Origin of the sequence: Terriglobus aquaticus (genome assembly GCF_025685415.1) — a bacterium.
GTDB lineage: Bacteria > Acidobacteriota > Terriglobia > Terriglobales > Acidobacteriaceae > Terriglobus > Terriglobus aquaticus.
Genome location: NZ_JAGSYB010000001.1, coordinates 1,900,165 through 2,127,792 on the forward strand (window position 1 = coordinate 1,900,165; position 227,628 = coordinate 2,127,792).

205 protein-coding genes and 2 tRNA genes (2 of these 207 cut by a window edge) are annotated in these 227,628 nt (G+C 64.0%); 97 read left to right on the forward strand and 110 right to left on the reverse strand.

Annotation, left to right across the window (positions count from 1 at the left end):
• The 3 genes in view from OHL12_RS07860 to OHL12_RS07870 are tightly spaced (at most 50 nt apart) and all read left to right on the forward strand, a layout consistent with a single transcriptional unit that may run on beyond the window.
• A protein-coding gene (locus OHL12_RS07860; protein WP_263413274.1) for a glycosyltransferase family protein crosses the window boundary here: on the forward strand, positions 1 to 616 show its end. Its footprint begins 1,136 nt before the window's first position; 616 of the gene's 1,752 nt are visible here — the last part of the coding sequence; its start codon lies beyond the left edge, outside the window; its stop codon occupies positions 614 to 616.
• 50 nt (positions 617 to 666) lie between these two features.
• Positions 667 to 1,575 carry a polyprenyl synthetase family protein gene (locus OHL12_RS07865; protein ID WP_263413275.1) on the forward strand — a complete coding sequence of 303 codons (909 nt, stop codon included), beginning with the start codon at positions 667 to 669 and terminating at the stop codon, positions 1,573 to 1,575.
• Positions 1,576 to 1,578: 3 nt separating this feature from the next.
• Positions 1,579 to 1,926 carry a metal-sulfur cluster assembly factor gene (locus OHL12_RS07870; protein WP_263413276.1) on the forward strand — a complete coding sequence of 116 codons (348 nt, stop codon included), beginning with the start codon at positions 1,579 to 1,581 and terminating at the stop codon, positions 1,924 to 1,926.
• Between the two features lie 2 nt (positions 1,927 to 1,928).
• Here OHL12_RS07870 and OHL12_RS07875 read toward each other — a convergent pair whose 3' ends face one another.
• From OHL12_RS07875 to bshC, 3 genes are all read right to left on the reverse strand, one after another.
• Positions 1,929 to 2,396 (reverse strand): hypothetical protein, encoded by a 468-nt coding sequence (locus OHL12_RS07875; RefSeq protein ID WP_263415095.1) that lies wholly within the window; start codon positions 2,394 to 2,396, stop codon positions 1,929 to 1,931.
• A gap of 131 nt (positions 2,397 to 2,527) precedes the next feature.
• The gene (locus OHL12_RS07880) at positions 2,528 to 2,851 is read right to left on the reverse strand and encodes a hypothetical protein (RefSeq protein WP_263413277.1); all 324 of its coding nucleotides are present in this window, start codon (positions 2,849 to 2,851) and stop codon (positions 2,528 to 2,530) included.
• A 36-nt stretch (positions 2,852 to 2,887) separates the two neighbouring features.
• Entirely contained in the window at positions 2,888 to 4,528 is a 1,641-nt protein-coding gene (bshC, locus tag OHL12_RS07885; RefSeq protein ID WP_263413278.1) for a bacillithiol biosynthesis cysteine-adding enzyme BshC, read from the reverse strand.
• 137 nt (positions 4,529 to 4,665) lie between these two features.
• On the opposite strand from bshC, the gene OHL12_RS07890 reads away from it, so the two are divergent.
• The 3 genes from OHL12_RS07890 to polX all read left to right on the forward strand — a co-directional run bounded on the left by OHL12_RS07890 (position 4,666) and on the right by polX (position 7,612).
• Positions 4,666 to 5,328: an NUDIX hydrolase gene (locus OHL12_RS07890; protein ID WP_263413279.1), complete on the forward strand. Its 663-nt coding sequence runs from the start codon at positions 4,666 to 4,668 to the stop codon at positions 5,326 to 5,328.
• A 215-nt stretch (positions 5,329 to 5,543) separates the two neighbouring features.
• Entirely contained in the window at positions 5,544 to 5,756 is a 213-nt protein-coding gene (locus tag OHL12_RS07895) for a cold-shock protein (RefSeq protein ID WP_263413280.1), read from the forward strand.
• 101 nt (positions 5,757 to 5,857) lie between these two features.
• Positions 5,858 to 7,612: a DNA polymerase/3'-5' exonuclease PolX gene (gene polX / locus OHL12_RS07900; protein ID WP_263415096.1), complete on the forward strand. Its 1,755-nt coding sequence runs from the start codon at positions 5,858 to 5,860 to the stop codon at positions 7,610 to 7,612.
• 32 nt (positions 7,613 to 7,644) lie between these two features.
• Here polX and OHL12_RS07905 read toward each other — a convergent pair whose 3' ends face one another.
• A complete protein-coding gene (locus OHL12_RS07905; protein WP_263413281.1) occupies positions 7,645 to 9,177 on the reverse strand; it encodes an amidase in 1,533 nt (510 codons plus the stop codon).
• Between the two features lie 170 nt (positions 9,178 to 9,347).
• Between OHL12_RS07905 and OHL12_RS07910 the strand changes: the two genes are divergently transcribed.
• Positions 9,348 to 9,989, forward strand: coding sequence for a PEP-CTERM sorting domain-containing protein (locus tag OHL12_RS07910; RefSeq protein ID WP_263413282.1), 642 nt, complete (start codon positions 9,348 to 9,350; stop codon positions 9,987 to 9,989).
• Positions 9,990 to 10,093: 104 nt separating this feature from the next.
• The gene (locus OHL12_RS07915; RefSeq protein ID WP_263413283.1) at positions 10,094 to 10,684 is read left to right on the forward strand and encodes a hypothetical protein; all 591 of its coding nucleotides are present in this window, start codon (positions 10,094 to 10,096) and stop codon (positions 10,682 to 10,684) included.
• Positions 10,685 to 10,705: 21 nt separating this feature from the next.
• On the opposite strand, the gene OHL12_RS07920 is transcribed toward OHL12_RS07915, so the two are convergent.
• Positions 10,706 to 11,551, reverse strand: a complete 846-nt coding sequence (locus OHL12_RS07920) for a hypothetical protein (protein ID WP_263413284.1) — start codon at positions 11,549 to 11,551, stop codon at positions 10,706 to 10,708.
• A 95-nt stretch (positions 11,552 to 11,646) separates the two neighbouring features.
• Here OHL12_RS07920 and OHL12_RS07925 point away from each other — a divergent pair, with 95 nt between their 5' ends.
• The gene (locus OHL12_RS07925) at positions 11,647 to 12,633 is read left to right on the forward strand and encodes an FAD-dependent oxidoreductase (RefSeq protein WP_263413285.1); all 987 of its coding nucleotides are present in this window, start codon (positions 11,647 to 11,649) and stop codon (positions 12,631 to 12,633) included.
• A 180-nt stretch (positions 12,634 to 12,813) separates the two neighbouring features.
• The gene (locus OHL12_RS07930; protein ID WP_263413286.1) at positions 12,814 to 13,983 is read left to right on the forward strand and encodes a citrate synthase; all 1,170 of its coding nucleotides are present in this window, start codon (positions 12,814 to 12,816) and stop codon (positions 13,981 to 13,983) included.
• Between the two features lie 45 nt (positions 13,984 to 14,028).
• Here OHL12_RS07930 and OHL12_RS07935 read toward each other — a convergent pair whose 3' ends face one another.
• Positions 14,029 to 14,427, reverse strand: coding sequence for a nuclear transport factor 2 family protein (locus tag OHL12_RS07935; RefSeq protein ID WP_263413287.1), 399 nt, complete (start codon positions 14,425 to 14,427; stop codon positions 14,029 to 14,031).
• A 150-nt stretch (positions 14,428 to 14,577) separates the two neighbouring features.
• Between OHL12_RS07935 and hisD (OHL12_RS07940) the strand changes: the two genes are divergently transcribed.
• The 5 genes from hisD (OHL12_RS07940) to hisD (OHL12_RS07960) are packed head-to-tail and all read left to right on the forward strand — an operon-like array spanning position 14,578 to position 20,002.
• Positions 14,578 to 15,933, forward strand: coding sequence for a histidinol dehydrogenase (gene hisD / locus OHL12_RS07940; protein ID WP_263413288.1), 1,356 nt, complete (start codon positions 14,578 to 14,580; stop codon positions 15,931 to 15,933).
• Positions 15,934 to 15,986: 53 nt separating this feature from the next.
• Positions 15,987 to 16,727: an SDR family NAD(P)-dependent oxidoreductase gene (locus OHL12_RS07945; protein WP_263413289.1), complete on the forward strand. Its 741-nt coding sequence runs from the start codon at positions 15,987 to 15,989 to the stop codon at positions 16,725 to 16,727.
• A 24-nt stretch (positions 16,728 to 16,751) separates the two neighbouring features.
• On the forward strand, positions 16,752 to 17,900 hold the full coding sequence (locus tag OHL12_RS07950) for a cobalamin-independent methionine synthase II family protein (RefSeq protein ID WP_263413290.1): 1,149 nt from the start codon (positions 16,752 to 16,754) through the stop codon (positions 17,898 to 17,900).
• Positions 17,897 to 18,655 (forward strand): HpcH/HpaI aldolase family protein, encoded by a 759-nt coding sequence (locus OHL12_RS07955; protein WP_263413291.1) that lies wholly within the window; start codon positions 17,897 to 17,899, stop codon positions 18,653 to 18,655. The genes OHL12_RS07950 and OHL12_RS07955 overlap by 4 nt, the downstream gene beginning before the upstream one ends.
• A gap of 30 nt (positions 18,656 to 18,685) precedes the next feature.
• Positions 18,686 to 20,002 (forward strand): histidinol dehydrogenase, encoded by a 1,317-nt coding sequence (gene hisD / locus OHL12_RS07960; protein ID WP_263413292.1) that lies wholly within the window; start codon positions 18,686 to 18,688, stop codon positions 20,000 to 20,002.
• Between the two features lie 82 nt (positions 20,003 to 20,084).
• Here hisD (OHL12_RS07960) and OHL12_RS07965 read toward each other — a convergent pair whose 3' ends face one another.
• Positions 20,085 to 21,167: a cupin domain-containing protein gene (locus OHL12_RS07965; protein ID WP_263413293.1), complete on the reverse strand. Its 1,083-nt coding sequence runs from the start codon at positions 21,165 to 21,167 to the stop codon at positions 20,085 to 20,087.
• Between the two features lie 165 nt (positions 21,168 to 21,332).
• On the opposite strand from OHL12_RS07965, the gene OHL12_RS07970 reads away from it, so the two are divergent.
• The 3 genes from OHL12_RS07970 (at position 21,333) to OHL12_RS07980 (ending at position 24,634) form a co-directional block, all read left to right on the forward strand.
• Positions 21,333 to 22,100: an alpha/beta fold hydrolase gene (locus OHL12_RS07970; RefSeq protein ID WP_263413294.1), complete on the forward strand. Its 768-nt coding sequence runs from the start codon at positions 21,333 to 21,335 to the stop codon at positions 22,098 to 22,100.
• Complete coding sequence (locus OHL12_RS07975) at positions 22,097 to 23,236, forward strand: nuclear transport factor 2 family protein (protein WP_263413295.1); 1,140 nt, start codon at positions 22,097 to 22,099, stop codon at positions 23,234 to 23,236. The genes OHL12_RS07970 and OHL12_RS07975 overlap by 4 nt, the downstream gene beginning before the upstream one ends.
• A gap of 81 nt (positions 23,237 to 23,317) precedes the next feature.
• Positions 23,318 to 24,634 carry an MFS transporter gene (locus OHL12_RS07980; protein ID WP_263413296.1) on the forward strand — a complete coding sequence of 439 codons (1,317 nt, stop codon included), beginning with the start codon at positions 23,318 to 23,320 and terminating at the stop codon, positions 24,632 to 24,634.
• A 24-nt stretch (positions 24,635 to 24,658) separates the two neighbouring features.
• Here OHL12_RS07980 and OHL12_RS07985 read toward each other — a convergent pair whose 3' ends face one another.
• Positions 24,659 to 25,366, reverse strand: coding sequence for a hypothetical protein (locus OHL12_RS07985; RefSeq protein WP_263413297.1), 708 nt, complete (start codon positions 25,364 to 25,366; stop codon positions 24,659 to 24,661).
• Between the two features lie 73 nt (positions 25,367 to 25,439).
• On the reverse strand, positions 25,440 to 25,910 hold the full coding sequence (locus tag OHL12_RS07990) for a nuclear transport factor 2 family protein (RefSeq protein WP_317889835.1): 471 nt from the start codon (positions 25,908 to 25,910) through the stop codon (positions 25,440 to 25,442).
• Positions 25,911 to 26,041: 131 nt separating this feature from the next.
• On the opposite strand from OHL12_RS07990, the gene OHL12_RS07995 reads away from it, so the two are divergent.
• Both OHL12_RS07995 and OHL12_RS08000 read left to right on the forward strand, forming a co-directional pair.
• Positions 26,042 to 26,785, forward strand: coding sequence for a 3-keto-disaccharide hydrolase (locus OHL12_RS07995; RefSeq protein ID WP_263413299.1), 744 nt, complete (start codon positions 26,042 to 26,044; stop codon positions 26,783 to 26,785).
• Positions 26,786 to 26,846: 61 nt separating this feature from the next.
• The gene (locus OHL12_RS08000; RefSeq protein ID WP_263413300.1) at positions 26,847 to 27,980 is read left to right on the forward strand and encodes a cysteine desulfurase family protein; all 1,134 of its coding nucleotides are present in this window, start codon (positions 26,847 to 26,849) and stop codon (positions 27,978 to 27,980) included.
• A gap of 3 nt (positions 27,981 to 27,983) precedes the next feature.
• On the opposite strand, the gene mnmA is transcribed toward OHL12_RS08000, so the two are convergent.
• A complete protein-coding gene (gene mnmA, locus OHL12_RS08005) occupies positions 27,984 to 29,114 on the reverse strand; it encodes a tRNA 2-thiouridine(34) synthase MnmA (RefSeq protein WP_263413301.1) in 1,131 nt (376 codons plus the stop codon).
• A 457-nt stretch (positions 29,115 to 29,571) separates the two neighbouring features.
• Positions 29,572 to 30,672, reverse strand: coding sequence for an SDR family NAD(P)-dependent oxidoreductase (locus OHL12_RS08010; protein ID WP_263413302.1), 1,101 nt, complete (start codon positions 30,670 to 30,672; stop codon positions 29,572 to 29,574).
• A 41-nt stretch (positions 30,673 to 30,713) separates the two neighbouring features.
• On the opposite strand from OHL12_RS08010, the gene OHL12_RS08015 reads away from it, so the two are divergent.
• Positions 30,714 to 31,178 carry a MerR family transcriptional regulator gene (locus OHL12_RS08015; protein ID WP_263413303.1) on the forward strand — a complete coding sequence of 155 codons (465 nt, stop codon included), beginning with the start codon at positions 30,714 to 30,716 and terminating at the stop codon, positions 31,176 to 31,178.
• On the forward strand, positions 31,175 to 32,362 hold the full coding sequence (locus tag OHL12_RS08020; protein WP_263413304.1) for a glycosyltransferase: 1,188 nt from the start codon (positions 31,175 to 31,177) through the stop codon (positions 32,360 to 32,362). The genes OHL12_RS08015 and OHL12_RS08020 overlap by 4 nt, the downstream gene beginning before the upstream one ends.
• Before the next feature lie 5 nt (positions 32,363 to 32,367).
• Here the strand turns inward: OHL12_RS08020 and OHL12_RS08025 are convergent, their stop codons facing one another.
• Positions 32,368 to 34,242, reverse strand: a complete 1,875-nt coding sequence (locus tag OHL12_RS08025) for an ArnT family glycosyltransferase (protein WP_263413305.1) — start codon at positions 34,240 to 34,242, stop codon at positions 32,368 to 32,370.
• Positions 34,243 to 34,394: 152 nt separating this feature from the next.
• On the opposite strand from OHL12_RS08025, the gene OHL12_RS08030 reads away from it, so the two are divergent.
• Positions 34,395 to 36,176 (forward strand): ArnT family glycosyltransferase, encoded by a 1,782-nt coding sequence (locus OHL12_RS08030; protein WP_263413306.1) that lies wholly within the window; start codon positions 34,395 to 34,397, stop codon positions 36,174 to 36,176.
• 75 nt (positions 36,177 to 36,251) lie between these two features.
• The gene (locus tag OHL12_RS08035) at positions 36,252 to 37,868 is read left to right on the forward strand and encodes a Ppx/GppA phosphatase family protein (protein WP_263413307.1); all 1,617 of its coding nucleotides are present in this window, start codon (positions 36,252 to 36,254) and stop codon (positions 37,866 to 37,868) included.
• On the opposite strand, the gene OHL12_RS08040 is transcribed toward OHL12_RS08035, so the two are convergent.
• The 6 genes from OHL12_RS08040 to OHL12_RS08065 all read right to left on the reverse strand — a co-directional run bounded on the left by OHL12_RS08040 (position 37,820) and on the right by OHL12_RS08065 (position 43,281).
• Positions 37,820 to 38,374, reverse strand: coding sequence for a SixA phosphatase family protein (locus OHL12_RS08040; protein WP_263413308.1), 555 nt, complete (start codon positions 38,372 to 38,374; stop codon positions 37,820 to 37,822). The two genes, OHL12_RS08035 and OHL12_RS08040, sit on opposite strands and share 49 nt — an antisense overlap.
• Positions 38,371 to 38,574: a hypothetical protein gene (locus OHL12_RS08045; protein ID WP_263413309.1), complete on the reverse strand. Its 204-nt coding sequence runs from the start codon at positions 38,572 to 38,574 to the stop codon at positions 38,371 to 38,373. The genes OHL12_RS08040 and OHL12_RS08045 overlap by 4 nt, the downstream gene beginning before the upstream one ends.
• Complete coding sequence (locus OHL12_RS08050) at positions 38,567 to 39,295, reverse strand: class I SAM-dependent methyltransferase (RefSeq protein WP_263413310.1); 729 nt, start codon at positions 39,293 to 39,295, stop codon at positions 38,567 to 38,569. The genes OHL12_RS08045 and OHL12_RS08050 overlap by 8 nt, the downstream gene beginning before the upstream one ends.
• Positions 39,292 to 40,167 (reverse strand): hypothetical protein, encoded by an 876-nt coding sequence (locus tag OHL12_RS08055; RefSeq protein WP_263413311.1) that lies wholly within the window; start codon positions 40,165 to 40,167, stop codon positions 39,292 to 39,294. Before OHL12_RS08055 ends, OHL12_RS08050 begins: the two co-directional genes overlap by 4 nt.
• A 2-nt stretch (positions 40,168 to 40,169) precedes the next feature.
• Entirely contained in the window at positions 40,170 to 41,963 is a 1,794-nt protein-coding gene (locus OHL12_RS08060; protein WP_263413312.1) for a 1,4-alpha-glucan branching protein domain-containing protein, read from the reverse strand.
• 193 nt (positions 41,964 to 42,156) lie between these two features.
• On the reverse strand, positions 42,157 to 43,281 hold the full coding sequence (locus OHL12_RS08065) for a BON domain-containing protein (RefSeq protein ID WP_263413313.1): 1,125 nt from the start codon (positions 43,279 to 43,281) through the stop codon (positions 42,157 to 42,159).
• A gap of 353 nt (positions 43,282 to 43,634) precedes the next feature.
• On the opposite strand from OHL12_RS08065, the gene OHL12_RS08070 reads away from it, so the two are divergent.
• Positions 43,635 to 44,015, forward strand: a complete 381-nt coding sequence (locus OHL12_RS08070) for a YtxH domain-containing protein (protein WP_263413314.1) — start codon at positions 43,635 to 43,637, stop codon at positions 44,013 to 44,015.
• Between the two features lie 107 nt (positions 44,016 to 44,122).
• Entirely contained in the window at positions 44,123 to 44,818 is a 696-nt protein-coding gene (locus OHL12_RS08075; RefSeq protein ID WP_263413315.1) for a hypothetical protein, read from the forward strand.
• A 72-nt stretch (positions 44,819 to 44,890) separates the two neighbouring features.
• Here OHL12_RS08075 and OHL12_RS08080 read toward each other — a convergent pair whose 3' ends face one another.
• From OHL12_RS08080 to OHL12_RS08090, 3 genes are all read right to left on the reverse strand, one after another.
• The gene (locus OHL12_RS08080) at positions 44,891 to 46,126 is read right to left on the reverse strand and encodes a J domain-containing protein (protein ID WP_263413316.1); all 1,236 of its coding nucleotides are present in this window, start codon (positions 46,124 to 46,126) and stop codon (positions 44,891 to 44,893) included.
• 70 nt (positions 46,127 to 46,196) lie between these two features.
• A complete protein-coding gene (locus OHL12_RS08085) occupies positions 46,197 to 47,213 on the reverse strand; it encodes an Fpg/Nei family DNA glycosylase (protein ID WP_263413317.1) in 1,017 nt (338 codons plus the stop codon).
• A 148-nt stretch (positions 47,214 to 47,361) separates the two neighbouring features.
• Positions 47,362 to 48,447, reverse strand: coding sequence for an acyltransferase family protein (locus tag OHL12_RS08090; protein WP_263413318.1), 1,086 nt, complete (start codon positions 48,445 to 48,447; stop codon positions 47,362 to 47,364).
• Positions 48,448 to 48,604: 157 nt separating this feature from the next.
• On the opposite strand from OHL12_RS08090, the gene OHL12_RS08095 reads away from it, so the two are divergent.
• On the forward strand, positions 48,605 to 49,501 hold the full coding sequence (locus tag OHL12_RS08095) for a DUF1684 domain-containing protein (protein WP_263413319.1): 897 nt from the start codon (positions 48,605 to 48,607) through the stop codon (positions 49,499 to 49,501).
• A 76-nt stretch (positions 49,502 to 49,577) separates the two neighbouring features.
• Here OHL12_RS08095 and OHL12_RS08100 read toward each other — a convergent pair whose 3' ends face one another.
• The 10 genes from OHL12_RS08100 to OHL12_RS08145 form a co-directional block, all read right to left on the reverse strand.
• Positions 49,578 to 49,760, reverse strand: coding sequence for a hypothetical protein (locus OHL12_RS08100; RefSeq protein ID WP_263413320.1), 183 nt, complete (start codon positions 49,758 to 49,760; stop codon positions 49,578 to 49,580).
• A gap of 298 nt (positions 49,761 to 50,058) precedes the next feature.
• On the reverse strand, positions 50,059 to 51,990 hold the full coding sequence (gene dnaK / locus OHL12_RS08105; RefSeq protein ID WP_317889811.1) for a molecular chaperone DnaK: 1,932 nt from the start codon (positions 51,988 to 51,990) through the stop codon (positions 50,059 to 50,061).
• Positions 51,991 to 52,433: 443 nt separating this feature from the next.
• On the reverse strand, positions 52,434 to 53,033 hold the full coding sequence (locus OHL12_RS08110) for a PEP-CTERM sorting domain-containing protein (RefSeq protein ID WP_263413322.1): 600 nt from the start codon (positions 53,031 to 53,033) through the stop codon (positions 52,434 to 52,436).
• Between the two features lie 228 nt (positions 53,034 to 53,261).
• Positions 53,262 to 54,251 (reverse strand): type IV pilin protein, encoded by a 990-nt coding sequence (locus OHL12_RS08115; protein WP_263413323.1) that lies wholly within the window; start codon positions 54,249 to 54,251, stop codon positions 53,262 to 53,264.
• An 8-nt stretch (positions 54,252 to 54,259) separates the two neighbouring features.
• A complete protein-coding gene (locus OHL12_RS08120) occupies positions 54,260 to 54,841 on the reverse strand; it encodes a hypothetical protein (protein WP_263413324.1) in 582 nt (193 codons plus the stop codon).
• On the reverse strand, positions 54,838 to 55,500 hold the full coding sequence (locus OHL12_RS08125) for a GspMb/PilO family protein (RefSeq protein WP_263413325.1): 663 nt from the start codon (positions 55,498 to 55,500) through the stop codon (positions 54,838 to 54,840). The genes OHL12_RS08120 and OHL12_RS08125 overlap by 4 nt, the downstream gene beginning before the upstream one ends.
• Positions 55,497 to 56,300 (reverse strand): PilN domain-containing protein, encoded by an 804-nt coding sequence (locus OHL12_RS08130; protein ID WP_263413326.1) that lies wholly within the window; start codon positions 56,298 to 56,300, stop codon positions 55,497 to 55,499. Before OHL12_RS08130 ends, OHL12_RS08125 begins: the two co-directional genes overlap by 4 nt.
• The gene (pilM, locus tag OHL12_RS08135) at positions 56,301 to 57,473 is read right to left on the reverse strand and encodes a type IV pilus biogenesis protein PilM (protein WP_263413327.1); all 1,173 of its coding nucleotides are present in this window, start codon (positions 57,471 to 57,473) and stop codon (positions 56,301 to 56,303) included. It lies immediately after the preceding gene.
• Positions 57,474 to 57,538: 65 nt separating this feature from the next.
• Complete coding sequence (locus tag OHL12_RS08140) at positions 57,539 to 58,429, reverse strand: alpha/beta fold hydrolase (RefSeq protein ID WP_263413328.1); 891 nt, start codon at positions 58,427 to 58,429, stop codon at positions 57,539 to 57,541.
• Between the two features lie 50 nt (positions 58,430 to 58,479).
• Complete coding sequence (locus OHL12_RS08145) at positions 58,480 to 59,418, reverse strand: AraC family transcriptional regulator (protein WP_263413329.1); 939 nt, start codon at positions 59,416 to 59,418, stop codon at positions 58,480 to 58,482.
• Between the two features lie 237 nt (positions 59,419 to 59,655).
• On the opposite strand from OHL12_RS08145, the gene OHL12_RS08150 reads away from it, so the two are divergent.
• From OHL12_RS08150 to OHL12_RS08165, 4 genes are all read left to right on the forward strand, one after another.
• A complete protein-coding gene (locus tag OHL12_RS08150; protein WP_263413330.1) occupies positions 59,656 to 59,916 on the forward strand; it encodes a hypothetical protein in 261 nt (86 codons plus the stop codon).
• Positions 59,917 to 60,069: 153 nt separating this feature from the next.
• Complete coding sequence (locus tag OHL12_RS08155; RefSeq protein WP_263415159.1) at positions 60,070 to 60,300, forward strand: hypothetical protein; 231 nt, start codon at positions 60,070 to 60,072, stop codon at positions 60,298 to 60,300.
• Positions 60,215 to 61,423, forward strand: coding sequence for a VWA domain-containing protein (locus tag OHL12_RS08160; RefSeq protein ID WP_263413331.1), 1,209 nt, complete (start codon positions 60,215 to 60,217; stop codon positions 61,421 to 61,423). The genes OHL12_RS08155 and OHL12_RS08160 overlap by 86 nt, the downstream gene beginning before the upstream one ends.
• Complete coding sequence (locus tag OHL12_RS08165; protein ID WP_263413332.1) at positions 61,420 to 61,569, forward strand: hypothetical protein; 150 nt, start codon at positions 61,420 to 61,422, stop codon at positions 61,567 to 61,569. Before OHL12_RS08160 ends, OHL12_RS08165 begins: the two co-directional genes overlap by 4 nt.
• Positions 61,570 to 61,637: 68 nt before the next feature.
• On the opposite strand, the gene OHL12_RS08170 is transcribed toward OHL12_RS08165, so the two are convergent.
• The 4 genes from OHL12_RS08170 to OHL12_RS08185 all read right to left on the reverse strand — a co-directional run bounded on the left by OHL12_RS08170 (position 61,638) and on the right by OHL12_RS08185 (position 67,185).
• Positions 61,638 to 63,269 carry a GspE/PulE family protein gene (locus OHL12_RS08170; protein ID WP_263413333.1) on the reverse strand — a complete coding sequence of 544 codons (1,632 nt, stop codon included), beginning with the start codon at positions 63,267 to 63,269 and terminating at the stop codon, positions 61,638 to 61,640.
• A 55-nt stretch (positions 63,270 to 63,324) separates the two neighbouring features.
• Positions 63,325 to 64,599 carry a glycoside hydrolase family 1 protein gene (locus tag OHL12_RS08175; protein WP_263413334.1) on the reverse strand — a complete coding sequence of 425 codons (1,275 nt, stop codon included), beginning with the start codon at positions 64,597 to 64,599 and terminating at the stop codon, positions 63,325 to 63,327.
• A 280-nt stretch (positions 64,600 to 64,879) separates the two neighbouring features.
• Positions 64,880 to 65,935, reverse strand: coding sequence for a 3-dehydro-L-gulonate 2-dehydrogenase (gene yiaK, locus OHL12_RS08180; protein ID WP_263413335.1), 1,056 nt, complete (start codon positions 65,933 to 65,935; stop codon positions 64,880 to 64,882).
• A gap of 50 nt (positions 65,936 to 65,985) precedes the next feature.
• Complete coding sequence (locus OHL12_RS08185) at positions 65,986 to 67,185, reverse strand: type II secretion system F family protein (protein ID WP_263413336.1); 1,200 nt, start codon at positions 67,183 to 67,185, stop codon at positions 65,986 to 65,988.
• 75 nt (positions 67,186 to 67,260) lie between these two features.
• Here OHL12_RS08185 and OHL12_RS08190 point away from each other — a divergent pair, with 75 nt between their 5' ends.
• Positions 67,261 to 67,854 (forward strand): Uma2 family endonuclease, encoded by a 594-nt coding sequence (locus OHL12_RS08190; protein ID WP_263413337.1) that lies wholly within the window; start codon positions 67,261 to 67,263, stop codon positions 67,852 to 67,854.
• A 67-nt stretch (positions 67,855 to 67,921) separates the two neighbouring features.
• On the opposite strand, the gene OHL12_RS08195 is transcribed toward OHL12_RS08190, so the two are convergent.
• From OHL12_RS08195 to OHL12_RS08230, 8 genes are all read right to left on the reverse strand, one after another.
• Complete coding sequence (locus tag OHL12_RS08195) at positions 67,922 to 68,320, reverse strand: HesB/IscA family protein (protein WP_263413338.1); 399 nt, start codon at positions 68,318 to 68,320, stop codon at positions 67,922 to 67,924.
• A 263-nt stretch (positions 68,321 to 68,583) separates the two neighbouring features.
• Positions 68,584 to 72,105, reverse strand: a complete 3,522-nt coding sequence (locus OHL12_RS08200) for a TonB-dependent receptor (RefSeq protein ID WP_263413339.1) — start codon at positions 72,103 to 72,105, stop codon at positions 68,584 to 68,586.
• Positions 72,106 to 72,796: 691 nt separating this feature from the next.
• Positions 72,797 to 73,282, reverse strand: a complete 486-nt coding sequence (locus OHL12_RS08205; RefSeq protein WP_263413340.1) for a Rid family hydrolase — start codon at positions 73,280 to 73,282, stop codon at positions 72,797 to 72,799.
• A gap of 36 nt (positions 73,283 to 73,318) precedes the next feature.
• Positions 73,319 to 74,902 (reverse strand): flavin monoamine oxidase family protein, encoded by a 1,584-nt coding sequence (locus tag OHL12_RS08210; RefSeq protein ID WP_263413341.1) that lies wholly within the window; start codon positions 74,900 to 74,902, stop codon positions 73,319 to 73,321.
• A gap of 234 nt (positions 74,903 to 75,136) precedes the next feature.
• Positions 75,137 to 76,321: an acyltransferase family protein gene (locus OHL12_RS08215; protein ID WP_263415097.1), complete on the reverse strand. Its 1,185-nt coding sequence runs from the start codon at positions 76,319 to 76,321 to the stop codon at positions 75,137 to 75,139.
• The gene (pyrH, locus tag OHL12_RS08220) at positions 76,311 to 77,093 is read right to left on the reverse strand and encodes a UMP kinase (protein WP_263413342.1); all 783 of its coding nucleotides are present in this window, start codon (positions 77,091 to 77,093) and stop codon (positions 76,311 to 76,313) included. Before pyrH ends, OHL12_RS08215 begins: the two co-directional genes overlap by 11 nt.
• Before the next feature lie 38 nt (positions 77,094 to 77,131).
• Positions 77,132 to 78,955: a RecQ family ATP-dependent DNA helicase gene (locus tag OHL12_RS08225; RefSeq protein WP_263413343.1), complete on the reverse strand. Its 1,824-nt coding sequence runs from the start codon at positions 78,953 to 78,955 to the stop codon at positions 77,132 to 77,134.
• 168 nt (positions 78,956 to 79,123) lie between these two features.
• Positions 79,124 to 79,993, reverse strand: coding sequence for an aldo/keto reductase (locus OHL12_RS08230; RefSeq protein ID WP_263413344.1), 870 nt, complete (start codon positions 79,991 to 79,993; stop codon positions 79,124 to 79,126).
• Positions 79,994 to 80,067: 74 nt separating this feature from the next.
• On the opposite strand from OHL12_RS08230, the gene OHL12_RS08235 reads away from it, so the two are divergent.
• Complete coding sequence (locus OHL12_RS08235) at positions 80,068 to 81,135, forward strand: hypothetical protein (RefSeq protein ID WP_263413345.1); 1,068 nt, start codon at positions 80,068 to 80,070, stop codon at positions 81,133 to 81,135.
• A gap of 78 nt (positions 81,136 to 81,213) precedes the next feature.
• Here the strand turns inward: OHL12_RS08235 and OHL12_RS08240 are convergent, their stop codons facing one another.
• The 4 genes from OHL12_RS08240 to OHL12_RS08255 form a co-directional block, all read right to left on the reverse strand.
• Positions 81,214 to 82,419, reverse strand: coding sequence for a GGDEF domain-containing protein (locus tag OHL12_RS08240; RefSeq protein WP_263413346.1), 1,206 nt, complete (start codon positions 82,417 to 82,419; stop codon positions 81,214 to 81,216).
• Between the two features lie 132 nt (positions 82,420 to 82,551).
• Entirely contained in the window at positions 82,552 to 83,619 is a 1,068-nt protein-coding gene (gene moaA, locus OHL12_RS08245) for a GTP 3',8-cyclase MoaA (RefSeq protein ID WP_399261149.1), read from the reverse strand.
• A gap of 122 nt (positions 83,620 to 83,741) precedes the next feature.
• Positions 83,742 to 84,026, reverse strand: a complete 285-nt coding sequence (locus OHL12_RS08250; protein WP_263413347.1) for a hypothetical protein — start codon at positions 84,024 to 84,026, stop codon at positions 83,742 to 83,744.
• Between the two features lie 112 nt (positions 84,027 to 84,138).
• Positions 84,139 to 84,414 carry a hypothetical protein gene (locus OHL12_RS08255; RefSeq protein WP_263413348.1) on the reverse strand — a complete coding sequence of 92 codons (276 nt, stop codon included), beginning with the start codon at positions 84,412 to 84,414 and terminating at the stop codon, positions 84,139 to 84,141.
• Between the two features lie 77 nt (positions 84,415 to 84,491).
• On the opposite strand from OHL12_RS08255, the gene OHL12_RS08260 reads away from it, so the two are divergent.
• Positions 84,492 to 84,674, forward strand: coding sequence for a hypothetical protein (locus tag OHL12_RS08260; RefSeq protein WP_263413349.1), 183 nt, complete (start codon positions 84,492 to 84,494; stop codon positions 84,672 to 84,674).
• 99 nt (positions 84,675 to 84,773) lie between these two features.
• Here OHL12_RS08260 and OHL12_RS08265 read toward each other — a convergent pair whose 3' ends face one another.
• Together OHL12_RS08265 and OHL12_RS08270 are read right to left on the reverse strand one after the other, a co-directional pair.
• Positions 84,774 to 85,160, reverse strand: coding sequence for a type II toxin-antitoxin system VapC family toxin (locus tag OHL12_RS08265; protein ID WP_263413350.1), 387 nt, complete (start codon positions 85,158 to 85,160; stop codon positions 84,774 to 84,776).
• Positions 85,157 to 85,399, reverse strand: a complete 243-nt coding sequence (locus OHL12_RS08270; protein ID WP_263413351.1) for a type II toxin-antitoxin system Phd/YefM family antitoxin — start codon at positions 85,397 to 85,399, stop codon at positions 85,157 to 85,159. The genes OHL12_RS08265 and OHL12_RS08270 overlap by 4 nt, the downstream gene beginning before the upstream one ends.
• A gap of 52 nt (positions 85,400 to 85,451) precedes the next feature.
• Between OHL12_RS08270 and OHL12_RS08275 the strand changes: the two genes are divergently transcribed.
• From OHL12_RS08275 to OHL12_RS08290, 4 genes are all read left to right on the forward strand, one after another.
• Positions 85,452 to 86,144 carry a site-2 protease family protein gene (locus OHL12_RS08275; RefSeq protein ID WP_263413352.1) on the forward strand — a complete coding sequence of 231 codons (693 nt, stop codon included), beginning with the start codon at positions 85,452 to 85,454 and terminating at the stop codon, positions 86,142 to 86,144.
• A gap of 39 nt (positions 86,145 to 86,183) precedes the next feature.
• The gene (gene trpS, locus OHL12_RS08280) at positions 86,184 to 87,260 is read left to right on the forward strand and encodes a tryptophan--tRNA ligase (protein WP_263413353.1); all 1,077 of its coding nucleotides are present in this window, start codon (positions 86,184 to 86,186) and stop codon (positions 87,258 to 87,260) included.
• Between the two features lie 86 nt (positions 87,261 to 87,346).
• Positions 87,347 to 87,553 carry a hypothetical protein gene (locus OHL12_RS08285; RefSeq protein WP_263413354.1) on the forward strand — a complete coding sequence of 69 codons (207 nt, stop codon included), beginning with the start codon at positions 87,347 to 87,349 and terminating at the stop codon, positions 87,551 to 87,553.
• A gap of 116 nt (positions 87,554 to 87,669) precedes the next feature.
• The gene (locus OHL12_RS08290; RefSeq protein WP_263413355.1) at positions 87,670 to 88,605 is read left to right on the forward strand and encodes a segregation and condensation protein A; all 936 of its coding nucleotides are present in this window, start codon (positions 87,670 to 87,672) and stop codon (positions 88,603 to 88,605) included.
• A 6-nt stretch (positions 88,606 to 88,611) separates the two neighbouring features.
• Here OHL12_RS08290 and OHL12_RS08295 read toward each other — a convergent pair whose 3' ends face one another.
• The 6 genes from OHL12_RS08295 to OHL12_RS08315 all read right to left on the reverse strand — a co-directional run bounded on the left by OHL12_RS08295 (position 88,612) and on the right by OHL12_RS08315 (position 91,507).
• Positions 88,612 to 88,965, reverse strand: a complete 354-nt coding sequence (locus tag OHL12_RS08295; protein WP_263413356.1) for a DUF2442 domain-containing protein — start codon at positions 88,963 to 88,965, stop codon at positions 88,612 to 88,614.
• A complete protein-coding gene (locus OHL12_RS17405; RefSeq protein ID WP_399261157.1) occupies positions 88,962 to 89,204 on the reverse strand; it encodes a DUF4160 domain-containing protein in 243 nt (80 codons plus the stop codon). Before OHL12_RS17405 ends, OHL12_RS08295 begins: the two co-directional genes overlap by 4 nt.
• A gap of 2 nt (positions 89,205 to 89,206) precedes the next feature.
• A complete protein-coding gene (gene efp, locus OHL12_RS08300; protein WP_263413357.1) occupies positions 89,207 to 89,782 on the reverse strand; it encodes an elongation factor P in 576 nt (191 codons plus the stop codon).
• Between the two features lie 70 nt (positions 89,783 to 89,852).
• Positions 89,853 to 90,359, reverse strand: coding sequence for an O-acetyl-ADP-ribose deacetylase (locus tag OHL12_RS08305; RefSeq protein WP_263413358.1), 507 nt, complete (start codon positions 90,357 to 90,359; stop codon positions 89,853 to 89,855).
• Positions 90,360 to 90,395: 36 nt separating this feature from the next.
• Positions 90,396 to 91,166 carry an ATP-binding protein gene (locus OHL12_RS08310; protein ID WP_263413359.1) on the reverse strand — a complete coding sequence of 257 codons (771 nt, stop codon included), beginning with the start codon at positions 91,164 to 91,166 and terminating at the stop codon, positions 90,396 to 90,398.
• 188 nt (positions 91,167 to 91,354) lie between these two features.
• On the reverse strand, positions 91,355 to 91,507 hold the full coding sequence (locus OHL12_RS08315) for a hypothetical protein (RefSeq protein WP_263413360.1): 153 nt from the start codon (positions 91,505 to 91,507) through the stop codon (positions 91,355 to 91,357).
• Between the two features lie 295 nt (positions 91,508 to 91,802).
• On the opposite strand from OHL12_RS08315, the gene rpmE reads away from it, so the two are divergent.
• The 3 genes from rpmE (at position 91,803) to mgrA (ending at position 94,522) form a co-directional block, all read left to right on the forward strand.
• On the forward strand, positions 91,803 to 92,030 hold the full coding sequence (rpmE, locus tag OHL12_RS08320) for a 50S ribosomal protein L31 (protein ID WP_263413361.1): 228 nt from the start codon (positions 91,803 to 91,805) through the stop codon (positions 92,028 to 92,030).
• 71 nt (positions 92,031 to 92,101) lie between these two features.
• On the forward strand, positions 92,102 to 93,409 hold the full coding sequence (locus tag OHL12_RS08325) for a tRNA dihydrouridine synthase (RefSeq protein WP_263413362.1): 1,308 nt from the start codon (positions 92,102 to 92,104) through the stop codon (positions 93,407 to 93,409).
• 69 nt (positions 93,410 to 93,478) lie between these two features.
• Positions 93,479 to 94,522 carry an L-glyceraldehyde 3-phosphate reductase gene (mgrA, locus tag OHL12_RS08330; RefSeq protein ID WP_263413363.1) on the forward strand — a complete coding sequence of 348 codons (1,044 nt, stop codon included), beginning with the start codon at positions 93,479 to 93,481 and terminating at the stop codon, positions 94,520 to 94,522.
• A gap of 56 nt (positions 94,523 to 94,578) precedes the next feature.
• On the opposite strand, the gene OHL12_RS08335 is transcribed toward mgrA, so the two are convergent.
• Positions 94,579 to 96,165, reverse strand: coding sequence for a hypothetical protein (locus OHL12_RS08335; protein WP_263413364.1), 1,587 nt, complete (start codon positions 96,163 to 96,165; stop codon positions 94,579 to 94,581).
• Positions 96,166 to 96,184: 19 nt separating this feature from the next.
• Positions 96,185 to 96,748 carry a YfiT family bacillithiol transferase gene (locus OHL12_RS08340; RefSeq protein ID WP_263413365.1) on the reverse strand — a complete coding sequence of 188 codons (564 nt, stop codon included), beginning with the start codon at positions 96,746 to 96,748 and terminating at the stop codon, positions 96,185 to 96,187.
• Positions 96,749 to 96,799: 51 nt separating this feature from the next.
• On the opposite strand from OHL12_RS08340, the gene tldD reads away from it, so the two are divergent.
• The 3 genes from tldD to OHL12_RS08355 are packed head-to-tail and all read left to right on the forward strand — an operon-like array spanning position 96,800 to position 100,030.
• Positions 96,800 to 98,269, forward strand: coding sequence for a metalloprotease TldD (gene tldD, locus OHL12_RS08345; protein ID WP_263413366.1), 1,470 nt, complete (start codon positions 96,800 to 96,802; stop codon positions 98,267 to 98,269).
• Positions 98,270 to 98,274: 5 nt separating this feature from the next.
• Positions 98,275 to 99,654 (forward strand): TldD/PmbA family protein, encoded by a 1,380-nt coding sequence (locus OHL12_RS08350; RefSeq protein ID WP_399261166.1) that lies wholly within the window; start codon positions 98,275 to 98,277, stop codon positions 99,652 to 99,654.
• A complete protein-coding gene (locus OHL12_RS08355; RefSeq protein ID WP_263413368.1) occupies positions 99,641 to 100,030 on the forward strand; it encodes a hypothetical protein in 390 nt (129 codons plus the stop codon). The genes OHL12_RS08350 and OHL12_RS08355 overlap by 14 nt, the downstream gene beginning before the upstream one ends.
• A gap of 9 nt (positions 100,031 to 100,039) precedes the next feature.
• Here OHL12_RS08355 and OHL12_RS08360 read toward each other — a convergent pair whose 3' ends face one another.
• Positions 100,040 to 101,500: an MFS transporter gene (locus OHL12_RS08360; protein WP_263413369.1), complete on the reverse strand. Its 1,461-nt coding sequence runs from the start codon at positions 101,498 to 101,500 to the stop codon at positions 100,040 to 100,042.
• Between the two features lie 80 nt (positions 101,501 to 101,580).
• On the opposite strand from OHL12_RS08360, the gene OHL12_RS08365 reads away from it, so the two are divergent.
• Entirely contained in the window at positions 101,581 to 102,942 is a 1,362-nt protein-coding gene (locus tag OHL12_RS08365; RefSeq protein WP_263413370.1) for an excinuclease ABC subunit C, read from the forward strand.
• 153 nt (positions 102,943 to 103,095) lie between these two features.
• On the opposite strand, the gene OHL12_RS08370 is transcribed toward OHL12_RS08365, so the two are convergent.
• Entirely contained in the window at positions 103,096 to 104,124 is a 1,029-nt protein-coding gene (locus OHL12_RS08370) for a VWA domain-containing protein (RefSeq protein WP_263413371.1), read from the reverse strand.
• A 176-nt stretch (positions 104,125 to 104,300) separates the two neighbouring features.
• Here OHL12_RS08370 and OHL12_RS08375 point away from each other — a divergent pair, with 176 nt between their 5' ends.
• A complete protein-coding gene (locus tag OHL12_RS08375; RefSeq protein WP_263415099.1) occupies positions 104,301 to 105,701 on the forward strand; it encodes a VWA domain-containing protein in 1,401 nt (466 codons plus the stop codon).
• Between the two features lie 67 nt (positions 105,702 to 105,768).
• Complete coding sequence (locus OHL12_RS08380; protein ID WP_263413372.1) at positions 105,769 to 106,695, forward strand: EamA family transporter; 927 nt, start codon at positions 105,769 to 105,771, stop codon at positions 106,693 to 106,695.
• A gap of 8 nt (positions 106,696 to 106,703) precedes the next feature.
• Here OHL12_RS08380 and OHL12_RS08385 read toward each other — a convergent pair whose 3' ends face one another.
• Entirely contained in the window at positions 106,704 to 107,525 is an 822-nt protein-coding gene (locus OHL12_RS08385; RefSeq protein ID WP_263413373.1) for a polyphosphate kinase 2 family protein, read from the reverse strand.
• 144 nt (positions 107,526 to 107,669) lie between these two features.
• Entirely contained in the window at positions 107,670 to 107,873 is a 204-nt protein-coding gene (locus OHL12_RS08390; RefSeq protein WP_263413374.1) for a Sec-independent protein translocase subunit TatA/TatB, read from the reverse strand.
• Positions 107,874 to 108,122: 249 nt separating this feature from the next.
• Between OHL12_RS08390 and OHL12_RS08395 the strand changes: the two genes are divergently transcribed.
• Positions 108,123 to 108,782, forward strand: coding sequence for a hypothetical protein (locus OHL12_RS08395; RefSeq protein ID WP_263413375.1), 660 nt, complete (start codon positions 108,123 to 108,125; stop codon positions 108,780 to 108,782).
• Positions 108,783 to 108,841: 59 nt separating this feature from the next.
• On the opposite strand, the gene glgC is transcribed toward OHL12_RS08395, so the two are convergent.
• The 3 genes from glgC to OHL12_RS08410 form a co-directional block, all read right to left on the reverse strand.
• Positions 108,842 to 110,095, reverse strand: coding sequence for a glucose-1-phosphate adenylyltransferase (gene glgC, locus OHL12_RS08400; protein WP_263413376.1), 1,254 nt, complete (start codon positions 110,093 to 110,095; stop codon positions 108,842 to 108,844).
• A 150-nt stretch (positions 110,096 to 110,245) separates the two neighbouring features.
• Positions 110,246 to 110,545 carry a hypothetical protein gene (locus tag OHL12_RS08405; protein ID WP_263413377.1) on the reverse strand — a complete coding sequence of 100 codons (300 nt, stop codon included), beginning with the start codon at positions 110,543 to 110,545 and terminating at the stop codon, positions 110,246 to 110,248.
• 101 nt (positions 110,546 to 110,646) lie between these two features.
• Positions 110,647 to 110,790 carry a hypothetical protein gene (locus tag OHL12_RS08410; protein ID WP_263413378.1) on the reverse strand — a complete coding sequence of 48 codons (144 nt, stop codon included), beginning with the start codon at positions 110,788 to 110,790 and terminating at the stop codon, positions 110,647 to 110,649.
• 152 nt (positions 110,791 to 110,942) lie between these two features.
• Here OHL12_RS08410 and OHL12_RS08415 point away from each other — a divergent pair, with 152 nt between their 5' ends.
• Positions 110,943 to 111,392 carry a hypothetical protein gene (locus OHL12_RS08415; protein ID WP_263413379.1) on the forward strand — a complete coding sequence of 150 codons (450 nt, stop codon included), beginning with the start codon at positions 110,943 to 110,945 and terminating at the stop codon, positions 111,390 to 111,392.
• Between the two features lie 13 nt (positions 111,393 to 111,405).
• On the opposite strand, the gene OHL12_RS08420 is transcribed toward OHL12_RS08415, so the two are convergent.
• Entirely contained in the window at positions 111,406 to 112,110 is a 705-nt protein-coding gene (locus OHL12_RS08420; RefSeq protein WP_263413380.1) for a hypothetical protein, read from the reverse strand.
• Positions 112,111 to 112,383: 273 nt separating this feature from the next.
• Between OHL12_RS08420 and gcvT the strand changes: the two genes are divergently transcribed.
• Positions 112,384 to 113,541 carry a glycine cleavage system aminomethyltransferase GcvT gene (gcvT, locus tag OHL12_RS08425; RefSeq protein WP_399262188.1) on the forward strand — a complete coding sequence of 386 codons (1,158 nt, stop codon included), beginning with the start codon at positions 112,384 to 112,386 and terminating at the stop codon, positions 113,539 to 113,541.
• Positions 113,542 to 113,703: 162 nt separating this feature from the next.
• Here gcvT and OHL12_RS08430 read toward each other — a convergent pair whose 3' ends face one another.
• The gene (locus OHL12_RS08430; protein ID WP_263413382.1) at positions 113,704 to 114,183 is read right to left on the reverse strand and encodes a MarR family winged helix-turn-helix transcriptional regulator; all 480 of its coding nucleotides are present in this window, start codon (positions 114,181 to 114,183) and stop codon (positions 113,704 to 113,706) included.
• A gap of 153 nt (positions 114,184 to 114,336) precedes the next feature.
• Between OHL12_RS08430 and gcvH the strand changes: the two genes are divergently transcribed.
• The 8 genes from gcvH (at position 114,337) to OHL12_RS08470 (ending at position 119,826) form a co-directional block, all read left to right on the forward strand.
• Entirely contained in the window at positions 114,337 to 114,726 is a 390-nt protein-coding gene (gene gcvH / locus OHL12_RS08435; protein WP_263413383.1) for a glycine cleavage system protein GcvH, read from the forward strand.
• 23 nt (positions 114,727 to 114,749) lie between these two features.
• Positions 114,750 to 116,114, forward strand: a complete 1,365-nt coding sequence (gene gcvPA, locus OHL12_RS08440) for an aminomethyl-transferring glycine dehydrogenase subunit GcvPA (RefSeq protein WP_263413384.1) — start codon at positions 114,750 to 114,752, stop codon at positions 116,112 to 116,114.
• A gap of 58 nt (positions 116,115 to 116,172) precedes the next feature.
• On the forward strand, positions 116,173 to 116,991 hold the full coding sequence (locus OHL12_RS08445) for an SIMPL domain-containing protein (protein WP_263413385.1): 819 nt from the start codon (positions 116,173 to 116,175) through the stop codon (positions 116,989 to 116,991).
• Entirely contained in the window at positions 116,988 to 117,332 is a 345-nt protein-coding gene (locus tag OHL12_RS08450; protein ID WP_263413386.1) for a hypothetical protein, read from the forward strand. The genes OHL12_RS08445 and OHL12_RS08450 overlap by 4 nt, the downstream gene beginning before the upstream one ends.
• A gap of 32 nt (positions 117,333 to 117,364) precedes the next feature.
• The gene (locus OHL12_RS08455) at positions 117,365 to 117,886 is read left to right on the forward strand and encodes an OsmC family protein (RefSeq protein ID WP_263413387.1); all 522 of its coding nucleotides are present in this window, start codon (positions 117,365 to 117,367) and stop codon (positions 117,884 to 117,886) included.
• 15 nt (positions 117,887 to 117,901) lie between these two features.
• On the forward strand, positions 117,902 to 119,446 hold the full coding sequence (gene gcvPB, locus OHL12_RS08460) for an aminomethyl-transferring glycine dehydrogenase subunit GcvPB (RefSeq protein ID WP_263415100.1): 1,545 nt from the start codon (positions 117,902 to 117,904) through the stop codon (positions 119,444 to 119,446).
• A complete protein-coding gene (locus OHL12_RS08465; protein ID WP_263413388.1) occupies positions 119,447 to 119,737 on the forward strand; it encodes a hypothetical protein in 291 nt (96 codons plus the stop codon).
• A gap of 12 nt (positions 119,738 to 119,749) precedes the next feature.
• Positions 119,750 to 119,826, forward strand: a tRNA-Arg gene (locus tag OHL12_RS08470).
• 329 nt (positions 119,827 to 120,155) lie between these two features.
• Here OHL12_RS08470 and OHL12_RS08475 read toward each other — a convergent pair.
• Together OHL12_RS08475 and OHL12_RS08480 are read right to left on the reverse strand one after the other, a co-directional pair.
• Positions 120,156 to 123,560 carry a TonB-dependent receptor gene (locus OHL12_RS08475; RefSeq protein ID WP_263413389.1) on the reverse strand — a complete coding sequence of 1,135 codons (3,405 nt, stop codon included), beginning with the start codon at positions 123,558 to 123,560 and terminating at the stop codon, positions 120,156 to 120,158.
• Between the two features lie 286 nt (positions 123,561 to 123,846).
• Positions 123,847 to 124,248, reverse strand: a complete 402-nt coding sequence (locus OHL12_RS08480; protein ID WP_263413390.1) for a DUF2237 family protein — start codon at positions 124,246 to 124,248, stop codon at positions 123,847 to 123,849.
• A gap of 313 nt (positions 124,249 to 124,561) precedes the next feature.
• Here OHL12_RS08480 and OHL12_RS08485 point away from each other — a divergent pair, with 313 nt between their 5' ends.
• On the forward strand, positions 124,562 to 126,196 hold the full coding sequence (locus tag OHL12_RS08485) for a peroxidase family protein (protein WP_263413391.1): 1,635 nt from the start codon (positions 124,562 to 124,564) through the stop codon (positions 126,194 to 126,196).
• A gap of 75 nt (positions 126,197 to 126,271) precedes the next feature.
• On the opposite strand, the gene OHL12_RS08490 is transcribed toward OHL12_RS08485, so the two are convergent.
• Complete coding sequence (locus OHL12_RS08490) at positions 126,272 to 127,903, reverse strand: ABC-F family ATP-binding cassette domain-containing protein (protein WP_263413392.1); 1,632 nt, start codon at positions 127,901 to 127,903, stop codon at positions 126,272 to 126,274.
• An 80-nt stretch (positions 127,904 to 127,983) separates the two neighbouring features.
• On the opposite strand from OHL12_RS08490, the gene uvsE reads away from it, so the two are divergent.
• A complete protein-coding gene (uvsE, locus tag OHL12_RS08495; RefSeq protein ID WP_263413393.1) occupies positions 127,984 to 129,297 on the forward strand; it encodes a UV DNA damage repair endonuclease UvsE in 1,314 nt (437 codons plus the stop codon).
• Positions 129,298 to 129,456: 159 nt separating this feature from the next.
• Here the strand turns inward: uvsE and OHL12_RS08500 are convergent, their stop codons facing one another.
• The 4 genes from OHL12_RS08500 to trpD all read right to left on the reverse strand — a co-directional run bounded on the left by OHL12_RS08500 (position 129,457) and on the right by trpD (position 134,472).
• Complete coding sequence (locus OHL12_RS08500) at positions 129,457 to 131,670, reverse strand: S53 family peptidase (protein ID WP_263413394.1); 2,214 nt, start codon at positions 131,668 to 131,670, stop codon at positions 129,457 to 129,459.
• Between the two features lie 160 nt (positions 131,671 to 131,830).
• Positions 131,831 to 132,388, reverse strand: a complete 558-nt coding sequence (locus OHL12_RS08505) for a DinB family protein (RefSeq protein ID WP_263413395.1) — start codon at positions 132,386 to 132,388, stop codon at positions 131,831 to 131,833.
• Positions 132,389 to 132,484: 96 nt separating this feature from the next.
• Positions 132,485 to 133,399, reverse strand: a complete 915-nt coding sequence (locus OHL12_RS08510) for a bestrophin family protein (protein WP_263413396.1) — start codon at positions 133,397 to 133,399, stop codon at positions 132,485 to 132,487.
• Positions 133,400 to 133,434: 35 nt separating this feature from the next.
• A complete protein-coding gene (gene trpD / locus OHL12_RS08515; protein ID WP_263413397.1) occupies positions 133,435 to 134,472 on the reverse strand; it encodes an anthranilate phosphoribosyltransferase in 1,038 nt (345 codons plus the stop codon).
• 137 nt (positions 134,473 to 134,609) lie between these two features.
• Between trpD and sucC the strand changes: the two genes are divergently transcribed.
• The 5 genes from sucC to OHL12_RS08540 all read left to right on the forward strand — a co-directional run bounded on the left by sucC (position 134,610) and on the right by OHL12_RS08540 (position 140,469).
• On the forward strand, positions 134,610 to 135,788 hold the full coding sequence (gene sucC, locus OHL12_RS08520; RefSeq protein WP_263413398.1) for an ADP-forming succinate--CoA ligase subunit beta: 1,179 nt from the start codon (positions 134,610 to 134,612) through the stop codon (positions 135,786 to 135,788).
• Complete coding sequence (sucD, locus tag OHL12_RS08525; protein ID WP_263413399.1) at positions 135,788 to 136,663, forward strand: succinate--CoA ligase subunit alpha; 876 nt, start codon at positions 135,788 to 135,790, stop codon at positions 136,661 to 136,663. The genes sucC and sucD overlap by 1 nt, the downstream gene beginning before the upstream one ends.
• Positions 136,664 to 136,830: 167 nt before the next feature.
• The gene (locus OHL12_RS08530) at positions 136,831 to 138,501 is read left to right on the forward strand and encodes a PAS domain-containing sensor histidine kinase (protein WP_263413400.1); all 1,671 of its coding nucleotides are present in this window, start codon (positions 136,831 to 136,833) and stop codon (positions 138,499 to 138,501) included.
• A gap of 30 nt (positions 138,502 to 138,531) precedes the next feature.
• On the forward strand, positions 138,532 to 138,948 hold the full coding sequence (ndk, locus tag OHL12_RS08535) for a nucleoside-diphosphate kinase (RefSeq protein ID WP_263413401.1): 417 nt from the start codon (positions 138,532 to 138,534) through the stop codon (positions 138,946 to 138,948).
• A gap of 171 nt (positions 138,949 to 139,119) precedes the next feature.
• Entirely contained in the window at positions 139,120 to 140,469 is a 1,350-nt protein-coding gene (locus tag OHL12_RS08540) for an acetamidase/formamidase family protein (protein WP_263413402.1), read from the forward strand.
• Between the two features lie 71 nt (positions 140,470 to 140,540).
• Here the strand turns inward: OHL12_RS08540 and OHL12_RS08545 are convergent, their stop codons facing one another.
• From OHL12_RS08545 to OHL12_RS08570, 6 genes are all read right to left on the reverse strand, one after another.
• On the reverse strand, positions 140,541 to 141,974 hold the full coding sequence (locus tag OHL12_RS08545; protein WP_263413403.1) for a glycoside hydrolase family 125 protein: 1,434 nt from the start codon (positions 141,972 to 141,974) through the stop codon (positions 140,541 to 140,543).
• Positions 141,975 to 142,117: 143 nt separating this feature from the next.
• Positions 142,118 to 143,575 carry a M16 family metallopeptidase gene (locus tag OHL12_RS08550; RefSeq protein ID WP_263413404.1) on the reverse strand — a complete coding sequence of 486 codons (1,458 nt, stop codon included), beginning with the start codon at positions 143,573 to 143,575 and terminating at the stop codon, positions 142,118 to 142,120.
• A complete protein-coding gene (locus OHL12_RS08555; protein WP_263413405.1) occupies positions 143,572 to 144,960 on the reverse strand; it encodes a M16 family metallopeptidase in 1,389 nt (462 codons plus the stop codon). Before OHL12_RS08555 ends, OHL12_RS08550 begins: the two co-directional genes overlap by 4 nt.
• A 94-nt stretch (positions 144,961 to 145,054) precedes the next feature.
• Positions 145,055 to 145,732: a hypothetical protein gene (locus OHL12_RS08560; protein ID WP_263413406.1), complete on the reverse strand. Its 678-nt coding sequence runs from the start codon at positions 145,730 to 145,732 to the stop codon at positions 145,055 to 145,057.
• Positions 145,732 to 149,898, reverse strand: coding sequence for an Ig-like domain repeat protein (locus OHL12_RS08565; RefSeq protein WP_263413407.1), 4,167 nt, complete (start codon positions 149,896 to 149,898; stop codon positions 145,732 to 145,734). The genes OHL12_RS08560 and OHL12_RS08565 overlap by 1 nt, the downstream gene beginning before the upstream one ends.
• A gap of 275 nt (positions 149,899 to 150,173) precedes the next feature.
• Positions 150,174 to 152,048 carry a M61 family metallopeptidase gene (locus OHL12_RS08570; RefSeq protein WP_263413408.1) on the reverse strand — a complete coding sequence of 625 codons (1,875 nt, stop codon included), beginning with the start codon at positions 152,046 to 152,048 and terminating at the stop codon, positions 150,174 to 150,176.
• A gap of 161 nt (positions 152,049 to 152,209) precedes the next feature.
• Here OHL12_RS08570 and OHL12_RS08575 point away from each other — a divergent pair.
• A tRNA-Ser gene (locus OHL12_RS08575) sits at positions 152,210 to 152,302 on the forward strand.
• 95 nt (positions 152,303 to 152,397) lie between these two features.
• Here OHL12_RS08575 and OHL12_RS08580 read toward each other — a convergent pair.
• The 3 genes from OHL12_RS08580 to OHL12_RS08590 all read right to left on the reverse strand — a co-directional run bounded on the left by OHL12_RS08580 (position 152,398) and on the right by OHL12_RS08590 (position 156,276).
• Positions 152,398 to 153,897, reverse strand: a complete 1,500-nt coding sequence (locus tag OHL12_RS08580) for a GH1 family beta-glucosidase (protein ID WP_263413409.1) — start codon at positions 153,895 to 153,897, stop codon at positions 152,398 to 152,400.
• Between the two features lie 361 nt (positions 153,898 to 154,258).
• Complete coding sequence (gene lysC, locus OHL12_RS08585; protein ID WP_263413410.1) at positions 154,259 to 155,674, reverse strand: lysine-sensitive aspartokinase 3; 1,416 nt, start codon at positions 155,672 to 155,674, stop codon at positions 154,259 to 154,261.
• A 173-nt stretch (positions 155,675 to 155,847) separates the two neighbouring features.
• Positions 155,848 to 156,276 (reverse strand): PA2169 family four-helix-bundle protein, encoded by a 429-nt coding sequence (locus tag OHL12_RS08590; RefSeq protein ID WP_263413411.1) that lies wholly within the window; start codon positions 156,274 to 156,276, stop codon positions 155,848 to 155,850.
• A gap of 310 nt (positions 156,277 to 156,586) precedes the next feature.
• On the opposite strand from OHL12_RS08590, the gene OHL12_RS08595 reads away from it, so the two are divergent.
• The 5 genes from OHL12_RS08595 to OHL12_RS08615 are packed head-to-tail and all read left to right on the forward strand — an operon-like array spanning position 156,587 to position 160,963.
• Positions 156,587 to 157,615, forward strand: coding sequence for a type III polyketide synthase (locus OHL12_RS08595; protein WP_263413412.1), 1,029 nt, complete (start codon positions 156,587 to 156,589; stop codon positions 157,613 to 157,615).
• Positions 157,612 to 158,313: a methyltransferase domain-containing protein gene (locus tag OHL12_RS08600; protein ID WP_263413413.1), complete on the forward strand. Its 702-nt coding sequence runs from the start codon at positions 157,612 to 157,614 to the stop codon at positions 158,311 to 158,313. Before OHL12_RS08595 ends, OHL12_RS08600 begins: the two co-directional genes overlap by 4 nt.
• Entirely contained in the window at positions 158,310 to 159,452 is a 1,143-nt protein-coding gene (locus OHL12_RS08605) for an NAD(P)/FAD-dependent oxidoreductase (RefSeq protein WP_263413414.1), read from the forward strand. Before OHL12_RS08600 ends, OHL12_RS08605 begins: the two co-directional genes overlap by 4 nt.
• Positions 159,453 to 159,455: 3 nt before the next feature.
• On the forward strand, positions 159,456 to 159,752 hold the full coding sequence (locus tag OHL12_RS08610; protein ID WP_263413415.1) for an acyl carrier protein: 297 nt from the start codon (positions 159,456 to 159,458) through the stop codon (positions 159,750 to 159,752).
• Positions 159,749 to 160,963, forward strand: a complete 1,215-nt coding sequence (locus OHL12_RS08615; protein ID WP_263413416.1) for a beta-ketoacyl-[acyl-carrier-protein] synthase family protein — start codon at positions 159,749 to 159,751, stop codon at positions 160,961 to 160,963. Before OHL12_RS08610 ends, OHL12_RS08615 begins: the two co-directional genes overlap by 4 nt.
• Positions 160,964 to 161,043: 80 nt before the next feature.
• Here OHL12_RS08615 and OHL12_RS08620 read toward each other — a convergent pair whose 3' ends face one another.
• Complete coding sequence (locus OHL12_RS08620; RefSeq protein ID WP_263413417.1) at positions 161,044 to 162,477, reverse strand: aldehyde dehydrogenase family protein; 1,434 nt, start codon at positions 162,475 to 162,477, stop codon at positions 161,044 to 161,046.
• 108 nt (positions 162,478 to 162,585) lie between these two features.
• Positions 162,586 to 165,954 (reverse strand): TonB-dependent receptor, encoded by a 3,369-nt coding sequence (locus OHL12_RS08625; RefSeq protein WP_263413418.1) that lies wholly within the window; start codon positions 165,952 to 165,954, stop codon positions 162,586 to 162,588.
• A 342-nt stretch (positions 165,955 to 166,296) separates the two neighbouring features.
• Between OHL12_RS08625 and OHL12_RS08630 the strand changes: the two genes are divergently transcribed.
• Positions 166,297 to 168,075 carry a glycoside hydrolase family 13 protein gene (locus OHL12_RS08630; RefSeq protein WP_263413419.1) on the forward strand — a complete coding sequence of 593 codons (1,779 nt, stop codon included), beginning with the start codon at positions 166,297 to 166,299 and terminating at the stop codon, positions 168,073 to 168,075.
• A 115-nt stretch (positions 168,076 to 168,190) separates the two neighbouring features.
• Here OHL12_RS08630 and OHL12_RS08635 read toward each other — a convergent pair whose 3' ends face one another.
• Positions 168,191 to 169,078 (reverse strand): glycoside hydrolase family 19 protein, encoded by an 888-nt coding sequence (locus OHL12_RS08635; RefSeq protein WP_263413420.1) that lies wholly within the window; start codon positions 169,076 to 169,078, stop codon positions 168,191 to 168,193.
• Between the two features lie 196 nt (positions 169,079 to 169,274).
• On the opposite strand from OHL12_RS08635, the gene OHL12_RS08640 reads away from it, so the two are divergent.
• The gene (locus OHL12_RS08640; protein ID WP_263413421.1) at positions 169,275 to 170,546 is read left to right on the forward strand and encodes an APC family permease; all 1,272 of its coding nucleotides are present in this window, start codon (positions 169,275 to 169,277) and stop codon (positions 170,544 to 170,546) included.
• A 63-nt stretch (positions 170,547 to 170,609) separates the two neighbouring features.
• On the opposite strand, the gene OHL12_RS08645 is transcribed toward OHL12_RS08640, so the two are convergent.
• Positions 170,610 to 172,244 carry an alpha-L-fucosidase gene (locus OHL12_RS08645; RefSeq protein WP_263413422.1) on the reverse strand — a complete coding sequence of 545 codons (1,635 nt, stop codon included), beginning with the start codon at positions 172,242 to 172,244 and terminating at the stop codon, positions 170,610 to 170,612.
• A gap of 128 nt (positions 172,245 to 172,372) precedes the next feature.
• Positions 172,373 to 172,903 carry an inorganic diphosphatase gene (locus OHL12_RS08650; protein WP_263413423.1) on the reverse strand — a complete coding sequence of 177 codons (531 nt, stop codon included), beginning with the start codon at positions 172,901 to 172,903 and terminating at the stop codon, positions 172,373 to 172,375.
• Positions 172,904 to 173,105: 202 nt separating this feature from the next.
• Here OHL12_RS08650 and purS point away from each other — a divergent pair, with 202 nt between their 5' ends.
• From purS to OHL12_RS08665, 3 genes are all read left to right on the forward strand, one after another.
• Entirely contained in the window at positions 173,106 to 173,348 is a 243-nt protein-coding gene (gene purS, locus OHL12_RS08655) for a phosphoribosylformylglycinamidine synthase subunit PurS (protein WP_263413424.1), read from the forward strand.
• A 13-nt stretch (positions 173,349 to 173,361) separates the two neighbouring features.
• Entirely contained in the window at positions 173,362 to 174,642 is a 1,281-nt protein-coding gene (locus OHL12_RS08660) for an aminotransferase class V-fold PLP-dependent enzyme (RefSeq protein WP_263413425.1), read from the forward strand.
• Between the two features lie 80 nt (positions 174,643 to 174,722).
• Positions 174,723 to 175,859: a GGDEF domain-containing protein gene (locus OHL12_RS08665; protein WP_263413426.1), complete on the forward strand. Its 1,137-nt coding sequence runs from the start codon at positions 174,723 to 174,725 to the stop codon at positions 175,857 to 175,859.
• Positions 175,860 to 175,966: 107 nt separating this feature from the next.
• On the opposite strand, the gene OHL12_RS08670 is transcribed toward OHL12_RS08665, so the two are convergent.
• The gene (locus OHL12_RS08670; RefSeq protein ID WP_263413427.1) at positions 175,967 to 176,404 is read right to left on the reverse strand and encodes a DUF1772 domain-containing protein; all 438 of its coding nucleotides are present in this window, start codon (positions 176,402 to 176,404) and stop codon (positions 175,967 to 175,969) included.
• A 95-nt stretch (positions 176,405 to 176,499) separates the two neighbouring features.
• Between OHL12_RS08670 and OHL12_RS08675 the strand changes: the two genes are divergently transcribed.
• The 5 genes from OHL12_RS08675 to OHL12_RS08695 all read left to right on the forward strand — a co-directional run bounded on the left by OHL12_RS08675 (position 176,500) and on the right by OHL12_RS08695 (position 181,144).
• On the forward strand, positions 176,500 to 176,829 hold the full coding sequence (locus OHL12_RS08675; protein WP_263413428.1) for a winged helix-turn-helix transcriptional regulator: 330 nt from the start codon (positions 176,500 to 176,502) through the stop codon (positions 176,827 to 176,829).
• A 52-nt stretch (positions 176,830 to 176,881) separates the two neighbouring features.
• On the forward strand, positions 176,882 to 177,631 hold the full coding sequence (locus tag OHL12_RS08680; RefSeq protein WP_263413429.1) for a J domain-containing protein: 750 nt from the start codon (positions 176,882 to 176,884) through the stop codon (positions 177,629 to 177,631).
• Positions 177,632 to 177,890: 259 nt separating this feature from the next.
• Complete coding sequence (locus OHL12_RS08685) at positions 177,891 to 179,033, forward strand: sensor histidine kinase (RefSeq protein ID WP_263413430.1); 1,143 nt, start codon at positions 177,891 to 177,893, stop codon at positions 179,031 to 179,033.
• A gap of 173 nt (positions 179,034 to 179,206) precedes the next feature.
• Positions 179,207 to 179,584, forward strand: coding sequence for a hypothetical protein (locus OHL12_RS08690; RefSeq protein ID WP_263413431.1), 378 nt, complete (start codon positions 179,207 to 179,209; stop codon positions 179,582 to 179,584).
• A gap of 27 nt (positions 179,585 to 179,611) precedes the next feature.
• Positions 179,612 to 181,144, forward strand: coding sequence for a hypothetical protein (locus OHL12_RS08695; RefSeq protein WP_263413432.1), 1,533 nt, complete (start codon positions 179,612 to 179,614; stop codon positions 181,142 to 181,144).
• Between the two features lie 82 nt (positions 181,145 to 181,226).
• Here the strand turns inward: OHL12_RS08695 and OHL12_RS08700 are convergent, their stop codons facing one another.
• The gene (locus OHL12_RS08700) at positions 181,227 to 181,532 is read right to left on the reverse strand and encodes a hypothetical protein (protein ID WP_263413433.1); all 306 of its coding nucleotides are present in this window, start codon (positions 181,530 to 181,532) and stop codon (positions 181,227 to 181,229) included.
• 86 nt (positions 181,533 to 181,618) lie between these two features.
• Here OHL12_RS08700 and OHL12_RS08705 point away from each other — a divergent pair, with 86 nt between their 5' ends.
• Entirely contained in the window at positions 181,619 to 181,900 is a 282-nt protein-coding gene (locus OHL12_RS08705) for a hypothetical protein (RefSeq protein WP_263413434.1), read from the forward strand.
• 212 nt (positions 181,901 to 182,112) lie between these two features.
• Positions 182,113 to 182,772 carry a PEP-CTERM sorting domain-containing protein gene (locus OHL12_RS08710; RefSeq protein WP_263413435.1) on the forward strand — a complete coding sequence of 220 codons (660 nt, stop codon included), beginning with the start codon at positions 182,113 to 182,115 and terminating at the stop codon, positions 182,770 to 182,772.
• Positions 182,773 to 182,880: 108 nt separating this feature from the next.
• On the opposite strand, the gene OHL12_RS08715 is transcribed toward OHL12_RS08710, so the two are convergent.
• Positions 182,881 to 183,402: an SgcJ/EcaC family oxidoreductase gene (locus OHL12_RS08715; protein WP_263413436.1), complete on the reverse strand. Its 522-nt coding sequence runs from the start codon at positions 183,400 to 183,402 to the stop codon at positions 182,881 to 182,883.
• A gap of 299 nt (positions 183,403 to 183,701) precedes the next feature.
• Positions 183,702 to 184,307, reverse strand: coding sequence for a DUF4892 domain-containing protein (locus OHL12_RS08720; protein WP_263413437.1), 606 nt, complete (start codon positions 184,305 to 184,307; stop codon positions 183,702 to 183,704).
• A gap of 444 nt (positions 184,308 to 184,751) precedes the next feature.
• On the opposite strand from OHL12_RS08720, the gene OHL12_RS08725 reads away from it, so the two are divergent.
• Positions 184,752 to 186,125: a hypothetical protein gene (locus OHL12_RS08725; protein WP_263413438.1), complete on the forward strand. Its 1,374-nt coding sequence runs from the start codon at positions 184,752 to 184,754 to the stop codon at positions 186,123 to 186,125.
• Here the strand turns inward: OHL12_RS08725 and OHL12_RS08730 are convergent.
• Genes OHL12_RS08730 through OHL12_RS08745 form a run of 4 tightly spaced genes read right to left on the reverse strand, consistent with a single transcriptional unit; the run spans position 186,118 to position 190,537 of the window.
• A complete protein-coding gene (locus OHL12_RS08730) occupies positions 186,118 to 187,005 on the reverse strand; it encodes a hypothetical protein (protein WP_263413439.1) in 888 nt (295 codons plus the stop codon). The genes OHL12_RS08725 and OHL12_RS08730 overlap by 8 nt on opposite strands.
• A gap of 19 nt (positions 187,006 to 187,024) precedes the next feature.
• Complete coding sequence (glmS, locus tag OHL12_RS08735) at positions 187,025 to 188,962, reverse strand: glutamine--fructose-6-phosphate transaminase (isomerizing) (RefSeq protein WP_263413440.1); 1,938 nt, start codon at positions 188,960 to 188,962, stop codon at positions 187,025 to 187,027.
• Between the two features lie 57 nt (positions 188,963 to 189,019).
• Positions 189,020 to 189,700 (reverse strand): hypothetical protein, encoded by a 681-nt coding sequence (locus tag OHL12_RS08740; protein WP_263413441.1) that lies wholly within the window; start codon positions 189,698 to 189,700, stop codon positions 189,020 to 189,022.
• Between the two features lie 12 nt (positions 189,701 to 189,712).
• On the reverse strand, positions 189,713 to 190,537 hold the full coding sequence (locus tag OHL12_RS08745; RefSeq protein ID WP_263413442.1) for a hypothetical protein: 825 nt from the start codon (positions 190,535 to 190,537) through the stop codon (positions 189,713 to 189,715).
• A 329-nt stretch (positions 190,538 to 190,866) separates the two neighbouring features.
• On the opposite strand from OHL12_RS08745, the gene OHL12_RS08750 reads away from it, so the two are divergent.
• Positions 190,867 to 191,193, forward strand: coding sequence for a hypothetical protein (locus OHL12_RS08750; protein ID WP_263413443.1), 327 nt, complete (start codon positions 190,867 to 190,869; stop codon positions 191,191 to 191,193).
• A gap of 77 nt (positions 191,194 to 191,270) precedes the next feature.
• Here the strand turns inward: OHL12_RS08750 and egtD are convergent, their stop codons facing one another.
• Both egtD and egtB read right to left on the reverse strand, forming a co-directional pair.
• Positions 191,271 to 192,311: an L-histidine N(alpha)-methyltransferase gene (gene egtD / locus OHL12_RS08755; RefSeq protein ID WP_263413444.1), complete on the reverse strand. Its 1,041-nt coding sequence runs from the start codon at positions 192,309 to 192,311 to the stop codon at positions 191,271 to 191,273.
• A 152-nt stretch (positions 192,312 to 192,463) separates the two neighbouring features.
• A complete protein-coding gene (egtB, locus tag OHL12_RS08760) occupies positions 192,464 to 193,849 on the reverse strand; it encodes an ergothioneine biosynthesis protein EgtB (RefSeq protein WP_263413445.1) in 1,386 nt (461 codons plus the stop codon).
• Positions 193,850 to 194,277: 428 nt separating this feature from the next.
• Between egtB and OHL12_RS08765 the strand changes: the two genes are divergently transcribed.
• The 4 genes from OHL12_RS08765 (at position 194,278) to OHL12_RS08780 (ending at position 197,279) form a co-directional block, all read left to right on the forward strand.
• The gene (locus OHL12_RS08765; RefSeq protein WP_263413446.1) at positions 194,278 to 195,045 is read left to right on the forward strand and encodes a ComF family protein; all 768 of its coding nucleotides are present in this window, start codon (positions 194,278 to 194,280) and stop codon (positions 195,043 to 195,045) included.
• A 59-nt stretch (positions 195,046 to 195,104) separates the two neighbouring features.
• A complete protein-coding gene (locus tag OHL12_RS08770; RefSeq protein WP_263413447.1) occupies positions 195,105 to 195,737 on the forward strand; it encodes an HNH endonuclease in 633 nt (210 codons plus the stop codon).
• Between the two features lie 260 nt (positions 195,738 to 195,997).
• Positions 195,998 to 196,177 carry a hypothetical protein gene (locus OHL12_RS08775; RefSeq protein ID WP_263413448.1) on the forward strand — a complete coding sequence of 60 codons (180 nt, stop codon included), beginning with the start codon at positions 195,998 to 196,000 and terminating at the stop codon, positions 196,175 to 196,177.
• An 85-nt stretch (positions 196,178 to 196,262) separates the two neighbouring features.
• The gene (locus OHL12_RS08780; RefSeq protein ID WP_263413449.1) at positions 196,263 to 197,279 is read left to right on the forward strand and encodes a hypothetical protein; all 1,017 of its coding nucleotides are present in this window, start codon (positions 196,263 to 196,265) and stop codon (positions 197,277 to 197,279) included.
• Positions 197,280 to 197,671: 392 nt separating this feature from the next.
• Here OHL12_RS08780 and OHL12_RS08785 read toward each other — a convergent pair whose 3' ends face one another.
• Complete coding sequence (locus OHL12_RS08785) at positions 197,672 to 199,564, reverse strand: 30S ribosomal protein S1 (protein ID WP_263413450.1); 1,893 nt, start codon at positions 199,562 to 199,564, stop codon at positions 197,672 to 197,674.
• Between the two features lie 344 nt (positions 199,565 to 199,908).
• Between OHL12_RS08785 and OHL12_RS08790 the strand changes: the two genes are divergently transcribed.
• Positions 199,909 to 200,484: an HIT family protein gene (locus OHL12_RS08790; protein ID WP_263413451.1), complete on the forward strand. Its 576-nt coding sequence runs from the start codon at positions 199,909 to 199,911 to the stop codon at positions 200,482 to 200,484.
• 499 nt (positions 200,485 to 200,983) lie between these two features.
• On the opposite strand, the gene OHL12_RS08795 is transcribed toward OHL12_RS08790, so the two are convergent.
• Genes OHL12_RS08795 through OHL12_RS08810 form a run of 4 tightly spaced genes read right to left on the reverse strand, consistent with a single transcriptional unit; the run spans position 200,984 to position 206,287 of the window.
• Positions 200,984 to 203,119: a DUF4097 family beta strand repeat-containing protein gene (locus OHL12_RS08795; RefSeq protein WP_263413452.1), complete on the reverse strand. Its 2,136-nt coding sequence runs from the start codon at positions 203,117 to 203,119 to the stop codon at positions 200,984 to 200,986.
• Positions 203,120 to 203,121: 2 nt separating this feature from the next.
• Positions 203,122 to 204,537: a hypothetical protein gene (locus OHL12_RS08800; protein ID WP_263413453.1), complete on the reverse strand. Its 1,416-nt coding sequence runs from the start codon at positions 204,535 to 204,537 to the stop codon at positions 203,122 to 203,124.
• Complete coding sequence (locus OHL12_RS08805) at positions 204,534 to 205,400, reverse strand: anti-sigma factor (RefSeq protein WP_263413454.1); 867 nt, start codon at positions 205,398 to 205,400, stop codon at positions 204,534 to 204,536. The genes OHL12_RS08800 and OHL12_RS08805 overlap by 4 nt, the downstream gene beginning before the upstream one ends.
• Positions 205,397 to 206,287, reverse strand: a complete 891-nt coding sequence (locus tag OHL12_RS08810) for an RNA polymerase sigma factor (RefSeq protein WP_263413455.1) — start codon at positions 206,285 to 206,287, stop codon at positions 205,397 to 205,399. The genes OHL12_RS08805 and OHL12_RS08810 overlap by 4 nt, the downstream gene beginning before the upstream one ends.
• A 121-nt stretch (positions 206,288 to 206,408) precedes the next feature.
• Between OHL12_RS08810 and OHL12_RS08815 the strand changes: the two genes are divergently transcribed.
• The 3 genes from OHL12_RS08815 (at position 206,409) to OHL12_RS08825 (ending at position 213,180) form a co-directional block, all read left to right on the forward strand.
• The gene (locus OHL12_RS08815; protein WP_263413456.1) at positions 206,409 to 207,683 is read left to right on the forward strand and encodes an SGNH/GDSL hydrolase family protein; all 1,275 of its coding nucleotides are present in this window, start codon (positions 206,409 to 206,411) and stop codon (positions 207,681 to 207,683) included.
• A 192-nt stretch (positions 207,684 to 207,875) separates the two neighbouring features.
• Entirely contained in the window at positions 207,876 to 209,315 is a 1,440-nt protein-coding gene (locus tag OHL12_RS08820; protein ID WP_263413457.1) for an MATE family efflux transporter, read from the forward strand.
• Between the two features lie 223 nt (positions 209,316 to 209,538).
• Positions 209,539 to 213,180: a TonB-dependent receptor gene (locus OHL12_RS08825; RefSeq protein WP_263413458.1), complete on the forward strand. Its 3,642-nt coding sequence runs from the start codon at positions 209,539 to 209,541 to the stop codon at positions 213,178 to 213,180.
• A 163-nt stretch (positions 213,181 to 213,343) separates the two neighbouring features.
• Here OHL12_RS08825 and OHL12_RS08830 read toward each other — a convergent pair whose 3' ends face one another.
• Entirely contained in the window at positions 213,344 to 214,402 is a 1,059-nt protein-coding gene (locus OHL12_RS08830) for a glycosyltransferase family 2 protein (protein WP_263413459.1), read from the reverse strand.
• Positions 214,403 to 214,530: 128 nt separating this feature from the next.
• Between OHL12_RS08830 and OHL12_RS08835 the strand changes: the two genes are divergently transcribed.
• From OHL12_RS08835 to OHL12_RS08850, 4 genes are all read left to right on the forward strand, one after another.
• On the forward strand, positions 214,531 to 216,099 hold the full coding sequence (locus OHL12_RS08835; protein WP_263413460.1) for a tetratricopeptide repeat protein: 1,569 nt from the start codon (positions 214,531 to 214,533) through the stop codon (positions 216,097 to 216,099).
• Positions 216,096 to 217,469, forward strand: a complete 1,374-nt coding sequence (locus OHL12_RS08840) for an NfeD family protein (RefSeq protein ID WP_263413461.1) — start codon at positions 216,096 to 216,098, stop codon at positions 217,467 to 217,469. The genes OHL12_RS08835 and OHL12_RS08840 overlap by 4 nt, the downstream gene beginning before the upstream one ends.
• A 140-nt stretch (positions 217,470 to 217,609) precedes the next feature.
• Positions 217,610 to 218,323 carry a hypothetical protein gene (locus tag OHL12_RS08845; RefSeq protein ID WP_263413462.1) on the forward strand — a complete coding sequence of 238 codons (714 nt, stop codon included), beginning with the start codon at positions 217,610 to 217,612 and terminating at the stop codon, positions 218,321 to 218,323.
• A 38-nt stretch (positions 218,324 to 218,361) separates the two neighbouring features.
• The gene (locus OHL12_RS08850) at positions 218,362 to 219,213 is read left to right on the forward strand and encodes an SPOR domain-containing protein (protein ID WP_263413463.1); all 852 of its coding nucleotides are present in this window, start codon (positions 218,362 to 218,364) and stop codon (positions 219,211 to 219,213) included.
• A gap of 51 nt (positions 219,214 to 219,264) precedes the next feature.
• On the opposite strand, the gene OHL12_RS08855 is transcribed toward OHL12_RS08850, so the two are convergent.
• From OHL12_RS08855 to OHL12_RS08885, 7 genes are all read right to left on the reverse strand, one after another.
• Complete coding sequence (locus OHL12_RS08855) at positions 219,265 to 220,011, reverse strand: lysophospholipid acyltransferase family protein (protein WP_263413464.1); 747 nt, start codon at positions 220,009 to 220,011, stop codon at positions 219,265 to 219,267.
• An 85-nt stretch (positions 220,012 to 220,096) separates the two neighbouring features.
• Positions 220,097 to 221,548, reverse strand: coding sequence for a UDP-N-acetylmuramate:L-alanyl-gamma-D-glutamyl-meso-diaminopimelate ligase (gene mpl, locus OHL12_RS08860; RefSeq protein WP_263413465.1), 1,452 nt, complete (start codon positions 221,546 to 221,548; stop codon positions 220,097 to 220,099).
• 73 nt (positions 221,549 to 221,621) lie between these two features.
• Positions 221,622 to 222,593 carry a S66 peptidase family protein gene (locus tag OHL12_RS08865; protein WP_263413466.1) on the reverse strand — a complete coding sequence of 324 codons (972 nt, stop codon included), beginning with the start codon at positions 222,591 to 222,593 and terminating at the stop codon, positions 221,622 to 221,624.
• Entirely contained in the window at positions 222,590 to 223,411 is an 822-nt protein-coding gene (gene dapF / locus OHL12_RS08870) for a diaminopimelate epimerase (protein ID WP_263413467.1), read from the reverse strand. The genes OHL12_RS08865 and dapF overlap by 4 nt, the downstream gene beginning before the upstream one ends.
• Positions 223,408 to 225,195, reverse strand: a complete 1,788-nt coding sequence (locus tag OHL12_RS08875) for a hypothetical protein (protein WP_263413468.1) — start codon at positions 225,193 to 225,195, stop codon at positions 223,408 to 223,410. Before OHL12_RS08875 ends, dapF begins: the two co-directional genes overlap by 4 nt.
• An 8-nt stretch (positions 225,196 to 225,203) precedes the next feature.
• Entirely contained in the window at positions 225,204 to 226,331 is a 1,128-nt protein-coding gene (locus OHL12_RS08880) for an acyltransferase family protein (protein WP_263413469.1), read from the reverse strand.
• Positions 226,301 to 227,628: the 3' portion of a glycosyltransferase family 39 protein gene (locus tag OHL12_RS08885; protein ID WP_263413470.1), read on the reverse strand. Its footprint extends 280 nt past the window's final position; only the last 1,328 of its 1,608 coding nucleotides appear in the window; its start codon lies off the right edge, out of view; it ends in the stop codon at positions 226,301 to 226,303. Before OHL12_RS08885 ends, OHL12_RS08880 begins: the two co-directional genes overlap by 31 nt.

Below are 227,628 nucleotides of genomic sequence, written 5' to 3' on the forward strand. Positions count from 1 at the left end.
TGTCGCCTCAATCGTCTCCGCGATCCGAGTCCGGCTACGCTACCGCGTCGCGATCCCGGTCGCGCTGCTGGCCGTCTTCGCGCTGAGCTTCGCCGCGCACCACAGCTATGCCCAGGCGTGCGACGACGAAGATCTGCCCACCAGCCTGCAGGCGCAATACACCAGCGGCTCCGGCTTTGAACCGTACGACGAATACACGCCCAGGGACGCCGACAACGACCTGCTCCACCCCGGCGAGCCAGCCGCATGGACAGCGGAGGAGTCATCCGCGCCTCCGCCACCCGTTGCGCAGGCCCACGCTCACGCTGTCGGAACGGGATCGCCCGGAATCCTGACCATCCAGGCGGAACCACGCCCCGGCGACCACTTCCTCATCGTTCGCCAGCGCGCCTTTCGCAATTGGCACGTGATCCTCGACGGCGTGCCTGTTCCCCAGACCGTCGACCGCGACGACGACCTGCTCGCCGTTCCGATCACAGGCGGCGTGCCACACACCCTGACTCTGCGTTACGAGTGGAGCCCCGACCAGGTCGCCGGAGTCGTCATCTCGCTCTTGGCCACCGGCGGTTTCGTCGTGATTCGACGTCCCGCACGGCGACAGCTCGAAGCACCCTGACACCAAAGGACGCCCTCGTTCGTCCAGCTTTCGTACACTGGACCCATCCCATGCCGCACTCTGTTCAAGACCTGCTCGCCGAAGGCGTTCGTCGGACCGACGAAGCGCTGGAGCGCCTTCTGCCCGGCCCCGACGTTCTGCCCCATTCCATCCATCGCGCCATGCGTCACAGCGTGTTCGCCGGCGGCAAGCGCCTGCGCCCGCTGCTGGCCATGGAGACGGCTCGCGCCGTTGCCGGCAGCCTGCCCGCCGCTGCTGCCGACCTGGGTGCTGCGATTGAGATGATCCACACCTACTCGCTCATCCACGACGATCTGCCCGCGCTGGACAACGACGACTTGCGCCGCGGGAAACCGACCTGCCACGTCGCGTTCGGCGAAGCTACGGCCATCCTCGCCGGCGACGCCCTGCAAACCCTCGCCTACCAGACTCTCTCGCAACTGGACTGCCCTGCCGACGCCGCGGTGCAGATTGTCCGCGAGGTGGCGATCGCCACTGGCACCGGCGTCGGCGGCTCGCTCGCGCCCGGCATGATTGGCGGCCAGGTGATGGACATCGAAGGCGAAGGCCAGAAGCCAACAGCGGAACTGGTCGAAGCGATTCACCGCGCCAAGACCGGAGCGCTCATCACCGTCTCAATCGTCAGCGGCGGCCTGCTTGCCGGCGCAACCGCGAAACAGGTCGCGCACCTCCGCGCGTTCGGCGAGCGTGCGGGCCTGGCGTTCCAGATCGTCGACGACATCCTGGACGTGACTCAGACCTCAGAGGAACTCGGCAAGACCGCCGGCAAAGACACCGCAACGGAAAAGGCCACCTGGCCCGCCGTCTTCGGCCTGGAAGCCAGCCGCGAGCAGGCAGCCTCGCTCATCCGCGACGCTTTCACCGAGTTGGACGAGTTCGGCCCCGCCGCCGACAACCTGAAAGCGATCGCAAACTACCTGACCGAGCGCACCTACTAGCGCATGCTCAGCGAAGCCGAGGTCCTAGAAGCTCTCCGGGTCTGCTATGACCCGGAGCTTCGCGTCAACATCGTCGACATGGGGCGCGTGCAATCTGTCCACGTCGCTGTGGATACCGAGGCGCCCGGCAATGACCGACGTGTGAAGGTGACCGTCGACCTGTTGCCACGCGAGGAGCAGCAGGATGCGATGTTGTCTGCCCTCATCACCAATCGTCTGCTGGGCATCTACCAAATCTCTCGCACAACGGTGAACCTGCTCGAAGAACCGGCATGGTCGCCAGAGCGCATGTCCGACGCCGCTCGGCGCGAACTCAGCAAGCAGCGCGGCTTGATCCAGCTTGGGAACTGAACTTAGCTGCGTACCAGCCCAACACTGCGCAGAATCACAGGGGAGAACGTAGCGAGCAGAGCGACGCACTCCAGCAGGACGAGCGTCGACGTGTCACGGTGTAACGCACTCAGCGTCCACGCCAGCAGGATCCAGAACGCCATGTCCGCACTGGCGGCCACGTAAACCCAGTCTGAAAACTTGTGCTGGTCGGTGAAGAAGTTCATCTCTCGCAGCATGGGATAGAGAGTCTCGGGCCGCAGCGTCAGGCGCAGCAGGAAGACCGGCGTCAGATTCACCAACAGAACAAGCGCAACCCACACGCCCCCGAGCGATGGGTACCGTGGCTCCACATACCAGGTGGCCGCCACCGTCAGCAGCACATTCAGCGTCGCCCCAGCGTTGACCGCCGCGGGAAAGTGCAGCATGTCGCCGAGGCGGTTCATCTCATTCAGCCGCTTGTCGCCACTGGTGGTCAGCGCGTACGCCATTTCCACGCCCTACTTTCTGCTGCAGAGTGGGAAGCGCCCTCGGAGCGAAGAGGCTGCCCGAAGTTCGCGAGGACTTTGGCTGAATTCCCCTCACCTTGACCAGGCGGCGCGATCGGCCCTCAGGTTGTGACCTAATCGAGATCGAACTCGCGCAGAGGTCGTCCGGTGTCTGGCGACTCCTTCGCCTTTCGGAATGCCTCTTCGAACTTCTTGCTCAGGATGTCGTCGCGGTTCTTCTGCGCTTCGACCGATTGCGCGAAGAGCGAGTCGCGCCTGGCGTTCTGCTCGCGCAAGCCCTGCGCGGCCGCGGACAGGTCTTCAAAGGTCTTCTTGCGCGGCGCCGAAGTATGGCTGATCACGCTCTGCGTCACCGGATCGATGCGCAACACCGCGCCGCAATCCGGACACAGCACCTCAAACCCGATTGCCTTCGCCGCTGCCTGCTTCTTCGCCATGCACGCGATTCTACTGTGACTCGAATTCGGCTGCGATCAGATTGCGAAGACCCGGTGACCGGGGCAATCCTGCTCGGCGTTCTCCACCAGCAACCTGGGAACGTCGACATCCGTCCGTGCCAACAAGGCCGCGCCGCTCAGGAAACGCTCCTGCGGATGACCGTCCGGGAACAGCAGGTGCGACACTGCCGCCGCGTGCTTTGCCAGATGGCCTTCCTTCTGCACTTGCCAATTGGCGGCCATGCGGCGCAAGCGGTTCATCTGGTAGCGCATCTTGTTCGCGGCAATGCCCGCGGACCGGCCCAGGCTCTCGTCCATGGCGCTCATCCATTGCGTGACGGCAGTCAGCTCCGCATCCAAGGCGTTGCCGGCCGCCGCAATCTTGCGCTTGCCCTCAATCGGGATCGCACGCGCAGCTAGCTTCTGCAACAGATCGCCCTCTGGCTGTAGAGCGTCACGCAAGGAGAGTTCGTGCTGCTCCATGACCGCCTGCACCGGAGCGTCCACAAGGGTAGCGGAGAGGCGCGGAAGCACTGGCGTGACCACGCCCAGAATGCGCTCGTAGAGAACGCGGCATTGCGCGAAGTACGCGATCTCTGCCGGACCGCCCACATAGGCAGAGGTAGGTAGTAAGGCGTCCTGAAACACCGGGCGCAGCAGTGCATTCGGGCTCAGTCGTTCGGGCTCGCTGTCCAGCAGCGCCAGCAGATCGTCCTGCGAGTAAACCCGTGCGCCAGCCTTCCACTCGCGGCCTTCGGCGCCGGCGCGCGGCACGCGGCGCAGTGACAGCCGGTTGCCCTGTTCGTCCACTACAAACAGCAGAGAGCTGTTCTCCGCGATCAGCACCTGCGCGTGAAATCCCGCGGCCACCAACTGTTCAGTGTTGTGCAGCAGCGCATCGTGCAACTCGTCCGCGTGCTCGATCGCGTAACGCAACACCGGCGCGCCCATGGCGTGAAACTCCCGCCGACTTGCGTCAATGACGATCAAGCCGTAGTCGCGGAATAGCGCCGTAATCAGCTTTGCGAAGGCGGACGCCAGCGTCTCGCCCGGCGTGTAGTACTCGCGCAAGAGATCGGCAATAGGAGCAAAGCCGAGCAGTTCCTCGGCGCGCTCAACTACCGGCGCGATGGCCTCGCCCAACGGCAAGGACCCCACCTCTCGGGTGCCATGGTGAGGAAACTTCGACCGCAACACCTCTACCCCGCCGCTGTTACGGCCGGGCTGCAGGAACGCCGCCTGGTTCACCTCGTCCAGGTCGTGGTCTTCCGTCGCCATCCAGAAGACAGGAACGTGCGGCATACCGGCTTCGCTCGCTACCTGCGCTTTACGAATCGCGGTTGCCGCCTTCATCAGCGTCAGCAGCGGACCGCCAAACAGACCGACCTGCTGCCCTGTAACCACCGCCCGCGCACCCGCCGCGAGCTTGTCCAGGTTGGCGCGCGTCGCGTCGCCACAGCCCCAGAACTCATTCTGCTCGCGCAACACTCGCACCAACTCGGCCCGGTCCGGCTGCAGCCGCGGCGTTGTGCCCCGCTTCCAGCGGTCGTCCCATGGACTGGTCGGGTAGAACTGGCGCACAGGTGCATCTGCCGGCGCGGTCCGCAACTCCGTGAACTGTTCAAAGATCCGCGAAAGGTGCGGAAGCACGGAGATGGGGTAACACTCTGCGGTCATTGCAATTTCTCTGGGCTGTTGAAGTAGCGCGAGCGTGCCGCCCCGTGTCAGATGGTACTCGAACCCTGTTGGATGCAGCCTGCGCCGCCGAACGCCCTCAGCTGGCACTTCTGGTGGCGAATGGTAGTTTCAGACACATGAGCTCCAGCGAGACCCCGGCCGCCCACCCTACCCAAACCGCTCACGGCGCAGCCGCCTCGTCGCAGATGCCCGACCTGCCCGTGGTCGCCCCGGAGCTGCGGGAGGGCAAAGCCGAAATCCTGAGCTCGCACGAGAGTTTCCACGGCAAAATCTTCTCCGTCTACACCGAGGAGGTCCTGGAGCCCAACGGTGTCCGGGCCACCCGTGACGTCGTTCGCCACAACGGCTCCGTAGTCGTGCTGGCCGTGGACGAGACGACCGACCCCAGCGATCCCCTGATCGTTCTGGAGCAGCAGTTCCGCCACGCCGCCAACCAGTACCTGTTTGAGCTGCCCGCCGGCCGCGTCGATCCGGGCGAAACGACTCGCCACGCCGCCGAGCGCGAACTGATCGAAGAGACCGGCTACCGCGCCACTCAATGGGAGACCCTGGTGAAGTACTACGCCAGCCCGGGGTTTGTCGCCGAGTGGATGGAGATCTACCTGGCTACCGGCATTACCACCGGTGAAGCGCAACCGGAAGAAGACGAGAAGATCGACACCTACCTGGTGCCGCTATCGCGGGTTCTCCGCATGATCGACGAGGGCAGGATCCACGACGGCAAGACCCTGATCGGCGTCATGCTGTACGCCCGTCGCCATGCCGCCCGGCAGGGCTGACGCCCGGCACGCCCCGAAGGGATGGGGCTTTTTGCCGTCCAGCAAAACTTCTGGGCCCCCAAAATTTAGCGCCGCCAAATCCTGCGCCGTTGGGGTGCGTCACCTCGCGCAAAGAGGTACTCCACCGCCGTTTCTGTCGCGTCTACTCAGCACCATCCTCGCCACAGGCTTTCCCGGGCGAGAGCGAAAGACTGATGGTGCAAGGGACAAACACGGTGGCACAGTACAAGGGAACAGTGAAGTGGTTCAACAACGCGAAGGGCTATGGATTTCTGGGCCGCGATGATGGCGGCGCAGACGTCTTCGTCCATTACAGCTCCATCCAGACCGAGGGCTACAAGAGCCTGAAAGAAGGCGACCCGGTTGAATTCGATGTGATCCAGGGCGGCAAAGGCCCCCAGGCCGATCAGGTCGTGCTTACCAACTAATTCGGCCAGCAACCGAGCCGCAGGGCGGCCGTCGCAAAACCGTGTGGCCCCATGTCCCTAACCGGGACATGGGCTTTGTTTTGGCATCTGACACCACAGCCATGGATAACGCCACGCTTGCGCGCCTGTTGGACGAAACCGCCGCGCTGCTTGAAATCGACTCCGCCGACCCGTTCCGCATCCGCAGCTACCGTCGCGCCGCCGAAGCGGTGGAGCAGCAAACCCAGCCGCTGGCCGGCATGATCGACGATCCCAAGCAGCTCCAGACCATTGGCGGCATCGGCAAGGGCATGGCCGCGAACATCGTCGACCTTGTTCGCACCGGATCCATGCCGTTGCGCGACGAACTGCTGACGAAGTACCGCCCCAGCATGCTGGAACTGCTGCGCCTGCCCAGCATGGGACCCAAGACGGTCGCGCTGCTGTGGAGCGCTCTGCAGGTGTCGAACATCGACGAGCTCGAGGCTGCCGCAAAGGCCGGCCACCTGAACACCCTTCCCCGCTTCGGACAAAAGCAGGTCGACAAAATCCTGAAAGGTATCGAAGACCACCGCAAGAACACCGGCCGGTTCCGCATTGATGTGGCCGAGGACTGGGCCGACCGAATCGCCGCCCTCATCCGCGAGTTCCCGGGCGTCGAGACGATTACCTACGCCGGATCGCTGCGCCGCGGCCGCGAGTCGGTCGGCGACCTGGACCTGCTGGTCACCGGTCCTGCCTGCGAACCCGCCGTTGTCAGCGCGGCAGTGGAGCACGTCGCCGCCCTGCCCATCATCAGCCAGCTCCTGGCAAAGGGCCAGAACAAGGTCAGCTTCACCTTGCGCAACAACCTGCAGGTGGACGTGCGCCTGCTGCCACGCGCCTCTTACGGCGCAGCCCTGCAATACTTCACCGGCTCCAAGATGCACAACGTGACGCTGCGCCAGCGCGCTATCCGCATGGGCTACACGCTGTCGGAGTACGCCCTGGCGCGCATCGAGCCCGAGGAGGGTCAGAACCCGATCGTCGCTGGCGCCACCGAGGACGAGATCTACGGCGCGCTCGGCATGCAGTGCATCCCGCCCGAACTGCGCGAAAACTGCGGCGAGATCGAGGCCGCCATCAAGCACGAGCTGCCAAGCCTGATCACGCTGGCCGACATTCGCGGCGACGTTCACATGCACACGGTCGCAACAGACGGCACCTGCACCATCCGCGAGATGGCGGAAGCCGCACTTGCCCGCGGCCGCGGCTACATCGCCATCACCGACCACAGCAAAAACCTCGCGATGACCAACGGCCTGGACGATGCACGCGCGCAGGAACACATCCGCGCCATCCGGCAGGTCGACGCCGAAATGGAGGGTCGCATCCGCGTCTTTGCCGGCATCGAGGTCGACATCCTGCAGGCCGGCGACCTGGACCTGTCCGACGAAACCTTTGCTCAGATGGACGTAGTGGTTGCGAGCGTTCACTCCCATTTCCAGCTCCCCGTGGAGGAGCAGACCGAGCGCATTCTTCGCGCACTCGAGAACCCGTACTTACAGATCCTCGGGCATCCCACCGGCCGCAAGGTCCTGAAGCGCGACGCCCACCATTACGATCTGCACACTGTCCTGAAACGCTGCGTCGAACTCGGCATCGCCGTGGAGCACAACGCCGCGCCAGCACGCGCCGATCTGTCCGACTCCAACCTGCGTCTTGCCAAGGAACTCGGTTGCAAGATCAGCGTCAACACCGATGCGCACGCGGTGGCAGACATGGATCGCCTCCGCTTCGGCATCACCCAGCTACGCCGCGCGTGGCTCACCAAAGCCGATGTTTTGAACACCTTGGAAGCCGACGCGTTCCTCGCATCGCTGCGGCCGCGACCATAGGGGCCGGGTGTTGCATCGAGTGAAGAACCGACCTACAAGCTCGCGATTGCAGGCCGCCGGGAGCCCCAGCCCGCCGCTCGCTCATACGCGGCTGCCAGCGCCAGCACTCGGCCTTCGCTGAACCGCGGACCGGCGATCATCAGCCCGACCGGCAGGCCGCCCGGCGTAAAGCCGCACGGAATGCTGATCGCCGGGATTCCGTAGAGGTTGAACGCCAGCGAGTTGAAGTCGTTCGTCGGCTCCTCTGGCTGCGGCTTCTCTTCGCGGCCAAGTTCTTCCTGGATGGTGCGCGGCCCCACACGGTTCGTAGGCAGCACCACCAGGTCGAAGCCGTCGAAGGCGTCATCGATCGTCTTGCGCAACCCGGCCAGGTGCCACTGTGCCCGAATCAGGTCTACCGCTTTGCCGGCGGCGGTCTCGCCCGGATCGTTCAGTTCCTTAAACGTTCCATCGACCACACCGCGGGTCTGCAACTGGTAGTTGCCCGCGTGCCGGCGAAACAAATCCTGGTGTACCGCAGCCACTTCGGCGGCGCGAACGGCCGTCCAGTCCAGCGCATCGACCGCAGGCAACTGCACGTCGCGCACGGACTGTACCAGTCCTTTGATCACGCCGATCGCAGTCTCGACCGCCGCCGCAGTCGCGGCATCCAGCTTGTCAAAAAAAGGCGCGCGCGGTACGCCTACCCGCAAGCCGCTGACCGGCTGCCGCATGGCCTGCACGTAGTCCTCGGGTGCATGCTCCACGCTGGCCACATCGTGCTTGTCATAGCCGGCCATCACGTTCAGCATCAGCGCGGCATCTTCGACGGTGCGCGCCATCGGTCCGCAATGATCCAGCGAGTAGATCAGCGGGAAGATGCCGCCCAGCGACACCAAACCATACGTCGGCTTCAAACCGACCACGCCGCACCACGCAGCAGGGATGCGGATGGATCCGCCGGTGTCGGTTCCCAGGGCCGCCGGCACCAGGCCCGCTGCGACTGCCGCCGCAGAGCCGCCTGAGGATCCGCCCGCCACGCGCTCCAGCGCCCACGGATTGTGCACCGGCCCGAAATAACTGGTGGCCGAGGTTCCACCCATGGCGAACTCATGCAGGTTGCTCTTGCCCAGCACCAGGGCACCGGCGGCGCGCAACCGGCTCACGACGAAGGCGTCGGCGGTCGGCACGCGATCGTCAAACACCATGCTGCCCACGGTGGTGCGCGTTCCCGCCGTGTCGATGTTGTCCTTGATCGCGACGGGCACACCATGCAGCGGGCCCCGAAAGCGCCCCTGCCTGGCCTCAGCATCCAGCGCTGCTGCCTCCTGCAGGGCCTGCTCACGCCGCACTGTGATGAACGCGTCGAGCTTCGGATTCAGGGCGTCGACCCGCGTCAGCAGCGCCTGCACCAGCGCCTCGGAACGGAGCGTGCCCTGGCGGATCCGGCCCGCAACCTCCGCTACGGTCAGCCAGGCGACCGCATCGGCCCGGGCTTCTCCTCGCAGCGGAAGCACCGGTGCCAGGGTGCAGGCCGCGCCGGCAGCCGATTGAAGAAGAAACTTGCGTCGAGTGGACTGCGGCATCTTTACCGAACTCTATACCGTCCCTTCGCGAGGACCGCCGAGAAACAAAACTGCCTGCTCACCCTCTCGCGCTACGCGATTTCGCGCCAAATTAGAACAGCTTGTCACCGGAGTACCACAAAAGTTGTAGTAGGCTGCTGCTCGTACCTATCCCCAAAGGAGCTTCACCCATGCGTTTTGCTGTCCCCCACAGCTTGACGGCGGTCCTCGTTGCGCTCTGTTTCATGCTCACGCCATCCGCCAAGGCAGATACGTTCTCCTTCACCACCATAGGTCCCACGGACCTGGGCTACTTCGTCGCCGTGGACGACTTCGGCGATTACACGGTCCGGCGGTACGATGCTTCTGGTAACTCCCCGTGTGGCGCGAACGCGCAGAGCTGTTACCAGACCTACAGCGCCTACACCGGACAGACCAGCTACACCACCTATCAGCCCGTACTTGCGAGCGATCCATCTCCGGCGGCTGGCCCCGGTTGCACGGTGAGTGCTTCCACCGTTCCCGGCGCCACGTCCTTTTGCAACAACGGGCACGAGGCTCTCGGCAACATCGACGGGGTCTGGTCCGTGTACAACGGCGCAGCCGCGCTCATCTTCGGTGGGGCGCCGGCGAACTCCATCGGCATCACACCGTCCGGCAATCTGTTCTGGGCAGACGGCTACCACGAGAACCTCGTCCTCGCTCTTGATCTGACGACGCTCGCCGCACCGGTGCCGATCCAGGTCAGCACGCCAGAGCCAGGCAGCCTTCTGCTGCTGGCAACGGGCGCGCTGGGCGTCCTGGGCGCGGCGCGGCGCAGATTCGTCAGCTAACCTTCCACTTTCCAACCCGATCGGCCCGGTGCGGCCACCCCGCAAAACACCGCGGGAGAGCCGCCCGGGCCGTCTCTGCGTTGAAACGCGAGATACTAACGGGCATGGCCGAATTCCTCAGTTCCGCGCCGCAAACCGGCAACACCCGCAAACTTCTTCTGATCGGGCTCGTCGTCGCGCTGGCGCTGGCGACCGGTTTCGCCCTCTTCTACCACCACGAGAACCACGCTCCGTTGCAGGCCACGGCCACGCGCGTTCTCACGCTTCCGCTGCACACGGTGTACGGCAGCAACGCCAAAGGCGGGGCCGCGGCCATGGAGGCTCCGGAAACTGAGGACTCCATCTATGTGATTCCGCTGCTGCGGGTGGAGAACACCAGTGACGTGCCGCTCTTCATCAAGGACGTGACCAGCTCAGTCACCCTGCAAGACGGTCGCGACAATCCGGGACGGCGCATCGGAGCGCGCGATCGCGAGCGCCTGCAGGCCATGGTTCCGGGCATCACTCCCCTGGTGAAACAGACCAACCTGCCGCCACTCGATCCAGAGGGGCAGGTTGCCCCGCATAGCACCGCCGAGGGCTACGCCATCTTCCTGTACACCATGCCGTCCACCGAGTGGGACAAGCGCAAGGCCGCCGACGTGCGCCTCGACTTCTACCATCAGGACGCGGCGACCATTCCGCTACCGAAGTAGCGCGGAGCCCGCCAGACCGGTTCACTCCCCTTTTGGCACCGAGAGATACCCGCCTACCACGTCCTTGCTGATGCTGTTGACCATTACCTCAAAGAGCTGCGGATTCTTGCCGCTGTAGAACTGCACCGGCTCCAGCACGGTCTTGTCCTTCTTCTCGATGTTGCGATCGTCGCTGCTGACCATCAGCGTGTAGCGGCCCTTCTTTTCATTGGTCTTCTTCAACTGCAGCTTGACGGTGGACAGTAGAGTCGGCGGCGCGTTCTTATGCAGCGTGAATTCGTAGTAGCTGCGATCTCCGCGATGCTTCAGCACCTCGAGTTCGTCGTGGTTCTTGGCGATCAGGCCGCTCATCACGCCGGCATCGCCAATCGTCCTCTGCAGGATCTGCTTGGTATCCGCCAGGTCCGTGCGGGTTGCGGCAACGTCGGTCTTGGTGGTGGCGACCTCCGTTTTCACCGACGAAACCTCTCCCTTCACCGCGCCCAGTTGCTTGGACGTGTCCGCCTGCGAGGCTTCGAGGCGGGTGGCGTCACTCTTCTGCTGCGCGGCAAGTGCAGCGGCGCGCTGCGCCAGTTCCTGCTGCCGCTGCTGGGCTGCGGTCATCTGCTGGTCGACCATGGCGCTGTTCGCCCGGAGGCGTGCGTCCGCCTCCTCCAGCCGGCGGTTGATGGCCGTGCTTCCCTGCTCCGCAACCATCAGCTTCTCTTCGGTATCCGTCAGCCGCTGCTGCAGCAGAAAGGCCCACAGCAGCGCCCCGATGGCCAGCACCAGCGCCGTCGCGGTGGCAATGGGCAGCCACGCTCCGTGTCGCTCGGCGTTGCCCCGCGAAGGATCGACATACTCCCGGTTCGGATCCGGCTCCAGCATTCTGCGAACTCCTGTGGCGGCAGCGGCCGCTCATCCTGCCAGTCTCGCGCGTTCGCTGGCGGTCGGCAACGGCCATCGCCAGCACTGCTCGTACCATGAACACAATGCAGCACCCCGACGTCGTCATCGCCGGAGCCGGCGTGATCGGCCTTTCTCTTGCCCTGGAACTGCGCCTGCGCGGCTGCACCGTGCTTGTCCTGCAACGCGAACAGCCGGGCCTGGCGAGCCGCGCCGCCGCCGGCATGCTCGCTGCGCACGATCCGCACCATCCAGCCCCGCTGCAGCCCCTTGCTGACCTGGCGCTCGAGCTCTACCCCGCGTATCTCGACAGGGTTCGCGCCGGCAGCGGGCACGCCGTCCCGATACAGACGGAGCAGGTCGTTGAGGCCGACCCTACCGGCGAACCTGGCCGAAACCTGCTGCCTACCTTGTCGGCCGACGCCGGGACGTTCGTGCTCCGACCGGAGCAGAGCCTGGACCCACGCGATCTGCACGCCGCGCTTCGGGCCGCCGCGACCCAGGCGGGTGTACTAATTCGAGACGTCTCCGCAGGCACGCTCCTCGCCGCACCGGACGTACCGTTGACGGTCGACTGCACCGGCGCGTGGTCACCCGGCCCGGTCCGCCCGGCGAAAGGCCAGATGTTGCGCGTGCAACTGCCGCCTGCCGCGCTTCGATTGCGGAGCGGAAATGCGGTGGTGCGGACCGACGACATCTACATCGTTCCCCGGCTGGACGGCTCTGCGCTGATCGGCGCGACCGTGGAAGACGCCGGCTTCGACCTGGCCATTCACGACGCAGATCTGACTGCGCTGCGAGCACGCGCAGCCGCCGTACTACCCCTTGCGGCCGATGCGCCGGAACTGGAGCGATGGTCCGGGCTGCGTCCGCGAACGGCAGACGATCTGCCGATTCTGGGCGAACTTGCGCCCGGTCGCGTGGTCGCCAACGGCCTGTTTCGAAACGGCATTCTGCTCGCTCCCGCTGTGGCTCGGGTTATGGCGCAACTCCTGACCGGCAAACCTCCAACGATCCCGCTGGACGCCTTTGCACCCGAACGGCTGGCGCTCCAGGATCGGTGAGGCAAGCGAACGCCGCACGCCGTAATGGTGCCCGGCGTTTAACAGCCCTCCTCCGAATACGATTGCGAGCCAGAACTTCAGACCACGAGCCACGGCACACGCGGTAATCGCGCGGCTGTGATGACAACCGCACAACCCACCAGCTATAACTCGCTCCAACACGCGCGCGCAGGAGCCCAGATGCCGACCGAACCTACCGACACCAAGGCCGAGACCAAAACCGAGAAATCCGCACCACGCGGCCTGGAAGGCATTGTCGCCACCACCAGCTCGATCTGCTGGATCGACGGCGACGCCGGCGTCCTCTCCTATCGCGGCATCGACATCCACGAGCTCGCCGCGCATTCCACCTTCGAAGAGACCACGTTCCTGCTCTGGTTCGGACATCTGCCCACCGAAGTAGAGCTGAAGGACTTTCGCCAGAAGCTCGCCGATGCACGCGCCCTGGACTGGCGCGTCGTTGAGTTCCTGAAGCAGATTCCGCCGCGCTCCAACCCGATGGAGGTGCTGCGCACGGCCGTCTCGCTCATGGGCATCTCCGACCCGGACGATAGCGACAGCTCGCACGCTGCAAACATCCGCAAGAGCTTTCGCCTGACTTCACAGATCGCGATGGTCGTGGCCACCTTTGATCGCCTGCGCCGCAAGCTGCCCATCGTGGAACCCGACCGCAGCCTCTCGCACGCAGGCAATTTCCTGTGGATGCTTACAGGTGAGAAGCCCATCCACGAAGCCGAGCGCGCCTTTGACGTTGCGCTGATCCTGCACGCGGACCACGAACTGAACGCCAGCACCTTTGCCGCGCGCGTGATCGCGGCCACGCTTTCCGACGTTCACTCCGCCATCACCGGAGCCATCGGCGCTCTAAAAGGCCCGCTGCACGGCGGCGCCAACGAAGCTGTGGCCAAGCTCCTGACTGAGATCGAAGCAGGGCACGCCGACCCCGTCGAGCATGTGCGCGGCATGCTGGCGCGCAAGGAGAAAGTCTCCGGCTTCGGTCACCGCGTGTACAAGACAGAAGATCCGCGTGCCACCCACCTGCGCCGCATGTCCAAGGACCTGTCGACCGCCGCGGGCAACACCAAGTGGTACGACATGTCGGAGGCGATCGAACAGTTCGTGCGCGGCGAAAAGAAGCTGAACGCGAATGTGGACTTCTACTCCGCCAGCACCTACACCACGCTCGGCATCCCGACAGACCTCTTTACGCCGATCTTCGCGGTCAGCCGCATCTCCGGCTGGGCGGCGCACGTGATGGAGCAGCACGAGAACAATCGCCTTATCCGCCCACGCGCGGACTACACTGGCCCGGCTTACCCTGCGCCCTACATCCCCGTCCAGGACCGGTAGCTATCACCGCACTGGGCTTCCGATCCGCTGTTTGGGAACGGAAGCTCAGTGCTGACGCGCGAAGGCCGCGGACGCTTTGCCATCAGCGTCCGCCTCCCCGAGCGTCATCGCGGAGATGCATCCCTCCCGCATGGCGTATACGTGCAGCACCTCGCCATCGAACAGCAGATCACCCGAAAGACTCCGCACGACCTGGTGCACTCGCACTCGAACCTTGCCATCCGCTGCCATCAGGATTTCGATCGGCTCGACGTAGGGGTCGAACTCACTCCACTGGCGAGTCCAGTAGGCGCGGATCTCCTCTTTTCCGACTACAGTTCCGCCCTCTGACGCTTTGGGCCAATGCACGTCGCCTGTCATGTACTGCAGGCAGCCGTCGATGTCTCGTTGATTGAACGCGGCATAGACAGCTCGCATGGTGCGCTCGATCTCTTGCTCTTGCATTGCAGGTACGCCTCCTTCCCACCCTAAAGCTTTTCTGGCGGCGAGCGGGGCTGTTTGGCAAGCCGGCCGTCTTGGATGTATACCGGGGTTCGGCGGACTTCTGTCGCCGCACTGCCCGCGAACGAGACACCCGGAGTACACGGCTACATCATGGCTACATATCTGAAACAGGGCGCCACTGCAGTCGCCCGGCAGGAACGCGACCTCCAGGTGCGCGAAACCGTCGAGCGCATCCTGGCCGATGTGCAAGCGCGTGGAGATGCGGCCGTCCGCGAGTTGAGCGTTCGCTTCGACGGCTGGGATCGCGACAGCTATCGCCTGAGCTCCGCCGAGATCGACGCCTGCATGGCCGCGCTTAGCCGCCAGGACATCGCAGACATCGAGTTTGCTCAGACGCAGGTGCGCAACTTCGCTCGCATCCAGCGCGACAGCATGCGCGACGTCGAGGTGGAGACGCTGCCCGGCGTGGTGCTGGGCCACCGCAACATTCCGGTGAACGCCGCGGGCTGCTACGTTCCCGGCGGCAAGTATCCGCTGCTCGCCTCGGCGCACATGTCGGTGATCACTGCCAAGGTTGCGGGTGTGAAGCGTGTGGCCACGTGCGCTCCGCCATTTCAGGGCAAGCCCGCTGCCGCAATCGTCGCCGCGCAGGCCATGGCGGGTGCGGACGAGATCTACTGCCTCGGCGGCGTGCAGGCCATTGCAGCGATGGCGCTCGGCACAGAAAGCATCGCCCCGGTGGACATGCTGGTCGGCCCCGGCAACGCGTTCGTTGCGGAAGCCAAGCGCCAGCTCTTCGGCCGCGTCGGCATCGACCTGTTCGCCGGCCCGACAGAGACCCTGGTCATTGCGGATGACAGCGTGGACGGCGAGATGTGCGCCACCGATTTGCTGGGCCAGGCGGAACACGGTCCCGACAGCCCCGCGATCCTGCTGACCACCTCACGTTCGCTCGCCGAAGATACCCTGCGTGAAGTCGAACGCCTGCTCGGCATTCTGCCTACCGCCGCGATCGCGCGCGCCGCGTGGGAGACGCACGGCGAGGTCATTGTGGCCGTGAGCGACGAAGAGATGGTGCGCATTGCCGACGGCATCGCCTCGGAACACGTGCAGGTCATGACGCGCGATCCCGAGTACTTCCTAACAAACATGACCAACTACGGCGCGCTCTTCCTGGGACCACGCACGAACGTGGCGTACGGCGACAAGGTCATCGGCACCAACCACACCCTGCCCACGCGCAAGGCCGCGCGCTACACGGGCGGCCTGTGGGTCGGCAAGTTCCTGAAGACCTGCACCTACCAGCGCGTGCTGACCGACGAAGCCTCTGCCGAGATCGGCGAAATTTGCTCGCGCCTCTGCGCCCTGGAAGGTTTCATCGGCCACGGCGAACAAGCCAACGTGCGTGTGCGCCGCTACGGCCATCGCGACGTGCCGTACGCCACCGCAGCGCAACCGGTGAAGATTACGGAGCACGCCGAGGAACAGCAGCCCGTCACGGCATGAGCTCCTCGCCTGCATCTCCGGAGCCCTTGCCGAAACTTCCAGCTACGCCTTCCATGCGACTCGATGGAAAGCGCGCGCTGGTCACCGGTGCCGGCCGTGGCATCGGCCTTGCCGCCGCGGCGGCGCTGGCGGAGGCGGGCGCGCACGTAGTTCTGCTTGCACGCTCTGCTGGAGAAATCGAAGCCGCGTCACAGGCCATTCGGCAAAACGGCGGCTCCGCGGAAGCCCTGGCCTGCGACGTGCTGGATCTCCCGGCCGTGCAGCAGGCTATTGCGGACCAGACCCCGTTCGACATCCTCGTGAACAACGCCGGAACGAACCGGCCCGCGCCATTCTCCAGCGTCACGATCGAGGACTTCGACGCCGTTCTCAACCTCAATCTGCGCTCCGCCTTTTTCGTCGCACAGGCAGTGGCGCAGCGCATGATCGCGTCACAGGTTCGCGGCTCCCTCATTCACATCACTTCGCAAATGGGTCACGTGGGCGGCCGCGAGCGCACCGTCTACTGCGCCTCGAAGTGGGCAATGGAGGGCATGAGCAAATCGATTGCGCTCGACCTTGCATCACACGGCATCCGCTCCAATACGATCGCTCCCACCTTCATCGAAACCGAACTGACTCGGCCGTTCCTGCAGGCGAACGACTTCCAGAACTTCGCGCTTAGCAAGATCAAACTCGGCCGTCTCGGAACGGTTGAAGACCTGATGGGCGCCGTCGTCTTTCTCGCGTCATCAGCCTCTGCTCTCATCACCGGCACCAGCATCGTCGTCGATGGCGGTTGGACCGCCGACTAGTTCATCAGCAACACTCAGGAGCCCATGCCCGACCGTATTCTGACCACGCACGTAGGTTCGCTGCCGCGCAGCCGCGAAGTCACCGACCTGATCTTTGCGCAGGAGCGCGGCGAGTTCATCGAGCCCGCTGACTTCGACCGCGTAATCGGCGAGGCCGTGGACGCCTGTGTCGCGCGCCAGGTCGAGTCCGGCGTCGATCTCGTCTCCGACGGGGAGATGTCGAAGATCTCGTACGCTACCTACATCAAGGACCGCATCACCGGGTTCGATGGCGACAGCCCGCGCACGCCGCCTGCTGACCTGGAAGCGTTTCCGAGCTTTCTGGAGCGGCAGGCACGCGGTGGTGGCACGCCTACCTATCGCCGTCCGCGCTGTGTTGGCGAGATCCATCCCAGGACGCTCGCTCCGCTGGACGAAGACGTCGCTCACCTGAAGCATGCCATCGCTGCTCACAAGCCGAACGGTGCCTTCATGAACGCGGCATCGCCCGGCGTGATCGCGCTGTTCCAGCCGAACGACTTCTATCCCACGCAGGACGCCTACCTGGAAGCTCTCGCGGAGGCGATGCGGCCCGAGTACGAGGCCATTGTCGCCGCGGGCTTCATTCTGCAGCTCGACAGTCCCGACTTAGGCCTGGGCCGCCACATGATGTACAAGGACCGCAGCGAGCCCGAGTACCTGCAACTGATCGAGCGGCATGTGGACGTGCTGAATCATGCCCTGCGCAACGTGCCCGGCGACCGTGTTCGCATGCACGTGTGCTGGGGTAACTACGAGGGCCCGCACCACTGCGACGTGGAGATGGGCACCATCCTGCCGGTGCTGATGAAGGCCAAGCCGCAGGGCCTGCTGTTTGAAACGGCAAACCCGCGCCACCAGCATGACTGGACCTACTTCCGCGACATGCTCAGCGTCGTGCCGGAGGATCGCGTGCTGATCCCCGGCGTGATCGACTCGACCACCAACTTCATCGAGCACCCACAGGTTGTCGCGCTGCGCATCCAGCAGTTTGCGGACATCGTGGGCCGCGAGCGCGTGCAGGCCGGCACCGATTGCGGCTTCTCCACCTTTGCCGGGTATGGCGCTGTGGACCCGGAGATCGTCTACGCAAAGCTGGCGACGCTTGCGGAGGGCGCTGCGATCGCCAGCGAACGCATGTGGAAGGCCGCGTGATCCAGCAATCTCTCAAGGACAGGCTTGCCGCGCGCGAGGTCATCGTCGGCACCTTCGTCAAGACGCCCTCACCGATCGTTGCGGAAGTGCTGGCGCTTACGCCGTTGGACTGCATCTGCCTCGACGCGGAACATGCGCCGTTTGACCGCGGCACGCTCGACACCTGCATCCTCGCAGCGCGTGCGGGCGGTATGGATTCGCTTGTTCGCATCCCATCCGCCGCGCCGGAGCACATCCTGAACGCGCTGGACTGCGGCGCAACCGGCGTCGTCGTTCCGCATGTCCGCTCTGCCGAGCAGGCCGAAGCCATCGCCAAGGCCGCTCACTACGGCAACGGCGGTCGAGGCTATGCGGGATCGTCGCGAGCCGCTGGCTACAACACGGTCGCCATGGCGCAGCACCAGCAGAACAGCGCCGCCCGCACCGTGGTCATCGCGCAGATCGAAGATCCCGAAGCGGTGGACGACATCGAAGCCATCGCTCGCGTTTCGGGCGTCGATGCCCTCTTCATTGGCCGCGTCGATCTGACCGTCGCGTACGGTGCGGAAAGCCAGGACGACCCGCGCGTGGTCGCCGCGGTAGACCGCATCGTGACCGCCGCCGTTGCCGCGGACAAGCCGGTGGGCATGTTCCTCGCCCGCGTCGAAGACGTGCCGCACTGGCGGGAACGCGGAGCGACACTCTTCCTCCTCGGCTCCGATCACACCTTCCTGCTGGCGGGTGCTCGCGATCTCGCAGCGCGCGTGAAACACTAAGCGAAACACCACCAGAGGACACACAGAATCATGAGCACGGAGCAGTTTCCGGCAGGCTTTGAAGGACGGGTGCGCTATACCAAGGCACCGGGGCGCAGTTCCGTTGCAGACACAGCCGATGTCGTCGGCCTGGTGCAGGAGATCCTGCGTGAGGTGCAGAACCGCGGTGACGCCGCAATCCGCGAGTACTCGCAGCGCTTCGACAAAGCCGACCTTGATCAATTCGAGGTCAGTGCAGCCGACCGGCAGGCCGCCGTGGATGCACTCGAAAAGCAGACCCGTGAAGACACCGAGTTCGCCATCGAAAACGTGCGCCGCTTCGCGCAGGCGCAGCTCGGCACTATCCAGCCGCTCGAAATCGAAGCGCTGCCCGGCCTGCACCTGGGCCATCGGGTCATCCCCATCGAGCGCGTGGGCGCCTACGTTCCCGGTGGCCGCTTCCCCCTGCTCTCCGCGCCCATCATGACAATCGTTCCGGGCAAGGTCGCGGGCTGCGATGAGGTCGTCGCCTGCCTGCCGCCGAATGCGCATCAGGCGATGATCGCGGGCTGCCATCTGTCCGGCGCAGACCGCATCTTCCGCATCGGCGGCGCACAGGCCATCGCGGCCATGGCGTTCGGCACGGAGTCGGTGCCGCAGGTGAACAAGATCGTCGGTCCCGGTAATGCGTTCGTGAACGAGGCCAAGCGCCAGGTGTTCGGACCGGTCGGCATCGACCAGCTCGCCGGACCGTCGGAGATCTTCGTGGTGGCCGACAGCACCGGCAAGCCCGACCTGATCGCCACCGATCTGCTGGCGCAGGCCGAGCACGACGTGCGCACCCGCGTGGGCCTGATCACCACGGACGAGAAGCTCGCTCTTGCCACCGCGGACGAGGTACAGAAGCAGCTCGAGACGCTCTCCACCGCGAAGATCGCCGCGGAAAGCTGGGCCAACTACGGCGAGATCACGCTCTGTGCCGATGAAGCCGCGATGATCGCCTACTCCGACTTCATCGCTGCCGAGCACCTGCAGGTGCACACCGCAGAGCCGCGCGAATTCGCGAAGAAGCTGCGCAACTACGGCTCACTGTTCATTGGCGAAAACGCCAGCGTGGTTTACAGCGACAAGTGCGTGGGCACGAATCACACGCTGCCCACCATGCACGCCGGCCGCTACACCGGCGGCCTGTGGGTCGGCTCGTATGTGAAGATCGCGACGCACCAGTGGCTCGACGACAGCGCCGTTGGCCTGGTCGCTGGGCCCGCAACGCGTCAGAGCGCCAGCGAGGGCCTGGAGGGCCATCGCCGCGCCGCCGCTGCCCGCGTGGATCGCAAGGCAGCCACCTTCGCCGCGCTCACGCGGTAGGCAAGCCGTACGCAAACAGAAAGGCCCGCGCATCTCGCGGGCCTTCTCTGTTTGCACTGACTACAGCGCTCGTTGCACTGAATTACGCGCTTGCGCCCGCCAGTTCCTCAATCGGTGCCGAAGCAAATACCGGCATCTGTGGCTGCTCGGTGCCACGCACCACGAAGAGTACCGCCGGTGCCGACGAGGTGTTCCGGAAACTGTGCTGCACGCCCACGGGCATCGACAGCGTATCGCCCGCACCCATCAGCAGGGACTCTTCCCCATCACCGTTCTTCCAGCCGACTTCCACCGTGCCGCTCTGGACGAACAACACCTCAACCTCCTTGCGCGCATGCAGCGGCACATAGGCACCCGTCTGCAGCGTCAGCCGGCGCAGGTTAAAGTCATGCGGCCACCATCCCGCAATCGGCCCCGCCGGGAAGTGGTCCGGCGTCTCCTGCGGCACGATCACGCCAGCTTCTTCCACGCCCTCGCCGGCCAGCGGCGACTGGGGATTCGCCACCATCTGCTCGGCGCGGACAACGCAACGCTCAAGCTGCTCCAGCGACGGCGTCTTTAACTGCTCCAAAGCCGCTTCGCTCGGTGGCGTCTCCAACTCGACTTCCTTCAATTCGTAGTTGCCACTGGTCGTGTCAATCAGCTTGCCGCCCTTCGCGAGCTTCAGGCCGTGATCTTCCGCCGCCTTGAACACCGCGGGCGCCCACGTCACCTTGCCGGGATCGTCCTGCCCTAACGGCATCCACAGAAAGCCCTTGCCCTGGTCCAGCTTGCTGAAGCCGCGGAACATATGGATCGGCACGGAGGCGACATCGCCCGGACCAATGTCGAGCGATCCATCTTCCTTATTGGGCCCAAAGTGCAGCCGCCAGTGGCCCGTGTGCACTACGAACACCTCGGCCGTGTCGTGGCTGTGTTGTGAGTTCACGCAGCCAAACGGCTGCCGCGCCCCACCGATGTTGAAGCCATGCTTCTCGCGGATGTGCACATGCTGGTCCGGGCTCTCCGACACTCCGGGCCCGATGATGGTGAAGTTCTCCTTCTCCGTGGATCCGGGCGTGCGCGTATCAATGAACGCCGTGCGGCAGGCCTGCAGGTCGGCATAGCGAACCAGGCGTTCGCGCATCGCCTCAAGCGTCCAGGCGGAAGGATTTATTGCTGACATGTCTGTGCTCCATGGCGCGGCAACAGGTCGCCTCCGCCGAACGAGTCGATTGTACCCACGCGCGAACCGCAGCGGCCGAAATCGGGCGGCTCGCGCCTTGCCTGTGCAGCGCTGGGCGTATAGCTTCATCCCGTGCACGCCGATCCTGATGCTGACGGAAACCTTATGGACCTACCGCTGGTATTGCTGCCCGGAACCCTGTGCGACGCCCGCATTTTTGAGCCCCTGCTGAAAAGGCTCGGCGCGCAGAACACGCACGTTTTTCTCACAGCCGAAGCGCCGTCCCTTGAGCAGGCCGCAGAGGAGGTCCTCGCCACGGCGCCCGCGCGCTTTGCCCTTGTCGGCTTCTCGCTCGGCGGCATGGTGGCCATGGAGGCGGTGCTGCGCGCACCCACCCGTGTCTGTGGCCTCGCTCTGCTCAGCACCACGCCGCTGGCGGTGCCGCCAGAACGCCTTGCCAGCCGCCGCGAGGCCGTAAGTCTGGCGGCCTCCATGCCCATGGCGCGATTCGTGCGCGAACATCTGTGGCCCGACTACGGCGGCCAGCCGAACGACACCCAACTGCTGCCGCTGCTGCAAGACATGGCAACAGCGCTCGGTCACACCGCCTTCGCTCGGCAGACGCAGCAGGCACTCGGGCGATCTGACTTCTGCAAGCGCCTCAGCGCTGTCAAATGCCCGGCCCTCATCGTCTCTGGCGAAGCGGATCCCTTGTGCCCGCCAGCCGCCCAGCAATATCTCGCCCGCGCACTTCCCCACAGCACGAGCGTGTTGCTTCCCGCAGCCGGACACTTCGCCGTGTACGAACAAGCGGACGAAATCGCCTCGGCTGTGGCAGCATGGTTCCAACCCATCTCCTCCGCACAGCACAAGGCCTGGCTCGCATCCGGCATGCACCAGGGCGACGAACCGATGAAACGAGAGTCCGAGTGAGCCAGCAGCAAACCGCCGCAAACACAAACGCGTCGCAGGCAGACGAGGCGCAGCAGGACGGCAAAGTTCTACAGGTCGAGCGCCGCGACTTCACCGAGCTCGTCCCCAACGACCGTCCCCGTGTGCAGAGCATGCGCGGCTTCGATCCGGTCTACACCGACATCGTCGACTACATCGTTCGTTGCACGCACCGCATTTGGGACGAGCGCGATGTGGGCCTCATCTACACGCACTACACGCACAACTGCGTCCTCTACGGAGTGCTCGGCACCATGTACGACCGCGAAAGCATCGTCCGCGAAACGATCCAGCGCATCGTCGAGTTGCCCGATCGCCGTGGCATGGCAACGTCCATCGTGTGGCGCGGCGACGATGTGAACGGCTTCTACACCTCGCACATGACGCACGGCACCGGACGCCATACCGAGTACGGCATCTTCGGCAAGCCGACGGGCCGCACGTTTGTCACACGCACCATCGTCGATTGCATGATCGTGGAGAACAAGATCTACCGCGAGTGGGTCGCCCGCGACAACATGGCGCAGTTGGTTCAACTCGGCATCGACCCGCACGAGTATGCCGCGACCATCGCGCAACGAAAGTTCGACGCCGGCGAAGCTGTTGTTGAGATCTCAGAAAATCGCCGTCTGCTGGGTCAGTACCCACCCGAAACCGAACCGGATCTTTCGCTCGCACACACCGAGCTGGAAGCGGAAGTCATGCGCTGGCTTCATCACATCTTCAACAAGCGCATGTTCGGCAAGATCGGCGAGATCTACGCCTCGAACTGCCAGTGGCACGGACCGCTGATGCGTGAGCTCTATGGTCCCGCCGCGGTCATGCAGCAGACCATGCGCCTGGTCGCGATGATCCCTGACTGCGCTTACGTTCCGCAGCACATCTGCTCGGTCGAAAGCGAAGAGGGCGGCACCAAGGTCGCGATTCGCTGGGTGATGGACGGCCATCACCTTGGCTACGGTTCGCTGGGCGCGCCCACGGGTCACAAGCTGGTCGTGATGGGCTTTACGCATTTGCACATTCGTGACGGCAAAATCGTCGACGAATGGACGCTCTACGACGAGCTCTCCATGCTCGTCCAACTGAAGCTCGGCGCTCTGCACCGCGCAGCCGCGTAGCTGCATCCGGGCAGTCCGGCGTTCGGCAAGGCCGGGCTTCCCTGCCCAATCCTGTAGGCCAGATGCTCACTGGGGTGCCGTATGCGCAGCAACCTCTTTCGCCGATCCCGTCCCTCCGCGGCGCTCGTCTCCGATCCCAACCTCGCCGTCCTGCAGACGGATGAGGGTTCCGTGGTCACGAGCTTGCCGCCGTCGGGTTCTGGCGCTCCAGGCGGCGGTCTTCTGCACCTGCCGCTTCGGCGAAGGCTAGTAGCATTCGGCTTCCTGCTGATCGCGGAGTTCTTCTACGGTTGGGCCTGGAACACCGTCGACGTCCTTCGCCCACTGTTCCGTGCCAGCCTCGGCCTCACGCTCACGCAGGCGGGCTCGGCCTATTCCGCGCAGGGCGCTGGCGCTCTCATCGGCGCCATCTCCATCGGCCAACTTGCTGACAAGCTGGGCAAGCGCAACATGCTGGTCGTGGTCATGGCTGGCTATGGCGCGCTTCTGCTCGCGGGTACGCTAGTCCACAGCTACGTCGGCCTGCTTCTGCAGCGGTTCGTGCTCGGCTTATTTCTTGGCGGCAGCTTCCCGGTTGTGGTTGGCATTTACGTGGAGCTGTTCCGCCCCACGCTGCGCGGTAAGCTCGCCTCCGCCATCAACGCTACGTTCTCACTCGCCATCATCACGCTCGGCCTGTGTTTCGGACATCTGGGCCACCACGACTGGCGCACCCTGCTTTGGATCGGCGGTCTGCCGCCGCTGCTGCTCGCTGTGCTTGCCTACATCGCGATTCCTTCCGCTGAGCGCTCCTACAAATCCGGTTCAGGCAAACTGCCGCTCGCCGAACTCTTCACGCCCGCGCTGCGACGGCAGACGCTGCTGCTGGCGAGCATGACCGGCCTGAACTTCTTCGCCTACCAGGCGTTTAGCGGATGGCTGACCACCTACCTGCTCAACACGCGCCACCTGCCAAAAGACGTTGTTGGCCACCTGGTCGCGGCGCAGTTCGCTGGCAACATCCTTGGCGGCTTTTTCTGGGGTGGTCTTAGCGATCGCTTCGGCCGCCGCTCCGGCGCGATCGGCTTCTTCATCACGGCCGCCGCCATCGTTGCCTATCTCACGGTTCCCGCGGACCAGTGGCTGCTGCTTGGCATCGGAAGCCTGTACGGATTCGCTCTCTCCGCGAGCGTCATCTGGGGACCGTGGCTTGCGGAGCTCTACCCGCCGCACCTGAAGTCGACGGCCAGCTCCATCTTCAACTGGGGCCGCCTCGTCAGCTTTTTTTCGCCGATCCTCACGGGCCAGATCGCGGAGCACTTCGGCATGCAGGCCGGCATGCTCGTCAGCAGCCTCATCTTCGCCGTGGCAGCATTCATCTGGCTCAGCCTGCCGGAGACTATGCGCCGACACGCTTAGGCCCCAGGCTGGCGCGGTCACAACTTAGTGAGCATCCTCCGGCGGCACCGATCGCAGGCTGAAGCTGTCGATCTCTGGCGGATCGCTGCCCGGCCGCATCACCAGCGTACCCAGCACCTCGCTGCCCTCGGGCGTTTGATCGCGCATGCGAAAGACCAGCACGCCCGGTGCCACCTCCTTCGCGCTCAGCAGACCGAAACCGCCCGTCTGCTGTCGTAACTCCATCTGGGCCTCGGCTGACAGGCCGGACACTTCGCTCGGCAGCACAGCCTGCATCGCCTCAGCATTCGTCTGGTTGAACGCCGCCAGCCAGCCGTAGAGCAGGTGTCCTACCGCCGAGTTGGGAATCAGCCCGACCTCGGGCCCGAAGCGCGGCAGGTGCACCATGATGGTCGGGTGCACACGGCCGCTGTGGCTGATGCGCCGCGCCGGCACGGGCGCATCCGCAGGATCGCCCAACGCGATCACGTCGATCTGGTTCGGATCGTCGTCCTTGTCGTCCTCCGGAGGCTCCGGCATTGGAGCTCCACCGCGAGCGACCCGCATGGCTTCATCGCGCAAGCGACGCACGGTTCTGTGACTCAGCCCTACATGCAGCGCTGCTATCACCACCGCCGCAATCACAAAAGCCAGCGCAATTGACCCCGCACCCAGGCGCTGCCGTTCGAGCACCACAAAGCGTGGCCCCGTGGCCGACGGCTCTGCCGGCCCTGACTGCGGCTTTACCGGCATAGATGTGGCATGGTGCGATCGCAATCGAGCAAGGAAGCCGAGCGCACGCGTCGGCTTTGCGCACTGCGGATGTTCAGCGTGACGCGCAGGCCTTTGTACCCGTATCCGCAACGCTGGCGATCACCCATTTGCCATCCACGCGCACCATGTCAAACAGGTCTGTGCCGCAGTGGTCGACCTTGCCGTCGACCAAAAACTCGAAAGGCGCCCAGACCACGGCAAGATCGTTGTCGATGCGGACAAGTGGATTGTGGATGCGCTCCTCGATCGCCGTCGTGCCTGGCTTGCCAACGCGTTCCGCAAAGGATTCAAACGTCATCTGCGTTGCTTTGCCGTCGCGCATCAGCACCATCGCACCGCCCGGCAGCGTCGGCGCCTTGATCGCCGTCGCATCCCGCTTCGACATCCCGTCGAACATAGCCCGGATCGGCGCCAGCACAGCCTGCTCTTCTGCCAATTGAGCAGAGGCAGCACACATACAACCGATGCCCAGCATCGATCCGAAGCAGAGAGCCCGCACCGCACGCCTGTTCATGTTGCGCATTTTATCGCGCACGGCCCATCTTCCGGACAGAGCAGGGTTGCGGTTTGTCTGCCACACTTGTCACGGAACATAATCTTCTTTGTTCAACGGGCGACATTTGCAGCCGACCCGTTCCAAAAGGAACCCGCCGCATGCGCATCCGATCCATTCTTCTTCTCCTGGCCGTCAGCGCAGGCTCGCTGGCAGCCGCGGCGCAAACACCAGCCATTCCGAAGCACGGACCCGGCCTGCAGTTGTTCGACGGCAAAGACCTGAACGGCTTCGATGTCTTCCTGAAAGACACCGGCCTGAACTCTGACGCGAACCATGTCTTCGCCGTCGAGCACGGCGTGATACACGTTTCAGGCAAGCAGATGGGCTACATCATCACCAAGCAGGAGTATTCCAACTATTACCTGCGCGCCGAGTTCAAGTGGGGCGAAGGGACATACGGTGAGCGCGAAGGCAAGGCGCGCGACAGCGGCATTCTGTACAACATCCAGGGGCCGAACAAGGTGTGGCCGCGCTCGGTCGAGTTCCAGATCAACGAGGGCTGCACCGGCGACTTCTGGATGACGGATGGCGCGGCGCTCACCGGCCGCGATGGCACACGCGTGACCGGCCCGGCGGGCGGAGCTTACAAGATCGATCGCATCAACAAAGGTCCGTACGAAAACGTCGCAGGCTATCGCGACCCGGTCAACGAAGTGGAGAAGCCGCACGGCGAATGGAACGTGCTGGAGCTGGTGAATCGCAACGGCCACGTGTGGCAATACGTGAACGGCAAGCTGGCCAACGAGGGCACGGATGCCTTTCCGACGAGCGGCAAGATCCTGTTTCAGTCCGAAGGCTCGGAACTTTACTTCCGCAACCTCGTACTGTATCCGCTGCTGTAACGGACGAGGGTGCGCTGCTGGCAGCTGATGCTTGCACCTGGCGGCGCTCATCCAACCTTCTATGCCGCGCATTTACCTGGACAACAACGCGACCACGCCAGTTCTGCCGGAGGTGGTTGTGGCCATGCAGCCATGGTGGACCGAGCGCTTTGGCAACGCGTCTGCCGTGCATTCGCACGGCCGCGACGCGCGCGAAGCTGTGGATCATGCGCGGGAACAGGTCGCTGCCTTGATCGGTGCACGCGCGAACGAGATCACATTCACGGGCAGCGGCACCGAAGCGGATAACCAGGCGATCTTTGGCACGCTTGCTGCGGGCGATCACCTGATGACTTCGAGCATTGAGCACCATGCCGTGCTGCATGCTGCGCATGAAGCTGAGCGGCGCGGCGCGGAAGTGACGATTGTCGATCCGGATCGCGATGGCGTCGTGCAAGTCGATGCGATCCGAGCGGCGCTGCGGCACAACACGAAGCTGATCAGCCTGATGCTGGCCAACAATGAAACGGGTGTTCTGCAGCCGGTGCAGGAATTGGCGGCGCTGGCGCGCGAGCGCGGCATTCTGGTGCACACCGACGCTGTGCAGTGCGGTGGCAAGCTGCCGATCCGCGTACGTGATCTGGGCTGCGATCTCCTAAGTCTTTCGGCGCACAAGATGCACGCGCCGCAAGGCGTCGGCGCGCTTTGGGTGCGCCGTGGATTGCAGATTCGGCCACTGCTGTTTGGGGGACCGCATGAGCGGCAGCGCCGTGCCGGCACGGAGAACGTTCCAGGCATCGTTGGCTTCGGCGAAGCGGCTTCGCTTGCCTCAGCTTGGCTTACCACCGAGGGTGCTGAGCTTGAGCACAAGCGTCGGCAGTTTGAGAGCGAGCTGCTGCGACGCGTTGCGGGAGCGACGATTCACGGCGTCGAGGTTGCGCGGCTGCCTAACACGACGTCGGTGCGGTTCGACGGCGTGGATGCGGAGGCTCTGGTGATTGCGATGGATCTGCGCGGTGTCTCGATCAGCGGTGGATCCGCTTGCACGTCGGGGGCTGTCGAGCCATCGCATGTGTTGCGTGCGATGGGGTTGAGTGATGCGGAGGCGCGGTCGACGGTTCGGATTTCGATGTCCCGGCTCACGACTTGGGACGAGCTTGAAGCGGCGCTGACGGCTCTGGTTGAAACGGTGGAGCGGCTGCGCTCGATCGGGTAACGGCTAGCGGAGCCAACCGCCGCCGACTACGTTCTCGCCGTCGAAGAAGAGCGCCGCCTGGCCGGGCGTGACGGCACGCTGCGGCTCGTCGAACTCGATCTGCACCTGCGAATCGCCAAGTGGACGGATGATTGCGGGCGCGGGTTCGTGGCGGTGACGGATCTTGGCGAGCACGCGCATGGGCTCGCGCAGTTCGGCGATGCTGATCCAGTTCAGGCGATCGGCGGTCGCGGAGCGCTGGTGCAGCAGCGATTCTTCGCCGATGACGACGCGATTCTTTGCGGGTTCGATGCCGAGCACGTAGAACGGCGTCGCGTGGTGCGAGTGCAGGCGCTGCTGGACGCCCTTTTTCTGGCCCACGGTGAAGTGGTGGATGCCGTCGTGCGAGCCGAGGACTTCCCCGTCGGGCGTGACCAGATCGCCAGCGGTCGCTGGCATCTCGCGGCCCTGCTCGTCGAGGTACGCGGCGAGGAAGGTTTTGTAGTCGCCGCCCGGGATGAAGCAGATTTCCTGCGAGTCGGGCTTGTGGGCGACTCGCAGGTTTTCGGACTCGGCGAGCGCGCGGACGTCGGGCTTAACCATGCCGCCGAGCGGAAAGAGCGAGTGCGCGAGCTGGTCCTGCGTGAGGCCGAAGAGGAAGTAGCTTTGGTCTTTTGCCGTGTCGGCTGGGCGCTTCAGCAGCCAGCGGCCGCAGTGGTTGTCGGCGGTTTCGTCGAACTCGACGCGTGCGTAGTGGCCGGTGGCGACCTTGGTCGCGCCGATCTGGCGGGCGGTGGTCAGGAGCTGGTCGAACTTGAGGTGGTTGTTGCAGAGGGTGCACGGGATGGGCGTGCGGCCGTTCAGGTATTCGTTTACGAACGGCTGGACGACGTCCTGCTCGAAGCGGCGCTGATGGTTCACAACGTAGTACGGAATGCCGAGCTGTTCGGCGACGCGGCGAGCGTCGTAGACGTCGTCGATGGAGCAGCAGCGGCCCTGCACGGCCTCCGGCATGCCTTCGTGGCCGGCGAGGCGGCGCTGGTCCCAGAGCTGGAGGGTGAGGCCGATTAGGTTGTGGCCTTCGCGCTTGAGCAGAGCGGCGACGGTGGAGGAGTCGACGCCGCCGGACATGGCTACGGCGATGGTTTCTGGCATACTCCCCCCTCCTCCCTTTTTTGCTAAGTTCTTGTATTCCGGCGAGTTAGGCCGCGCTTGCTGCGTAAGTTCTTCTCCGGTAGGAACTTAGGCGTAAGTTCCTGCTATGGAGCTACTTAGCGTGCATTCGTTGAGCGGACGTCAAAACTCCGGATGCAGAGCTACTTCTATTTTAGCGAGGTGGGTGGAAATAGGGTGCCCAGTATTTCCTGGCCGTAAGTGGTGAGGGCTGTGTGAGTTGCGGGGCCGAGTGGGTGATTCGGGGGTTGACAGGTTTCGGTGGGGCGAGCGGTCCCGCACTCCCCCGCTCCGAGTTAGGTCCGGCTGAGATCGCCTGAATGGCTGTGCCGCTCCGGAAGAGAGCAGATCCTTCGCTTCGCTCAGGATGACACTGCCATCTTCTGCACCGAGCAGAATCTTCTACACGAGCCCAAGATAGAAGCGACTTGGAGAAGTACTAAGCGGGGTTCTCGTTGCCTTTGTGCTGGAGGCTGTCGCTCCATTTGCGGAGGGGGCCGAAGGTGGGTTGTTCGAGGTCTCCGCCGGGGACGGTTTTCGTGTTGCCGTTGGGCTTGGGGAGTAGAGCGCGGTTCATGAGGCCGGCGGTGTTGGAGGCAAAGGAGGGGGCTACGCCGTTGATGAGGGCGGCGAGCTTGGCTTGCGGCGTGATGGTGATCTCGGCGGTGCCGTCGACCGTGGCGTTGTAGATCTTGCGCGCGGCGGAGGTGGCGGAGATGGAAGCGCCGGGCAGCGTGGCTCCGAGGGCGAACCATTGGTACTCGGCCTGGGAGTTGCCGCCGAACCGTGCGTTGACGTGCGACCCGGTGCGCATAAGGCCGGGTGAAATGAGGGTGACGTTGATGCCCGTGCCGCTCAATTCAGCGCGCAGACCCTGGGTAAAGCCGGTGAGGGCGTACTTGCTGGCGACGTAGGGCAGAAGGTGCGGAACGCCGATTTTGCCGCCGATGGAGCCGATGTTGACGATGGAGCCGGAGCGAGCCTGTTGCATGTGGGGCAGGACAGCCTGAATGGTGTGGAGCGCGCCGAAGAAGTTGATCTGCATGGACTGCTCGAAGGCTTCGAGCGGCTGGTCCTGGAACGGCGCGACGTCAATGATGCCCGCGCAGTTGATGAGGACGTCGACGCGGCCGTAGCGATCGATGGCCTGATCGATCAGGCGTTTGCAGTCTTCGGGTTTGGTGACGTCGCAGACGACGGTGAGCGCGGTGCCGCTGTTGCGGATGGCTCCGCACTGATGAAGGCGGCCCACTGCCTCGTTCAACTCGTCCTGATTGCGGGAGGCGAGGACGAGATGTGCTCCGGCCTTGCCGAAGACCTCGGCGAGCTGGAGGCCGAGACCGCGGCTGCCGCCGGTGATGACGACGATTTTGCCCAGCATGGCGCGGCGACGGTGAGCCGCGATCATGGCCGAGGTGACCGCGACCGCCGCGCCAACGATGCCCAACGCGAGCGTGCTTTCTGCCGCGTGTTTGCGCAACTTGTATTTGCCGTACCGGCAAACCGCGTTGCCGCCATACTGAATCGCCCGGAAAATCATGTCTGCTAAGACGCCCGGGGTGTCCGCTAAGATGGACAGCGATGGCTACACGCAGAAAGAAAAGCGGAGCGTACATGATTTCAGCGGTCGCTGAAATGTATGAAATTCATCCGCAGACTTTGCGTCTATACGAGCGCGAGGGTTTGCTGCGGCCGTCGCGCAGTGAAGGCAATACGCGCCTCTATACCGAGGGCGACCTGGAGCGGCTGGAGTTCATTCTGAACCTGGCACGCGACCTGGGCGTAAACATTGCCGGCATTGCCATCATTCTGCAGATGCGGGAACGCATGGAACAGATGAACACCGAGATGCAGGGCTTTGTGGATTATGTACGGACGGAGATGCTGACGCGCATGCAACAGGCGCAGCAGCCAAGCGCCGGGCTGGTGCCGCTGCAGCGGCCGGTGCTGGCAGCGCGGGACGTGCAGAGCCGCAGCCGGTCGGAAGCGAACGCGGGGCGTGAAGCTCCCACACTGCTGGGCAAGACGAACGCGAAAAAGCGATGACACCGTGGGTTTCGACCTCGGTGCTTGGCCTGGCCTATGTTGGTAGCGTCACCTCCGCGATCTATGCGGCGCTGGTGGTGGCTGCGGCGCACCGCTTCGGACGGCGACGGCAACAAGGGCAGATGCGGGCGGCGACGTTTTTTCCGCGGCTGAGTGTGTTGAAGCCGCTGCATGGAGCGGAGCCGGGCCTCGAAGAGAACCTGCGCAGCTTTTTCACGCAGGACTACCCGGGCGGATATGAGCTGCTGTTTTGCGCGCGGCACGCCGGCGATGCCGGACTGGCGATTGCACGGAGCGTGGCGGCGGAGTTCCCTGGCAGCAACGTGCGCTTTCTGACGTGTGGCGAGCCGCAGTTTCCGAATCCCAAGATGTACTCGCTGGCGGTGATGGCGCAGGCGGCGGATGCGGACATCCTGGTGACGAGCGATGCGGATGCGCGGATTGCGCCGGATCATCTGCAGCGGCTGGCCCAGGAGTTGAAGGACCCGGAGGTGGACCTGGCGTTCAGCCTGTATCTGGGCCGGGCGCAGACGCCGGAGACCTACCTGTACCTGGATGCGCTGGGCAAGTCGGTGGAGATGAACGCTGGCGTGCTGGTGGCCGACATGCTGGCGGGCACGGATTTTTCGCTGGGCGTGACGGTGATCCAGAGGCGCGAGGTGTTTGAGCTCGTGGGCGGGTTTGACGAGTTGGGCAGTTACTGGGCTGAGGACTTTGTGCTGGGGCACCGGCTGGCGGAGCAGGGCCGCGGTGTGCGGATCAGCACGGAGGTGATCGAACTGGTGGTGACTGCCGCAAGTGCGTCGCAGAGCTTTCTTAACCAGTTGCGGTGGGCACAGAGCACGCGGAGGTCGCGGCCGCTGGGGCACCTGGGAACGGGGCTGACGTTTGCCATGCCGTTTGGGCTGCTGGGCATGTGCGTGGAGCTGGCGCATGGGAGGCTGTGGGCTGCCTTTGCTTTTCTGCTGTTTGCAGTGGTGCAGCGGGCGGCGCTGGCGTGGAGCGTGTTGCGGGCGCTGGGGTCGGCTACGGCTTTTCGCGATGCGTGTGTGTACCCGGTGCGCGACGTGTACGGCTTTGTGATCTGGTTGGCGAGCTTTTTGCCGGCGAGCACGCGGTATCACGGGACGTCGTTCCGGATTATGCCGGATGGGCGGCTGCAGGCCGAGTCGGTTTCGCGGTAAGTGCGCTATCGGTTGGTGAGCACGAGTTTGCCGCCGGACGCAGCGAAGACGCGGGTGGGGCCGAGGCGGCCCAGGTCGGCGGCGCGGCCCTTTTCATAAGTGAGCAGGAAGATGCGTTCCGGGCCGGTCCAGGCGCGGTGCAGGTCGGCTTCGGTGGCGAAGATGGGCGGCGCGTCGGGCCAGAAGGAGCCGAACCATGGGCCGTTGACGCGGCCGTTGACCAAGAGCATGGGGTGCTGCGTGTAGAAGAGCATGGACGAGCCGAGGACGAGCTCGCCGTCGACCATAAGGCGGTCGTTGGGTTGGAGGACCTGGTTGACCTCTTGGGCGATCTCGCGGGAGCCGAGAATGGGATAGAAGCGAGCGAGGCCGCTGTGGACGCAGAGAAGAACGACGACCATGCCGGCGGACATGGTGAGGTTGGCCAGGTGGTGCTGGCTGCGGCGGCGGAGCCACCAGGCGGCGGGGCCGACGATGAGCATGCCGACGGCGACCCAGAGTAGCGGCGCGCGGAAGAAGCCCATGGCGCGGGTGGTGAGGTCGTGCAGGTGGCCGAGCGAGACCTGGTACTGCTCGAGGCTGCTGGTGGAGAGGACTTCGGAGATGTCGGTTCCGGGCGCGGGCGGGTGCGAGAGGATGCCGAGGGTGCCGCAGACGACCGCGATCAGCAGGCAGAGCGGGAGCAGGAGGTACTGCGTCCAGAGAAGGATGGAGCGGCGGATGCGGGCGTCGGCAGAGGCGGCTGCGAGGACGCCGCCGGCCATGAGGGCCAGGGCGGGGAGAGCGGGGAGCGAGTAGTACTCCTGGCGCGAGGAGAGCGTGAAGAAGCCGAGGACCATGCCGGACCAGAGCACGAGGGTGAGCGTGCTCTGCTTGCGGAGAAAGGTTTCGGACGTGCGGTGCTGCCAGATGCGGAACGACTGACTGAGCGCGGCGGGCAGCACGATAGACCACGGCATGAGCCAGAGCACGAACATGGACCAGAAGATGGGGATGGGGACCTGGCCGTAGTCGTGCGGGATGCGCTTGCCCTGGAAGCGCAGGAAGTGCTCGTTGATGACGTAGAACCAGAACCAGCCGGCGCGCGCGGGCAGGCCGGTGCCGGCGGGCATGGGGATGGCGGGGTTTCGCAGGGCGGCGAGGATGTGCCACGGCAGAGCGACGGCGCAGAAGACTGCCGCGTTCAGCACCGGGTGCATGCGGCGGAGCGCGGAGAGCTGGCGCGTGCAGAGCGCGTACAGCACGACGAAGCCGATGGGAAAGACGACGCCGATGAGGCCCTTGGTGAGCAGGTTGAGCGCCATGACGATGCTGAACCAGACGGTGGGGGCGACCGTGCTGCGGCCGTCGCGGACGCGATCGAGCGCGATCAGGAAGAGGTGGACGCCGAGCGTCATCCAAAGGGCGTTGAGGATGTCCGGGATGTAGAAGCGGGTGAAGAGGTAGGGGCCGAGCGAGGTGGCCATGGCGAGGGCGGCGTAGAAGCCTCCGCGTTCGCCGAACAGGCGCTTGCCGAGGGCGTAGACGGCGAAGAAGAGGCCGAGGACGCAGAGCGAGAGCGGGAGGCGAGCGGCCCAATCGTGGGCGCCGAAGAGGCGCATGGAGCCGGCGGCCATCCAGTAGAGGAGGGGCGGCTTGTCAAAGAAGCGGATGCCGTCGATGTAGGGCGTGACGTAGTCGTGGCGGAGGTTCATCTCGCGCGCGACTTCGATGTAGACGGAATCGACGTCGTCGAGCAGGCCCGGGGCAAAGAGGCAGCCGAGGTGGAGGACAAGCCAGATGCCGACGAGGGCCAGAAGGGATCGTGCGCGCGCGGTGGATGCCGGTGCGGTGCCCGGCGAAGCGGGTGGTTCGAGAACGGGTGCAGTTGCGGTGGACACGAGAGCCTTCGCAGATTCTACGGTGAGGATTGCATCTTCGGTGCGTGGGCGGAGTCCAAAGGTCTGCAACATTTGGCCCATGGCAACGAAGTGCGCTTGGAACCGAAGCGTATCGTTTGTGGAAGGCCCTTGAGAGGAGAGCGACGGGAGCGATGAGCGAAGAACGACCGAATCGGAGGCGCGGGTCCATCGCGTTTCTGGTACTGCTCTGGCTCTTGACGCAGGCGGTTACGATTCTGAGACAGCCGCTGCTGGACGATGTGGACTCGACCCACTCCGAGGCCGCGCGCGAGATGCTGCTGCGCCACGATTTTGTGACGCTGTACGTGGACGGCGTCCGCTACCTGGACAAGCCTCCCCTGCCCTACTGGCTGGCGGCAGGGTCGATGGCGATCTTTGGCCAGCATGATTGGGCGATCCGCATTCCGCTGGCGCTGGCGATGCTGGTGCTGATCCTGTACGTGTACCGCATTGGAGCGCGGCTGTATGGCGAGCGTGCAGGCTTCTACGCGGGATGCGCGATGGCGACGGCAATCGGGCCGTTTGTGTACACGCGCTTTTTCATTCCGGACGTGATGCTGGCGCTGTGGATCACGGTGGCGTTTGACATGACGCTACGCATGACCGAAGAGTCGGAGCGCGGGCGCCGGGCGAGCGTGGCGCATGCAGCCGTGTTTGCGCTGGTGTGTACGGCCGCGGTCCTGACCAAGGGCCTGATCGGTGTGGTGTTCCCACTGGCTTTGCTGGTGGGATTTTTGCTGTTTACGGGGCGCCTGCGGTTGTTGCTGCGGATGCATCCGGCGCTGGGCACGCTGCTGTTCCTGGTGACGGCGGTGCCGTGGCACTGGCTGGCCGTTGTGCAGAATGCGGCGAGTGGTGAGTCAAAGGGCTTCTTCTGGTTCTACTTCATCAACGACCAGGTGAACCGGTACCTGAACACGCGCATTCCGCGGGACTACGATAAGGTGCCGCTGCTCTTGTTCTACGGACTGCTGTTTGTGTGGGTGCTGCCGTGGGGCGTGTTCCTGTGGCACGCGGCGGCGGAGCGGGTGCGCGGATGGCGTGCCGGCAACCACAACCTGCGGACGCCCGGCGTGCTGCTGGCGTGGTGGACGGTGCTGATCGTCGGCTTCTTTACGTTCAGCACGCGGCAGGAGTACTACACGCTGCCGGCGATTCCGGCACTGGCGCTGCTGACGGGCGCGGCGCTGGCACGGCGGGATGGCGAACAGCGAAGGCAGTGGGCGTACAGCGCATTAGCGGTGAGTGGCGTGCTGCTGGGTGTGCTGTGCCTGGCGGTGGCGGCTGTGTCGCACCCGCCGGCGCATGAGGAGCTGTGGCAGACGCTGCAGAAGCATCCGGAGGACTACGCGCTTTCGTTCGGACACCTGTTCGACTTTACGGAGAGCGCGTTCGGGTTCTTTCGGCTGCCGCTGTTGCTGATGGGCGTGAGCCTGCTGGTGCCGACGGTGGCGGCGTGGTGGCTGAAGCGCAACGGGCGATCGTACGCTGCGAACGTTGCGCTGGCGCTGGGGATGTGCGCGGTCTTGTGCACCATCCATGTGGGGCTGGAGTACTTCTATCCGATCCTGGGATCGAAGCCGCTGGCGCTGGCGTTGGAGAAGGAGCTACGGCCGGGCGATCGCATTGTGATCGATGGGCAGTACTCGAACAACGGCGGCGTGAACTTCTACACGCATCAACCGGTGTGGATGTTGAACGGGCGCACGGACACGCTGTGGTACGGGTCGCTGTATGCGGACGCGCCGAACCGGTTTGAGACGACGACGAGTCTGCTGGCGGCGTGGAAGAGTCCGCAGCGAGTGTTCTTCATCACGCACTCCGCGGTGCGAACGGACCGGTGGCTGGCACTGTTTGGCGGCAAACGAATTGTGGAGAATGGCGGCAAGTTCGTCCTGCTGAATCACGACTAGCAGCGGCGTCCGAAGTGGTCCGCCGTGGTCGTGTATCTTGCAAGGGACCGCGCCTTTGCACGGCTGGAGTTCCGTTTGCCCAAGTTCGCAGCAATCGACATCGGATCCAATTCATGCCGTCTGGCCATTGCCGAGGTTCAGCAACACAAGCTGCACATGCTGCACGAAGACCGCGAGGTAGTGCGGCTGGGCGAAAGCGTGTTCGAGACGGGGTTGATCTCACCCGATGCGATGGCGACCACGATTCGCGCGCTGAAGCGGTTCCAGAAGGCCGTGCAGACCCAGGTGGTGGATCGCGTGCGCGTGGTGGCGACCAGCGCAATGCGCGATGCGCAGAATGCGAGTGCGTTTACGGCCTGGGTGAAGAGCGAGCTGGGATGGAACGTGGAGGTGATCAGCGGGCTGGAAGAGGGCCGGCTGATTCATCTGGGCGTGACCACGCATGAGCCGGGAGCGCGCGGACGCTGCCTCTTGATCGACCTGGGCGGCGGCTCGTGCGAGATCACGTTGTCAGAGAACGGGCGCGTGCAGGAGATGGTGTCGCTGCCGCTGGGGTCGGTACGGCTGCAGCAGGAGTTTCTGCACACCGATCCGCCGAGCCGCGAAGAGCAGAACCAGTTGAGGACCTACATCGACCGCGAGCTGCGCAAGCTGGAGCGCAAGTTCGGGCCGCAGGCGCCGATCCCGCTGGTGATCGCGACGAGCGGATCGGCGGCGGCGCTGGCGGAGGCGAGCACGGTACTGGCCGAGTCGAAGCCGGCGAAGTCCAAGGGCAAGACCTTGATCAAGCTGCCAGCGCGCAAGCCGCGCAACTTTGCCGCGCATGAACTGCGGTCGGCGCTGCGACTGGAACCGCTGACGGCGAACACGCCCACGGTTCGTGCCCTGGCGGCGCAGCTGGTGACGATGACGAACGAGCAGCGCATGGCGGTGCCGGGCATTGGGCCGAAGCGCAGCGAGATCATCATTGGCGGAGCGTTTGTGTATGCGGAGTTGCTGGAGCGGTTGAAGCTGAGCGGGTTTCGCTACTCGCCGCTGGGCCTGCGCGACGGCATCCTGGCGCAGATGCTGGCCGACGTGGACAACCGCGCTTCGGTGCATCGCGCCATCGAGCAGGAGCGGTGGAACGGCGTGCTGGAAATCTGCAAGCGCTACGCCGTGGACATGAAGCGGGCGGAGCCGGTGCGCAACGACGTGACACGGCTGTTCGACGATCTGCAGCGGGTGCATACGCTGTCGCCGGAGTTCCGCGAGTGGCTGGCAGCGGCGGCGATGATGCAGGGCGTGGGGCGGTACGTATCGCACCAGGGACATCACCGGCACACGCACTACCTGATCGCGAACTCGGAGATGTTCGGGTTTTCGCCGGCGCAGCGCGCGCTGGTGGCGGCGATTGCGCGGTACATGGGCAAGAGCCGGCCGGTGGCGATGGATAAGCCGATGCGGGCGGTGCCGGTGGAGCTGCACACGTCGGTGATGCAGTCGGTGGCGTTGCTGCGGCTGGCGGTGGCGCTGAACCAGGACCTGGCGAGCGATCCAGTGCGCTTTACGAGCAAGGTCTACCCGAAGCGGGTGCTGCTGCAACTGCAGGTGCGGCGCGGGTCGGCGGAGCTCGAACGCTGGGCTCTGCGCAAGGAGAGCGCTTACTTTCGCGAGGTCTTCCGCCGCGACTTGGACGTGGAGCTGGCGTAGAGCTTGCCGACGACGCGCGGGTCCAGCATCCACTGCAGCATGGCGGCGCCGCGATCGAGGGTAAGGCGGGCGATGGCGCCCTTGCGCAGGCGCACGGCGGCGGGACGGCGCTCGCAGTCTTCCTGCGCGGTGGCGGCGGGTTGCAGCAACAGGCCGAGGAACTGGACGAGGTTGGGGCTGTGGCCTACGACGAGAAGCGACTCGTAGCCGCTGCATTCAGCGAGAAGCTTCTGGAACTGGGCGAAGGTGGCCTGCGGGGCGAGAGCGTCGGAGAGCAGAATCTTCTGCTCGTAGCCGGTCTCTGTGCCGACCAGCGATGCGGTTTGCAGGCTGCGCTTGAGCGGGCTGGACACGACCAGGTCGAAGGCGACGTTCATGCTGGAGAGCGTGTTGCCCAGCAGCAGGCAGTCGCGCTTGCCCTGCTTGTCGAGCGGGCGGCGCACATCGAGGACCGGGTTGGCGCGGCGCGTTCCGGCGGAGGCGTGCCGCATGACGTACAGATTCATCCCTTTGATTCTACCGAGGCGGTGCCGCCGGTGCCCTGGTAGATGCCCGGGTCGGGCATGCCGAGGGAGGGCTGCTCGGGTTCGGGGTTGGGGATCGGGTCGCCGGGAATGGAGGGCAGGATCTCATCATCCGGGAAGGGTGGGTAGGACGGGACGGCTTCGTCGATGGGGTCGGCGTCGGTTGGGTAGAGATCACTCATGAGCGATTGGATGTCCGTTGGCCGGGTCGGCGTCGGCTGAGAGCTGCCAGAGTTCGGAGCGGAGGATGCCGCGGAGGCGCGTTTGCAAGGCGATGCGGCGGAGGCCGGCGGACTGGAGAGCGGCGGCGTAGTCGGGCAGGGTTCGGACGCGCAGGCCGGTGAGGAGGCCGAAGGCGGCGTAGAGCGCTCCGACGAGGAGCCGGGCGATGCCATGGAGGCTGCCGGGTGGGATGGCGAAGTCCGAGACCACCCAGAGGGCGGAGGGTGCGAGGCGGTCGGCAAGCTGGTGGGCGAGCGTGGAGCATTCGGCGTCGGAGAGGCAGTCGAGGAAGAAATGAGTGCAGACGAGGTCGAATGGGCCGTCTAGCAGAGCGCTGAGTGCGTTGGCGTGGAGGGTGGCGAGGCGGTCGGCGTTGCCCTGCTGCGCGACGCGGTTGCGGAGGCGATGGAGCATGGCGGCGCTGATGTCCACGGCGGTCGCATGGACGTGAGGGTTCGCGCGGAGGAGGGCGGCGGTGAAACGGCCGTCGCCATCGCCGAGCAGGAGGGCGCTGCGGGCTTGCTTGAGCTGTGGGAGGAAGGCGCGGCGGGTTCGGGAAAGCAGCGGGCCGAAGGTGAGGTACTCCATCCAGCGGTACGGGAGGGCGAGTTTGTCGAAGCCGCTCCTGGGGGCGCTGTCAGGGCCGCTCTGGGGGCCGCTGCCGCCGGCGGAGTGCGTCATCCGCGAAAGAGGGCGATGCAGGAGCCGATGACGAGCGCGGGCGCGACCAGGGCGACGTCGACAAGAGCTCGCCAGCCGAGCGAGCCGACGCGGGCGAGGGCGGCCTCGCGCCTGTGCCGCAGGACGAGCAAGAAGGCCAGGGCGAGGAGGCAGGCCGGGGTGATGGCGCGAGCCTCCGTAAAGAACAAGGGGAGCAGAGCGGCGGCGGTGCACAGAACGAAGACGATGCGGAGGCGTTGCGAGGGGGCTCGCAGGATGGCGCAGTTGGCGCGGCAGACTCCGCCAAAGGCGATGGCGGCGGCGGCAATCGGCCAACCAAGACCACCGTGGGCAGCGGCGGGAAGTGCCACAGCGACCGCGAAGAAGATGCCGACGGAGATGGCTTTCCAGCGGGCGGAGAGGTGCAGGAGGTGAACGACCGCGGCATAGAGCAAGAGGGGCGCGGTGAGCAGGACCCATGCCTCGATCAGGGCGTGCGGCAAGAGGGCGACCAGAGCGAAGCCGAGCAGCGTGACCGCAACTCCTGCGATGAGGAAGGCGCGCGCGTGGTGGCGGTACAGGTGGAACAGCGCGTCGTGCGACGGGTTGGCTAGGGTCTCGTAGAGCGAGTCGCGGGACGGGGCGGTCCAGGCGGGCTGGTGACGGCGGGCATCGAGCACGCGATCGACCATGTAGACCAGCCAGACGGCGCAGGCCAGGTCTGCCGCCGCGGGCAGCGGATGCGGAACCCGGAAGATCTCTGCAAAGAAAAGCAGCCAGCAGAAGGCGACCGTGGGCGCGTCGAGGCTGAGCAGGTGCCAGGCCCCGAGCAGGCGAAGGGGCGCGGAGCAAGGCCGGGTTTCTGCGGCCAGGGTGGCCGCGGACGCGCCCACGGCTATTGCCTCCCGGGTGCGTCGACGGGTTCGGCGTGGGCGCCGCGAACCCAGAACTCCGGGTTGACTTCCGGGAAGAGGCTGTCTTGCGATTCGATAGCCGCGAGGGTTTCGAGCGCCGGGGCTTCCAGCGCACCGACGTCGCGCCAGACCTGCCACAGGCGGTGCAGTTGGCCGAAGGCTTCGTCGTGTTCGCGGAAGCGGCGCTCGGCGTAGTCGCGGGCGGCTCCGGTGGTCATGAGGAACTGCCAGTCGCTGGACTCGAGCAGAAGAAGTTCGCGGCACATCTGCTTGGCGAGGCGTTCGCCCAGGCCGCCGTCGCGCCAGGCACCGTCCGTGCAGAGATCGCGCAGGGCGTGCTCGGCGGCGTAGATGCGGGCGTAGGTCCAACTGGTGTCTTGGTTGAGCCAGACGCGGTGATCGCCGCCGGCACCCCAGGAGCCCTCGGGCAGGCGCAGGGGAGCGGCGGTGCCTTCGCGGTGGAGGTAGTCGGCAGAGGTGACTAGGCGCGGAGCGAAGGCGGTGACCGCGGACGGAGCGGCGGTCGTGGTGTCGGCTTCGGTTGCGGTGTCGGCGGCGGCGAGTAGGCGGGTGACTTCTTCGAGGAAGATCACGCCTTCGTTCCACCAGTGACCGAAGAGCTCGGCGTCAAAGGGCGCAGCGACGAGCGGGTCGCGCCAGACGCTGGCGGCGCCTTGAATGCTGTCGGTGACCAGGCCGATGAAATGGCGGGCGTGTTCGCGGGCCTGCTTCGCGGCGGCGTCCGGCTGGTAGGCGTGCTTCTGGTCCATGGCGACGCCGGGCCCGGTGACGCGCCAGTAGCGGTGACCGCCGGGCCAGCGCTTTTTGTGGAAGTCGAGATAGACACCGTCGGCCGGGTAGCCACCGTCGCCGCTCCAGACCTGATAGCCGGTGCGCGGGTCGCGCGGAAGGACGGCGACGCCGGAAGGGCCGTCACTGCCCTGCACCGCCCAGGCGCGATAGAGCTTGTCCGTGCCGCCAGCGGCGGGCGGTGCGGAGGGCAGGTCGCCAGTCATCATGTTGCTGTAGGGAGAGGCGAACTGGGCGCTCTGTTCGATGAGGTGCCCGTCGGCGTAGAAGAAGCCGAGCGAGCTTTCGGCTAGAGCGCTTTCGACGCCGATGCGGTGAAAGCCGGGGTAGGCCCGCGGATCGACGTCCGGCAGCAGCGGCACCTGCCAGTAGCCGGCGGGACGGTAGCCGCACTCCGGCAGCCAGACGCCCGCGGGTGCCGCGCCGAAGTGGCGGCGGTGCACGGCGGTGGCGACACGCCACTGCGCTCGCACGCTCTCGTCAGTGCCGAGGAGCGGCATGTAGCCGTGGGTGGCGGCACAGGTCATCAGGTCGATGCTGCCGCTTTCGGCATGGGCACGGAAGGCGGCGATCAGGTCGCAGTTCAGGGATTCAAAGAGGGTGAGAGCGGCCTGGTAGCGCTGCTGCCAGCCCTGCGCCAGCCAGCGCAGATGACCCTCGCCTGCCTGCGCGAAAAAGGATTCGTCTTCCTGGGCGAATTGGATCTTGCGGCGGAGATAGTCGGGGAACTCGCGAAGAAAGACCGGGTGCGCGAGCTGCTCAAGAAGGACGGGGGAGAGGTCCATGCTCCAGCGGGCGCGGATGCCGTCGGCGGCGAGGCGCTGCAGGACCTGGAGGAGCGGCAGGTAGGTCTCGGCGGCGGCCTCGTGCAGCCACTCCAGGCCATGCGGCCAGGTGCCGTGGTTGACCACGAAAGGCAAGTGAGCGTGCAGGTGGATGTTCAGAAAACCGCGCGTACTGGGCAAATCAGGGACTCTGCAGACTGACGGTCCGCGATCGTCGCCACTCCACAGAGACCATGCCGTGGCGGAAGCTGCTGACAAAGGCAGGGCGTCAGAGCCGCGCCGGCCAAACACCTTTCCAGTGTACGGCTAGAGGTAGCCGCAAACGCACGGAGGCCTGCCGCGATGCGACAGGCCTCTCATTGTGGCGCGCTGTTTACTGCCGGTTCAACACGGGGCCGTTGTCGGAGCCGGGACCGTTGCTGGTGTCGCGGTTGGGAACGCGGACGGTGAAGGAGTTGGTCGTCGAGAAGCGAACCACGGTCTCGCTGGGGAAGGAGACCTGCTCGCCGCGGGTGACGCCGTTGATGGCTGCACCCGTGCCACCGCCGGCGACGCTGCCGATGGCTGCGCCCTTGCCTCCGCCGAAGATGCCGCCGAGGATGGCTCCGCCTGCTGCGCCGATGCCGGTCTTGATGGCGGTGTTCTTGCCGCGGGCTGCGCCTTCTTTCACGACAGGGTCAGTGGAGATCGCGATCTGCTGACCGCGGCGGCTGATGCCGGTGAGCTGGATGCTGAGGCGCGACTGGCCCTTGAAGTGGCCAGCGTCCTTAGCGTCGACGACGGTTCCGGTGACGGCACTGCCGCGCGGCAGGACGACGACGCCGTCTTCGACGAGGTCAGTGGCGAGAGCGCCGCTGAAGGAATCGCCGGCATGGGCGTTGTCGCTATCCAGGGTTTGCGTGATGCGCACGGGCAGCGTGGATCCGGCGGGCACGGTGACGGTGCGGAAGGCGGGCGGCGGCGGAGCGGCCGGGGCTGTCTGCTGGGCGCGCTGGACAGGCGCAGGCGCGGGAGCGGGCTGGTATGCGGGTTGAGGAGCGTTGTTGGCCGCAGAGCGGACGATGGGCGCCTCGCGGGGAGCTTCACGGCGGGGCTCAACGCGGGCGCGCGGAGTGGGGCTGGGCTCCGGCTGGGTCATGGGCTGCGGTGTGACAGCAGTGGCGCTGACGGGAGGCGTGTTGGCCGCGACGGTGATGTCGTTGACTACCTTCTGCACGCCCTGGACGCTGGCGGCGTCGTTGGCGGCCAGCGTGCGGGCCGCGGCGTTGCTGACCTGGCCGGTGAGGGTGACGGTGCCGGAGGTGGTGGAGACCTGGATGGGTTCAGTGCTGATGGCGGAGTCACCCTGGAGGCGCGACTGGACGGCGGAGGTGACTGCCGGGTCGGCGACGGTGGGATTGCTCTGCTTGCAGCCGACCGGCAGCAACAGGGTCGCTGCCAGAGCGATGCCGGCGATGGCGGATGGGCCGCGGAACTTGTGTTGGACTGCTTGTACCATTGCTGTTTCCTTCCTGCTTCTGAACATTCGGAGACCGCGCCCTGTATAGACTCGGCGGCTTCTGAGAGGTTTCGCGTGGATCAGCGCTTTCCGGGTGTGACGGAGTTTTTCGAAGCGGCTGAAGGCGCACGATGCGGCTCTTCCTGGTTGAGTCAGATGCGATGGAGCTTGCTGCACGATGTCCCACCGGGGTCGTGTGGTGCGGTCCGGGAGCGCGGCATTGCGGCGCAAGAGCGCGTCCCGGCAACCGTGGGCATCCGGGTCGCATCCGTCCACACAGTCGCAATAGAAAAGCGGCGCGGCTGCAAATGCCGTAGACCGGTGGGAAGCCGGAGCTGGAAAAGGGGAAAGACATGGCAGACGAGAGCAGCAGCGGTTTGGGATGGTTCCTGGCGGGTCTGGGTATTGGAGCCCTGATCGGCGTGCTGTACGCGCCGAAGAGCGGCCGCGAGACCCGGGAAGACCTTGCATCCGGCGCACGCGATGTGACGGAAAAGGCCAACCAGTACGTGGCGCAGAGCAAGGACCAGATCAACACCTACGTGGCGCAGGGCAAGGACCAGTTGAACGACTACGTGGACAAGGGTCGCGACTACTACGAGAAGGGCCGCACGCAGTGGTCGCAGTATGTGGACAAGGGTAAGGACTTCCTGGCCGAGCAGCAGACAAAGCTGAACGGTGCGGTGGACGCGGGCAAGCAGGCTTACCAGGAGCACGCCGGCCAGAACTCCTAGGCCGTTGCATGTGCTTGAACACGGAAGGAAGCCGGCGATGCGTCGCCGGCTTCTTCTCTCGCCCGCGCGTTCTGTGCGGGTGTTTCTTCTGACCAGGAGCTTTCATCATGCACGCCGTCCCGACCACGCTCGCGCTGTTCCAGGCGCCCACCTATGCCATGTCCGACGGGCAGTTTCATACGCTGCTGTGGTTCACGGGCCTGATCGCGTTCTGGCTATTTTTGCAGGCGGTGGCGCTGGTCGCGGTCGCTTTCATGGTGGTCAAGCTCCTGAAGACCATCAACGAATTCACCACGCGCATGGAAGGCAAGGCGCTGGCGATTACGGACCGGTTCGAAGGCAAGATGTACCCGCTGGTGGATAACTTCCAGGACCTGATGAACGACACCGTCCCCAAGATCAAGCGGGTGACGGAGAGCATTGCGGACACCACGGATGTATACCGCGCCAAGCTGGCGCAGGTGGATGCGCTGATCAGCGACACCGCATTGAAGGCAAAGAAGCAGAGCGATCGCGTGGACGGCATGGTGACGAGCACGCTAAACGCGGCCGGCAACATTGTGGGGCGCGTGGAGCATGCGGTGCTGACCCCGGTCAAGCAGGCTACGGCAATCTTCAGCGGCCTGCGGGCAGCGGCGACGAAGCTGGCAGATGAGTACTCGCAGCCGGAAGAAAAGATGCCGCGTGCCGCGTATGCGGAAGCGTATGAACGGTCGCGCGCGACGGGTGAGCATACGCCGAAGCCGGTCGCGTTTGAAGGGGAAAACATCTACACCGGGCTCGAAGACGACTACCACGCGTAGGCGGTTCCGGGACTAGGAATGGAAAAGGCCGGGCTTGTGCCCGGCCTTTTCTGCTGCGGTGATCTGTCGTGGCTAGACTTCGCGGAAGAGGTCTTCGCGCGGGTCTTCGGGGTTGAGGCGGGCGAGTTCGCGGAGGATCTCCTTCGAGCGCTCGTCCTGGATCTTTGGGACGACGATCCGGATCTCGACGATCTGGTCTCCGCGCATGCCTTCCTTGGCCGCCGAGGCGACGCCCTTCTCGCGGAGGCGCAGCTTCTGGCCGGTTTGCGTGCCGGGCGGGATCTTGAGCTGGGTGCGGCCGTCAATCGTGGGGACGTCGACCTTGGTGCCGAGCGCGGCCTCAAACGCCATGACCGGCAGGGTGACGCGGATGTCGTCACCGGTGCGGGTGAAGACGGGGTGCGTGCCTGCCTTGATGATCAGGTAGAGGTCGCCCGCGGGAGCGCCCTTGGTGCCGGCGTTGCCCTTGCCGGCGAGTCGGATGCGCTGGCCGTCGCGGGTGCCGGGCTTTATGCGGAACTCCAGCGGGTCACGGCGCGTGACCGTGCCTTCGCCGTGGCAGGTGGGGCACGGATCGCCAACCTTGCCGCTGCCGCCGCACATGGGGCAGGCGGTGTTGAACTTCATGCGGCCGCTCATCTGCTGCACCTGGCCGGTGCCGTTGCACTGCGGGCAGGTGTGCGGTGTGCCGACGGTTCCCTGCCCCTTGCAGGTGGAGCACAGGTCGTTGCGCTGGATCTCAATGCGGGCAGTGCCGCCGCGAATGGCAGTCCAGAAATCGACCTGGACCTGGTACTCGAGGTCGGTGCCGGGCTGCGGGCCACGGGCTTCCACGCCGCCGCGGTTGCCGCCAAACATGCCGCCAAAGATGTCTTTGAAGGAGGAGCCGAAGCCGCCGCCGGCCTGCTGCTGCGACGCGCGACCACCACCGCCGCCGCCCTGAAAGCCGGAGAAGTCGAAGCCGCCGAAGTCGAACGGGACTCCGCCCTGTGGGCCTGCGCTGCCGCGGCCTCCGGTGTAGACGTCGCCGCTGTAGCCGCCGCGCGCGGCTGCCTCAGCCTGCGCCGGGTCAATCGAGTCGGAGTAGAAGCCGAGCTGGTCGTAGACCTTGCGCTTCTTCTCGTCGCTGAGGACGTCGTTGGCTTCGGAGATCTCTTTGAACTTCTCCTCGGCCTTCTTGTCGCCCGGGTTGACGTCGGGGTGGTACTTGCGTGCGAGCTTGCGAAAGGCCTTGCGGATGTCGTCCTGCGAGGCCGTTTTTTTGACGCCAAGGGCGCCGTAATAATCCTTGTTTTGTGGTCCTGCCATGGTTTCCTGTATCGCCGTCTTTACCAGATTAGATGAGTGAAAGTCACGCAGGAAGCGCTTGACAGGATGCTCAATCTTCCATGAGCGCGGAGGCGCGCTTGCGACCGGCGGCGCCGGGTTTGGCGGCTTCGCGGTTGGCGCGCAGGCTGGTGCCGTGGGCGTAGGCGGTCTTGTTTTCGGCGGCGGTGGTGTGCTGGTCGTTGGGGCACCAATAAAGGGTGCGGCCGGCCAGGTCGCGGCGGAGGATCTTTTCGCCGCAGAGGAAGCAGGGCTTGCCGTGGCGACGGTAGACGTAGTGCTCTTCTCCGCGTGGCGCGGGTTCCTGCTTCGAAGGGCGATCGGCGCGTTTGGTGCAGACGATACGGCGGTCGACCATGCCCGCTTTGAGCAACGGGATGGAGTCTTTCCAGATGGCCTTCAGGGTTTTCAGGTCCATGGCTTCGCCCGGTGTGAAGGGGTTGAGGCGATGGCGGAAGAGCAATTCGGCGCGGTAGATGTTGCCGATGCCGGAGATGATCTGCTGATCCATGAGCAGCTCGGCGATAGGCTTTTTGGATTTGAGGATGGCGTCAAAGGCGCGCTGCGGGTTGTCGTGGTCGCCAGGCTCGTGGGCGAGCGGATCGGGGCCGAGGCGGTCGAGCAGAGCCTGCCACTTCTCCTTGCTGTAGACGCTGCAGTCGGTGGGACCGCGCAGTTCGCACCAGTCGACGTCTTCGGGTGGAAAGGGCTGGGTGCCGTCGTCTTTGGCGCAGGTGAGGTTGTGCGGCTGGCCCTTGACGCTGCGCGCAGGTTTGCCGCTGCCGGCGCGCTGCAGGATGGCACGCAGAGCGCCTTTGGGTTCGGGTAGCGGGCCGCAGCCCTCGGTGAAGTCGCCGAACCGGCCGAGGTGGATGTGGAGGTAGAGATCGTCACCGAACTCGTAGCCGAGGTGCTTGCCGACGGCGTGGACCTCGCGCAGCTTTTTGCCGTCGACGAGGTGGGCGTCGCTGAAGCGGTGGTTCGGGCCCGGCAGGACGTTCAGCCGACGGCCGGCAAAGGCGGCGTTGTGGCGCGCGGCCCAGCGATGTACCTCATTCCCCTCGGGCATGGTGCGGATGACCTCAAAGGCATGCGATTCGAGGCGGAGGCGATGTGTTGTTCGGCACCGGAGCACGAGGGGGGATGGAGCGTGCCGGATTTCACGGCGTGGAACCAAGTGGGCGCCCGTTTCAGGTGAGCCCGGTTGTGCGCTGGCTCTAGGCTCCGGTTCTGGGCAGCGTCTCCTGCACGTGCAGCACGGGCTTGCCGTGGAAGAGGACGTGCTGCTTGAACCAGCGCATGATCGGCAGGTCGAGCCAGAGATAGGCGAGGGAGCCGACGGCGAGGGAGATGGCGACAGTGCCCAGCTCCGACAGCACTGGGCTGGGAATGCCGAGTTTGACCAGAAGCATGGGGCTGAGCTGGCCGCAGAGGCCGTGGAAGAGGTAGATGGCGTAGGAGGCGTCGCCCAGGAAAATGAGCCACGCCGGGATGTGCGGCAGGCGGCCTTCGAGCGAGGCGGCACCGTACACAACGAGCGCGGCGGGAATGCCCTGCACCCAGGCGGTGTGGATCTCTTTGGGCCAGACGGGTGGCAGGAGCGCGAAGAGAGCGTAGAGGCCGCCGACAACGGCGAGCCATGCCAGCCAGGCTGGAAGGCGTTTGCCGCGGAGGATGGCGAGGGCGACGAGCATGCCGAAGAAGAACTCGAGGACGATGCTCTGTGCGTAGAAGGTCCACGCGGTGCCCGCGCCCTGGATGTGCAGGAAGTCACCGGCACTGAGGAAGAGGAGTGGAAGACCGACACACAGGAAGACGTTCGCGCGGAAGAAGAGGGCGATGGTGAAGAGGAGATAGAAGAACATCTCCATGTTGAGTGTCCAGCCGACATTGAGCACGGGCTGGATGTCTCCGAGAGCATTGACCGACGGCAAGAAGAAGACGGCTTTGCTGATGGAGGCGAAGGAGAGATCGCTGGTGAGGTTTGCCGTGGCGTCGAACTTGAGCAAGACGACCTTGATGAGCGTGGCGATCCAGTAGAGCGGGACGATTCGGGTGAGACGGCGTTCGGCGAAGATCTTCCAGCCGTCGCGCGTACCTTGCAGCCGCTGCGTGGAGAGCACGATGACGAAGCCGCTGAGAACGAAGAAGAGATCGACACCGTTGGAGCCGCAACGCCAGATGGGCGCGAAGAACACGTGCAGGCGCGTGAAAACGAAGACGGTGGCGTGATACATAACCACGGCCAGCGCAGCGATGGCGCGAAGCACCTGGAGCCCCACGTATCGCTGAGGCGCTCGCATGTGCTGGTTCCTCTTCATGCTTCATGACGATTCTACGGGAGCCGGGTGAGCGAGGAGTGGGGCGAGGTCGCCGACAATCGCTGTGCGATCAGAGAGCCGCTGCTGCTGAGGGTCGAATCTGTTTTGCGATGTTCCGCCGCTTCGCTACAGTTTTGCCATGCTGACGAAATTCGCTTGCTCTATTGCCGTGCTGGCCAGCCTATTGCCGATCGCGCGCGCGGAAGACACAGTGGCGCAGATCCAGAGTTTTCGCAAGGACATGGAACAGGAAGCGAAAGACCCGCACGGCTACCTGGCGCTGGTCGCGCTGCAATGGCTGCCGGATGGTGAGACGACGGTAGGCTCGGATGCTTCGAACAAGCTTCGCCTCGCTGGGCTGCCGGCCCATGCGGTGATCCTGCGGCAACGGGGTGGGCAGGCTTCGCTTGCGGCACCGGGCGGCCATTTCGATGCTTGCGTCAAGGTGAACGGCCAGCCCGCGCGCGAGCAGGCACTGGCACCGGACTCTTCAGGAAAGCCTGACGAAGTCACGTGTGGCGACATTGGAATGACGGTGATCCTGCGCGGCGATCGGCTGTACCTGCGCGTGCGCGATGCGCACAGCCCGACGCTGCGCGCGTTCCATGGACTGCGATGGTACCCCATTCAGAACGCTTATCAGATCACGGCCAAATGGGTGCCTTACCCGCAGGAGCATGCACTCGCGTTCAAGAATGTGCTGGGTCAGAGCTTCAACCAGAAGACGCCGGGGTATGCGGAGTTCCAGGTGGATGGAAAGACGGTGCGGCTGGAGCCGGTGTCGGTTTCTCCGAAGCAGATGTGGTTCATCTTTCGGGACGAGACCAGCAGGACGGAAACCTATGGCGCGGGACGGTTCATGTATTCGGCGGCGCCCAGCAACGGCGTGGCGAAACCCGGCACGGTGCTGCTGGACTTCAACACCGCATACAACCCACCGTGCGCATACACGCCCTTCGCTACTTGTCCGCTGCCTGCGCCGCAGAACCGGCTGAGTGTTGCGATTCCTGCGGGTGAGAAGCGGTACCACGAGTAGAACCGGCGATCTGCGGGTGCAGGGCTAAACAAAAAGGCGCGCCGTGGAGGCGCGCCTTGAATTGCAGAGCGAGTGCTTAGTTCCAGACGTGCTGGATGGGCATGGGCTCAATGCGCAGAATGGTGTCGGGGCGCACGCCGTACAGCTTCTTGGCGAACTCGCGTGCCTGCTCTTCCGATTCAAAGATGGTCTTCTCGTGGAGCTTGCCGGCGACGTACTGCTCGCACTTCCAGATGGTTGTGTTGGTGTTGATGTTCATGTGGCCTGTTCCCCTTCCCCGACCGGTTTTGCTGTGGTGCTCGAATGTGTCCTGCAAGATTAGACACCGGTGGTGCCGCGGAGTTGCAGACCCGCTGGAGACTCTATGGAAAGCATCCGGACTTGTGACGGTGCTACGAAAAGATTCGGAGGAGACCGGAACGCGGCGGCACTGTTGCGGCTCGCCTGCGCTCCGGCTCCAACCTGTTGCGCTTCAGCAATTGCGCTGAGCCTCCACACTCAACGCATCTGCTGTTTGCTGCTATCCCGCGAAGGGGTGGTGTTGCTGACCCGATCGGTTACTTCGCGTCCACGTACTCGGCGTCGATCACGCCCTCTTCGGGCTTGGTCTCTGCCGTGGTGCCCTCGGCTGCAGCCGCACCATCGGTGGGCGCCGCGTTGGACTTGTACATGGCTTCGGCGAGCTTGAAGCTAGCCTGTTGCAGCTTCTCGTGCGCGGACTTCAGTTCTGCGGCGCTCGGAGTTCCACCGAGGGTGCTCTTCGCGTCGGCCAGGGCAGTTTCTACCTGTCCGCGCTCATCGCCGCTGATCTTGTCACCGTTCTCACGGAACATCTTCTCGACCTGGTAGACGAGCGAGTCAAGCTGGTTGCGGGACTCGATCTCGTCACGCTTCTCCTTGTCCTCGCTGGCGTGCGCTTCAGCTTCCTTGGCCATGCGCTCCACCTCGTCCTTGCTGAGACCCGAAGAGCTGGTGATGGTGATCTTCTGGTCCTTGCCGGTGGCGTTGTCCTTGGCCGTGACGTTGAGGATGCCGTTCGCGTCGATGTCGAACGTGACCTCGATCTGCGGCACGCCACGCGGAGCCGGCGGAATGCCACTCAGCTTGAACTTGCCCAGCGTACGGTTCTGACCCGCCATGGGACGCTCACCCTGGAGGACGTGGACCTCAACCTCGGTCTGCGAATCGGCAGCCGTGGAGAAGGTTTCCGTCTTCTTGGTCGGGATGGTCGTGTTGCGCGGGATCATCGGCGTCGCGACTCCGCCCATCGTTTCGATGGCCAGGGTCAGCGGCGTCACGTCCAGCAGCAGCAGATCCTTCACCTCGCCACCCAGAACGCCACCCTGAACCGCAGCGCCGATGGCGACCACTTCGTCCGGGTTCACGCCCTTGTGCGGCTCCTTGCCGAACAGCTCCTTGACCAGAGCCTGCATGCGGGGCATGCGGGTCTGACCGCCGACGAGCACAACCTCATCGACCTGCGACGCGGTGATGCCGGCGTCTGCCATGGCCTGCTTGCAAGGGCCAACCGACTTCTGCAGCAGATCTTCCACCAGCGACTCGAACTTGGCGCGGGTCAGCTTGACCACCAGGTGCTTCGGTCCGGTCGCGTCTGCCGTGATGAAGGGTAGGTTGATCTCGGTCTCCATGGTTGTGGAGAGCTCGATCTTGGCGCGCTCGGCCGCGTCCTTCAGGCGCTGCAGGGCCATTTCGTTGCCCTTGCCGCGCAGGTCCAGGCCTTCCTGCTTGCGGAACTCGTCGATCAGGAAGTCCACCAGGCGCTGGTCGAGGTTGTCGCCGCCCAGGTGGGTGTCACCGTTGGTGGCCTTGACTTCGATCACGCCTTCGCCGACTTCGAGCACGGACACGTCGAACGTACCGCCGCCAAAGTCATAGACCACGATGGTCTCGTCCTTCTTCTTGTCGAGGCCGTAGGCGAGAGCTGCCGCCGTGGGCTCGTTGACGATGCGCTTGACGTCGAGACCGGCGATCTTGCCGGCGTCCTTGGTCGCCTGACGCTGCGAGTCATTGAAGTATGCCGGAACGGTGATGACGGCCTCGGTCACGGACTGACCCAGGTAGTCTTCGGCGGCCTTCTTCAACTTCTGCAGGATCATCGCGCTGATTTCAGGCGCGGTGTACTCCTTGCCCTGCGCCTCGATGGCGATGTTGTCGCCCTTGGCGACGACCTTGTAGGGCACCATCTTCATCTCGTCGTTGACTTCGTTCGGGCGACGGCCCATGAAGCGCTTGATCGAGTAAATGGTGTTTTCCGGGTTGGTGATGGCCTGGCGCTTGGCGACCTGACCAACCAGGCGTTCGCCGCTCTTGGTAAAGGCGACGACGGAAGGGGTCGTGCGACCGCCTTCTTCGTTGGGGATCACCTTGGCCTCGCCGCCTTCCATGACGGCGACGCAGCTATTGGTGGTTCCCAAGTCAATTCCAATAATTTTGCCCACGTTGCTTCTCCTCCGGACAGGCTTTGCCACCTGTCGATGCTGCTAAACCCTCGACTTCGGTCTCTCAGGCATGTTCAGGATCACATGTGAGTGACTTCTTGTCAACTATATGATGCGTCGGACGCGCAAGGGATGCAGGCGATAGCCCGCCGCACGTCAGATCACGCCAGAAGTCATGTAAGTTGCGAGGTATGCAGCGCAAGCAAGGCGGAGAGCGGGCCGGTACGATCCGTAGACTGTGGCTCGCGCTGCGACTGGCCTATGCACGATGGATGCGCAAGCGGCCATGCACCCTGTGCGGTAAGCCGAGCGGAACGAACCGGAAGTGTGCGGAATGCGAGTATCACGCGCACATGGACCGGGCCGCTCCGTAGAGGTGTTGGATGCCGAGGTTTTGCCGGCGAGCGAACTCCGTTTGAAGCAAAAGAAAGCCCCCGGGTACCCGGGGGCTTCTGTATGGGGCTGTGCTGCGCTTAGGCCTTCTGGAAGCGGCGACGGGCTGCGCCCGCGACGCCGAGGATTCCCGTGCCAAGGAGCATGAGGGACGAGGGCTCCGGAGTGGGAGCGGCCGTGCCGGTCAACGAACCGCCGAAGTCCAACGATCCGGGCCCACCGGTGTTGGTCAGGGCGAAGGTGATGGTGTTCAGGCCTGCGGTGAAGTACGAGGGCAGCAGGTCGACGCTCGTGACGTAGTAGTAGTAGGTGGAAGCATTTGGGGTGTAGACCGAGACGCCGTTCACGAAGATGGTGGCGAAATCGTCAGCCGAGAACTGGACCGAGCCGGTGTACGACTCGTTCCCCAGCAGCGTGAAGCTGTTGGTGTAGTAGGTGGTGTCGACTGCCTGGTTGCCAGCGGCGTTGGTGGAGACGTAAACGCTGCCGGGCTGAGCGGTCGGGTATGCATAAGAGGGGTTGGAGACCTGAACCGCGGCCGTGCCGGTGTAGGAACCCGCCAAGGTGGAGCCGTAGGTGGTTGCGGTGGGCGAGGAACCGAAGGTGACGGTGTCAGCGTGCGCAGCCACGGGGGCGATGACGGCGGAAGCCGCGAGGAGAGAAGAAAGAAGAAGACGCATGTTCTGATTGCTCACTTTTGGGGATGGACTGAGTGTGCTTAGTTGTTGTAGTAGGCAATTTCCGCGCGCGCGAGGTCAACCGCGCTTGTCGGCAAAAAGCCAAATTTGTTGATGATGTAGCGGAAATCGGATACGGGCGACATCGCTGCGCCGAAACGCGACTTCCTGGCAGGATTTGCATGATAAGTGCGTAAAGCCTGGCGTTTAGCCGGTGCGGCGACGTGCAGGTTAGGGATTCGGTGTGGAAGATGTTCCGCTCGACGGCGCAGTCCCGTTGCCGCCCGACGAGCCGGATTGCGGACCGAAGGTGCCCGATGGGCCGAAGGTAGAGGACGGGCCGAAGGTGCTGCCTGAGCCAGGGGCAGTTCCGCTGGAGTTGTTACCGGAGCCGTTCATGCCGGAGGTGCCGAGGCTGCCGCTGCCGCTCTGGCCGACGGAGCCGCCGAAGATGCTGACGCGCTGGCGAAGCAGCCAGGTGCGGTGGTCGTAAAGGAACTCCCAGTCTTCGATGTTGGCGGAGCCGTTCCACTCGACCAGGCCAGGCCCGGTGGCATTGCTGCCGACACCGACGATCATGCCCTTGCTGCCCTGGAACTGGGTGGCGTTGGTGCCGCTGCCGGAGGTGGAGCCGGAGCTACTTGAGCCCGAGCCAAAGGCAGAGCCAGAGGTTCCAGGAGTGGAGCTGCCGGACGATCCTGAGCCGAAGCTGGAGGTACCGAGGCTGAAGCCGCCGCCGCTTCCGGAGGTGGCGCCGCCCAGGCCGCCAGCGGCAGGTGCGCTGCTCGCCCCACCCGCGCCGGTGCCGATGCCGGAGGCGTTGCCGGCGAGAGCGCCGAGGCTTCCCTGCGCGAAGCCTTCCAGGGGCTCGCCGAAGAAGCCTTTGACCTCGGTCTTGGCCTCGCCGAAATGGATGAGACGGTAGTCGCCGCCGGTGAGCGGGTCTTTGTACTGCTCGCGAAGGAAGTGCTGGTTGTTCTGGCTGAGGAGCTGGTCGACGGAGGTCGGGTAGCTGTTGAACTTGAGGTAGTAGTTGTGGATGGCGCGGACATACTGCTGCGCGCGGTGCTCGGATTCGACTTCTTTGTCACGCTCGAGCGAGCGGGCCACCGTGGGGGCGGCGACGGTGAGCAGCAGCGCAATGATGAAGACGGCGACGACCAGGGCGATGAGCAGGAAGCCCTCTTCCTGTGGGTGCGCCGGGTTGGATCGCGTGGTCACCGATGCCTCTACTGCTGGACGAGTGGCAGGGTTTGCGTGTTGTTGTTGGTCAGGTCGGTGACCTGGGCGGAGTTCCCGGTGATGGGGCCGACCCGGTAGCGGCGGCCCACGATGTCGCCCTCGGTGGCGAGAAAGACGTCGTCGCCCTTGAGGAAGAAGGCCTGACGCTTGCCGCCGCGGCGCTGCTCGGTGCCGAAGAAGCGCAGGTCAATGGGAGGCGGAGGCGGCGGGCCGGTGGGGATGGACTGGACTGGCGCGATGCGCACGGGGGCAATGGGCTTGGGGATAGAAACAGTTTTGACCGCGGCTTGAGAGCCGGCGAGGAAGATGTTGCGGCCGCTGCCGGTGTACAGGAGTGCCTCGGCGGCCTGCATGCCTTCAGGGTGCAGGGTGGGATCGAGCGCGGCGCTGGAGACGTGGGCCGCGACCGGGCTGGGAGTGGCGGGACGCGCAACGGTGACGGGCGCAGGCGCGGGCGAGGGTGTGTCGCTGCTGCTGCCGGCGAGCTCGTAGATCATGGTGCCGAGCGCCAGGACGCCCAGGGTGCCGGCCAGGATGAGCTTTTTACGGTCTTCGGTGCCGATCTTCACTGGGTGCCCCCGTTCCCGGAGGAGCTGTTTGCCTCCGCGGTGGCCAGGCCCGGCATGGGTTCGCGCAGATAGGTGCTGATGCGGAGGCGAAGGCTTACCTGCCCGCCCTGCTGGCCGTTGAGCGTGATGTTTTCGATCTGGAAGAAGCTGCGGTCGCGCTCGAGGCCGTTGATGAAGAGCGCAAGCTGCCGGTACTCGCCGGTGACGGAGGCGTCGAGCCGGGCCGGCGTGAGGCCGTTGCTGGGCGCGGCGGTCTGGTACTGTACGCGGCTGAGGCGGACGCCGGTGCGGTCGCGGAGTTTGCCGAGTTCGGCGGCGACGTCGGCATAGCCGTAGGGCAGGCGGTTGCTGTAGAAGTCCTTCACCTCGGCTTCGGAGGTGGCGAGCTTGCCGTCGAGACCGCGCAGCTTGCGGGCGGCGAGATCGGCGGCAAGCTGCTGGGCGCGGGCCTGAGCGATCTGGTCTTCGCCGCGGGCGCCGGCGGCGGAAAAAGCGAGAACGAGCTGGACGGCGAGCCAAAGATTGAAGAGCAGAAGCAGCGCCGCGGCGGCGATATGCACGTTGAGCGGCGACATCCAGGCGCGGAGCTGGTCGAGCCGCTGCGCGCGGGCGGTGGGGGGCGAGGCAGTCTGGGCTGGGTTCACCGGGATCGTGCTCACGGGCGCGCCGCCTTGCGGGTTTGGGTGGCGGGCACGGCGGCGGAACTGGTGTCGTCGCTCGAGGTTGCGGCGTCTTCGTCGGTGTCCTGTGCGGCCGTATGGTGGGCGGCACGTTCGCGGACGCGCAGTTGCAGCGGATTGTAGCCGGCGACGATGTCGAAGTCGGTTGGGGGCGGGCCTGCGTTGGCGGTGCCGCTATTGCTATTCACCAGGGCGGTGGGATTGCTGTTGGCGGCCTGGGGACCGTTGAGGTACGCGGCTGCCATCTGCACGCCGGAGCCAGACTTCTCCTGCGCCTGCTGGGTCTCGCCGACCAGGCGGGGGGCGAGGAAGCGGTGCGAGCCCTCAAGATTGCGGATGAGCTGGACGGAGCGTTCGCGGGGACCGCTGACGCGCATGCGAATGTTGACCTGACCGTTCGAGGCGATCTGGGGGTCGATGCTGGTGACCTGGAGGCCGCTGGGCAGGACTTCTTCGAGGTCCATGAGAACGGCGGTCCAACTGAAGCTCTTGCGCGTGTAAAGGGCGTTGAGGAAGTCGATCTGTTGCAGGACGGCGGCGTTGGCTGGCTGACGCAGGCGGGCCTCGTTGCGGGCGCGCTCGGCGTTGAGCGCGGCGGTCCGGGCCTGGATGGATTCGAGCTCGGCCTGTTGCGCGCGGGCGGCTGCGGAGCGGCCGTGGAGCCAGAGGAGCAGCGCGGCGGCGGTGAGGGCGAGCACGGCAATGGCGACGCGAAGCTGGCGGAAGACGCGGTCGAGCTGAACGTAAGGCCGGGTGGCCAGATTGATGGTGATCCGCATTTAGGCCTGTGCCCTCCAGCGGCGGGCGACAGGGCGCACCGCGGTGCGGGATTCGTTGCGCAGGGCACCGCGAAGGCCAGCGAGCAAGCCGTGCGGAACCGGTGTGGTCACCGTGGGTTGCAGGTCTTCCGGCTGAAGAAGCTCGCGCGCGGTGAGACCGGAGCCATCGAGGAGTTCTCCGATCTGGTGAGCGGTGAGGCTGCCGGCGGTGAACACGGAAGAGGGCGGCGCGGCAAGCTGGTCTTCGTAGTACGCGGCGGCAACGGCAACGGCGCGTTGGATTTCGATGGCTGCGGAGTAGGTTTCAGCCTCAACGAGGTCCCGGGCGGGGACGAAGCTTTCGACCACCGGGCCTTCGTCGACGGCGACACCGGCGAGGTCGTCTGCGCCGTACTGGCGAGGCTCGGCCGCGGCGGCAAAGGCGGCTTCCGCGGGAAGGGTGGGCACGACGGCGACGGCGGTGTCCGGCGGCAAGGAGGACGGCTCAGCGAGCGCGGCGGGCACGGTTTCGAGTGTTCGGTGCAGGAGGAGTTCGCCGCGGCGAACGATGGCCGTGGTCATGGTGTCGGTGCTGCAGTTGACCAGCAGCGCCGCGGCGGCGGAGGCGCCGGGTGCGGCTTCGTCGATGGCCCCTACCACGGCGAGGGTGCTGGGAAGGACGGCGCCGGGTTCAAAGCCGGCATCGCGCACGGCTGCTTCGTATTCCGCGAGCACGAGCAGCGGGATGGCGACGGTGAGCACCTGAAGCTGGCGGGCGCGGTCAGTCATGACCTGGTAGCTGATCTGAGCGGCGTCGACCGGGAACGGCAGGAGGCGCGAGAGGCGGAAGCGGACGACGGCGAGCGCCTCATCGGAGTCAGTGGGCAGCGCGTCGAAGTCGAGCAGGATGACGCGGACCGCGGCGTCAGGAACGATGAGAGTGACGTCGCGCAGCTTGCCCTGCTGGAGTTGGGTGAGCACCTGGCGGACGGCGGCGGAGACGCGCGCCGGATCGTTCAGGTTGCGGTCGCGGAGGCCGGGCTGGACGGCGAAGCGTGGGAGCTCGGCGCGGGCGACCTGGGCCAGGATGCCGGACGCGTCGGCAGCACGCGCGGCGAAGACGCCCTCGGGGCGGATCTCCACGGCGAGGCGCGGACGGGTCTCGAAACTCGATCTCGGGATCAGGGACGGCATGCAGGCGGACAGATCTAGGCTACATGCTTTGAGACGGGATTCCGGGTGAGTTGAAAGCGACCGGGTTAGGTGGCGGGTTCCGGATCGGCAAGGAACTGCGCCAGCGCGCTGTTGCAGGCGGCGGTGGCGTCCTGCTGAACCCAGTGGGAGACGCCGGCGAGGTCGACGCGGGTGAGGTTGGGAGCGAACTCTTCGGTGCCGTGGGTGGTGGCGTAGGAGAGTGCGACGTCGGCCATGCCCCAGATGAGCAGCACCGGGACCGTGATGGGCGGGAAGCCGAGGCGGAGCTGACGCCGAAAGCCGCCGCGAAGGAAGGCGCGGTACCAGTGAATCATGGCGCGGGCAGCGCCGGGCTGCGCGGCATTGGCGGCGCAGAGGTCGAGCAAGTCGCGCGGGAACGTGGCCGGCGAGGTGGAGGAGCGGAGCATCATTTGGCGGACGGGCGCACCGCCGCGGCGGCTGAGGAGCCACTCCGGCAGCCACGGGATTTGGAAGAAGAGCATGTACCAGGAGCGAAGCATCTGGCCGGGGTTGCGGCGGAGCTCGCGGGCGAAGCAGACCGGGTGCGGGACGTTGAGGATGGCGAGGGCGCGGAGAGGACGAATGCGGCGGGTGGCGAAGGTCCAGGCGACGAGCGCGCCCCAGTCGTGCGCGATGAGGACGACTTCGGGGGCGCCCGAGGCGTCGATGAGGGCGGCGACGTCGGCCATGAGGTGCTCGATAGCGTAGTCGGAGACGTGCGGCGGGCGCGAGGTTTTGCCGTAGCCGCGCTGGTTTGGCGCCCAGACGCGATAGCCGAGTGGGGCGAGCGCGGGCATCTGCTGGCGCCAACTGTCGGCGACTTCGGGGAAGCCGTGCAGGCAAAGTGCGAGACGCGGGCCGGTGCCGCAGGTGAGGACTTCGAAGCGAAGGCCGTTGGCTTCGATGAACTCGGTGTGGACGGGTGGTTGCGGCATGGTGAGCTTCCCTGCCCTGTGTGATGCGAGGCGTTCGGGATGCTGCGCGGTCAGGCCGACGTTTGTGGCGGCTTCGGCGCTGCGCCCTGCTGCGCGAACTGCTTTGGGGAGCAGCCGGCGACGCGGCGGAATGCCGTGCTGAAGGCGCTGGAAGACTGGAAGCCGACCGCGAGGGCTATCTCGCCGATGGTTTGTGTGCCGTAACGGAGCTTGTCCTTGGCGATGGCGATGCGCCAGCCGGTGAGGTACTCGATGGGGCTGACGCCCATGACCTCCTGGAAGCGCACGGCGAAGGTGGAGCGCGAGACGCCGCAGAGGCGGGCAAGCGCCGCCACGGTCCAGGCGCGGGTGACCTGCCCATGCATCGCGATGAGCGCTTGCGAGATTACGGGGTCGGCCAGGCCCGCCAGGAGCCCTTTCGTCTTTGGGTCGAGTCGCGGCACTTCGTTCCGCAGCACCTCCAGCAGCGTGAGTTCGATGAGGCGACGGACGATGAGGTCGCTGCCCGGTCCGGGGGATTGACCTTCGGCGTCGTTCAGGGTGAGCAGCGAGCGGATGCGCCACGAGGTCTGCTGGCCGGCCGCCACGTGGAGCGTGGACGGGAGCAGGCTCCATAGAAGGGCTTCGTTCGCCGTGTCGAAGACGAAACGACCGCAGCGGAGGACGACGCGTGGACCTGTAGCTTCGCCAAGGACGAGTTCGGTGCTGCCCGTGGAGGAGACCAGGGCTTCACTGTCCTGCGGGTGGAGATCAGGATCGGTGGTGAGAGAGAACGGCGATGAGGTGCGGATCAGGGCGAAGTCGCCGGTGTTGAGGAAGCGCGGTTCGGCGTCGGGACGCGTGAGCTGGAGTTCGCCTGTTTCGACCCAGCAGAAGAGGAGGTCGTCGCGCTTGCGGAAGGAGAGGGCCCAGCGACCGGTGCCCTGGATCCGTCCCCACAACGTGGCGCGCGGCCGGAGCAGGCCGATGAGGTCGGCGAACGGGTCCATGCGGAATTGGACGAACTGTAAACGATCTCGAACTTTGAAGTATCGAAAGTTTGAGTGCCGATGCCTAGCCTCGAAGAGAGCCGTTCGCTGCGGTGAACGGTTCGGACTTCAAACAGCATGCAGAGGTGAGGAGATGGCGTCGAAGGCAGTCGAGATCTATAAGCAGTACGTTGAGGCGTGGTCCGCCATTTCGGAGGAGGAGCGTCGCTCCATTCTGGAGCGGGTTGTGGATGCGACGTGAGCTATCGCATTCCGCGGATGGAGGGAACGGGACACGCGATTGTGATCGAGGACATGCAGGAGTTTCAGGCGAAGTTTCCGGGCGGCAGGTTCGCCTTGCGCAGTGTGTCAGAGCATCACGATGTGGCCCTGATGGAGTGGCAGCTGATTTTGCCGGACGGGACGCCAGCGGTGCTCGGACACGATGCGGTGCGAGTGACGGAAGGCGGAAAGCTGGGGCAGATCGTCACGTTTGCGCCGTCGACACCGGAGGCGTAACGACCGCGTTTCCTGCTTCGTCGGTGTTGAGGCGCGACCACCTGCACGCCGGTAGCGTACCTTTTCGCGGCAGTGTAAGCGGGCGTACATTGGAGATCGCAGGCGCGTGGAGGCACACGGATGCGGAGATCGGGATGTCGGTTCGCAGCTTGCGTGCTGGTGTCGTTCTTCTGCGGAGCGGCCGGAGCGCAGAGCAGCACAGTCGATTCGACACAGACCGGTGCCACCGGTTCTGCGCAAACCTACACGCTTCGCGCCAGTGCACGGTCCGTCATCACGGACGTGCTGGTGCTGGATCATGCTGGCAGGCCAGTCCACGGGTTGCCGCAATCGGCGTTTCACCTTTCTGACGAAAAGCAGGCACAGAACTCTTACCTCGTTTGAGGAGCACGCCGATGTTGCGCAACCGGCTTTGGCGGAGGATGCGCTTGCGCCAGGGGTGTTCACCAATGCGCGGCGGATGCACATGCCATCCGTGGTGAACATCGTTGTGCTGGATATCGCGAACCTATCGTTGCCAGACCAGATGTACCTGTCAACGCAGATGGAGCGGTGTATCGAGCATTTGCCGGCTGGTGTGCCGCTGGCGATGTACCTGAATACAGGTCTGCATTCGGTTCTGCTGCAGGACTTTACCGCGAATCACGACCGCCTGCTGGACGCGGTGCACCGTGCCTTGCCGCACTTTGCGGCGCTGGGACGGGAACGCTTTACGGACATCACGACGCTGCGCGGCATCGCTGTCGACTTCGCCGGGATACCTGGCCGCAAGAATGTGTTGTGGTTCTCCGGTGGGTCCGCGCTTTCGTTGAATCCGACCGGGATGGTCGCTACACCGAGCGCTGAGCTACGCCTGGTGTACGACGAATTGGAAGCTGCTCGTGTGGCGGTGTATCCCATCGACGCACGCGGCCTGCTCGTCGGGTCCACTCTGCCTGTGTTGAGTGCGCAGCATGGCCTGATGGAGGATGTTGCAACGGCGACGGGAGGACTGCCGTTCTACAACAACAATGGAGTCTGGCAGGCAGCAATCCGCGACCTACTGAGCGGCAGCAACTTCTACACGTTGAGTTACACCCCAAAGAACCTGAAGTTCGACAACCGGTGGCATCGAGTGCGGGTCACGGTCGACGGGCCGTACACGCTTAGCTATCGCCAGGGTTACTTTGCGGATGGGTCCAACATCACGGTGCCCGCTGGCGCGCGCACCCGCCTGCTTGCGGGGAACAGGACCGAGCAGGTGGAACAACGTACTCCGATTGTGTTTCGCGCAGAGGTGAAGCCGGTTGCTCCCGGTGCGTTGCACCCAGGAGAACGACCGCCCGCGCCTGGGCAGACGCGCTACTCGATCGATTACCTCATTCCGGGCAAAGCGCTCAGCGTGAAGCAGCAGGGTGCCGAGGCAGATGCGGTCGTCGGCGTGGGATTTCTTGCGCTCGACCGGGATGGCAGACCGCTCGTGCAGCATGCAAGCGCATCACCTTTTCCGTCGATCAGGAGAAGTTGAAGGAGCACCCGGATGCGATGCTGCCGATCTCAGAACAGATGGATCTGAATCGGGGAGATACCTACGTGACACTCGTGGTCTGGGATGAGATCAGTCATGAGGTAGGAACCCTGAATGTTCCGCTGCGCGTGCCGCAAGCGCGTTGAGTCGCTTCCGACAAACGGCGTTTGTCGGAAGGTATGTAAGCCCGTGAGAGTGATGCTAACCGCGTAAGTTATCTGCCGGCTTCGATGAAGGTTACTTTGTTGATTTCTTTCAGGGTAGTTATGCCGTGGCGGACGCGGTCTAGGGCGGAGTCGCGGAGGAAGTTCATGCCCTTGTCGCGGGCGCGTTTGCGGATTTCGGAGCCGGGCTTTTTGTCGAGCAGCATCTCGCGGACTTCGTCGTCGAGTTCGAGGAGTTCGTGGATGGCGGAGCGGCCGCGGTAGCCGGTGCCGCCGCACTCGATGCAGCCCTGGCCTTCGCGGAACTGGAAGCCGCGCCACTCGTCGGGGTTCAGGCCGTTTAGCTCGAGATCTTCGTCACTGTGCGTGACATAGGTGGAACAGAAGTCGCAGTTCTGCCGGACGAGGCGCTGCGCCAGGATGCAGTTGAGCGCGGAGACGAAGTTGTACGGCTCGACGCCCATGTTGAGAAAGCGGCCGAGCACGTCGACGACGTTGTTGGCGTGGACGGTGGTGAAGACGAGGTGGCCGGTGAGCGCGGAGTTGATGGCGATCTGCGCGGTTTCGGCGTCGCGGATCTCGCCGACGAGGATCTTGTCGGGGTCGTGGCGAAGGATGGAGCGCAGGCCGCGCGCAAAGGTGAGGCCCTTCTTCTCGTTGACCGGGATTTGCGTGATGCCGCGGATCTGGTATTCGACCGGGTCCTCGATGGTGATGATCTTGTCGTCTTCGGACTTGATCTCGTTGAGCGCGGCGTAGAGGGTGGTGGTCTTGCCGGAGCCGGTGGGGCCGGTGACGAGCACCATGCCGTAGGGCTCCTTGATGTAGCGGCGGAAGCGGCGCAGGTCTTCGGCGGCGAAGCCGACCACGTCGAGCGAGAGCTGCTTGAACTTTTCGCTCATGGACTCTTTGTCGAGCACGCGCAGGACGGCGTTTTCGCCGTGCACGGTCGGCATGATGCTGACGCGGAAGTCGATGAGGCGGCCCTTGTAGCGGACGCGGAAACGGCCGTCTTGCGGAACGCGGCGCTCGGCGATGTCGAGCTCGGACATGACCTTGATACGGCTGAGGATGGTCTGGTGGTGCTCGCGCGCGATGGGCGCCATGGCCTGCTGCAGGACGCCGTCGATGCGGTACTTGACGAGCAGCGAGTCCTCGTAGGTTTCGAGGTGGATGTCGGAGGCGCGGCGCTCGAGCGCGGAGAAGATGGTGGTGTCGACGAGGCGGATGATCGGCGAGATGTCGTCTTCGCTGGTGAGCCGCTCGATGGAGATGTTCGAGTCGGGGCTGTCGTCGCCGGGCACAACCTCGTAGGTGAGGCCTTCGGTGGCTTCTTCGAGGACGCGCTGGGACTGCTCGGTCTTCTTAAGCAGGTCGGTGATCTGGGTGAGGGTGGCGACGCGGGTGATGAGGCGGGTGCCGAGCAGGCCGCTGATCTCGTCGAGCACCATGAGGCGCGACGGGTCAGAGACGGCGATGACGAGGCGGTCGCCCTGCTGCTCCAGCGGGATGAAGTTGTAGCGAAACATGAGCTCGACCGGGACGGACTTGACGAGGTCGTGCTGGATCTTGTGCTCGCGGAGATCAATGAACTCGGAGTGGTAGCGGCGGGCAAGGGCCTGCGCGCGCTCGGCGTCGTTCAGCTCCGGGGTGGCGAGTGGAATCGCGACAGGTGTGGCCATAGGGGTTGGACTGTGTCCTCGTCCAATGGTTTACCACGCTCCGTGCGGGAGCGGCCTAGGCCTGGGCGCCGTGGAAGGTGATGCGGTCGGGGTGGTGCCACCACGGCGTGGCGTTGTCCGGGGCGGGTGCGGTCTGGCGAGACCGGGCGAGCTTTGCCACGAAATCGGCCAGCGGCGTGCGATGGCACTCGCCGTTGCGGATGAAGAACGCACCGGGCTCATAGTGGCCACAGTCGTGGGTGCAGAGATTGGCCCAGTTCCAGGAGCCGAGCAGTGCCCAGACGGTGACGGCGACCACGTCGGCACCGGCGGCGCGGGCGGCGGAGGCGTCGTTCCAAATTTCAGTGAGCCAGCGGATCTGGTCGTCGGGGCCGGCGCCGAGGTGCGCCTCAGTGACGGCGACCGGGATGCCATAGCGATGCCAGGCCTCTGTGAGCACGCGCCGGACGCCAGCAATTCCGGCAGGGTAGACGCGAAGGGCTTCGATGTCGACCAGGGGCTCGGAGCCGGAGTCGCCGCCGGCCATGAAGTCCGGGTAGAGGTCGAGGCGGTCGTCGAGGAATCGGTCGCTGGTGGGGTAGTAGTTGAAGCCGAGCACGGAGGGCGGGCAGGCGTTGGCCTGGAACCAGTCGATGGCGGAGCGGGCGATGCCGTGCTGCTGCAGATAGTCGTACAGCGGGTGATGCGGCGTGACGTGGCCGCAGAGCAGGTCGATGCCGAGCCAGCGGCGGGCTTCGCGTTCCTGCCGGAAGCTCTCAAGCTTTGGGCCGCTGAAGGTGGTTCCGCCGTCCTCGGTGTAGATGAGCTGCGCGGCAGGCTGCACGCGGCGGATGGCCTGCATGGAAAGAGCGGTCGCCTTGGCCTGGTTGAGCACGGCGCAGAGATAGCTGGGAATGCTGCGGTGGTGCGGGTACCAGTGGCCGTAAAGGCAGGAAAAGCGCGCCGTGGTGTGGGGCTCGTTGATGGGCGTGTAGCGGGTGATCCAAGGGTAGCGGCGCGCGACCTGGCCGGCGTAGCGGGCGATGCGCTGGGGAAACTCGGGGTCAATGAGGCTGGTCGTGACGGGGCCGCTGCCGTGGTGCGTGAGGCCGGCGATGGGATCGAGGCGGAGACGCTGCATGTGGTCGAGCATGCAGTCGTAGAAGTCCCAGTTGCCGGTGCTTTCGCGGTACTCCCAGTGGAGGGCGGTGCGGAGCGTGCGGATGCCGAGGGAGGCGATGCGATCCAGGTCCCCACGGAACCGCTCGCGGTGGCCGGACCAACTGTGCTGATCGAAATAGCGATCGTGCACGCGGTTCAGCGTGCACTCAATGCCTCCCCAAACTTGCATCCTGCTCTTTTCTCGCACTTCGTATCGGCGGGCGCTGTGCGCCAGGAAGCCTGGATGGCGAACCCAAGACGATAGGATGCGCAGCATCTGGAGAGGTGGGCTGCGTATGTCGCCTCATTCCGTCGTTTTTCTCGATTGGAGACGCGGAGAGACACCGCCGCGCAGCCTTCGGATGAGCCGGTTTGTCAGGTGCCTTACGGCCCTGCGGCTCGGTGCGGAACGTCAGCGTTGCGACGCGCGGGGTGGATGGCAGCGGTGTGCGATCCGGCGCGGTGATCGGTTACTCGTCGTCTTTTTGGGGAGCCGGGTCGTGAGCCTGCCGATGGCTCGCGAGCGCCTGCACCTCGGCCCAGACGGAATCGTCCACGTCCATGCCGTCGCGCATACTGCGCTCCCGGCGGCGGACGGCACCCTCGCCGGGGTAGTCGACGGGGCGGTTTTCTTCGTTGGGAATGGAGGCGTGCACGTAGTCGACGACGCTGTCTGCAACGCCCTGTGCTGCCGCCGCGCCACCGAGCTTGCGCGGGTCGACAGCGAGGAAAACCTGGGAGCAGCCGACGCAACTGCCGGAACGGAGAGCGTCGATGCCGTTGGTGGGCAGGCCCTCGGAGAGGATTGCGGCGAGCAGATCGAGCAGGATGGCGAAGCCGGAGCCCTTCCACATGCCCATGGGCAGGATGCGCTGCGACTGCTCGATGGGGCCAGGCTCGTCGGTGAGGTGGCCTTCGGAGTCGAAGCCGCCTGGGTAGGGCAGGCGCTCGCCCTTGAGCCGCGTGACCTGCAGCTTGCCGTAGCTGTACTGCGACATGGCCATGTCGAGAACGACTGGGCCGCCCTGGCGTGGAGCGGCCATGATGAAAGGGTTGTTGCCGAGGCGTGGGTCCTTGCCGCCCCACGCGGGCATGCAGCTTTCTGTGTTGGTCCAGGCGATGAGGACGAAGCCGCTGTTGGCGGCGCGCCAGCCGTAAGTGCCGCCGCGCATCCAGTGATTGGTATTGCGCAGGCCGATGAGCGCGATTCCCTGCTCCGCGGCGACGTGCATGGCGCGGTCGGTGGCGAAGAGCGCGTTGAGAATGCCGGGGGCGCGCTGGCCGTCCCAGACCTCGAGCGCGCCGAGTTGTTTGACTGGCTGTGGCCTGGCGCCGAGAGAGATGTAGCCCTTGGCGATGAAGTCGACGAAGCGCGGGACGCGGTTGATGCCGTGGGAGGTGACGCCGTCGGCCGTGGTCTCGGTGTGTATCTGCGCGCAGGTTTCGGCGTCCTCGGGCGACATGCCGGCGTTGAGGAAAGCCTGGAGGATGGTCTGCTTGAGTTCAGCAAAGGTGACGCGGGCCAAGGTAGCTCCTTGCAGGTAGCTGAAGCGTGGCGGTGGGAACGCGCTGGCGCCTAGCGGCTGATGGAGTTGGCGCCGAGTTGCAGGATGGGCAGGTAGAGCGCGAGCAGGATGAAGGCGACCAGGATGCCCATGCCGACGAGCAGCGTTGGCTCGATGAGGCTGAGGACAGCGCTGAGGGAGGTCTCGACGTCTTCCTCGAAGAAGCCCGCGACGGAGTTGAGCATGGTGGGTAGCGCGCCGGTGGATTCGCCGACTTCGATCATTTCGATGGCGAGTTCCGGGAAGACGCGCGTGCCTTCGAGCGAGCGGGCGAGGCCCTGGCCTTCGCGGACCTGGGTGACGGAGGCGAAGACGGCTCCGGATACCTGCCGCGAGGAGATGGAGCGCGCGGCAGTTTCGAGCGCCGGGACGGGTGGAAGGCCGCCGGTGAGCAGCGTGGAGAGCGTGCGCGAGAAGAGCGCCACTTGGTAGCGCAACCAGATGTTGCCGAGCGTGGGAATGCTGAGGCGAAGCTTGTCGACGAAGACGGCGCCGGCGTCGGTGCGCGACCAGCGGTAGAAGAGCAGGCCGCCGATGATGAGGCCGACCGCGGCATACACGCCGTAGGTTTGCGCGAAATGGCCGACCGCGAGCATGAATGTGGTGATTGCCGGGAGCTTGGCGTCGAGCTGGTCGTAGAGCTGGGCGAAGCGAGGCACGACGAACGTGAGCAGAAAGATGAGCAGGCCGATGACGAGGCAGATGAGCAGCGACGGATAGACGAGGGCGCTGGACAGCTTTTTACGCGTGCTGAGCGCAATGCGCTGGAAGTCGGTGTAGCGCTGCAGGACCTCTTCGAGGTTGCCGGAGCGTTCGCCTGCGAGCAGCGTAGTGGTGAAGATGAGCGGGAAGCCGCCCTGCGCGTCAAAGGCGCCGGAGAGCGATTCGCCGGTCTTGATGCGGGCCGCGACGTTTTCGAGTTGAGCCTTGAAGTTCTCGTCCTTCTGGCGACGGGCGAGCAGTTCCAGCGAGCTGGGGATGGGCAGGCCGGCGCGAATGAGCGTGACGAACTGCTGGTTGAAGACGAGAAAGCTTTGCAGCTTGACCTTTTTGCGGCGACCGCCGGCGATGGCGTTGCGCGGCTTGACGGAGTAGACCAGGTAGCCGGCCTGGCTGAAGCGCGCGCGCAGCTCTTCGGCGGTGGCGGCGGGGTGCGTCTGCTCCTGCACGCGGCCGCGCTCGTCGGCGAGTTTTACGACGTAGTCGGTCATTGGGTCTGCACAAGTTTAGACGGAGGCGGAGGTTTGTCGTTGAGGCGGGTGGGGACGGAGGCGCATACTTTACGCATGAGCAGTGCACCTGTGATGTCCAGTCCGGAGGTCGAGGCCATCCTGAGCAGGCCAGCGCACCTGCTGTATCCGGAGGAGCGGTATGTTGCCGTGGAAGAGTACCTGACTTCTTCCTATCGACCGGACATGGATTATGTCGACGGGCATCTAGAGGTGCGGAATTTGGGTGAGTACGAACACGGGCAGCTACAACTGGTGTTGCTGAGCATCTTCAACGAACACGCGAAGGAGTGGTCGATTCGGGTCGCTCCAGAGACGCGTCTGCAAGTGACAGCCGATCGATTCCGCATTCCCGATGTGATGGTCCTGTCGCGCACCGAGGAGAAGCCGAAACGTATCGTGCGTACGCCGCCACTGCTTTGCATTGAGATCCTGTCTCCCGAAGACACCTTTCTGCGTATCCAGAAGCGTACTGCGGACTACCTGGAGATGGGCGTTCCGCATGCCTGGATTTTCGATCCCAATGATTTGGGACGGGTGTTCGTGTACGAAAACGGTCAGGGCCGATGGGTGGCGGACCGCGTTCTGCAGATCGCGGGAACAGAGATTCGGATCAACCTGGATGAAGTGGCCGAACGTCTTGAGGACTAACAGGCGGAATGCAATGACGAAAAAGGCCCGCCGGAGCGGGCCTTTTGCTTTGAGCTTGAGTTGGAGCTTAGACCGAGAACGATGAGCCGCAGCCGCAGGTGCTCTTGACCTGGGGGTTCTCGAACTTGAAGCCGGCGGCTTCGAGGGTTTCGACGTAGTCGACGGTGCAGCCGTTCAGGTACATGGCGCTGGTGGCGTCGACGAAGACCTTGAGATCTTCGAAGCGGACTACCTTGTCCATCATGCCCTGGGCGTTTTCGAAGCTCATGGAGTACTGGAAGCCGGAGCAGCCGCCGCCGACGACGCCGATGCGCAGACCGGCGGGAAGCGGGTCCTGGGTCGCCATGATTTCCTTGACCTTTGCGATCGCGGCAGAGGTGAGGTTTACCGGCTGCGTGGATGCAGGAGCGGTGACGACCTCGGGTCCGCCTACGACTTCAGGGGTGGGTGCAACGGCAGTAGCCATGAATCAAACCTCCGGGAAACGACTTCTTCAGTGTATGCCCGCCGGAAACACCGAGCAAGGCGGTCGTAGTTAGTCAGATGCCTGGCGGGTGTGCGAGGACGCAGCGATTTCGAATGGGAGTCAGAAAACGGCGACGCGCGAGGTACTCGCCTGAACGTTCCGCCGATTCGGCGCCAACACGACGCCGGGATGCGGCAAAATGCCGCACCCCGGTCGCCGTCAGCGGTGGAGCTGCCTGGTCAGCGGCTGCGAAGAGCCAGCCGCTAGAAGGAGATTCTGCCGCCCAGGGAGATGAGCCGCGGAAAGTTGATGGCGCTGGTGTTGACGGTTCCGAACTGCGAATTGCCGTACTTCAGGCCGTTGGAGTTGAGGGCAAAGAGTGGCGTGTTGAAGACGTTCAAGGCTTCGGCCTGAAAGCGGAAGTGAACGCGCTCAAACTGGAACTCCTTGAAGACGGAGGCGTCGGCGTTGCGCATGCCGGGGGCGCGGCAGGCGCCATCGGTGCGCGGAGCGTTGCCGAACTCACCCACGCCGGGCTGGGTGGGGGAAAAAGCGGCGGGGTTGAAGTAGGAGGTGAGCCGGCCCTGGACCGATCCGCCGGTGCAGAGCGGGACGCCGGCGAGCAGGTTGGGACGCTGCACGGAGGTACCCAGCGCGCTGGAGTTCTGGTTGGTGTTCAACTGCAGTGGCACGGGGCCACCGTCCTGCGCGACAAAGGTCATGTTGGCCTGGTAGCCGCCGATCAGCAGGTCCATCCACTTGCTGGTGTTGAGGTACGCGCGGCCCTTGCCGAAGGGCAGATCCCACGATCCGCCGAAGGTGAAGCGGTGCGGGATGTCGTTGATGGCGAGCGAGTACTCGCCGCCGGGGCCGTTGATGTTGTAGACGTTCTGCGGACCGCTGGCTGCGCCGACGTTCAGGTTGCTGCTCTGGGTGAACTGGCTGTCCATGTTCTTGGACCAGGTGTAGCCGACGGTGAGCGAGAAGCCTTTGCTGTAGCGCTTGCGTGCGTTCAGGATGAGCGAGTTGTAGTTGGATTTGGAGACGCTCGGCTGGAGGCTGACGGAGCTGAACTGCGGGAAGGGACGGCAAAGCTGCGCGTTGGAGATGGTCGCGGCGCCGATGACACCCGTGCCGCCCTTGCCCGCGTAGGGGTTGGCACTGCGTGCGGTGAGGAAGGCCGCGGGTGAGAGGTTGGTTGGGTTCGCGGGGCAGGCGCCCTGGCCGTACGGAATGGCTGAGGGGTTGACCTGGTCGATGTTGTAGGTGCCGCCGTTGGAGGGCAGGAGGTTGCGGCCGTGCGCGCCGACGTAGCCCATCTCAAACGACACGCCGGAACCAAGCTCCTGCTGAATGTCGAACGAGTACTGCTGGATGATGGGGTTGCGGCGGTTCTGGTCGATGGTGGTCAGGCTGGTGCCGATGCCCTGCGCAAGGCCGGCGGAGTTGCCGCTGGGCTGAGCAAGGCCGTTGGGGAACGGGTTGCTGAGCGAGTTGGCGGGCGTGTTATTGGAGTCGTTCGAGGCGACGTAGGTGTTGGTCTGTGCGTAGCCCGGAGCAAGCGAAGCGCTGGTGCTGTAGTAGATGGGCGCGTAAAAGACACCGTAGCCGCCGCGCACGACCATCTTTGGATTGACGGCGTAGGCGAAGCCGGCGCGCGGACCGAACTTGAGCACGCCGTTGTCGCAGCAGTGGTCCTTGTAGCCGTTCTGGCCGGCGAACTCGATCGCACCCTTGGTGGGCACGCCCGAGGTGTTGGAGATGGGGTTGGTCACGCCCGTGTCGAAGCCGACGGCGTAGTGGTTGTTGCGCTCGTGGATGCCGGGTTCGAGCTCGTAGCGGAGGCCGGCGTTGACCGTGAGGCGATCGTTGACGCGGATGTCGTCCTGGAAGTAGACGGCGTTGTATTTCACATTGAGCGCGAGTGGCGTGACGACCTGGACCGATCCGCTGGTGGGAACGCCGAGCAGAAGATCGGCGAGATCGGCACCACCCACGCGCGAGCCCTTGGCCGGGTTGGCGTTCTGGCTGGTGAAGGTGTTCTGGAAGGTGTAGTTGCCGTTGCCCGTGCTGACGTTGGTGAAGTCGACGGAGATGGTGCGGAAGTTATAGCCGGCCTTGAGCGAGTGGCGGCCAAGGCTCTTGGCGACCGAGGCGACCGCGTTGCGCGAGTAGAAGACCGCGGGGCCGGAGTTGTTGGTGCCGAACGATGCAGCGGTCTGCATGGTGATGGCCGGGAAGGCCTTCTTCTGCAGAGCGTTCGCATAGGCAGTCGGGAAGCCGAGATTGGCGGCCTGATCGTAGTTGGTGGTCAGGTCCAGCGTGTTGTTCGGGAACCGATTCTGGCCGTAGCTGACAGTGAGGATCGTCGTGGGATTGAGCGTGATGACGTTGTTCTGGTTGAAGTCGTCGACCTTGCGGTAGAGCAGGTAGGACGCGTTGCCGTCGCCAGCGAAGGAGCCGAGAGGATTGCCGCCGGGCTCCTTGGAGCCGTAGTGCAGATAGCTGGCGTTGGCGAGCCACCAGTGCGTGATCTGAACGTCGACCTTGCTGATGAACTCGTCGGCGCGATCGCCGAGCAGGTCAGTGGGCTGGAAGTTCACAGCGCCGTAGGTGACGTTGTTGTTACAGCCAGCGGCACAGTTTGGCAGGCCGGAGAGGATGCGGGCGCCCACGGGATTGATGCGGTTCTGCGGGATGAAATTGCCGGCAAAGGGCTGGCGGTTGCCGGTGACGGGATCGGTGGTCAGCGGGTCGTAGATGGTGATGCCGGAGCCGGCGAAGTTACCCGCGCGTTCGTTGGCCGAAGGAAGGAAGTAGTTGCCGCCGAGAGGCGAGCGCTGGCGATACCCTTCTTCCGTTGCGATGAACCAGGCGCGGTCTTTCCAGATGGGGCCGCCGATGGAGCCCTCGTAGCTGTACTGAGTGATGGTGGGACGGCCGACGTTGTTGTGATTGTTGAGCCAGGTGTTGGCGGACCAGTTGGTCTGGCGGGTGGAGCCGTACAGGTTGCCGTGGAGGGTGTTGGTGCCGCTCTTGAGCAGGGTGTTGAATACGCCTCCGCCGGTGCGGCCCGCCTCGGCGTCGTAGGTGTTCGCCTGGGTCTTCATTTCCTGCACGGATTCAACGGAGGGAATGATGACGGCGCGGTTGGAGAAGTCGGTGACGGGCACGCCGTCGATGAGGTAGTTGTTCATGTTGACCGGGCCGCCAGCGATGGAGATGGCGGACGAGCCGGACTGATCCTGGAAGCGGTTGAAGCGCGGATCGCCGGTGGTGGTCACGTTGTTGTTGAGCTTGGTGAGCAGGAAGGGGTTGCGGCCGAGGTTGGGCAGGTCGACGAGTTTCTGCGTGTCGAAGACCTGGCCGTTCTGCGCGGTGGCGGTGTCGATGACGGGCTCGGCGCTGGTGACTTCGACGACGGTGTTGGAGCTGCCCAGCGTGAGCGGAATGTCGATGGCGACGGTCTGCTGGGTCTGCACGACAACGTGGACGTTTTCGTACTTGTTGAAGCCCTGCTGCATGACACGGATCGTGAAGGTGCCGGGGTCGACCGCGTTGAAGACGTACTCGCCTGCGCCGGTGGTGGTGGTCTTGCGCTCCACCTTGGTGGCCTCGTCGATCATGAGCACTTCCGCGTTGGGAACGGCTGCGCCGGAGGGATCTTTCACCAGGCCTTTGAGCGTGCCGTAGTAGGACTGCGCTGCTGCGGCGGGTGCGAGGGAGAGGACGATGGCGGCGGTGGTGAGCACGGCGTGATGCGACAAGCGGGTGTATCGGGTCAAGCGGGCCTCCTGCAGGTGTGAAACGGGTACAGCAGTTCGTTCGCGCCAGAAGCGCGTTTTGTGTGCGAGCGGCGCTTGTGCGTTGGCGACGCGCCGTTGCCTGGGTACAGATCTGCGAGCGCGCAACGCTGTTCGTTTGCGCGAGAACGGTATGGGGATGCGATCCGCTGGTGGAGCGCGCGGTCGGTGATCAGTTCAGAGTGCGGACTGCGAATCGAGTGCCGGCGGTTCGGAAGGTTGGCCCGAACGCCTTGTACTGCCGGTGCTGCAGAGGCGGAGCGATTGGCCCGGCCAGAGAGTACGGAGTGCGTCTGTGTGGAACTGCGTGCCGCCAGGAGCGGCGCTGGTGCAGGTACAGAGTTACGGCGACTGCGATAGGGGTTCACGCTTCGCCTTGCGGCAAAGTGCGATCCGGATCATCGATCGGTAGCGAACGCTTTACGGATTCAGGGTTCCTGAGACCGGGTGTTCGCGTGAGGCATGTGGAATGTAAGTGCGAGATTACAGAGAGGTCAATTTCATGTCAACGAGAAATGCTGATTTCTCTGAGGAAATCTGCCGGTTTTAGAAGGCGCGGCGATGTGGAGGGCACAACGCATACGACGCGGTGAGGCACGGCGAGTTATGCGACGTTGTCGCGCAACTGCACCGTGCTCACCGCGTCCTTTGTTAGTGCTTGATCGCTCTTCGCTTACTTGGAGCGGACGGCGATAACCTCGATTTCTGCAAGGGCTGTAGGAGAGACCAGCGCGGCCACCTGGACGGCGGAGCGCGCGGGCTTGTTGGGCTGGTCCTTGGTGCCGAAGAACTGCGTGTAGCTGGACTGCAGCGCGGGGAAATCGAGCTTGCCGGTCTTGGGATCGGCGACGAGGAAGACGGTCATCTTGACGACGTCTTTCATGTCGAGACCCTGCTCGCGAAGGGCGGCCTGGATCTTGGTGAAGATGCTGTAGGTCTGCGCCTTGGTGTCGCCGTAGTCGGCGGGCGTGCCCTTGGCGGCGTCGGCAGGTGTGACCGGGTTGGCGAGCTGCCCGCTGAGATAGAAGGTGTCGCCGGCCCAGACGCCGTTGGCGATGGGGCTCTTCTCATTGGGCTGAATGTGCTTGACCGTGACCTGCGCATGTGCGGAGAGCGCGGTGCCGAGCAGCGCCACGGCTGCGAGTGCGAACTTCTTCATGGTTCTGTCTTTCCCTTCCCTGTTGCCGGTGACTGCTTATGCGGTGACTGCTGTGTGTGCACCGGTGAGGCGTGCCGAGCGGACGCGCTCGGAAATCATGTTGACGGCGCGGCGTGCGCTGAGAGCGGCACCCTCCTGCCAGCCGACGATGTGGCTGGTGTGATCGCCGGCGAAGTAGATGGGGCCGTCGGGCTGCGTGATGGTGTCGTAGCCGCTGGGGCCACCACCGTAACCGCGGATCCACGAGCCCTCGTTCCACTTCACGCGACGCCAGCCGCAGAACATGGGCTGAGTGAGTTCCTTGCCGTGGCCGGGGTGGATGCGCTCAAGCTGTGTGCGCGCCTTCTCAAACTTCTCCTGCGTGGAGAGCTTGCTGAAGCCCCAGTTGTTCTCTTCTTCGTACCCGGTCACGAGGATGCCGTTGGGCGCCATGAGGTTCGCGGACGGGTACCAGACGATGGTGGTCGGGCCGGGGTTCATGAAGGAGAGGCCGCCGTAGATGTTGTAGTCCTGCTCCCAGAACCGGCGCGACTGCCAGGCAATCTTGTACGCACCGGCGTAGGTGGAGCCGTCGACCGCGGTCTTGTACGCGGGGGAGAGATCGTTCGGGATCGACTTCAGGATGGTGAGCGGCATGGCGCAGATGAAGTAGTCCGCATGCACGGTCTTGGTGCCGCTGCCCTGCTTGTAGCTGATGTCGACACCGTTGGTGGTCTTCTTGATCTCGGTGACGGGAGCGTTGTAGACGATGGTCTTGCCAAGCGCTTTGTCGAAGGCGTAGGGGATGCGGTCCATGCCGCCGACGGGCTGCATCATGGTCGCCTGCCAGTCCCACGTCTCTTCGTAGAGCACGCCGGTCCAGAAGTTTTCGTCGAGCAGCGTGTGCATGTCCATGGGGTCGTCGATGACGCCGACGACGGGGCCGGCACCGGCGGGCGTCTTGTAGCCGGCGCGGTCGCTGCCGATGTACTTGCTGTTTTTGTCGAGGGGGCCGTAGACCTTGAGGAAGGTGAGCATGCGCTCGCGATCTTCCTTGGTCAGCTCCTGGTCGAGCGCGCCGTTGCTGATGGATTTTGCGAGGAGTTCGGAGACGTGGCCGCGGGTATCGTTCACCGCTTTGCGCTGCACGACGGGCTTGCCGCCGTTGGCATTGTCGTTCTGCAGGAAGGTGGAGCGGCTGGTGTTGATCTCGACTTCGAGCGGGACGTTCAGTTCGCGGCAGTAGCCGAGCATGGTGCCGTGTACGGATGGGAGACGCCCAGGTCCCATGTTCTGGTAGTTCGGGGCGTCCCAGGTACAGGTCTGCTTTTCGCCGCCGACGAACTCGACGTCGACGCCCTTACGCGCGGAGAAGTTGCGGCCGCCGGGACGGTGGCGGGCTTCGAGCAGGGTAACGTCATAGCCGAGCTTCTTTGCCTCGTACGCGGCGACCAGGCCGCCAATGCCAGCGCCGGCGATCACCAGCCGTACGCCCTTGCCGGAGCCCGCTGCTGCGGCGATCGGTTCGGCGAGCGTCGCCTTCATGGGCATGAGTCCAAGAGACTGCATGGTGGCGAAGGCGGCGGAGTATCCTCCGGCCTGTCCAACACGCATCAGGAAATTGCGACGGGTCATCGACATCTGTGACATGCTCCTGTGTTTCAACGAGTACGGGTAGGCGTTGTTGCCACGCATACGGGGAAGCGAGGCAACTGGTTCGTTGGCGCAACGTGCAGCGACTCAACCGCGCTGGAGAACGCGGGCGAGGGATGAAAATGTCAAGGGGTTACAGCCACAGTATGGCAGAAAATCCGAGTCTGTAAAGAGGCTGTGAATCCTGACCCGTGGCACGACGCCGCAGCGCGATTTCGAGCGCTAACCGAGGGGCGTTTGCGCGGGCGACTCCGGCACGGGCGGTTTCGGAGTCTTGTAGACGAAGTTGGTCAGGAGATAGCTCTGCACCGGGTGTTCGACCCAGCGATACGCAACGTAGGCCGCCAGCAGGATCAGGGCGTAGTAGATCCAGGGGTCGAACGCCTGCAGGTGCAGGTGCTCTGCCGCATGGTGGTCGTGCAGCACATTCCACAAGTTGAAGTGCAGAAGGTAGAGGCAGAAGCTGGCCCGGCCGAAGATGCCCATGGGCCCCCAACCGAAGGCACGCGAGATCCAGTGCACACCAGTGAGACCGACGATGAGCGTGGCGAAGACCGGTGTGAGCAGGCCACCGTGCAGAAGGACGTAGGGCAGGTGCGGAACGGCGAGATAGAAGCAGAGCACGATGAAGATGCCTGCGCCGATCGTCATCCAGAGCTTGGTGCGGTCCTGCAGCGCTCTTGCATTGTTCAGCCGGCCCAGCGTGACGCCCGCCATGAAGATGGGGACGTAGGCGAGCGGAGTGTATTTGTAGAGCCGCAGCCAGTACGCGGAGGAGTAGCGGTCGATGTTGGTGAGGTGGTCCGGATTCAGCGCCATGTAGGTGATGGGCAGGACCAACTCGCAGCACCAGAACGTGAAGAAAAGAATGAGCAGCTTCTGCGCGTCCTTTGGCCACCACTTTGCGCGATTGATGAACGGAAAGGCGAGATAGAGCATCGCTTCCGTAGAGAGCGTCCAGGCCACGGTGTTCCAAAAGGTGGCGAGCGTTGGGCTCCAGCCCTGCAGCAGCAGCGGCGTGAGGACAACGCCTGTCCAGAACTCGCCGTGCGGGCGCGCCAGCCACTCGGCATGCAACATGCCCAGCGAAACGAGAAGCGATAAAAGGTAGACGGGATAGAGGCGCGAGCCGCGAGCGGCGTAGAAGCGGCCGACCTTGATCGTGTCAGCCCGGTGCGCGTAGTTGTAGCTGAGCACGAAGCCGCTGATGAGAAGGAAGCAGCCGATGTAGGTGAATCCGGCCTCGATCATGGGCCGGATGTAGGTGGCGTGCGGCGGGGTGTAGTGAAAGAAGAGGATGCCCACCGCGAGAAAGGTGCGAATGCCGGTGAGGCCCGGAAGTGGTGGCTTGCGGTCCGGGGCCAGCATGTGCGGCAGCAGGTGCTTGTTCGCCTTGCTAGTTGCCACTGGCAACCGTGCCCTCCGGTACTGCCTGGCTCAGGGCGATGTTGCCGTTGACGGTGGCTTCGGGCAGCTTGCTGACGACGAGAGTGCCGAGGCGCTCTCCGCTGACGACGCGCACAATGTTGCCCTGCTCGCGCATGGAGAAGATCACCATGGGCATGCGGTTCTCATTGCAGAGGCTGACGGCGCTGGTATCCATGACGCGTAGGCCGCGCTGGATGATGTCCATGTAGGTAATGGTGTCGAACATGGTCGCGTCGGGATCCTTCTTGGGATCGGCGGTGTAGATGCCGTCGACGGACGTGGCCTTGAGCAGGACATCGGCGCGGATCTCCATGGCGCGCAGGGCCGCGGCGGTGTCGGTGGAGAAATAGGGATTGCCGGTGCCCGCGCCGAAGATGACGACGCGGCCTTTTTCGAGGTGGCGGATAGCGCGGCGGCGGATGTAGGGCTCGGCGATCTCGTGCATCTCGATGGCGGACATGACGCGGCAGTTGATGCCGAGCTTTTCGATCGCGTCCTGCAGGGCGATGGCGTTGATCACGGTGGACAGCATGCCCATGTGATCGGCGGCGACACGATCCATGTGGATGGCCTGCTCTGCGACGCCGCGGAAGAAGTTGCCGCCGCCGACGACGACGCCGACCTGGCAGCCGCTGTTGCAGAGTTCCGCAATTTCAGACGCGACGCGGCTGGCGAAGATGGCGTCGATGCCGAAGCCGCGACCCGCGGCCAACGCTTCCCCGGAGATTTTGAGAAGGACACGTTTGTACATGGTCGCCGCTCAGTATCTCACGCAGCCAAGGGTGTACCCTAAGCGGCCGCCGCGGGCAGAGCCTCAACGAAGCTGCTCTTGAGCTTGCGCAGACCTTCTCCGCCGCCGAAGCGAATGGTGAGTGTGTCGCCCTCCACGGACTTGACGACACCTTCTCCGAACTTGCTGTGGCGGACCACGGTGCCGGGCTGAAACTCGGATGAGGCTTGCAGCGTGGGAATGGTTTCGGGTGCGGTAGTGAAGAGTGTGCCGCTCATGGTTTCGACGCGGCGCGCCCCGCTGCGCTCGAGCATGGAGACGGCGGCCGGGCGTTCGGCGGTGCCCGTCTGGTTGACGCAGTTGTCGCAGGAACCGCATGGCTCGCCGAGAGGTTCGCCGAAGTATTCGCGCAACAACTGACGGCGGCAAGTGACGGACTCGGCGTAGTGCATCATTTCGTCAAGGCGGTTGCGGTCGCGCGCGGCGCGCTCCTCCGAGGTGTGGATGAGTTGCAGAACCTCGTCAGATGAGATGGCCGCGCTGGACTTGCGCAAGTAGCCGACGCGCTTCTTCTTGATGAGCTTGGCTTCGCGCAGCATCTGGAGCGTGACCTGCGTGTGACGCTGGCCGACGCCGGTTTCTTCGGCCAACTGCTTTGCCGACTTGGGTTCGGTGTCGCTAACAGCGGCGAGGAGCTGATCCATTTCCGCGGCCTTGGGATAGCGGCCGCGCGAGAAGAAGCTTTGGATGCGCTTGTCTTCCAGGCGGTAGAGCAGCACGGCACGCGCGGGCTCGCCGTCGCGGCCGGCCCGGCCGGCTTCCTGGAAATAGCTTTCGAGCGAGTCCGGGAACTCGTAGTGGTAGACGAAGCGGATGTCGGGCTTGTCGATGCCGAGGCCGAAGGCTTTCGTGGCGACCATCATGCGGAACTTGTCTGCCATGAAGTCGCGCTGGGCTTCTTCGCGAGCCTTCTTCGTCATGCGGCCGTGATATTTCCCAACAGCGATGCCTGCGTCGCAGAGGCGTTCGTAGAGTTCCTCAGTACTGCGCACGGAGGCGGTGTAGAGGATGCCGGTGCCCTTCTCGTCGGCCAGCAGTTGCGTGATGCGGTCGAGCTTGGCGTCGTTGTTGACGGTGGGGTGCACGGTGAGGAAGAGGTTGGTGCGCTCGGAGCCGACGTTGATGACGCGCGCGTCCGGAGCGTGCAGGACTTCGAGAATTTCCTTGGCGACGTCGGGCGTGGCGGTTGCGGTGAGCGCGAGCACGGGCGGGTTGCCGAGCTTCTTGCGGGCGAAGCCGAGGCCGAGATAGGCCGGGCGGAAGTCATGGCCCCACTGCGAGATGGTGTGCGCCTCGTCGACGACGAAAAGGGAAATGCCGTGCTCGTTCAGTTCGTCGAGGAACTCGCGGTTTTCCAGGCGCTCGGGTGTGACGTAGATGAGCCCGCGGCGGCCGCTGTGGATGTTGTCGTCGGCCTCGCGGCGCTCGCCGGCAGAGAGGGTGGAGTCGATCTTCTCGACGCCGATGGAGGCCTCCTGCGCGTGGCGCTGCTGGTCCTGCATGAGCGCGATGAGCGGCGAAATGACAAGCACCGGCTTGTCAAAAAAAAGCGCCGGGAGCTGGTAGGTGAGGCTCTTACCGGAGCCGGTGGGCATGATGGCCAGCGTGTCGCAGCCGGCGAAGACGGACTCGATCACGTCCTTCTGCGCGGAGCGGAAGCGGTCTACACCGAAGCGCTTCTTCGCCTCCTTGCGCAGCGCCGCCCAGGGCACGTCTTCGCCGAGCCGCGTGGGGTCGCAGCGGTGCTCGGCGGCGGGCGGAAGGGATGGCGCGCTCTCACGAGAAGAGCGCCTGCGGGAGGCTGGCTGGACCGGCTGATTCACTTCGAGATGGATGCGAAGACGAGGCGAAGGGCTACCCGGCGGCGGTTCGTGACGCTGGGCTCGCTCGATGAAGGTGCAAGGTGTGAGCGAATCTTTCGACGCACGGCGAACGGTCCGGCGGCGCTGTTGCATGCGCCGCCGGATCGGTGTTTGCTGATGCCAAATTGCTTACTGTTGAGCGGCTTTGGCTGCCGCTTCGACCTCGTCCCAGTCGGCCGCCGTGAGTTGGAGGTCCTGCGACTTCACGTTCTCTTCAAGGTGCTGGACAGAGGAAGTTCCCGGGATGGGGAGGATGACCGGGCTGCGATGCAGGAGCCAGGCGAGCGAGATCTGCGACACGGTGGCGTTGTGCTGCTTGGCGAACGTTTCGAGCGCGCCGCCAGGCTGGGCGAGCTTGCCGGCCGCGACCGGGAACCATGGGATGAAGGCGATGTTGTTCTGCTCGCAGTACTCGAGGGTTCGTTCGCTCTTGCGATTGCTGATGTTGTACTCATTCTGCACGGAGACGATCTTGACGACCTTGCTGGCCTGCTCGATCTCTTCGGGCGTGACCTCGGACAGGCCGACGTGACGGATTTTGCCCTGCTTCTGCAGCTTGGCAATGGGAGCGAGGGACTCCTCGACCGGCACCTTGGGATCGATGCGGTGCAACTGCCACAGGTCGATCGCGTCCTGCTTCAAGCGGCGCAGGCTCATGTAAACCTCCTGCTCGAGGTACTCGGGGCGGCCGACGGGCAGCCACTTGTTGGGGCCGGTGCGGACCAGGCCGCCCTTGGTGGCGATGATCATGCCTTGCGGATAGGGTGCGAGCGTTTCGCCGATGAGCTGCTCGCTGATGTACGGGCCGTAGCTGTCGGCGGTGTCGATGAAGTTGATGCCGAGTTCCGGGACGCGCCGCAGCACGGCCTTTGCGCCCTCCAGATCCTTGGGCGGACCCCAGATGCCCTCGCCGGTGATGCGCATGGCGCCGAAGCCGAGGCGGTTGATGGTGACGTCTCCGCCAAGCTGAAAGGTCTTGGAAAATGTCGTGTCGCTCATGAACTGTTGGATGCGAACGATGGCTCGCGGAAGCAGCGCGCTACGCATCGTGACGCGGACGCGTCCAATGGTGTGTGATCGATGCCGTTCATCGCCGCTGTGCTTCCCTGCTGCTGCTTTCCGTTGCAATCGCTGGTTTGCCCGGTGCTCTGCATGCGCAGGCGCGAACGCAGTTGCCGGCCGAGCGCGAACTGGGCAGCGGTTTGAAGCGGACTCGGCTCTACCTGAAGGACGGGACGTACCAGGTGGTGCTGAACTATCGCGTGGTGGGCAAGAACGTTGTCTACCGGTCGGCGGAGCGGGCGGGCGAACAGGAAGAGATCCCGGTGAACCTGGTGGACTTGGACGCGACCAAGCGATGGGAGGAGCAGCAGGCAAACGGAGGGCAAGTCCCCGCGACGCAGATCGACCCGGAGCTGGCGCGTGAGGAGGCAGACCGCGCCGCGCGCACGCCTCTGGTGGCTCCCAACCTGCACCTGCCGGACGACGACAGCGTGCTGGCGCTGGATACCTTTCACGGGCAGCCGCAATTGGCCGTTCTGCAGCAGACCAGCGGCGAGCTGAACCGGCAAACTGCGCACAATGTGGTGCGCGCGGCGGTGAACCCGTTCTCGACGGCGCACCAGTTGGTGGAGATCCCGGGTGAGCGCGCGGCGGTGCAACTGCACGTGCCGGACCCGGTGCTGTATGTGCGACTGGACGATGACAGCGGCGGCAAAAGCGATGAGGCGCCCGCGGGCGCGCTGGTGGTGGACACGCATGGCAACAAAGGCATCCCGCAGCCCAAGGTCTCTGCCGAAAGCCAGTACGTGATCGTGCGTGTGGATGTGCGGCGCGGCGAGCGGGTGGTGACCAGCTTCAGCATCAACCTGCTGGGGTCGGCGAAGCGCCAGGCCGACGTGGTAGCGACGACGACCGCGGTGATGCCGGGCGGCCACTGGCTAAAGATCACGCCGGCGGAGCCGTTGACGTTTGGCGAGTACGCGCTGATGGAAGTGCTGGATGCGCGCAACGTGAACCTGGGCGTGTGGGATTTTGGCGTCCACCCCACGGCGGGCGAGAATCGCGATGCGATCTTGCCCGAGGTGCCTCGCGCACCGGAGTTGGAGCGCCGGAGAGCTCGACCTTCGGCTTCGGAGTAGGGTTGATGCGGGCCGACTACGCGGCCATGCGGTGACGCGCCGCCTATGTGGGCTGGGTCATCCCGTTTGTTCTGCGGGTCAGGAGAGTGGCTGCAGGTGCGGTGAGTCGATGGTCTCCTCGCGCTTGTCGCCGTTCAAGCTTCGCGCGGGCTCTGCGGGCGCGGCGAGTTCGGAAGGGGCGCTCAGTTCGGGCTTGCGCCGGGGCGCCACTTCCTTGTTACGCGGGAACAGCAGACCCATGCCGGCGACCGCAATGTTGTCGCGCGAGATTTCCTTGGCGTTGTACATCATGGAGTCGGAGGCCTTGATCATGGCTTCCATGTCCGCGCCGTCATCGGGATAGCTGGCGAGGCCAAACGAGCCGCGTAGGCGCAGGTCGAGATTTTCGTTGTGCAGAAACGGCTCGTCGCGCAGGGCGTAGTAGAGCCGCTTGGTCATCTCGATCGCGGCCGCCTTGTTCAATCCCGGCAGCAGGAGCACGAACTCGTCACCGCCGTAGCGGAAGGCCGGGTTGCCACGGCCGGCGACGCGATGGATGAGGCCGCCTACCTCGCGCAGAAGACGGCTACCGACCAGGTGCCCGTAGTTGTCGTTGATCTGCTTGAAGTGGTCCAGGTCCATGAAGACGAGGCTGAAGGCGGAAGACTTCTGCGCGAACAGCTCGCCCATGAGGGTGTAGAGGTGCCGCGCGTTGAACAGGCCGGTGCAGTCGTCGGAGATGGAAAGTTCGTAGATGCGCTTCATGTCTTCGGCATTGCGCACCGCGATGGCGGAAAAGTCGCACAGGACACGAAGGAACTGGATGGAGCGATCGGAGAGGAGATCGATCTTCGGATTAAGCAACTGGACGACGCCGATGACGCCCTGCGCCGAAACGACCGGGACGCAAGCCATGGAGTGGACGTTGAGCCCCATCTGCTTGCTCCACTCGATCCAGCGGGGCTCCACGCTGGTGTCCGGTACGACCATGGGGCTGCCGGTGATGGCGACCCAGCCGGCGACGCCCTCGCCGAGCGGAACGCGGAGGCCCGAGAGCGAAGCGGCGTTTTCGCCGACGGAGATGGCGTAGAACAACTCCTGCCGCTGCTTGTCGATCAGCATCAGGGACCAGCGTTCCGGACCGATGAACTCCGCCATCTTGTTCATGACGCTGTTCAGGACCAGCTCGAGTTCCAGGTTGGATGTGAGGGCGCGTCCCAGCTCCACAAACAGGCGTGAGTAGTCCTGCTGCAGCGCACGCTCAAAAGCTAGCTGCTGCTCACGTTGTGATTTGCGGAAAAGCATAGACCCTGCCGAATTTACTCTGGAGATGGCTGAATCGGGGATGTGGCCGTACGGGGTATCTGTGGAAAGTATCCTCGCTAAGATCGCATCGCCATAACACTTTTGAGGGACAACGTGCGGGCGATTACAAAATCAGCCCCCAATATGCACCATACTGCGCGATGGCTTGAGAAAGCCAGCTTCGCCGATGTGATGCCGCTCCTCTTTTCCCAAAACGACAGAGCGGACGTACTCGCGCATTTCTGAAGTGGAAGCGCCGCGGAGCATGCGGCCGTGCAGGTCGTGGTCTGTCTGGGAGAAGAGACAGGTGCGGAGCTTGCCGTCGCTAGTTAGCCGAAGGCGGGAGCAGTGGCCGCAAAAGGGACGCGAAACGGGCGCGATGATGCCGAGTTCCGCCGAGCCATCGAGGAACTGGTAGCGGCGGGCGGTTTCACTGGGGTGGTTGGGTGGCAGAAGACGTACCGGCGAGACGCGGGACAGCCGCTCCACGATTTCCGCCTCGCGAACGACTGTGTCGGCAGCCCAGATGCGCTCCTCGTCGAGCGGCATGAACTCGATGAAGCGCAGGATGACTTGCTCGCGGCGAGCGAAGTCGCCGAACGCCTCGATCTGGTCGTCGTTCCAGCCGCGCATCAGAACGCAGTTGACCTTGATGGAGCCGAGACCGGCGTCCTGCGCCGCGTGGATGCCGTCGAGGACGCGCCCGAGTGAGTTGGGGATGCGCGTGATGCGCTCGAAGGCGTCGGGCGTGACCGCGTCCATGCTGACGGTGATGCGGTCGAGGCCGGCTTCTTTCAGGTCGCGCGCCATGCCCGCCAGCAGGTGGCCGTTGGTGGTCAGCGCGATCTCCACACCATTGTCCCGGTCCCCAGGGAAGGCTAGAGGCATGGATCGGACCTCGCGGACGAGGTCGAGCAGGCCGCGACGTAGCAGTGGCTCGCCGCCGGTGAGGCGGACTTTTTCGATGCCGAGGCCGACCAGCAGCCGGATCATGGCCGCGTAGGCCTCGATGCCGAGTTCTGCGAAGGCAGCTCCGTCAGTGCCGGTGCGGCAGTAGACACAACGGTAGTTGCAGCGATCTGTGATGGAAACGCGCAGATCCGTCATGACGCGGCCGAAGCGGTCCTGCAGCCGCTGTGGCTCAGCCGCTGGAAGCGGGATCGGCGTTACGACTTCCGGGATGGAGACGAGTGTGGCCAAGTCGTTCCTATTGGGATGCGTCCGGCTCGGTTTGGAAGCATGGGTGCCGGTTGTGGCGGGTCCGCTGCAAAGGGAAAGCCCGTGCAGAGGCACGGGCTGCGGATCGATCTGTCGGAAACCGACTAGTAGCTGATGAACTCTGTCGAACCGCGGCGGTTGGCAAGGCCATACGCAAAGCCACCCAGGGACAGCAGACCGGTGATGCAGGCCCAGTAGAACATGGGCCGCTGCAGGCCTGGCGAGTAGGTCAGGTCCTGCCCGACCCAGAGCGTGAGCAGGGTGGTGATGATGGCCGCCTGGAATCCGATCACCAGCCCGAGTTGACCACGGCGCCGGCGCGCATCCAGAGCTTCGACCTCCGCTGGGGTCAGGTTACGTTCTTGCACGGGCAGGCGAAGGTTAGCCATTGGGTCAGGAATCCTTTCAACGTCAGAGTACAACAGCGGGTGCAACTCACGCACGGTGTTCGCACAAGGATAGATGCAGTTGCCGGCCGATGTGGGGCTGGTCGTGAGCTCGTCAGTCCAGGAAGGCCATGGTCTTGATGCCGGCGATCTCGAAGCGCTTGCGGCAACGGATGTTGGTGCAGTTGGCGGTGTCGTCGCGCAGCACCATGTAGCTTTGCGCCTTGGCAAAGCGAGCGCGATCGCGGTCGTCGGCGCGGTTGGGCACCTGCTTCTTTTTGCGGCGGACGAGCCAGTTCAGAGCGTATTCCCCGGCCACGCCGCACTTGGTACACGTGAGCTGGTGCTTGCGCTGCTCTGTCTTTTCGTCGAAGAATTCGCGCTCTTCCATGGGCGTACAGCCCTCCCTGCAACATCTTATTCCCGGCGCGGGGTGCGCCAATGCGAAGCTAGGAGCAGGAACACACCATGAAGCGCCGACCGAAGATCTTTTCTGTCACCAAAGCCGTGAAAAGCAACGCGCGGGACCGCGTGGGTATGCCGCGTCCGGGGACGGCCCTGCCGGATGAGAAGACCAAGGCGGAGCACCGCGCGAGGAAGCACAAGGTGACGCTGAACAGACTCTTGCAGGAGAACGGAACTGAATCGTAGGGAGATTGCCGGAACGTGTCCCGGTAGGCGGCGCACCGTGCTCACAGGCGGACAGCAAGCGCAACGCTCATCGCTTCTGCTTCAAAACAGCTCAGGAGCCTACCAGATACGCCGGACATGGAATGCGTCGAGAGCTTCGTCGATGCTGAGGAGCGGGATGTCTGCGGCAAGCGAGGTCGCGGCGATGATGCGATCGAACGGGTCGCGATGATCCGCGACGAGACGCCCGGCACGAAGCGCGATCGCGGCACTCACCGGGACTGACGAAATGCCGGCTGCAACGAGAAGAGCTTCGTAATCGGCGTGAAGCTTCTCGCCGGATGGCAACTTGCCCAGACGGACTTTGTTCGCTAGCTCGAAAGCGCTGATGGCGGACACAAGCAGGGCGTTGGCCTCATCCGCGATGAGCGTCCGGGCACGCGCGCTAAGCTTGTCAGGAAATTCGATTGCCCAGATCAGAACATGCGTGTCGAGGAGGTAGGTCAAGCCCCACCTTCCCAGAGCACCAACTCCTCTTCGGGCAGAGGGTCCCAGAATGAGTCTGAAAATGTATACCCAGGATCTGCGATCAGGCCGAGCCGGCGAACCTTCGGCTGCTTGACTGGCTCGATGCGGGCGACCGGCGTTTTTTCGCGTCCGGAGGTGATGATGATTTCTTCGCCAGCTTGCGCCTTTTGAACGAGTTCTGAAAGGCGAGTTTTTGCTTCGAACATTGTCACCGTCATGAACGCCCTCCTAAGCTGCTAAGCTAGCTTAGCAGGATGGACAAGGAGCGGGATGAGTCAGAGCGCGATTCTGTTGGTGTTTGAGTTTGTAGCGCTCATCTTTGCGTTCTCCATCCATGAGGCTGCACACGCTTGGATGGCTTCGCGGTGCGGCGACCAGACGGCGCGCATGCTGGGCCGGGTGACCCTGAACCCGGTGCGGCACCTGGATCCTCTTGGGTCGGTGCTGCTGCCGCTGATCGCGGCGTTTACGCACCTGCCCCTGATTGGCTGGGCCAAGCCGACGCCCGTGGTTGGGCGCAACCTGCGGAATTACAAGCGGGACGACATCCTGGTGACGCTCGCGGGGCCGGGCGTGAACCTGCTGGTGGCGCTGGTAGCGCTGCTGATGATGGTGGTGGTCAAGCACTTCATCCCGGGTGGGGCTGAGGCCGTGGGCGCGTCGGTCACGCTGGCGTTGTTTGGCGGGGAGGACCGGCCGTCGGGATTGCTCTTCCCGCTGGTGCTGCTGCTGTTTTGCAGCATGCTGGTGAACCTGGGACTGGCGGTGTTCAATGTGATCCCGATACCGCCGCTGGATGGATCGCGCGTGCTGCGGCACTTTCTGCCGTACCACTGGCAAGAGAACTACGACCGCATTGGCGGGTACAGCCTGTTGCTGCTGATGCTGGTGGGCGGCCGGCTGATGAGCGTGCTGTTTACGCCGGTGCTGGGCACGTTTTTGAGCATGCTGATCAGCATGTAGCGCCGGGTCTGGCTTCTGTTTCCGCTACCATCTTGGTTGATGGAAACGAATACGAAGCGTCGCGTTCTGAGCGGCATGCGCCCGACCGGGCGGCTGCACCTGGGCAACTACATGGGTGCGCTGTACAACTGGGTGCGGTTGCAGCGGGAGTACTCCTGCTACTTCTTCATCGCCGACATTCATGCGCTGACGACGGATTACGCCGACCCGGGCGACATCCGGTCGAAGTCGTTTGAGGTGGCGTTGGACTTCCTGGGTGCCGGCCTCGATCCGGAGCAGTGCGTCATCTTTCGGCAAAGCGCGGTCCCGGCGCACTCCGAGCTGTACACGCTGTTTGGGATGATCACGCCGCTGGGCTGGCTGGAGCGCGTGCCGACGTACAAGGACCAGCAGGAGCAGCTTCGCGAAAAGGAACTGAACACGCACGGCTTCCTTGGCTATCCGCTGCTGCAGTCGGCGGACATTCTGCTGTACAAGCCTGACTTTGTGCCGGTGGGGCAGGACCAGGTGTCGCACGTGGAGCTGACACGCGAAGTGGCGCGCCGGTTCAACCAGTTGTACAGCTCTGCCGTGACGCCCGAGGTGGCTGCAGCGGCCAGCGACAAGGAGCGGATGAAGGCGGAGATCAGCGAGAACGTGATCGAGACCGAGCTGCTGCCAGAGCCGAAGGTCTTGCTGACGCCATCGCCGAAGCTGCCGGGGTTGGACGGCCGCAAGATGTCGAAGAGCTATGGGAACACGATCGGGCTGACGGACTCCGCGGAAGAGTTGAAGAAGAAGCTGCGGCCCATGGTCACGGATCCGGCGCGGGTGCGGCGGACCGATCCCGGCGACCCGGACAAGTGCCCGGTGGGCGATCTGCACAAGGTATTCAGCACGCCGGAGACGCTGGCGAAGGTGTACGACGGCTGCCGTAATGCGACGATCGGCTGCATCGAGTGCAAGGGCTGGTGTGCGGATTCGATTCTGCGGGAGATTGAGCCCATTGCCGAGCGGCGGCGCGGATTCGAGGCGCAACCCGCGCTGGTGCAGGACATTTTGACAACGGGAGCGGCGAAGGCGAGAGAGCAAGCGGACGCGACCATGGCCGAGGTGCGGGCCGCGATGGGCCTGTAATCGCTCGTTTCGATTGAGAACAGGAGCCGCGTTGCTGTCGGGACGCGGCTTCGTTGCATCTGACCATGTCGAACAGGAGCGATGCGATGAGTGATGTGTTTCCGAACGATCCGAAGCCGGTGCCGAACGATCCCGATGTGATTCCCGCAACGGACGCGGACCGCCGTCACGACTCGAACCTGGCGCCGCAGGGGCCGATGCAGACGGATATGCCAACGAATAACAAGTGGACGCCTGAGGGCGACCATGAGCCGGTCCCGAATATTCCGCCCTCCGCGACGGATCCGTACTAGGGCGGGACGCGGTCGCCGGCCGGAGCGAATCTGAGCGGGCCGGGATCTTCGGGCTGAGGGAGAAGCTGCGATTCTCTTCACATCCGGCATAGCGGGCCGCGATAATGGAACGGTCGATGCCCGAGCCGAACGTTCAAGACATCCCGGAGCAGAGCCAGCCGGATACCGCCGAGACTCCGGTCGCGTCCGCACCCCTCGTGCTGGAGCACCCGGCGCCTGCGCCGCCCAAACCTGTGCCGGCCCGGAAGAAAAAAGAGGACGCGAAGGAAGAGCTTTCGCAGTCGCCTTTCTCGATCACCGTCGGGCAGGTGTATGACGGGCCGATGGACCTATTGCTGGACCTGATTCGCAAGCAGGACATCGACATTTACGACATCCCGATTGCGAAAATTACGGCGCAGTTCCTGGCGTATACCGAGCAACTAAAGCAGCAGGATGTGGACTCGGCGGGCGACTTCATCTACACGGCTTCCCTGCTGATCCACATCAAGAGCAAGATGCTGTTGCCTCGCGAGGCCTCGCTGATTGCGAGCGGCGATGCGGAGGATCCACGGCGCGAACTGGTGGAGCGCCTGCTGGAGCACGAGCGCTTCAAGGCTGCCGCGCAGATGCTGCTGCAGAAGCAGCAGATTGAGGATGCAACCTGGACCAACCCCGGAGCGAAGGAGTTCACGCGCGTCGATGAGGGCGAGCGCGAGATCGCCGCGGACACAACGGACCTGGTTCGCGTATTCCAGGAGATCCTGGAGCGGATCCGCAAGCGGCCCGTGCTGAACGTGAACGAAGAGACGGTCACCGTGGCGCAGATGCTGGAGTACACCAAGCGCCGCCTGATGCTGGAAGATCGCCCGACCAGCCTGCGCAAACTGCTGCAGAACACGCACTCGCAACAGGCTTTGATTTGCATGTTCCTGGCGATGCTGGAACTGGTGCGACTGCAGGCCATTCTGCTGCGGCAAGGTCACAAGTTCGGCGACATCGTGATCAAGAAAACCGAGAACTTCGACGAAGTCCTGGCGCACCAGGAGCGCATGCGCGACGACTGGCGCTGAGCCTGGTCAGGCGGCCAGCTTGTCCTCTACGACCTGCTTCACTTCGCCTGGCGTTCTAAGATTCGGAAAGCTGTCGCGGAAGGTATTCGGGAGCCAGATGCCCTCATCGAGGAGAGGAAAGAAGAGCTCGTACCCAATTCCCGAAATCTCAATGTTGGAGAGAGCAGCGTCCGAGGCAGCCTCGAAGCCGCGGTAGTGAAGCGGATCCAGCGCGATCTCCAGTCCTGTCGAAAGCTTCACGATGATACGTCGCCAGTTCTGATCGAAGCGCACGTCCGTGGCACTGGGATAGCAGCCGGTCTCGTCCTCCCACCGCTGCTCCGCAGCCCGAAGTTCCTCTTCGGCGATCTCCGCACTCATTGGTGTACCTCTTTCCAAGCTTCGCATAAGACTTCGACATTGGCTTCGATGAAGTTCTGCACGCGAGACAGCACCTGACCCGCCATGTGCTTCCGGGCGCGTAAACTGGCCCGCCGTTCAGCACAGTGCAACCAGAATGAAGCAGACTGGCTTCCGTCAGTCGCATGCACATGCGGTGGCCCATGATCGTCGGTATAGATCATGATGCGGAATGCTCCGAAGCGGAGAATGGTGGGCATGACTAGACGCGGCCGGCGAACTCGCGGGTCTCGGTGGAGATCTTGATGCGCTCGCCCTGTTTGACGAAGGGTGGGACGCGGAGGGTCATGCCGGTTTCGACCTTGGCGGCTTTGGTGCCGCTGCCGCTGGAGAAGTCGCCGCGGGCGGCTGGTTCGGTTTCGGTCACTTCGAGCTCGACGAAGATGGGGAGCTGCAGAGCGATGGGATTGCCGTTGTACTTGTGCATTTGCAGCATGAGACCTTCGGTGAGGAAGTCCGTTGCGTCGCCGACCTTGGCTTCGTCGAGCGTGAGTGTCTCGTAGCTTTCCTGGTCCATGAAGTGGTAGCCGTCGCCGTCGTTGTAGAGGAATGACGCTGGCACGAGCGAGACGTCCGGCTCTTTGAACTTGTCATTAGCTTTGAAGGTCTTGTCGAAGACGGCGCCGGTGATCAGGTTGCGCATCTTCAGGCGAACCAGCGTCTGGCCGCCGCGCGCGGTGGGCGTGCTTACGTCGGACTCCATGCAGACGTAGGGCGCGTCTTCGAACTCGAAGACCATCTTGCGCTTGATTTCGATTGCTTCCAGAAGTGCTGCCATGGTGTTCGCCTCCGTTCGCCCGAGGCGAATCATTAGCAGTATAGGCAGAGGCGCTGCCGGGAAGAAGCGATCAGGCGTGGTCGAGCAGGGCTCGATAGATCTGCTCTGTCTCTTCGTTCCAGCAGCAGAAGATGACCTGCTCGACGCCGCTGTCCGGCAGGTGCTCGCGCACGGTGGTCACGGCGATGTGCGCGGCGCGGTCGGGTGGGAAGTGGTAGATGCCGGTTGCGATGGCCGGAAAGGCGATGGACTTGCAGGCGTGCTTGCGGGCGAGCTGCATGCTGCGGCGATAGCAGCCGGCGAGCAGATCGTCTTCACCTTTAGTGCCGCCCTTCCACCGTGGGCCGACGGCGTGGAAGACCCACTTTGCCGGAAGCTTGAAGCCGGGCGTGGCTTTCGCATCACCCGTGGCGCAGCCGCCCAACAGCTCGCACGCGGCGAGCAGCTCTTTGCCGGCGGCGCGGTGGATGGCGCCGTCGACACCGCCGCCACCGAGGAGCGACTGGTTGGCCGCGTTCACGATCGCATCGACGTGCAGTTTCGTGATGTCGCCGCGGTGGATGAGCAGTTCGGCCATGTGCGGTTGGATGCGGTGCGATGCGCGTGCTGCAGGTTACGAGAGCTGCGCGCGTTTGATCGTCTTGCGGAAATCGAGGCCGTTCATCTCAACGGTGAGGCACATCTCCTGGATGCGCGAGAAGATGCGTTCGCCGACGCGGTCGCCCAGCGTCTCGCCGGATTTGCTGTCCCCACGCACCATGGCGGAGTGCTCATTGGGATAGTTGGTGGTGATGATGGTGGTACGGCGATCGTTGTACCGCGTGTTCAGGATGTGCTCGACCATTTCGCCGGTCCAGTCGGATCGCTTTTCGCGACCGAGTTCGTCCAGCACCAGAACGTCGGCCTGGAAGACGGGCGCGAGCACCTCGTACTCCGACTCGGAAGAGCGCTCGTTGTAGCTGTTCTGAATCGCCTTGAGCAAGGAGCGGTGGTCGTAGAAGAGGCCGACGGCGTTGTGCTCGGTAATGAGGGCGCGAAGCGTTGCGACCGCAAGATGGGTTTTGCCGGTGCCGATGCCACCGGTGATGAGCAGGCCGGTGCCGTCGTGGTCGGTGGACCAGCCGTCCACAAAACGGCGCAGCAGCATGGGCGCCATGCCGATGGAAGGGCTGCGGCCGGGGTAGCTGGTGAACGTCTCAAAGGTGCTGCTTTCGTGCCGGATGGGTATGTTGGCCTTTTCCATGGCGCGAAGGCCGCGCAGGTAGGAGCGGCAGACGCATGGCTCGGCGTAGCGGCGGCCCTGCTCGTCCTCCACGACGCGCATGCCCATGCCTTCGCAGATCTTGCACTTCTCTTCTTTGAGAGATCGAAGTAATGGGTCCATGGTCGCCTACTGGGCAATGGCTTGCCATTCAGCTTGCCGCTGAGCCGGACCTGGAAGGAGCAGCCAGCGAGCGAAGCAGATTGGCGAACTCTACCGCGTCATTCCGACGCGGCGTGCTTCTTCAGTATCGCAGGGCAGGCGATGTGGACGGGTGTGTGAAAACGGGAGCGGCTTGAGAGGCAGGAGGACTAGCGGGCGGTAAGGGCGGGAGCGTCGCCGGAGTCGGCGGTCAGGGTGATGGCCTGTTCCACGGCATTGGCGCGCTGGGCACGCTGGTGCTGCAGAACCATGGCGCCGTCCAGCAGAAGGGCGATCGCGATCATTGCTTTGACCATGCGCATGATGTTTGCCTCCTTTGCAACCGTTGGATCAGTCTGCTCCCCGGGCTAAGCACGTGCAATGGGAAAGATTTACGTGATTCCAGCACAAACCGCCTGCGAAGCGATCTGCCCTGAAGGTGGGATCGGGGGTGGCACATTGCCCTGCGGCGGGCGAACCGGTAGACTGGATCGAACGCGTAGTCGCTGCATCTGATATGCAGGACCTTCGCGGCCCGTGCGACAGGACGATCGATGTGGCGTGAGTTGGACCGCTGCAAGCGAACCGCACAGAAACCACAGGATTGCGAGACATCCGATGCCTAAGCAGGGAATTCACCCGAACTACAACGACACCACCGTCAAGTGCGCGTGCGGCAACAGCTTCCAGACCCGGTCGACCCACAAGGGCGACATCGTTCTGGAAATCTGCTCGGCTTGCCACCCGTTCTTCACGGGCAAGCAGAAGCTGATCGACACCGCCGGCCGTATCGAGCGCTTCAAGCGCAAGTACGCCGGTAAGGATGCCGCGACGGCGACCAAGTAAGCGGTTCCAAACGAGCCTGGAAAGCCCTCGCAGTCTGCGGGGGCTTTCTGTTGCACCATAGTGAGAGGCGCATGAAGAAGCACTGGGAAGAATGCGGGACTGCAGTTCTGGAGCGACCGGCCACGGCGGATGCCGCAGTTCCGGCCGAGTTCCACATTGGCCCGGTGCGGATTGCGCCCGCCACCGTGCTGGCTCCCATGGCGGGCGTGACCGACACGGTGTTCCGCCGCTTCATCAAGAACGCTTCCCTGTTCTCTGCTGCGTCCTCTGCCAACGTGAACGCTAATGTGGACACCGTCACGACGAATCAGCAGTCAGGCTGCGGCCTGATCATGACGGAATTCACGAGCGCCGACGGCCTGAGCCGCATGCGCGAGGTGAAACGCAAGCGCTACCTGACCTATTACGACGACGAGCACCCGATCAGCGCGCAACTGTTTGGATCGAATCCTGAAACGCTGGCCGACTCGGCGCGCATCTGCCAGGATGCCGGCTTCGACATTGTCGACCTGAACCTGGGCTGCCCGGCAAAGCGCGTGGTGAGTTGCAACGGCGGCAGCGGCCTGCTGCGTGACCTGCCGCACATCCAGACCATCTTCGAGAAGGTGCGTGCGGCGGTCACGATTCCTTTTACGGTCAAGTTCCGCATGGGTTGGTCGGACTCACAGATTGTGTGCGTTCCGCTGGCGAAAATGGCCGAGGACTGCGGCCTAAATGCAGTGGCATTGCACGCCCGCACGCGCGAGCAGGGCTACACCGGCGTTGCGCGTTGGGAGTGGATTGCGGCGGTCAAGGATGCAGTGAAGATCCCGGTGATTGGCAATGGCGACGTGCGCACGCCGGAGGACGCGGCGGCGATGGTTGCCGCGACCGCCTGCGATGCGGTGATGATCGGCCGCGCAGCTCCGGCGAATCCATGGATCTTCCGGCAAATCGCGGAGTACACGAGCAGCCGAGCGGCAACCGGCGTGGGCACGTATACGGTGGCGACGGAAGAGGATCGGCATGGCATGATCCGCACGTACTTCCGCATGCTGCTGGACGAGTTGGAGCAGGAGCACCCAGAGATCGACGTGCCGGAGCTGCCGAACTTCGAGTCGCTGAGCGTGGCCGAAAAGGACGCGCACAACCACCTGCGCCGGCTGAAGCGCGACCGCGAAAGCGCGCGCCGCGACGGCATGGGAAAGATGAAGCAGTTTGCGAGCTGGTTCACGCATGGCGTGGTGGGCGGTGGAGCGTTGCGCAAGGCGATCTTTGAAGCGAAGCGCGGCGATGAGGTGATGGCGGCGGTAGATCGCTTCTTTGCGACCCGCATGGAGGACCGCCTGCACGGCGAGGCGGCGCCCGAGCCGGCGTTTGCAGACGTGGGCGACAGCTAGAGCGTGCGTCCTATGCCGCGCGTGCATCGTAGCCTGTAGAGCGCACGTCGCGCGCACAGGAGATCGCAAATGCCGCTAGCCACGCAGTATGTTCCCAACGGGAACCGATACAAGCAGGCGGAGTACCGCCGTTGCGGCCGCAGCGGCATTGTGCTGCCGCCGATCTCGCTTGGGCTGTGGCAGAACTTTGGCGGTGCGGACGTTTTCGAGACGGGTCGCGCGATGCTGCGGCGCGCCTTTGATCGCGGTGTGACGCACTTTGACCTGGCGAACAACTACGGTCCGCCGTATGGCAGCGCCGAGGAGAACTTCGGCAAGGTCATGGCCGAGGACTTCCGCAACCTCCGGGATGATCTGATCATTTCTTCAAAGGCCGGCTGGGATATGTGGCCCGGACCGTACGGCATGGGCGGATCGAAGAAGTACCTGGTCGCGTCGCTGGATCAGAGCCTGCGCCGCATGGGTCTGGAGTACGTCGACATCTTCTACCACCACCGGCCCGACTTCGACTGCCCGATTGAGGAGACGGTCGAGGCGCTGGTGCAGATCGTGCGTCAAGGCAAGGCGCTGTATGTGGGCATCAGCAGCTACTCGCCGGAGCGCACCCGCGAAGTGTACAAGCTGCTTGCGGCGGAGGGCGTGAAGCTGTTCATTCACCAGCCCTCATACTCCATGCTGAACCGCTGGATCGAAGGCGAACTGCTGAACACGCTACAGGAACTGGGCGTGGGCTGCATTGCGTTCAGTCCGCTGGCGCAGGGATTGCTGACGAACAAGTACCTGAACGGCAAGCCAGAGAATGCGCGCGTGAACAGCGAGGTGGGATCGTTTCAGCAGACCATGCTGACGGAGGAGAACCTGCAGCGGGTTCGTGCGCTGAATGCGATTGCGGAGAAGCGCGGCCAGAGCCTGGCGCAAATGGCGATTGCTTGGTCGCTGCGCGATCCGCGGGTAACGACGTCGCTGATCGGTGCGCGCAATGTAGAGCAGTTGGATAACTCGCTGGATGCGCTGAAGAACCTGAAGTTCAGCGAGGAAGAGTTGAAGCAGATCGACGAGTTCGCAGTGGATACGCCGGCGATCGACCTGTGGCGCAGCGTGAGCACGCGGTAGCTGCGATCTGTTGCACGCTGCCGGGTTATGTCTCGCGTAAGCTTCTTTAGCCGAGCTTAGGCGCTACGTTGGCGAGTGATGACCCGCAGCGTGCGGCGCCACTGTTCGTGTAGGCCGAGCAGCGTCCAGTCCACTTCGCGCTTGAAGAAGCGGAGTACCTGTTCGGTCGCGGGGTGGATGCGCAGCGAGGGTGCGACCAGGAAGAGGCGCGGCGGATCGGGCGACAGGCGCACGCCGCCAAAGTAGCCGTGCTGCTGGAGCATGCCAAGGCTGGTCTGCGGATCGGCTGGTTGCACGTGGTGCCAGCGCACTCGGATCCAGTAATCGAGCCCTTGTAGCGCAAAGTGCAGGTCTTCGTTCGCCTTCAGCTCCAGCACGGCAAGGCGGCCGTCTCGCGTGACGCTGAGCAGGTCGAGCATGCCGCGGTCACCCGCCTGAAACGCGGGCACCTGCGGATATACGTGGTCGGGATCGAACTGTGCGAAGCTGCCCTGCCCTGCCGCGAGTGGGCCGATGTTCTGCCTTAGCACCGATTCGAGCCATGCCTCGGGCGCGGAGCGAAAGAGTGGGTCGTTGGGCGATCCGGACGGATGACGGCGCTCGAAAAGCTCCTGCAGGAAGGCACGAAGTTGTGGTTCCGTGGTGGGCGTGAGGAGCGTCTCGTTCGCGCCGGCACCGATGCTGATCTCCGCTTCGGAGGTGAAGCTGCGAGCGGCTGCGCGCATGCGGATGCGGGCGAACTCGAGGCCGTAGAGCAGGAGTGCGAGTTCTGATGAGGAGCGCAGGCGCTGCTCGACGAGCGGCTGTGCTGCAGCAGGCAAAAGTGCGAGCAGCGTGGCGAGCGGAGATGCAAAGCGTTCGCGTGCGGCCGCCTCGTCAGGCAGATGGATCAGGTGCGTGGAGAGGTTGCCGATGTCGGCGGGGTCGCGCTCTTCGATGTCCTCAGTCCGCGAGCTGAATTCGAAGAGCCGCCACTGCGCGGCATCGCTGCGCAGCCAGCCGAGGCGCGTGAGCGTGACCGTGGCGGTGCGCGATGGAACAAAGAGTAGAAGGCCCTGGAAGAGGCGCTTGCCGCCTGCGCGTTCGCGGCACAGTTGCAGCCACAGGATGCCGATGGTCAGGATGCCATCGATGGTGGCTTGCGATTCTTCGGCGTTTACACCGACTACGGCCCACGCCTGCTGGCCGCGATGCAGCGCGCCGCGCGCGTAGGCAGGGCCGAAGGAACGCTCAAGGTCCATCGCGGACTGCAACGGGTCGACGATCCAGTCCGGGAACTCGCGCTGCAACATGCGCTGCAGTACGGGAAGGAAACGCTGGCGCGTGCCCTCGCGGCTGGTGGGTGTGCGGCGCTCGGGCTGGGCGACGATCTCCAGCGTTTGCGGCTTCGTTTGGCCGAGGCGCAGCGTACTGAGCTTGAGCGTGTCGCGTCGCTGTGTGACCGCGACCACGCGCCGCGACAGGTTGCGCGTCTCGCTCCACAGTTGCAGGGTGCAACGGCCGGGCTGCTGCTGGATGCTGTATTGCGCGGCTTGCAAGTCGAACGCGATGCGGCCGTCCTCGAGCACGACGGCCTTGGGGTGCGCCAAGAGGAAGTCCTGCAGCAGCGCTGCGATCTCTTCCGGTGTTTGTTCCGCGCTCATCGTTCGTTGCGTTGCTGCGCTACCAGCCGCGCGCCTTTGCGAGCTCGGTGATGTGCGCCAGGTGGTGCCGCGAATGCCATGCGTAAAGCTGCGTGACTGCGTCGATCGTCCACGGTCCGCTCTCGGGGTGTTGAAAGGTGCGCTGCCACTGCTCTTCAGAGAGATGATCGAGCAGGTAGGCCCAGCGGGCGTGAACGCCTTCGAGCAGGGTCAACGAGAACTCGACCGGAGCTTCGCGGTCGTCGGGCAGGTCGGCCCACAGCTTTTCGTTGTAGGCCTGGATGGTCGGATTGTCCTCAGTTAATGCCTTGCGCAGGCGCGTGCTGGACTGGCCGTGCGAGTCGGCAATGTGGTGAACGAGCTGGCGCACCGTCCAACCGCCGTCGCGATAGGGGGTGTCGAGCTGTTCGTTGGTCCAGTTGGCCACGGCGGAGCGAAGCTGCTGCGGAAGCGAGCGAATGACTTCGACGGCACTGGAGCGTTCCGCGGCGGAGATTTGCGCCGGTCGCTGGAACTTCCCGATGGGATAGCGCGGATCGGCGATGCCGGTGATGCTGCCTGACTCTGCCGGTGCGGAACTCATGGCTCGAACCTAGCACAGCGGGCCGGCGTGGGCGCGTAAACTTGAGAACAGATGAGTTCAGCCGTCGACCAGAGTTCAACCGCCCGCTCCACCACCGTATTTCATCAGCAATTTGGGATTACCGATCGCCTGATCGAGCGCTGCCTTGCGGCCGCGCTGGAGCGTGGCGGCGACTTTGCCGAACTGTTCTTTGAGAGCACCGCGTCCAACGGCATCGGCGTGGATGAGGGCATCGTGAAGTCCGCCAGCCAGAGCCACAGCATGGGCTGCGGCGTGCGCGTGCTGAGTGGAGAGCGTACCGGCTACAGCTATACCGATGAGCTGACGGAAGAGAAGCTGCTGCATGCGGCGCGTACTGCTGCGCTGATTGCGCATTCGGTAGCGACGGCGGGCGTGCAGGGCCTTCGTGCGGCTCCATCGCATGATCTGTATCCCGCTGTCACGACTGATGTGGAGATTGCGCAGAAGCTGCAGTTGGTGCAGCGGGCAGATCGCGCAGCGCGCGCGTACGATCCGCGCATTGTGCAGGTGCGCGCGAGCTTTAGCGATGAGGTGCGACACATTCTCGTCGTTGCCAGCGACGGCACCTACGCGAGCGACGTGCAGCCGCTGAGCCGGTTCAGCGTTGGCGTGATCGCGAAAGATCCTGCAGCCGATGGCGGCAAGGGTGCCTCGGCGAGCGGCACCAGCGGTGGCGGTGGGCGTCGCGACTTTAGCTGGTACACGACGGAGCGCACGCCCGAGCACTATGCACAGGAGGCGGCACGGCAGGCGATCCTGCAATTGACGGCGCAGCCAGCGCCCGCTGGCGAGATGCCCGTGGTGCTTGGCCCGGGATGGCCTGGCGTGCTGATTCACGAGGCCGTGGGTCACGGACTGGAGGCGGACTTCAACCGCAAGAAGCAGTCGGCGTTTGCGGGGTTGATGGGACAGCGGGTGGGCACCGACAAGGTCACCGTCGCCGACAACGGAACCATGCCGAACCGGCGCGGGTCGTTGAACGTGGACGACGAAGGTGTGCCGACAGCGAACAATGTGCTGATCGAGAAGGGCATGCTGTGCCGGTACATGAGCGACAAGCTTTCGGCCAAGATGATGGGCACGCGATCGACGGGCAGCGGCCGTCGCGAGAGCTACGCGTCGATCCCGATGCCGCGCATGACGAACACGTACATGCTGCCGGGTGAGGACGATCCTGCGGACATTCTGCGCAGCGTGCAGAACGGCATCTACGCTGTGAACTTCTCGGGCGGTTCGGTCGACATCACGAATGGCAAATTCGTCTTTGCGGCGAACGAGGCTTACCTGATCGAAGACGGCAAGGTGACCGCGCCGGTGAAAGGCGTGATGCTGATTGGCGATGGTGCAACGGCGCTGACGCGCGTGAGCATGGTCGGGCATGATCTTGCGCTGGACGAAGGCGTAGGAACGTGCGGCAAGAAGGGCCAGGGCGTGCCGGTGTGTGTGGGAGCGCCGACGTTGAAGCTGGACCACATGACGGTGGGAGGCACGGGACGATGATGCAGATGACGAAAGAACGCACGCTGACCGCGCAGCTGGCGCAGGAAATTGTGGACCGCGCGATGCGTGCGGGGGCGACGGACGCCGAGGCCGTGGTGGTGGAGGGTGACGAGTTCCACACCAAGGTGCGTCTGGGCCAGGTGGAGACGTTGACTGAATCGCAGTCGCGCGCGGTGGGGCTGCGCGTGTTCATGGGGCAGCGCACGGCGTCGACCAGCACCAACGATCTGAGCGAAGCATCGCTGCAGCGGTTGGTGAAGGGCGCGGTGGAGCTGTCGCGCATCACGGAGGAAGATCCCTTTGCGGGTCTGCCGGATGCGAGCGAGTTCAGCGAGCGTCGCAACGGGGATGGACTGGGCCTGTTTTTCGACGACGTGTATTCCCTGCCCGCGCAGGAGCGCATTGAGATGGCGCGCGCGGTGGAGGCCGCCGCGATGGGTGCGGACGTTCGAATTCAGAACTCGGATGGCGGCACATTCACCGCAGCCACAAGCTGGCGCGCGATCGCCAACTCGCGAGGCTTTGTGGGGGAGTACCGCAAGAGCTACTGCGGCCTGGGCGTGACTCCGATTGCACAGGATGAGAGTGGCATGCAGCGCGATGGATGGTCGCACGCGGCGCGTACGCTGGCAAAGCTGGAGACGCCGGAAGAGGTAGGCCGCGAGGCAGCGAAGCGCGCCCTGCGCCGCCTGGGTGCGCGCAAGGTGAAGACGCAGCGCGCGACGATGGTGTTCGATCGCAACGTGTCGCGCGGCATCATCGGCGACATCTTCGACGCGGTGAATGGCGAGGCGGTATACCGGCACGCCAGCATGTTCGCGGACAAGCTGGGCGAGCAGATTGCGTCGCCGCTGATTACCGTGGTCGACGACGGAACGATGATGCTGGAACCTGGCCTGGCCGGCTTTGGCACCTTGCCCTTCGACGGGGATGGTCTGCCGATGCAGCGCAAGGTAATCGTGGACAAGGGCGTGCTGCAGACGTACGTGGCAAACACGTACACCGCGCGCAAGCTGAAGATGCGCTCGACCGGGAATGCCTCGCGCGGGCTGGCAGGAGCGCCGGGCATTGGCAGCGGCAACTTCTACCTGGAGCCCGGGACGCAGAGCCTGCGCGAGATGATCGCGGAGGTGCAGAGCGGCCTGTATGTGACGGAGACGCTGGGCAGCGGCGTGAACCTGGTGACGGGCGACTACTCGCAGGGCGCAAGTGGCCTGTGGATCGAGAATGGCGAGTTCACCGGTGCCGTGGAAGAGATCACGATCGCGGGCAATTTGAAAGACATGTACAAGAACATCGTCGCGGTGGCGAACGACCTGACGTTCCGTGGATCGTCGGCCAGCCCGGCGATTCGCGTGGAGGGCATGACCATTGCGGGCGCTTAAGGTTGCAGCGATGGTGTTGAGCGTGGCGACGGCGGGGGTTGCGCTGGCGCAGTTGCCCATCAAGCCTCCGCCGTTGCGTGCGTCGAAGCAGCCGGCGGTGAACGCAGCGGCAGCCGATGCGTGCCCTCTGACTGTCTTCATCGACGAGCAGGGCGCGCTGTACGACGATCATGCCGGAGCTCGCCATAGGGTGACAGAGACGGCGGTGCGGAACGACATACGGGCGGGATGCAAGGATAAGGGCGCAACGTCGAGCATTCGTGTGCAGCCCGGGCCGCACACGAAGTTCGGGCGGGTGCAGCAGGTGCTGAACCTGGTGCGCGACGCCGGACCCAACCTGCGGATCGCGACGGTTACGCCGCGCACTGCGCGATAGCCGCTGCCTCTAGGTGGCAACGTCCAGCAGCGATGCGACGCGTTGCGTGCTTTCCGCCGCCCACCGCGTGGCAGAGGCAAAGCCAAGCAGCAGCACGATGGACGCGCAGCCGCACATGAGCCAGTAGATGGGGTGCGTGGCAGGTGTGAAGTCGGTGCGCTGTGCGCGCATCTGGCTTGCAGCGACCACGGTCCCCGCGACCGCAACGCCGAGCGATGCGCCGACCTGTCGTCCTGTCGAGGCGACTGCAGCCGCCACACCCGCCTGCGCGCGGGGCATGCCGGAAACCGCGCTGTTGGTGATGGCAGGGTTGACCATGCCAAGGCCGATGCCGAAGAAGACGTAGCTGCCCAAGAGGTACAGCAGCGGCGTGGACGCGCTGAGTTGAGTGAGCATGAGCGCGCTCGCCAAGAACGCCGAACCTGCGATGAGCAGCGATGGCCGTGGGCCACGGCTGCCGACCAGGCGGCCCGAGAACGGCGCGGTGAGTACGATCATGGCCGCGAGCGGAAGCGTGTACAGACCGGTGCGGAAGGCAGGCAGGCCGCGCACCTGTTGAAGGTAGAGCGCGTTCAGAAACAGGAAGGACGCGAAGCACCCGAAGGCGCACAGCGCGATGACGACCGCTCCGCTGAAGGGGACGCTACGGAAGAAGCGCAGGTCGAGCAAGGGTTCGCGGCGGCGCGGCTCGTATAGGAGCAACGACGCGAACGACACGACCGCGAGACTGAGCAGACCAAGGATGCGTGGCGCGGTCCAGCCCGCGTGTGGCGCTTCGATGATGGCGTAGGTGAGCGAGGCGAGCGTGGTGAAGACGAGCGCCTGTCCCACAGGATCGAAGCGGCGGGCGTGAGGCGCTTTGGATTCCGGAACGAAGCGGGCGGCAAGCAGGATTGCGGCGACACCGATGGGTGCGTTGATCCAGAAGATGGAACGCCAGCCGATGGTTTGCGTGAGCGCACCACCGAGCAAGGGCCCGAGCGCGAGCGAGATGCCGGACACCGCTCCCCAGATGCCGACTGCACGCGCGCGAGCCCTGGCGTCCTGGAACGTGTTGGTGATGATGGACAGCGCGACCGGGTTGAGCATGGACGCACCGAGTCCCTGCAGCGCGCGGAACGCGATGAGCCCGCCGATGCTGGGAGCGGCGCTGCACAAAACGGAGCCGAGCGTGAAGATGGTGAGGCCGGTTTGGAAGGTGCGGCGGCGACCGTAGCGATCAGAGAGAGATCCAGCCAGCAAGAGAAAGCTGGCGACGACCAGCGTGTAGCTGTCCATGATCCACTGCATGCCCGACATGTTGCTGTGCAGCTCGCGACCGATGGAGGGCAGAGCGACGTTGACGATGGTCACGTCCATGCCGACCAGGAAGAGGCTCATGCAACAGATGGCGAGTACAAGATTTGGCCGGGTTGGGCCTGCAGCGGTTGCGGGCACAGCGGGTGAGGCAGCTTGTGGAAGTGTAGGCATGCGCTTCTACACTGATGCGTTCTGCGCTCCGTTCGACACACGCGAGTGCGACCGTGGCGGCTTCTGGGTAGGATGAGCGGGTGAGCGTTTCGCCAATCTTTGAGCACGAGTTGAGCTTCTCGCCGGAGCTGGCGACGGAAGTACTGCGTGCCGTGCCGGCGCGTGCGGGCGTGGTGGCGTTGTTTGGCCATAGCAGCACCGATCGGCCGTTCCTGATGCAGTCTGCCAACCTGCGTCGGCGCTTGCAGCGGCTGCTGTTACCACCGGAAGGCCAGACGAAGCGGCTGAACCTGCGGGATCGCGTTGCGCGCGTGGCGTGGCGCGAGACGGGCAGCGAACTGGAATCGCTGCTGCTGCTGTATCGAGCGATGCGGACCGTGTTCGGCGCGGATGAGGCTCGTCGCAAGCTGCGGCTGTCGCCGCCGTTTACGGTGCGCTACGCGGTGGAGAATCGCTTCCCTCGGATTTACGTGACGAACCACCTGCGGCGGCGATCGCTGCACACCACGTTTGGGCCGTTCGCGTCGCGGCTGGATGCGGAGCGGTATCGCGAAGCAGTGGAAGACCTGTTCGTGATCCGCAGATGCTTCCTGGAGCTGCACCCATCGCCGGATGACCCCGGCTGCATCTACGGCGAGATGCACAAGTGCATGGCGCCGTGCCAGCAGCGATGCACGGATGCGGAGTATCACCGCGAAGCAGAGCGCGCTTTGCAGTTTCTGAACACGGCTGGCCAGTCGCTGGCGGCGGAGCACGAAGCGGAACGCGACCGGGCCAGCGCAGACATGCTGTTTGAACAGGCAGCCGCGGCCCATGCGCGTGCGGCCAAGGCGAAGAGCACGGGCGCGATTGCGGATGCGCTGGTGGGACCGCTGGACAGGCTGCGGGCGGTGTTGCTGGTGCCGTTGCGCGTGGCGACCGACGTGCCGCAGGTGCAGGTGTTCCTGTTTGCGGATGGATGTCTGCGCGGGCCTGAACTTGTGTCGGTGCTGGGCGTTCGGTTGGCGAAGGAGCAGGTGGAGGTTGGGTCGAGCCTGTTTGCACAGCCGCGCATGATGGCTGCGGTTGCGCTGGATGCGCCCGGGCAGCACAGCGAGGCGAGCAGTGCGAATGCTGCGAACGCGGCGGAACTTTCGCCAGAGGAGCGCATGCTGGCTGTGATCGCAAAGCTGGAAGATACGGCTGGGGCGTCGGACACGGCGACGCTGGGCGATCACTTGGCCATGTTGCGGCGGTGGTATTACCGGCCCGAAAAGCAGCGGGCTGGCGTTCTGTTCCAGCCGGAGCGCGATGCGTGGCCCGTTCGCAAGCTGGTGCGGGCGGCGGCAAAGCTGGCCGCTCCGGAGCCACAGGTGCAGCCTGCACCGGCTGAGGGAGATGCCAGGAGCGAAGCCGACCCGCGGGCCAGCGTGGAACCGGTTACTTCTTCAGAACAACAGTAGTGGCGGCACGAGAAGCAGATCCTTCGCTCCACTCAGGATGACACTCATCTAATTACGCGTTCCGCGCTGAATATCCGTTCCGCGCGGAATCTCCGTGCGTTCGCGCCGAATCCGTCCGTTCCGCGCTGAGGACCCGTCTTCGCGTTGCGACGACTATGGGTTGTTGTCTGCGATGGCGTAGTAGCCCTTGCGCGCCTGAATCTTCACGTCGTTGCCGCAGGTGATGTTGATGGTGCGGAAGGTGCCGTCGATGTTGGCGTTCTTGGGCGTGTAGCTGAGCAGGTATTGCGTGCGCAGTTCGTCGGAGATCTGCTGGAAGTTTTCGTCCAGGTGCTTGCCGTTACCGCCGTTAATCACGCGGCCGCCGGTTTCCTTGGTCAACTGGTCCATGGCGCCGGCGCCGAAGCTCATGTTGTAGCCGCCGCCGAAGCCGAAGCCGCCCGTGTCGCGGATGAGGATGACATAGACAATGGTGTTGGCCTTCTGCGCGGCTTCGATCGCTTCTTTCAGCTTGACTTGCGATCCCTGGTCGTCACCGTCGGTGAGCATCACAACGACCTTGCGGCCCGCCTCCTGCCGCAGCTTGTCGTGGGTGGCCAGGTAGACGGCGTCGTACAGCAGCGTGCCGCGCGGCGTGCTGTTGCCGGTCACCGAGCCGGTGCCCGCGCCGGTGTTGATCTCTGCCTTGTCTAGGCCGCGGCGCAGTTCGCGCGTGGAGTTGGTGTAGTCGCTCAGAAGCTCGACGTTGATGTCGAAGTTGATGAGGAAGGCTTCGTCCTTGGACTTGATCACGTCGCGCAGGAAGTCGGCGGCGGCCTCTTTTTCGAGCGGCAGAACGCGTTCCATGGAGCCGGAGGTGTCGAGCAGGATGCCGATGGTGAGCGGCAGGTTCTTTTCCTGCGTGAAGTTCTTGATCGCCTGCTCTTCCTTGTTCTCGTAGACCTTGCAGTCGTCCTTGTGCAGGCCGGTCAGGTAGCCGCCCTTGTCGCGCGCGGAGAAGTAGGTGTTCACCAGGTTGGTGCGAACGCGGAGGGTTCCGCCCTGCGGCAGATCGTCGTCGGCCGGCGGTGGTGCGGAGCTGGCGGGCGGAGGTCCGCCGGGCGAGGGCGCCTCTTGCGCGCGCACGGCGGCGGGCAGAACGGCGAGTGTGGCAAGCAGGGCAGCGGAGAGGAGCGCACGCATACTTCACTTTGGACGAGTTCGGGGCCGGTTCGGTCTACCGAAGGCTGCCGCAGCAGAACGCGGCAGACGCGTGCTGGCTGCAAGCACCCGGGAGTGCCGTCCGTGCGTCCAACAGGCTGGTCCCCTTGGTAGTCTTGAGAGTGGTGAGGTTTTCCGTGAAGTTAGGCTTGGCAGCGGTGTTGGTGGCGGGAATGGTTGCAGGACAGGGTGCGCATGCACAGGCGTTGCCGGACGGGCCCGCGCCGCAGGCCGCCGGGGCTGCGAATCAGGCCGTGCCGGATAGCCCGACGCCCCAGACGCTGCCGGACGCCCGCTCCGTTGCGCCCGGCAAGGGCAGCAGCGCCAGCACAGACGTGGCTGTGGGCCCGGCCGGCGATGCGGACCCGAACGCGCCAGCGGCGACGCTACAGAACTCGCCGGCCAGCAGCGCCCTGCAGCAGAACGATCCGCAGGCCAACGTTGCGCCCGACGTGCAGCCGACCCTGGGCGCGGGTGGGCGCGTCGAAGATATCCCACTGATTCGCGCGCGTACAAACTTCGTGGAAATCCCGTTCACGGTGAAGGACAAGCACGGCAGCCTGGTTCCGGGCCTGACCTGGCGCGACGTGCAGGTATATGAAAACGGCGTGCGCAAGCACATCAGCCTGTTCAGCTCCGATCCGTACCCGCTGAGCGTGGCGTTTGTGATCGACCAGAGCCTGCCGTTTGAAGTGATGAAGCAGGTGAACTACAGCCTGGGCGCGGTGCAGGGTGCATTTTCGGCGTATGACGAAGTGGCCGTGTTTACCTATGCGAATGGCGTGAGCCGCCGCACGGAGTTCACCGGCGCGCAGAGCCCGCGGCTCGCCGCGGTGTTGGAGCAGAGCAAGTCCTCAGGCCGCGAGATGAACTACGTGACGGACGGTCCCCTGTCGCAGAACGTATCGATCAACAACGGTGCGCAGGCCAATCTGAATCCGCTTGGGAATGCAACGCATGGATCTCGTCCCACCGGCATCGAAAACAACCCGGTCAGGGAAGCGCACCCGCTGTACGATGCGGTGTTCGCTGCGGCGCAGGAATTGGCGAAGACCGATCCCAGGAAGAAGCGGCGCATCCTGTACGTGGTGAGCGACGGGCGGGAATCTGGATCGAAGATCCGCGAGAAGGAGCTGGTCCGGTACCTGCAGGGCCACCAGATTGCGGTGTACGGCACCGTGGTCGGCGATTCGGCTACGCCGTATGTCGGATTCCTGGATAAGTACCACATTCCGTTCACGCATCTGCGGGACAATGCCCTGCCCCGGCTGGCGGCGCTGACCGGCGGCGAGTCGATCTCGGAATTCCGCGTGAAGGGCATCGAACAGAGCTTTGCGCGCATTGGCGATGACGTTCGCCTGTCGTACACCATCGGCTATTACAGCAATGAGAACCTGGCGGACGGGAAGTATCGCAGCGTAGAAGTGCGCGTGCTGAAGCCGGACCTGGATGTGATCGCGAAGAAGGGCTATTACCCGACACCCTCGGCCCTGACGCCGACGTCTAACTCGACCAAGGTGACGATGGGTTCGCCAACTCCCGCGGCGACCCCACAGTAGAGCCGATTCATCGGAGCTTGACCCGGGCGGCATGCGTCGCCCGGTACTCTGAATCATCCAAACAAACATGACTGCTCTGTTCGCCAGCACGCTTGTGGGCGGCAACGCCCTGCCGGGCCTGCTGGCGGCGGCGCTGTGGGGCGGCGGAGACTTTGCCGGCAGCTATGCGGTGAAGCTGGGTGGCGGCACCGTGCGCGCCTCGTTGCGCGTGGTCGTGATCGGTCACCTGCTGAGCCTGCTGGCGCTGGTAGCGACGGGCTTGGCGCTGCACGTTCCGCTGCATGACCCACGAGTGCTGGTTTGGGCCCTGGTGGGCGGCGTGGTGAGCGGAACGGCGCTGATGGCGTTCTACCTGGCGCTGGCCAACGGGCACATGGGGGCGGGCGCGGCAGTGAGCGGCCTGCTGTGTGCCGCGATTCCGGCCGTCGTCTCTGCCCTGCAGGAGGGTGCGCCCGGTTGGAAACGGCTGGTCGGGTTCGGCCTGGCTGCCGCAGCTATCTGGCTGGTGGCCAGCGCCAGCAACCCGGAACACACGGATGAGGATCGAGCGACCGCGCGCAAGTCGATGCTGCTGAGTGTGCTAGGGGGCCTGGGCTTCGGGGTCTATTTTACGGCGTTGAAGTTCAGCAGCGGGGCGGGAGTGGTTTGGTCCACCGCTGCGGCCCGCGTGGGCAGTTGGGGCGTTTCTGCGTTGCTGCTGGCAGGTACCTTGCTGTTCGCGCGCCGGCGCAACGATGACATCGAGCCGCCTTCGCACATCTCGGCGCGGAACTTCTGGTGGATTCTGGGAGGCTCGCTGCTGGATCTTGGCGGCAATCTGGCGTTTGTCACGGCGACGCGCATGGGGCGGCTGGACGTGGCGGCGGTGCTGGCGTCCCTGTATCCCGCCGGTACGATCCTGCTGGCTGCGGGGCTGCTGCATGAAAAGACCAACACGCGGCAGAGAATGGGCATGGTGCTTGCCTTGCCTGCCGTGGTGCTGGTCACGCTGTAGCGCCAGGGCTACTTGTACTTGTTCACGATCTCCAGCTTCTTCACGTCGATCGTGGGCTTGGGATACGTCAGCTTCATCGATTCGAGCTTGTCTGCGATCACGGCCGAGATGGCCACATTGCGGTGCCACTTGTGGTCGGCGGGGATGACGTACCAAGGTGCATCCGCCGTGCTGGTGGCTTCGAAGATATCGTCGTAGGCTTTCTGGTAATCGCCCCACAGCTTCCGCTCGGCGAAGTCGCCTGCGGAGAGCTTCCAGTGTTTGTCCGGATCGTCGATACGGGCCTGCAGGCGCTTGCCCTGCTCCTCGAACGAGATGTGCAGGAAGAACTTGAGGATGTGGATGTCGTTCTGGAGGAGCATGGCCTCGAAGTCCGCGATCTCCCGAAAGCGATGTTTCGCCGTCTTGCCGTCGATGATGCCGTGAACGCGCGGCGCCAGCACATCTTCGTAGTGCGAGCGGTTGAAGATGCCGATGATGCCCCGGGCGGGCACGGCTGCATGCACGCGCCACAGAAAGTCGTGTTTTGCCTCAGTGGCGGTTGGAACTTTGAAAGAAGTTACGTTGCATCCCTGCGGATTGACGCCGTCGAAGATGGAGCGAATCGTTCCGTCCTTGCCGCTGGTGTCCATTCCCTGCAGAACAATCAGGAGAGCCTTTTGAGCGCCGGCGTAGAGCACTTCCTGCTGCTTGTCGAGCACGTCGCGATGCTTCTTCAGGGCTTCCTTGGCCTCGTCCGCGTCGGCAAAGTCGCCAGTGGCGTCGGTCGGAATCTTCTTGAGACGGAGCGGCTTGTCCGGGTCGATGCGAACTGCGGTTGCGTCCTTCACGCTATCCCTCACTTCCCTTACCTACGGTGCGATGTAAGGCAGCGACAGGAAGATGGCCACGGACATGGGAGGCTGACCGCTTCGGCGAATCCGCACATGCGAAAGGGCAGCCGAAGCTGCCCTGAGATTGCGAAAAGCCCGTGTTTACTTGGCCGTGTCCTTGGGATCGGGCGTGATGAGATGGGCGTCGTTCTTGGGTTCGTCGGTGACGCCCTTCATGCCTTCCTTGAAGCCGCGCAGGCCTTCGCCCAAACCTTTGCCCAGCTCGGGCAGCTTGCGGCCGCCGAACAGCACAAGCAGCACAACGCCGATGATCAGCAGGTGGGTTGGTTGAAATAGATCGCCCATGGGACACAGCCTCCGCGCGGGCAACCAAGGCTACCCGGACAATCGGTATTGTCGCACACTCGCGGTGCGTCCGGCTGGTGCGGGACGGCTCGCCTTTCCTCCTGGAGCGAGTCCGAACGGTATGATGAAACCTGGCGCGGCTTGTGCCCCTTGCCGGTTGTGCGATAGCGCGTCCGGATCAGGAGCAGAACGCCCGGCGCTGGTACTGTAGCCCGCGGAGGCGCCGCCGGGCCACTGTTTTGGAGGACCATGTCTAATTTCTTCTCCCGCGCTATGCTGGCCGGGCTTGTGGGTTCGGCCGCAATGGCGGGAACGGCGTTCGCCCAGGTATTCAAGCCGGCGGAGCCGGTCACCTACACGCAGAAGTACGAGGTCTTTGGTGGCCTGAACTTCTTGAACGGCCAGGCCGGTCAGAACCTGCCCAAGCGCTACAACCTAGGCGGTGGCGACGTGATGTTCACCGACTGGTTGACACCGCGTTTCGGCGTTGCGGGCGACGTGCGCTATGACGCTGGCACCACGCCGGTGTTCCCTTCCGGACAGGCGACCAGCCCGCCGGTGCAGACCCGGCCATTGGTCAGCCAGTTCATCTACATGGGCGGTGTGCAGTACCACTGGTTCGGCAACCACTTCGCCGGTGTGAACCTGCATGGCCTCGCTGGCGCGTCGAGCGGCCAGTTCGACCACAGCAACCCAGGTCTGCCCAAGCAGACGTTCACCGACGCGACGGGCTTGTATGCGAACCACACGGCATTCAACGGTGTGGTGGGTGGAAGCATCGACTTCAACCGGTCGGCACGCTGGGCGGTTCGCCTGCAGCCCGACCTGGTGTTTGAGAAGTTCGGAACCGAGCTGCGAGAATTTGTCTCGTTCTCTGGCGGTGTGGTGTATCGGTTCGGGGATCGCTAGATTTCGCAGAATCAGAAAGGGCCGGAGCAGATGCTCCGGCCCTTTCCATTGTTAGCGGATTACATGGTCTGCAGGAACTCCTGCGAGACCGGGTTTTCGTAGAGCGAGCCGTCGCGCGTGACGACAGTCAAGCCGCTTGGCGTGACGAAGTAGCGCTTGCGGTCTTCGTTTGCGTCGTAGCCGATCACCGTGCCGTCCGGGATGTGTACGTCGCGATCGATAATGGCGCGTCGGATGCGGCAGTGCCGGCCGACATTGACGTGCTGAAAGAGCAGCGACGAATCGATGTCGGAGTAGCTGTTCACGCGAACGTCCTGCGACAGCACAGATTGGCGCACCGCGGAGCCGGAGACGACGCAGCCAGGTGACACAACGGAGTTGATCGCCATCCCGGTACGGCCCATCTCGCCAAAGACGAACTTGGCGGGCGGATACTGCGTGGGGCGTGTGCGGATCGGCCAGTCACGGTCGTACAGGTTGAAGGTCGGCGCGACCGCACAGATGTCGATGTTGGCCTCGTAGTAGGCGTCCAGCGTGCCCACATCGCGCCAGTAAAGCGCTTCTTTGCGATTCTCGTCGACGAAGTTGAAGGCCTGGACCTTGTACCGGCCCAGCAGCTTCGGCAGGATGTTGTGGCCGAAGTCGTGCTTGGAGTCCGGGTCCTCCGCGTCAGCGATCAGCTCGGGAATCAGGACATCGGTATTGAACAGGTAGATGCCCATGGAGGCGTCGACCTTGTCTGCGTTGAAGGGCGAGCGGACGTCGGTAGTCTTCGGCTTCTCCTGGAAGCCGGTCACCTCGCCGGTCCGCGACACTTCGACCACGCCGAATTGCGAGACCTCGTCCGGATTGATGGGAAGCGTGGCGAGCGTGACGGCGGCGCCGCTGTCGCAGTGCTGCTGCATCATCAGGCCGTAGTTCATCTTGTAGATGTGATCGCCCGAGAGGATGAGCACGAACTTCGGCTCTTCCGAACCGATGGAGTAGATGTTCTGGTAGACGGCGTCGGCGGTGCCCTGATACCAACTCTTGTTCACGCGCTGCATGGGCGGCAGGATTTCCATGAACTCGCCCAATTCGCTCGCGACTGTGGTGCCCCAGCCTTCGCGAATGTGGCGGTTGAGCGACAACGCCTTGTACTGCGTCATGATGTAGACCTTGCGCAGGCCGCTGTTGATGCAGTTGGAGAGGGTGATATCGATGATGCGGTACTGACCGGCGAAAGGAACGGCGGGCTTCGCTCGTTCCCGCGTCAACGGAAAAAGGCGCTCACCAGCACCGCCGGCAAGCAGAACTCCAAGTGTGTCTCTCATGACGCTTTCACCCCAAGGGACCCAGTGCACTTTGCTGCGGGCACTGTGACAGTTGGGATTGGATGCTGAAAGGGGCCGAGATGGCAAGTGCAAGTTGATGGAAGCGCAGGAGACGCGGGCACGGCAACGCCCGGTAGCGCGAAGGGCCGCTTAGTCTTCGTTGTCAGCAGCCGACACGTCTTCGTCCGGCAGAGAGATACGCAGCGACTTCAGGAAGCTGACGTCGTTGCGGGTGAAACCGCCGGCGCTGGAGCCGTCGGACACTTCTTCTTCGGCGTCGGGGGTGTCACTTACCTGGTTGAGGCCGATGGTCGCTTCCAGCATCAGCATCACGTCAAAGCCTTCTTCGCGGATCTCACGAACCACGCCGGAGATGCTTTCCGAATCCGAGACGGACTCGTGGATGGCCTCGCCGAGTTGCTGGATCAGTTCCTTGATGCGTCCGTTCATCCCCACCCCGATTCCACGGCGTTTCGCCGGTATCTGTTCATTAGTACGCCACCGCGTCCGATGCTGCTACCGGCCAGGCGGTGGCGTTCCTCGCGACTGCTTCAGGCGTGGGTATTGTGGTCGGCCCAGGCGTGTTCCAACTGATCGGCCAGCAGCTCCACTGGCTGAATTCGCGAGCGCTGCCACACCAGAAATCCAGCGGCAGCGGCACACACACCACCCAGCGTCCAGATAAACGTTTTCATGCCCTTCCCAATCTCCCTGGCTGCGCAGGGTGCTGTTGCGATTCGGCACCGGTTCTGCCGCGTTTTCCTGTTGGATGCAGCCTGCGGCGGAATCGCTTGATGAGCGCGCTCGCGCAGGACGAGCGGTAAACGGCGGTGGGTACACTGGGGGCATGGACCGCGTGAGGCTGGGTCGGGTGCTGGGCCGCGGTGCGCGGATGGCAGCGCGCACGGTGTACGAGGCCGTGGATGCGGCCACTGCTGCCTCTCCGCAGAACGCACCGAGCCGGCCGGCAGGCGGCAGTGCACGCCCGGTGACACGGCCGGTTTCGCCGGCACCAGCGGTAGCGCGGACGGTGCGAGCAGCGGGCCGAGTGCAGGGATCTGCCCGGGCAGCCCGGAGCGGCGTGCTGACGCCGGTGAAGCGGGCTTCGCGGGCAGTGTCGCTGGAGATTGCAGGCAGCTTCTTTGGGCTGTTTGCACTGTCGTTTGCGGTTGCGGCGTGGCGGTTTCATGCCTCCGCCGGTGGGCAGCGGCTCTGGGTATACGTAGCCTTTGCCGCGATGTTTACGTACTTTGCGTGCAGCAGCTTTGTGCGTGCCAGACGCCTGACGCCCCGATAGCCGGGTCAGCGGCTTAGCGTTTGCGGCGGCTAGGGGCAGGAACCCCGGCGAGCACGGCGTCTCGCGCCACGGCGGCGGCAGGATCGATGGTGAAGTCGTAGACCACCAGCACGCCGGGCTTGGGTTGGTGCTGCACCGGCATCAGGACATACTCGCCAGGTTCGAGCGCCTGCCGCGGCGTCAGACGGGCCCATCCATCGGGCAACGTCTCCGCATTCAGGCAGAGCGTAGGCGGAGCGCACAACGTTCCCTGCGCGATCTGGGAAAACTGGATGTGGGGGACGACTCGATTGCCGCCGTTCAACGTGGCAGGTAAAAGGACCCACCCGGTGGGGTTTCCGCGTCCCGCGTCGCCGGTGTTTTCGGTGCGGTCGTTGGTATGGACGAAGAAGGTCGGCATAGTCGACCGGATTGCGGTGTGTGCACGAGCGCCGGCGAGGGTGTGGTTGGCTGGAGGCGCCGTTGCGACGCCCGGTGGCTCCGTGATAGCGGAATGGTGAACGGGCACGAGAGCGGGCTTGCCGTCGGGTGCTGTGTCCAAGGCCCAGGGAAGGTTGCCGTTGGGAACCTGGAGCCCGGGTGCGGCGGTGAGGTTGCCGCCTGAGACGGCGTAGGTGCCGGCCTTGGCCGCGGGCGCACTGCTGGTGCTGGGCGGAGTCGCCGTGGGATCGGCCGTTTGTGCGTGCCCGCTTGCCGTGCCGTACGCCAAAACGGCCACCGCGCACACACATAGGCGGACCGCAGCCCGCGACGGAAGCGAACAGAATACCGGCACGCCCATTCAGACGCGACATGGATGCCCGCCGTCGCAGTGAATGGTTGGAATATTTCGCAGTCACCCACGCCGGCACGTATATCGCGGTGCCGATCCGCCCGAATTCAGCGCAGGGACGCGCTGCTAGGATGAGTCTCGCAGGAGACTTTGCCCATGAGCGCCGAAACCAAACAGACCGTCGTAACCACACCGCCGGACGGCGCACTTTCGCTGGACCTGTCGGCACCGCCGCAGCAGTTGCTGCGCCGCACCGGCCTGTTTGGCACGCACAAAGACCTGCGTGCCAAGATGGTCGACTTCGGCGGATGGGAGATGCCGGTGGAGTACGCCGGCCTGGTTGCGGAGCACAACGCGGTGCGCACGGCAGTGGGCGTGTTCGACGTCTCGCACATGGGCTGCATCCAGTTGCGCGGACCGGGATCGCTGGACGCCGTGCAGTACCTGCTGATGAACGACGCGAGCCGCCTGCAGATCGGCCAGGCGCATTACAGCGCCATGCTGACGCCGCAGGGCACGTTTGTGGACGATGTGGTGCTGCACAAGCTGAGCGACAACGACTACCTGATCGTGATCAATGCAGGCACGCGTGAAAAAGACATCCGCTGGGTGCGGCAGCAGATCGGCCAGATGCCGCACTGCCACATCAGCGACTACAGCGACCTGTACACCCAGATCGCGATCCAGGGACCAAAAGCGGAAGCAACGCTGCAGAAGCTGACCGACGTGAACCTGAGCGCGATCAAGAACTACTGGTTCGCCTGGGGCAAGGTCGCAGGACAGTACAACGTGCTGATCGCGCGCACCGGCTACACGGGCGAAGACGGTTTCGAGATCTACGTGCCGAGCGATGAGAAGACCAGCGCTGACGTGTGGCGGCAGGTGTTCGAGGCGGGCGAGGAGTTCGGCATCAAGGCGTGCGGCCTGGGTGCCCGCAACACGCTGCGGCTGGAGTGCAGCATGGCGCTGTACGGGCACGAGATCAGCGACACGATCAACGTGTTTGAGGCCGGTCTGAACCGCTACTGCAAGCTGGACAAGCCAATGGACTTTGTCGGCAAGGCCGCGCTGCTGGCTGCGGGCGAGCCCCAGCGCAAGCTGGTCGGCCTGGAGATGGTCGATCGAGGCATTGCGCGCGACGGCTACCCCGTTCGCTCGCTGGAGGGCGAACCGCTTGGCGTGGTCACGAGCGGATCGCCGTCGCCGACGCTGAAGAAGAACATCGCGATGGCCTTTGTGCCGGCGGCGGAAGCGCAGCACGGCAATGTAGTTGCGGTGGAGATCCGCGGCCAACTGGTGAAGGCGCAGGTTGTTCCCACGCCCTTTTACAAGCGCGCGCGGAAGCTGCCGGAGAAGCAGGCCGAGGTTCTGAGTTAGAAGTTCTGAGTTAGACGATGCTGATCAGAGCGATCAGCGCAAGCCAGCCGGTCAGCAGCAGGCCATCCCGCGTGAGCAAGTTCTTCTGATTTGTCATGGCTGCTGAGAAGTACGCGAGAGTTGCTGTTCCGGTTCCCGGAACTTACGACCAGGAGGTCGTCATCAGCCTGCGTTCTGCAAGCGGCTCTGCGCGGCCAGGCCGAGCTTCTTCAGTGCAGATCGCAAGGCGGCGCGTTCGGCAGGGCATAGCGGCTGCATGAGCGCGTCGATGTCCTGTTCGTGCTTGGCGAAGAGCTTCTGAATCAGCGCGCGGCCGCAGGGCGTCAGGTCCACGGTGCGCACGCGACGGTCGGGGCCGTCGCTCTGCCGCTGCACCAGGCCGCGCTGCACCAGCCGATCCACCGCGGCGGTCATGCTGCTGTTGGCAAGCTGCACCTTTTCGCCGAGTTGGGAGATGCTCATGGCGCCCTTGTGCAAAAGGGCTTCGAGCAGGATGAAATCCGACAGGCCGATGCCCAGCGACGCGATGGACTGGTCCATGAGGGCCGCGAGCGAGCGATGCGCTTTCATCAGCACCAGCCAGACGCTGGCCGCCGTGGGCGCCGCCGCTGTCTCCTGCTCGGTTTGTTCGCCGTTCGCCATTTCGTTCGGTCAGTACTATTTCGTTCGGTCAGTACTTCAGTACTGATGTTACGCACTCACGTCGTTTTTGCATCCTGCGGCGGAACCGGCCACTTTTCCAGCAGGACGACGCGCCGGAGGCACCGGGCGCGAACAACGGCTTAGAATCGAGGTATGAGCTACCCGTCTTCGTACCGCTTCACCAAAGAGCATGAGTGGATTGAGGCCAACGGCACCGAAGCCACCATCGGCATCACGGACCACGCGCAGCACCTGCTGGGCGATATCGTTTTCGTCGACCTGCCCAAGGTTGGCGCGGCGCTGAAGCAGAAGGAGTCCTTCGGTTCGGTGGAGAGCGTGAAGGCCGTCAGTGATGTGTACGCCCCGGCCTCGGGCGAAGTCACGGCGATCAACGAGGACCTGACCAGCGCTCCGGAGAAGATCAACGAAGACGCGAACGGCACGTGGCTCATCAAGGCCACCCTGAGCAATCCGAGCGATCTGGACAGCTTGCTGAATGCCGCCGCTTACGAGCAGTACGTGAGCGAAGAGACCGGTCACTAAGCTTCACGGGAAGGAATAGCACCATGCGCTACTTGCCCAAGTCGCCCGCGGATCGCGAGGCGATGCTGAAGGAGATCGGCGCGGAGTCGATCGATACGCTGTTTGAGACCGTGCCCGCCGAGTACCGGCTGACGCGCGACCTGAAGGTGCCGCGGCAACACAGCGAGCACGAGGTGATCGAGGCGTTCAAGGCGTACGCCGCCGAGAACGCGACCGGCTACGCCAGCTTTCTGGGCGCGGGCGCATATCGCCACTACCGCCCGGTGTTGATCGACGTGCTCTCGCAGCGCGGCGAGTTCCTGACCAGCTACACGCCTTACCAGCCGGAGATTGCGCAGGGCACGCTGCAGGCGCTGTTCGAATTCCAGACGATGATCTGTGAACTGACGGGCATGGACATTGCCAACGCCAGCATGTACGACGGATCAACGGGTGCGGCCGAAGCCGTGATGATGGCCGTACGCGTGACCGGCCGCAGCGGCGCTGTGATCGCGCGCACCGTGCATCCGGAATACCGCGAGGTGCTCGGCACGTACGCGCAGCACCAGGGCATTCCGACGGCCGAGGTTGGCTATTTTGACAACGGTCGTGTGGATCTCTCTGCACTCGATGCAGCAATCACGGACGACACTGCTTGCGTTCTGATCCAGTCGCCCAACTTCTTCGGCACCATTGAAGACATTGCGGCGATTGCGGACGTCGTGCACGCGAAGGGTGCTTTGCTCATCGTATCGATCGCGGAGGCAGTCTCGCTTGGCATCGTCAAGCCGCCCAGGGAGGCCGATATCGTCTCGCTGGAGGCGCAGAGCTTTGGCGTTCCGGTTGGCTTTGGCGGACCGTACTGCGGCGTGATCGCGGCGAAGGAGAAGTTCCTGCGTCAGATGCCCGGCCGCCTAGTTGGCGAGGCGAAGGACACCGAAGGCCGTCGCGGCTTCGTGCTGACGCTGTCGACTCGTGAGCAGCACATCCGCCGGGAGAAGGCGACCAGCAACATCTGCACCAACCAGTCGCTGGTGGCGCTGATGGTGACGATCTTCCTGACCGTCTACGGCAAGGGTCTGCGCGAACTCGCCGAGCACAACCTGGCGAAGGCGCAGTACCTTTCGCAGGCGCTGACGAAGGACGACGGCGCTTCCCTGCTGTTCAACGGCGCTCCGCGTTTCAACGAGTTCGTGCTGAAGTCAGCAGCGACTGCGGAGGACAACAACGCCGCACTGCTGGAAGAAAAGATCATCGGCGGCCTGCCACTCGCGAAGTGGTACCCCGAACTTGGCGAGCACGCTTCGCTGTGGTGCGCGACCGAGCTTTCCACGCGGGCGCAGATGGATGCCGCGGCAAAGACGCTGAGTCAGCACGCTGAGCGTGACGCCGAACTTGCTCTGACCTAATTGCACGTTGGAGGCAGACGATCTGCCTCCGGCGATGTCTACCGAGGAAGGAGGAAGTATGAACATCGGACACGAAACGGAAAGCTCGCACGGTGGGTCTCGCCTCCAGCAGCAAACGGCACGAACTTCGGTGAAGCTTGCCGCGCTCGCCTTTGTCTGCAGTGCACTCGCATTGTTTGGTGGCAGCGCACGCGCGCAGAGCGTCACGGTTGATCCTTGCGCGACTGCGCCGCAAAGCTGTCCCACGCTTGTTTCGACCAGCGCGACAGCGCAGACACGCATTGCGAATACCGCGGTCGATGTGACTCTGGGCCTGACCGTAACGCAGACGGACCTGCCGGCCGCACAGCGGAGTCTTTCCACGCAGTCCAATCAACTGATCGCGTACCTGCGCGCCCAGGGTGTGCAGCGCCTGTTCACGAACAACGTCTCCTTCAGCCCGGAGACTCGCTTCCAGAAGAACGCCGCTGACAAGACCGTGGGCTACACCGGCAGCACCAGCGTGAGCTTTCGCACCACGCCTGACAAGGCCCCGGAGATCCTGAGCGCTGCGCTGAACAACGGCGCGAACACCATCAACAGCACCGTGTTCACGCCGACCGAGCAGCAGATGGAGGATGCCCGCCGCGATCTGGCCGCGCAGGCAACGAAGTCCGCCATGGCGGAGATTGAATCGATCGCGAAGGCGGTCAACTCGCACGTGGTCGCGTTGCGCGACATTCAGGTGGGCGCGGTGAGTGGCGGCGAGCCTCGGCCGATGCCGATGATGATGCGGGCGATGAAAGCGGACATGCCCGTCGCAGCTCCGATTGCGACGGCAGAGGGTGACCAGCAGATTTCGCTGACAGTCTCCGTGACGGCAGCGGTGGCGAAATGAACGAGCTGGCAGCGCTGGAAGGCGAGGAGCTGACGGCGGTCGAGTTCGTGGAGCGGTTCCTGCAGCTTCGCTTCGGTGAGTCGCTGCTGCGCCTGTATGTGTGGCCGGACGTTGCGGACGCGGACGGCATCTCGATCGCGTTCGGCGAGCCGGGCTACCGCGACGCGCTGTGCAGCCTGATTGGCGAGACGGCAGAGACGGCGGCGCTGGAAGAAGGGCGCTCGCTAACGGTGGAGTTTGAGAACGGAACACTGCTGGCGATGAGCCTGCGGGAAGAAGACGTGGACACGACGGAAGCCGGCAGCTTCACCGCTGCAGACGGCTCGACTGTCGAGTTCTAAGGAACGACGAACCAAGCAGACAGGAGCGAAACATGATCGGCAATCCCCATCGTTATGCGCTGCAACTGCAGTGGACCGGCAACCGCGGCGAAGGCACCAGCGGCTACCGGTCGTACGAGCGTTCGTATGATTTGAGCTCGGAAGGCAAGCCGACGCTTGCCGCTTCAGCAGACGCGACCTTCCACGGTGATCGAGCCAAGTGGAATCCGGAAGAGATGCTGTTGGGTGCGCTCTCCGGCTGCCACCTGCTCAGTTACTTGCACGTGTGCGCCGACGCCGGCATCTCTGTGCTGGAGTATCGCGACGACGCGAAAGGCGAGATGGTGCTGAATGAGGATGGCAGCGGCCGGTTCACGTCGGTCACGTTGCGCCCGCACGTTGTGATCGCAGAGGGCGGCGACGCGGAGAACGCGCAGATCCTGCACCACCTGGCGCATGAGAAATGCTTCATCGCGAACTCGGTCAACTTCCCTGTTTTGTGCGAGGCGACGATTGAGGTCCGCTCCGCCAACCTGCAGGACGCACCCGAAGCACGTCTGCAGCAAACGGTTTAGCAGCAAGGAGAAATGATGTCGGACGCATTTGTTGGAACGCCGCGCAAGGCGACCACGCACGTCAATCAGAACGAAGGCCTGATCTTCGAGAAGAGTTCGCCGGGCAAAAAGGCCTATCGGATGACGGAGCTCGACGTGCCGGCTGTGGACGCAGCGGCGCTGCTGGGCGATGCCGTGCGCGAAGACCTGGGCGTGATGCCGGAGCTGAGCGAGATCGAGATCGTGCGGCACTTCACCCGGCTGTCCACGTGGAACTACGCCATCGACCTGGGCATGTTTCCGCTGGGTAGCTGCACGATGAAGTACAACGGCCGCGTGAACGAAGCGGTGTCGCGGCTGGAAGGCATTGCCGAGGCGCATCCGTATCAGCCCGAGGCGCTAAGCCAGGGCTCGCTGCGCATCATGAAGACGCTGCAGGATTGCCTGCTGGAAATCACCGGCATGGACGCGATCACGCTGCAGCCAGCGGCGGGCGCACATGGCGAGTTCACCGGCATTCTGATGGTGCGTGCCTACCACGAGAGCAAGGGCAACGCCCGCAAGAAGGTGCTGGTGCCGGACTCGGCGCACGGCACGAATCCTGCGACCGCGGCGGTCGTTGGCTACCAGGTGCAAAACCTGAAGTCGAACGCAGAAGGCGCAGTCGACCTGGAAGAGCTGCGCAAGGCTGTCGATGAAGACACGGCGGCGCTGATGCTGACGAATCCTTCGACCATCGGCGTGTTTGAGTCGCAGATCCACGAGATCGCCGACATTCTGCATGCCAAGGGCGCGCTGCTGTACATGGACGGCGCGAACATGAACGCGCTGGTCGGCAAGACGCGGCCGGGCGACTTCGGCGCGGACGTGATGCACCTGAACCTGCACAAGACCTTCTCCACGCCGCACGGTGGTGGTGGCCCGGGCTCGGGGCCGGTGGCGTGTAAGGCGATCCTGGAGCCGTTTCTGCCGAAGCCGACCGTCGTCGAGAAAGCGGACGGGACGCTGGCGTTCGACTTCGATCGTCCGCAGTCGGTAGGTCGCGTGCGCATGTTCTACGGCAACTTCGGCATGTTTGTGCGCGCGCTGGCGTACACGCTGGCGAACGGCCCGGACGGTTTGCGGCAGACCACCGAAGACGCGGTGCTGAATGCGAACTACATTCGCGCGAAGCTGGAAGGCGTATTCGATTTGCCTTACAAGACTCGCTCGATGCACGAGGTTGTGTTCAGCGACAAGCTGCAGGCGAAGAACGGTGTGAAGACCGGCGACATCGGCAAGCGCCTGATCGACTACGGCTTCCACGCGTATACCGTCAGCTTTCCGATGATTGTGAGCGGCGCGATGATGATCGAGCCGACCGAGAGCGAGTCGCGCGAGGAGTTGGATTACTTGATCGATGCCTTGCAGCAGATTGCGCGCGAGGCGGAAGAGAATCCGGAGCTGGTCAAGACGGCGCCGCACTCTACGCGCATCCGGCGGCTGGACGAGACCGCGGCGGCGCGCAAGCCGGTGCTGCGCTGGAAGGCTCCGGCGGCGAGCGAATCGGTCGAGCCGGACGCGGCAGCGAAGGAGTGGTAGTTGAGCGTCTTCTGGGACCGCAAGGATGAGCTTGAGAAGTACGAGTTCATGATGGGCACGGAGCGGGGCCGCCTGGCGGTCTCGCTCGACGTGCTTACGGATGCGCTGGCGCTGGTTGGGCAGCATGGAGTTTACTGCGTGTCCAACCGCAATCCTTCGAAGCCGGCGCTGGACTTGCAGGCGGTGATGCAAGGCATCAACGATGCGAAGGAACTGATCGGCTCGGCGATGGAAGAGATGCGCAAGCGGCGGGACGCGGAACGCGCGTCAGGCGGCGACGCGGCAGTGTAAACTGCGTCTAGTGCACCCGTAGCTCAGCTGGATAGAGCGGCAGCCTCCGAAGCTGTAGGTCAGAAGTTCGAATCTTCTCGGGTGCACCATACCTCCCCCCCTCCTCAGTTTTGTAAGTTCTTCATTTTTGGTGGCTTGTGGCCGGCCGAGTGGCTAAGTTCTTCCTGCCAAAGAACTTAGGTGTAAGTTCCTCTGTTTATTCGAGTTAGGTGCGGAGTGCTGACCTACAGCGTCTTCCAGGTTCGCTAGTTTGTCTCTCTGCTTCCATTGTAGAAAGTTCGAGGGTAATTCTGCGCAGGGCGTAAGGTGCTGGCACAGTGCCACTTAGCTGCAGGCGGGGCTTGACAAGAATTTCGTGCAACAGAAAGCCCCGGCGCTGGCCGGGGCTTTCCTGTTGCTGCTTGCCTTGCAGTGTGGGCTAGAAGAAGAAGCGGCCCAGGAACTGCAGTTGGCGCGGTGTGTACAGGATGCCGGAGGTGCTGGTCTGCGCACCGAAGCCGGTCTGGGTGTAGGGGACGATGCAGCCGTCCGTTGCCGTTGCCGGGCAGGTAGTGGCTGCGCCGCCACTGCCGGCGGTGGTGCTGGTGCCAGCGGTCTGGTAGGTGGCGAAGGTCTGGTTTACGCCGAGCTGATTGCGATGGTTCGCGATGTTGAACGCTTCAGCGGCGATTTCGATGCGCATGCCTTCCCGGAGCGGGAACTCACGGGAGAGGCGCAGATCGGTATTGTGGACTCCCGGTCCCTTGAAGGCGTTGCGGGGAGCGACGGCGGTTGGAACACGACCGGGAGTGCCGGCGTTGTTCAGGGAGAGCTCGGCACCGGTGAGGCCACCGTCACCAATAACGGATACGGGTGAGTTGCTCATGAATGCGGTGAGCGGCAGACCCGTCTGTGCCGTGACCGTGGTGGTCAACTGCCAGCCGTTGGCCGCGTACGCAGCCAGCTTGTTGCCGATGGGGAAACGCGAGATTGCGACGAGGGAGCCGACGAAGCGGCCACGAACGTCGAGATCGGAGCGCGAATACTCAGCCGCGCGTCCCGCACGGTGACCGCGCGCGAACGGGTCGAAGGCCACGTCGGTTCCGTTGAAGGTTCCGTTTACGCCGGAGACCTGACCGCCGTCCATGGCGTGAGCCCAGGTGTAGTTGGCCAGGACCTGGAAGCTGCGGGAGAGCGGCTTCCTGAGGCTGACGGCAAGCGAGTTGTACCAGCTATTCACGTCAGAGAAGCCCGTGAGCATGGTGCCAGTGGTGGTGTAGAGGCGCCGAGTGTAGTACGGAGTGGGAATAACCTGCGACACGCCCTGTGCGTTGATGTAGGTGTAGTTGCGCACCACGGCAGAGGTGGGATCGACGTTGGTGTCAACAAAGATGGGCAGACGCATGCCGCGCGTACCAACATACCCAACGCTGAGGGTGGACCGGAGCGGCAACTGCTGCTCGACCGAGAGGTCGTAGGAGTGAGTGTAGGGATTGAGAAAGTTGGGGTCGTTGCCGCGGGCACCGAGAGTACCGGGGGGCAGGCCAGGGTTGACGGCCGGAGTGGCAGCACCGGTGACCTGATTGATGGGTGCCGGACCGGGCGGCGTGAAGGCCGGGATGCCGCCCTGGGGGGCGTAGCTGGCGTAGGTACCCGACTGCGTAAAGCAACGGTTTGTGCCGACGGCGGGGGTGCAGCCGGTGCCGGCAGCCACGTAGGGCGTATTCGGGTTGGTTATCGCGTTTACGTTGAACTGCTGCTGGAAGACACCGTTCTCGCGGCGGTTCGCGTAGAAGGTGGAGTTCGACGTGAGCGCGAAGAAGAGGCCGTAACCGCCGCGCACCACCATACCTTCGTGCGGCGTCCACGCGAAGCCGAAGCGCGGCGCAGCCATGTGGTAATCGATGTTGATGGTGCTGGTGTAGGTCTGCGCCACAGGCGAAGAGGTGTTCGGACGTTCCGGTTGAGGCACAAGCTGGACGTCGTACCGCGCGCCCATGCTGAGCAGAAGCTTGGGCGTGATCTTCCAGTCGTCCTGCACGAAGATGTCGAGATCCTTGTTCCAGAAATCGTCGGCACCAACGTGGGTGATGGGATCGTTCACCTGGGTGAAGCTGTTGTAGTGACGGCCGCCGTTGACCTGGTACACGTCCTGGATCCAGTTGGCGAAGTTGAACTCGGTGCTGCCGGTGCCGTAGGTGAAGGAACCATCGCCCTGAAAGAGGTTGGAGATCTGCTCGTGGATGAGGTTGATATCCACGCCGACCTTCAGGTTGTGCTTGCCACGAACGGTGTTGTAGATGTCGGTGATCTGCCAGCGGTGCTCATCCGGGAAGGCTCCGCGCGGAAGGGCGCTGGTTTCGCCGTACGAAGCAAGATTGGTGATGTTGATGGCCGGGCCGCCGGAGTTGGTGGACGCCGTTTCCAGATCGCGCGACCACTGGAAGTGCACGACGTTGGTCGCGGTGCTGGAAAGTGAGGTTTCCGCGTTGGCGAACAGGAAGCGCTCGTGGAAGTTGATGGTTCCGTTCTGCGAGACGCCACCGTTGTTGACGGTGGTGCTGCTGTTGTAGCCGTTGGGAATCTGCAGGTTTTCAAAGAGGAAGGACGCCGAAAGGTGTGTCTTGGACGTGGCCTGGAAATCGAGGCGCGGCAGGAAGATGTCCTGCTTGGTGTTGCGTTGGAAGGACCCTAGCTGGGTGCCGTTGATGAAGTTGACGGCGGCGCTGCACTGCGCTGCGGTGATGTTTGGGATCACCGAAGGAAAGATCGCCGAGCCGCGGGTCAGGTAGTTGCTGGTGCGGCCGTCGCACAGGGCGACGAGCTGCGAGATGTTCTGCGTCGCGGTGTTGTAGGTGGACAGGTAGGTGATGGGGTTGCGGCGACGATAGCCGTCGTACACGGCGTGGAAGAACATCTTGTCGCGGATGATGGGTCCGCCGACGGCTGCACCGAACTGGTGCTGCGTCTTGATGGGCTGCTGCAGCAACAGGGGGTTATTGCCGGTGCGGCCCTGGTACTTGTTCTGCGGATCAAGCGCATTGAAGCCGGGTGTGCGGTAGTACTCGTAGGCGTCGCCGTGGAAGGAGTTGGTGCCGGACTTGGTAATGGCGTTGATGACGCCGCCGGCGGCCTGGCCGAATTCGGCCGAGTAGCTGGAGGTGGCGGACTGGAATTCCTGGATGGCGTCGATGGGGAAGACGTAGGGAGCGCCGATGGAGCGGCCGCGAGCCTCAGAGAAGAAGGCCTGGTTGTTGTTGGCGCCGTCGACCAGGTTGGTGTTGTAGAGGCCGGAGATGCCGCGGAAGCTGAGCAGGCCCGAGTTGCCGTCGGGGACGACGTTGGGCGTGAGCAGAACGAAGTTGTCGAAACGGCGGCCGTTGACGGGCAGGTTGTTGACGAGGCGCTCGCCGACGACCTGGGACTGGTCGGTGCGATCGCTGTCGACCAGAACGGCATCGGTGGTGACGGTGACCTCCGACGATACGGAGCCGGCGGGCAGCGTGGCGTCTACGGTGTTGGTGTTGCCGACGGTGACCTGCACGTTCTTCTGGTCGACGCGGCCGAATCCGGAGCCGCTGATGATGACCTCGTAGGTGCCGGGCTGCAGGAAGGTGGCGGTGTAGTGGCCGTCGGAGTCGGTGGTGAGGTCCTTCTTGGCGCCTGTGCCGGTGTTGATGACGGTGACGGTGGCGCTGGGAACGACGGAACCGGCTGCGTCGCGGACGACGCCGGCGATGTTACCGAGAGCGGCGGTTTGCGCGAAGCCGGTGGCGGTTACGGCGGAAACCGCGAGGGCGGCAACGAATACACTCGCGCGCAGCTTGGAACAATGGGTCTTCAACTGGTTGGCTCCTGAAGGCTTGCACCCGGGGCTATCAGCGACGATCACCGGGGTAAAAAGTCGATGGTTCGGAACGAGCGAGGGCCCGGTTCTTTGGCGCTGTGCGCGGGTTTGCACACGACCGGTTCCCAGATTTAGGCGTTGCCTTCAGGATGAGTTAGCCGCAACGCCATGTCAAGCCAAGCGGATGAATTGTGCGCGAATGGCGTAGGCCGGTCCCGTGTGGCGCAAAGAGATGGCAGCCCGCGAACGGGCTGCCCTGGGTGTGCTGCAGGTACCAAGTGTTTTAGACGAGCTTGTCGGGGATGACGGCGTACTGCAGGAGGATTTCGAACGGGATGATGCGGAGGGTGTTCTCGTGCGTGGCCTCGAGGACGATGGGGCAGGGCGAGCCGGCCTCGTAAGCCTGAAGCCAGCGGGCAGCACAGACGCACCAGCGGTCGCCGGCGTGCAGGCCGGGGAAGCCGAAGTGGGGCGCCGGCGTGATGAGGTCGTTGCCCAGGCGGCGGGAGGCTTCGAGGAACTCGTCGGTGACGACGGCACAGACGGTGTGGACGCCGCGGTCGTCGGGGCCGGTGTTGCAGCAGCCGTCGCGGTAGAAGCCCGTGACCGGGTCAGTGCCGCAGGTCTGCAGGGGCTGACCGAGTACGTTGCGGGATTCGTCCTGTTCGTAGTCCTCTGAGGCCATGGCTCGCTCCTTTTGCGCGTTTGCAGGAATGCACAAAGCACGCTGCAGCCGACAGAAATTGATTGTAAGCGCGCCGGGTGCATGCTAGATTTCACGCGGCTTCAAGTAGGACGCGCACGTTGCAGTCTGCTGCTGCTGACTCCCCCGCGACGCATCCACGGTGGCCCGTTCCCTGAGTGGCCCGCAGTATTTCTTCCCGGATCTGTGCTGTAACACTGCGGGCACTCCCTTTCTTCCAAGCAGTTTCGTTTCGCGGTGTACGGCTGTCCGCGCGAAGTTGTTACGGCCCTTCTCGCACGTTGAGGAGTTATCTATGAACCCACCACGTATCAAACGCGCACACGGTGGTGTGCGCGGCGCAGACCTGTCCCGCGGTTCCCTGCTGTTTGACGGACCGTTTGGACGCATGTTTCGAACGCTGCCGGCAGCGGATTTCGGTGCGGACGAGGCAGCAAACAACAGCAACTTCGCAGCTCTGGCGTCGCAGATGAACGGTGACTTTGCGGCAAAGGATGGTCCCGACGCGGAGGAGAGCGGCATACCCGCGGCGTACACGTACCTCGGGCAGTTCATCGATCATGACCTGACGTTTGACCCGGCGAGCAGTCTGCAGAAACAGAACGATCCGGATGCGCTGGAGGATTACCGGACGCCGAAGTTCGACCTGGATAACGTGTATGGGCGCGGGCCGGACGACCAGCCATACATGTATTGCACAGGCACTGGCGTGAACGCAGCGCAACTGGTGCGCGGAACTGCGCTGACGGGTGCGGCGACGAATCCGAATGCGACGGACCTGCCGCGCGCCGCGAACGGACGCGCGATTATTGGCGACCCGCGCAACGACGAAAACAAGATCGTGTCGCAGATGCAGGGGTTGTTTCACCGTTTTCATAACCGCGTGGCGAAGGACAACCCCACGTGGCAGTTCCAGCGCGTGCAGCAGGAGGTGCGCTTCCACTACCAGTGGGTGGTGCTGCACGACTTTCTGGAGCGCATCGTGAGTAAGAAAGTGCTGGAAAAGGTGGTGCGCTTTGACGGTCATCGCACCAACATCACGACGGAGTTCTTTCATGCGCGGGACCTGGCGTATATGCCGCTGGAGTTTTCAGCGGCGTGCTACCGGTTTGGCCACTCGATGGTGCGGCCGGGCTACCGGTTGAACGATGGCGATGACGCTCTGCTGCCGATCTTTGCAGCGGGACCGTCGATGGCCGGTGGCAAGGCGACGGACCTGCGCGGCTTCGAACCGCCGCAGAGTGATCTTGCGATCGACTGGAACCGGTTTGCGGATCTTTCACCACTGGCATACGGGACGCTGGTGGACAATCCTGATCCGACGCTGCCGGCCAATCGGAACCGGCTGCAACTGGCGTACAAGATCGATACGTCGCTGGTGGGTGGGCTGTCGACGCTGCCGGATTCCGTGGCGAGCAATCCCAACATTCTGGCGCTGCGGAATTTGCAGCGTGGCTGGCGCATGCGTCTGCCGAGCGGGCAGGATGTTGCGCGTGCGATGGGCGTGATACCGCTCACGGATGACGAGATCAAGATCGGCAAATTCACTGGGGATCCGACCGATCTGAAGGGTTCGAATGCGGACTTTGGCGACGGCAGCTTTGCTAACAATTGTCCGCTGTGGATCTATACGTTGGCGGAGACGCGGCACCACGTGGAGAAGGTGAAGGTGGTGACCACCGAGGGCGACAAGTTCATCGACACGCCAAAGCTGGGCGCGGTGGGTGGACGCATTGTGGCCGAGACAATTGCCGGGCTAATCCAGTACGACTCGTACTCCTTTGTGAGCCTGGATCCGCTGTGGACGCCGACGCGCGATGTGGGCGCGGGCAAGCCTCGGTCGGTGAGTTATGCCGCGAGCGATGGGTCGTTCCGGTTGAAGGACCTGATTGCGGCGGCGCTGGGCGATGGCACGGCGACGGCGTGCTGAAGATGTGTCTGTGTTGCGAAAACTGCAAGGCCGCGGCGCATGAACGCCGCGGCCTCGGTTTTATTGGGTGCCGACTTATTGCGCGGTGAGGGCGAGTTGCTGCTGGTATTCCTCGTAGGGTCCCTTGTGGTCGGTGATGGTGCCGTTCTGGAAATGCCAGATGCGGGTGCCGACTTCTTCGATGAGGTCCTGGTCGTGGGTGACGAGAAGGACGGTGCCCTCGTATTTTTGCAGCGCCTGGTTGAGAGCGTTGATGGACTCGAGGTCGAGGTGGTTGGTGGGCTCGTCGAGGATGAGGATGTTGGGCTTCTGCAGCATGAGTTTGCAGAAGAGCAGGCGGGCTGCTTCGCCACCGGAGAGTGCGTCGGTCTTCTTCATGCCTTCTTCGCCGCGGAAGAGCATTTGGCCGAGGATGCCGCGGATCTCTTCCGTGGACTTCTTGGGGTCCCAGGAGTGCAGCCACTCGGCGACGGTGGTGCCGTCGGGGATGGCGGCGGTGTGGTCCTGCGCGAAGTAGCCGATCTGGGCCTCGTGGCCCCATTTGACCTCTCCCTGAGAGCGCGGGAAATCGCTGTCCTGCACGTCGGGCATGCCGGAGAGCAGCGACTTGATCAGCGTGGTCTTGCCGGTGCCGTTGCGACCCATGAGCATGACCTTGTCGCCGCGCATGAGGGCAGAGGTGAAGGGCTGGAAGACCGGGCCGGTGGTGCCGTCAGGCGCCGGCGTGTCATAGGTGTGCGTGACCGCGTTTACTTCGAGCACGTGCTTGCCGGAAGGGCGCGCCTGGTCAAAGCGGATGTAGGGGCGCTGGATGTTGGAGCGCGCGAGTTCAGTGGTGGCGAGGCGCTCCACTTCCTTCTTGCGGCTGTTGACCTGGGACGAACGCGTACCGGCAGAGAAGCGAGCGATGAAGTCGTTGAGTTGAGCGATCTTCTTTTCGCGCTCCTCGTTCTGCGACTCGATGCGGGTGCGGACGCTGGTCTTCTGGAGCACCATGTCGTCGTAGCCGCCGGGGTACGTGATGATCGTCTGATAGTCGATGTCGGCGATGTGGGTGCAGACCGCGTTGAGGAAGTGGCGGTCGTGCGAGATGGTGATGAGCGTGCCGCGATAGTTGAGCAGGAAGTCCTGGAGCCAGTGGATGGATTCGAGATCGAGGTAGTTTGTCGGTTCGTCCAGGAGCAGGGCTTCGGGGTCGCCGAAGAGTGCCTGCGCTAGAAGGACGCGGACTTTCTGACCGCCCTGGAGCTCGGACATCTTGCGCTCGTGGACGTCGTTGGGGATGTCGAGGCCCTGGAGCAGAATGGCGGCGTCGGACTCGGCTTCGTAGCCGTTTTCCTCGGCGACGGTGCCTTCGAGTTCGCCGAGGCGCATGCCGTCTTCGTCGGAGAGCTCGGCTTTGTTGTAGAGGGCCTCACGCTCTTCCAGGGCGGCCCACAGGGGGGCGTTGCCCATGATGACGGTGTCGATGACGCGGTAGTTGTCGAACTGGTACTGGTCCTGGCGCAGGATGCCGAGCTTGCGCGGACGGATGACGGTTCCCTTCTGGGCCTCGATCTCGCCGGTGAGGCACTTCATGAAGGTGGACTTGCCGGCGCCGTTGGGGCCGGTGAGGCCGTAGCGACGGCCTGCAATGAACTGGGTGGATACGTCCTCGAAAAGGATCTTCGAGCCGTATCGCATGGTGACGCCGGAGACGGATATCATTCCTATTTATTTTCTCATGGGGCGATTTCACCCGGATTTCGCAGGCTTTCGCCAGCGGCGCGTGGCGCATCTGACCGGAGATGGCAGCGAAGAAGGCAGCAGCGAAGAAGGCAGCAGCGAAGAAGGCAGCAGCGAAGAAGGCCGCGAAGGAGTTGACGCCGGCGCAGCAGGAGCGTGAGGCGAAGCGCAAGGCCAAGGAGAAGGTTACTAAGAAGAAAGCGGCGATGAAGGCTGCACGCGAGCGGCAGAAACAGGAAGCTGCCGAAGAGGCGGAGCGGCGGCTGATCGATCCGATGAGTTACTGCCGGATGCCTGCGACGGACGCCGACGGGTTGACGATGCCGCCCTTCCCTGCCGAGGCGATGCGGCTGGGATTCCCGGTGAAGGTGATGGGTGCGCCGGGCCTGAAGAGCAACGACACGCGCGGGTGGCGGCTGAATCCGCATCTGCGGGTGTCGCTGGGGTACCTGTGCGACATCTTTGCGTACCTGCGCAAGCACGACATTCGCATGTATCGCATGTCGAGCGACCTGGCGCCGTACCACACGCATCCGGACATGCCGCAGTTCCACGGAATGGTGGAGGAGAGTCGCGACGATCTGGCACACGTGGGCCGCATGGCTCGCGCGCAGGGACTGCGGCTGAGCTTTCATCCGTCGCAGTACATTGTGCTGAACAGTGACAACGAGACGCTGACGAAGAAGTCGATTGCAGATTTGGAGTCGCAGGCGACCATGCTGGATTACATGGAGCTAGGGCCTGAGGCGGTGATGGTCGTTCACGTGGGCGGAGCCTACGGCAACCGCGAGGTGGGCACGGCGAACTGGGTTAAGACGTGGCCGCGGCTGAGTGAGCGTGTGCAGCGGCGGTTGGTGCTGGAGAACGATGACATTCGCTTCAGCGCAGCGGATGTGCTGAGTGTGCACGAGCGGACGGGAGTCAAGTGCGTGTTTGACTATCAGCATCACTGGTGTTTCAACCCGGAGGGGTTGGGCATGGTGGAGACGCTGGAGCGCTTTCTGAAGACGTGGCCTGACGGTGTGCGGCCGAAGATGCACTACAGTTGCGCGCGGACGGAGATGCGCGAGATCAAGCGCAAGAGCAAAAAGACCGGGCTGATTGAGACGGTGCTGCAGCCGCCGATCTGGACCGGGCATGCGGACTTCAACAACCCGTTTGAGACGATCACGTTTCTGCGATCGATTCAGCATTTGGACACGGACATCATGCTGGAGTCGAAGGCGAAGGATTTGTCGCTGTTGCGGCTGCGGAATGACATTGCGAAGTATGCGCCGGACCTGGCGGCGCGGTACGCGATCAAGCTGGATGCACCGGTAGAGGATGCTGGCGAGATTGTGGAGGATGAGGCGGAGATGGTGGCGGAAGCGGCTTAGTTTGGAGTGTGTTGGTTGCAAGCGAACGGGGCACTCGATTTGAGTGCCCCGTTTGTTGTTGGTTCAGTGCCGGTGCGGAGGAAAGCAGGTCCTTCGCTTCGCTCAGGATGACACTGCATGGGGGTGATGGGAGGCGCGTCGGTGGCCGATGGGGCGCACTTAGTGGCTGACGGTGCCCCAGTTGACTACGAGGTTGTAGGCGTTGACTGTGCCGATGCCGGTGGCGAAGTCCCAGCCGGTGGTGGTGCCGTAGGCCGGCTGGTAGCTGGTGGTGGAAGTAGAGAGGACGCCGTTGGTTCCGCTGGGACGGTAGCAGTTGTGGGTGCCGGTGCAGTTCACGTCGATGTCGCCCTGCTTGACGTCGTAGAACGTGCAGCCGGAGGTGCCGGAGGCGCCGTTGGTGGAGTTGCAATTGCTATTGCCGGTGCTTCCGTATTCAGCCCTTGCCAGGTTGTAGTAAGTGGGGTTGGGATTGCCCCAGGCGGAGCCGGTCTTCTGGTTTACCAGCGCCTGCATGGCAGCCATGATGGGCGACGCGAATGAGGTGCCACCGGCGCCCGACCAGGTGCTGGGAGCGCCCGAGCAGGAGGTGCCGCCGTTTGCGGTGTCGGTGTAGCAGTAGACGTAGTAGTGGCCCCAGACGCCGTTGGCGGCGAAGAGGCTTACGTCTGGGATGTCACGCACGCCGTCGGAGGGGACGCCGAGCAGACCCGTCTGGAAGCTGGGCTTTGCCGTTCCCTTGCAGGTGCCGCTGACCACGCCGGTGGTCGAAGCCTTGCCGGTGGCGCAGCCGGACGGCCCGCCCGAGCCGGAGCCCGTGGTGAGGTAGTACTGCTTGCCGGTCGTTGAGTTGCAGAAGCCCGAGGTGCCGTAGGTGGTGGAGTAACCGGACTTACTGGCGATGAGCTGCGAAGCGCAGGAGTCATTCCACGGGATCTCAGGGATGTAGCTCTTGGCCGAGGCAAAGGTGCTGGTGTTGGTGGAGTTCCAGTAGCTGGAGTTGGTGCCGGCGTAGGTGTCGCCGAAGTCGGTGCCGCCGACGGCTACGTTGTAGGGCGTGCTGGCAAAGCCGGAGACGGCAATGCCGTGCGTCGCCTTGGTGGCGTTGGCGTCAGAGCTGGCTGCGCCCTCATCGCCGGAGGACACGAAGACGGAGATGCCTTCCGCGACGGCGTTCTTATAGGCCGAGGCGTAGGCGGCGTTGGCAGATGCGCCGTTCTCGCTCTCCGACTCGCCGTAGCTGATGGAGACGATCTTGGGCGGGTTCGACGAGTTGATGAGGTTGTTGAGCGCGATGAGGCCGCCAAAAGTGGTGCTGGTGTCCGCACAGGAGGCGAGCACGATGGCGGCGGACGGAGCGGCGGCGGAGGCCCACTCTGCGTCGAGAATCGCTTCGCCGTCGGCGGCGTTAACGCCCGGGTTGGTGCAGTTGCCGGGATGCTGCTGGGTGAAGGAGCCAGAGGTGTAGGAGGACAAGCCGAACGTCTTGCGGAAGGTCGTCCAGTCGGCCGTCGAGTAGACGTTGGTGTCTTCGATGACGACGATGGTCTGGCCCTGGCCCGAGACGCCGGACGAGAAGAGCGGGTTCAGGTTGTAGATGGTGGCCAGATCGCCGGGGACGACCGCCTGGTAGGTGCTGCCGCTGGAGGTATAGGTGTAGTCGGGATGGACCGCGCCGGCGGCGGAGACGGCGGTACCTTCAGTGGTCTGCTGGCCGGTGCGTGGGTCGAAGTGCGAGGGGTGGATGGCGTGGTGAAGCTGGTGCGGACGGAAGTCGTTGAGGCTGGCGATGCCTTCGACGACTCCGGCGATCGCGCTGGGAATGGACGGATCGCTGGTATTGGCGAGGTGGTTGGCGCCGTCGACCGAGAGGCGATGCATGGAAGTGCGGAAGGCAGACTTAACCTGGCCCGCGGTGCCCGAGAAGTCGATGGTCATGCCGGTGGCGGCGACCGAGTTGACGCTGAAGCCCTGCGACTTGAGCCACCCGGTCACGGCCGCGATGTCGGCCTCTGCCGGGCCGTATTCGCTGCCAAGCTGAGCGGCGGTGAGCCAGTGGTGGTAGTTGGACGAGGTGCTGTCGTTGAGCGTTGCGATGTAGGCGTCGAGGGCGGCTTCCTGCTGGGGCGAGCGCTTGAGCTGCAGGATCATGTGTTCCAGGGGAAGCGTCGCGTTGGCTTCACCGCGGTCGTTGGCGGGGTCTGCGGCCGCGGAGCGCACGTTGCCGGCAAGGACAGTGCGGACGTCTTCCTGAATGGGGCCGCGGATGAGGGTGCGAGCGGCGAGTGAGCCTTGTGCAGAGGCCGCGGACGAGGCGATGGCGAAGCCGGAAATTGCTGCAAGGGACAGACGTGCGTGATGCCGGAATGACATGAAGACGGTCTCCTGAAAGCTGCTGCAAACCTGTGGGCGGCGCGATTGGCATCGTGCGCACGCTGGCGAAGCGGATGGGCAGACCGGGTGAGATGGTGCAGTGTGCCGGATGATACGTCGGCTGGCGCCGCGACGTCCACAACTGCTGCACAGCGGGCTTTTACGCCACGCAAACGGGTTCGCGCGCAGACAGGGCACGGGCGATGCGGCCGATCTGGGCGCGATGGTGGTCGTGGTGCAGACGGAGAAAGAGGACAGTCTCCGGCAGGGTGAACCATGCGCCCTTGGGGTGGGCAAAGACGGGAGATTTGAGTTGCGGCCCACGCGCGTGCTCGAGAAAGCTGCGCCACTGCTCGCGGATGGACTGCCACTCCGCCATGGCCTGGTCGGCGTTGGCGTTCTCGTCGGGGAGGACACCGGGAACTTCCGCCGGAACCTTGACCCGCAGGGGTGCGCGCATGACGTTGCGCACGATGAGCGAACCCACACGGTCGCGCAGCTTGATGGAGGCTTCGTCGGTCTCGGCCATCTTGTGCTTGACGGCTTCCAGCACTTCGCGCTCCACGTTGGCGACATGGCTGATCAGTTCGGCCGCGGACCAGCTATTGGCGGAGGGGCGCTCGTTCAGGCGCGCCGCCGGAATCCCGCTCAGTTGATCGAGCATGGCGGACTTGCTGTTCTCCAGCGCACGGAAGCGCCGCTGCAGGATGGGAAGCATGGATGGTGAAGGGATGCGCGCCGCGTCCCCCGCGCTGTATGCCTTGAAGCGACGCACCGGAACGACGCACTTCGGCAGTCGGTGGAGCCGCGTGTTCTAGCGCAAGATGCTGTCGATGGGCTGCAACGGCAGCGGGAGAGGAGTTCTGCCCAGAATCTGGAGCAGGCTGATCTCAACCGTGCGGGCCATCGCGGATAGCGGAAGAGCGTTGAGGCCGTTGCCGAAGGGCTCCTGAAGGTCGTCGCCCAGCGTGTCCAGCCCGAAGAAGGCATAGGCGACGAGGGAGCAGAACAGGATGGTGCCGTAGTGGAACGTCTGCGCCAGGCCGAATGGCAGCAGGAAACAGAAGGCGTAGGCGGTGCGATGGAGCAGAAGCGTGTAGGTGAACGGAGTGGGTGTGCCCTTGATGCGTTCACAGGCGACCTGGATCGCAGCCAGTTCCGTGAGACGCTCGTCGAAACGGCAGTACAGCATCTCGCCGAAGTTGCCGCGGCGCATCATGGAGGCGTAAACGGCCGCAAGCTGTTGCAACATGCTGTCGGGCAGATTGCGCAGAGTGACGGCTGACGCGGGCGGCGGTAGAGCGTACGCGGCTGCCTCTGCAGGCGTGGGCTGATCGCGCAGGTGCGCCATGAGGCTATAGGTGTAAGCGATTTGATGCAAGATGGCGTTCTCGGCTAGCGCCTGGTCTGAGTCAGGAGCGGTCTGCCGGGTGAGGCGAGCCAGGGAACGCTGGACGCCGATGAGTGCGCCGAGTTGGCGCCGCGCCTCCCACCAGCGCTCGTAGCAGGCGCTGTTGCGGAAGCCAAGAAAGATGGAAAGCGCGATGCCGAGCAGAGTGAACGGAGCCACGCTGAAGCTGCGGAAGGTGGCAGGCCAGCGCTGGCTGGCTGCCACGACCCACGCGGAGAACGCCGCGACACTGAGCACCTGCCAGACGATCTGGCGCAGAATGGACAGCCGGTATATGACGAAGAGCTGCCACACACTGGGGCGGTCGCGGACGATCATGCGGGCAAGTATTCCATAGCGATTCGCGGGATTCGCTAACCGCGGAGCGCGTTGATAAGGCGGGTGACGGCGCCGGAGTCGATGGCGTGGGCCGCGAGCTCTCTGCCGTGAACGAGCGAGTCCGCGATGCCTGCAATTTGCAGGACGGCGGCTGCGTTGAGAAGGACGATGTCCCGGCGAGGTGAGCTTGCGGAGCCGGGGCTTCCGGCGGCGAAGATTTCGAGCAGGATGGCGGCGTTTTCGCGGGCGTCACCGCCCTGGAGAAAGTCAGTGGAGGGCGTGAGGCCGGCGTCCTCGGGGCGCAGCGTCTGCACGTGGACCTCGGGGCCGTGCACGGTGGCGACGGTGCTAGGGCCGGAGAGTGCGAGTTCGTCGAGACCACCGGTTGCGCCTTCGCCGTGGACCACCATGGCGCTGTGCATGTGGGCGGAGGTGGCGAGGGCCTCGGCGACGAGCGGGACGGCCTGTGCCGAGTAGACGCCGAGCACCTGGCGGCGAGCGCCCGCAGGGTTGGTCATGGGGCCGAGCAGGTTGAAGACGGTGCGGAACGGAAGGGCGCGGCGCACCGGCGCGACGATGCGCATGGCGGGGTGCATGCGGGTGGCGAGGAGGAACGCGAAACCGTGACGGCGGATAGCTTCGGCGGCGGATTCGGGCGTGTGCTCGATGGGGATGCCGAGAGCTTCGAGCACGTCGGCCGAGCCGCAGCGCGAGGTGATGCTGCGGTTGCCGTGCTTGGCGACGCGGGCGCCGGCGGCCGCCGCGACGAGCGCCGTGGCGGTGGAGATATTGAAGGTGCCGCTTGCGTCGCCGCCGGTGCCGCAAGTGTCGACGAGGGTGTCGCGCTCGGCGTCGGTGAGCGGGAGGGTGATGGAGGCCTCGCGCATGGCCTGGGCGAAGCCGGCGAGTTCGGCGGCGGTTTCGCCACGCTCGTGCAAGGCGGTGAGGAGGTCCGTCATCTCCTGCGGGGAGAACTCACCGGCGAGCAGGGATTGCATGAGGTCGCGGGCGTCGTCGAGCGACAGAGCTTCGCTTTCGGCCGTAACGCTGAGCAGCAGTTGATCCGCGGTCATTCTGATGTATTGTCCCATTGTGCGCGGTGGCGTTGCGATAACCGCACTGATGTGCGGAGTTCGTTTGCCGGTCGTACTTTTGGGTGCGGTACCCTTGAGCCGTCTCCGCGTTGAACGCGGGCGGGAGCTGTACGGCAATGAAGATTCACGAGTACCAGGCGAAAGAGATCCTGCGGAAGTACGGCGTTCCCGTGCCCGATGGCGAGATGGTGACGACGCTGGAGCAGGCCGACACCGAAAGCAAGAAGCTGTTCAGCGGCGGCAATCCGGTGGTCGTGGTCAAGGCGCAGATCCACGCCGGTGGACGCGGCAAGGGCGGCGGCGTGAAGGTGACCAAGGACCTGGAAGGCGCGAATGCGGCGGCCAAGGCGATCCTGGGCATGCAGCTGGTGACGCACCAGACCGGGCCCGCGGGACAGAAGGTGCAGCGTCTGTTGATCGAGCAGGGATCGGCGATCGAGCGCGAGCTTTACCTGGGCATTGTGCTGGACCGCGCGACGAGCAAGCTGACGATGATGGCGTCGCAGGCCGGCGGCATGGAGATTGAAGAGGTCGCGGCGAAGACGCCGGAGGCCATCTATAAGGAAGCGATCGAGCCGGCGCTGGGACTGCAGCCGTGGCAGGCGCGCAACCTGGCGTTCAAGCTGGGGCTGAGCGGGCCGCAGATCAACCAGGCGGTCGGCTTCATGCTGGGGTTGTACAAGGCGTTCGTCGAGACGGATTGCTCGCTGATGGAGATCAATCCGCTGGTCACGACGAAGGACGGCAAGCTGCTGGCGCTGGATTGCAAGATCAACTTCGACGACAACGCCCTGTATCGGCACAAGGACCTGAAAGAGCTGCGCGACATCGCGGAGGAAGATCCGCTTGAAGTGGAAGCGAGCAAGGATTCGCTGAACTACATCAAGCTGGACGGCAACATTGCCTGCATGGTGAACGGTGCGGGCCTGGCGATGGCGACGATGGACATCATCCAGTACGCGGGCGGATCGCCGGCGAACTTTCTGGATGTGGGCGGCGGCGCGAACCAGCAGCAGATTGAGGCAGCGTTCGCGATTCTGCTGGCAGACAAGAACGTGAAGTGCATCTTCATCAACATCTTTGGCGGCATTCTGCGCGTGGATGTGCTGGCGACTGCGGTGGTTGCGGCAGCAAAGAACCTGAACGTCACGCTGCCTCTTGTTCTGCGGCTTGAGGGGACCAACGTGGAAGAGGGTCGCAAGATTCTGCAAGAGTCAGGGATCAAGTACGCGGTTGGCGAAACCATGGCGGAAGCAGCAAAGCTGGCGGTCGAAGCCGCGAACGGGAGCAAGTAATGGCGGTTTTGGTTGATAAGAACACGCGGCTGATTGTGCAGGGCATTACCGGGCGGGAGGGGTTGTTCCACGCCAAGGGATGTGCGGAGTACGGCACGAATGTTGTGGGCGGTGTGACGCCGGGTAAGGGTGGCACGACGGTTGAGGGCTTCCCTGTGTTCAACACCGTTCAGGAAGCGGTGAAGGAGACGGGCGCGAATGTGTCGGTCATCTTTGTGCCGCCACCGTTCGCTGCCGACGGCATCCTGGAGGCCGTTGCGGCGGAGCTGCCGCTCGTGATCTGCATCACGGAAGGCATTCCGACGCTGGACATGGTGAAGGCGTGGGACGTGGTGAAGGCGTCGAAGTCGCGGCTGGTTGGGCCGAACTGCCCGGGCGTGATCTCGCCGGGCAAGGCCAAGGTCGGCATTATGCCGGGCCGCATCCACAAGGAAGGCAACGTGGGGATTGTATCGCGGTCGGGCACGCTGACCTACGAGGCCGTCTATCAGTTGACGACGCGCGGCATCGGGCAGTCGACCGCGATCGGCATCGGTGGCGACCCGATCATTGGGACCAACCACGTGGCGGCGCTGAAGCTGCTGAACGAAGACCCCGAGACCGAGGCGATCATCATGATCGGCGAGATCGGCGGGACGGCGGAAGAGGCCGCTGCGGCGTACATCAAGGAGAACGTGAAGAAGCCGGTGGTCGGCTTTATCGCGGGGCAGACCGCGCCTCCTGGACGCCGCATGGGTCACGCGGGCGCGATCATCAGCGGTGGCGAGGGCACGGCCGAGAGCAAGATGGCGGCGATGGCCGAGGCAGGCATCCACGTGGTGAAGTCGCCGGCAGAGATCGGCGAGACCATGGCTCGAGTTCTGGGCAAGGGGTAGCCTCGGTCTTCCTCGAACTGCGTCGCCCACGAGCGACAATATGCGGCGTTCCTGCACGGTAGCAGGCCTTTGCTGCTGGAACGAATGTCGGATTTCTGTTTTCTGCCTGCAGTCAAACTGCTGCAGCTTCCGTGCATCCCACCATTTGCGGACGTTATTCCGCAAGCATGATGGGATCCGAGCAAGTCCAATCCGGAAGCGAGACGGCAAAGGTGCCGGTGTGGTCCGACGATGGTCTGCTAGACCAGATCGACACACCCATCTATTGCGTGAATCGCAAAGGCGAATGCCGCCGTTTCAATCGCGCGGCAGAGCGCCTGTTCGGCTACTCGCAGGCGGAACTGCTCGGTCGGAACCTGCACGAGGTGCTGCACAACCGGCGGCCGGACGGAAGCCCCTTTCCGCAGGAAGAGTGCAGGCTCGTCGGTGAGATCCGCCCCGGAAACACGGTGACCGGCATTCTGGAAGTGATGTGGTCGCGTGCCGGGGAGGCGCTGCCGGTGGAGTGCAGCGTGGCGGCGGTCACCATGGGTGGCGAGGCCGGCTCCGTGATCACGATGAAAGACCTGCGGCCGCAGCAACAGGCCGAGGCGTCTCTCCTCTCCTTGCAGGAAGAGGCGGCCGAAGTGCTGAGGCAGAGAGACGTGGCCTCGCGCATGGAGCGCGAGATGGCCCTGGCCGAGGCCAATCGGCAGCGGTACATCGCATCGCAGTTGGAGCACACAGCCGCAGCTCAAATTCGGGAACAGCAGGACCTGCTCGACTCCGTGGTTCAGACAACGCCCGTGGGGATTGCGGTGCTGGACGAAAACCTGCGCTTCCGCTGGCACAATCCCGCATATGAGGTGATGCTGCGTAGCGCCGGGGCTCCCGTACCTGCGCCTGGCGTATCGTTCCTGGAGGTAGTGTCTGCCTCGCCCGAAGTGGAAGCGATCCTGCGCGAGGTGCAGCGGACCGGGGTTCCGTTCCAGGCGTCAGCGTATGCCTATGACACCCTGCCGAATGGTCGCACCTATTGGAACTGGTCACTGAAGCGACTGCCAACTCGCGAACTGCTGGTGACCGCGCAGAACGTGACGGAGCAGACCCTGTCGCAGCAGGCGCTGGTGGAGTCGGACAAGATGGCCGCGGTGGGACGGCTGGCCGCCTCCATCTCGCACGAGATCAACAATCCGCTGGAGGCGGTGACTAACCTGTTGTACCTGCTGCACGGCGCGCCGGAGTTGTCGGAAGAGTCGCGCAGCTACATTGAGACGGCGGAGACTGAGCTGTCGCGCGTGTCGCGGATTGCGTCGGAGACGTTGCGCTTTCATCGCCACGCGGTGGAAGCGGTACACCGCACGCCCAAGCAACTGGTGGATCCGGTGCTGGCGCTGTATGCGGGCAAGCTGAAGTCGTCGCGGGTGCAGGTGTCTACGGACTACGACGCGGCCCCGCCGGTGAAGACGTTCGAGGGAGACGTCCGGCAGATCCTGAACAACCTGATCGGCAATGCGATCGACGCCATGCAGCGGGGCGGCGACCTGCGCGTTCGCACGCGGCCCGCAATCTGCCCTCGCACGGGGCGCAAGGGGCTTCGCATTTCTGTGATCGACAGCGGGCACGGCATGAGCCCGGAGACCGCGGCTCACATCTTCGAGCCGTTCTATACGACCAAGGGCGCTTCGGGTTCCGGCCTGGGGCTATGGATTTCACACACGCTCGCGGAGCGGCAGGGTGGCAAGCTCATGGTGCGCTCTTGTCATGCGAATAACCCCCTCGGCAAGCCTTCGGGGACGACGTTTTCGCTGTTCATACCGAGCCAGGATCAGGCCCCGCAGGCTGCGACGATACAATAAGAAAACCCTACTTCCAGTCGCAGGAGCATCATGTCGCAGCGCACCTTCAGCATTGTTAAGCCGGACGCAGTCCGCAACGGCCATACCGGCGCCATTCTGGCCGAGATCGAAAAGGCCGGATTCAAGATTGTCGCCATCAAGAAGATGTCGCTGAGCGTGGAGCAGGCCGAGGGCTTCTACCACGTGCACGCCGAGCGCCCGTTCTTTGGCGAACTGACCAAGTTCATGGCCAGCGGACCGATTTTTCCGATGGTGTTGGAGAAGGACAACGCGATTGCCGACCTGCGCAAGGTGATGGGCGCGACCAACCCGGCCAACGCCGAGGAAGGCACCATCCGCAAGAAGTTTGCGACGTCCATCGGTGAGAATGCGATCCACGGATCGGATGCGGAAGATACGGCCGCATTTGAGATTGGGTACTTCTTTGCCGGTTACGAACTGAAGTAAATCCGTTCAAGTTTCGGGAAGTGGGAGGCGCTATGCGCCTCCCGCTTTGCTTTGGTGCTGGCGTGGACAGAAGCGGAGATAGACCTTCAAGGAGATTCCTGCTTCTGAGCGGGAACGATTCCCTGCTGCATCGCGTAGAGTGTCTCAGCGCTCTTTGCCTCGTGAGGGAACATGATTCGTTCGATCAGCCTGATTCTGTTGAGCGCTCTTGCTCCGTGCGGGCTCGCCCAGTCGCCCACTGCCCTGACCGGCCACTGGCTGATGACAGGCGACAATCACGGCACGACCTTCTACATGCCGTTGGACCTGGTGGAGAAGGGTAGTCAACTTACCGGCAAGATCGGCGGAGACGCGTTGCATGGCGAGGTGCACGCTCAATCCGTTCACTTCACCGCGCGCGACGAAGACAACAACACCGGCGAGGTGAACGCAACGCTTGCGGATGGCAAGCTGACCGGAACACTTCTCTCAACCGACGCGCACAACCCGGCCCACTCGGACCGCCTCACCTTTGTGGCTGTGCTGTCGCCGCGGGTGACAAGCGGGACGCCGAAACGACACGAGTTTGTCCCGACCGTGTTTTACCGGGACTATTCACCCTTGCATCCAGTGGTGCTTACGGTGAATCCCGGAGACACCATTCACACGACGACAGTGGATGCCGGTGGGAATGACGAGCATGGCGACAAACGCGTGGCCGGCGGGAATCCGCAGACCGGGCCGTTCTACGTGAATGGCGCTGAGCCGGGCGACACGCTGGTGGTGCGCATTGTGCACCTGAAGCTGAACCGGGATTGGGCCGAGTCGGACGACAACCTTGATCCGCGGGCACTGAGCGCCGACCTTGCGGTCAGGATGAAGGACAATCACAACAACATCAAGTGGCATCTGGATCTGGCGAAGGGCACAGCTTCTCCCGACAAGCCCGGGGAGCACATGCGGACGTTTGCGATCCCGGTGAGCCCGATGCTGGGTTGCGTTGCGACGGCGGTTGGGCCTGGCGGATCTGCTCCGCGGACGCAGGACAGCGGCAGCTTTGGTGGCAACATGGACTTCAACGGTGTGACGGATGGTGCGACGCTGTACCTGCCGGTGAGCGTCCCCGGCGCGCTGCTCTACGTTGGTGATGGTCACGCTCTGCAGGGCGACGGCGAGTTGAACGGCAATGCGCTGGAAACGTCGATGGACGTGGAAGTCACGGTGGACTTGATTCGAGGGAAGCGCATACACAACCGCATCGAGACGCCGACGGAGATCATCGCGATGGGACTTGACGGTTCGATCGACGATGCGTTCCGTGACGCGACGAGCAACATGGCGGGCTGGATTATGGACCAGTACAAGCTGACGCCGTCTGAGACGTCGCAGTTTTTGGGCGTCGCCGCTGACTACCACGTGAGCGAAGTCGCGGACAGGAACGCGGGTGTGGTGCTGAAGATCGCGAAGTCGAAACTGAGCACGCTCGCCGCCCCAAAGGCGATGAGCGGCGAGGATCCGTCCGTGCCGCAGATCTCACGATGAAATAGCGGAATGTCTGGTGCGCTGGAACAAGTGGCTGTCGTCTGTCCGCTACCTCCAGCGCTTGAGGCCGGCTACGCGCTGAAGTTGCGGAGGAGTTGCGGGCGTTCGGCTTGCAGCTTGAGGCAGAGTTCGCCGAAGAGGCCGTTGGCCCAGGCGAACCAGGGGCGGGTGTACTTGCTGGGGTCGTCCTTGTAGAACGACTCGTGCATGAAGTGTGTGCCGTTGGTGGTGTTCACGAGGGTACGGAGGCACTGCGTGATTTCGGCGTCGCTGGAGCTGGTGAGCGCGCGGAAGAGGATGGCCATAGGCCAGATGTGGCCGAGGCCGATGTGCGGGCCGCCGATTCCCTCGCCTGCTGAGCCGCGGAAGAAGTAGGGGTTGTCGAAGCTGAGCGCGAAGGCGCGCGTGCGCTGGTAGAGCGGATCGTTCTGCGGCACGAGTTGCAGGTAGGCGAGCGAAGCGAGGCCGGGGGCATTGGCGTCGTCCATGGCGACCGAGTTGCCGTAGCCGTCGACCTCGTACGCGTAGATCTGGCCGTGCTTGGGGTGCTGGATGATGCCGTGCGCCTGGACCGCTTGGCGCACCTCGCCGGCGAAGGACTTGGCTTCACTGGCGAGGGCGTCGTCGTGCAGGACGGTGGAGGCGATCTCTGCGATGCGGTCTAGCGTGACGGCGGCGAACAGGTTGGCAGGGATGAATTGCGGGAAGATGCAGGCGTCGTCGGACGGGCGGAAGCCGGAGCAGATGAGGCCGTTAGGGCGGGTGGGATTTCCATAGCCGCCGAGGGGCAGCGAGTCGGTGGGGTTCGCGGCGGCGCGCTGGAAGTGATAGGGGCCGAGGTTCTCCTTGCGCTGCTGTTCGCGGAAGGTCTGGACGATGCGGCGCGCGGCCTGGTGCCAGGTGTCGTCGAAGGCGGCGGGATTGTTGGAGGCCTTCCAGAAGCCGTGCGCGAGGCGGACTACGTAGCAGAGCGAGTCGATCTCCCACTTGCGCTCGGCGACGCCGGGCTTCATGTCGGTGTCGTCGTGCAGGGCCCAGTCGAGCGCGTGATCGCCGGGGTGGCGGGTAAAGGCGTTGGCGTAGGGGTCGAGCAGGACGAGGCGGGCGTGGTGACGCACAACGCCCTCGACCAGGTCGCTGACGGTCTTGTCGATGCGCGTGAGCGGGAGGTAGACCCACATCTGCGCGGCAGAATCGCGGAGCCACATGGCATCGATGTCACCGGTGATGACGTAGGTGTCGGGATGGCCGTCGCGCGTGGACGGGAAGACGGTGGTGTCGAGCGTGTTGGGAAAGCAGTTCTCGAAGGTCTGCTGGAGAACCGTGCTGCTTGTGGCGGTGCGGAAGCTCTCGATGGCGCGCTCGACCGTGATGGAGGTGAAGCGGCGCTTCGCAACCGGAGGGCGGCCGGAGAGACCGGAGAAGGCCGCGGTGCTGTACTGGCCGGACAGGGCGGAGGTGGTGGCGAGAGCGGAGGCGCCGAGCAGGAGGTCTCTACGGTTCATCACCTTGGATGGTAGACCGGAATGCAACCGGCTTGCCTAGGACTTAGGTCTTGCTTGTGGAAGGTGCGCCGAAAGTGAGAACCCCACCTTGCGCGCTGAGAGACCGCGCAAGGTGGGGCCGGTGGTCTGAGTGGAAGTGCGGGTTAGAAGCCGGGGTCGCTGATTTTGCGCTCGGTGATGTTGGGGCTGTACTTCTGGATCGCGGGCCGGATCTCCGCGGCTTTGCCTACGACGACGAGAACGAGGTCTTTGCTGTCGGGGTAGTCGTGGGCGAGCAGGCGCTTTGCGTCGTCCGGCGTGGTCTGTTGTGTCTTAACAAGACTCTGGTTGAAGGCATCGCGGGTGATGCCATAGAGCTCGTTGCGGGCGAGCGTGGCGGCGACAGCCTGAGCGGTTTCGAGCTCTGGCGGAAGCGTGCCGGCGATGGTGTTCTTGGCGCTGAGGAGCTGGTTGCTGGTGAAGCCCTGCGCACGCGCCGTGTCGAGGACTTCGAGCGTTTTGTCGATGGCAGGACCGGTGGTCGCGTTGCGGGTAAACGTAGCGATGGTGAAGGGGCCGGCGACGCGGTTTTCGCTGAAGCTGGAGCTGGCGCCGTAGGTGTAGCCGGTCTTGATGCGGAGCTCCGTGTTGAGCAGCGAAGTGAAGCGGCCGCCGAAGAGTTCGTTGACCACATCAAGCTGGCCGCGATCGGGGTCGGTGGCGTTGATGCCGATGTTGCCGACTGCGAAGTAGGACTGCGTGGCGTCCGGCTTGTCGACCAGCAGCACGCGGCGACCCTTGAGCGGTGCCATGGCGGTGAGCGGTGCGGGCGCGGGTGCCTTGCCCTGCCAGCCGGCAAATGCGGCATCGAGAGCCGAGCGCATGGCGCGGGCGTCGAAGTCGCCGGAGACGGCAAGGATGGCGTTCGCCGGGGTGTAGTTGGTCTTGTAGAACGCGAGCACGTCCTCGCGGGTGATGTGCTTCAGGGAGTTTTCGTCTCCGCTGGAGGGACGGCCGTATGGATTGTTGCCGTAGAGAAAGGCCCGGTAGTAGAAGCCGAGGACGGCCTGTGGATTGTCCTTGGCGGAGCGCACGGCGTCCTGCCGCTGGGCGAGCAGCTTGGTGAACTCCGCCTCTGGGAAGGTGGGGTGCAACACGGTGTCAGTGAACAGCGCGAGCGCGGTGGCCTGGTCCTTCTTGAGGAAGTTGGTCGAGACCTGGGACGAGTCGAGCAGGACGCCCGCGCCGTACTGCATGCCTATGCTGTCGATGGCGTTCGAGAACTGCTCCGCGGTGTGCGAGGCGGTGCCACGGCGCAGGAGAGCGGCGGTGATGGAGGCGAGGCCTTCCTTACCGACGGGATCGGCGACGGAACCGGAACGCAGGACGAGGTTGACGGCGACCAGAGGCACCTCATGCTTTTCGAGCAGGAGGATGGTCATGCCGTTGGGGGCGACATAGCGCTCGTACGCTGGCAAGACGTAGGGCTTGGGCGGCGGCGTGACGATGTGCTGAGACGGAGGCTGGGTAGGCTGCGCGGATGGCTGTGGCGCGGATTGGGCGAGTGCCGCCGCGGACAGGGTGAGGGTGGTGGCGGTGACTGCCAGTAAACGCGCGATCATTGCGCACCTCCTTCGGGCGTGCCCTGCGCGGGCGCAGACGGATCGACCGCGGTGGCATCGGGGACGAGCGTGGCAACGGTGCGGTTCGAGGGAATGAGGTATTTGTTCAGGACGCGCTGGACGTCTGCGGCGGTGACGGCGTTGATGAGCTTCTCCTGATCGTTGACGTGGGTCCAACTGCCGAAGAAGACCTCGGCGACGCCGATGGCCTGGGCGCGGCCGGCGATGGTCTGCTGCTCGCGGTAGAGCTGGGCGATGATCTGGTTCTTGGCCTTGCTGAGCTCTGCGGCATCGACGGGCGCGGTGCGCAGCTTGTCGAGCTCAGCGTAGATGGCGGCTTCGACCTTCTGCGGAGCGACGCCGGCGCGGGGCTGCTGCTGGATGGTGAACAGGCCCGGGTCCATGGTGTCGTCCTGGCCGGAGCCGATGCTGAGCGCCAGTTGCTGGCCGTCGACCAGCGCACGGTACAGGCGCGAGCTTTGGCCGGTGGTCAGGATGCTGTCGAGCACGGTGAGCGGGTAGTAGTCGGGGCTCTTCACGTCGACCGTGTGCCAGGCGATGAATTGCAGCGGCAGCTCGGCGGGCTTGTGCACCTCGACCCGGCGTTCGCCGTGCTGCGGCATTTCCTTGGTGCGGACGGGCGGCGGCGTGGCATGCGCGGGGATGGTGCCGAAGTCCTTTTCGGCAATGGCGAAGACGTCGGCCGCCTTGACGTTGCCGACGATGACCATGGTGGCGTTGCCGGGAGCGTAGCCCATGGCGTGATAGCTCTTCAGATCGTCGATGGTCCAGCCCTCGATGTCGGAGGGCCAGCCGACGACGGGCCAGTGGTACGGCGCGCTCATGTAGGCCGCGGCGCGCAGAGATTCTTCCAGCGTGCCGGGGTTGCTGTTGTCGGTGCGGAGGCGCCGCTCGGAGTAGACGACCTGGCGCTCGCTTTCAACCACGGAGGGGATGAAGGCGAGGTTTTCCATGCGGTCGGACTCGGCGTCGAGGACGAGCGGGAGAGCGCCGGAGGGCGTCCAGTCCTGGTACACCGTGGTGTCGGTGTTGGTGTAGGCGTTATTGGTGCCGCCGGCGTTGTCGAGCGCAGCATCGAACTCGCCCTTGCCGTAGCGCTTGGCGCCGTTGAACATCATGTGTTCGAAGAAGTGCGAGAGCCCCGTGATGCCTTCGTGTTCGTTGCGGGAGCCGACCCGGTAGAAGGTGTAGCAGGCGATGTTGGGAATGGAATTGTCTTCCTGGACCAGGATTTTCATTCCGTTCGAGAGCGTCTTGCTCTCGACGTGGATCTGCGCCTGGGCGGAGTGCGCGCCGAACGCGGCAAGCACGGCGGAAAGCGCCAGCAGGAGGCGTGGCGCCGTGCGTGGGAACAAGCTTTGCATGCAGCAAACCCTCAGATGAGCCAATGTAGCTGCATGATACCGAAGGCAGCCTGAGGGTGAGACGGCACGGGAAGGCCGAGGTGTGCGACGCCGCCTAGAAGTGGGCGGAAAAGCCGCTGGATACGCGGACGTCGCGCTGCAGGTTGAGCTGGCCGTTGGGCAGGTACGTTTGCACGTAATCGGCCTGAACGACGCGGAAGCCGATCTTGCGGCCTACGCGCCAGTCGATGCCGGCTCCGCCTTCGAGAGCGAGGCTCTCCGCGTTCTTGGTCGTGCCGTTGGGCCCGGGGAAGATGCTGTTGAAGCCCTTCACCTTGCCGCCGAGGCCCTCCACGAAGACCTGGAGGCGTTTGGGGGCGCGGCTTTCGCTGCCGGTGCCGGTGGTGTAGCGCAGGCCGCCCAGGTAGGTGTACTCGGCCAGATCGATGTGCGGGGCGATGTTGGGAGCACGCATGAAGGACGCGTCGCCGACCAGGCCGAGGCCGTGGAAGACGTTCCAGTAGAGGTTGCCGCTGATGCCCGTCATCTGGAAGAAGTTGGAGGTTCCGGTGACGGTCTTGGACCGCTGCACGCTGTAGAGAACGGCGAGATCCCAGCGCTGCTCGGACTCGACGCCGCCGTATGCGCCGGGGCGAGATCCACCGGAGCCGGCGAAGCGACTGACGAAGCTGCTGCGCTGCGCGGAGGCAACGATCACCGAGGCAAGGCAGAGCAGGATGGCGGCGATGACGCGCCACCACAGATGACGGCAGGGGACGGAGAGAGTACGCATTACTGAACCTCCAGCGTGACCGTCGCGGCATGGCTGAGCGATCCGCTGTTTGCGGTGAGCGTCAGTGTGGAAGTGGTCTGACCGGAACCGTCGTAGTAGCCGATGCCCGCACCACAGCCTGTGGTGGACAGCAGAACGGCGGTAGCGAAGATGACTGTGGCGAGCAGGCCGGCGGCTCTGGTGCGGAGAAAACCCTGCCGCAGTCGCCTGGTGAACGGAAGCAGCAGAAGCGCGACGGCAACGACGGAGGAGCCGCGCTGGAGCGGCGAACGCTCTACCTGGCTCTTGAGCGCGGGCACGGTGACGGCAAGTGTGACGTTCGTTGCGCCCGAGCCGCTGGCGACCGTGGAGGGCGTAAGCGTGTAGGTTGCGCCCGCGGGAAGGCCGGTAAGCGTGAAGCTGACCGGACCAACCAGGGTGGCGGCGACGGTCGGCGAGACCGTGAAGTGGTACGTACCCACGGAGCCGCGCAGCACCGATTGCGTGCCCGATGTGTTTGCGGCCACGGCAAGCGTGAAGTCGGCAACGACCTCCGTGACGGTGGCACTGCTGCCGGTGTAGTTCGCGTCACCGCTGTAGACGGCGGTGATGGTCTGCGATCCGGCGGGCAAGGTGTTGAGGCTGAAGGTGGCGCTTCCGGTGGCATCGACCGGGGCGCTGCCGAGCACGCTGGAGCCGCTGGTGAACTGCACGGTTCCGGACGGCGCGGGCGATCCGCCGGTGACGTGCGCGGTGAACGTAACCGCGGTGTTGAGCAGCACTGGCGTGGCTGACGAGGTGAGCGTGGTGGAGGATGTGCCGCGGGTTACGGTGATGGTCGCGGTTGCGGAGCCGCCGCGATAGTTGGTGGCGTCAGACGGGGTAAAGCTGGCGACTACCGGGTAGGTGCCGGCGGGCAGAACCGTGCCGGCGGTGATCGCCGTGCCGCCGGTGGTGTACACCAGGGTGCCGGGAACCGCTGCGCCGTTTGCGGTTGCGGTTGCATTCAGCGTTGCACCCAGAGCATTTCCGGAGGTGACACTGCCGCCCGCGAACGTGACCGTGACGGTTGCCGGATTGACGGTGATCGTAGCGGTGGCGGAACCGGCGCGATAGGTGTTGCCGTCGGTCGGCGTGAAGGTGGCAAGGACGGTATAGGTTCCGACCGGAAGCGAGCTAGTGGCAGAGAGCGTCGTTCCGTTCGTGGTGTAGACGAAGGTGCCGGGAATCGCGGCCCCATTAGAGGTTGCGGTTGCGTTCAGGGCGCTGCCCAGGCCGGTGCCGTAGGTGGTGGTGCCGCCGGCAAAGGTGATGGTGGACGTGGTCAGGTCGCGCACGGTCAGCACCACGGAGGCGGTGACCGTGACGTTGCCGTAGTGATCGGTGTCGGTCGGGACAAAGGTGACAGTGAGCGTGGCCGGACCGACCGGGAGTACTGTGCCCGCGGTGGGCATGTACGTGTAAGTGCCGGCGAGCGGCTGGCCGTTGGGGTCGAGCGCCACCGCGTTGAGCTGGTTCTTGCCCAGCGGCGTCCCGACATTGATCGGCGCCGGCGTGTTCCAGACCAGTTTGGCTACCGGGCGTACCGAGATGACAGTTTGGGTGAGTTGGGGCGCAGGCGCGTAGTCGGAATTGCCGGGCTGGTTGGCCGCGACAACGATGGTGCCAACGCCGGTGACGACAAGCTGATTGTTGACGATGGTTCCCGGACCGGAGAGCACGGAGAAGACAACGGGAAGTCCCGTCTGCGTCGCGGGGTTCGTAACGGTGCTAACCGCGGTGCCGATGAGCGGAATGGGTGGCACGCCGTAGTTGACGGGGCTGGGAAGCTGGCCGAAGTTCACGATGATCTGCGGTGCCGGCTGCACTACGACCTGCAGATCCTGCTGCAAGGGCAGGAAGTTGGTGTCGCCCGGGTAGCTGAGCTGGAGCTTGTAGGTACCACCGTGCAGCATGCCGAGGGGCGCGTTCTCGTCGATGCTGTTTACGCGATCGGCAGAGTTGGAGGTGCCGGTCACAACGACGTTGCCGTTGCTGTCGAACAGTGTGTAGGTGACGACTCCCGAGGGCAGAGCGATGCCGGTGCCGGAGTACTGCCCGGACAGAACGTAGGTAGCGCGAATGTCCTGCCCGTACTCATAGGTGGGCAGGGACGCGGTGTAAACCGAGGCGGCGCGTGCCACGGTGACGTCGATGGTGGTGTTCTGGGTGCTGGCGGCGTAGTAGCTGTCGCCCGAGTAGGAAACCGCGTACGTGTGGCTGCCGGTGGAGGGGTGGACGACGGTGTAGTTGCCGTTGCCACCGCTCAGCGTTGCGGTGCCCAGGGTGGTGGACCCTTCGGTGAAGGTGAGAGTGCCGGTGGGCGTGGGCCCGGTGTGGGTCGCGTCGTAGACGGAGACGTTGAGCGAGACGGGCTGGCCGTACACGGGGCCGGTGGGCAGAGAGACCAGCGCGATGGAAGCAGGTGCTGTGCCCGGAGCCGCGCCTGCGGCGCCCTGCACAGCGATGGCGTGCGTGATCTGCGCTGCGGGTGCAGCGGCAGAGGAAGTGGAGGCAGCGGCGCTGGCGCTTTCCGTGAGCACCACGCGGCTGGAGATGTTGCCCGAAGTGGTCGGCTTGAACTTGACCTGGAGGGTGCAGGCCGCGCCCGGTGCGAGCGACTGTGCCGCGCTGCTGGCAGACAGTTGCGGGCACGTCTGCGCGTCGCCGAGCGGGAAGTCCGCGGTGGTGCTGGGGTTGGTTCCAGCGGCGGGCGTGGCAAGGGTGAGCGGGGCGTTGCCGCGGTTCGTCAGAGTGACGGTCTGCACGCTGTCGGAGCTGGTCTGCCCCACCGGCGTCTGCGCAAAGGTGAGGGTGGAGCTGGCGGCGCTGAACTCCGCGACGGTGGAGGCGTCAGCGCTGGTGAGAAGGAGGACGCTGCCGTCGCGAAGCGCCGCAGGGCTGACCGTGCCGGAGCGGAAGCGGGTTTCGGAGGTTGCCAGGACCGAGTGAGTGGTGCCGGTGGAAGCGTCGATGCGCCGCAGTCCCGAGGCGGCCTCGGCGAAGGTCAGGTCGCCGAGCGCGTCGACCGTGATGCCAGAGAGTGTGCCGAGCGCAGCGGTGTTGGCCGCGGCGCCGTCGCCGCAGGGCGTGTGGGCGCAGGCGGTGCCGGTGCCTGCGACGGTGCTGAGGATGCCGGTTGACGCGTCCACTCGGCGGATGCGGGAGGATGCGGCGTCGACGATGTAGAGGTCGCCGGCGGCATCGGACGCGAGAGCCGTGACGGAGCCGAACTGGGCGTGGACGAGGGTCTGGCCGTCGCCGCAGGTTGCGGTTGGATCGGTGCAGGCAGCGTTGGCCGCGAGGGCGGTCCAGACGCCGTTGTCCAGACGTTCCAGAGCGGTGCCGAAAGCGGCAATGAGGCGGCCTTGCGCGTCGACGGTGATCGCTGAAGCCGGGGCGGAGGCACCTGCGGTGGTTGGCAGCGGGGCAATGGCGGTGACGGCGGTTGTTCCGGGGTCGACCCGCGAAATGCTGCCGCTCGCGCTGAGGAGGTACACGGTGCCGTCCACATCGGCGGCGAGGGAGGCAACCGGGTCGGAGGCCGGCAGACCGGTCGCAACCACGGAAGTCGTTCCGCTGACCGGGTCTACCTGCAAGATCTGGCCGGTGGAGCGGTCGGCGAGGTAGGCTACCCCGCTTGCCGAGGTGGTGAGCGCCGTAAAGCTGTGCGGTCCGGCGGAGGCGATGGCAACCGTGGAGACCACGCCGGGAGTGAAGGCCGCGGACGAGCCCACGCCGGTGCCAATGAGCCGCGCGGTGGCGAGGGTGCGTCCGTTGGCACCGGGCAGCGAAACCTGGCCGGAGACCGTTCCTGGAGCCTGCGGCGCAAAGCCGACGGCAAGCGTACAGGTGTCGCCGGCGGCGTAGGTTTGCTGAGCCGAGCAGGTGCCGCCCGGAAGGATGGTGAACTCAGACGTTGCCGTGGGTGCAAGCGCGACGCCTGCGGAACGCAGGGTCAGCGTGACCGTCTTCGCCGAGGAAACTGCACCGACCGCCACGGCTGGGAAAGCCGTGGTTGCGGGTGCGGACGACGATACGGTCTGGGCCGGTGCTGTTTGGGCGGCTGCCCGGTTCAGACCCGGCAGCAATGCCAAAGCAAAAGCGGCGCACGCAGAGGCGTACACACGGAAATGGGGGCGTGACATAGGTCGGCCTCGCATACCAGTGGTCGGTGCACGCCATCCCGGCGAATCGATTACCGGGGGACCTTACCTGTGTGCCGCGTTCATCACACTCCACCGGGGACGTGGGCGCCATGACCAAAGCTGGTGAATTACCTATTGGGTAAGGGAGGGCGATGGTGTGCCGATATCCCCCAAAGGCGGCACACCCGCGCAGAAGTGCCTCAGCGATACACACAGGTGTATTGCTTTCAGGCACTTGCCTGCTTCCAACAGGGTTGCGGTCTACAGCGGAGGTGTTAGCGGGCCTTGCTGCCGAGCCAGGCCGCGCGGAACTGCTGCTGTGCCGGTGTGAGGGCGGTTCCGGCCGTCTCGACGGCAACCAGCTCAAAGCGATTCGGCGGCGCAAGCGTGACGGAGGTGTTCACTTCTTGCCCGCCGCGGCGCCGGACGACGATCGCGACGGAGTCCCCGGCCTTGTGCGCTGCGACGAGCTTGCCCAGGTCGTCCGCGGACGTGAGAGCTTTACCGTCGAGCGAGACGATTGCATCGCCGCGGTCGATGCCAGCCTGGTAGGCGGGCGAACCGGTCGTGACCGCAGCCTGGATGACGAATCCGTTCTCCTGCTTTTCCAGGCGGGAGATACCGAGGAATGGCGGCCCGCTGACGGGGCGCAGATCGAAGCCGGCACGGAGCAGCAGCGAACGGTAGTCCAGCTTGTCGGTGCCGGCCATATAGCGGCGCACGAAGTCGGCGGCAAAGGCGGGATCGCCGCTGACGGTGGCAAGCTGCTGCTGCACGTCTGCCAGGGTGTAGGGATGGCCGACGAGACCGGGTGCGGGGCCGCCCGGCTTGCCGTAGGCGCGCCACATAGCACGCATGAAGTCATCCAGGGTTACGCGGCCGTTCGTGCGATCGCGCAGGGACAGGTCCAGACCAAGCGCGACGACTTCACCGTCGGTGTAGTAGGAGACGAAGGTGTTGTTGAAGTCCGTGGGAAAGAGATCGCTGGCGCCGTCGACAAACGGAGCCAGGCGGCTCATGTCGACGGGAGAGCGGTACGAGCTCCCGGGCGTGTGCAGAACGTAGCTGAGCGCGCCGGCATACGCGCCCATGCCCTCCGCAGTGGATGCCAGGCCAGAGCGGATCAAGGCGAGCTCTCCGTAGTACTGGGTGAAGCCCTCGGCAATGAACATCTCGCCCGACATGTTGACGTCGGCGAAGTTGAAGGGTTCCAGCCCCTCGGGACGGATGCGTTCCACGTTCCAGTTGTGGAAGTACTCGTGCGCGAGCGTCTGCAGGCTGAGCCGGTGGCCGGTCATCACGGTGCTGTTGCGGTGCTCCATGCCGTCGCCGTTGTCCCAGGGTTCGGCGTCGGCCAGGAAGGTGTAGGCGCCGGGTTCGTACTCGGGCAATTCTCCGAAGACGGCCTGCTCTTCCCGCACGATCTTCTCCGCACCGGCGAAGTAGGCGGCGGCCTCGGCATCGGAGGCGTTGCTGTGCGCGACCACGCGGATCGTCTGCGTCTTACCGCCGGGTGCAATCGGAGACACAGTGAACGTGTGCAGGCGGAAGTGACTCAGCTCTGCGGGGCTGTCCATGAGGTACTGCAGGTTGGGCGCGGTAAAGGTGTGCGGGTCCGCGGTGGGGTAAAGCTGTGTCGCAACCTGCCAGTCCGAGCCTTGCGGCAGCGTGAACGTTATGCGGACCGGGGCGTCGTCCAGGCCGTGCGCCCACAGGATGGTTGCCGGCCAGTTCAGGTGGGCGTGGGTGGCGTCGACGGCCATGAAGGTGCCGTCCACTCGATCGCCGAAGAGGTGATAGGTGACACGCACAGTGCCGTGATGGCCCGAGACCCGCCAGGTGCGCGGATTGGGTCGCGCGATCTCGAGCGGCTGCCCGTTCTCGTCCGTGAAGCGCTCTTCGAAGAGGTTGCTGGCGAACTCAAAGGCTGCATAGCGGCCCGGTGAAGAGCGGCTCATCTGCACGTCCAGCGGGCCTGCGGGAACGTTGTGGAAGACGGCGTCCACGTTGACCACGTGGTGGATCGCGTCGGGAAAAGCCAGGTGGTACTCGACGGTAGGCGCCGCCTGGGCCGAGAGGTGGGACGGCGCGAGCGCAACCAGAACGACTCCCGCGCAAAGGCGCGCGACACACCAGGGCAACGATGGCATTTTCACGATGGGGACATGATACGACGTCTGTGGCGAGGCGCTTGCTTGGGTCTGCTGAGGGGCAACTGACGCTGTTTCTGAGCGGGCGAGTTCTTTTGCGGGGTGTGTCCGCTATAATCAACTTCGTTCGCCGCCCAACCCAAGTTGGGCCGGCACGCCGCGGAGAGTTGGCCGAGTGGCTGAAGGCGGCGGTTTGCTAAACCGTTATAGGGTCAAAAGCTCTATCGGGGGTTCGAATCCCCCACTCTCCGCCACTTTTCCCTCTTAGCAATTGAGCTGCCCGTGCCGCTACGCATGACATGCGAGGCGCTACGGTGCTGCGTGTGAGGCGTTTCCGCTTCCGGGCTGCTTAGGCTTCCACTCGATTGTTTGCGGCGACGCGGCCGTACCATTTACCGGAGTCCTTTACGGTCCGGGTCTGGTCGCGGAAATCGACATAGGTCATGCCGTACCGTTCCGCATAGCCATCGGCCCACTCGAAGTTATCCAGGAGGCTCCAGGCGTGGAAGGCGCGAACGCGTGCCCCGTCCGCGATGGCGCGAGACAGCTCCCTGAGTTCGTCGCGGAAGAAGGCGATGCGGCGCGGGTCCGGAACGCTTCCGTTTGTCTCTGCGTAGGGAGCGTCGAGGTAGCTGCAACCGCTCTCGGTGATCTCGATGATGGGGTGGTCGTACTCGCGGCTGATGCGGGTGACCAGGTCGTAGATGCCGCGCGGCCAGACCTCCAGGCCGCCGTCGGTCAGCGGGCCTTCTGCAGGCATTTCCGATTGGAGCTGTGTCCACGGATCTCCGCCGTGGGCAGTGTCCTGCGTTTCGGTCGCGACCGTGCCGGTGCTGCCGGTTGCGGATCCCCGCGCGTCTGAGACGACGCGCCGCGTGTAGTAGTGGAAGCCGAGCCAGTCCAGCGGCACCTGCATGATCTTGTCGTCGCCGCTGCGGAAGCCCATCTGCTCATACGGAGTTGGAACGACGAAGGCGTTGGGGTACCGGCCGCGCATGGCGGTCTCGAGAAAATACAGGTTGTTGAAGGCGTGATAGCGCTCTGCCGCGGCGCGGTCCTCAGCGCTCTGCGTTTTGGGGTAGGCCGGCGACATGCCGTAAGCGCTGCCCACCTGTGCCTTGGACGACGCAGCCTTGATGGATCGGAACGACTCGCCCTGTGCCAGATTGATGGTGTGCGCCGCTTTGAGGAAGTCTGTGTAGCTTGCCCGGCCCGGCGGAAAGCTGCCGACGGCGTAGCCGAGATAGGCCACCGTCCAGGGCATGTTGAAGGGCGCCCAAATGGTGAGGCGGTCACCCAGGTGCTTGGCGAGGATGCCGGCGTACTCGGCGAAGTATCCGGCGAGGTCGCGGTTGGGCCAGCCGCCGCGGTCTTCCAGCGCCTGAGGCAGGTCCCAATGATAGAGCGTGCAGAAGGGGCGTATGCCGGCTTCAAGCGCGGCGTCGACGACGCGGCTGTAGTGGTCCAGTCCCTTCGGGTTGGGAGCGCCGGTGCCGCTGGGCTGAATGCGCGGCCAGGAGATGGAGAATCGATAGCTCTTCTGGTTGAGCTGCTTCAGGATCGCGATGTCTTCGCGATAACGGTGGTAGTGGTCGCATGCCACGTCGGCCGTTGCGGCACCCTTGATCTTGCCAGGCGTGTGGCAGAAACGGTCCCAGATGGATTCGCCTTTGCCGTCTTCCCTCCATGCGCCCTCTACCTGGAACGCCGCGGTGGCCATGCCCCATAGGAAGTTGGGTGGAAAAGCACCGGCATTAGCAGGCGCGGAAGGGAGCGCATGTGCAGCACCGGGCAGAAGACTGCCGCCTGCCGCCGCCATGGAGTGTTGCAAAAAAGACCGGCGATCCATTCAGGGGTGCCACCTTCCCGTTGCGTCTGCCTCAGAGTCTCACGGGAAGGTCGGCCGGTGTGCAGCGGATTCGCGGAGACTTTCATGACTCGAACGCCGTGCAGCGCTCGTGCAGCCGCAGGAATGAGAGGCAGGAGTAGCCCTGGTGCGGTTGGGTCAGCGGCAGAGTGTGGCTTTTCTCCATCGCGAGGAACGGGAGCGTGAGGATGGGCGCGACAGGCGGGCCAGCGCGAGCCTGCAGCTTCGGAGCAGGCGGGAGCGGTGGGCAATGGGGGTGAGCGAGGTCTGCCTTTGGGAGATCTCCTGTTGCGTTTGGAGGAAGCAAAGACGGTACGGGATCATGGGGCTCGCTTTCTGAGGGCTAGACCAGGTGCCAGGCCATGGCGTGTTCCCGCGCAAAGCCTGCGTCGGGGATTGCAGCCGCGGTTGCGGCGTTGTGCGGGAAGAACTCGGCGTGCAGCAGGCGGACGGCGTGGTCGACCTCTGCCTCGGTCAGCAGCAGGTTCATGCTGATGCGGTTCGCTCCGAGTGAGATCATGCCGACCTCGATCTCGCGAAGGCACTGCATGGCACGGGATGCGACACCCGGTCGTTCCTGAAAGTCCCCGACGAGACACACCAGCGCGCGCTTCGCTTCCGTTGCGACGTCAGCGAAGGCTTGGAGGTCCGGGACGATGGAGCTGAGATCTTCGGTCTGCTCCAGGGCGATGGAGATGCTTACCTCGCTACTAGCGAGCATGTTGGCCGACGCTCCGTGGCGGTCGAGCACTTCAAAGACACGGCGCAGAAATCCATGCGACGCGAGAAGCCGTCGAGAGGTGACGTGCAGCACGGTCAACCGCCGCTTGACGGCGATGCTGGTGAGCGCGCGGCCGGTGGCGGGCGGTGCCGCGGTGATCACGGTACCCTCGTTGGCCGGATCGCGCGAGTTCAAGACCCAGACGGGAACGCCCGTTTCGACTGCCGGAAGGATGGTTGCCGGGTGCAGAACCTTGGCGCCGAAGTAGGCCAGTTCCGAAGCCTGCTCGAAACTGATGGAGCGGAGGCGTGTCGCGTCGGGACAGATGCGCGGATCGGTGGTCATGACGCCGTTCACGTCGGTCCAGATCTCGATGGCGCTGGCGCGCAGGGCGCGGCCCAGCAGCGCCGCAGTGTAGTCGCTGCCGCCGCGGCCGAGCGTGGTGGTGATGCCGCCCGCGGTGGCGGCGATGAAGCCGCCGAGAATGGGAACAGCCTCTACCTGCACGAGCGGAAGCACATGGGCCTGCGCCGCGGCGGCGATCAGGTCAGGCTGCGGTGTGGCGCGACCGAATCGATCGTCGGTGATGATGCAGGTGCGAGCGTCGACCAGGGCGCTGCTGATGCCGCGATGCTCAAACGCCTGCGCCACGATGAGCGACGAAAGCCGCTCACCAAAGCTGGCGATGAGGTCTGTGGTGCGGGCGGTCAGTTCGCCTACGGCGTTGATGCCGCCGAGCACGACATCGAGTTGCGCGAAGAGCGTGTCGAGATCGGCGAGGAGCGCAGGCAGCTTGCGACCGACCAGGCCGGCTGCCACGTCGTGGTGGCGCACTCGCAACGCGGCGGTGAGCGCAACGGCGTCGGCCAGCCTGCCTTCGACGGCGTGCTGTGCGGCCGCGATTAGCTCGTCGGTGACACGGGCCATGGCCGAGACGACCACCACGGGACGCAACCTGCGATCGCGCCGGCCCTTGACGATGTCGATGGTGCGCTGGATGGCGGGAGCATCCTCAACCGAGGTGCCTCCGAACTTCATTACAACGAGCGGTCTACTTCCACTGTCGTCCGTCACGAGCCTGCTGCCTCCGTGTCTATAGACAACGGTAGAAGCTCGCACATAAGGAAGGCATAAGGGGACAGAATCGCAGCCGCGCAAGCTTTGCGGCAGCGGCCTCCGTGCATCGCATAGGGAGGCCGCCGATCCGAAAACTAGTTGGTCGAGTCGCGAAGCGCCTTGACGCGGTCGTGCGAGGCCTGGATTGAGGGCTGCTGCTGCAGCAGCACGGAGCGGACCGAGCCCGTGACCTCGCTGCTTTCCAGAGCTTCCTGGTAGGCCTTCTTGGCGGCATCTTCGCCCTGTTCCGCCGTCACCAGCAGCGTGTGATCGCCGCCGCCCAGATTGGCTTTCAGGTCTCCCCAGATGCGGTGCGTGGTGCCGGAGACGGTTCCGCCAACATCTTCCGATAGGCCCGCGGCCGCGGCCACTTCGCGCGCGAACGTCGCACGGGTCGAGGCTTCCTTGAGGAAGAAGCTCTTCGCCTCGGGATTCTTCAGGTGCTCACCGATGTCCGCATAGCCACGGGCACCATCGTTCAAGACCTGGATCACAGTTTTTACAAGCGTACTCACTTCAGCCATAGCACAAGCTCCTCTGAGGCATAGGAGCGGTGACCGCGACTGGAGGTTGGCCGTTCGCGGGCGAGGCGCGAAGCGGCGTGTGGGGCTGCGAGGCGATGGGCTGTACCTCGCCCGCTCTGATGTTCGCGTTTGTTCCGATTGCCGAGTGACGCGATGTTGAGGAGGTACGCAAGTCGAGCAGCGGCTTTCTTCTCCTGCGCAACGGCGCATCTTTCCGGACCTCGCGGGGCGACGGCGACCCTGGGCATTCGGTACAGTGGGCGATGTGTCAACCTCTGCGGACGCGTACCTTGCACGAATCTCAACAGCGGTGCCGCAGCACGAGGTACACGACGCATTCCTGAAGTTTGCGCACGGCATGCTGCAGGACCCGCGCAGCCGCGCTCTGTTGCTGCGCATGGCGGAACGCGCCGGAATCGAGCGGCGATACTCGCCGCTGAGTGTCAGCGGGCCGAGCGAGAACGAGGTGGATGCCTATGCGCTCTATCGCCTGGGTAGCTTCCCTGCCACTGCGGAGCGCATGAGGCTCTTCAAGCAATTTGCTCCTGCGCTGATGCGGCGCGCCGTGAAAGGCCTGGCACTTTCCCCCGAGGAGCGGGCGCGGGTTCGCCATGTGATCGTGACCACCTGCACCGGCTTCTACGCGCCGGGGCTCGACTTTGACGTAGTGGACGCGCTGGAGCTGCACCCCGGCGTGGAGCGAACCATGCTCGGGTTCATGGGCTGCTATGCGGCGATCAACGGACTGAAGCAGGCGCGGCACCTGGTGCGTTCCGAGCCGGACCATGACGTGGTGCTGGTGAACCTGGAACTGTGTACGCTGCACCTGCAGGAGACGCAGGACCTGAACAAAGTGTTGTCGTTCCTGATCTTCGGCGATGGCTGCGCCGCGTCGCTGATCACGTCGAAGCCGGGCGGGCTTCGCATGGACAGCTTCAGGGCTGTGCGGCTGGAAGGCACGGCCGACCTGATCACGTGGAACATTGGTGACCAGGGATTCGACATGGTGCTGTCAGGCCAGGTGCCTGCAGCGGTTGGCGATGCCCTGCGACTGCACCGTGAAGAACTGGTTGAAAACGAGACGACGCTCTGGGCCGTGCACCCCGGTGGCCGGTCGGTGCTGGATGCGGTGGAGCAGGCGCTGGATCTGCCTGCGGCCGCGATGGAGCATTCGCGGGCGGTGCTACGCGATCACGGGAACATGTCGTCGGCCACGGTGATGTTTGTGCTGCAATCGATCCTGCGTTCCGCTCGGGCTGGGGAGCACGGCTGTGCGATGTCGTTTGGACCGGGACTGACGGCGGAAACGATGCGATTCGTCGCGGCAGGAGTGCGATGACGTTTGACGAGCGCGCGCACCTGACGGAGCTCATGGATGAACCCTGCACCTATGAGGAGTTCCGTGCCTGCCTGAGCGACCTGGCACGCGTGAACCGGTGGACGCGTGCCTACCAGCCAACGCTCGAGTGGCTGCAACAGGTGGTGCGGCCCGGCGCTGAACCGATTCACATTGTGGATGTGGGTTGCGGCGGCGGAGACATGCTGCGAGAGGTGGAGCGCTGGGCTGAGCGCGAAGGCATTGCCGTGATGCTGACGGGCGTCGACCTGAACCCGTATGCCGCGCGGGCTGCACGGGAGTTCACGCCTGCGGGGTCGCGCATCGAGTGGGTCACGGCGGACGCGTTCTCATTTACGCCGCGCGCTCCCATCGATTGCGTGATCAGTTCGCTCTTCACACATCACCTGGGCGACGACGAGATCGCAAACTTCGTGCGCTGGATGGAGCAGGTGGCGAGCCGCGGATGGTTTATCAACGACCTCCATCGCGAACGGGTTCCATACTTCGGATTCCAGGTGCTGGCGACCCTGATGCGCCTGCACCCATTTGTGCGGTCTGACGGACCGGTCTCCATCCGGCGGGCCTTCCGAGAGGACGATTGGAAGCGCTACCTGTCCGCGGGCGGTGTGAGCTTCGACTCCGTGCGTGTCCTGCCGTTTCGACCGGCGCGTCTGTGCGTTGCGAGGGTGAAGGCATGATCGCGGATGAGGCTCCGCTGATACTTGGCGGAGGTCCCGCGGGAAGCATGGTGGCGCTGAAGTTGGCGCGCGCGGGCCGGCAAGTGACGCTGCTGGAAAAGAGCAAGGAAGCACACGACAAGGTTTGCGGCGACTTCTTGAGCCGCGAGTCGCTGGGGTATCTCGAGAGCGTCGGGCTGTCTCCGGAGACGCTGGGTGCCGTGCCGATCCGAACCGTGCGCGTGGTCACGCCGAAGTTTCAGAAGGAGAGCGCGCTGCCCTTCCCTGCATGGTCGCTGACGCGGCGCGTGCTGGATGAAGCTCTGCTGACAGAAGCGGCACGACAGGGTGCGGAGGTGGTGCGCGACGCGCACGTTGCATCGCTGCTGCACGAGGACGCTGCGTGGATTGCAGTGTTGCGCGACGGGCGACGATGGTGCGCGCGCAACGCCGTGCTGGCCACCGGCAAGCTGGACGTGAACGGGTGGCCGCGGCCGGAAGGAACGCAGCCGGGCCTGGTCGCGTTCAAGATGTACTTCTGCCTGAGCGAGGAGCAACAGACGGAGCTGGGCGACGCGGTAGAGCTGGCCTTCTATCCCGGCGGATATACCGGGTTGCAGCGCGTGGAAAGTGGCAGGGCCAATCTGACTATCCTGGTGGATGGGAGACATCTGCGCGCGAGCGGATCGCAGTGGACCGCGGTGTTGCAATCGGTGCTGGACGCGTCGCCGCACCTGCAGCACCGGTTGAGAGGCGCGGTGGAGATGTTGCCTAAGCCGCTGACGGCTTCACGTATTCCGTATGGTCACGTGCAGCGCGACGGCGAGGATGGTTTGTGGCGAGTGGGAGACCAGGCCGCGGTGATTCCCTCGCTGTGCGGCGATGGGACGGCGATTGCTCTACACTGCGGAGCGCTGGCCGCGGCCTGCATGCTTCGCGGCGACGGTGCCCCGGCCTACCAGCGCAGGCTGCACCGGCAGGTCTCGACGCGGGTAGGGCTGGCGACGGGGATCTCGCGGCTGATGGTCGGGCATCCGGCCGCATCTGACTGCCTGCGGGTGTTTCCCGGCCTCCTGCGCACGGTGGCGATGCTGACACGGATCTCCGACAGCGCACTCGAGGAGACGCGGAAGATCGCCGAGCAGGCCACCAAGGGATGAGCAATGACTGACATCGAACAGGAATGCATTCGCCGCATTGCAGAGGCCAAGGGTCTTCCTCTGCATGCTGTCCACCTTGGCACGGCCCTGGACGCGATCGGAGTCGATTCGCTGGATCGCGTGAGCCTGTCGTTTGACCTGGAGGAGCAGTACGGGATCCAGATCCCCGAAAGCAAACTGCAGAGCATCCAGACGGTGGCCGACGTGGCCACCGCGGTGCAGGAGGCGATGCCCCGAACGGCTGGGGCAGGCGCGAAGGGCCCGGGACCCGATGGTGACGCCTCGGTTGGCTCCGCTTGAGGCGCGTTGTTGTCACCGGAGCGGGATGCATCAGCGCCATCGGGAACGATGTCGCTACCTTTGCGGAAAACCTGTTTGCCGGCAGGACCGGCATTGCCGACCTCACGGATTTCCCCGCGGGCGATCTGCGCTTTTCCAAGGTGGCGGCGGTTCGTGACTTTGTTGCGTCGGAGTGGGTGAGCGCGGCGCAACGGCAGGTTGCGGAACGCACCGCTCAGTTCGCGCTGGCAGCGGCGCGACAGGCGATCTCCGCTTCCGGGTTGTTGGCGAGCATTTCGGGCGAGGACGTGGCGGTGATCCTTGGCTGCTCCACCGGCGGCCGCACGGCGGAGGAGCCGGAGACGGCGAAGCTGTACACGCAGGGCGGACGCGTGCATCCGCTGACCGTGCCACGCACCATGGCCAGCAGCGGCACCAGTCTGGTGTGCATGGAACACGGCCTGACCGGGCCGGCGTACACGGTCACGACAGCATGTGCGTCCGCGACGCACGCCATCGGGCAGGCCTTTCACATGGTGCGTTCGGGCACCGTGCGAGCGGCAGTGACAGGCGGCCATGAAGCTCCGCTGACCTACGGCTTTCTGAAGAGTTGGGACAGCCTGCACGTGGTCTCGTCGACGGTGTGCCGGCCCTTTGCGAAGGATCGGGACGGCATGACCCTGGGCGAGGGTGCCGCCGTGTTCACGCTGGAGGCGATGGACGAAGCGGTGGATCGCGGAGCCACGATCCTGGCGGAAATTGTTGGCTTCGGCATGTCGTCAGACGCGAGCCACATCACGCAGCCGCACGCAGCCGGCCCCGCCGCCGCGATGACCCGCGCGCTGCGCGATGCAGGTGCGGCGGCGCAAGACGTTGGCTATGTGAATGCGCATGGCACCGGGACCGAAGCAAACGACCGCGTGGAGGCGCAGGCGCTGCTCGAGGTATTTGGCGAGGCCGGGAGGGAGCTGCCGGTCAGCTCTACGAAGAGCCTGCACGGGCACGCGATGGGAGCGTCTGGCGCGCTGGAGTTTCTGGCCACGTGCCTGGCGGTGCAGCGGGGCACAGCGCCCGCAGCTGTGCCGTGCGCCGAGCTGGACGAGGCTCTCGGACTGCGGGGAATCCTTCGCGAGAATCAGGCGCTGGACAAGCCGGTTGCGCTATCCAACTCGTTTGCGTTCGGAGGCCTGAACGGCGTGATCGCGGTGCGCCGATTCGAAGCGGGTTCATAGGCCTGGATTCATTGGCGTGCTGTTGGACAGCTTCACACGCTGAAGAACGTTGCAGCCAGGAGAGAGCACGGCGACGGCCTCTACGCTTCACCGTTGCGGCGAAGTTGCCGGCCTTCGCGAATCGTCTGCACGATGCCTCCCAGCCGGCGAGCGAATCCGCTGGCATACATGGACCGCACCACGGCCAGCAGCAGACCAACCTGCGCGGGCCTGGGTTCGCCATAGTGCGAAAGCTTGGACGACCGCTGCACAGAGACTGTCTTGACCGCGGTCATCTCCAGCAGACCCTCCGCGCCCTGGGTCGCGCCGAAGCCGCTGAGCCGGCGACCGCTGAAGGGAACACGCGGATCGGCTGACGGAAAGATGAGGTCGTTGATGAAGACGGAGCCGACCTCCAGCCGGTTCGCCAGCGTGCGGCACTCGTCTTCCCTGCCGAAGATCGAAGCCGTGAGGCCGAAGGGACATTGCTTCTCCGCAGCCAGCACCTCATCGATGGTGGCAGCGGGGATGAGCGTGATGACCGGCGCGAAGATGTCTTCCTGCGCGATGGCCATGGCGGCACTGCCGTTCTCGACCAGGATGGGGCGGACACTGCCTTCCGTTTCGTCCTGGTGAATCATTGCGCCGCTGTCCGCGGCCTGCTGAAGCAGGCGGCTCAGGCGCTGGCGTGTTCCCTGCGCGAGGGCGACGGGAGCGATGGCGCGGAAGGCTTGGCGAAGTTGTTGCACAAGCTGCTGCGTCTGCTGCGCGGATGCACCCACGTAGAACAGCCGCCGCGGTGCCATGCAGGTGCAGGAGCCATTCAGCCGCATGCCAAAGCTGATCGCCCGCACCACGCGGCCGAGATCGGCCCCGGGGAGAACGATCACCGCGTCACAGCCGGAAAGCTCCACGACGGCCGGCGTGAGGTGGTCCGCCAACTGGTGCAGCAAGGCGCGACCGGACGTGGCAGAGCCGGTGAGAAATACCTTGTTGACGCCGCTGGCAATCGCCTGCTGTGCGGCGGCAACCGACTCGTCCGTGACGCGCAACAGGCCGTCTGGCAGGCCGGCACGCTGGAGGATGGCAGCAAAGCGGTTTGCGATCGCCGCGCCGCCGAGACCCGGCTTCCAGATGACCGCGTTGCCGGCCGCAAACGCCTGCACTGTCTGCACCCCGGGCAAGAACAACGGGTAGTTCGACGGCCCGATCACGAGCACGGTACCGAGCGGCACACGGAGGACTTCGCTGTGTACACCGCTCATCCACAGCGGCAGGCCCCGCCGGTTCGGCTTGCGCGGGCGCAGCAGCCGCTCCGCGGCGGTCTCCAGGTAACGCATGGCGGCCAGCAGCGGCAGCACTTCGGACGAAAGCGAGTCCAGCGGCACACGCGAGCCGGAACTGTCCTCGGCGAAGATAAGGTCCCGCGCGTTCTCAGCCAGGAGGCTTCGAGCGCGGGCCAGAACTTTGATTCGATCGCGGACTCGAAGTGCCGCCCACTGCTGCTGTGCCTGTGTTGCTTGTTCTTCGCCCACATTTGAAAGCTAGACCGTAGCCGCTGCGGAGGCAAACGCGATTCGTTCCCAAAGCAAAAGGCAGGGCCGCAAATTGCGACCCTGCCCGAGTGGCCCCACTTTGCCGGTTTAGAACGTGTAATGCAGTTGAAGTTGAATGATGCGCGGCAGACTGCGCGTGTTGGTGATCTGGCCGAAGTTAGTGTCCGTCACCGTATTGTCGGGATTGCCATAGCTGGCGATGTTCAACGCGTTGAAGGCGTCCGCACGGAAGCCCAAGGCCTGCCGCTCGGTGATGTGGAAGTCCTTGAATGCGGAGAAGTCTACCTGGCGATAGCCGGGCGTACGCTCCGATCCCACAGCAGCGGTACCGAAGCTGTTTGGAAGCTCCGGACCATACGCGCAGGTGCCATTGAAGGAGCCAGTGCATGGTGTAGCGGACGGGTCTGTACCGAACCAGTTCTGCACAGTACGGTTGACAACCCGCAGCTTGCGGTACTGGTTCGCCCGCTGCTGGCCGTAGCTGTTGGCATTACTGTTATCGGGCGAGTAGATCGTGATCGGGAAACCCGAGTAGATCGTCGCCGAAGAGGACACGGCCCATCCGCCCAACGCAAGGTCGACAAGGCGATTGGTCGAGTTACCGAACTGCTTGCCGCGCCCGAACGGAACCTCATACAGGACCAGTGCCGTGAAGTTGTGGCGCACGTCCGTTGCTGACGGGCCGTAGTCGGCGCGGCTGTTATACGCATCCTGCCACGCACCGTTGTGCACCTGGGTGTTGGCAGCACCATAGTTTCCGGCGCTATTGGTCATAGCACGGCTGTACGTGTAGTTGAGCGTGTAGGTGAAGCCGTACTCGCCGCGGTCGCGCAGTGTTGCTTGGCCGCCGTTGTAGTTCATCATGGCGTTCGATTCGGTGACCAGCAGCTTGGAGCCCTGCCCAACGAGCCCTGCGAACGGAGTGGTCGTTGCCGCTGTGACAGTTCCGCCGTTCTGGGCAAGCAACTGAATCTGCGCTGAAGTCAATTCGTTCGCGTTGCGGTAGTCCGCAAGGTGCTGACCGGTTTCGCCAACGTAACTCACGGCGAGCGAGAGCTTGTTGTTGAGCTCGTACTCGGTCGTCAGATTGAACTCGTGCAGATACGCAGGACGAATGTGCTGCGGCCACGCACCGAAGCTGGCACCGCCGGTGTTGATGCCGTTGATGCTGAAGCCATTGGCGGCGTGGATGGGAGCACCGGGGCTGTACGCGATGTTCGCGGCCGGATCTGCAGCGGTGGGCGTCGCTGCATTTGGCTGCGAGTACACCAGAAACGGGCTCTGGTACGTGAGGCGCTGGTTGTTGGCATCGCCTTCGAAGAAGCTGGTAGTGCCGTAGCCGCCGCGGAAGACAAGGCGCTGCTTGGCTTGATAAGCAAAACCGAAGCGCGGCTGAATCTGGTCCGTCGTGGGCTGGTAGCACGAGATGTTGTCGCACACGAGCGAGCCCGCCGGAGCTCCGTTCGGAACGGAACCGGCATACTCCACCTTGCCCATGTTGGGACCGTCCAGCAGAACGTTGGCGGTCTTGTTGTTGACCTCGTTCCAGCGCTGGTCGTACTCGTAGCGGACGCCGAAGTTCAGGGTCAACTTGTCCGTGGCTTTCCAGTCATCCTGGAAGAAACCTGCGGTCCGCCACTGCCGGTTGCCGACCAGGCCGCTGCCGCCAGGGATGGCGATGCTGTCCTGGTTAGCGCGATCCAGAACGAAATCAGCACCGCTGTAGCCAGTGTCGGTGCCGTTCGGGCCGGTGAAAATGCCGTTGTAATTGAACTGTCCTGTGGAACCCTGTGCGCCAGACAGAGCATAGTTCTGCTGATAACGGATCGCCTGTACGCCCACGCTGAAGGTGTGGCGACCGTGTTGGATGGTCAGGTTGTCGTAGTACGAGAAGGTGTTGTCGCGCAGGATCTGCGGCGCGCCTGGCGAGCCGATAGAGCTGAAGTTGTCGCCGATGCCCTGGTTGGAGAAGCCCACGTACTGCTGGGTTCCGAACGGGATGCCGACGACCTTGTTTCCTGTGAGGCCAAAGACGCCGGTGGGGTCGGTGGGTACACCCTGATCCCAACGCACGCGCAGGAAGCCGACCCGGGCTTCGTTCACGATGGTTGGCGAGAAGGTGTGGACCCAGGAGGTGCCAAACATCTTCGTGGGAAACGAGTTCTGTGAGGGGAAGCTGAGCGCGAGCACGGCGACGTTGCCGTCATACGCGTCAGACTGCGCGTAGAAGCCTGTGATTTTATCTTCCGCGCGGGGATCCCACTCGATCTTCACGTCGCCCTGATTGCTTGCGAGAAAGGTCCGGGTCGGTCCTACGAAATTGTTCTGCACCAAGCCGTCGACCGGGGTGGCGTTGGGCAGCGGGTACAGCTCAGGATGGGCAAACAAGTAGCGGGCCACTGGGCTGACGATCGGCACCTGATTGTTGACGTAGGGAGCGAAGTTGTTCTGCGTGTCGTAGAGCTGCTTGGGCACGGCGGAGAAGTCGCCGTTGCGCATCGCCTGCGTGAAGACGCTGGCGGTGCCGGTACCGCCCTGGTGGCGGCGATTGCCTTGGTAGTCCACGAAGAAGAACAGCTTGTCGCGCTTGATCGGGCCACCAAAGGTGCCACCGAACTGTGTCTGCGTGAACGGATTGATGGGCTGGATGTCCGCCGGGTTCGGGTGATTCTTGTTGGCCCAGGAGTTGGCGTTCAGCTTGTCGCTTTCCAGGTAGGCAAAGGCCGAGCCGTGGAACTGGTTGGTGCCGCTCTTCAAGATGCTGACGATGTCGCCGCCGTTGACGTTGCCATAGCTGGCGGGCGCATTGGCCGTGATCACGCGCACTTCGGCAAGCGCATCGGGCGACGGGTTGTAGCCGATCAGGTTGTTCTGACCTTCGTTCTGATCGATGCCGTCGAGCGTGTAGTTGTTTGCTTGGGCGCGGTTGCCGTTTACGGCGACGATGCCGTTGTTGTACGTGTTGCGCTCCAGCGCGTTGCCGCCGGTCAGGCCGCCAGGATCGGTGTTGACCGCGCCGGGCTGGAAGAGAGTGACGGAGGAAAAGTTGCGACCGTTGAGCGGAATGGTGGCGATCTGCTGTTCGGACAGCGACAGGCCGATGGTGCCGTCGGAGGTGTCCAGGATGGGCTGCGTCGCCGCGGTGACATCTACCGTGGTGCTTGCGTTCACGGTCACGTGCGCGTCGATCTTGGCGACTTGACCGATTTCAAGCTGGAACTGCGGCACGGTCAGCGGAGCGAAGCCGGTGGCCTCGACCTCCACGCGATAGGCGCCGATGGGGAGAAAGCGGACCGAGTACACACCAGCATCGTTACTGGTGGCCGGAGTTCGGACGCCGGTCGTGACGTTCACTACCGTTACGGTCGCGCCGGGTACCGCGGCACCACTCGGGTCAAGAACCGTACCCGTGACCGTACCGGTAACCGTTTGCGCTTCCGCTGCCGCAAACGACATACAGGCCACCGCTGCCAGCGACCAATACCTTGTTGCTCTTCCAAACTGCATTTGCACTGCCTCCAAAAAGGGACTGCTCGATCGTTGTGTTCACACAGAAATGCCTTCCCGAATCAGGGAAGGAGTGAAGGATCCGTCTGTGCGGATATCTTCCGGAACGGCCCGAACTATGCTCGGAGCCGACGAGAGATTAGACGGCACGATCGGCGTCGAAGTTTCTCTTTCCCGACGTGCAAGCCCGGGGTCCTTCGCCAGCATGACGATGAACGGACGCTGCTTTGTGAAACGATTTGAGACACGCGCTCTGGATGCCCGACCCGGACGCGGCCTACAATCGCTTGCATGTCCTGGAGCCTGCACCTGCGCACCGCCGTCGCGGCCGCCCTGCTTACCTGCCCTGCCTTGCTTCCTGCCCAGCAGTTGATTAACGGCTACGAGCCCAAATGGTGGAAGGAAGCGGTGGTGTACCAGGTGTATCCGCGCTCGTTTAAAGACAACAACGGTGACGGCATTGGCGATCTGCCGGGCATCACGTCCAAGCTGGACTACCTGCAAAAGCTGGGCGTGAATGTGATCTGGTTGAGCCCGCATTTCGACTCTCCCAATGCCGATAACGGATACGACATTCGTGATTATGAAAAGGTGATGACGGAGTTCGGCACCATGGCCGACTTCGACAGCCTGCTGGCCGGCGTGAAGCAGCGCAAGATGCGCCTGATTATCGACCTGGTGGTCAACCACACCTCCGACGAGAACAAGTGGTTCGTCGAGTCGCGCAGCAGCAAGACGAATCCCTATCGCGACTTCTACATCTGGCGGCCGGGCCATACGCTGCCTGACGGCACACGCACGCCGCCCAACAACTACCCGTCGTACTTCAGTGGATCAGCGTGGACGCTGGATCCGAAGACGAACGAGTACTACCTGCATTACTTTGCGGCCAAGCAGCCGGACCTGAACTGGGCCAATCCCAAGGTGCGCCACGAGGTGTACGACATCATGCGGTTCTGGCTGGACAAGGGCATTTCCGGCTTTCGCATGGACGTGATCCCGCTCATCTCAAAGCCGACCGGCATGCCTGACCTGACGGCGGAGCAACTGAAAGCTCCACCGAATGCGTATGCCAATGGACCGCACCTGGCCGAGTACTTGCAGGAGATGAACCGCGAGGTGCTTTCGAAGTACGACGATATGTCTGTGGGCGAGGCGACCGGAACCACGCTGGCGCAGACGAACGCGCTGGTGGATGACCGTCGCCATGAGCTGAACATGATCTTCAACTTCGACGCGATCAAGCTGGGCCGCGGCGACTTCGGCCCGAGTTCCCTGGGCGCGTGGTCCTTGCCCGACCTGAAGGCCATCTATGACGCTCACGCAACGGTGCTGACCAAGCACGATTGGGATACAGTCTTTCTTTCCAACCACGACAACCCGCGCGTCGTTTCCACGTTCGGCGACGACTCGACGGACGCTCTGCGCACTGCGTCGGCCAAGCTGCTGGAGACGATGATCCTAACGCTGCGCGGCACGCCGTTCCTGTACGAAGGCGACGAGCTGGGGATGACGAACTACCCTTTCAAGAAGCTGTCCGACTACGACGACATCGCCATCAAAAACGCGTACAAAGCCGAGGTAGAGACCGGCAAGATTTCGGCGGAGGCGTTCCTGGCCTCGCAGGCGAAGACTACGCGCGACAACGCACGTACGCCCATGCAGTGGGACAGCTCGCCGGAGGGTGGGTTCACCACCGGCAACCACCCGTGGCTTGCCGTGAACCCGAACTACAAGACGATCAATGCGGCGGCCGAAGATAGCGATCCCAACTCGGTGCTGAACTATGTGCGGGCTTTGCTGAAGCTGCGCAGCGGCACGAAGGCCTTTGTGTACGGCGATTACCACGACCTGGATCCGAAGGACGCGCACGTGTACGCCTACACGCGCGAACTGGGCCCGGAGAAGTACCTGGTCGTCGAGAACTTCACGTCCAGCCCCGTGACCTACACGCTGCCGGGCGGCGTGAAAGCCTCTACGTTGCTGCTCTCGGATTACGCGAACAGCAAGGAGGCGAACACGTCAACGCTGCGGCTTGCGCCGTGGGAGAGCCGGATTTATAAGCAGTAGATTCGAGGCTGGCGTTCGATCGCCCAGGCAGCGATACGTGGGTCTCTAAGTAGCCGTCGAAAAAAGTAAGGCATAGCTCTCGCTATGCCTTACTTTTTCTGTCACTCAGGACTAATTAGAAGACCACGTCTACCGTCCAGATATCCCACTCGTCCACTTCGGCCGCCTGCATGTTCGCGAGCGTGCCAGAGGCCGGCACCATCGATTCCAGGAACCACTTGGCGCGCTGCAACAGGCGCTTGCGGTCGTCGAGGCCGTTGGTGCCGCCGTTGATCTTGCGCGTGATGCCGACAACATCGTCCTTGTCGGCCAGTGTGTTCAGCGCATGCGTCTGCCAGAACCAGATAGCGGCCTGTACGGCAAGCGCGGGATCGTCGCAGATGCGGCGCGGCGCATCGCCGGTGGTGAAGTCCGCGGCAACCGACTTGCCGAAGGCGATGTAGTTTGCCCGGCCGGTGAGTTGGATCAAGCCGCGGCCCTTGAAGCGCGGGCCGTCCCCTGGCTGCGTGTTGCCCAGATCTTTGCGGCCTTCGTAAGCTTCGCCGCTGGCAATCTCTTCCGTGTAGCGCAGCTCTCCACTCTCGTGGCCAACCTGTGCCAGGAAGTGGCTGCGGCGCAGCGGACTGTTGATGTCCGCCGCGCTCATGGCCGCGACCAGCGGAGCGAAGAACCGCGCAATGGTCGTGGCCGGCGCGTGGACATATATGCCCTGCAGCCGTGCGGCTGAAAAACCTGTGGCCATGCCCTGCCGCAGCGCGCGCAGGGTCGAGCCCTGCCGTGGGTCGTTCCCCGCTTCGGGGGTGACGAGGCCCGCTGTGTCGTGACCGCCCAGTACACCGTGCTGGTAGAGCTCGATCGCAGCAATCGTGCCCGGGCCGCACACGCCGTCCGCGGCCATCGCAGGCGATGCTTGGGGCGAGTTCATCTGCAAGAGGAGCTGGACGGTCCGCACATCGTCCCGGCTGTTGGTGCCGCCTCGCCCCACCGTTGCCGCGATGCACATGCGCCTGACGGTAGCACAGCGTGGCGAAAGATTTCTTCGCACAGCAACGCGATTGGTTTTACTCTCACATCTCGTGCGCCGCGCGGGCACCTGACCCGCGCCGCCCCTGGAGGTGAACCACCCTACAATGCCTGCAACCGCCACTCTCGCCGAAGCCCGCCCGAGGAAGCATTCCTCCCTGCGCAAGATGCGCCTGATGCCCCTGTTGGCCGCCACGTACTTCATGGTCTCCGGTGGACCGTACGGCCTGGAGGACATCATCGGCGATGCCGGCTACGGCCGCGCCCTCCTCATCCTTCTGCTGTTGCCGTTTGTGTGGAGCCTCCCCACGTCGCTGATGCTGGGCGAACTGTCCGCGGCGATTCCGGTTGAGGGTGGCTTTTACGCCTGGGTGCGTCGCGCCATCGGGCCGTTCTGGGGTTTTCAGGAGGCCTGGCTTTCGCTGGCGTCTTCCATCTTTGACATGGCGATCTACCCGACCACGTTTGTGCTCTACCTGGGGCACCTGGCGCCCGCGCTAACTGCAGGGCATCGTGGCCTCTTCATCAAGCTTGCGGTCGTGGCGCTGGCCACGTTGTGGAACCTGCGCGGCGCTGCGTCCGTGGGGCATGGTTCGGTGTGGATGTGGGTGGTCGCGCTTTCACCGTTTCTGATCCTGGTAGGCCTGGGTGGGTGGATGGGGCTCCACGCCGGGCACGCCGCGATGGGTCCGCCGGCGCGTCTGGCGCTGGGCCCGGCCATCCTGGTGGCCATGTGGAACTACATGGGCTTCGACAACGCCAGCACCATTGCGAATGAAGTGCACGAACCGCAGCGCACCTACCCCCGCGCCATGCTGCTGGCCGCGCTGATGATCATGCTGACGTACCTGCTGCCGATTGGTGCCGTGGCGTGGGCGGGCATCGCGCCCGATCGCTTCTCCACCGGCGCATGGGTCGACGCGGCGCGCCTGCTGGGCGGGCCCGCGCTGGCCGTCGCCGTTGTGCTCGCAGGATCACTGGACAGCATGGGCACATTCAACGCGCTCACGCTCAGCTACACGCGCCTGCCGTACGCGATGGCGTGCGACGGACTGTTGCCGCGCGTGTTCACGCTGCGCAACAAGCGCGACGTGCCGTGGGTGGCCCTGCTGGCGTGCTCAGTGGGATGGGCGCTTGCGTTTGGACTCACGTTTGAGCGTCTTATCACCATCGACCTGCTGCTGTGGGGTTTGTCGCTGGTGCTGGAGTTCGCTGCGCTGGTTCGCCTGCGCGTGACGGAGCCAGACCTGCCCCGCCCCTTCCGCATCCCCGGACCCCTTGCGGTGCCGATCCTGCTGGGGGTTGGTCCAACTGCGCTGATTGCCTTTGCCTTGTGGACAGCGAGGGATGAACGCGCGGCAGGCATGCCGGCCGCGCTGTTTGCAATGCTGATCGCCTTGGCAGGCCTACCAGTGTATGCCCTGTTGCGGCGCCGCAAAACCGCATAGCCGCACACGCGTTGATTCACAAAGCAGAGGGGGCGACCTCATTGGTCGCCCCCTCTCTGTCGCTTAGCTCTGGATCTTCAGCACATATGCATATGGATTCGGTTTGTCCGGAGGCACCGTCACGACCAGCGCTTCCCCGGTCTGCTGAAAGTTCAGCGGGGCGGTTGCGCCGATCAGATCCACGCGCTGAACAGGCCGCGGCAGAGCATGTTCACCGCCGCGACGCAGCGTCTTGATGCGAACTGTGCCGTCCATGGGCCATGCCAGCACGAAGGCGTAGAGCATGTCGCCTTTGCGGGTGAAGCGAATGTCTTCTGCCGTGTGCGGCCGCGTCTTTTCGCTGAAGTCTTTCGTGATCGGCTCCGGCGGCCCCTCGCCGTAGACGTCGTACGGTCGTGTGCCGTAGATCGCTTCGCCATGCTGCGGAACCCACGACGCCAGCGCCTGCAGAAAGGCGTGCTCGTCTTCGTCGATGGCGCCATTGCCGCGGACCGGGATGCTGAGCAGCAGATTGCCGTTCTTGCTGATCACGTCGATCAGCATGGCGATCACCACCTCCGGCGTTTTGTAGCGGTGCTGCTCGAAGATGCGGCGGTCGTAGTGCCAGTCGCCAATGCAGGTGTCGGTCTGCCACGGCTCGGCAAGGATCTCGGTCGAGCGAGAACGTTCGATATCCAGCGTGAACGCGCCGGCGTGCTCGGGCGTGGGTTTCTTCGCGAAGATCACGCCCTGCTGCGACCCATTTCGCGCGATCGAGCTGTTGTAGAAATGCGCCGTTACATCGAGGCCCTTCTGCCCCAGGGGGATCTCTTCGTCGTCGAAGTAGACCAGGTCCGGTTCGTACTTATCGAACAGATCGCGCGTGCGCATGGCCCAGTGCTGCGCGAATTGTGGGTTTTCCGGCGGATCCTCTTCGTGCCACTTGCCGTCGTGCGCATCGTGCCACGCCCTCTGCGCTGCAATGGTGTTGATGCCGTCGGGAATGACCAGATTGCGGCCGCTATACAGCTCCTGCGGGTCGTAGCCCTGCCACCATTTGCCGTTGCCATCGGCCTTGGTCAGCGTGTACGCGTCATAGCGAACGTTCGCCTTTGGCCCGATGGCGTCGTAGCCGTATGCGGTCTGGAACCAGTGCCACGCGTGCGAGCTGTGGTTACTGACACCGAATCGCATGCCGTGCGCCTTCGCCACGCGCCGCCACTCGCCAATGATGTCGCGCTTGGGCCCGATGCGCGTTGAGTTCCACGAGTGGTACGTCGAGTCGTAGTTGTCGAAGTTGTCGTGGTGATTGGCCAGCGCAAAGAAGTACTTCGCGCCCGCAGCCTGGTAAAGCTGCATCAGTTGCTCGGGCTGCCACTGGTCCACCTTCCAAAGGTGATCGAGTTGCATGAAGCCGAACTCCGACGGGTGGCCGTAGTTCTTCACGTGGAAGTCGTAGGTGTCGTCACCCTGCATGTACATTTTGCGGGCGTACCAGTCCCCGTGCTCGGGAACGCACTGCGCGCTCCAGTGGGCCCAGATGCCAAATTTGACGTCGCGAAACCACTCGGGCGTGCGGTACTGCTTCAGCGATTCCCACGTTGGCTGAAACGGCCCGGAGGCAATTGGCTGCTGCCCAAACAGGGATCCGGCCCGGCTAACCGCGGCTGCGGCAGCCGCACTCTTCAGCAAACCTCTGCGTGACAAACGTCCTGACATGCGGACCATAGTACGCCCTGCTATATACGTTTACCTGAACGCGAATCGCTGACCTTCATCCATGCAACTTCGGCGCAAAGAACCGGGCTCGGCCATAGCCGAGCCCAATCGTTTGAATGCGGAATGAACTACTTCGCGTTCTTCGCCTTGTATGCAGCGACGGACTTTTCGATGACCTCGCGCGCATACTTCACGTCGCGCCATCCCTGGATTTCAACCTTCTTGCCTTCCAAGTCCTTGTAGGTAGAAAAGAAGTGAACGATCTCCTTCAGCTTGTGCGGGTGAATCTGCTCATAGCTGTTGATGTCGAAGTAGCGCGGGTTTGCGCAGCCGACCGCCAGGATCTTTTCGTCGCCCTCGCCGCCGTCAATCATCTCCATCAAGCCGATTGGACGCACTTCCTGCAGGCAGCCGGGGAAGCTGGGTTCGTCGACCAGCACCAGCACGTCCAGCGGATCGCCGTCGTCGCCCAGCGTGGACGGCAGAAAGCCGTAGTCACCGGGATAGTGCACCGGCGAGTACAGGTTGCGATCGAGTTTGAAGACATGGAGCTGCTTGTCGTACTCGTACTTCATCTTCCCTTCGTAAGGGATTTCAATGATCGCGTTCACGACCTCAGGCGCCTTTGCGCCCAACGGCAACTCCAGATAATTCGGCATCGATGTTCTCGTCCAGATTCAAAAAGTAATACCGGCTTAGCCGGTCGTGCTTCCCTCACCTGCTCCCAGCCATTTGCCGGGCGCAGGTTCCGCGTAAAACGGCGCAGAAACGGCAGCAACCCCACGAGCATACCCGCTCTTTCCGATTTCGGCCAATGACCCAACTCGGTCAGTTGACGAACACACGGATTACACTAGCCCCATGCGTGCTCACGTTTACGTCACCCTGAAGCCCACTGTGCTCGACGCACAGGGTCAGACCATCGCCAACGCTCTTCGCCGCATGCAGCACCCGGGCGTCGAATCCGTGCGCCAGGGGAAGTACTTCGTGCTCACGCTGGCCGATACGCTCTCGACCGACGACGCCAAGGCCGAGGTGGAGCGCATCGCCTCTGGCGTTCTGACCAATCCGGTCATTGAGGACTACACCTTCCGCATCGAGTAGATGTAAGAGGCGCATGACTTCCAGACGCAACTTCCTGAAGAACGCCGCAGCTTGCGCGCCGGCCTCCGTCCTTGCGCAGGCATCGTCCTCTGGGCAAGGCATGCCGCCGCCGTCTTACAGCATCGCCGACCTTCCGCAGCACTATGACGTCGACCGTTCCGTCATCAATCTGGAAAACGCCTACTGGGGCGTGATGCCGCGTGAGACTGCCGCCGCGTATGCCGAGAACATTCAGTACGTGAATCGACTGAATTCTGTTTTTGCGCGCAACACGTTGGCCGATCACACGATGAACGCGCAGTTCGACGACGCCCGTGCCAGCATCGCTTCCCTGTTGCACTGCGACACGGAAGAGATCGCGCTGACCCGCTCCGGCTCCGACGGCCTGCAGAGCCTGATCGTGAATTACAACCTGTTGAAGCCAGGCGACGCGGTGATTTACTGCGACCTGGACTACGACGCCATGATCTTCGCGATGGAGTACCTGCAGGAGCGGCGCGGCGCGCAGATTGTCCGCTTCACCATGCCCGAGCCGGCGACCACGGCCAACATTTTGGCCGCGTACGAAGACGTTCTGAAGCGCACGCCGAACGCGAAGCTGCTTTTGGTCACGCATGTCTCAAACCGGACCGGGCTGGTTACGCCCGTGCGCGAGATCGTGGCCATGGCACGCGCACGCGGCGTGGACACCATCGTCGATGCCGCGCACGGCATTGGCTGCCTGGACGTGACGCTGCCCGACTTCGGCGCGGACTTCGTCGGCTGGTCCATGCACAAGTGGCTCGCCGCGCCGCTCGGCACCGGTGCCGTGTACATCCGCAAATCGCGCATCCCCGACATTGAGATCGCGTTCGACAATCACGACGTGCCGACCGACGACATTCGCGCGCGCATCCCCGCGGGCACGGTGAACTTCGCCGCATTCATGACGATTCCCGCCGCTATCGACTTTCATCGCAAGGTCGGCCCCGCAGCCAAGGAGCGGCAGCTACGCACGCTGCGCAATCGCTGGGTCGACGCTGCCCGCAGCATCCCTGGTGTAGGGATCACCGTGCCCGACGACCCGGCGCGCTACTGTGCCATCACCAGCTTTCGCCTGCGCGGCATGCACACCGACGCCGAGGCCGAACGCGTGCAGCACGTTCTGTTGCAAAAGCACAACGTCCACACGGTTGCCCGCAAAGGCGTTCATCAAGGGCCGGTGATTCGTGTGACACCTGCGCTCTTCAACACGCTCGCCGATTGCGATGCACTCGTGCGGGCGCTGGAAGCCGAACAGAATCTCTTCGCGTAGAACTGACAGGCCGATTCTCACGCGCAAGAACAAAGTCGCCCTCGATGCGCTTCAGGTAGCCGGGCTATGCTGAGAGAGGCATGGGTGCGTTGCGTCTTGATAACCTGACAATCCTGTTGTGTTTGCTGGCGTCCGCCTTTCTGTTTGCATGCTCTTTCGGAGCAGTGTGGGTCAGCAACCGGCGTAGCAGGAGCGCCGGACACTTCAGCCTGGCCTTTACTGCCGGCGCACTCAGTTGCTTCCTCTTCACGTTCGTTCAGGCCAACGGATGGTGGGGCATCTTCCTCAACACAGTGGTGGGCGACACCCTGGTGAGCGTCTTCACATCCTTGCTGCACGTTGGGATACGAAGGCAGATCGGTTTGTCGCGCCACCACCAGTTGATCGCGACACTGCCGGTTGTCCCGTTCTGTTGCCTCGTCTTCTTCACGGAGCATCGCGATTCCATGCTGGCGCGGATCCTGGTGCTCGCTCTGTATGGCGTTGCAATTAGGACCTGGGTGGGCATCGATCTGCTGAAGAGCGGCAGGCCTGGGACGCAACGGGCCTTGGCATACGTGATGTTCCTGTTTGGCGCGCTCAGCCTTTGGCAGGGGTTAGGGACCATCGCCGTCGGGGCGCCCGCAGATTACATGCGAGCCGACCTGGTCCAGTCATCCGTACTCTTTCTCTTTCTGCTCTTCGTACTCGCTTCAGGCCTTCTGCTCTTTTTGTTGTTGAACGATGACCTGGTGCAGCGGCTGGAACATGATGCCGAGCGCGATTTTCTTACAGGCGCGTTGAATCGCCGCGGCTTCGAACGCGCCCTGATAGCGGAACTGGAACGCAGTGCGCGCCATCGGCAGGCGCTGGTGCTTGGCCTGTTGGATCTGGATCACTTCAAGCGCATCAACGACACCAACGGACATGCCGAAGGTGACCGCATCCTGTGTGAAATCACCCGGGTCGCTACCGCATCGATTCGTCCCTATGACTACCTGGGACGCTTCGGCGGAGATGAGTTTGTCCTTCTGCTGCCCGGAACTAGTTTGGGTGAGGCGAAGGCAGTCGCGGAGCGCATCCGCGCAGAGATTGCAGCGCGTCTGCAGTCCGTCTCCATCAGCATCGGACTCACCGCAGGCGTCGCGAGTGACAGCATGGACAGCATTGTGCGGCGCGCCGATGAAGCTCTGTACCGGGCCAAGCAGGACGGGCGAAACGCAATCGCTCTTGCCTGAGCCTTGCCTGTTACTGCGTGACGCCTACGCTGTTCAACCCGCTAACCGATGCGATGTGCTCGTGCGGCTCTGTACGACCAACATACGTTCCGGCCTAGCGCGCAGACTCAGCGCACCAGCACATCCAGCATCAGGATTGCTGCGATCGCAAGTGCCGCGATGCGCACCCGATGCCTTCCGTCCCAGATGCGGTGGATGCGTTGCCAATTGGGCGCACCCTGGGCGATGCGAGTGTTGAGTGGCACCAGCACAAACAGCGAGATCACCGAGGTCAACACCCAGATCGCGTCCGCGGCCAGCAAGAGATCGCGTCCTGCCTCATGCCAGCGCAGCCACGTCTGCACAAACAGCAGCAAGGTGCACACGGGATACCAGACCGGCATCACGCGTCCCATCACAAGCGCGAATCTGCTGAGCATCTTCAACTGCGCTTCGGCTTCCAGCCGCCACGCCGCTGGATTGACAAAGGCGGAGACAGAGAACTCGACGCCAACCACGGTAACAACCAGAAAGACGGTAACTACGTTCAAGATATGCATCGGCATGCTCCTGTTGACTCCTTGGCTTCAGACGCCGTCCAATCGAACCTGATGCAAAAAGCAACACTGACAAAGATGTCAGCGGAGGCGGAGTGATGGGCGTGTCGAAGAAGGAGATCTCGCCGTGCCCCATCGACGTGACGCTGAGCGTGATCGACGGCCGATGGAAAGGCACGATTATGTGGCGACTGCTGGACGGGCCGATGCGAACCAGCGAACTCCGCAAGAGCATTCCTGAGATCACGGAGCGCATGCTGATCCGTCACCTACGAGACATGACCGCCAGCGGCATCCTGCACCGGCAGCAAGACCAGCAATCGTCTGTGCGAGTGCAATACTCGATCACGCCCTATGGCATGACCCTGGTGCCCGTGCTGGACGCGCTTTGCACCTGGGGACGGCAGCACCTTCAACGGCAGATCTCTTCGTAAAGGAGGCTTCATCTCTCACGCAACTTCATCCACGGCACTGGTCCGCTTCCGCATGCCGGAGAGCCTCGACCTGATGCGACGGCGTCATGAGCTAGCAGAACTGCGCAAGCTGCTGTTGAGCCGCGAGCAGACGCTGGGCGAACTGCGCGCGCACTTGATCAGCTTTGAGGGCCGTTACCTGCGGCAGGTGGGCCTGCTGTATCGGCGGCTGGATGAGTGGGAGCAAAAGATTGCGGAGCTGCACGGCAGAGCCGCGGAACCCGAGAGCGAGTCTGACGAGTGGCACGCGGAAGATGTATCCAACTCGTTCGATCCCCTGGTGTTGAAGACCGCCTACCGCGACCTGGTGAAGCTACTGCATCCCGACTTCGCCGCCGATGCCGACGACGAGCAACGCCGCACTTACCTAATGTCGCTCGCCAATGAGGCATACCGGCGGCAAGACATTGCTGCGATCCGGCGCATGCTCAGCGGCTATGATCCGGCACTCGATCTTACTTCCGCGAGAAGCTCGCACGAGGAAGCAGTGCGCCTTTCCGCCATGATCTTTCAAGTGACGCAGGACCTGGAGGCCGCAAACCTGCAGATTGAGGAGTTGCAACGCTCCGAATCTGCGAAGCTGCAACAACGCACGTTAGAAGCCGCCCGGCAGGGCCGCGACCTACTGGCGGAAATGGCCGCACGCGTGAACGGCAGCATTGGTCTTGCCATGCGGCGGTATGAACTGGACCTGTCACGCAAGCAGCGACCGTCGAAGGGTATGAGCGTGGAATCTCTGGTAACGGCCGAGATCAAGCTGTGACCCCGAGATAGGAGTGACACGCCTCAGCTCCGGCTAGACCGAACGCTGGCCTAGTAAGCTCAGGTATGTCTCCAGATGCGCTGCGACCCTTCAAGTAAGGGAGCCACCTGGTCTCGCGGATGGTACGGCATTCACCAACAAGATGCTTGACACTCGGGGACGCCCTACTTAGTCTTCTTCTGCTACTAAATAGTCATAGAGAAATTGTTCCAACTTTGCACTTCGTCTGTGTTTAGTGTGCTGGACCTTGGAGAGAACGTTGCAAATTCAGTATCGGGATCCGTCCCTTCCGGAACGCAGGCGATCGACAGATACCTGGGCGTACCACTTCGCTGCGATCATCCAATCCGCGGAAATCGCGATTGTCAGCAAGGATCTCGACGGCATTGTGACGAGTTGGAATCCAGCCGCAGAGCAGATCTTCGGGTATACGGCCCAGGAGATGATCGGGCAATCCATACGCCGGGTGTTTCCGCCCGACCGGCTCTGGGAAGAGGATCTGATCCTGAGCAAAGTTCGCAACGGGCAGCATGTGCACCATTACGAATCGCAACGCGTGACGAAGTCTGGCATGGCGATCACCGTAGCCCTAACGATCTCGCCGATCAGTGACGCCTCCGGCAAGATCATCGGCGCATCGAAGATCGCTCGTGACGTCTCAGAGGAGCGGGAGTTCCGGCGTGCTGTGGAGCGCGCAAAAGATCAGTTCATTTCCAATGTGTCTCACGAATTGCGCACGCCGCTCACCAGCATCAAGGCAGCCCTGAAGTTACTGGAAATGGGTGGTAGCCGAAACGACGATCCACGTTCCGCCGCGCTCTTCCGCATCGCGAATGATAATGCGGAACGCCTTCTGCGCCTGGTAGATGACTTGCTCGACTTCCAGCGGCTGGAGGCGAAGACGACGATCGACCTTCGCACGTGCCGCATTACGGAGGTGGTGCGCCCCGCGGTGGAGTCGGTGAGCGCACTCGGCGAGTTGCGGAGCGTGGAACTGCTCTGTGACATGGCGGAGGTGAGCGATGACACGGCTGTCATGGCCGATCCGACCCGCTTACAACAGGTGCTGCTCAACCTGCTGGCGAACGCACTCAAACACTCCCCGCGCGAAAGCAAGATCCAGATCAAGGTGGCGCCGGAAGGCAACGATCTGTCCATCCGAGTGATCGACGAGGGCAGCGGCATACCCGAGGATCAGCTGGAACGAATCTTCGAGCGGTTCGAGCAGGTGGATAAGACGGACGCGCGGCATGAGGGCGGGGTTGGGCTTGGCCTTGCCATCAGCCGAAACATCGTGGAGCAGCACGGTGGCAGGATCTGGGCCGAACGGAACGATGCCAAAAAGCCGGGAGCGCCTGGATCCACGTTTACGTTGATCCTGCCGTGCGCAGCCGTTCTGTAAACCGGCGCTGTGGAACTTCGCGTGAGCCACGGCAGCAGTTCAGCTTCTCGCGCCGGCAGTGCGGAAGCGATCTGCGCTTCTGCGCCGTAGGCGATTCACGAGCAGACCGGGCTGGCTAGGATGCAGGCCGCTTCCCTTGCATCCACACAACCGCTATCCTCATCCCACACACCATGCGCACGCTCCGCGCCACTTTCGCAGCCCTTGTGGGCGCCGTCTTCGCCCTGGGTCTGTACCTGGCTTGGTTCTTCAAGTTCACCGGGCAAAGCAGCCCGTGGGAAGGCGCCAGTGTCGGCTTCATAGTGCTGACCGGCGTGATCGCCGCCGTGTGCGGCCTGCTAGGCGGCCTGGCGGGCGCCCTGCTGGCGCCGGAGACGCCCCGAGGTACCGCGGACGCAATCGCGGCCCTGATCGCATTGGGTGCTGCCTTCGCCGAAACACACACGCCCGGCCAGCACCACTACCCACAGGCGCTCGCTCTGCTCGTTGCCGCGCCCGCCGCCTATGTCGCAGGCCGCCTGCGCCGCCCGGCTCCCGCGGTTTCGCGATAGGCTGCACCAGCGGCGTACAACTGAAGTATGTCGACGCTGACTCGCCGAACATTTCTCGCGCAGACCCTCGCCGCATCCGCCACGCTCGCCATCACGGCACAGGATCCGACCGGCACCCTTCCCTCCGCAACACTCCGTCTGCCGGCCGGACCCGCCGGACCCAAAGTGCCGCACGACTTCATCGGCCTCTCGTACGAGGTGATGCAGTTGGAGGACCCCACCTTCTTCTCTCCGGCGAACGTCGGCTTGGTTCAGCAGTTTCGGAATCTCAGCCCACACGGCGTTCTGCGGCTGGGCGGCAACACCAGCGAGTTCTCTTGGTGGAAGGCGACGCCCGACCAGCAGCCGCCCCACCGCGTGGGCAATGTGAATGATCCGGGAGAGCCGCCACCGACGACGATTTACGCTGTAACCCCGGAGGCCATCCGCAACCTGCGCGGGTTCCTGGATGCGACCAGCTGGACCTGCATCTACGGTTTGAATCTGGGCTACGGCACGGTGGAGACCGATGTGGCAGAGGCGACCTTTGTCTACGAAACGCTGGGCTCGCGGCTGCAGTACTTTCAGGTGGGCAACGAGGTCGACCTATTCAGCCGACACCTGCGCGATAAGAACACATGGAACGTGGACACGTACCTGCAGAACTGGCTGCAGATCGCCCGAGCCGTTCAGAAAGCCTGCCCCAACGCCAGCTTCGGCCTGCCCGACGTGGCGAGCGACGTGACCTGGCTCACACAGATCGCGGAACGCTGGCCATCGCTGCCGGACAAGCCGCACGTGACGACGCTTTCGCACCACTACTATGCGGGCGGTCCTCCGGCTAATCCGAAGCTCACGGCCGAGAGCCTGCTGGTCGCTTCGCCCAAGGTCAGGCAGGATGCCGAGTTGACGAAAGCGGCGGCAGATCGCATGGGACTCCGCTACCGCATGACCGAAGGCAACACCTGTTACCAGGGCGGCAAACCCGGCGTGAGCGACGTGTTCGCCGCCGCGTTATGGGGTGCGGAGTACGCATTTCATCTGATGCAGGCCGGCTACAGCGGCCTGAATCTGCACGGCGGCTCCGGGCACGCACAGGCCGTGAGCGTGGGAGGCAGCCTGCGCGGCGAGGCGCTGATGCCGGACCCGAATGCACCGCATCCCAAGCCGTTCTACACGCCCATTGCGAACGAGGGAACGCTGGCCGGGTCGGGCGTGGACGGCAAGCTGAACGGTACCTATGTGCTGGAACCCGTGGGTGCCGGCTTGAAGTTTGCCGCAGCCTTTGCTGGGTGCCAGATGGTCCCGGTCACGCTGGAGTCGAATTTGAACGTCAGCGCTTACGCAGCGCGGCGCGCGGACGGCAAGGTTCTTGTCGCGATCCTGAACAAGAAACCCTCACAGGTACTGTCATTGACCGCGCCAAACTTCCAAACATTGGCGACGCTTACTGGTGCTTCGCTGGAGGCACACGCGGCGCAGGTGAGCGCTGTAGTCCGCGAGACCAGCAGCAGGCGGAGTTCCGCCGGGCAGACGTTCCTGCTGCCGCCGCACTTCGCGACACTGATCGTCCTGGAATAGCGCGGCAGTGCCGTCCGCTCGCGCAAAGGAGAAGCGCGACCACTTCACAGCGGTCGCGCCCTCGTTCCTGCGTGCGATTCAATTACTGCGGCAGACCGGCAGCGTCGGCCTTTGCGTTGGCCTTGTCCTGGTCCTTGGCGGCCTTCTTCGCCTCATGCGTTCCGAGTGCCTTAGCGGTGTGCTTATCGGCCTTGGCCTGTTCCTTGTAGGCCTTCTTGGTAGCGCCAGAGTTCAGCTTTGCCGCTTCCTGGTCTGCTTTGTGATCGATCTTGGCCTGCGCTTGGTCGACCTTGCGCTGATCCTGGTTCGTGGTGTCCTGCTGGGCAACAAGTGTTCCGGTGGCGAGAAAGGCCGCGAGCGTGAACGCTGCAAAGGTGTGCTTGCGCATTGTGAGTCAATCTCCTCATTTGTAAGATGTCGTTTCCGCGGCAACGGTATGCGTCAGAAGTTTCACGGATCGGGTAGTTTTGGGAGATGCGTTGGCAGATTCGGATTGCGCTCTGGGCAGTGGGGATCGTTGTCGGCAGCTTTGTCCTTGACCAACTGATCTGGACCCTGAGCGGATCGCCCGTTCGGCAGGTCGAAGTCAGGGTGCTGACAACGATGGAGCTGAAGAACCACAAGGAAGATTACGGCACGCCTAACACCCAGGTGATCGCCTGTGAGGCGTCGCTGTTGCCCTTTCCAGGCTCAGGGGGCTGGAGTAGACCTTGCTGGTGGCTCCAAAGGCACAGCGAGGTCATCCGGCGCTACTAGCCGCTCTGAGTACCGGACGCGGGTATTCGACCCCGGCGCTCACTGGAAGCGTGGGCGATGCCGCTCTTTGACTGCAAAGCCTGCGAAGTTGGCTGCTCACAGCATCCCGGCTTCGCGGATTGGCGTCCCAAGCAGCAAAGTCGGCGCTCCCCCCAACGAGGCGCCGCTTTCTCAGTCACATCATTCAGCACACAGGAAACAGGAGATAGCACGTGAAACGTCTCGTTTTCCCCATCGCCGCAGCCATGCTGGTGGCGGCCTTCTCAACTCAGGCAAGAGCCACTCCGTACACCGTCTTGGTCAGCGGGCCGGGCGTCAGCGGAACCATCACGCTCAACTACGGAACCACGACGGATTCCAAGACTCCTTCGGGTTACGAGATCACGGGCGTCAGCGGAACCTTTACGGACACGAACAACGGGCTGAACATCGTGAACGGCACCATTACGGGCTTGGAAAGTCTGAACCGGACGGCGCCGGAACCGACGAACCATCTGGCTCCGAACGACTTCAGCGCTTACGCCGTGGCGCAGCCGTTCGGGCCGGAGCAGAGCACCGCGCTGCACTATGACAACCTGTTCTATCCGACGGGCTCGCCGCAGACTGCGACGGATTATCCGTTCTCGGGTGGCGTGCTTGATATCTACGGCGTGCTGTTTGATGTGGACGGCTACGTGGTCAACCTTTGGAGCAACGGCGTGCAGCCGGTGATCGGGCTCAACTACGGTGTGGCGGTTGCCAATCACGATCAGGCGTTCGATTACGTGCAGCCGGCTGGGGTGGTTCCGACGCCGGAACCTGCTTCGCTGTCCCTGCTGGGCACGGGTGCGATCGCATTGCTGTCACGCCGGCGGTGGTTGCGCAGGAGCTGACTACGGAGCCTTCGAAGCCCGTCCTTCTTCGCTGGATTGAAGGACGGGTTTCGGAACTGATCTGAGCCATGCGCAAAGGTTGAGTGCTGCGAGGCCGTGGTGCGGCACTTAATTGGCTGCGGGTGGGCCGCCGGCCGCGGCGGGGTTGACGGTGACGTTGTGGAAGCTGTCGATCTGCCACGTGCTGTTGTTCCTGGACAGGACGAGCTGGAGCTTTACGTGGACTGAGCCGTCGGGAAAGAGTGGCGTGCCGGGCGGCGTGGAACTCATCTTGGAGAGGACGCCGTCGACGTCGGCGATGGCGACGTCGGGCCGGACGAACTTCAGGTGGCCGAGTGTGAACTCGTTGTGGCTGCCTTTGTAGATTGTGGCGAAGATGCGCTGGTGTTGCGCTTCGAAGGGTGCGCGGCCGTAGGTTTGCATGCCGATGATGTTGGTGAAGCTGCCGTCTTCGGCGAAGGTCGAGGCGAAGGCGTGGGCGTCGCCGCGATTCCAGGCGTCGGCAAGGTTCTGGATGATGGTTAGGATGGCCGCTCGGTTCGCGTCCTGCTGCGCGGTGGCGGCGGCTGGAGCGGCGATGGGAAGAAGTGCGGCGAGGAACAGCAAGGACGAGCGAAGCGCGACGTACATGGAGCTTCTCCTGGGTGTGGCGGAATAGTATCAGGTCCCAGATCTGCTGCCAGCGCTTTGGCTACCCCCTCCCGTGAGTTTTGCAAGTTCTTCATTCGAGGTGGGTTGGCTTTAGGATGCCCTGTAAGTTCCTCTTTCCCGGGAACTTAGGCGTAAGTTATTCTTCTCTCGCGAATTAGCTGTTCTTAACTTCTGTTGGTTTCCTCTATCTCTATTGTAGAGATTGGAAGCGATATCCATGCCAACTATAAGTTGTTGCTGTGGCTTAGCTTAGGTCTGAGAGGGGCTTGACAGCATTGCTATTGTGCGGGGGCTGGCGGTCTTGCAGCGGGCATGTGGCCGCCTACGTCTATCAGGAGCAGGCCGGAGTATTTGCCCGGGGCGAGGGCGGCGACGACCATCAGGTACTCGTTGCCGCGCTGGAAGACGCCGTAGCGAACGTCTTCGGTGACGGCGGCCATGGTGTCGATGGTGAGATTGCTGTAGGGCGAGGCGGTGGCGTCGATGAGCGGCTGGGCCAGCTCCATGACGAACTGGTAGCCGCCGCAGCCTTTGCCGATGCAGGTGTAAACCGCCGTGTAGTGGGCGGCGACGAGCTGGTCGCGCGTGCGGTTGAAGGCGGCGAAGGTGGAGGTGGAGGGTGGGCCGGAGAAGGCCACCTTGTCCACGGCGCCGGTTGCGGTGACGGTCTTCTGGAAGTGGTCCTGCACGTTGGAGTTGTAGGGGCCGAGCGGCACCTTGAACTCGTCGGAGTCGGTGTGGGAGGCGGCGACGATGATGCTGTTCGCGGGCCGCGGCGCCACGGGCCAGTCCACGCTGCCGGGGTAGTCACTGGTGGGCATTTGCGCCGAGACAGGAAGCGCTATCACCAGGGTGGCGAGCAGAAGGCGGACAGAGGCTTGCATGCGCACCAGTCTAGTGCAGATGCCTCCCACGAGGGATCAGCTAAACTCTTTCCCCCTTGAGCGGCCGGAGCTTAATCGTTGGTTGCGGCGATCGCGATGTTCGCGCGAGACCCACCTCGCAAAGAACGCGCTGTATGAAACACCTGTGCGATTAGGCGGAGGTAGGGTCTACCGATCATCCGCTGTGCACAAGCGGATGTAGCGCGTAAGCTCCTTAAGCGGACCTTCTGATAGGTTGATTGTGAGCTTTTCCGCGTCAGTAGGCCGACTCATAAAACCTAAGAAGACATGAAGCCCTCACAGAGACTCCAACTCCGACGCAAGTTCAGCGAGTTACTCCTAAGCAGCATCTCCAACCTACCAGCGTTCCAAGGAGGGTGGATATCACATCTCCAAAGCATCAGAACGTCACAGATCTCCGACCAGCAAGACCTCACAAGAGCATTGTCAGACGAGGATGCTCCGCAGCTTGAGCTCACGGATCTCTTTCTCACTGAAGTGTTCTTTGTTGAGCACTTCGCAGACCTTCAAAAGCAGATGCGCCGGCTGTTCCCGCTAGATCCTTACAAGTTGGCGTCTAGTCATGATCCGCTAGAAGAATCGGACTCGATGAACGCTGGTCGTTGGTCATTTGTCGGCAGTCTACTTGGCGAAAATAAATTTTTTCCCCTTCAAAGCGCAATAGTTAGTGATATGCCCAACGAAGTAGAACGAGTCGACATCGAGCTGTATAAGCTGATCCCTTCTGCGTGGGTACTCGTTTTTCGCGCAAGACTTAAGCCAGCGGCATCAGAGGCTTTGAACAATATTCTAAGAAGGCCTCCGCTCGGTTGGGTGACTCTTGCCACTTGGTTCCCTTTCGGAAGATTTGCCTGGGCCCATGGTGGAACGTCGTCTGAAAACGCAGCAAAGGATCTTGTTCGACAGGAACTCAGCTCAATAAAGCGCAAGGTTTCGATCTTCGTTGGTCACCATTTCACTGGATTCTTCTGGAAATCCGGCAGAGATACTCTGCCCGTAATCGAGCAGTTATGGGTTAAGCAAGAGGCGCGGGAATTTGGAGCGACAGACTCTGCGAAGCAGGTTCGGCTTTGGCCACGCATAGTCTTCCCGGACAGCGGCCATTGGGACCGGTATGTGTATAAGAATTGGGAGGTCATCCCGAGGACTCACACCTCAGATGCAAGACTTACGAAATACAGCATCGAGGCAAACGAGGACGATCTCTACTCAATCGATCAACATTGCGGGGCTTCGCTCTCCGCTAGTTATGCAATTTTAGAAGTCGTTCTGAGCTTAAGGCGCCGGCTCGAGAGTATACGCAGCCCGATCTATTCCCTATATCGCAAGCGGCAAAACGCAAAGCATCTTGCGAAGACCCTGGCTCTCCATCGGGATGCCCTCACATCCGCGTATGATCTTCAGCGATTGGCGCTTGAGAAGAAGCAAATTCGATCAAGGACTTGGTTATTTGACATTAATCTGTTCTGCTCGTCAGAACCGAATCACCGATCCGAAGCCCTGGGCAAAAGGCTAGAACTTATTGCCGACTCCTTGCTTTTGGAGAGCCGTGATTACGCAGATTTGCTACTAAAACGGAATGAAACCGAAGCTGCCAACCGCAATCTTCAAATAATGCTATCGCTTCAGAGACGAACATACGCGGTCACTGTGCTCGCACTCACAATCAGCCTTTGTGCCCTGATCGGCTCTAAGGGAATACGCAAAGCAGTCAATCTGGCGAAGGACAGATTGAGTTCCGCACACACGCTAAAGAGCGCGCCACTCGCGCAAGACCTCGTGCGAAGATTCAGATGATTGTTATTTGAGCGGGGGCGGTTTCGCTCAAAAGCGAGCTAATTAGCTGAAGACCGCGTGATGGTGGCGCGCTCTCTAACGCTATAGAGAATGAACAATCGAGAAAGCTAGCTCCGGATGCAATATTCCCGCCTTGATAGATGATCTCACTTCGAATGAAACTCAGCTCGTACAGACTGAAACCTTGCGCATCCGCTTTAGCAAAGGCGACATCTCCCAGATTCGCTTGGCAATCACGATAAACAAGCCTGACACGCGTCAACATGCTTCCCATGCCCAATGTAAGGTGACCGTCTCTAACGCCCAACGGCATCGGTATAGGAGAGAGGGGCACCTTCGCTACCTGCTTGCTGGAGCAAGGCGGAAGACCATCACGAGTTTCGGAAAACTTGGCGGTGGTGACTAATGAAACAGTTTGCCAATACGCGGCATCTTGCTTGGTGCGTTCGTCGCTTCGAGCCAAAGAGAGGCTGACTGTATTAACGACGGCCCTGGGCATTGAGGTGCGTGTTTTTGCCGCTAGACGGAAGAGCGTCTGTGTTTCCTGAATGGTGACTGCTGTAGGTCGCGCGTCAGCCTTTGCATACGCACGGTCCAAGAGTTTGACGAGCTCCTCTTGGATGGTCCGCCTGACATTTTCTATGTCTCCGCGCTGCTTGACTTCTTCTTCTTTGATATTGGCTATATCGCTGCGCATTGTCGCAAGGTCCCCAGCAACGTAGTACCTAACTCCTCCGAACAGCGCGGCGGGAATTCCGAGGATTAGTACTACGAATCCAATACGCTTGCCCCAGACGTCAAGCCAAGCTGGACCTTGCTGGTTGGCACCTGTCCGCTGATTCACGACTTGACCACTGTAGGAAGCCTTCTTGCGTGCCATTCCCGCACCCTAACACGTGCTACTCGACGGTGACGCTCTTCGCGAGGTTGCGAGGTTGGTCTACGTCGCAGCCTCGGCGGACGGCGATGTGGTAGGCGAGGAGTTGGAGGGGGACGACTTCGAGGATGGGGAGGAGGAGGTCGGGGGCGGCGGGGATATGGAGGGTGTGTTCGACGAGGCCCTCGATTTCGTGGTCGCCTTCGGTGGCGATGGCGATGACGCGGCCGGAGCGGGCGGTGACTTCCTGGATGTTGGAGAGAGTCTTTTCGTACTTGAGGACGGAGGTTGGGTCTGCCGGGTCCTTGGTGGCGATGCAGACGACGGGGAGGTGCTCGTCGATGAGGGCGTTGGGGCCGTGCTTCATTTCGCCGGCGGGGTAGCCCTCGGCGTGGATGTAGCTGATCTCTTTGAGTTTGAGGGCGCCTTCGAGGGCGATGGGGTAGTGGATGCCGCGGCCGAGGAAGAGGAAGTCGCTGGCCGGGGAGAACTGCCTGGCGAGGTCGTGGCAGCGGTCGTCGAGGACGCGGAGGATCTCTTCGAGCTTGGCGGGGATTTTGGCGAGTTCGTCGACGTAGTGGCGGGACTGGTCGGGCGTGACGGTGCCGCGCTGCTGGCCGAGGTAGAGCGCCAGGGTGAAGAGCGCGGTGAGCTGGGCGGTGAAGGCCTTGGTGGAGGCGACACCGATCTCTGGCCCGGCGTTGGTGGTGATGACGCCCTGTGCCTTGCGGGTGATGGCGGAGCCGACGACGTTGCAGATGGCGAGGGTGGGTGTGCCCTTGGAGATCATCTCGGACTGGGCGGCGATGGTGTCTGCGGTTTCGCCGGACTGGGTGATGAGCAGGCCGAGGGAGCCGGGGATGGGGTCGCGGTAGCGGTACTCGGAGGCGTAGTCGACGTCGACGGGGAGGCGGGCGAGCCGCTCGATCATGAACTTGCCGGCGAGGCCGGCGTGCCAGGAGGTGCCGCAGGCGGCGATGGTCATGGTCGCGGCGTTGCGGAGGTCTTCGGTTGAGAGCTTGAGGTCGGGGAGGAAGACGTCGCCGGAGTCGAGCGAGACGCGGCCGAGGGTGGTGTCGCGGACGGCGCGTGGCTGCTCGTTGATCTCCTTGAGCATGAAGTGCTTGTAGCCGGCTTTTTCGGCCTGGATCGGGTCCCAGGTGATGCGCTGGGGCGGGCGGGAGAGTTCGTTGCCTTCGAAGTCGGTGAAGCGGGCGCCCTGTGGGGTAAGGATGGCGCAGTCGCCGTCGTGGAGGAAGACGATGTCGCGGGTGTGGTGGAGGATGCCGGGGACGTCGGAGGCGACGAAGTATTCGCCGTCGCCGATTCCGATGACGGCGGGCGGGCCGGAGCGGGCGGCGACGAGCTTGTTGGGCTCGTGCGCGGAGAGGACGCCGATGGCGAAGGCGCCGGTGAGGCGCTTGACGGCGCGGCGGACGGCTTCTTCGAGGGGGAGGCTGTCGGCCGCGGTGGAGACGATGGCTTCGGATTCGTTGGCGGCGACGGGGCTGCCCTGGTGCTTCCCTGCTGCCTGGTTCAGCTCGTCTTCGATGAGGTGGGCGATGATTTCGGTGTCGGTTTCGGAGAGGAAGTGGTGGCCGCGGGCGATGAGCTGCTGCTTGAGCGCGAGGTAGTTTTCGACGATGCCGTTGTGCACGACGACTAGGGTGCCGGAGCCGTCGCGGTGCGGATGGGCGTTCTCCTCAGTGGGGCGGCCGTGGGTGGCCCAGCGGGTGTGGCCGATGCCGTAGGTGCCCTCGAGCGGGCGGTCGCGTAGGACGGCCTCGAGATTGCTGAGCTTGCCGGGGGCGCGGCGAACGTCGAGGTGGGTGGGGTCGGCGGGGTTGCCGGCGACGGCGATGCCGGCGGAGTCGTAGCCGCGATATTCGAGGCGGCGCAGGCCTTCAACGATGAGGGGGACGACTGACTTAGGACCGATGTATCCGACGATGCCGCACATTTGTGCAGTGTAGATGGAGATGAGGGCGGCTGAGGTGTGGAATCTACGGCGGAGGGGCTACAACTTTTTGGTCCGCACCTTGCCAGTCGCCAGGTCGATTTGCACTAGGTCGCCGGTGTCGCGCCTGAAGTCGAGAGTCCGGTTGTCGGAGGATAGAGACCATGTGCCTCCGGAGTACCACTGGGGAGAGAAGTCCATCTGGAGCTCGGGCCGCGTTGGCGGTGGAATGATCTCGTGCAGAGGGATGTTTCGAACCAGCACACCGGCGTTTGGACCATCGTATTTGCCGGGTGCCTCAACAACTTTCTCGCAACACCGATAGATCTGCACCGCAGCTCCGGAGGCAGGCAAGTTGTTGCCGATGAGGACCAGGAACTGAGCATCACTTGTGACGAACAGGTGCTCACAGGCGGGAATATAGCCGTCCGCCTGGCGCTTGAAGCTGATCGTCCAAGTTGAGTACGGCTCCAACGTGGAATCAGGCCAATACTGTGTCCGGCCTTTGACTCTTAGTGATTGATTCCATTCCTTCAGTGGAGTCGTAACTCGATACGTCGAGCTGAGTACCTTGCGAATGTGGGACGGGTCCGGATCGTCATAGGTCAGGTCGCGCGTGACGAGTACGTGGCCGTCACCGGAGAGTGCGCTGCCCACGCAGGACGGCATTGCCCCTGCGCGAGCAGTCATCGAGCCGTAGAACAACGTGAAAAGTGCAAAGGCGATGCCGACAGTGCGCACGAGATTTCCCTTTCACTGCTTTGGACTGACGCCCTCGCCTTTCGGTGGGGCCGCCGGGGCGTAGGCCGTGGGTGTGTCGGGGTCTGCGGGGTTCAGGCGGTGTTTGGGCGGAAGGGGGCCGGTGAAGCCGACGGGGACCTGAAGCTGCTCGCGGGGGCTGCCGTCGCCGAAGCGGCGATGGAGGAACGGGATCTTATGGCCGTCGAGGATTTCGGCGGCGAAGTGTGAGGCAGGGCGGGTGGCGAAGCCGGTGAGGGCGTTGGTGGTGCCGCGCTGGATGGTGAAGCGGGGATCCTGATTGGGGTACCAGAAGGCGTAGGCGACGAGCGAGCCGGAGAAGCCGCTGAGGATGCCGGTGGGCGAGGCGGTGCGGTGGCCGTCGGCACCGTGGCGGGCGGAGAAGTCGGCGAGGGCGGCGTTCCAGATTTTCTGGCGCAGGGTGCAGCCGTGGCAGATGAGGTAGCGATTGTCCTCGTGCAGGAGGGCGCCAAAGGTGTAGCGGGTGCCCTGGTTGATGACGCGCTGGCCATAGGCCGCGCCGAAGCGCTTGCCGAAGCCGGCGGCATCGTTGTCCCAGTAGATGAGGTCAGGACGCTCTTTGTACTGGCGGTAAATCGCACTGATGACGGTTCCGCCGATGGCGGCGGGGGAGATGAGGCCTGCGCCGAAGGAGTGGAGGCGTTCGCCTTCGGTCTGTGAGCGGTAGTGGCGGCCGTTGACCAGAGGCAGAGGATTGGCTTGGTCGGTAGATGCAGCGGCGGAAGGTGCGTCCGGCAGGGCTTGAGAGGCGGCAGGCAGCGTGCAAAGGAGCAGCAGGAGTGGCAGAGAAGATCGCAACGGGGTCTCCGTGTCGGAAATTGGCAGTCCGTTCATAGACGCGTGAAGGGGTCGGCAAGGTTCAACCGGATGTGGCAGGAGCGGGCGCGAGCATGGGCAGAGTGCGGAGTCAGGCGTCAGCCTGACCCTGCGTGATGCTGGGAGGCACTGAGCGTGCTGATGCATAACATGCAAGAAAGCCAATGTATACACATGCATATCGCGCATAGTTATGCATGTTTGCTGTTTTTGGGCGCATTCACGCTAGATTCACTGGACAGGTGAGGGTAAGTTCCGGGAAACTAAAAGTAAGTCGAGCCAAACGTACTTCCTCGACATTGGATATTTGTATGCTTCACAAGAAGATAGTGACTTCGATCCAGGAGCGTTCTACCGAGCGGGCCGGTTTGCAATTGGTGCCGAAAGGTCACACGGCTGCGGCACCTGCCACCAAGGCCTGGCCTGAGCTATTGAGCATTTCGGCGCGGCGTTGTTCAGCCTTTTTTGCCGAGGCCGCGGTTCTGGTGCTGGTGTTCGGCGTTCTGGACTTTTTTATGCAGCACGGCCGCATTGAAGGCGGATGGGTGCTGGGTGCATTTGCCATTTCGGTGGCGTTGCTGATGGCGAGCGTTGGGACGGAGTTTTCTGCGCGGCGCTGGCTTGGAGCGCAGCCCTAGCGTTGCTCACCTGGAAGATGAAGAGGCCGAGTGATCTCGGCCTCTTTCTGTTTGTGGGTTTCCTGGATTGAGGGGCGCTACGCGGCTACGGTGGCCAGAGTTACCGCGAAGTAGTTTTGTGGGTCGGTGTAAGTGTGAGTTACCGCGAAACCACCTTCCCGGAGTAAGTGGCGGATGCTATCCGGAGTGAACTTGTAACTGTTCTCCGTGTGAATGCTCTCGCCGGCCTGGAAGGGGATGCTGAGATTGAGGCTGGGGATAGAGACCTGTTGCGTTCGGGTGCTCCGGAGGTGCATCTCGATGCGCGAAGCTTCGCGGTTGTAGCGGGCGACGTGACGGAAGGTGCTGAGGTCGAAGCCCGCGCCGAGTTCGCGATTGAGGCGGCGAAGCATGTTGAGGTTGAAGGCCTCGGTGACGCGATCGGCGTCGCAGTAAGCGGCTTCGAGGATTGCCGTGTCTTTGACCAGGTCGGTGCCGAGCAGAAGGGTGTCGCCGGGACGGAGCTGGGCGCGGAGGTTCCGGAGGATGGCCACGGCCTCGTCGTGGCCGAAGTTGCCGATGGACGAGCCGATGTACAGCGCCAGGGTGGGGCCGTCGTGCAGGGCGATGGCGAGGTCGTCGGTGACGTAATTGGCAACCTGGGGCTGCAGGTTGACCTGGGGCAGGGTCTCCGTGAGGGTGAGGCAGGCCTCGGCGATGGCGGACTCCGAGACGTCGATGGGCAGGTACTCGGTTTCGCCTTGGGCGCGAACGGCAGCGGCGAGCAGGATGCCCGTCTTGGTGGCGGTGCCGGCGCCGAGTTCGAGCAGGCGCAGCCGACCAGCGCCGTCCGGGGTGGGCTGGCCGTCGCCGGTCGCCTGATGCCAGGACTGGAAGGCGGCAGCGATGATGCGGTCGGCCTCGGCCTGGAAAATGGCGCGCTCTGTGCGGGTGAGGTAGTACTCCGGCAGAAGGGTGATCTGTTCGAAGAGGCGGGAGCCCTCGGCGTCGTAGAAGAGCCACGCTGGCAGGGACTTGCGGGGTGCCGTGAGGCCTTCGCGAACGGCGGCGGCGATGGCGGAGTTGGCGGGTGCGAGTGCGGTGGCCGGCGTCTCTGGAGGGGCGGAGAAGGTGCTCATTAAGGGTGTTTCCTGGTTACGAATTGGTGCGCAGAGGTGGGTATAAGGCGCGTGAGCTATGTAACGTCGGCCAAAGAGCAGGTCCTTCGCTGCGCCCGGATGACACCTTTCGACCTTGCGGACGGCGCCGTTGCCCGGGGTGATCCAGCGGATTAGAAAGCTCGGGCGAGGCGGATGCCGCTGAACTGCCAGCGGGTGGCGGGCGAAAAGAAGTTGCGATAAGTGGCGCGGGCGTGGGTTTGTGGCGTGACGCAGGAGGCGCCGCGGAGAATGACCTGGCTGGACATGAACTTGCCGTTGTATTCGCCGAGGGCGCCAGGCAGGGGTTTGTAGCCGGGGTAACCGATGTAGGGGGTGGCGGTCCACTGCCAGCAGGGGCCGAGGAGTTGCGAGAGGGATTCGGTCGTGGCGGGAGTGGGATGGAGGGTGTTGGATTCGAGGAGGTTGGGCGTGTCCTGCTGAGCGGGGAAGAACGAGGATGGTTCGCTGAGCTCAGGATGGCTCTGCCGCTGTAACTCGTTGGCTTGATGGACGGTGGCGTGCTCCCATTCGGCTTCGGTGGGGAGTCGACAACCACGCCAGCGGGCGAAGGCGTCGGCTTCGAAGAGGCTGACGTGACAGACGGGCGTGTCGAGCAGCTCCGCGAGGTTGCGCCAGCCGCCGAGGGTGAAGACGCGCCAGCCGTGCGGGTCGTCGTGCGACCGCTGCCAGTAGAGCGGGGCCTGCCAGGCTTCGTGCTCGACGGTGTCCCAGCCTTCGGAGAGCCAGAGTTCGGGGCGGCTGTAGCCGTTGTCGTTGAGGAAGGCGAGGTATTCGCCGCAGGTAGTGAGCCGGTTGGCGATGGCGTAGGGCTGCAGGTAGACCTGGTGCCGCGGCGTCTCGTTGTCGAAGCAGAAGTCGAGCGGGTCCGCGGAGTTGAGCGGGTAGCCGATGTCGACGAGACCGCCTTCGAGGTCAATCCACTGCTGCGCGGGCGCCTGCCCGTCGAAGGCATCGGGCGATTGCGCGCGGAAGGCGGGCTGCAGCGGGTTGGTGAAGAAGGCGTGCTTGATGTCGGTGAGCGCGAGTTCAAGGTGCTGCTGCTCGTGATTGAGGCCGAGCGTGATGCGACGGAGGACGCTGTCGAGGTCGGCGGCCGGGAGGTCGGGGTTAGCGAGCAGGCTGGCGATGGCGGCGTCGACGTGGGCGCGGTAGGCGAGGATTTGGTCGAGCGACGGGCGCGAGAAGGAGGCGCGCAGCTTCTTTTCGGGGATCTCTTCGCCCAGGGACTTGTAATAACTGTTGAACAGCCAGTGGAAGTCGGGGTGGAAGGGCCGGTAGGCGGGCGCGAACGGAGAGAGGACGAAGGTTTCAAAGAACCAACTGGTGTGCGCCTGGTGCCACTTGACCGGGCTCGCCTCCGGGCAGGACTGGACCATCTGGTCCTCTGCCGAGAGCGTGGCGCAGAGGCTGGAGGTGGCGGCACGGACGGTTCGGTAGTGCTGCGCGAGTTGCAGTGCGGCGGCGGAAAGGCTCGGTGCGGCAGGCGTGGTTGCCATGGAAGGGTCTCTGGATAGAACGGGATGGGATGTGGCTTTGGATGCACCGGGAGGACGCCTGGACCTCTTTTTTGAGGCAGCAGACTCCGGCAGCAGAACTGGGACCAGCATGATGCAAGGGTAAGGGCGGTGTCGAGAGGCAGGCGCGTAGCCGTAAAGCGATGCGGAACATCTGACATCTTCCCAAGAAGAAGCTGTGGGATTAGACTGCAGGCACCGGAACCAGTGCAGCCCGATCGCCGGACCCGGACAAAGGCCGAGTGAGGTGCGTCTTCCCTAAGACGTTTGACCGGCAACTCGAATGGCGAACAACGCCGCCCGCCGCGGCAGAGCGGGCGCGCCCGGATGCGCCGGTGGCTGGAAGCGCGGCTTCCCTTTCACAACGGATTCAACTGGCATGGAGAGGGGCGGCGGGAGCGCTTGCCAGCGTGCTGGCACCTGGAGAGTGCCAGGTGTGCGGTGGCGGCTTGCTGGACCTGTCCCGGGTAGCCGTGTGCGAGAGATGCCTGGAGAGCGTGCGACCGGAGACTCTGCCGTGCTGCCATCTGTGCGGCGAACGGTGTGCCGTGGAGGAGATTGCTGGGGCGGGGTTTGGTCGTGCAGCCGACTTGCGGTGTGAGGCCTGCAGCGCCGAGGCGCCGGGATTTGCGCGGGCGTTCGCGTTTGGGCCTTATAGCGGAAACCTGCGCGCGCTGATCCGGCTGCATAAGTTCGAGGGGACGCAGGAACTGGCGGTTCCACTGGGTGCCCGGCTGGCCACGGTGTTGCGGAGCGTTGCCGCGGAGACTGAGGCTCCGGTACTGCATGTTGTTGCTGTGCCGCTGTTTGGATCGCGGCGGCGCTACAACCAGAGCGAACAGATGGCCGACGCGGCACTGCGGGAGCTACGGCGGAGCGGCGAGGCGGGGCGGTTTCTTGCAGCGCACCGAGTCCTGCGGCGCGTGCGCGCGACGGAAAGCCAGAGCCATCTGACCCCGGCACAGCGGAAGAAGAATGTTCGCGGCGCGTTTGCCGTACGTGGCGACGTGATCGGATGGACCGCCGTGGTGGTGGACGACGTGTACACCACCGGTGCTACCGCAGCGGAGTGCACGCGGACGTTGCGGGAGGCGGGCGCCGCCAATGTTTACGTGGTGACGCTGGCTCGAACGCAGCCGGAACGAGTGGAGCGTTGGGGCGCGTTGGACTTGGGTTAGCTGAGGGCTGAGCCACGCGGTGGCGGGCTACGAGTAGAGGACCGAGGAGGTAGGGGACGATGATGTCGAGCAAAGTGCGCAAGCAGAAGTCGCTGGCAAAGTGCCACGCCCTGCACGCGGGAAGCGCACGGGATGAGCTGGGGCGGGAACGGCAGCGGGGAGCGACGCCGCTGCAGACGCCTGTGTTGGTACTGAATGCGTCGTATGAGCCGATCAATATATGTGGAGCTCGGCGGGCGCTGGTGCTGGTGCTCAAAGGCATTGCCCGCACTGAAGAGGAACAGGGCTCGACGTTGCATGCCGCGCGAGTGAAGATGGCGCTGCCGTCGGTGATCCGATTGCTGGAATACCGGCGGATTCCGCACCAGACGCGGGCTCTGTCGCGCAAGAATATTCTGTTGCGCGACCGCAATACGTGCCAGTACTGTGGGGCGATACTAAGCGCCAGCGAGATGACGCTGGATCACGTGCTGCCGCGATCGAAGGGTGGGCTGTCCACCTGGGAGAACCTAGTGGCGTGCTGCCACGACTGCAACCGGCGCAAGGGAAACCAGTTGCTGCACGAGCTGACGGACATGCAGTTGCAGAGAGAGCCCCGTCCGTTCACGCTGCACACATCGCGGCACATCATGCGTATGCTGGGATCGGCGGATGCGAACTGGAGGAAATACCTGTATTTCGAGGCGGAGTAAAGGGCTGCTGTGATGTCGATAAACGACGGTTCGACGTCATAAAGCGATACACAGATTGCTAGAGTTTGATTATTGACTTAGGAAGGTGGGTGACTGATAAGTTAGAGTAAGTGAGGCTGGCAAGCCTAATTACATCAGTAACTTCCATCACTGTACAAGTTTGCAACACTTATAACTTGCTCGACACAGTGCTGTCTCCAAACTAAGGTGGTTCTTGTCAGGCGGATAACACAACCGCCAAGCAAACAAGGAGACTACCCATGAAGACCCTGCGCACCGTTGCTATCGCCCTCGCCCTCACCGCCGCCGCCACTGTTGCTTCGCTTCCCTCAGTGAACGCTGGCGACACGACCGCCAAAGGCAAGGTAATGCAGGCTTCTGCTCCTGTTCCGACGTGCCCCCCGGGAGACCCGAACGCTTGCGGTATGTTCAGCCGCTAAGCTCCGCTCTTCCTCTCGAGATTTAGGTTAGAGTTTCCTTTCTGACACGGGCTTGAGTATGCTCCTTCTAGGAGGAGCCTCGCCCGTGTTCAGTGTCCAGTGGAACTCGCCACTCGGGTCGCTCGATCTGCTCCTCGGCGTTATCACGTTTGCTCTTCTAATCCGTTCGCGATCCCTGAAATCCTACTGGCCGCTTCTGTACATTGTGCTGTGGCAGATCCTGCCATTCCTTACGTTTCAGTGGTTGCACGATTCGAAGCCCTTCCCTGCCGTCATCTGCTACGACATCTACTTCTATTGCTACTGGTCATCGTTCGCCTGCGCTGCAGCTTGTTCCGTGCTGCTAACGTACACGATCTTCCAGGAGGCGCTGAAGCCATTGAAAGGGCTGCAGAGTCTTGGCCAAGTGATGTATCGATGGGTCCTTGGAATCTCCTTCCTCGTGATCGTGAGCAGTGCTTTAGGATCGACGGCCAGCAGCGATCTGCCGATGATCCGCGTCGTGAGCGAGTTGATGCGGCTGAGCGGCCTGTTGGTGATGTGCCTCCTCATCTTCGTGGGTTTCACGATCAGACCGCTCGGGCTCAGCCTTCGAAGCCGGACGTTTGGGGTGAGTGTTGGAATGGCGGCAGCGATGGTCGCTTACATGCTGCTGACCGGCCCGCTGTTTGTGAAGCGGTACCTGTACGCTTCCGGTAATACGCTGATGACGGCGGCTGGCTTGATCTCCCAGTTGATTTGGATCTGGTACTTCGCCGTGCCGGAGCCGCAACGCAAGTTCCTGCTGCTGCCGACGACCTCACCGTTTCACCAGTGGAACCTGGTTTCGGAGCGGATGGGGTATGACCCGGGATATGTTGCGATTGGCGGGATTGCTCCTGACGCGCTGAGTGGATCGGAGCGCGAGGTGTTTGAGCGGATCGCCGCGCAGGACACCGGAAGATTGCCGCGACTGCAAGAAGTCGGCGGGGAGAGTCCGATCCCGGCGGGTTGGAGTTCCGCGACGGCCGAGGCGACCGAGCGGTTCAGCCGGGCCTGGGATTTCCGGTACGTCGAAGAAGAGGCGATCAAAAAGGAAAAGCGGGATCAGGCGCATTCCTAGTTCGTTGTTGCTCGGAATCCGACTTCAGAGAAATGCCAAACAGTGCGAGAGAGATCGTGTGTCAGTGCAGGCCGACAAGCCTGCACTCAAAGCCGCATTGCACACGAGATCGTTTCCGCTTGACCTGAGGATTGCCAATTGGAACGCTCGTTTTGCAAGTCTCCTGAGCAAATGATCCTTTACTGAGGAAGCAGCAGTCCAATCTGCGTGCCGGCTCGCCGTAGCTGGTCGGTGAGGCGGAAACAACTAAGCTCAGGTTGGCCGAACTTACAATTCAAGCCACGCTAAGCATGGCTCAGTGGACCAAGCACCCAAGATAGAGACAAGAAGAACGGCCGCTCCGAAGAGCGGCCTTTCGAGCGTTACGAGTAAGTGGAAGTAAGTGCTTCGACTTACCGCTCCGAGCGCTTCCAGTTAATGAGATCGCCCAGGGTGGTCGAGGAAGAGGAGTTCGAGGAAGAGTTGCGGTCGCTCGAGGGCTGCTTGTAGCTCTCGACCTCTTCGCGGCTGGCTTCTTCGCCGATACCACGAAGGCTGAGACCGACCTTCTTCTCTTCGGGGCTCATCTTCACGATCTTGAACTCGTGCTCAGAGCCAACCTCGAGGTTGACCTGCTTGCCGAACTCGTCGACCGCTTCGGACACGTGGCAGAGACCCTCAACACCCTCGGCGAGTTCGACAAAGGCGCCAAACTGCGCGGTACGGAGCACCTTGCCCTTGACGACGTCGCCGGTGCGGTGCTGCGCGAAGAAGGTGTCCCAGACATCGGGCTCGAGCTGCTTGACGCCGAGCGACAGGCGACGGTTCTCCGGCTCGACGCCGAGAACGACAGCGCGAACCTTTTCGCCCTTCTTCAGGACTTCCGACGGGTGCTTGACGCGCTTGGTCCAGCTCAGGTTCGAGACGTGGACGAGGCCGTCGATGCCGTCTTCGATCTCGATGAAGGCGCCGAAGTCGGTCAGGTTGCGAACGCGACCCTCAACGGTTGCGCCGATGGGGTACTTGTTCTCAAGCTGCTCCCAGGGGTTGTCCTGGAGCTGCTTCATGCCGAGCGAGATGCGGCGGTCGTTCGGGTTCACCGCGAGGATGATGGTGTCGACCTCGTCGCCGGGCTTGACCATCTTCGACGGGTGCTTCATCCGCTTGGACCAGGTCATCTCCGAGACGTGGACGAGACCTTCGATGCCCTGCTCGAGCTCAACGAACGCGCCGTAATCGGTGACGGAGAGAACGCGGCCCTTGACCTGGGCGCCGATGGGGTAACGCTCGATGGCGTCGAGCCACGGGTCAGGCGTGAGCTGTTTGAAGCCGAGCGAAACGCGCTGCTTATCCTTGTCGAACTTGAGAACCTTGACCTGGATCTCATCGCCGACCTGGACGAGGTCGCGCGGGTGGGTCAGACGACCCCAGCTCATGTCGGTGATGTGGAGCAGGCCGTCGAGGCCGCCGAGGTCGACGAACGCGCCGTAGTCGGTCAGGTTCTTGACGGTGCCGGTGAGGATGGTTCCCTCTTCCAGCGTCTCGAGCGTGACGGACTTGCGGGCGTTCTGCTCTTCCTCAAGGATTTCCTTGCGGGAGACGACGACGTTGCCGCGCTTCTTGTTCAGCTTGATGACGCGGACGTCGAGCGGCTGGCCAAGGTAAGTGTCGAGGTTGCGGACCGGACGGATCTCGACCTGCGAGCCCGGCAGGAACGCCTTGACGCCGATGTCGACGGTGAGGCCGCCCTTGACGCGGGAGAGGACGGTGCCGGTGACCGGGGTCTTCTCGATGGCAGCCTTCTCAAGCTGGTCCCACAGGCGGTGGCGCTGCGCCTTTTCGTAGGAGACGAGATAGCCGCCTTCGGACTCCTCGCGCTCCACAACGACTTCGACGGCATCGCCCACGGCAAGCTTGGGCTCGCCAGTGTGGTCGACAACCTGCTCTTTGGGGATCAGGCCTTCGCTCTTCAGACCGATGTCGACCACCACGTGCTTGTCGGTGATCTTGATCACGGTACCGGTGACGACCTTGTCCTCTTCCATGGCGGAAGCGGCGGCAGCCTTGTCTTCGGCCTGCTCGCGGTCAAACGACTCGAGGGCGGCAGCGAAGTCAGCGGCGTCATAGTCGATGTCGTCGGGACCAGCGTTGATCGAGTCCACAGCGGTCGGCTCTGGCGTGACGAGGTGGTTTGCGCCCACGGGGGCGTTGTCCACGGCGTCCGTCACGGGGCCATTGGCTTCGGCGACGTGGGCCGTGTGGTCGGTGTTTTCCGCGTGATTTTCTGCGGTTTCAGAGGTCGGCATGGTTTCCAGATCGGTGCTCAGGGGTTTGCTCTCAGGTAAAAGTGTTGGATCGTAGTCGGGATGGGGAGAGAGACGGCAGGAATCCCACGAAAGTTGCAGGCGACGCAACGGCGTGACCTTCCGGCCACGGTTGCTTCGTATGCGAGATGTGAGGTGTCGCTGGCGGTCTCGTCGCGCCCAAGCTCAAACTTAGTATAGCGCTGTGAAAAACTTGGGGTCAATGCGAGGGGGGTGCGAGGAAAGCGGTTGCTGGCGACACCTTGTGCCAACCTGCGGATCTGGGCTGGCGGGGGTCGGGGCAGGACGGCTGCGCCAGGCGCCGGGCTGCCGCATACTGAAGGCACATGGATCAACTTTGGACTCCCTGGCGGTACGCCTACACAACGGGACAGGGCACCTCGGCGCGGAAGGGCGTACCGGCGGAGCTGACGGATTTTCCGGATGACCACGGGTCGGTGTTTCTGAACCTGATCGGGGCCGTGCAGTGGGCAGAACGGAGCGGCAGGATGAGTCGGGTCGCGGCCGAGCGCGCCGGAAATGTGCTGCTGCAGGCCGAGTGGAACTTTGTCTGCCTGAATGCATTTCCCTACACCAGCGGACACCTGATGGTGGTGCCGTACGAGCGGGTGGCGTCACTGGCTGCGTTGCCGGCGGAAGCAGCAGCCGAAATGATGAGCCTGGCGCGGCGGATGGAGACCGCTCTGCGGTCGGTCTACCGGCCGGATGGAATCAACCTGGGGATGAACCTGGGAGAGGCGGCCGGAGCGGGCGTGGCGGATCACCTGCACCTACATATGTTGCCGCGGTGGGTTGGGGATACGAACTTCATGACGGTGGTCGGCGAAACGCGTGTGCTTCCGGAGGTGTTGGCCGATACCTGGGCCAGGCTGCGGAAGGCGCTGGGAGAAGCTGTGGAGTAGCGACAAGACGGATCGCTGGAGTGCCCGAGGTTCGCCCGGGTTGCTTGTGTGATGAACAGTTTGTTGACTGGCGTACAACTTTGGTACTCCGGTGAGCATCTTTCTTGGTAACAAGAGAGGGCATCCCATGACCTGGAAGCCGCTTTCCCCGTCCAATCGACTCCTTCCGTTCCGGAACGCCTGTGGCAGTTCAAACCGGACCAACCTGTTAGACAGACTGCAAAACTTCAATCAACTGCAAAGCCGGCCCAAGGTGGCAGAGGTGCCTCCTACCGCAACGGGCTCGGTCGAAGAGCAGGATGCAGTACTGAGCGGGATGACTCGCTCGCTGCACCGCCGTCTAAGCGCGCTGAACCTGCCGACAATGAACTCCGTGACTGGACAACGCCGCGTCGCTTGATTGCCATCCGTATGTAGGGATTGATCTCTGTTCCTCCCCCAGACCACGAAAGCCGCTCCCATCGGGAGCGGCTTTTGCATTTGGGGTTGAGTTTGACCGTTATTGCGGTGGTGTCTGCGGAGCGGGTGTGGACTGCCGACGTGCTCGTTCGGCCTCCTGCCGCGCCCTCGCTCCTTCCCGCTGCGCCTCCTCCCTGGCGCGTTCGGCCTCACGCTGTGCCTGCTGGCGCTCCTGCTCGGCCTCCTTGCGGGCCTGTGCTGCGTCGCGAAGGGCCTCCTGGCGTGTGCGGTCGGCTTCGGCGCGAGCCTGTTCGGCCTGACGCTGGCCCTCCGCGCGGGCCTGCGCGGCTTCCTTCAGAGCGTCAGCACGAGCCTGTGCGGCTTCCTTCAGGGCTTCGTCCTTTGCGCGGCTAGCTTCCTTTTGCGCGTCGGCGATCTCCTTCTGCGCGTCCTTCAGGCTCTGGCGAGCGTCGGGCGGCAGATTTGCGAGGGCAGACATGGGCGGAACCGGCGGCACTGGCGAGACCGGCGCCATGGGCGCCATCGGAACCTGGCCGTTGCGCTCCAGCGCGATGTTGCCGTGCGTCGTCATGAGGTGAATTGCCGGTCCACCCGAGCCGACCGCGGCGGAAAGAGTGCCACGGCGCGAAGAGTTCGCAGAGGTGTTTGTCGTCGTCCCGCTGTTGGGGAAGTTGTTCTCCACGGTGCCGTCGCTGGTCTCGGCGGCAAGGGTGAAGTGGGCGGAAGCGGGTAGCGACAGGGTGACGTCGCCATCGCGATTGTCCACGTTGATGGCACCGACCGGGGCAACGGCCGTGATGTCGACGCTGCCGCTGCTGTTGGTCACCTGCAGGTCGCCGGTGACTCGATCCAACGTGATGTTGCGGCTGCGAGTGTGAACGGCGAGAGGGCCGCTGGCTCCGCGGGCGGTGAACTCATCGTCGGAGTCGAAGGAGACCTCGCCGTCGACGCGTTGCGCGGCGAAGTTGATGCGGCCGGCGTTGTAGGTGACGGGGCCGGAGACGTGCTGCAGGTGACCGCTCCCGAAGAACTGCCCATTGACGTTGACGGTGCCGTTGATGTCGTTGAGGTTGACCTCGTCGCCGCTGCCGGAGAGTTGAATGGCGCCCTGAACGCTATGGATCTGCACGGAGCCATGGCGAGCGTTGCAGCGGACCTGCACGTCGCCTGTGATTGCCGCCACGTCGACATCGCCGCGGTTGGCGTTGATGGCGACCGGAGCGTGGAAGCTGTGTACGGCGGCGTCGCCGTGGTTGGAGTTGAGAACGATGTGGACGCCGCGCGGCACAGTCAGGCTGAGTGCGGCGGAGCTGTGGTCGGAACTGGCGATGCGAAGGACCAGCTCCGAGTCAGTGCCGGTGAACTGGGGCGTGAGATCGGACAGCATGCTGGCCGCCCGGTCGTCGGTGTTGGCGAAAACTTCCTTGTGCTCAGACAGGTGAATCAGGCCGTCATCGCTGGTGCCGTCGACGGTGACGTCGCCGTGGTCGTTGTGGATCTCAAGCGTGCCGTTGGCGGCGATGCTGTGGGTGACGGCCGCGGCGTCTTCTTCATGCTTGGAGCCGAAGATCTGGTTCAGGGTTTCGCCCGTGAAGCCCAGGGTCCAGTTGTCGCCGACGCGGTGCAAGCCGCCCTGGGCAGCGAGGCCGAAGAGCGAGATCAGGATCAGCAGCCATACCGTGCTGCCACCGACGGCGAAGCGCATGGGAACCCCGCGATTCCTGGTCGTCGCGCGGGCGATGCCCCACTCCACCAGCCGGAGAACGCCGGCAGCGATGAGGACCAGAGGCCACCAGCGCGCAAACCAGCTCAGCAGGAGAGACAAGGCGATGTGCCCGCTGTAGACCATGAGTGCGACGACAGCGATGCCGATGAGCAGCAGCGGCCCGATGATCGACTGGGCACGGTTGCTGCGGCGGTAGGCGCGAAGCTGGGCGCGCTGTGCCTCAGTAGCCAAGCGGGCCTGCTGCTTGGCGGCGCGGACCTGCTGGCGGGACGCTTCGCGCTGGTACTGCGTCCACGCCTTGGCCTGTTCGCGCTGGGCGCGGGCCTGGTCTTTCTGTGCCTGCGCCCAGGCACGCTCCTGCTCGCGGCGGACGCGGGGATCCGTCGAGAAGGGCTGGGTGTAGGGCTGGTTACGCGGGTCGCCGGGCGGGAAGGGACCGGTGGGACCGCCGGGGTTCGAGGGCGGTGGAGTGTTGGGAGGGGTCGACATGGCTAGCGAACCTCCTCTTCGTTGCTGGCGGACGAGGTGGACTCGGACCTGGTGCTATAGGAGGCCGAAGGAGCGGCGGCTGCAGGCACAGGGCCATAGCCGTCACGGAACGCGGGCGGCTCAAGCAGCATGCGGTTGTAGAGAGCCCGGTCGGCAATCTGGAGCAGGCCGAAGAGAATCAGCAGGTACGGCCAGAGATAGTTCCAGGAGGTCACGCCCGCTCCTGCAATGGTTTGCAGGACGCCGACCACAAGCACGGTGAGACCGAAACGGGCCTGGTGAAGCAGGCTCCACTGATATGCCGCGGTGCCCGGCTGGTACAGCTTGCGCGTGACCGAGGTCTGCGTGACAAGAAGAATCGTGCCGAAGACGAAGCAGCTTGCCGCGCCGAAGATGTAGCCGCGCCAGTAGAAGTTGTGAGCCAGCGAGCCGGCCAGAGCGACGATGCCCAGGCCGATGAGCCAGATGGCACCAACCGGAATGCCGGAAGCCGCGGCAGCCGGAGGCATGGGCGGAATGGCCGCAGGATCGTACGGAGCGTACGTGGCCTGATAGCCAACGGGCGCGCCGGTCGCATCCGCAGTGGCCTGACGGCGAACCGCCTCGGGGTAATCGGGGTGCCATGGTGGCGGCATGGTGACACCCGGGAAGGTCGCAGGCGGGACATACGCACCGGGAGCCGCGGCGTAGGGTGCTGCGGTGTACGCGGGGCCGTCGGTGACGGGTGCAGCGGCGGGCGCTGCAGGGTCGACCACGGGGCCGGCGTAGGGATTCGAGGTGCGTGCCGGGTCAGCCGCAGAGGCGCTGCCGGGGGCGGGGCGAGCCATGAAGTCGCCCCAGTTTGGGTTGGACGGCACGCCGAACCGCTCGCCGATGTTGTTGAGGCCGAAGGGATCGGGCGCGACCAGGCCGTCGCGGCGGGCGCGGGCGGTTTGGTACGCGTCGAAGACCATGTAGAAGATCCAGCCCGCGACGAACAGACCGAAGATGTCCAGGTGTTCGGCGATCTTGGTCAGCACGGCGAAGATGATGATGTGCGCAACACCCTTGGCGAACTGGCCGTTGTACATGGCGCCAACGCCGGGGATGAAGCCCAGCAGGGCGGCCAGACCGGGGTTAGGACTGCCGGGTGGCGGCGGCACAGGGATCGGGCCGGGCGCACCGTAGCCGGGCGGCGGAGGGGCGTATCCCGGAGGCGGCGGCGGTACGTAGCCGGGAGCGGCGTAGGGATCGGCGCCTTGGTTGGCGGATGTGTAGCCGCTGCCCGGTGCGGTGTAGTTGCCTTCCTGGTGATACGAGCCAGCAGGCTGGCCGGCGGAGTAGCCGGGCGCGCTGGAGGAGGTGCTATCGCCGGAGTTACCGGTGTAGGCGCCCGGGGTGCCGGCTTCGTTGAAGTTGGAATCGTAATTGCCGTTCATACGCGAGCTCCTTCTCCGCGATTGCCGGCTGCGGACGCCGCTGGAAGCAGGGACTGAACAGGAAGGAGCATGGCCGAGGGCCGAAGCGGTTCACGGGGCTCTGGTTGAGGACGGGGCGCGTGGAGGCGAGAGTGCGACTTGTTGCCGGCACCTGGATCGGGCTGCGGATCCTGCTTCGCCGGGGCTGGAGCGGGCTTGCCGGCGTTGCGATCGTCATCGGCCTGCCGCATCTCGTTGACGCGGGATTCGAGCTCGTAGACGATGCGGAGATTGTCGTAGTAGCGGACTACGCGCGCCTTGCCGGCCCAGAAGCTGTGATTGATGCTGGTTGGCGAAAGGCTGCTGAAGCGGAAGTCGCGCGGCGAGATGCCGAGCAGGTTCATGGTGAGCGCGATGGAGAAGAACGCCATGGCGGCTGTCATGGCAAAGCGCGGCTGCATGGCTGCGTGCACGATGCGCTGGTGCCACTTACGGCGTTCCGGCTGCCGGAACGGGAGCACGGTTGCCAGGTGGCCGGCGGGGTAGTCGTTGCGCGGAAGCCCGACGAGGATGGTTTCGCCGCGGCGAATGGGAAGGGCGACCTCTGGATTGCCGGAGGTTTGCGCCAGGATGCGGGTGAGCAGAAGCGAGGACGGCTCGGGCGGGTCGGACTTGAGGTCCTCAAGAAAGCTGAGGCCTTCGAGTGCGTCCGCGTAGACGCGGGAGCAACCGGGGCAGCCGGCCAGGTGGAGATCGAACTGGGTCTGATCGTCGGGCAGGAGGGCGCCGTCGATGGCGTCCTGGATCATGCGCTCGCACTGCGCGCAGGTGAGCCTGCTGCTGGGAACGCGGGCGGTCGCGGGATGGAGCATGTCGTCGTTCATTGGGCGGCACCTCCAGTGGCAGCGGAGCGGGTGACGCCTTCGCGCTGCAGAATACGGGCGAGCTCGGCACGGCCGCGGCTGATACGGCTTTTCACTGTACCCTCCGGAACGCGCAGAACCTGGGCGATCTCTTTGTAATCCAGATCTTCCAGATCGCGGAGGATGACCGCCTCGCGAAGTTCGGGCGAGATCTGCTTGAGCGCGACCTGGATGCGTGCACGCATCTGGCGGCGGGCAACGGTTTCGAACTGGTCGACGCGGTTGTCGGCGAGCTGGTCGGCGCGGGTGGGGCCGTCGCCCTCGTCGCCCAGGCTGACGTCGAGCGAGTCGGTGGCGCGGTCCTGGCGGGTGCGGCGGAAGTGGTCGACCAGCAGGTTGCGGGTGAGCGTGACGATCCAGGTCTGGAAGGCGCCCTTGGACGGGTCAAAGCTCGACAGCGAGCGATAGAGCTTGATGAAGACGTCCTGGGTCAGGTCTTCGGCGTCGGTCTGGGAGCCGGTGAAGCGATAGCAGATGCCGTAGATGCGGCGGTGCTGCAGGCGCACCAATTGCTGCCAGGCACCGGCATCGCCTGAGATGCAGGCCAGGGCGAGTTCCCGAAGCTGTTCCTGCTCCGCGGCGCGAGCAGGGTCCAGTGAGGCAGCGGATTTCGCAGGGTGGGACGCGACACGGTCGGGCTCACCGGAGGTGGGGTCTTGCACAAAGCTCACGACGGACTCGGCTTGGGATTTTTCGAGTGTAACGCGGTGCGGAACCGGTGGGCCGCCGGACGGAGCCGGAGCTGGCCGAGCGGGACGCCTGGAGGGCTGCGATGGCACCGCCGGGGTCGCGGGCCAGAGCGTCGGCACGGGGGCGAACGGTGGAAGCGAGATGGGCAGGGTAGCCATGGAAGTGATATACGCAGGCCGCAGGCCTCCGGTTCCATGCCGGCGCTTCCGGGCGTCGAGCGATACACTCGGCGGTATGCGCCGCCTTGCTTGTGTGTTACTTGCTTTGTCTTCGGTATCGATGTGTGCCCAGAAATACGGCTGGTTGGGAACCTGGACGACGGCAAACATGCCAATGGGTGAGACAGAGCGGGCGAAGCTGCACCTGGGGCAGGAGACGGTCACGGTGCGGCAGGTGGTTCACCTGAGCCAGGGCGGGAAGATGGCACGGGTGACGTTTACGAATGAGTTCGGGACGGCACCGCTCGAGATTTCGTCGGCGCACGTGGCGTTCCTGGCGGCGGGATCGAAGATCCTGGTCAATACGGATAAGCCGCTGCTGTTCCACGGGCAGGCTGGTGTGACGATTCCGGCGGGCGGTTTTGCGGCGAGCGACGCCGTGACGCAGGTGACGCCAGCGTACGGCGAGATGGTCATCACGATGGTGCTGCCGGCGCAGGCCATTCCTGTGGTGACGCAGCACAGCCTCGGCCTGACGGCGACCTACATCGTGCCGGGCGAACGGGTGAGCGACGAGCAGTTTGCGCCGCCGAGCACGCCTCCGCCGGGGCTGACGGCGCCGGATGTGACGGCGCCCGTTCAGCAGGCGGATCGAAAGGCAACGCCGATTGTGAAACAGGTTGGGCCCTCCGCTGCCACGACCCAGGGTGATGCGGCGGGATCGCCGACCATCGTGAGCTCGTATCTGTTTCTGAAGGACGTGGAGGTAGACGCCGGGAAGAAGTCGAAGGCGGTGGTCTGCTTTGGCGATTCGATCACGGACGGGATGGGGTCGACACCGGAAACGGACCGCCGTTACCCGGACCAGTTCAGCGGATTGCTGAGCGCGACCAAGCACGAGGTCAATGTGGCCGTGCTGAACGCGGGCATCAGCGGCAACCGGCTGTTGCAGGACGGCGCCGGGCCAAAGGCGAGCGACCGGTTTGACCGCGACGTGCTGAGCCAGGCCGGGGTGACCCACGTGATTGTGCTGGAAGGGATCAACGATATTGGGCACGGCGGCGTGACGGCGCAGCAGGTGATCGATGCCCTGACAGCGCTGGCCCAGCGCGCCCATGCCAAGGGGCTGAAGATTTTCGGTGGGACACTGACGCCGTACGAAGGGGCGAAGTACTACACGCCCGAGGGCGAAGCGATCCGGCAGCAGGTGAATGCGTTTGTGCGGGCGAACACCGCTTTCGACGGCGTGATCGACTTCGACAAGGCGACGCAGGACCCGCAGCACCCAACGCAGTTCCTGCCCAAGAATGACCATGGCGATCACCTGCACCCGAGCGATCTGGGTTACACGGCGATGGCGTCGGCGATCAACGTGAAGTGGTTCCGAAAGAAGTAGGGATCGCGCCCTGATCTGTTAGGCAAGCCATGGATCGAGCGCCGGGTGAGTGGGGCATTGATTGTCCACTTTGACGGAACCATTGGACTGCTTGCTTTTGTTGACGACGCACAGGTATGTTTCACGGCACTTATATGAAGCCGGCATCCTACCTCCTGAATCATGTCGCAATTCGTGGAACCTCGAAGTAGCGTGTCCGGCTCGCAGGACACATCGAGAAAGCCCTGGGGCACCGGAGGCTTTCTTTCGCGTTTGGGCGGAGAGATTCGGCCAACGCTGAAGATCGGCGGGCCGCTCGCACTTGGAGAGCTGGGCTGGATGTCGACCTATATCGTCGACGCCCTGATGATTGGCAGGCTGCCGCACTCGGCGCTGGCGATTGCGGCGAGCTCGCTGGGAAACACGATCTACTACGCGATCGTCTTCTTCGTGATCTACCTGTTGAACGGCATGGAAGCGATGGTGCCGCAGGCTGTGGGCCGGGGAGATCGCGGAGAAGGTGTGCGGCTGCTGGGGCAGTCGTTCTGGATTGTGCTGATTGGCACGCCGGTGGTGATGGGAGCGACGATGGCTTCCCTGCTGCTGCTGCCGCACTTCGGAACACCTCCTGAGGTTGTGGCGGAGGCGCGGACATATCTGAACGCGCTGATCTGGTCGACAGGTCCATTGCTGGCTTACATGGCGCTGCGCCGGTACCTGCAGGGCATTAGCCGGGTGTTGCTGGTAAGTGTGAGCCTGATCACGGCTGGCGTGGTGAACTGGGCCGGCGATTGGGCCTTTTTGTTCGGCCACCTGGGTCTACGGCCGATGGGAGTGGCTGGTTCCGGCTGGGGCACCTGCGTGGTCCGCGTGTGGATGCTGCTGCTGCTGGTGGTGGGGGTTGCGCACGCGTTGCGGCACGAAGGCTTGCGCTTCGAGTGGTCGATGTTGCGGCCGGATTGGTCGCGGTTGCGGCCGATGCTGAAGATCGGTTTGCCGAGCGGCATTGATTTTTCGCTGGACCTGTTGCAGGCGACGGCGCTGGGTGTGCTGGCCGCGAAGCTGGGAACGACCCTGCTGGCGGCCAACCAGGTGGTGCTGGACCTGACCGCATTTCTGTATATGGTGCCAACCGGTTTGAGCTATGCGGCGATCATTCGCGTGGGCCAGGGCTATGGGCGAATGGAGCTTCGGCAGATTCGGCGGTCCATTACGACAGTGGTGGCGCTGAGCGCAGGATTCACCCTGCTGGTAGCGATCCCGTATGTGGGCTGGAGCCGTGTGTGGGCCGGCATGTACACGAATGATTCCGCGGTGGCAGCGGCCGCGGCGCCCCTGTTCCTTTTTTGCGCGGTGGGATTGCTGGCGGACTCGATCGCGGTGAGTTATGCCGGTGCGCTGACCGGGTTGAGTGACACGCGATCGCCGCTGGTTGCGAACCTGATCGGCAACTGGGTGTTGGGCGTTCCAACGGCGTGGTGGCTCGGCGTTCACATGGGGTTTGGTTTGCGTGGCATCTGGTTCGGACGCATTGTTGGATCCACGGTTCCCGTACTGATTCAGAGCCTGGCGTGGAACTATCACATGCGAAAGCTGGCGCGGACGAGCGAACCGGCAAAGCTGCCGATTATGATTCCTTCCCCGGCGAAGTAAACCTGTGCGCCCGTGGGCTGAGCCGATTCACACAAACGCGGGGGAGGAAAGTTTGCACCGACCGGGCTACCAAAATTTCTTTCCTCGGCCTGTAAGAACGCGTATGTTCAACGTCAACCGCGACCCCGAGTCCCGATTCGCGCCTGTGCGGAACCGGGATAGCAAACGAGATGCGGGCGCAGACCTTTCACTCTAACCCTGTTGTTCTTTGAGGCCTGACCGTATGTACTCTGTGTGCAAACGCTTTCTCTTCTCCTGTGTGCGCCCCGGGACGGTGGCGTTTCTGCCGCTGCTGCTGAGCGCAAGTGCTGTGACGATGCAGGCGCAGTCGGTGCTGGGAAGCATTACCGGAAGCGTGAAGGATGCGAGCGGCGCGGCGATTCCCAACGCCACTGTGCGGCTGCACCGCACCGAGACGAACACAGACCGGACTGTGCTGGCGGACCGCGACGGCAACTTCACGGCGCTGAATGTGGACGCGGGAACGTACGACATCACCGTTACCTCAGCCGGATTTGCAAGCAAGATAGCGACGGGCGTGCGGCTGGACGCGCGGCAGCAGTTGCGCTATGACGCGACGCTCAGCGTGAGCACGACCAACGACACCGTGACGGTGAACGCAAGCGATGCGGGCGTGATCAACACGGAGAACGCGCAGGTGAGCGCGAGCCTGTCGCCGCAAGCGGTGCTGGACCTGCCGGCGAACTATCGCGGCGCGGGATCGACCAGTCCGCTGAACGTGGTGCAGACCCTGCCGGGCGTGCAGCCGGATTCGGCGAGCTATCCGCCCGCACCCAGCACGCATCCGGCGCCTTCGCTGCGGTTCAGCATTCAGGGTGGCCTGCCGTCGCAGACAGAGACGACGATCGATGGCATCTCCGCACAGAACCAGACGAGCAACAACATTCAGGGCGACGCGTTTCCGTCGGCGGAGTCGATTGCGGAGATCCGCGTGGACGGCGTGAACAACAATGCCGAGTACGGCCAGCCGGGCGAGATCACGATCGTTACGAAGTCCGGAACGAACCATGTACACGGATCGGGCTTCTGGTACTTCCAGAACTCGGCGTTCGATGCGGTGCCGTACCAGGGCTATGTGCCGCCAGGGCAGACGCCGCTGAAGCCGAAGAAGGTGGCGAACGATTTCGGCGCGACCATCAGTGGGCCGGTGGTGCTCCCGCATCTGTACAACGGACGCGACAAGACGTTCTTCTCCGGGACGTATGAGGGCCTGCGATATCCGCAGTCGAGCATCCTGCAGGCATCGGTTCCGACGGTGCGGATGAAGCAGGGTGACCTGTCGCAGGAGGAGCCGACGACGCAGTTGCAGAACCCGTTTACGGGTGGCGTGTACGCTGGCAATCGCGTGCCAATCAATGCGAGCTCGGCCGCGTTTTTGGCGCTGTACCCGGACCCGAACGTGGATGCGAATCTGTCGCTGAACCAGGCAGTGGCGCAGAACGGATTCAATTACATCAGCACGCGGCGCGACGACATCAGCTCGAACCAGTTCGACGTGCGTGGCGACCAGACGCTGGGCGACAAGATCAGCTTCTTCGGGCGGTACACGTTCAAGAACATCGACCAGGTGCAGCCGGCGGATCTCCTGTTGCCGAACTCGACTGCGTTTGCGCACTATCGCATCTTTGCGTCGAGCCTAAACTATGCGATTTCGCCGCGGGTTGCGAACGAGTTTCGCTTTGGCTTCACGCTGGAGCAGGATGGCAACCAGAACCCATTCAACGGGCAGGGCTTTACCAAGGGCACGGGGCTGAACGTGGCGGCAAACCAGCAGACGCCGTTCTTCAATGGGCTGCCGCATCTGCAGTTCAACGGTGGCGACGATCCGGTGTATTCGATCGGATCGCGGCTAGGGTATGACGAGGCGTCGCACCTGTACCAGTACGTGGATAACCTGACGCTGCAACTGGGACAGCACACGGTACGGGTGGGCTTCGACATCCGCCACCTGCTGGCCCACACGGAAGCGGGCGGCGAGACGTCCTCCATCAACTACGGCAACTTCAACTTCGACCCGAACAACACTGCCACGGGCAATCAGTGGGCGGACTTCCTGATCGGTGTGCCGTACTACACGCAGGGCAACACGATCAGCCGCGACAACGACGGTTCGGCCAATGCGTATGCGTTCTATGCCGAGGATTCGTGGAAGGCGACGCCAAACCTGAATGTGAACTTTGGCCTGCGGTACGAGTACCATCCGCCGCTCGCTGCAGCGGGTGGACTGGCGGGCAACTTCGACCCGAGTGTTCCGCGGACGGGTCGCATCATCTACCCGACGGGCGCCGAGGGTACGCTGGCGGCAGAGGAACTGGCCAGCTTCAACGCCTGCCCAAGAGCGGGCGTGAACCAGCCATATGCGACGGCGTCGATCCAAGGCGTGGGCTGCACACCGCTGGTGTCCAGCTCTGAGGCTGGGCTGCCGCTGGGTCTACGCAAGGCGCCGAAGCTGCGCTTCGAGCCGCGCATCGGCTTTGCGTATCGGCCGTTCGGGAACGACCGCACGTCGATCCGTGGCGGAGCGGGGTATTACAACATCACCACGACGGGCGCGCTGTTCTATGCGATCGCGCAGACGCTGCAGGACAACTACCAGACTTTTACGAACTCGTATGGAACCGGCACCGGGAGCGCGGTGACGCCGGGACAAACAGCTCCACTGATTGTGTTCCCCAACACGAGCGCCTCGAACCAGTTTGTTGCGACACCGCAAAGCGTGTACTTCTATGCCGCGATCGACACCAACTGGCACGATCCCTATTCGCTGCAGACGGACCTGTCGATCGATCACGACTTCGGCAAGGGCTTCGGCGCCCGGGTGAGCTATGTGGGCATGCACACGTGGCACCTGATTTGGCAGCCACAGTTCAACCAACTGCCGTTCTCGACCACGCGGCTTGCGGCTGACGCGTACAACATCAGCAAGAATCCCACACTGCCTGAAGTGCCGTTCCCGAACTTCAACCAGATCACGCGGCGCGCTACCGGGGCCGACTCGGACTACCGCTCGCTGCAGGGCGAGTTGCACCGGCGCATGCTGAACGGCATTTCGCTGGATGCGGTGTACACCTACGCGAAGAACCTGAGCGATAACCAGGGCAGCAATGTGAACTTCAGCTCTGCCGGGTTTGTGGACGAGCAGGGTGGATATAACGCGACGGACAGCACGAACCCGCGGCAGGATTATGGCAACGTGACCGGTACGCGGCGGCACCGGCTGCTGCTGACTGGCATTACGGAAGTTCCGGTGGGCCGAGGCAGAAAGTTCGGTGGCGGGATGAACCGCTTCGCAGACCTGGCGGTGGGTGGATGGCAGTTGGCGAACATCTTCGTCATGCAGAGTGGGCCGTTCCTGACGGCGTACCTGCCGGCGGGTGCGATCGATCCTTCGGGAACCGGGTCCAGCACCTACCCGGGCGGCAGTGCACCGTCGCGGCCGGATCGTATTGCGAATGCGAACACCAGCCGGCACAACCGCAACCAGTGGTTCAACACGGCGGCGTTTGCCTGCCCGGGTGGCGGAACCTTTGCGGATATCCAGGCCGGGAACTGCGGTGTGGGCGTGACGTCGCTGCCAATCGGCCGGTTTGGCACGGAGCATGTTGGCGACCTGGAGGGGCCGGGGACGGTGTCACTGTCGACGGGGTTGAGCAAGAACTTTGCCATCACGGAGCGGGTGAAGCTGCGCGCGGAGGGCACGTTTACCAATGTGCTGAATCACACCAACCTGGCCGACCCGGTGCTGGATTTGACCAACGCGAGCTTTGGGCAGATTACGCAGGCGCGTGGGTCGGACTTTAGCGGCAATCGGACGGGGCAGGTGTCGATGCGGCTGGAGTTCTAGGTCGTTTCTGTAGGAAGAAGGAACGGCCCGGCTTAGGCCGGGTCTTTTCCGTTGATTCTTTTTGGTGGCGCGGACGACTGGTTTGCGGGTGCGCTAAGAGAGCAGATCCTTCGCTGCGCTCAGGATGACACTGCTGAGGGGCGCGTGCCGTGCGGGTGTGAGATCAGGCGGTGCGTTCGCTGTCGCGCTGGCGGAAGTTCATGGTCTGGATGAAGGCGCGGCTCTGGCGGGTTCCGGGGCGGAGCAGAACGGGCAGCGAACGCAGGACGCCGGCGGTGTACCAGACGGAGCAGAGCACGTCGAGTGTGCGAGCGGGTTGTCGGCGGATGCGGGCGACGGCGAGTTGCGGCAGGTCGCGGAGCAGGAGCGCGGCCACGCGGCCAAGTGCAAGCCGCGCGATGGCGCGCGCGGCGGGGCGGCTGGCTGCGGCCGGGGCGGTTGCGGTCGTCACAGGTCTGGGCGCGGTCGGTGCGGGGTTCGAGCCCAGATGGAGCATGCGGGTGTCGCCCGAGGCGATGCGCATGGCGGTCCAGCGGAGGGCGTGGCGGGTGAGACGGCGCTCGGGGATGATGTGGCCCATGCGGGCGGCCGGCGTGAACCAGAGCGTGTGCCCCGCGGCGAGCGCGCGCTGGAAGAGGTCGCGGTCTTCCCCGCCCTCAGTCAGGTTTGTGTTGAAGCCGCCGAGTTGGCGCACGGCGTTGGCGCGCATGAGGACGTTGTTGGTGGCGGGAAAGGTGCCGCGCGGGAACGGGCCTTCGGGCTGCTGGAGGCCGGCTTCGCCGAGCAGGCGTCGGGCGCGCGGGCCGAAGTTGCTGAGCGGAACGCCTGCCGGGAGGCGAAGGTACATGGAACCGCCGACGAAGTCCGCGGAGGAGCGATGGGCGGCGGCGTAGAGCTCGGTGAGCCAGTCGGGGTCGGCGATCTGGTCGTCGTCGCAGCAGGCGAGCCAGGTGCCGCGGCTGTTCTGGACCAGCAGGTTGCGCGCGGCGGCGATGCCGGTGCCATGGCCGGGGACGAGCGTGACGGGAAAGTCGGCGCGACGCTGGAAGCTGCGAAGCCGCTGCGGTGTGTCGTCGGTGGAGCGGTCGTCGACGATCACGAATTCGGTGCGGAAAGGCGCTGCCTGGGCCTGCGGCAGAAGGTGGTCAAGGGCCTGCTGCAACAGGGCGCCGCGGGAGCAGGTGGCGACGGTAATGGAAACATCGATGGGACGGGGTTCCATGCTGGAGGTCCATGGTAGCTGGCGCGGGGGTGCAAGGCACTTCCACTTTCGCTCGGCCCTGGGCGCGGAGGGCGCAGCCAGGCGGGGCGCCTGACCGGCGTCTGCCCGTATTTCCTTATAATCGGCGGGTGCGCCTCGTGTGGTGGTTCCGTTCCGTTCTGGTCCTTTTGGTCTTCGTAGTGCCGGCGTTGCGGGCGCAAGGCGATGCCGGCGGGCGCGTTCTGCTGGTGCTGCCGTTTGACAACCGCAGCGGGCAGGCGAACCTGGATTGGGTGGGCGAGTCGTTTGCGGAGACGATCGATCAGCGGCTGAGTTCGGCTGGGTACCTGACGATCAGCCGGGCGGATCGCGATTACGCGCTGGACCACCTGGGTCTGCCGGTGGGGTTCCGGCCGTCGCGAGCGACCACGCTCCGCATTGCACAGACGCTGGACGCCGAATACGTGGTGGTGGGCCGGTTCAACCTGGTGAACGGCAACGTGGAGGCCGAGGCGCAGGTGATCCAGGTGAACCAGTTGCGCATGAGCCAGCCGCTGAAGGAGAGCAACAGCCTGCAGCGGCTGCTGGACCTGGAGAACTCGATTGCGTGGCGATGTGCGCGCGAGATCGATCCGCATTTTTCAGTGGCGGTGAGCACGTTCCAGGCGGCATCGCAGAACATTCGGCTGGACGCGTATGAGAACTACATTCGCGGAATCGTGGCGCAGAGCCCGGACGAACGCATCAAGCGGCTGAAGGCGGCGGTGGCAGCGCAGCCGAACTACACCGCGGCGGTACTGGCGCTGGGGCGTGCCCAGTACGCGGCGCGCGATTACGACGCGGCGGCGGCGACGCTGGCCAAGGTGCCCGCGACGGATCCGGCGGCGCTGGAGGCGAACTTCTACCGCGGTCTGTCGCGGTTCAACTACGCCAAATATGCAGAGGCCGAGGCTGCGTTTGCCTTTGTGGCGAACCGGCTGCCGCTGCCCGAAGTGGTGAATGACCAGGGTGTGGCGCAGGCTCGTCAGAAGAAGGACGGGACGGCGCTGCTGCAGCGTGCTTCGATCGCCGATCCGCAGGACCCGGACTACCACTACAACATTGCGGTGTCGTTGCGGCGGCGCGGGAATCTGCCGCAGGCGCGGGCGGAGGCAGACCAGGCGCTGAAGCTGCGTCCGCAGGATCAGGAAGCCAAGCTGCTGGATGGGGTGCTGGCAGGAACGACACCGCCGCCGCCGGGATATGACCCGCAGGAACGCATTCGGCGCACCTACAGCGAGGCGGGTGTGCGGCAGGCCGCGTTCCAACTGGACCAGATGCGTGAGGCCAAGAACGAGTCACTGCCGCCAGCGGCGCGTGCGATCACGCTGGCGCAGTCGGGGCAGGAATACCTGAACAACGGCCTCTTGCTGGAGGCGGAGCGCGAGTTCCAGCAGGCGATTGCCGCGGACCCGCGGTCGCCGGACGCGCACCTGGGTCTGGCGCTGGTGCGCGAGCGCAGTTCCAACGCGGCCGAGGCCCGGGCGGAGGCTCAGCAGTCCGTTTCGCTGAAGCCTACGGTTGCGGCTTACCTGTTGCTGGCGCGGCTGGATATGCAGGCCAACCAGTTGCCGGCGAGCGCGCAGGACACCGCGAACGCGCTACGCATGGAGCCGAACAACGCAGCGGCCCTGGCGATGCGGCAGGCGCTGCAGTCGCGCGGACAGGCATTGCCGTGAGACCGAGCAAGTCGAGGCGGCGACGCCTGGAAGGCCTGCTGCTGTTGCTGCTGGCAGTGCTGCTTTGCGGCGCACACTTGCGTGCAGACGGGCTGGGCGCTGGTGCGGCAGCCGCGAATGTCCCACGGTCGACGGTGGTGACCGTGATGCTGCACGACACGATTCAGCCGGTGAGCGCCGGTATGTTGCAGCAGGAGTTGGACGCGGCCAACGCGCGCAAACCAGACGCGATTCTGGTGGACCTGAGCACGCCGGGCGGCATGGAGGACAGCGCGAGGCAGATGGTGCGCAGCATCCAGGCGTCGCGGGCGCCGGTGCTGGTGTTTGTGCATGAGGCCGGGACGAAGGTGGCCGGCGAAGGTGTGCGGGTGCTGCTGGCGGGCCAGGCCGCGGTGATGGATCCGGGAACGCGGCTGGTGGGACTGCAGTTTGCGCATCGTGCCTCGGCAGCGGTGCGGGCCGCGCGCGAGGCGGAGAGCCGAGCCCTGCAGCAGGCTGTTGCCGAAGCATTGGCGCGCAAGGGACGGAATGCCGATGAAGCCGTGGCGCTGCTGTCCTCGGGGGTGCCGATCTCTCCCGAACAGGCGATGGACGCGGGTCTGCTGGACGCGGTGACCAGCCGGGACGAGGTTGCGCTGCGTGCGATGCGTCCCAACGACCCGGAAGCGGCCGCGAAGCTGGGCGCGGCCAAGGTGGTGAACCTGCCCATGACGCCGCGGCAGCACCTGTTGCGCGCCCTGCTGAACCCCGATCTGACGGTGCTGCTGCTAACGCTGGGGGCGCTGCTGATCCTGCTGGAGATCAATACGCCGGGAACGATTGTGCCGGGTGCGGCGGGCGTTCTGCTGGTGTTGCTGAGCCTGTATGCGCTGTTGTTGATGCCGCTGCGGTGGCAGGGCGTAATTCTGCTGGTGATCTCTGTGGGGTTGCTGCTGGCGGAAACCCAGTTCGCGCGGGGAAGCGCCTATGGGGTAGCGGCGGTGGGTACGCTGACGCTGGGGCTGCGGCTGCTGGTGCGTGGGCCGGTGCCGGAGATGGAAGTGGACTGGAGCACCAGCATCGGCGCGGGGCTTGGGTTTGGCGGGATTACGGCAGGACTGGTGCTGCTGGGCGTTCGGGCGCGGCGGGCCAAGGTGCGGACCGGCGCGGACGCCATGCTGGGATGGCTGGCCGTGGCGCAAACTCCTCTGGAGCCAACCGGCGAGGTCCTAGTGCGCGGGGAGCTGTGGCGCGCGCGCCTGAGCGAAGGCAATACCTACCTGCCGGCCGGCGAGTGCGTGAAGGTGCAGAGCAGCGACGGCATGACGCTGGAGGTGGCGCCCATGGGCCAGCAACTGCAGGAGATGGAAACTGCGCAAACAGCCCTGTGATGCCGGGGCCGGGGTCGCGACCGGGCACCCTTCGGGGCTCGATGCATGGAGAGTGGTTCCCTTTTCCCGGGTTGCGGCGTTGACGTGTATGCCCGGGCGGAGTCCCTCAGATAGACTTCAAGGTGCGAGGATTTTTGCTGTTGGCCTTCCCAGTGCGTCCGTTTCGATCGTTTCCCGTGCTGCTTAGCGCGGTGCTGTTTACAGGTGGTGTGGTTTCAAGCGCGGCGGCACAGGCCGACCCGGGTGCGGCGCCGCAGACGCGGTTCGACCGTGTGCTGAGCCATTTCGATTTTGCGGCTTCGGCTGTAGGCGAGTTCGACACGACCGTCAACGGGCCCGTTCAGAACAAACTGGCCGTCACACCGAATAGCCTGACGGAACATCCGTCCAGCACGGTGGGTGCGATGGGAACCATCCGGTTTCAGAAGTCGCCGTGGGTCGGTGGCGAGTTCAACTACCGTTGGGCAAAGTACAACTACACGTTCACGTTCGCGAACGATCCGCAAAATCTGCTGAAGTTCTATACCCAGAACACGGCGAACGAGTACACGGTGGGGTACATCGCCCACCCTGCCCACCAACTGTTCGGGTTCAAGCCGTTTGTGGGCGCAGGTGCGGGAACGGTGGAGTTCAAGCCGTCGCGTTCCAGCGGCAGCGGCCTGCCGGTGCAGGCGCGCGCGGCGTACTACTACACCGTGGGGGGCGACACGCCTTTTTCGGGCGACCGGTTCGGCTTGCGGCTGGGCTTCCGGCAGGTGTTCTACCTGGCTCCCGACTTCGGCCAGAATTACCTGTACATCAAGAAGCTTGCGATCTCTTCGCAGCCAACCGTTGGCTTCTACGTGCACTTCTAACCTGACGCGGCCCTTCTCTGGCTGCTGAGCCATAATCCTTGATAAACCGCTCGACCGACGACCTGGACGACTTGACGCTGCCGCAGCGGCCCCGCCGGCCGGATCCGCGCGCCGACATGCGAAGTGATGCGCGAGCGAGCGCGCGAGAGGACCTGCGGGACGATATGGCAGCGGACGAACGCGAGTTCACCCTGAGCACGGGAACGGTGCTGGGCCTGTTTTTCGGCCTGGCGCTGATCTGCGCTGTATTTTTTGGGTTCGGCTACAGCATGGGTAAGAAATCCGCGACGGCGGCTGCGGTTGCCGTGGCAGATGCCAACACCGGTGCGGATACGGCGGATGCGGCCGCGGCGGGCAGCACGCCATCGGCAAATAAGCCCTCTGCCGGATCGCCTGCCATCCAGGAAATCCCGGGGTACCAGGGGCAGAAGGGCGCGGACACGTCCGCACGCACTCCAGCCGCTCCGGCGAAGGTGGCTCCTGCGACGACGGCCACCTCTGTAACGGTTCCGATGGACGACTCGGCTGCGCCAGCCAAGGCAAAGAAGCCGGCCGCGAGCGATCCGGACGGGCAGGTGGTGGGCGACGGGCCGAAAGCTACGCTGACTCGGCCGGTGCTGACGCCAGCGACTCCCGCGGCACAGACGACGGCTGTTCCCGCCGTGGCTGCAGGCGGGACGGTGTACGTGCAGATTTCGGCTGTGAGTCACAAGGAAGACGCCGATACGCTGATGGCGGCGCTGCGGCGGCGTGGGTACAGCGTGTTTACGCGCCCCAGCGACACGGACAAGCTGATCCACGTGCAGGTGGGGCCGTTTGCGAATAAGAAGGATGCCGAGGTGATGCGGCAGAAGCTGCTGGGTGATGGGTACAACGCGATTCTGAAGTAGGATCGGTTTTTCGAGATGAGACAAGGCCCGCTTCTGGCGGGCCTTATTGCGTTATGCGGTTGCGTTGGCTGCTTCGGCGGGCAAGGGGTGCATGTGCTCGGGCAGGGCGCTCAGGATGCTTTCGCGCACGGCTCGCAGGAGATTGTTGCGGTCGGGGTGGTCGGCGGGCGAGACGGGCGGCAGGAAGCGGATGTGCGCGGTGCCGGGTGTTATGGCGGCGCTTCCCTTCTGCATCATCTGCTCGGTGCCCCACAGGGCGATGGGGACGATGGGTGCGCCGGTGGACTGGGCGAGATGGAACGGGCCTCGCTTGAAGGGCAGAAGGCGGCCGGTGCGGGAGCGTGTGCCCTCGATGAAGACGAGGAGCGAGAGGCCGGACTGGATCGCTTCCGCAGCGGCCTTGGCGGCCTGCACGGCGGAGCGGCGGTCGCCGTCGCGTTCGACCGGGACGAACTTGCCCATCTTCATGGCCGGGCCGAGGACGGGGATCTTCATGAGCGATTTTTTGAGCATGATGGATGGCGTGCCGGGCAGCATCGGAACGAGCGCCGGCGGGTCTAGGTTCGAGACGTGGTTCGCCATGAAGATGCAGGGGCGGTCGGTGGGAATGTTCTCACGGCCCCGCACGTCGAATCTGATACCGGCGGCGACCAGGCCGAGGTGCGCGATGCGCTGGCCGGCGCGGTACATCCAGCCAACGTCGCGCGTGGCGAGCGTGAGCGGCATGCCGATGAGGCCGGCGGGAACGCCGAGCGCGGTGAAGACGGTGACGGCTTTGGCGGTAGAGAAAAGGGACATTGCTTTGCGATTGGATTCCGTGCGGAGATGTGTCGCTGCGAAGGAACTAGATCCTTCGCTGCGCTCAGGATGACACTGGTGAGGCTTAGGTGGTGCTCTCTGCGGAACGTGTTGCGGCGATCGCGGCTGGCAGTTTGGTGTAGATGCCGCCGAAGCCGCCGTTCGAGAGGATGGCGACGACGTCGCCCTGCTGGAGCGTGGGGGCGAGGGTGGTGCTGATAGTGTCGGCGTCGGGCAGGAGCTGGGCCGGGGTGCCGCGCTGGTTCAGGGCGGCGACGACGCGCTGGGGTTCGAGGCGCTCCTCGGCCGGGATGCTCTCCTGCTTGAAGACGGCGGCGAGCACGACTTCGTTGGCGGCGGTTAGGGACTCGATCAGGTCCTGCTCGAAGACGTTGCGGCGCAGGGTTGCGGAACGCGGCTCGACCACGGCGATGAGGCGGCGGCCGGGGTAGGCGGAGCGCAGGGCGCGCAGGGTTTCGCGGATGGCGGTGGGGTGGTGCGCGAAGTCGTCAATGACGGTGATCCCGTGCGCCTCGGAGCGGACCTCCAGGCGGCGCTTGACGCTGCGGAATGTGCGAAGGGCTTCAGTGATGGATTCGGCGTCGACGCCCTGCCCTGCCGCGAGAGCGGCCGCGGCGGTGGCGTTGAGCGCGTTGTGTTCGCCGGCCATGGGGAGTTCGAGGTCGGCGAAGTGCTGGCCCTGGCGGAGGAGCGTCCAGCGGCTGCGGGCGCCGGGCTGGAAGTTCGTAATCTGCCAGTGCGAGCTGGCCTCAAAGCCGTAGCGCTCGACCGGGCAGAAGGCACGGGCGACGCACTCGGTGACGTTGTCGCTGCGATCGAAGGCGACGATGCGGCCGCGCCGCGGGAGTAAGTTCACGAGGCGCTTGAAGGCGGTCTTGACCTGGGCGAGGTCGGCATAGATGTCGGCGTGGTCGAACTCGACGTGGGTGAGGATGAGCGCGTCCGGAAAGTAGTGGAGGAACTTGGGGCCCTTGTCGAAGAAGGCGGTGTCGTACTCGTCGCCTTCGAGGATGAAGGGGCGAGTGTCCGGGTTCACGCGGTAGCTGGTGCCGAAGTTCTCTGCGACGCCGCCGACGAGGAAGCTGGGGGCGAAGCGTGGGTCGCGGCGGGAGGCGACCTCGTAGATCCACGTGAGCATGCTGGTGGTGGTGGTCTTGCCGTGCGTTCCGCTGACGACGAGCGACTCGCGCTGCTGCAGGAACTCGTCGTGGATCATGGCGGCCATGCTGCAGAACGGGATGCGCTGGTCGAGGACGTACTCGAGCTCGGGGTTGCCGCGGGAGATGGCGTTGCCGACGACGACGAGGTCGGGCCGGGGCTCGAGGTTCGCCTCGTCAAAGGGCTGCAGCAGAGGGATGTTCATGGCGGCGAGCTGGTCGCTCATGGGCGGGTAGGCGCCGGCGTCGGACCCGGTGATGCGGTGGCCCTGCGCTTGGAGCATGCCGGCGAGTGAGGCCATAGCGGTGCCGCAGATGCCGATGAGGTGGATGTGACGAGGAGCTTGGGAGGACGGCATCGGTTCAGTGTAGCGAGTTGCCGCCGGGAGTCGGCAAGCTGCGAAGCAGTGGGAGCGGGAGAACGCAGGTTGGCTAGGAGACGGCGGATTCGAGGATGCGCAGCTCCGGTTCGCCGTCGAGGTCGAGTTCGGTTTCGACGTTGAGCGGGAGCGTGATGTTGGGTGTGTTGACGTGGCCACAGCCCAGACCGATGGCGATCGGACCGGCGAAGTCGCGTAGGTTGTGCAACAAGGCGGCGAGCAGGAGGGCGCTTTCGCGGGCGCGCTCTTCGGCGGAAATGGTGGTGAGGCACTGCTCCATGTCGCCCAGGACGATGGCCTGAACGCGGTCGAGAATGCCGGCGTAGCGGAGGTGGAGGAGCATGCGGTCCCACTGGTAGGGGTGGGTGCCGACCTCTTCGAGGAAGAGGATGCTGTCGCCCGCAGGCGGGGTGAGCGCCCATGGCGTGCCCAGCGAGTCGTTGAGCAGGGCAAGGCAGCCGCCGAAGAGGGTGCCTCGCGCGGTCTGGGTATGCTTGCCCGGGCGAAGGAGGCGCAGGCCGTCCGGGGGGCCAAGCGACCACGGCTCGGTTTGCGTAAGCGCGTTGCGGAAGCTGCGGACGTCAACGCCTTTATCGACGCTATCGCCGCGGGCGAAGTCGGGCGAGATCATTGGGCCGTAGAACGTGCCCAGACCGCAGGTTTGGGCGAACCACAGGTGCAGCGTGGTGGGATCACTGAAGCCGAGAAAGGGCTTGGGATTCTGCCGGATGAGGTCGGCATTGAGGTGCGGCAGAAGTTCGGCTGTGCCCCAGCCTCCGCGTGTGCAGAACACCGCGCCGATGGTCGGGTCGGCGAAAGCGTTGTGCAGGTCGGCCACACGCGCGGCGATGTTGCCCGCGAAGTAGATAGGACCCTGGGCGAGAGCCGACGGAAAGAGCACCGGCTGGTAGCCGAGGGTGGCGAGGCACTGGAGGCCGCGTTCGACCATCTGTGGCTTGGGCGCGCCCGCGGGCGAGATGATGGCGATGCGGGCGCCGGGCTGGAGTGCGGGCGGCTTGATCATGCAGAGACCCCACGCAAAGCGGACACAGCGTTGCCGGTGCAGACGATGCGGGCAGGGCCGGTCAGGCGCATCGGCTGGTCGCTTGCGGGCCAGTGTATCCGTTGCGGGCCGCCGATGCTGCTGGCGGTCAGCAGACGCGCGCAGTTGCGCAGGGTGATGGCTGCGGTTGCGGCGGCACAGGTGCCGGTGCCGGAGGAGTGAGTGGGGCCGACGCCGCGCTCGTAGATGCGGAACTGGATCTCCGTGGGGCTGATGATACGAACGAACTCGACGTTGGTCTGGCCGGGGAAATCGCGGTGGGTGCAGAGATAGGCACCGAGTGCCTCCCAGGTGTGACCGTAGGTGCGGAAATCCTGGTCGACGGTGAAGAGGACGAAGTGCGGGTTGCCGACGTTGACCACGGCTCCCTGCACTGGACCAATGCCGTGGAGATCGACGGTGCGCTCCTGGATGGTGGGCACGCCCATGTCGGTCTCAATCAGGAAGTCGGCGTCGTCGCACTCGACCACGTTGCAGGTGCGCACGCCGCCATGAGTTTCGATGGTGGTGGACTTGAGCCCTTCGGAGTAGGCGATCCAGGCAGCGACGCACCGGGTGCCGTTGCCGCTGAGCTCTGCTTCTGAGCCGTCGGCATTGAACAGGCGGAGGAAGAAGGAGCCGTCCGCGCGGCGATCGACGAACTCGATGCCGTCGGCACCGATGCCGTAATGGCGCGAGCAGAGCTCGCGGGCGAGGGCGGCATGCTGACCGTTCGCCACGGATTCTTCGAGGATGAGGAAGTCGTTACCGCAAGCGTGCGCTTTGACGAAGGGGATCATGGTGTGTAGATGTCAGACCGATAGATGCGCGCGCAAGGCTGACCGGTGTGACAGAGGATCTCGATTTCTGACAAACCTTGCGGATGGGCGGCAACAGCAGCCGCGACAGGGTCGTTGTCCAGAGCGATCACGATGTTGGCGTGCTGGGCGGGAGCGCTCTTTGCGGCGTTGAAGCGTTGCGAATCGAGCGGTGAGACGAGGCGGCGCAGAGGGATGCCGGCGTCCTGCACAGCTCCGATGTGATCGGTGGTGTCGAACATGATGGTCGCGTCGGACGGTGCGCGGTTCAGCTCTGCCGCGAGAGATTTCTCAAACGGGATGCGGGTGCGCGAGTTGACGACGGCCTCATCGAAGACGAGCGGCGGCCGACCGACCCAGGTCCACGGGGTCTTGTGGAAGACCGCCTGGATGAAGGTGCCGACCGTGCCGAACATGATGAACGTATTGACAGTGATGAGGATGAGCGACGCGGGATAGAGCGCATCTGCTAGGCGTTTGTTGCGCGCGTTAGAGGGTGTGGGTTGCGCGTCGCGGCGCAGCCACTGGCTCAACTGCCAGATGGCAAAGGTGCCGAAGATTGCGAAGGCGGGGAGCAGCTCCATGCCGTAGCGCGAGTTGTACCAGGCGTGCGGGTACACCTGTGGGATGAAGATGGGCACTGAGCTCCACGCGATGGAGTACATGTAGAACGGCAGCGGCACCCAGAGCAGCAGCGCGATGCGGTTCGCCTTTTGCTTTGCAAGCAGCCAGGCACCGGCGATGGATCCGAAGAAGAGCGCGAAGCCGGACTCCCAGAACGCGGCGTCAAGCTGGGCGGCGCGGGTGAAGTATAGGAACGCGTAGAGCGGGTTGTGCCAGCCGTGGTAGCGGCCCGCGCTGGGTGGGCTGGTCTTCTTTTCAATTGCGGCGGCGGAGTAGGGTCCGCGCAGGAAGTCGAGCCAGTCGCCTTCGTACTTTGCGTTGTAAAGGAACCAGAGGATCGGCCCGGCGACGGTGATGACGGTGCTGATGGCGAAGGCGGTGGTGGTCTGCCGGCGCGTTTCGGGCGCGCTGCGGAACCAGGCGACGGCGAGGACGAGCCAAGCCGCGGCGCCGACGATCCAGCCGTCGTAACGCGTGAGCACCATGGCCAGCGTGAGTACGCTGCTGACGATCATGCGCGTGCGCGCGGTGTGCAGCTTGGCACTGCGAAGGGCGTCCGCGGCCTCAAGGGTGATGACCGTGGACCAGACGAAGAGCGCGAGGAACAGCGGCTCTGTCATGGCGGTGGTGGACAGGTACAGCAGGTTGGGGTTGAGCGCGACGAATGCGGTCGCCGCAAAGGCCCAGTTGGGCGGCATGAGTCGGCGCGCAAGGCGATACAGACCCAGGTTGCCGAGGATGTAGGCTGCGGCGCTGGGGAACGTTCCGGCGATGCCGGATTGCCACCAGTCCATGCGCTGCACGAACGGCAGCAGAAGCAGATGAGGCAGCGGGAGCCAGACGCCGCCGAGTTGTGCCAGGCCGGGGTAGCGCGCGTCCAGGATGCGGCGGGCGATGCCGAGGTGCGCGACGGCGTCGCCGTAAAGGAGCAGCCAGCCGTTCTTTGCGCAGATGAGAAAGGCCAGCAGGGTGAGAATGAGCGATGCCATGGCGATGGGCATCAGTTCGGTGCGGTGAACGGGGTAGATGCCGTTCGGGTCACGATTGAGAAGCTCTGGCGCGAGGCGGCGGGGCGCTCGCGACGGTCTGCGCAGGCTTGCGTCCTTGCGGCCCGGCGCGGTGTAGGTGCGTGACTTGCTCATTGCAACCTTCAGACTAAATGGCGCTGGAGGCGTCGCGTGAGAGTGGCGCGCAGCGGAGCGTCCACAAAGCGGACGGCTAGCCAGGAAAGGACGAGGAGGGTGGGCAGGTACACGATGCCCATCGTTAGCGTGGGCGGGGCGGCCTTGCCCGGCGCGTGCCGATAGATTCCCGCGAAGACGAAGTACAGCGGGATGTGGAGGAGGTACACCGGGTAGGAGATCGCGCCGAGGAACTTGCAGACGGATGTGGCGCGCGGGCCCGGCGTGGAGGATGCGGCGAGCAGAACAAGCAGCGGGAAGGCCAGAAGCGCGCAGACGATGTCAATGACGACCAGGTGCGCGGAGGACATGGGCAGGGCGAAGATGCCGCACAGGATGACGGTGCTGAGGAGGCCGGCTGCGGGTATCGAGCGCCGGCGCGAGTGCCACACGCGGTAGAGGAGCATGCCGGTGACGTAGCCGAAGGCAAGCCGAAAGACGGCGAAGGAAGCGATTGGCCGGATGGAACCGAAGTTGAGATGTCCAACGCGAACGGCGGTCCAGGCGACGCCAACGGCCGCGCATGAGGCGACGAGCGCGAGCTGCGTGCTGCTGCGGCGCCGCAGGAAGAGCGCGTGGCCCAGGTTGCCGATGCCCTCCAGGAGGATGGACCAGCTTGGAAAGTTGAGCGGGAAAAGCCACATGTCGCTGGGGAACGAGGGCAGGAACACGAGGCCCAGTGCAAGCCGCGCGAGCATGCGATGCGAGGAGCCGGTTTGAAACCCGATGGGAAGAAAGGCAGCGCCGAAGCCAAAGAGCAGCGTGAGCGAATAGACCGGGTACAGGCGAATGAAGCGGACCAGAAGAAAGCTGCGCGTGGGCCAACCGCGACCGAGGCGATCGCCATAGGCATAGGCCAGGACGAAGCCGCTAAGCATGAAGAAGAAATCGACCGCAAGATAGCCGTGCGCCAGACGAATGGGCCCAAGCAGGCCCGGCACGTGGAAGAGAATGACGGCAAGTGCGGCGACGCCGCGCAAGCCGTCGAGCGTGGCAAAGGTGTGCGGCTTGCTGCGGCCCGGGGCGCGTTGCGCGGGCCCCGCGGAGCTGTCCTGGCCCGTACCGATCACTGCGCCTGGGACAGATCGCGCTCGCACACGACCCTGCTGCCGCGCCGGACGTAGTAATAGATCTGAACGTCGGCGGTGAGGTGGACGAGGGCGAGTTGGGCGCGTTCCTGCGGCGTGACGATCAGCGGTGCGCTGCAAAGCCGGTAATCGCGGGCGAACTCGGGCGCGGCAACGATCTCAGAATCACCGAGGGTGAGCCAGCCCTTGGCAAGCTGGCCGCTGGGTGGGCCCAGCAGAAGCACGTCGGGGTGACGGCGGAGGACGCTCAGGCCATCGCCTTTCAGGTGGCCGACGACGACGGGATGCTTTGCAGGGTCGATGGGGACCGGATTGCGGCGAGCGATCTCATAGTCGTTCAGGCCAAGCATGTCGATGTAGTTCAGATCGTCATCGACGTAGGGCATGGCTCCGGCGACGTTGAGGCCGACGAGCGAACCGGCGGGAATGAGCGCGCGCATGGAGTTGCCGACGATAGTGCCGGCGAGGCTGGATGAACTTTCATAGCGCGGGTTCAGGATTTCGTTGCGGAACTGGAGCGCGGAGGTGACCAGAAAGAGTGCAGCCACGCTGGAGGCGAGAGCCGGGGTGGAGAGGGCGCCGATTTGCAAGAGGCCGATGACGCTGGCCAAGGCGAAGATGGGCACCAGCGTGACCATGAAGCGCGCGGCGAACATGTGGTCGCCGCCGGTGGTCACGATATAGGCGGCCATGATGAGGAGCCAGAGCCAGAGCGCAAGCGAGAGGCGCGAAACGCGTCGGCGGAGAAGCTGGACGACGGCGATGAGGAAGAGGATCTCAGCGGGATACGGAGCGAGCTTGAGATAGATCTTCCAGTAGAGCAGGCCGTTGCGAACACGCCAGCCGAGCGGGATGCCGTAGACCTTTGCGTAGTAGGTGTTGGGCAGAGGCGCGTGGAAGTAGAGTTCGCGAAAGATTTGCCATGGGACCAGGGAGGCCACGACTATGAGGCCGGAGAGAACGACGTCGATGACACGCTGGCGAAGCGGCGCTTTGGACAGCAGGAGTACGGCGAGTAGCGCGGCAATGGCTGCTACCGCTCCGTCCATGCGGGTGAACGCGGCGATGCCGAGCAGGACGCCGCCCCACAGCAGATCGCGGCGGTTGGAAGACTCAAGGTAGTCGAAGCAGAAGAGCGTGCCTGCGGTGCAGAGTGCAGCGAATGGGACGGCCTCAAGGCCGCCGAGATCCCACACGAGCAGGGGAAACGAAACTGCGACGGCGCACGTGGTGAGCACGGCGGCGAGTTGGCCGAAGCGAGCGCGCGTCCAGCGCCACAGGAACGCGAGCAGAACGATGTGCCCGG

Bases quoted from the DNA above. Each gene is read 5' to 3' on its own strand.
- OHL12_RS07865 (WP_263413275.1), top strand. From the start codon at position 667: ATGCCGCACTCTGTTCAAGACCTGCTCGCCGAAGGCGTTCGTCGGACC.
- OHL12_RS07870 (WP_263413276.1), top strand. From the start codon at position 1,579: ATGCTCAGCGAAGCCGAGGTCCTAGAAGCTCTCCGGGTCTGCTATGAC.
- OHL12_RS07875 (WP_263415095.1), bottom strand. From the start codon at position 2,396: ATGGCGTACGCGCTGACCACCAGTGGCGACAAGCGGCTGAATGAGATG.
- OHL12_RS07880 (WP_263413277.1), bottom strand. From the start codon at position 2,851: ATGGCGAAGAAGCAGGCAGCGGCGAAGGCAATCGGGTTTGAGGTGCTG.
- bshC (WP_263413278.1), bottom strand. From the start codon at position 4,528: ATGACCGCAGAGTGTTACCCCATCTCCGTGCTTCCGCACCTTTCGCGG.
- OHL12_RS07890 (WP_263413279.1), top strand. From the start codon at position 4,666: ATGAGCTCCAGCGAGACCCCGGCCGCCCACCCTACCCAAACCGCTCAC.
- polX (WP_263415096.1), top strand. From the start codon at position 5,858: ATGGATAACGCCACGCTTGCGCGCCTGTTGGACGAAACCGCCGCGCTG.
- OHL12_RS07905 (WP_263413281.1), bottom strand. From the start codon at position 9,177: ATGCCGCAGTCCACTCGACGCAAGTTTCTTCTTCAATCGGCTGCCGGC.
- OHL12_RS07910 (WP_263413282.1), top strand. From the start codon at position 9,348: ATGCGTTTTGCTGTCCCCCACAGCTTGACGGCGGTCCTCGTTGCGCTC.
- OHL12_RS07915 (WP_263413283.1), top strand. From the start codon at position 10,094: ATGGCCGAATTCCTCAGTTCCGCGCCGCAAACCGGCAACACCCGCAAA.
- OHL12_RS07920 (WP_263413284.1), bottom strand. From the start codon at position 11,551: ATGCTGGAGCCGGATCCGAACCGGGAGTATGTCGATCCTTCGCGGGGC.
- OHL12_RS07925 (WP_263413285.1), top strand. From the start codon at position 11,647: ATGAACACAATGCAGCACCCCGACGTCGTCATCGCCGGAGCCGGCGTG.
- OHL12_RS07930 (WP_263413286.1), top strand. From the start codon at position 12,814: ATGCCGACCGAACCTACCGACACCAAGGCCGAGACCAAAACCGAGAAA.
- OHL12_RS07935 (WP_263413287.1), bottom strand. From the start codon at position 14,427: ATGCAAGAGCAAGAGATCGAGCGCACCATGCGAGCTGTCTATGCCGCG.
- hisD (WP_263413288.1), top strand. From the start codon at position 14,578: ATGGCTACATATCTGAAACAGGGCGCCACTGCAGTCGCCCGGCAGGAA.
- OHL12_RS07945 (WP_263413289.1), top strand. From the start codon at position 15,987: ATGCGACTCGATGGAAAGCGCGCGCTGGTCACCGGTGCCGGCCGTGGC.
- OHL12_RS07950 (WP_263413290.1), top strand. From the start codon at position 16,752: ATGCCCGACCGTATTCTGACCACGCACGTAGGTTCGCTGCCGCGCAGC.
- hisD (WP_263413292.1), top strand. From the start codon at position 18,686: ATGAGCACGGAGCAGTTTCCGGCAGGCTTTGAAGGACGGGTGCGCTAT.
- OHL12_RS07965 (WP_263413293.1), bottom strand. From the start codon at position 21,167: ATGTCAGCAATAAATCCTTCCGCCTGGACGCTTGAGGCGATGCGCGAA.
- OHL12_RS07970 (WP_263413294.1), top strand. From the start codon at position 21,333: ATGGACCTACCGCTGGTATTGCTGCCCGGAACCCTGTGCGACGCCCGC.
- OHL12_RS07980 (WP_263413296.1), top strand. From the start codon at position 23,318: ATGCGCAGCAACCTCTTTCGCCGATCCCGTCCCTCCGCGGCGCTCGTC.
- OHL12_RS07985 (WP_263413297.1), bottom strand. From the start codon at position 25,366: ATGCCGGTAAAGCCGCAGTCAGGGCCGGCAGAGCCGTCGGCCACGGGG.
- OHL12_RS07990 (WP_317889835.1), bottom strand. From the start codon at position 25,910: ATGCGCAACATGAACAGGCGTGCGGTGCGGGCTCTCTGCTTCGGATCG.
- OHL12_RS07995 (WP_263413299.1), top strand. From the start codon at position 26,042: ATGCGCATCCGATCCATTCTTCTTCTCCTGGCCGTCAGCGCAGGCTCG.
- OHL12_RS08000 (WP_263413300.1), top strand. From the start codon at position 26,847: ATGCCGCGCATTTACCTGGACAACAACGCGACCACGCCAGTTCTGCCG.
- mnmA (WP_263413301.1), bottom strand. From the start codon at position 29,114: ATGCCAGAAACCATCGCCGTAGCCATGTCCGGCGGCGTCGACTCCTCC.
- OHL12_RS08010 (WP_263413302.1), bottom strand. From the start codon at position 30,672: ATGATTTTCCGGGCGATTCAGTATGGCGGCAACGCGGTTTGCCGGTAC.
- OHL12_RS08015 (WP_263413303.1), top strand. From the start codon at position 30,714: ATGGCTACACGCAGAAAGAAAAGCGGAGCGTACATGATTTCAGCGGTC.
- OHL12_RS08020 (WP_263413304.1), top strand. From the start codon at position 31,175: ATGACACCGTGGGTTTCGACCTCGGTGCTTGGCCTGGCCTATGTTGGT.
- OHL12_RS08030 (WP_263413306.1), top strand. From the start codon at position 34,395: ATGAGCGAAGAACGACCGAATCGGAGGCGCGGGTCCATCGCGTTTCTG.
- OHL12_RS08040 (WP_263413308.1), bottom strand. From the start codon at position 38,374: ATGAATCTGTACGTCATGCGGCACGCCTCCGCCGGAACGCGCCGCGCC.
- OHL12_RS08045 (WP_263413309.1), bottom strand. From the start codon at position 38,574: ATGAGTGATCTCTACCCAACCGACGCCGACCCCATCGACGAAGCCGTC.
- OHL12_RS08050 (WP_263413310.1), bottom strand. From the start codon at position 39,295: ATGACGCACTCCGCCGGCGGCAGCGGCCCCCAGAGCGGCCCTGACAGC.
- OHL12_RS08065 (WP_263413313.1), bottom strand. From the start codon at position 43,281: ATGGTACAAGCAGTCCAACACAAGTTCCGCGGCCCATCCGCCATCGCC.
- OHL12_RS08070 (WP_263413314.1), top strand. From the start codon at position 43,635: ATGGCAGACGAGAGCAGCAGCGGTTTGGGATGGTTCCTGGCGGGTCTG.
- OHL12_RS08075 (WP_263413315.1), top strand. From the start codon at position 44,123: ATGCACGCCGTCCCGACCACGCTCGCGCTGTTCCAGGCGCCCACCTAT.
- OHL12_RS08080 (WP_263413316.1), bottom strand. From the start codon at position 46,126: ATGGCAGGACCACAAAACAAGGATTATTACGGCGCCCTTGGCGTCAAA.
- OHL12_RS08085 (WP_263413317.1), bottom strand. From the start codon at position 47,213: ATGCCCGAGGGGAATGAGGTACATCGCTGGGCCGCGCGCCACAACGCC.
- OHL12_RS08090 (WP_263413318.1), bottom strand. From the start codon at position 48,447: ATGCGAGCGCCTCAGCGATACGTGGGGCTCCAGGTGCTTCGCGCCATC.
- OHL12_RS08095 (WP_263413319.1), top strand. From the start codon at position 48,605: ATGCTGACGAAATTCGCTTGCTCTATTGCCGTGCTGGCCAGCCTATTG.
- OHL12_RS08100 (WP_263413320.1), bottom strand. From the start codon at position 49,760: ATGAACATCAACACCAACACAACCATCTGGAAGTGCGAGCAGTACGTC.
- OHL12_RS08110 (WP_263413322.1), bottom strand. From the start codon at position 53,033: ATGCGTCTTCTTCTTTCTTCTCTCCTCGCGGCTTCCGCCGTCATCGCC.
- OHL12_RS08130 (WP_263413326.1), bottom strand. From the start codon at position 56,300: ATGCGGATCACCATCAATCTGGCCACCCGGCCTTACGTTCAGCTCGAC.
- pilM (WP_263413327.1), bottom strand. From the start codon at position 57,473: ATGCCGTCCCTGATCCCGAGATCGAGTTTCGAGACCCGTCCGCGCCTC.
- OHL12_RS08140 (WP_263413328.1), bottom strand. From the start codon at position 58,429: ATGCCGCAACCACCCGTCCACACCGAGTTCATCGAAGCCAACGGCCTT.
- OHL12_RS08145 (WP_263413329.1), bottom strand. From the start codon at position 59,418: ATGGACCCGTTCGCCGACCTCATCGGCCTGCTCCGGCCGCGCGCCACG.
- OHL12_RS08160 (WP_263413331.1), top strand. From the start codon at position 60,215: ATGCTGGCAGGCCAGTCCACGGGTTGCCGCAATCGGCGTTTCACCTTT.
- OHL12_RS08170 (WP_263413333.1), bottom strand. From the start codon at position 63,269: ATGGCCACACCTGTCGCGATTCCACTCGCCACCCCGGAGCTGAACGAC.
- OHL12_RS08175 (WP_263413334.1), bottom strand. From the start codon at position 64,599: ATGCAAGTTTGGGGAGGCATTGAGTGCACGCTGAACCGCGTGCACGAT.
- OHL12_RS08185 (WP_263413336.1), bottom strand. From the start codon at position 67,185: ATGACCGACTACGTCGTAAAACTCGCCGACGAGCGCGGCCGCGTGCAG.
- OHL12_RS08190 (WP_263413337.1), top strand. From the start codon at position 67,261: ATGAGCAGTGCACCTGTGATGTCCAGTCCGGAGGTCGAGGCCATCCTG.
- OHL12_RS08195 (WP_263413338.1), bottom strand. From the start codon at position 68,320: ATGGCTACTGCCGTTGCACCCACCCCTGAAGTCGTAGGCGGACCCGAG.
- OHL12_RS08205 (WP_263413340.1), bottom strand. From the start codon at position 73,282: ATGAAGAAGTTCGCACTCGCAGCCGTGGCGCTGCTCGGCACCGCGCTC.
- OHL12_RS08210 (WP_263413341.1), bottom strand. From the start codon at position 74,902: ATGTCGATGACCCGTCGCAATTTCCTGATGCGTGTTGGACAGGCCGGA.
- pyrH (WP_263413342.1), bottom strand. From the start codon at position 77,093: ATGTACAAACGTGTCCTTCTCAAAATCTCCGGGGAAGCGTTGGCCGCG.
- OHL12_RS08230 (WP_263413344.1), bottom strand. From the start codon at position 79,993: ATGAGCGACACGACATTTTCCAAGACCTTTCAGCTTGGCGGAGACGTC.
- OHL12_RS08240 (WP_263413346.1), bottom strand. From the start codon at position 82,419: ATGCTTTTCCGCAAATCACAACGTGAGCAGCAGCTAGCTTTTGAGCGT.
- OHL12_RS08250 (WP_263413347.1), bottom strand. From the start codon at position 84,026: ATGGCTAACCTTCGCCTGCCCGTGCAAGAACGTAACCTGACCCCAGCG.
- OHL12_RS08255 (WP_263413348.1), bottom strand. From the start codon at position 84,414: ATGGAAGAGCGCGAATTCTTCGACGAAAAGACAGAGCAGCGCAAGCAC.
- OHL12_RS08260 (WP_263413349.1), top strand. From the start codon at position 84,492: ATGAAGCGCCGACCGAAGATCTTTTCTGTCACCAAAGCCGTGAAAAGC.
- OHL12_RS08270 (WP_263413351.1), bottom strand. From the start codon at position 85,399: ATGACGGTGACAATGTTCGAAGCAAAAACTCGCCTTTCAGAACTCGTT.
- OHL12_RS08275 (WP_263413352.1), top strand. From the start codon at position 85,452: ATGAGTCAGAGCGCGATTCTGTTGGTGTTTGAGTTTGTAGCGCTCATC.
- trpS (WP_263413353.1), top strand. From the start codon at position 86,184: ATGGAAACGAATACGAAGCGTCGCGTTCTGAGCGGCATGCGCCCGACC.
- OHL12_RS08285 (WP_263413354.1), top strand. From the start codon at position 87,347: ATGAGTGATGTGTTTCCGAACGATCCGAAGCCGGTGCCGAACGATCCC.
- OHL12_RS08290 (WP_263413355.1), top strand. From the start codon at position 87,670: ATGCCCGAGCCGAACGTTCAAGACATCCCGGAGCAGAGCCAGCCGGAT.
- OHL12_RS08295 (WP_263413356.1), bottom strand. From the start codon at position 88,965: ATGAGTGCGGAGATCGCCGAAGAGGAACTTCGGGCTGCGGAGCAGCGG.
- OHL12_RS17405 (WP_399261157.1), bottom strand. From the start codon at position 89,204: ATGCCCACCATTCTCCGCTTCGGAGCATTCCGCATCATGATCTATACC.
- efp (WP_263413357.1), bottom strand. From the start codon at position 89,782: ATGGCAGCACTTCTGGAAGCAATCGAAATCAAGCGCAAGATGGTCTTC.
- OHL12_RS08305 (WP_263413358.1), bottom strand. From the start codon at position 90,359: ATGGCCGAACTGCTCATCCACCGCGGCGACATCACGAAACTGCACGTC.
- OHL12_RS08310 (WP_263413359.1), bottom strand. From the start codon at position 91,166: ATGGACCCATTACTTCGATCTCTCAAAGAAGAGAAGTGCAAGATCTGC.
- OHL12_RS08315 (WP_263413360.1), bottom strand. From the start codon at position 91,507: ATGCGCATGGTCAAAGCAATGATCGCGATCGCCCTTCTGCTGGACGGC.
- rpmE (WP_263413361.1), top strand. From the start codon at position 91,803: ATGCCTAAGCAGGGAATTCACCCGAACTACAACGACACCACCGTCAAG.
- OHL12_RS08325 (WP_263413362.1), top strand. From the start codon at position 92,102: ATGAAGAAGCACTGGGAAGAATGCGGGACTGCAGTTCTGGAGCGACCG.
- mgrA (WP_263413363.1), top strand. From the start codon at position 93,479: ATGCCGCTAGCCACGCAGTATGTTCCCAACGGGAACCGATACAAGCAG.
- OHL12_RS08335 (WP_263413364.1), bottom strand. From the start codon at position 96,165: ATGAGCGCGGAACAAACACCGGAAGAGATCGCAGCGCTGCTGCAGGAC.
- OHL12_RS08340 (WP_263413365.1), bottom strand. From the start codon at position 96,748: ATGAGTTCCGCACCGGCAGAGTCAGGCAGCATCACCGGCATCGCCGAT.
- tldD (WP_263413366.1), top strand. From the start codon at position 96,800: ATGAGTTCAGCCGTCGACCAGAGTTCAACCGCCCGCTCCACCACCGTA.
- OHL12_RS08350 (WP_399261166.1), top strand. From the start codon at position 98,275: ATGACGAAAGAACGCACGCTGACCGCGCAGCTGGCGCAGGAAATTGTG.
- OHL12_RS08360 (WP_263413369.1), bottom strand. From the start codon at position 101,500: ATGCCTACACTTCCACAAGCTGCCTCACCCGCTGTGCCCGCAACCGCT.
- OHL12_RS08370 (WP_263413371.1), bottom strand. From the start codon at position 104,124: ATGCGTGCGCTCCTCTCCGCTGCCCTGCTTGCCACACTCGCCGTTCTG.
- OHL12_RS08380 (WP_263413372.1), top strand. From the start codon at position 105,769: ATGACTGCTCTGTTCGCCAGCACGCTTGTGGGCGGCAACGCCCTGCCG.
- OHL12_RS08390 (WP_263413374.1), bottom strand. From the start codon at position 107,873: ATGGGCGATCTATTTCAACCAACCCACCTGCTGATCATCGGCGTTGTG.
- OHL12_RS08395 (WP_263413375.1), top strand. From the start codon at position 108,123: ATGTCTAATTTCTTCTCCCGCGCTATGCTGGCCGGGCTTGTGGGTTCG.
- glgC (WP_263413376.1), bottom strand. From the start codon at position 110,095: ATGAGAGACACACTTGGAGTTCTGCTTGCCGGCGGTGCTGGTGAGCGC.
- OHL12_RS08405 (WP_263413377.1), bottom strand. From the start codon at position 110,545: ATGAACGGACGCATCAAGGAACTGATCCAGCAACTCGGCGAGGCCATC.
- OHL12_RS08410 (WP_263413378.1), bottom strand. From the start codon at position 110,790: ATGAAAACGTTTATCTGGACGCTGGGTGGTGTGTGTGCCGCTGCCGCT.
- OHL12_RS08415 (WP_263413379.1), top strand. From the start codon at position 110,943: ATGGACCGCGTGAGGCTGGGTCGGGTGCTGGGCCGCGGTGCGCGGATG.
- OHL12_RS08430 (WP_263413382.1), bottom strand. From the start codon at position 114,183: ATGGCGAACGGCGAACAAACCGAGCAGGAGACAGCGGCGGCGCCCACG.
- gcvH (WP_263413383.1), top strand. From the start codon at position 114,337: ATGAGCTACCCGTCTTCGTACCGCTTCACCAAAGAGCATGAGTGGATT.
- gcvPA (WP_263413384.1), top strand. From the start codon at position 114,750: ATGCGCTACTTGCCCAAGTCGCCCGCGGATCGCGAGGCGATGCTGAAG.
- OHL12_RS08445 (WP_263413385.1), top strand. From the start codon at position 116,173: ATGAACATCGGACACGAAACGGAAAGCTCGCACGGTGGGTCTCGCCTC.
- OHL12_RS08450 (WP_263413386.1), top strand. From the start codon at position 116,988: ATGAACGAGCTGGCAGCGCTGGAAGGCGAGGAGCTGACGGCGGTCGAG.
- OHL12_RS08455 (WP_263413387.1), top strand. From the start codon at position 117,365: ATGATCGGCAATCCCCATCGTTATGCGCTGCAACTGCAGTGGACCGGC.
- gcvPB (WP_263415100.1), top strand. From the start codon at position 117,902: ATGTCGGACGCATTTGTTGGAACGCCGCGCAAGGCGACCACGCACGTC.
- OHL12_RS08480 (WP_263413390.1), bottom strand. From the start codon at position 124,248: ATGGCCTCAGAGGACTACGAACAGGACGAATCCCGCAACGTACTCGGT.
- OHL12_RS08485 (WP_263413391.1), top strand. From the start codon at position 124,562: ATGAACCCACCACGTATCAAACGCGCACACGGTGGTGTGCGCGGCGCA.
- OHL12_RS08490 (WP_263413392.1), bottom strand. From the start codon at position 127,903: ATGATATCCGTCTCCGGCGTCACCATGCGATACGGCTCGAAGATCCTT.
- uvsE (WP_263413393.1), top strand. From the start codon at position 127,984: ATGGCAGCGAAGAAGGCAGCAGCGAAGAAGGCAGCAGCGAAGAAGGCA.
- OHL12_RS08500 (WP_263413394.1), bottom strand. From the start codon at position 131,670: ATGTCATTCCGGCATCACGCACGTCTGTCCCTTGCAGCAATTTCCGGC.
- OHL12_RS08505 (WP_263413395.1), bottom strand. From the start codon at position 132,388: ATGCTTCCCATCCTGCAGCGGCGCTTCCGTGCGCTGGAGAACAGCAAG.
- OHL12_RS08510 (WP_263413396.1), bottom strand. From the start codon at position 133,399: ATGATCGTCCGCGACCGCCCCAGTGTGTGGCAGCTCTTCGTCATATAC.
- trpD (WP_263413397.1), bottom strand. From the start codon at position 134,472: ATGACCGCGGATCAACTGCTGCTCAGCGTTACGGCCGAAAGCGAAGCT.
- sucC (WP_263413398.1), top strand. From the start codon at position 134,610: ATGAAGATTCACGAGTACCAGGCGAAAGAGATCCTGCGGAAGTACGGC.
- sucD (WP_263413399.1), top strand. From the start codon at position 135,788: ATGGCGGTTTTGGTTGATAAGAACACGCGGCTGATTGTGCAGGGCATT.
- OHL12_RS08530 (WP_263413400.1), top strand. From the start codon at position 136,831: ATGATGGGATCCGAGCAAGTCCAATCCGGAAGCGAGACGGCAAAGGTG.
- ndk (WP_263413401.1), top strand. From the start codon at position 138,532: ATGTCGCAGCGCACCTTCAGCATTGTTAAGCCGGACGCAGTCCGCAAC.
- OHL12_RS08540 (WP_263413402.1), top strand. From the start codon at position 139,120: ATGATTCGTTCGATCAGCCTGATTCTGTTGAGCGCTCTTGCTCCGTGC.
- OHL12_RS08545 (WP_263413403.1), bottom strand. From the start codon at position 141,974: ATGAACCGTAGAGACCTCCTGCTCGGCGCCTCCGCTCTCGCCACCACC.
- OHL12_RS08550 (WP_263413404.1), bottom strand. From the start codon at position 143,575: ATGATCGCGCGTTTACTGGCAGTCACCGCCACCACCCTCACCCTGTCC.
- OHL12_RS08555 (WP_263413405.1), bottom strand. From the start codon at position 144,960: ATGCAAAGCTTGTTCCCACGCACGGCGCCACGCCTCCTGCTGGCGCTT.
- OHL12_RS08560 (WP_263413406.1), bottom strand. From the start codon at position 145,732: ATGCGTACTCTCTCCGTCCCCTGCCGTCATCTGTGGTGGCGCGTCATC.
- OHL12_RS08565 (WP_263413407.1), bottom strand. From the start codon at position 149,898: ATGTCACGCCCCCATTTCCGTGTGTACGCCTCTGCGTGCGCCGCTTTT.
- OHL12_RS08570 (WP_263413408.1), bottom strand. From the start codon at position 152,048: ATGCCATCGTTGCCCTGGTGTGTCGCGCGCCTTTGCGCGGGAGTCGTT.
- OHL12_RS08580 (WP_263413409.1), bottom strand. From the start codon at position 153,897: ATGGATCGCCGGTCTTTTTTGCAACACTCCATGGCGGCGGCAGGCGGC.
- lysC (WP_263413410.1), bottom strand. From the start codon at position 155,674: ATGAAGTTCGGAGGCACCTCGGTTGAGGATGCTCCCGCCATCCAGCGC.
- OHL12_RS08590 (WP_263413411.1), bottom strand. From the start codon at position 156,276: ATGGCTGAAGTGAGTACGCTTGTAAAAACTGTGATCCAGGTCTTGAAC.
- OHL12_RS08600 (WP_263413413.1), top strand. From the start codon at position 157,612: ATGACGTTTGACGAGCGCGCGCACCTGACGGAGCTCATGGATGAACCC.
- OHL12_RS08605 (WP_263413414.1), top strand. From the start codon at position 158,310: ATGATCGCGGATGAGGCTCCGCTGATACTTGGCGGAGGTCCCGCGGGA.
- OHL12_RS08610 (WP_263413415.1), top strand. From the start codon at position 159,456: ATGACTGACATCGAACAGGAATGCATTCGCCGCATTGCAGAGGCCAAG.
- OHL12_RS08625 (WP_263413418.1), bottom strand. From the start codon at position 165,954: ATGTCGTTTGCGGCAGCGGAAGCGCAAACGGTTACCGGTACGGTCACG.
- OHL12_RS08630 (WP_263413419.1), top strand. From the start codon at position 166,297: ATGTCCTGGAGCCTGCACCTGCGCACCGCCGTCGCGGCCGCCCTGCTT.
- OHL12_RS08635 (WP_263413420.1), bottom strand. From the start codon at position 169,078: ATGTGCATCGCGGCAACGGTGGGGCGAGGCGGCACCAACAGCCGGGAC.
- OHL12_RS08640 (WP_263413421.1), top strand. From the start codon at position 169,275: ATGCCCCTGTTGGCCGCCACGTACTTCATGGTCTCCGGTGGACCGTAC.
- OHL12_RS08645 (WP_263413422.1), bottom strand. From the start codon at position 172,244: ATGTCAGGACGTTTGTCACGCAGAGGTTTGCTGAAGAGTGCGGCTGCC.
- OHL12_RS08650 (WP_263413423.1), bottom strand. From the start codon at position 172,903: ATGCCGAATTATCTGGAGTTGCCGTTGGGCGCAAAGGCGCCTGAGGTC.
- purS (WP_263413424.1), top strand. From the start codon at position 173,106: ATGCGTGCTCACGTTTACGTCACCCTGAAGCCCACTGTGCTCGACGCA.
- OHL12_RS08660 (WP_263413425.1), top strand. From the start codon at position 173,362: ATGACTTCCAGACGCAACTTCCTGAAGAACGCCGCAGCTTGCGCGCCG.
- OHL12_RS08665 (WP_263413426.1), top strand. From the start codon at position 174,723: ATGGGTGCGTTGCGTCTTGATAACCTGACAATCCTGTTGTGTTTGCTG.
- OHL12_RS08670 (WP_263413427.1), bottom strand. From the start codon at position 176,404: ATGCCGATGCATATCTTGAACGTAGTTACCGTCTTTCTGGTTGTTACC.
- OHL12_RS08680 (WP_263413429.1), top strand. From the start codon at position 176,882: ATGCCGGAGAGCCTCGACCTGATGCGACGGCGTCATGAGCTAGCAGAA.
- OHL12_RS08690 (WP_263413431.1), top strand. From the start codon at position 179,207: ATGCGCACGCTCCGCGCCACTTTCGCAGCCCTTGTGGGCGCCGTCTTC.
- OHL12_RS08695 (WP_263413432.1), top strand. From the start codon at position 179,612: ATGTCGACGCTGACTCGCCGAACATTTCTCGCGCAGACCCTCGCCGCA.
- OHL12_RS08700 (WP_263413433.1), bottom strand. From the start codon at position 181,532: ATGCGCAAGCACACCTTTGCAGCGTTCACGCTCGCGGCCTTTCTCGCC.
- OHL12_RS08705 (WP_263413434.1), top strand. From the start codon at position 181,619: ATGCGTTGGCAGATTCGGATTGCGCTCTGGGCAGTGGGGATCGTTGTC.
- OHL12_RS08715 (WP_263413436.1), bottom strand. From the start codon at position 183,402: ATGTACGTCGCGCTTCGCTCGTCCTTGCTGTTCCTCGCCGCACTTCTT.
- OHL12_RS08720 (WP_263413437.1), bottom strand. From the start codon at position 184,307: ATGCAAGCCTCTGTCCGCCTTCTGCTCGCCACCCTGGTGATAGCGCTT.
- OHL12_RS08730 (WP_263413439.1), bottom strand. From the start codon at position 187,005: ATGGCACGCAAGAAGGCTTCCTACAGTGGTCAAGTCGTGAATCAGCGG.
- glmS (WP_263413440.1), bottom strand. From the start codon at position 188,962: ATGTGCGGCATCGTCGGATACATCGGTCCTAAGTCAGTCGTCCCCCTC.
- OHL12_RS08750 (WP_263413443.1), top strand. From the start codon at position 190,867: ATGCTTCACAAGAAGATAGTGACTTCGATCCAGGAGCGTTCTACCGAG.
- egtD (WP_263413444.1), bottom strand. From the start codon at position 192,311: ATGAGCACCTTCTCCGCCCCTCCAGAGACGCCGGCCACCGCACTCGCA.
- egtB (WP_263413445.1), bottom strand. From the start codon at position 193,849: ATGGCAACCACGCCTGCCGCACCGAGCCTTTCCGCCGCCGCACTGCAA.
- OHL12_RS08770 (WP_263413447.1), top strand. From the start codon at position 195,105: ATGATGTCGAGCAAAGTGCGCAAGCAGAAGTCGCTGGCAAAGTGCCAC.
- OHL12_RS08775 (WP_263413448.1), top strand. From the start codon at position 195,998: ATGAAGACCCTGCGCACCGTTGCTATCGCCCTCGCCCTCACCGCCGCC.
- OHL12_RS08785 (WP_263413450.1), bottom strand. From the start codon at position 199,564: ATGCCGACCTCTGAAACCGCAGAAAATCACGCGGAAAACACCGACCAC.
- OHL12_RS08790 (WP_263413451.1), top strand. From the start codon at position 199,909: ATGGATCAACTTTGGACTCCCTGGCGGTACGCCTACACAACGGGACAG.
- OHL12_RS08795 (WP_263413452.1), bottom strand. From the start codon at position 203,119: ATGTCGACCCCTCCCAACACTCCACCGCCCTCGAACCCCGGCGGTCCC.
- OHL12_RS08800 (WP_263413453.1), bottom strand. From the start codon at position 204,537: ATGAACGGCAATTACGATTCCAACTTCAACGAAGCCGGCACCCCGGGC.
- OHL12_RS08805 (WP_263413454.1), bottom strand. From the start codon at position 205,400: ATGAACGACGACATGCTCCATCCCGCGACCGCCCGCGTTCCCAGCAGC.
- OHL12_RS08810 (WP_263413455.1), bottom strand. From the start codon at position 206,287: ATGGCTACCCTGCCCATCTCGCTTCCACCGTTCGCCCCCGTGCCGACG.
- OHL12_RS08815 (WP_263413456.1), top strand. From the start codon at position 206,409: ATGTGTGCCCAGAAATACGGCTGGTTGGGAACCTGGACGACGGCAAAC.
- OHL12_RS08825 (WP_263413458.1), top strand. From the start codon at position 209,539: ATGTACTCTGTGTGCAAACGCTTTCTCTTCTCCTGTGTGCGCCCCGGG.
- OHL12_RS08830 (WP_263413459.1), bottom strand. From the start codon at position 214,402: ATGGAACCCCGTCCCATCGATGTTTCCATTACCGTCGCCACCTGCTCC.
- OHL12_RS08855 (WP_263413464.1), bottom strand. From the start codon at position 220,011: ATGTCCCTTTTCTCTACCGCCAAAGCCGTCACCGTCTTCACCGCGCTC.
- mpl (WP_263413465.1), bottom strand. From the start codon at position 221,548: ATGCCGTCCTCCCAAGCTCCTCGTCACATCCACCTCATCGGCATCTGC.
- OHL12_RS08865 (WP_263413466.1), bottom strand. From the start codon at position 222,593: ATGATCAAGCCGCCCGCACTCCAGCCCGGCGCCCGCATCGCCATCATC.
- dapF (WP_263413467.1), bottom strand. From the start codon at position 223,411: ATGATCCCCTTCGTCAAAGCGCACGCTTGCGGTAACGACTTCCTCATC.
- OHL12_RS08875 (WP_263413468.1), bottom strand. From the start codon at position 225,195: ATGAGCAAGTCACGCACCTACACCGCGCCGGGCCGCAAGGACGCAAGC.